The 225,224-nt window shown below is 70.1% G+C and carries 204 protein-coding genes, 6 tRNA genes and 5 pseudogenes (2 of these 215 only partly in view); 107 read left to right on the top strand and 108 right to left on the bottom strand.

Going from position 1 to position 225,224, the window contains the following annotated elements; genetic code table 11:
• From PBV52_RS17615 to PBV52_RS17605, 3 genes are all read left to right on the top strand, one after another.
• A protein-coding gene (locus PBV52_RS17615; RefSeq protein ID WP_274239326.1) for a UvrD-helicase domain-containing protein crosses the window boundary here: on the top strand, nucleotides 1–2,305 show its 3' portion. Its footprint begins 8 nt before the window's first position; only the last 2,305 of its 2,313 coding nucleotides appear in the window; the start codon falls outside the window, past its left edge; it ends in the stop codon at nucleotides 2,303–2,305.
• 313 nt (nucleotides 2,306–2,618) lie between these two features.
• Nucleotides 2,619–4,043 (top strand): NAD-dependent malic enzyme, encoded by a 1,425-nt coding sequence (locus tag PBV52_RS17610; RefSeq protein ID WP_274239325.1) that lies wholly within the window; start codon nucleotides 2,619–2,621, stop codon nucleotides 4,041–4,043.
• Nucleotides 4,044–4,463: 420 nt separating this feature from the next.
• The gene (locus PBV52_RS17605; RefSeq protein WP_007498188.1) at nucleotides 4,464–4,745 is read left to right on the top strand and encodes an HU family DNA-binding protein; all 282 of its coding nucleotides are present in this window, start codon (nucleotides 4,464–4,466) and stop codon (nucleotides 4,743–4,745) included.
• 537 nt (nucleotides 4,746–5,282) lie between these two features.
• On the opposite strand, the gene murA is transcribed toward PBV52_RS17605, so the two are convergent.
• The gene (gene murA, locus PBV52_RS17600; RefSeq protein WP_274239324.1) at nucleotides 5,283–6,623 is read right to left on the bottom strand and encodes a UDP-N-acetylglucosamine 1-carboxyvinyltransferase; all 1,341 of its coding nucleotides are present in this window, start codon (nucleotides 6,621–6,623) and stop codon (nucleotides 5,283–5,285) included.
• 252 nt (nucleotides 6,624–6,875) lie between these two features.
• Here murA and PBV52_RS17595 point away from each other — a divergent pair, with 252 nt between their 5' ends.
• The 12 genes from PBV52_RS17595 to PBV52_RS17540 all read left to right on the top strand — a co-directional run bounded on the left by PBV52_RS17595 (nucleotide 6,876) and on the right by PBV52_RS17540 (nucleotide 20,320).
• Nucleotides 6,876–7,448: a YqgE/AlgH family protein gene (locus PBV52_RS17595; RefSeq protein WP_274239323.1), complete on the top strand. Its 573-nt coding sequence runs from the start codon at nucleotides 6,876–6,878 to the stop codon at nucleotides 7,446–7,448.
• Nucleotides 7,449–7,477: 29 nt separating this feature from the next.
• Nucleotides 7,478–7,765, top strand: a complete 288-nt coding sequence (locus PBV52_RS17590; protein WP_274239322.1) for a DUF3039 domain-containing protein — start codon at nucleotides 7,478–7,480, stop codon at nucleotides 7,763–7,765.
• Nucleotides 7,766–7,981: 216 nt separating this feature from the next.
• A complete protein-coding gene (locus PBV52_RS17585) occupies nucleotides 7,982–9,277 on the top strand; it encodes an extracellular solute-binding protein (protein WP_274239321.1) in 1,296 nt (431 codons plus the stop codon).
• Nucleotides 9,274–10,170 carry a carbohydrate ABC transporter permease gene (locus tag PBV52_RS17580; protein WP_274239320.1) on the top strand — a complete coding sequence of 299 codons (897 nt, stop codon included), beginning with the start codon at nucleotides 9,274–9,276 and terminating at the stop codon, nucleotides 10,168–10,170. Before PBV52_RS17585 ends, PBV52_RS17580 begins: the two co-directional genes overlap by 4 nt.
• Before the next feature lie 14 nt (nucleotides 10,171–10,184).
• Complete coding sequence (locus PBV52_RS17575) at nucleotides 10,185–11,018, top strand: carbohydrate ABC transporter permease (protein WP_373922013.1); 834 nt, start codon at nucleotides 10,185–10,187, stop codon at nucleotides 11,016–11,018.
• A gap of 14 nt (nucleotides 11,019–11,032) precedes the next feature.
• Nucleotides 11,033–12,658, top strand: a complete 1,626-nt coding sequence (locus tag PBV52_RS17570; RefSeq protein WP_274239318.1) for a beta-N-acetylhexosaminidase — start codon at nucleotides 11,033–11,035, stop codon at nucleotides 12,656–12,658.
• Between the two features lie 225 nt (nucleotides 12,659–12,883).
• Nucleotides 12,884–13,777, top strand: a complete 894-nt coding sequence (locus tag PBV52_RS17565; RefSeq protein ID WP_128428822.1) for a xanthine dehydrogenase family protein subunit M — start codon at nucleotides 12,884–12,886, stop codon at nucleotides 13,775–13,777.
• Entirely contained in the window at nucleotides 13,774–15,477 is a 1,704-nt protein-coding gene (locus PBV52_RS17560; RefSeq protein WP_274239317.1) for a 2Fe-2S iron-sulfur cluster-binding protein, read from the top strand. Before PBV52_RS17565 ends, PBV52_RS17560 begins: the two co-directional genes overlap by 4 nt.
• Nucleotides 15,474–17,783 carry a xanthine dehydrogenase family protein molybdopterin-binding subunit gene (locus PBV52_RS17555; protein ID WP_274239316.1) on the top strand — a complete coding sequence of 770 codons (2,310 nt, stop codon included), beginning with the start codon at nucleotides 15,474–15,476 and terminating at the stop codon, nucleotides 17,781–17,783. The genes PBV52_RS17560 and PBV52_RS17555 overlap by 4 nt, the downstream gene beginning before the upstream one ends.
• Before the next feature lie 36 nt (nucleotides 17,784–17,819).
• Nucleotides 17,820–18,359, top strand: coding sequence for an AAA family ATPase (locus PBV52_RS17550; RefSeq protein WP_274239315.1), 540 nt, complete (start codon nucleotides 17,820–17,822; stop codon nucleotides 18,357–18,359).
• 164 nt (nucleotides 18,360–18,523) lie between these two features.
• Nucleotides 18,524–19,777, top strand: coding sequence for an SUKH-4 family immunity protein (locus PBV52_RS17545; protein WP_274239314.1), 1,254 nt, complete (start codon nucleotides 18,524–18,526; stop codon nucleotides 19,775–19,777).
• Nucleotides 19,778–19,819: 42 nt separating this feature from the next.
• Nucleotides 19,820–20,320, top strand: a complete 501-nt coding sequence (locus PBV52_RS17540; RefSeq protein ID WP_274239313.1) for a GNAT family N-acetyltransferase — start codon at nucleotides 19,820–19,822, stop codon at nucleotides 20,318–20,320.
• A gap of 57 nt (nucleotides 20,321–20,377) precedes the next feature.
• On the opposite strand, the gene PBV52_RS17535 is transcribed toward PBV52_RS17540, so the two are convergent.
• The gene (locus PBV52_RS17535) at nucleotides 20,378–21,628 is read right to left on the bottom strand and encodes an LPXTG cell wall anchor domain-containing protein (protein ID WP_274239312.1); all 1,251 of its coding nucleotides are present in this window, start codon (nucleotides 21,626–21,628) and stop codon (nucleotides 20,378–20,380) included.
• 107 nt (nucleotides 21,629–21,735) lie between these two features.
• On the opposite strand from PBV52_RS17535, the pseudogene PBV52_RS17530 reads away from it, so the two are divergent.
• Nucleotides 21,736–22,762 (top strand): annotated as a pseudogene (locus PBV52_RS17530) (IS630 family transposase).
• A gap of 260 nt (nucleotides 22,763–23,022) precedes the next feature.
• On the opposite strand, the gene PBV52_RS17525 reads toward PBV52_RS17530, so the two are convergent.
• A complete protein-coding gene (locus tag PBV52_RS17525; protein ID WP_274239311.1) occupies nucleotides 23,023–24,153 on the bottom strand; it encodes a LacI family DNA-binding transcriptional regulator in 1,131 nt (376 codons plus the stop codon).
• Nucleotides 24,154–24,331: 178 nt separating this feature from the next.
• Here PBV52_RS17525 and PBV52_RS17520 point away from each other — a divergent pair, with 178 nt between their 5' ends.
• From PBV52_RS17520 to PBV52_RS17510, 3 genes are all read left to right on the top strand, one after another.
• Nucleotides 24,332–25,114 (top strand): TIM barrel protein, encoded by a 783-nt coding sequence (locus PBV52_RS17520; RefSeq protein WP_274249427.1) that lies wholly within the window; start codon nucleotides 24,332–24,334, stop codon nucleotides 25,112–25,114.
• 50 nt (nucleotides 25,115–25,164) lie between these two features.
• Nucleotides 25,165–26,190 carry a Gfo/Idh/MocA family oxidoreductase gene (locus PBV52_RS17515; protein WP_274239310.1) on the top strand — a complete coding sequence of 342 codons (1,026 nt, stop codon included), beginning with the start codon at nucleotides 25,165–25,167 and terminating at the stop codon, nucleotides 26,188–26,190.
• Nucleotides 26,191–26,515: 325 nt separating this feature from the next.
• On the top strand, nucleotides 26,516–26,923 hold the full coding sequence (locus PBV52_RS17510) for a hypothetical protein (RefSeq protein ID WP_274239309.1): 408 nt from the start codon (nucleotides 26,516–26,518) through the stop codon (nucleotides 26,921–26,923).
• A gap of 281 nt (nucleotides 26,924–27,204) precedes the next feature.
• On the opposite strand, the gene PBV52_RS17505 is transcribed toward PBV52_RS17510, so the two are convergent.
• Together PBV52_RS17505 and PBV52_RS17500 are read right to left on the bottom strand one after the other, a co-directional pair.
• The gene (locus PBV52_RS17505; RefSeq protein ID WP_274239308.1) at nucleotides 27,205–27,807 is read right to left on the bottom strand and encodes a TetR/AcrR family transcriptional regulator; all 603 of its coding nucleotides are present in this window, start codon (nucleotides 27,805–27,807) and stop codon (nucleotides 27,205–27,207) included.
• A gap of 48 nt (nucleotides 27,808–27,855) precedes the next feature.
• A complete protein-coding gene (locus tag PBV52_RS17500) occupies nucleotides 27,856–28,851 on the bottom strand; it encodes an NADP-dependent oxidoreductase (RefSeq protein WP_274239307.1) in 996 nt (331 codons plus the stop codon).
• Between the two features lie 68 nt (nucleotides 28,852–28,919).
• On the opposite strand from PBV52_RS17500, the pseudogene PBV52_RS51405 reads away from it, so the two are divergent.
• Nucleotides 28,920–29,132, top strand: a pseudogene (locus PBV52_RS51405) (TetR family transcriptional regulator); the annotation flags it as partial.
• A gap of 296 nt (nucleotides 29,133–29,428) precedes the next feature.
• Here PBV52_RS51405 and PBV52_RS17490 read toward each other — a convergent pair.
• Nucleotides 29,429–30,355, bottom strand: coding sequence for an NADP-dependent oxidoreductase (locus tag PBV52_RS17490; protein WP_274239306.1), 927 nt, complete (start codon nucleotides 30,353–30,355; stop codon nucleotides 29,429–29,431).
• 136 nt (nucleotides 30,356–30,491) lie between these two features.
• Between PBV52_RS17490 and PBV52_RS17485 the strand changes: the two genes are divergently transcribed.
• Nucleotides 30,492–31,535 carry a GlxA family transcriptional regulator gene (locus PBV52_RS17485; RefSeq protein ID WP_010982637.1) on the top strand — a complete coding sequence of 348 codons (1,044 nt, stop codon included), beginning with the start codon at nucleotides 30,492–30,494 and terminating at the stop codon, nucleotides 31,533–31,535.
• A 72-nt stretch (nucleotides 31,536–31,607) separates the two neighbouring features.
• Here the strand turns inward: PBV52_RS17485 and PBV52_RS17480 are convergent.
• A pseudogene (locus PBV52_RS17480) lies at nucleotides 31,608–31,739 on the bottom strand (IS630 family transposase); the annotation flags it as partial.
• 183 nt (nucleotides 31,740–31,922) lie between these two features.
• Nucleotides 31,923–31,994, bottom strand: a tRNA-Cys gene (locus tag PBV52_RS17475).
• A gap of 201 nt (nucleotides 31,995–32,195) precedes the next feature.
• Here PBV52_RS17475 and PBV52_RS17470 point away from each other — a divergent pair.
• The 6 genes from PBV52_RS17470 to PBV52_RS17445 all read left to right on the top strand — a co-directional run bounded on the left by PBV52_RS17470 (nucleotide 32,196) and on the right by PBV52_RS17445 (nucleotide 39,745).
• Nucleotides 32,196–33,650 (top strand): MFS transporter, encoded by a 1,455-nt coding sequence (locus PBV52_RS17470; RefSeq protein WP_274239304.1) that lies wholly within the window; start codon nucleotides 32,196–32,198, stop codon nucleotides 33,648–33,650.
• Nucleotides 33,651–34,079: 429 nt separating this feature from the next.
• A complete protein-coding gene (locus tag PBV52_RS17465) occupies nucleotides 34,080–35,873 on the top strand; it encodes a DEAD/DEAH box helicase (protein ID WP_274239303.1) in 1,794 nt (597 codons plus the stop codon).
• 357 nt (nucleotides 35,874–36,230) lie between these two features.
• Nucleotides 36,231–36,872 carry an IclR family transcriptional regulator gene (locus tag PBV52_RS17460; protein WP_062703418.1) on the top strand — a complete coding sequence of 214 codons (642 nt, stop codon included), beginning with the start codon at nucleotides 36,231–36,233 and terminating at the stop codon, nucleotides 36,870–36,872.
• Between the two features lie 72 nt (nucleotides 36,873–36,944).
• On the top strand, nucleotides 36,945–37,760 hold the full coding sequence (locus PBV52_RS17455) for a chorismate synthase (protein ID WP_274239302.1): 816 nt from the start codon (nucleotides 36,945–36,947) through the stop codon (nucleotides 37,758–37,760).
• Nucleotides 37,757–38,866: an o-succinylbenzoate synthase gene (gene menC, locus PBV52_RS17450; protein ID WP_274239301.1), complete on the top strand. Its 1,110-nt coding sequence runs from the start codon at nucleotides 37,757–37,759 to the stop codon at nucleotides 38,864–38,866. Before PBV52_RS17455 ends, menC begins: the two co-directional genes overlap by 4 nt.
• An 87-nt stretch (nucleotides 38,867–38,953) precedes the next feature.
• Nucleotides 38,954–39,745 (top strand): PDZ domain-containing protein, encoded by a 792-nt coding sequence (locus PBV52_RS17445; protein WP_274239300.1) that lies wholly within the window; start codon nucleotides 38,954–38,956, stop codon nucleotides 39,743–39,745.
• Here PBV52_RS17445 and PBV52_RS17440 read toward each other — a convergent pair.
• The 7 genes from PBV52_RS17440 to PBV52_RS17410 all read right to left on the bottom strand — a co-directional run bounded on the left by PBV52_RS17440 (nucleotide 39,742) and on the right by PBV52_RS17410 (nucleotide 44,801).
• Complete coding sequence (locus PBV52_RS17440; RefSeq protein WP_274239299.1) at nucleotides 39,742–39,930, bottom strand: hypothetical protein; 189 nt, start codon at nucleotides 39,928–39,930, stop codon at nucleotides 39,742–39,744. The genes PBV52_RS17445 and PBV52_RS17440 overlap by 4 nt on opposite strands.
• A 14-nt stretch (nucleotides 39,931–39,944) precedes the next feature.
• Nucleotides 39,945–40,529 (bottom strand): transcriptional regulator, encoded by a 585-nt coding sequence (locus PBV52_RS17435; RefSeq protein ID WP_274239298.1) that lies wholly within the window; start codon nucleotides 40,527–40,529, stop codon nucleotides 39,945–39,947.
• Nucleotides 40,530–40,586: 57 nt separating this feature from the next.
• A complete protein-coding gene (locus PBV52_RS17430) occupies nucleotides 40,587–41,549 on the bottom strand; it encodes a glycine betaine ABC transporter substrate-binding protein (protein ID WP_274239297.1) in 963 nt (320 codons plus the stop codon).
• Nucleotides 41,546–42,352 (bottom strand): ABC transporter permease, encoded by an 807-nt coding sequence (locus PBV52_RS17425; protein ID WP_274239296.1) that lies wholly within the window; start codon nucleotides 42,350–42,352, stop codon nucleotides 41,546–41,548. Before PBV52_RS17425 ends, PBV52_RS17430 begins: the two co-directional genes overlap by 4 nt.
• Entirely contained in the window at nucleotides 42,349–43,557 is a 1,209-nt protein-coding gene (locus tag PBV52_RS17420) for a betaine/proline/choline family ABC transporter ATP-binding protein (protein WP_274249426.1), read from the bottom strand. Before PBV52_RS17420 ends, PBV52_RS17425 begins: the two co-directional genes overlap by 4 nt.
• 91 nt (nucleotides 43,558–43,648) lie before the next feature.
• Nucleotides 43,649–44,296, bottom strand: a complete 648-nt coding sequence (locus PBV52_RS17415; RefSeq protein ID WP_274239295.1) for an ABC transporter permease — start codon at nucleotides 44,294–44,296, stop codon at nucleotides 43,649–43,651.
• 25 nt (nucleotides 44,297–44,321) lie between these two features.
• Entirely contained in the window at nucleotides 44,322–44,801 is a 480-nt protein-coding gene (locus PBV52_RS17410) for an Lrp/AsnC family transcriptional regulator (RefSeq protein WP_274239294.1), read from the bottom strand.
• A gap of 149 nt (nucleotides 44,802–44,950) precedes the next feature.
• Between PBV52_RS17410 and hppD the strand changes: the two genes are divergently transcribed.
• The gene (hppD, locus tag PBV52_RS17405) at nucleotides 44,951–46,096 is read left to right on the top strand and encodes a 4-hydroxyphenylpyruvate dioxygenase (protein WP_274239293.1); all 1,146 of its coding nucleotides are present in this window, start codon (nucleotides 44,951–44,953) and stop codon (nucleotides 46,094–46,096) included.
• Nucleotides 46,097–46,224: 128 nt separating this feature from the next.
• The gene (locus PBV52_RS17400) at nucleotides 46,225–47,085 is read left to right on the top strand and encodes a Teichoic acid biosynthesis protein C (Precursor) (protein WP_274239292.1); all 861 of its coding nucleotides are present in this window, start codon (nucleotides 46,225–46,227) and stop codon (nucleotides 47,083–47,085) included.
• 514 nt (nucleotides 47,086–47,599) lie between these two features.
• On the opposite strand, the gene PBV52_RS17395 is transcribed toward PBV52_RS17400, so the two are convergent.
• A complete protein-coding gene (locus PBV52_RS17395; protein WP_373922012.1) occupies nucleotides 47,600–48,961 on the bottom strand; it encodes a tetratricopeptide repeat protein in 1,362 nt (453 codons plus the stop codon).
• A gap of 105 nt (nucleotides 48,962–49,066) precedes the next feature.
• Here PBV52_RS17395 and PBV52_RS51740 point away from each other — a divergent pair, with 105 nt between their 5' ends.
• Nucleotides 49,067–49,168 carry a pentapeptide repeat-containing protein gene (locus tag PBV52_RS51740; protein WP_373921880.1) on the top strand — a complete coding sequence of 34 codons (102 nt, stop codon included), beginning with the start codon at nucleotides 49,067–49,069 and terminating at the stop codon, nucleotides 49,166–49,168.
• 85 nt (nucleotides 49,169–49,253) lie between these two features.
• Nucleotides 49,254–50,660 carry an FAD-binding oxidoreductase gene (locus PBV52_RS17390; RefSeq protein WP_274239290.1) on the top strand — a complete coding sequence of 469 codons (1,407 nt, stop codon included), beginning with the start codon at nucleotides 49,254–49,256 and terminating at the stop codon, nucleotides 50,658–50,660.
• A gap of 23 nt (nucleotides 50,661–50,683) precedes the next feature.
• Here PBV52_RS17390 and PBV52_RS17385 read toward each other — a convergent pair whose 3' ends face one another.
• Nucleotides 50,684–51,097, bottom strand: coding sequence for an SsgA family sporulation/cell division regulator (locus tag PBV52_RS17385; protein WP_274239289.1), 414 nt, complete (start codon nucleotides 51,095–51,097; stop codon nucleotides 50,684–50,686).
• A gap of 262 nt (nucleotides 51,098–51,359) precedes the next feature.
• Here PBV52_RS17385 and PBV52_RS17380 point away from each other — a divergent pair, with 262 nt between their 5' ends.
• Nucleotides 51,360–52,949, top strand: a complete 1,590-nt coding sequence (locus PBV52_RS17380) for an RDD family protein (protein WP_274239288.1) — start codon at nucleotides 51,360–51,362, stop codon at nucleotides 52,947–52,949.
• 89 nt (nucleotides 52,950–53,038) lie between these two features.
• A complete protein-coding gene (locus PBV52_RS17375; protein WP_274239287.1) occupies nucleotides 53,039–53,692 on the top strand; it encodes an RDD family protein in 654 nt (217 codons plus the stop codon).
• A 27-nt stretch (nucleotides 53,693–53,719) separates the two neighbouring features.
• Here the strand turns inward: PBV52_RS17375 and PBV52_RS17370 are convergent, their stop codons facing one another.
• Nucleotides 53,720–53,983 (bottom strand): hypothetical protein, encoded by a 264-nt coding sequence (locus tag PBV52_RS17370; protein ID WP_274239286.1) that lies wholly within the window; start codon nucleotides 53,981–53,983, stop codon nucleotides 53,720–53,722.
• A 390-nt stretch (nucleotides 53,984–54,373) separates the two neighbouring features.
• Here PBV52_RS17370 and PBV52_RS17365 point away from each other — a divergent pair, with 390 nt between their 5' ends.
• Both PBV52_RS17365 and PBV52_RS17360 read left to right on the top strand, forming a co-directional pair.
• Complete coding sequence (locus PBV52_RS17365; RefSeq protein ID WP_274239285.1) at nucleotides 54,374–56,722, top strand: immune inhibitor A domain-containing protein; 2,349 nt, start codon at nucleotides 54,374–54,376, stop codon at nucleotides 56,720–56,722.
• 169 nt (nucleotides 56,723–56,891) lie between these two features.
• The gene (locus PBV52_RS17360; protein ID WP_274239284.1) at nucleotides 56,892–57,236 is read left to right on the top strand and encodes a hypothetical protein; all 345 of its coding nucleotides are present in this window, start codon (nucleotides 56,892–56,894) and stop codon (nucleotides 57,234–57,236) included.
• A gap of 114 nt (nucleotides 57,237–57,350) precedes the next feature.
• Here PBV52_RS17360 and PBV52_RS17355 read toward each other — a convergent pair whose 3' ends face one another.
• Both PBV52_RS17355 and PBV52_RS17350 read right to left on the bottom strand, forming a co-directional pair.
• On the bottom strand, nucleotides 57,351–57,941 hold the full coding sequence (locus PBV52_RS17355; protein ID WP_274239283.1) for a nicotinamidase: 591 nt from the start codon (nucleotides 57,939–57,941) through the stop codon (nucleotides 57,351–57,353).
• A 136-nt stretch (nucleotides 57,942–58,077) separates the two neighbouring features.
• Nucleotides 58,078–59,436, bottom strand: a complete 1,359-nt coding sequence (locus tag PBV52_RS17350) for a nicotinate phosphoribosyltransferase (protein WP_274239282.1) — start codon at nucleotides 59,434–59,436, stop codon at nucleotides 58,078–58,080.
• Between the two features lie 121 nt (nucleotides 59,437–59,557).
• On the opposite strand from PBV52_RS17350, the gene clpS reads away from it, so the two are divergent.
• The 7 genes from clpS (at nucleotide 59,558) to PBV52_RS17320 (ending at nucleotide 64,464) form a co-directional block, all read left to right on the top strand.
• Nucleotides 59,558–59,875: an ATP-dependent Clp protease adapter ClpS gene (gene clpS / locus PBV52_RS17345; protein ID WP_030053518.1), complete on the top strand. Its 318-nt coding sequence runs from the start codon at nucleotides 59,558–59,560 to the stop codon at nucleotides 59,873–59,875.
• A 44-nt stretch (nucleotides 59,876–59,919) separates the two neighbouring features.
• Complete coding sequence (locus tag PBV52_RS17340; protein ID WP_274239281.1) at nucleotides 59,920–60,528, top strand: DUF2017 domain-containing protein; 609 nt, start codon at nucleotides 59,920–59,922, stop codon at nucleotides 60,526–60,528.
• Between the two features lie 340 nt (nucleotides 60,529–60,868).
• A complete protein-coding gene (locus PBV52_RS17335) occupies nucleotides 60,869–62,308 on the top strand; it encodes an amino acid permease (protein WP_274239280.1) in 1,440 nt (479 codons plus the stop codon).
• Between the two features lie 200 nt (nucleotides 62,309–62,508).
• A complete protein-coding gene (locus PBV52_RS17330) occupies nucleotides 62,509–62,931 on the top strand; it encodes a M67 family metallopeptidase (RefSeq protein ID WP_274239279.1) in 423 nt (140 codons plus the stop codon).
• Between the two features lie 86 nt (nucleotides 62,932–63,017).
• The gene (locus PBV52_RS51735; protein ID WP_019759525.1) at nucleotides 63,018–63,113 is read left to right on the top strand and encodes a putative leader peptide; all 96 of its coding nucleotides are present in this window, start codon (nucleotides 63,018–63,020) and stop codon (nucleotides 63,111–63,113) included.
• Between the two features lie 114 nt (nucleotides 63,114–63,227).
• Nucleotides 63,228–63,506 carry a MoaD/ThiS family protein gene (locus PBV52_RS17325; protein ID WP_128428790.1) on the top strand — a complete coding sequence of 93 codons (279 nt, stop codon included), beginning with the start codon at nucleotides 63,228–63,230 and terminating at the stop codon, nucleotides 63,504–63,506.
• Between the two features lie 7 nt (nucleotides 63,507–63,513).
• Complete coding sequence (locus PBV52_RS17320; RefSeq protein ID WP_274239278.1) at nucleotides 63,514–64,464, top strand: PLP-dependent cysteine synthase family protein; 951 nt, start codon at nucleotides 63,514–63,516, stop codon at nucleotides 64,462–64,464.
• 34 nt (nucleotides 64,465–64,498) lie between these two features.
• Here the strand turns inward: PBV52_RS17320 and PBV52_RS17315 are convergent, their stop codons facing one another.
• A complete protein-coding gene (locus PBV52_RS17315) occupies nucleotides 64,499–64,975 on the bottom strand; it encodes a type II toxin-antitoxin system PemK/MazF family toxin (RefSeq protein WP_274239277.1) in 477 nt (158 codons plus the stop codon).
• Between the two features lie 223 nt (nucleotides 64,976–65,198).
• Here PBV52_RS17315 and PBV52_RS17310 point away from each other — a divergent pair, with 223 nt between their 5' ends.
• Entirely contained in the window at nucleotides 65,199–65,951 is a 753-nt protein-coding gene (locus PBV52_RS17310) for an MBL fold metallo-hydrolase (protein WP_274239276.1), read from the top strand.
• Nucleotides 65,952–66,056: 105 nt separating this feature from the next.
• Here the strand turns inward: PBV52_RS17310 and PBV52_RS17305 are convergent, their stop codons facing one another.
• Both PBV52_RS17305 and PBV52_RS17300 read right to left on the bottom strand, forming a co-directional pair.
• Entirely contained in the window at nucleotides 66,057–67,322 is a 1,266-nt protein-coding gene (locus tag PBV52_RS17305) for a PTS transporter subunit EIIC (protein WP_274239275.1), read from the bottom strand.
• Between the two features lie 186 nt (nucleotides 67,323–67,508).
• Nucleotides 67,509–68,798 carry a PTS transporter subunit EIIC gene (locus PBV52_RS17300; protein ID WP_274239274.1) on the bottom strand — a complete coding sequence of 430 codons (1,290 nt, stop codon included), beginning with the start codon at nucleotides 68,796–68,798 and terminating at the stop codon, nucleotides 67,509–67,511.
• A 127-nt stretch (nucleotides 68,799–68,925) separates the two neighbouring features.
• Between PBV52_RS17300 and PBV52_RS17295 the strand changes: the two genes are divergently transcribed.
• The 4 genes from PBV52_RS17295 to rdgB all read left to right on the top strand — a co-directional run bounded on the left by PBV52_RS17295 (nucleotide 68,926) and on the right by rdgB (nucleotide 71,259).
• Entirely contained in the window at nucleotides 68,926–69,159 is a 234-nt protein-coding gene (locus PBV52_RS17295; RefSeq protein ID WP_274239273.1) for a PTS glucose/sucrose transporter subunit IIB, read from the top strand.
• Between the two features lie 130 nt (nucleotides 69,160–69,289).
• The gene (rph, locus tag PBV52_RS17290; protein ID WP_274249425.1) at nucleotides 69,290–70,027 is read left to right on the top strand and encodes a ribonuclease PH; all 738 of its coding nucleotides are present in this window, start codon (nucleotides 69,290–69,292) and stop codon (nucleotides 70,025–70,027) included.
• 150 nt (nucleotides 70,028–70,177) lie between these two features.
• Nucleotides 70,178–70,582, top strand: coding sequence for a hypothetical protein (locus PBV52_RS17285; RefSeq protein WP_274239272.1), 405 nt, complete (start codon nucleotides 70,178–70,180; stop codon nucleotides 70,580–70,582).
• Between the two features lie 71 nt (nucleotides 70,583–70,653).
• The gene (rdgB, locus tag PBV52_RS17280) at nucleotides 70,654–71,259 is read left to right on the top strand and encodes an RdgB/HAM1 family non-canonical purine NTP pyrophosphatase (RefSeq protein WP_274239271.1); all 606 of its coding nucleotides are present in this window, start codon (nucleotides 70,654–70,656) and stop codon (nucleotides 71,257–71,259) included.
• A 15-nt stretch (nucleotides 71,260–71,274) separates the two neighbouring features.
• On the opposite strand, the gene PBV52_RS17275 is transcribed toward rdgB, so the two are convergent.
• Nucleotides 71,275–71,361, bottom strand: a tRNA-Leu gene (locus PBV52_RS17275).
• Nucleotides 71,362–71,400: 39 nt separating this feature from the next.
• Nucleotides 71,401–71,868, bottom strand: a complete 468-nt coding sequence (gene bcp / locus PBV52_RS17270; protein WP_274239270.1) for a thioredoxin-dependent thiol peroxidase — start codon at nucleotides 71,866–71,868, stop codon at nucleotides 71,401–71,403.
• 95 nt (nucleotides 71,869–71,963) lie between these two features.
• Between bcp and PBV52_RS17265 the strand changes: the two genes are divergently transcribed.
• From PBV52_RS17265 to PBV52_RS17255, 3 genes and pseudogenes are all read left to right on the top strand, one after another.
• Nucleotides 71,964–72,293, top strand: a complete 330-nt coding sequence (locus tag PBV52_RS17265; RefSeq protein ID WP_274239269.1) for a DUF3618 domain-containing protein — start codon at nucleotides 71,964–71,966, stop codon at nucleotides 72,291–72,293.
• Between the two features lie 55 nt (nucleotides 72,294–72,348).
• Nucleotides 72,349–72,705, top strand: a complete 357-nt coding sequence (locus tag PBV52_RS17260; protein ID WP_128428777.1) for a co-chaperone GroES — start codon at nucleotides 72,349–72,351, stop codon at nucleotides 72,703–72,705.
• A 70-nt stretch (nucleotides 72,706–72,775) separates the two neighbouring features.
• Nucleotides 72,776–72,970 (top strand): annotated as a pseudogene (locus PBV52_RS17255) (multidrug efflux SMR transporter); the annotation flags it as partial.
• Nucleotides 72,971–72,983: 13 nt separating this feature from the next.
• Here PBV52_RS17255 and PBV52_RS17250 read toward each other — a convergent pair.
• Nucleotides 72,984–75,383, bottom strand: a complete 2,400-nt coding sequence (locus tag PBV52_RS17250) for a transglycosylase domain-containing protein (protein WP_274239268.1) — start codon at nucleotides 75,381–75,383, stop codon at nucleotides 72,984–72,986.
• A gap of 232 nt (nucleotides 75,384–75,615) precedes the next feature.
• Between PBV52_RS17250 and PBV52_RS17245 the strand changes: the two genes are divergently transcribed.
• The 4 genes from PBV52_RS17245 to PBV52_RS17230 are packed head-to-tail and all read left to right on the top strand — an operon-like array spanning nucleotide 75,616 to nucleotide 79,142.
• The gene (locus PBV52_RS17245) at nucleotides 75,616–76,416 is read left to right on the top strand and encodes an ABC-2 family transporter protein (RefSeq protein WP_274249424.1); all 801 of its coding nucleotides are present in this window, start codon (nucleotides 75,616–75,618) and stop codon (nucleotides 76,414–76,416) included.
• Nucleotides 76,417–76,474: 58 nt separating this feature from the next.
• Nucleotides 76,475–77,239: an ABC transporter permease gene (locus PBV52_RS17240; protein WP_274249423.1), complete on the top strand. Its 765-nt coding sequence runs from the start codon at nucleotides 76,475–76,477 to the stop codon at nucleotides 77,237–77,239.
• 18 nt (nucleotides 77,240–77,257) lie between these two features.
• Complete coding sequence (locus PBV52_RS17235) at nucleotides 77,258–78,289, top strand: ATP-binding cassette domain-containing protein (protein WP_274239267.1); 1,032 nt, start codon at nucleotides 77,258–77,260, stop codon at nucleotides 78,287–78,289.
• A 34-nt stretch (nucleotides 78,290–78,323) separates the two neighbouring features.
• A complete protein-coding gene (locus PBV52_RS17230; RefSeq protein ID WP_274239266.1) occupies nucleotides 78,324–79,142 on the top strand; it encodes a DUF1707 domain-containing protein in 819 nt (272 codons plus the stop codon).
• A gap of 48 nt (nucleotides 79,143–79,190) precedes the next feature.
• Here the strand turns inward: PBV52_RS17230 and PBV52_RS17225 are convergent, their stop codons facing one another.
• Complete coding sequence (locus PBV52_RS17225) at nucleotides 79,191–80,558, bottom strand: SGNH/GDSL hydrolase family protein (RefSeq protein ID WP_274239265.1); 1,368 nt, start codon at nucleotides 80,556–80,558, stop codon at nucleotides 79,191–79,193.
• A gap of 233 nt (nucleotides 80,559–80,791) precedes the next feature.
• Between PBV52_RS17225 and PBV52_RS17220 the strand changes: the two genes are divergently transcribed.
• A complete protein-coding gene (locus tag PBV52_RS17220) occupies nucleotides 80,792–82,159 on the top strand; it encodes a DUF445 domain-containing protein (protein ID WP_306801427.1) in 1,368 nt (455 codons plus the stop codon).
• An 82-nt stretch (nucleotides 82,160–82,241) separates the two neighbouring features.
• Here the strand turns inward: PBV52_RS17220 and PBV52_RS17215 are convergent, their stop codons facing one another.
• A complete protein-coding gene (locus tag PBV52_RS17215) occupies nucleotides 82,242–83,714 on the bottom strand; it encodes an alginate lyase family protein (protein WP_373922011.1) in 1,473 nt (490 codons plus the stop codon).
• A gap of 127 nt (nucleotides 83,715–83,841) precedes the next feature.
• Between PBV52_RS17215 and PBV52_RS17210 the strand changes: the two genes are divergently transcribed.
• A complete protein-coding gene (locus PBV52_RS17210; RefSeq protein WP_274239262.1) occupies nucleotides 83,842–84,201 on the top strand; it encodes a VOC family protein in 360 nt (119 codons plus the stop codon).
• Here the strand turns inward: PBV52_RS17210 and PBV52_RS17205 are convergent.
• The 4 genes from PBV52_RS17205 to PBV52_RS17190 all read right to left on the bottom strand — a co-directional run bounded on the left by PBV52_RS17205 (nucleotide 84,198) and on the right by PBV52_RS17190 (nucleotide 87,206).
• Entirely contained in the window at nucleotides 84,198–84,506 is a 309-nt protein-coding gene (locus tag PBV52_RS17205) for a hypothetical protein (RefSeq protein ID WP_274239261.1), read from the bottom strand. The genes PBV52_RS17210 and PBV52_RS17205 overlap by 4 nt on opposite strands.
• A 106-nt stretch (nucleotides 84,507–84,612) precedes the next feature.
• Nucleotides 84,613–85,110 (bottom strand): hypothetical protein, encoded by a 498-nt coding sequence (locus tag PBV52_RS17200; protein WP_274239260.1) that lies wholly within the window; start codon nucleotides 85,108–85,110, stop codon nucleotides 84,613–84,615.
• 31 nt (nucleotides 85,111–85,141) lie between these two features.
• A complete protein-coding gene (locus PBV52_RS17195; protein WP_274239259.1) occupies nucleotides 85,142–85,987 on the bottom strand; it encodes an LLM class flavin-dependent oxidoreductase in 846 nt (281 codons plus the stop codon).
• A 364-nt stretch (nucleotides 85,988–86,351) separates the two neighbouring features.
• The gene (locus tag PBV52_RS17190) at nucleotides 86,352–87,206 is read right to left on the bottom strand and encodes a bifunctional 2-polyprenyl-6-hydroxyphenol methylase/3-demethylubiquinol 3-O-methyltransferase UbiG (RefSeq protein ID WP_274239258.1); all 855 of its coding nucleotides are present in this window, start codon (nucleotides 87,204–87,206) and stop codon (nucleotides 86,352–86,354) included.
• Between the two features lie 107 nt (nucleotides 87,207–87,313).
• Between PBV52_RS17190 and PBV52_RS17185 the strand changes: the two genes are divergently transcribed.
• Entirely contained in the window at nucleotides 87,314–87,775 is a 462-nt protein-coding gene (locus PBV52_RS17185; RefSeq protein ID WP_274239257.1) for an Lrp/AsnC family transcriptional regulator, read from the top strand.
• A gap of 2 nt (nucleotides 87,776–87,777) precedes the next feature.
• On the opposite strand, the gene PBV52_RS17180 is transcribed toward PBV52_RS17185, so the two are convergent.
• A complete protein-coding gene (locus PBV52_RS17180; RefSeq protein WP_274239256.1) occupies nucleotides 87,778–88,191 on the bottom strand; it encodes an SsgA family sporulation/cell division regulator in 414 nt (137 codons plus the stop codon).
• Between the two features lie 201 nt (nucleotides 88,192–88,392).
• Here PBV52_RS17180 and PBV52_RS17175 point away from each other — a divergent pair, with 201 nt between their 5' ends.
• On the top strand, nucleotides 88,393–90,183 hold the full coding sequence (locus PBV52_RS17175; protein ID WP_274239255.1) for a sigma-70 family RNA polymerase sigma factor: 1,791 nt from the start codon (nucleotides 88,393–88,395) through the stop codon (nucleotides 90,181–90,183).
• A 262-nt stretch (nucleotides 90,184–90,445) separates the two neighbouring features.
• Complete coding sequence (locus PBV52_RS17170; RefSeq protein ID WP_274239254.1) at nucleotides 90,446–91,993, top strand: hypothetical protein; 1,548 nt, start codon at nucleotides 90,446–90,448, stop codon at nucleotides 91,991–91,993.
• 178 nt (nucleotides 91,994–92,171) lie between these two features.
• Here the strand turns inward: PBV52_RS17170 and PBV52_RS17165 are convergent, their stop codons facing one another.
• From PBV52_RS17165 to PBV52_RS17135, 7 genes are all read right to left on the bottom strand, one after another.
• Complete coding sequence (locus PBV52_RS17165) at nucleotides 92,172–92,390, bottom strand: hypothetical protein (RefSeq protein ID WP_274239253.1); 219 nt, start codon at nucleotides 92,388–92,390, stop codon at nucleotides 92,172–92,174.
• A gap of 112 nt (nucleotides 92,391–92,502) precedes the next feature.
• Nucleotides 92,503–94,248: an ABC transporter permease subunit gene (locus PBV52_RS17160; protein WP_274239252.1), complete on the bottom strand. Its 1,746-nt coding sequence runs from the start codon at nucleotides 94,246–94,248 to the stop codon at nucleotides 92,503–92,505.
• A gap of 6 nt (nucleotides 94,249–94,254) precedes the next feature.
• Complete coding sequence (locus PBV52_RS17155; protein WP_274239251.1) at nucleotides 94,255–95,838, bottom strand: ABC transporter substrate-binding protein; 1,584 nt, start codon at nucleotides 95,836–95,838, stop codon at nucleotides 94,255–94,257.
• Nucleotides 95,839–95,973: 135 nt separating this feature from the next.
• Nucleotides 95,974–96,729, bottom strand: coding sequence for a hypothetical protein (locus tag PBV52_RS17150; protein ID WP_274239250.1), 756 nt, complete (start codon nucleotides 96,727–96,729; stop codon nucleotides 95,974–95,976).
• Nucleotides 96,730–96,834: 105 nt separating this feature from the next.
• Nucleotides 96,835–97,440 (bottom strand): DUF5753 domain-containing protein, encoded by a 606-nt coding sequence (locus PBV52_RS17145; protein ID WP_274239249.1) that lies wholly within the window; start codon nucleotides 97,438–97,440, stop codon nucleotides 96,835–96,837.
• A 330-nt stretch (nucleotides 97,441–97,770) separates the two neighbouring features.
• Nucleotides 97,771–98,943, bottom strand: coding sequence for a serine hydrolase domain-containing protein (locus PBV52_RS17140; RefSeq protein ID WP_274239248.1), 1,173 nt, complete (start codon nucleotides 98,941–98,943; stop codon nucleotides 97,771–97,773).
• 68 nt (nucleotides 98,944–99,011) lie between these two features.
• Nucleotides 99,012–100,355, bottom strand: coding sequence for a transcriptional regulator (locus PBV52_RS17135; RefSeq protein WP_274239247.1), 1,344 nt, complete (start codon nucleotides 100,353–100,355; stop codon nucleotides 99,012–99,014).
• 229 nt (nucleotides 100,356–100,584) lie between these two features.
• On the opposite strand from PBV52_RS17135, the gene PBV52_RS17130 reads away from it, so the two are divergent.
• The 3 genes from PBV52_RS17130 (at nucleotide 100,585) to PBV52_RS17120 (ending at nucleotide 102,838) form a co-directional block, all read left to right on the top strand.
• A complete protein-coding gene (locus PBV52_RS17130; RefSeq protein WP_274239246.1) occupies nucleotides 100,585–100,752 on the top strand; it encodes a hypothetical protein in 168 nt (55 codons plus the stop codon).
• Between the two features lie 86 nt (nucleotides 100,753–100,838).
• Nucleotides 100,839–102,035 (top strand): JmjC domain-containing protein, encoded by a 1,197-nt coding sequence (locus tag PBV52_RS17125; RefSeq protein ID WP_274239245.1) that lies wholly within the window; start codon nucleotides 100,839–100,841, stop codon nucleotides 102,033–102,035.
• Nucleotides 101,969–102,838, top strand: a complete 870-nt coding sequence (locus PBV52_RS17120) for an aldo/keto reductase (protein WP_274239244.1) — start codon at nucleotides 101,969–101,971, stop codon at nucleotides 102,836–102,838. Before PBV52_RS17125 ends, PBV52_RS17120 begins: the two co-directional genes overlap by 67 nt.
• Here PBV52_RS17120 and PBV52_RS17115 read toward each other — a convergent pair.
• The 5 genes from PBV52_RS17115 to PBV52_RS17095 all read right to left on the bottom strand — a co-directional run bounded on the left by PBV52_RS17115 (nucleotide 102,826) and on the right by PBV52_RS17095 (nucleotide 105,672).
• Nucleotides 102,826–103,683, bottom strand: a complete 858-nt coding sequence (locus tag PBV52_RS17115; protein WP_274239243.1) for a hypothetical protein — start codon at nucleotides 103,681–103,683, stop codon at nucleotides 102,826–102,828. The two genes, PBV52_RS17120 and PBV52_RS17115, sit on opposite strands and share 13 nt — an antisense overlap.
• Before the next feature lie 264 nt (nucleotides 103,684–103,947).
• On the bottom strand, nucleotides 103,948–104,220 hold the full coding sequence (locus tag PBV52_RS17110) for a hypothetical protein (protein ID WP_274239242.1): 273 nt from the start codon (nucleotides 104,218–104,220) through the stop codon (nucleotides 103,948–103,950).
• Between the two features lie 11 nt (nucleotides 104,221–104,231).
• Nucleotides 104,232–104,528, bottom strand: coding sequence for a DUF6247 family protein (locus PBV52_RS17105; RefSeq protein WP_274239241.1), 297 nt, complete (start codon nucleotides 104,526–104,528; stop codon nucleotides 104,232–104,234).
• Between the two features lie 80 nt (nucleotides 104,529–104,608).
• Entirely contained in the window at nucleotides 104,609–104,791 is a 183-nt protein-coding gene (locus PBV52_RS17100) for a DUF397 domain-containing protein (RefSeq protein ID WP_306801490.1), read from the bottom strand.
• A gap of 32 nt (nucleotides 104,792–104,823) precedes the next feature.
• Nucleotides 104,824–105,672, bottom strand: coding sequence for a helix-turn-helix transcriptional regulator (locus PBV52_RS17095; RefSeq protein WP_274239239.1), 849 nt, complete (start codon nucleotides 105,670–105,672; stop codon nucleotides 104,824–104,826).
• A 216-nt stretch (nucleotides 105,673–105,888) separates the two neighbouring features.
• Here PBV52_RS17095 and PBV52_RS17090 point away from each other — a divergent pair, with 216 nt between their 5' ends.
• Both PBV52_RS17090 and PBV52_RS17085 read left to right on the top strand, forming a co-directional pair.
• Nucleotides 105,889–106,524 (top strand): ATP-binding protein, encoded by a 636-nt coding sequence (locus PBV52_RS17090; protein WP_274239238.1) that lies wholly within the window; start codon nucleotides 105,889–105,891, stop codon nucleotides 106,522–106,524.
• 157 nt (nucleotides 106,525–106,681) lie between these two features.
• The gene (locus tag PBV52_RS17085; RefSeq protein WP_274239237.1) at nucleotides 106,682–108,643 is read left to right on the top strand and encodes a hypothetical protein; all 1,962 of its coding nucleotides are present in this window, start codon (nucleotides 106,682–106,684) and stop codon (nucleotides 108,641–108,643) included.
• 60 nt (nucleotides 108,644–108,703) lie between these two features.
• Here PBV52_RS17085 and PBV52_RS17080 read toward each other — a convergent pair whose 3' ends face one another.
• The 3 genes from PBV52_RS17080 to PBV52_RS17070 all read right to left on the bottom strand — a co-directional run bounded on the left by PBV52_RS17080 (nucleotide 108,704) and on the right by PBV52_RS17070 (nucleotide 111,671).
• Complete coding sequence (locus PBV52_RS17080; RefSeq protein WP_274239236.1) at nucleotides 108,704–109,906, bottom strand: DNA cytosine methyltransferase; 1,203 nt, start codon at nucleotides 109,904–109,906, stop codon at nucleotides 108,704–108,706.
• 90 nt (nucleotides 109,907–109,996) lie between these two features.
• Nucleotides 109,997–111,004, bottom strand: a complete 1,008-nt coding sequence (locus PBV52_RS17075; protein ID WP_274239235.1) for a DNA cytosine methyltransferase — start codon at nucleotides 111,002–111,004, stop codon at nucleotides 109,997–109,999.
• Nucleotides 111,005–111,200: 196 nt separating this feature from the next.
• Complete coding sequence (locus PBV52_RS17070) at nucleotides 111,201–111,671, bottom strand: very short patch repair endonuclease (protein WP_274239234.1); 471 nt, start codon at nucleotides 111,669–111,671, stop codon at nucleotides 111,201–111,203.
• Nucleotides 111,672–112,382: 711 nt separating this feature from the next.
• Here PBV52_RS17070 and PBV52_RS17065 point away from each other — a divergent pair.
• Nucleotides 112,383–113,183, top strand: coding sequence for an SDR family NAD(P)-dependent oxidoreductase (locus tag PBV52_RS17065; protein ID WP_274239233.1), 801 nt, complete (start codon nucleotides 112,383–112,385; stop codon nucleotides 113,181–113,183).
• A 45-nt stretch (nucleotides 113,184–113,228) separates the two neighbouring features.
• On the opposite strand, the gene PBV52_RS17060 is transcribed toward PBV52_RS17065, so the two are convergent.
• The 4 genes and pseudogenes from PBV52_RS17060 to PBV52_RS17045 all read right to left on the bottom strand — a co-directional run bounded on the left by PBV52_RS17060 (nucleotide 113,229) and on the right by PBV52_RS17045 (nucleotide 116,987).
• On the bottom strand, nucleotides 113,229–114,242 hold the full coding sequence (locus PBV52_RS17060; RefSeq protein WP_274239232.1) for an SEC-C metal-binding domain-containing protein: 1,014 nt from the start codon (nucleotides 114,240–114,242) through the stop codon (nucleotides 113,229–113,231).
• Between the two features lie 550 nt (nucleotides 114,243–114,792).
• Nucleotides 114,793–115,020, bottom strand: a pseudogene (locus tag PBV52_RS17055) (hypothetical protein); the annotation flags it as partial.
• 35 nt (nucleotides 115,021–115,055) lie between these two features.
• On the bottom strand, nucleotides 115,056–115,337 hold the full coding sequence (locus PBV52_RS17050) for a PadR family transcriptional regulator (RefSeq protein ID WP_274239231.1): 282 nt from the start codon (nucleotides 115,335–115,337) through the stop codon (nucleotides 115,056–115,058).
• Nucleotides 115,338–115,514: 177 nt separating this feature from the next.
• Entirely contained in the window at nucleotides 115,515–116,987 is a 1,473-nt protein-coding gene (locus PBV52_RS17045) for a glycoside hydrolase (protein WP_274239230.1), read from the bottom strand.
• Nucleotides 116,988–117,270: 283 nt separating this feature from the next.
• Between PBV52_RS17045 and PBV52_RS17040 the strand changes: the two genes are divergently transcribed.
• The 4 genes from PBV52_RS17040 (at nucleotide 117,271) to PBV52_RS17025 (ending at nucleotide 120,278) form a co-directional block, all read left to right on the top strand.
• The gene (locus PBV52_RS17040) at nucleotides 117,271–118,059 is read left to right on the top strand and encodes a class E sortase (RefSeq protein WP_274239229.1); all 789 of its coding nucleotides are present in this window, start codon (nucleotides 117,271–117,273) and stop codon (nucleotides 118,057–118,059) included.
• 80 nt (nucleotides 118,060–118,139) lie between these two features.
• Entirely contained in the window at nucleotides 118,140–118,451 is a 312-nt protein-coding gene (locus PBV52_RS17035) for a DUF6412 domain-containing protein (RefSeq protein WP_274239228.1), read from the top strand.
• A gap of 116 nt (nucleotides 118,452–118,567) precedes the next feature.
• Nucleotides 118,568–119,281, top strand: coding sequence for a YidC/Oxa1 family membrane protein insertase (locus PBV52_RS17030; protein WP_274239227.1), 714 nt, complete (start codon nucleotides 118,568–118,570; stop codon nucleotides 119,279–119,281).
• A gap of 139 nt (nucleotides 119,282–119,420) precedes the next feature.
• Complete coding sequence (locus PBV52_RS17025; protein WP_274239226.1) at nucleotides 119,421–120,278, top strand: fumarylacetoacetate hydrolase family protein; 858 nt, start codon at nucleotides 119,421–119,423, stop codon at nucleotides 120,276–120,278.
• Between the two features lie 112 nt (nucleotides 120,279–120,390).
• On the opposite strand, the gene PBV52_RS17020 is transcribed toward PBV52_RS17025, so the two are convergent.
• Nucleotides 120,391–120,918, bottom strand: coding sequence for a heme-degrading domain-containing protein (locus tag PBV52_RS17020; protein WP_274239225.1), 528 nt, complete (start codon nucleotides 120,916–120,918; stop codon nucleotides 120,391–120,393).
• Complete coding sequence (locus PBV52_RS17015; protein WP_274239224.1) at nucleotides 120,915–121,988, bottom strand: Gfo/Idh/MocA family oxidoreductase; 1,074 nt, start codon at nucleotides 121,986–121,988, stop codon at nucleotides 120,915–120,917. The genes PBV52_RS17020 and PBV52_RS17015 overlap by 4 nt, the downstream gene beginning before the upstream one ends.
• 177 nt (nucleotides 121,989–122,165) lie before the next feature.
• Between PBV52_RS17015 and PBV52_RS17010 the strand changes: the two genes are divergently transcribed.
• From PBV52_RS17010 to PBV52_RS16980, 7 genes are all read left to right on the top strand, one after another.
• Entirely contained in the window at nucleotides 122,166–123,245 is a 1,080-nt protein-coding gene (locus PBV52_RS17010; protein ID WP_274249422.1) for an ROK family transcriptional regulator, read from the top strand.
• A 129-nt stretch (nucleotides 123,246–123,374) separates the two neighbouring features.
• Entirely contained in the window at nucleotides 123,375–124,223 is an 849-nt protein-coding gene (locus PBV52_RS17005; protein WP_373921878.1) for a hypothetical protein, read from the top strand.
• A gap of 30 nt (nucleotides 124,224–124,253) precedes the next feature.
• On the top strand, nucleotides 124,254–124,751 hold the full coding sequence (locus PBV52_RS17000) for a GntR family transcriptional regulator (RefSeq protein WP_274239222.1): 498 nt from the start codon (nucleotides 124,254–124,256) through the stop codon (nucleotides 124,749–124,751).
• Nucleotides 124,752–124,756: 5 nt separating this feature from the next.
• Nucleotides 124,757–125,266, top strand: a complete 510-nt coding sequence (locus tag PBV52_RS16995) for a hypothetical protein (protein WP_274239221.1) — start codon at nucleotides 124,757–124,759, stop codon at nucleotides 125,264–125,266.
• Between the two features lie 148 nt (nucleotides 125,267–125,414).
• Complete coding sequence (locus tag PBV52_RS16990) at nucleotides 125,415–126,194, top strand: HAD-IIA family hydrolase (protein ID WP_274239220.1); 780 nt, start codon at nucleotides 125,415–125,417, stop codon at nucleotides 126,192–126,194.
• Nucleotides 126,195–126,322: 128 nt separating this feature from the next.
• Complete coding sequence (locus PBV52_RS16985) at nucleotides 126,323–126,853, top strand: hypothetical protein (RefSeq protein WP_274239219.1); 531 nt, start codon at nucleotides 126,323–126,325, stop codon at nucleotides 126,851–126,853.
• A gap of 2 nt (nucleotides 126,854–126,855) precedes the next feature.
• Nucleotides 126,856–127,521, top strand: coding sequence for a class F sortase (locus PBV52_RS16980; protein WP_274239218.1), 666 nt, complete (start codon nucleotides 126,856–126,858; stop codon nucleotides 127,519–127,521).
• A 226-nt stretch (nucleotides 127,522–127,747) separates the two neighbouring features.
• Here PBV52_RS16980 and PBV52_RS16975 read toward each other — a convergent pair whose 3' ends face one another.
• On the bottom strand, nucleotides 127,748–128,530 hold the full coding sequence (locus PBV52_RS16975; protein WP_274239217.1) for a GAF and ANTAR domain-containing protein: 783 nt from the start codon (nucleotides 128,528–128,530) through the stop codon (nucleotides 127,748–127,750).
• A 185-nt stretch (nucleotides 128,531–128,715) separates the two neighbouring features.
• Here PBV52_RS16975 and PBV52_RS16970 point away from each other — a divergent pair, with 185 nt between their 5' ends.
• Nucleotides 128,716–129,747, top strand: a complete 1,032-nt coding sequence (locus PBV52_RS16970; RefSeq protein ID WP_274239216.1) for a glycoside hydrolase family 6 protein — start codon at nucleotides 128,716–128,718, stop codon at nucleotides 129,745–129,747.
• A 102-nt stretch (nucleotides 129,748–129,849) separates the two neighbouring features.
• Here PBV52_RS16970 and PBV52_RS16965 read toward each other — a convergent pair whose 3' ends face one another.
• From PBV52_RS16965 to PBV52_RS16950, 4 genes are all read right to left on the bottom strand, one after another.
• Entirely contained in the window at nucleotides 129,850–131,787 is a 1,938-nt protein-coding gene (locus PBV52_RS16965) for a kelch motif-containing protein (RefSeq protein WP_274239215.1), read from the bottom strand.
• Nucleotides 131,784–133,814, bottom strand: a complete 2,031-nt coding sequence (locus tag PBV52_RS16960) for a glycosyltransferase family 2 protein (RefSeq protein WP_274239214.1) — start codon at nucleotides 133,812–133,814, stop codon at nucleotides 131,784–131,786. The genes PBV52_RS16965 and PBV52_RS16960 overlap by 4 nt, the downstream gene beginning before the upstream one ends.
• Before the next feature lie 325 nt (nucleotides 133,815–134,139).
• A complete protein-coding gene (locus PBV52_RS16955) occupies nucleotides 134,140–134,856 on the bottom strand; it encodes a FadR/GntR family transcriptional regulator (protein WP_274239213.1) in 717 nt (238 codons plus the stop codon).
• A 329-nt stretch (nucleotides 134,857–135,185) separates the two neighbouring features.
• Nucleotides 135,186–135,259 (bottom strand) — tRNA-Lys (locus PBV52_RS16950).
• A gap of 185 nt (nucleotides 135,260–135,444) precedes the next feature.
• On the opposite strand from PBV52_RS16950, the gene PBV52_RS16945 reads away from it, so the two are divergent.
• From PBV52_RS16945 to PBV52_RS16925, 5 genes are all read left to right on the top strand, one after another.
• Complete coding sequence (locus tag PBV52_RS16945; RefSeq protein WP_274239212.1) at nucleotides 135,445–136,911, top strand: peptidoglycan-binding protein; 1,467 nt, start codon at nucleotides 135,445–135,447, stop codon at nucleotides 136,909–136,911.
• A gap of 57 nt (nucleotides 136,912–136,968) precedes the next feature.
• Nucleotides 136,969–138,096, top strand: coding sequence for an SPFH domain-containing protein (locus tag PBV52_RS16940; protein ID WP_274239211.1), 1,128 nt, complete (start codon nucleotides 136,969–136,971; stop codon nucleotides 138,094–138,096).
• Nucleotides 138,097–138,244: 148 nt separating this feature from the next.
• A complete protein-coding gene (locus tag PBV52_RS16935; RefSeq protein ID WP_274239210.1) occupies nucleotides 138,245–138,850 on the top strand; it encodes a lytic polysaccharide monooxygenase in 606 nt (201 codons plus the stop codon).
• Nucleotides 138,851–138,965: 115 nt separating this feature from the next.
• A complete protein-coding gene (locus PBV52_RS16930; RefSeq protein WP_274239209.1) occupies nucleotides 138,966–139,496 on the top strand; it encodes a DUF3592 domain-containing protein in 531 nt (176 codons plus the stop codon).
• Between the two features lie 40 nt (nucleotides 139,497–139,536).
• A complete protein-coding gene (locus PBV52_RS16925) occupies nucleotides 139,537–141,201 on the top strand; it encodes a long-chain-fatty-acid--CoA ligase (protein ID WP_373921877.1) in 1,665 nt (554 codons plus the stop codon).
• Between the two features lie 223 nt (nucleotides 141,202–141,424).
• Here the strand turns inward: PBV52_RS16925 and PBV52_RS16920 are convergent.
• The 6 genes from PBV52_RS16920 to ehuB all read right to left on the bottom strand — a co-directional run bounded on the left by PBV52_RS16920 (nucleotide 141,425) and on the right by ehuB (nucleotide 145,676).
• A tRNA-Lys gene (locus PBV52_RS16920) sits at nucleotides 141,425–141,498 on the bottom strand.
• Between the two features lie 122 nt (nucleotides 141,499–141,620).
• Nucleotides 141,621–142,379, bottom strand: a complete 759-nt coding sequence (locus PBV52_RS16915; protein ID WP_274239208.1) for an IclR family transcriptional regulator — start codon at nucleotides 142,377–142,379, stop codon at nucleotides 141,621–141,623.
• Between the two features lie 184 nt (nucleotides 142,380–142,563).
• Nucleotides 142,564–143,340, bottom strand: coding sequence for an ectoine/hydroxyectoine ABC transporter ATP-binding protein EhuA (ehuA, locus tag PBV52_RS16910; protein WP_274239207.1), 777 nt, complete (start codon nucleotides 143,338–143,340; stop codon nucleotides 142,564–142,566).
• A gap of 10 nt (nucleotides 143,341–143,350) precedes the next feature.
• Nucleotides 143,351–144,001, bottom strand: a complete 651-nt coding sequence (ehuD, locus tag PBV52_RS16905; RefSeq protein WP_274239206.1) for an ectoine/hydroxyectoine ABC transporter permease subunit EhuD — start codon at nucleotides 143,999–144,001, stop codon at nucleotides 143,351–143,353.
• A complete protein-coding gene (gene ehuC / locus PBV52_RS16900) occupies nucleotides 143,998–144,747 on the bottom strand; it encodes an ectoine/hydroxyectoine ABC transporter permease subunit EhuC (protein WP_274239205.1) in 750 nt (249 codons plus the stop codon). The genes ehuD and ehuC overlap by 4 nt, the downstream gene beginning before the upstream one ends.
• Nucleotides 144,744–145,676 (bottom strand): ectoine/hydroxyectoine ABC transporter substrate-binding protein EhuB, encoded by a 933-nt coding sequence (gene ehuB, locus PBV52_RS16895; protein ID WP_274239204.1) that lies wholly within the window; start codon nucleotides 145,674–145,676, stop codon nucleotides 144,744–144,746. The genes ehuC and ehuB overlap by 4 nt, the downstream gene beginning before the upstream one ends.
• A gap of 47 nt (nucleotides 145,677–145,723) precedes the next feature.
• Between ehuB and PBV52_RS16890 the strand changes: the two genes are divergently transcribed.
• Nucleotides 145,724–146,218 (top strand): DUF3830 family protein, encoded by a 495-nt coding sequence (locus PBV52_RS16890; RefSeq protein ID WP_274239203.1) that lies wholly within the window; start codon nucleotides 145,724–145,726, stop codon nucleotides 146,216–146,218.
• On the opposite strand, the gene PBV52_RS16885 is transcribed toward PBV52_RS16890, so the two are convergent.
• Both PBV52_RS16885 and PBV52_RS16880 read right to left on the bottom strand, forming a co-directional pair.
• The gene (locus PBV52_RS16885) at nucleotides 146,199–147,599 is read right to left on the bottom strand and encodes an amidase (RefSeq protein ID WP_274239202.1); all 1,401 of its coding nucleotides are present in this window, start codon (nucleotides 147,597–147,599) and stop codon (nucleotides 146,199–146,201) included. The two genes, PBV52_RS16890 and PBV52_RS16885, sit on opposite strands and share 20 nt — an antisense overlap.
• Nucleotides 147,600–147,622: 23 nt before the next feature.
• Nucleotides 147,623–148,606 (bottom strand): D-2-hydroxyacid dehydrogenase, encoded by a 984-nt coding sequence (locus tag PBV52_RS16880; protein ID WP_274239201.1) that lies wholly within the window; start codon nucleotides 148,604–148,606, stop codon nucleotides 147,623–147,625.
• 182 nt (nucleotides 148,607–148,788) lie between these two features.
• Between PBV52_RS16880 and PBV52_RS16875 the strand changes: the two genes are divergently transcribed.
• From PBV52_RS16875 to PBV52_RS16865, 3 genes are all read left to right on the top strand, one after another.
• Nucleotides 148,789–149,598: an aspartate/glutamate racemase family protein gene (locus PBV52_RS16875; RefSeq protein WP_274249421.1), complete on the top strand. Its 810-nt coding sequence runs from the start codon at nucleotides 148,789–148,791 to the stop codon at nucleotides 149,596–149,598.
• A 10-nt stretch (nucleotides 149,599–149,608) separates the two neighbouring features.
• A complete protein-coding gene (locus PBV52_RS16870) occupies nucleotides 149,609–150,340 on the top strand; it encodes a decarboxylase (RefSeq protein WP_274239200.1) in 732 nt (243 codons plus the stop codon).
• Between the two features lie 319 nt (nucleotides 150,341–150,659).
• Entirely contained in the window at nucleotides 150,660–151,766 is a 1,107-nt protein-coding gene (locus PBV52_RS16865; protein WP_274239199.1) for an LLM class flavin-dependent oxidoreductase, read from the top strand.
• 28 nt (nucleotides 151,767–151,794) lie between these two features.
• Here PBV52_RS16865 and PBV52_RS16860 read toward each other — a convergent pair whose 3' ends face one another.
• Nucleotides 151,795–153,627 (bottom strand): bifunctional diguanylate cyclase/phosphodiesterase, encoded by a 1,833-nt coding sequence (locus PBV52_RS16860; RefSeq protein WP_274239198.1) that lies wholly within the window; start codon nucleotides 153,625–153,627, stop codon nucleotides 151,795–151,797.
• A gap of 345 nt (nucleotides 153,628–153,972) precedes the next feature.
• Between PBV52_RS16860 and PBV52_RS16855 the strand changes: the two genes are divergently transcribed.
• Nucleotides 153,973–155,412 (top strand): M6 family metalloprotease domain-containing protein, encoded by a 1,440-nt coding sequence (locus PBV52_RS16855; RefSeq protein WP_274239196.1) that lies wholly within the window; start codon nucleotides 153,973–153,975, stop codon nucleotides 155,410–155,412.
• Between the two features lie 135 nt (nucleotides 155,413–155,547).
• Here the strand turns inward: PBV52_RS16855 and PBV52_RS16850 are convergent.
• From PBV52_RS16850 to PBV52_RS16820, 7 genes are all read right to left on the bottom strand, one after another.
• Nucleotides 155,548–155,621: transfer RNA gene (locus PBV52_RS16850), tRNA-Lys, on the bottom strand.
• Nucleotides 155,612–156,187 (bottom strand): bifunctional DNA primase/polymerase, encoded by a 576-nt coding sequence (locus tag PBV52_RS16845; protein ID WP_274239195.1) that lies wholly within the window; start codon nucleotides 156,185–156,187, stop codon nucleotides 155,612–155,614. Before PBV52_RS16845 ends, PBV52_RS16850 begins: the two co-directional genes overlap by 10 nt.
• A gap of 141 nt (nucleotides 156,188–156,328) precedes the next feature.
• Nucleotides 156,329–156,694 (bottom strand): hypothetical protein, encoded by a 366-nt coding sequence (locus PBV52_RS16840; protein WP_274239194.1) that lies wholly within the window; start codon nucleotides 156,692–156,694, stop codon nucleotides 156,329–156,331.
• Nucleotides 156,695–156,853: 159 nt separating this feature from the next.
• The gene (locus tag PBV52_RS16835; RefSeq protein WP_274239193.1) at nucleotides 156,854–158,191 is read right to left on the bottom strand and encodes an AAA domain-containing protein; all 1,338 of its coding nucleotides are present in this window, start codon (nucleotides 158,189–158,191) and stop codon (nucleotides 156,854–156,856) included.
• Nucleotides 158,188–159,792, bottom strand: a complete 1,605-nt coding sequence (locus tag PBV52_RS16830; RefSeq protein ID WP_274239192.1) for a hypothetical protein — start codon at nucleotides 159,790–159,792, stop codon at nucleotides 158,188–158,190. The genes PBV52_RS16835 and PBV52_RS16830 overlap by 4 nt, the downstream gene beginning before the upstream one ends.
• Nucleotides 159,783–160,937 carry a hypothetical protein gene (locus PBV52_RS16825; RefSeq protein ID WP_274239191.1) on the bottom strand — a complete coding sequence of 385 codons (1,155 nt, stop codon included), beginning with the start codon at nucleotides 160,935–160,937 and terminating at the stop codon, nucleotides 159,783–159,785. The genes PBV52_RS16830 and PBV52_RS16825 overlap by 10 nt, the downstream gene beginning before the upstream one ends.
• Complete coding sequence (locus PBV52_RS16820) at nucleotides 160,888–161,901, bottom strand: phosphatase PAP2 family protein (RefSeq protein ID WP_274239190.1); 1,014 nt, start codon at nucleotides 161,899–161,901, stop codon at nucleotides 160,888–160,890. Before PBV52_RS16820 ends, PBV52_RS16825 begins: the two co-directional genes overlap by 50 nt.
• Nucleotides 161,902–162,087: 186 nt before the next feature.
• Between PBV52_RS16820 and PBV52_RS16815 the strand changes: the two genes are divergently transcribed.
• Entirely contained in the window at nucleotides 162,088–162,690 is a 603-nt protein-coding gene (locus PBV52_RS16815) for a histidine phosphatase family protein (RefSeq protein ID WP_274239189.1), read from the top strand.
• Nucleotides 162,691–162,720: 30 nt separating this feature from the next.
• On the opposite strand, the gene PBV52_RS16810 is transcribed toward PBV52_RS16815, so the two are convergent.
• Nucleotides 162,721–164,226: a hypothetical protein gene (locus tag PBV52_RS16810; protein WP_274239188.1), complete on the bottom strand. Its 1,506-nt coding sequence runs from the start codon at nucleotides 164,224–164,226 to the stop codon at nucleotides 162,721–162,723.
• Nucleotides 164,227–164,493: 267 nt separating this feature from the next.
• On the opposite strand from PBV52_RS16810, the gene PBV52_RS16805 reads away from it, so the two are divergent.
• Both PBV52_RS16805 and PBV52_RS16800 read left to right on the top strand, forming a co-directional pair.
• A complete protein-coding gene (locus tag PBV52_RS16805) occupies nucleotides 164,494–164,931 on the top strand; it encodes a hypothetical protein (protein ID WP_246101054.1) in 438 nt (145 codons plus the stop codon).
• Between the two features lie 56 nt (nucleotides 164,932–164,987).
• Complete coding sequence (locus PBV52_RS16800) at nucleotides 164,988–165,857, top strand: spermidine synthase (RefSeq protein WP_274239187.1); 870 nt, start codon at nucleotides 164,988–164,990, stop codon at nucleotides 165,855–165,857.
• A 22-nt stretch (nucleotides 165,858–165,879) separates the two neighbouring features.
• Here the strand turns inward: PBV52_RS16800 and PBV52_RS16795 are convergent, their stop codons facing one another.
• Nucleotides 165,880–166,401 carry a hypothetical protein gene (locus tag PBV52_RS16795; RefSeq protein WP_274239185.1) on the bottom strand — a complete coding sequence of 174 codons (522 nt, stop codon included), beginning with the start codon at nucleotides 166,399–166,401 and terminating at the stop codon, nucleotides 165,880–165,882.
• Nucleotides 166,402–166,547: 146 nt separating this feature from the next.
• Here PBV52_RS16795 and PBV52_RS16790 point away from each other — a divergent pair, with 146 nt between their 5' ends.
• From PBV52_RS16790 to PBV52_RS16780, 3 genes are all read left to right on the top strand, one after another.
• Nucleotides 166,548–167,252, top strand: coding sequence for a response regulator transcription factor (locus tag PBV52_RS16790; protein WP_274239184.1), 705 nt, complete (start codon nucleotides 166,548–166,550; stop codon nucleotides 167,250–167,252).
• Nucleotides 167,249–168,667: a HAMP domain-containing sensor histidine kinase gene (locus PBV52_RS16785; protein ID WP_274239183.1), complete on the top strand. Its 1,419-nt coding sequence runs from the start codon at nucleotides 167,249–167,251 to the stop codon at nucleotides 168,665–168,667. The genes PBV52_RS16790 and PBV52_RS16785 overlap by 4 nt, the downstream gene beginning before the upstream one ends.
• 130 nt (nucleotides 168,668–168,797) lie before the next feature.
• Nucleotides 168,798–170,273: a cellulose binding domain-containing protein gene (locus PBV52_RS16780; RefSeq protein WP_274239182.1), complete on the top strand. Its 1,476-nt coding sequence runs from the start codon at nucleotides 168,798–168,800 to the stop codon at nucleotides 170,271–170,273.
• Nucleotides 170,274–170,343: 70 nt separating this feature from the next.
• Here the strand turns inward: PBV52_RS16780 and PBV52_RS16775 are convergent, their stop codons facing one another.
• From PBV52_RS16775 to PBV52_RS16755, 5 genes are all read right to left on the bottom strand, one after another.
• The gene (locus PBV52_RS16775; protein ID WP_274239181.1) at nucleotides 170,344–170,916 is read right to left on the bottom strand and encodes a hypothetical protein; all 573 of its coding nucleotides are present in this window, start codon (nucleotides 170,914–170,916) and stop codon (nucleotides 170,344–170,346) included.
• Between the two features lie 255 nt (nucleotides 170,917–171,171).
• The gene (locus tag PBV52_RS16770) at nucleotides 171,172–172,602 is read right to left on the bottom strand and encodes a GH1 family beta-glucosidase (protein WP_274239180.1); all 1,431 of its coding nucleotides are present in this window, start codon (nucleotides 172,600–172,602) and stop codon (nucleotides 171,172–171,174) included.
• Between the two features lie 167 nt (nucleotides 172,603–172,769).
• Complete coding sequence (locus PBV52_RS16765; RefSeq protein WP_274239179.1) at nucleotides 172,770–173,672, bottom strand: carbohydrate ABC transporter permease; 903 nt, start codon at nucleotides 173,670–173,672, stop codon at nucleotides 172,770–172,772.
• Nucleotides 173,669–174,697, bottom strand: a complete 1,029-nt coding sequence (locus tag PBV52_RS16760) for a carbohydrate ABC transporter permease (protein WP_274239178.1) — start codon at nucleotides 174,695–174,697, stop codon at nucleotides 173,669–173,671. Before PBV52_RS16760 ends, PBV52_RS16765 begins: the two co-directional genes overlap by 4 nt.
• Nucleotides 174,694–176,019: an ABC transporter substrate-binding protein gene (locus PBV52_RS16755; protein WP_274239177.1), complete on the bottom strand. Its 1,326-nt coding sequence runs from the start codon at nucleotides 176,017–176,019 to the stop codon at nucleotides 174,694–174,696. The genes PBV52_RS16760 and PBV52_RS16755 overlap by 4 nt, the downstream gene beginning before the upstream one ends.
• Before the next feature lie 372 nt (nucleotides 176,020–176,391).
• Between PBV52_RS16755 and PBV52_RS16750 the strand changes: the two genes are divergently transcribed.
• Both PBV52_RS16750 and PBV52_RS16745 read left to right on the top strand, forming a co-directional pair.
• Entirely contained in the window at nucleotides 176,392–177,447 is a 1,056-nt protein-coding gene (locus PBV52_RS16750) for a LacI family DNA-binding transcriptional regulator (protein ID WP_274239176.1), read from the top strand.
• Nucleotides 177,444–178,271, top strand: coding sequence for a serine/threonine protein kinase (locus tag PBV52_RS16745; protein WP_274239175.1), 828 nt, complete (start codon nucleotides 177,444–177,446; stop codon nucleotides 178,269–178,271). The genes PBV52_RS16750 and PBV52_RS16745 overlap by 4 nt, the downstream gene beginning before the upstream one ends.
• On the opposite strand, the gene PBV52_RS16740 is transcribed toward PBV52_RS16745, so the two are convergent.
• The 5 genes from PBV52_RS16740 to PBV52_RS16720 all read right to left on the bottom strand — a co-directional run bounded on the left by PBV52_RS16740 (nucleotide 178,260) and on the right by PBV52_RS16720 (nucleotide 181,940).
• Nucleotides 178,260–178,781 (bottom strand): GNAT family N-acetyltransferase, encoded by a 522-nt coding sequence (locus tag PBV52_RS16740; RefSeq protein ID WP_274239174.1) that lies wholly within the window; start codon nucleotides 178,779–178,781, stop codon nucleotides 178,260–178,262. The genes PBV52_RS16745 and PBV52_RS16740 overlap by 12 nt on opposite strands.
• Nucleotides 178,782–179,126: 345 nt before the next feature.
• Nucleotides 179,127–179,202: transfer RNA gene (locus tag PBV52_RS16735), tRNA-His, on the bottom strand.
• A gap of 117 nt (nucleotides 179,203–179,319) precedes the next feature.
• Entirely contained in the window at nucleotides 179,320–179,922 is a 603-nt protein-coding gene (orn, locus tag PBV52_RS16730) for an oligoribonuclease (protein WP_274239173.1), read from the bottom strand.
• Between the two features lie 96 nt (nucleotides 179,923–180,018).
• The gene (locus PBV52_RS16725; RefSeq protein ID WP_274239172.1) at nucleotides 180,019–181,245 is read right to left on the bottom strand and encodes a GlxA family transcriptional regulator; all 1,227 of its coding nucleotides are present in this window, start codon (nucleotides 181,243–181,245) and stop codon (nucleotides 180,019–180,021) included.
• Between the two features lie 395 nt (nucleotides 181,246–181,640).
• Complete coding sequence (locus tag PBV52_RS16720) at nucleotides 181,641–181,940, bottom strand: hypothetical protein (RefSeq protein ID WP_274239171.1); 300 nt, start codon at nucleotides 181,938–181,940, stop codon at nucleotides 181,641–181,643.
• 350 nt (nucleotides 181,941–182,290) lie between these two features.
• Here PBV52_RS16720 and PBV52_RS16715 point away from each other — a divergent pair, with 350 nt between their 5' ends.
• Together PBV52_RS16715 and PBV52_RS16710 are read left to right on the top strand one after the other, a co-directional pair.
• On the top strand, nucleotides 182,291–182,818 hold the full coding sequence (locus tag PBV52_RS16715) for a universal stress protein (RefSeq protein ID WP_274239170.1): 528 nt from the start codon (nucleotides 182,291–182,293) through the stop codon (nucleotides 182,816–182,818).
• Nucleotides 182,819–182,980: 162 nt separating this feature from the next.
• Nucleotides 182,981–183,547 (top strand): GPR1/FUN34/YaaH family transporter, encoded by a 567-nt coding sequence (locus PBV52_RS16710; RefSeq protein WP_274239169.1) that lies wholly within the window; start codon nucleotides 182,981–182,983, stop codon nucleotides 183,545–183,547.
• Between the two features lie 146 nt (nucleotides 183,548–183,693).
• Here PBV52_RS16710 and glmS read toward each other — a convergent pair whose 3' ends face one another.
• Together glmS and PBV52_RS16700 are read right to left on the bottom strand one after the other, a co-directional pair.
• The gene (gene glmS / locus PBV52_RS16705; protein ID WP_274239168.1) at nucleotides 183,694–185,511 is read right to left on the bottom strand and encodes a glutamine--fructose-6-phosphate transaminase (isomerizing); all 1,818 of its coding nucleotides are present in this window, start codon (nucleotides 185,509–185,511) and stop codon (nucleotides 183,694–183,696) included.
• Nucleotides 185,512–185,556: 45 nt separating this feature from the next.
• Nucleotides 185,557–185,814: a hypothetical protein gene (locus PBV52_RS16700; protein WP_274239167.1), complete on the bottom strand. Its 258-nt coding sequence runs from the start codon at nucleotides 185,812–185,814 to the stop codon at nucleotides 185,557–185,559.
• A 196-nt stretch (nucleotides 185,815–186,010) separates the two neighbouring features.
• On the opposite strand from PBV52_RS16700, the gene PBV52_RS16695 reads away from it, so the two are divergent.
• The gene (locus PBV52_RS16695; protein WP_274239166.1) at nucleotides 186,011–187,612 is read left to right on the top strand and encodes a metallophosphoesterase family protein; all 1,602 of its coding nucleotides are present in this window, start codon (nucleotides 186,011–186,013) and stop codon (nucleotides 187,610–187,612) included.
• A 31-nt stretch (nucleotides 187,613–187,643) separates the two neighbouring features.
• On the opposite strand, the gene PBV52_RS16690 is transcribed toward PBV52_RS16695, so the two are convergent.
• A complete protein-coding gene (locus PBV52_RS16690; RefSeq protein ID WP_274239165.1) occupies nucleotides 187,644–188,528 on the bottom strand; it encodes a DUF4429 domain-containing protein in 885 nt (294 codons plus the stop codon).
• 149 nt (nucleotides 188,529–188,677) lie between these two features.
• Here PBV52_RS16690 and PBV52_RS16685 point away from each other — a divergent pair, with 149 nt between their 5' ends.
• A complete protein-coding gene (locus tag PBV52_RS16685; RefSeq protein ID WP_274239164.1) occupies nucleotides 188,678–190,210 on the top strand; it encodes a beta-N-acetylhexosaminidase in 1,533 nt (510 codons plus the stop codon).
• 78 nt (nucleotides 190,211–190,288) lie between these two features.
• Here the strand turns inward: PBV52_RS16685 and PBV52_RS16680 are convergent, their stop codons facing one another.
• The 8 genes from PBV52_RS16680 to PBV52_RS16645 all read right to left on the bottom strand — a co-directional run bounded on the left by PBV52_RS16680 (nucleotide 190,289) and on the right by PBV52_RS16645 (nucleotide 198,281).
• A complete protein-coding gene (locus tag PBV52_RS16680; protein WP_274239163.1) occupies nucleotides 190,289–192,061 on the bottom strand; it encodes an IucA/IucC family siderophore biosynthesis protein in 1,773 nt (590 codons plus the stop codon).
• Nucleotides 192,058–192,621, bottom strand: coding sequence for a GNAT family N-acetyltransferase (locus tag PBV52_RS16675; RefSeq protein ID WP_274239162.1), 564 nt, complete (start codon nucleotides 192,619–192,621; stop codon nucleotides 192,058–192,060). Before PBV52_RS16675 ends, PBV52_RS16680 begins: the two co-directional genes overlap by 4 nt.
• A complete protein-coding gene (locus tag PBV52_RS16670) occupies nucleotides 192,618–193,901 on the bottom strand; it encodes a lysine N(6)-hydroxylase/L-ornithine N(5)-oxygenase family protein (RefSeq protein WP_274239161.1) in 1,284 nt (427 codons plus the stop codon). The genes PBV52_RS16675 and PBV52_RS16670 overlap by 4 nt, the downstream gene beginning before the upstream one ends.
• Complete coding sequence (gene desA, locus PBV52_RS16665; protein ID WP_274239160.1) at nucleotides 193,885–195,327, bottom strand: lysine decarboxylase DesA; 1,443 nt, start codon at nucleotides 195,325–195,327, stop codon at nucleotides 193,885–193,887. Before desA ends, PBV52_RS16670 begins: the two co-directional genes overlap by 17 nt.
• Before the next feature lie 156 nt (nucleotides 195,328–195,483).
• Nucleotides 195,484–196,317, bottom strand: coding sequence for a siderophore-interacting protein (locus PBV52_RS16660; RefSeq protein WP_274239159.1), 834 nt, complete (start codon nucleotides 196,315–196,317; stop codon nucleotides 195,484–195,486).
• A 115-nt stretch (nucleotides 196,318–196,432) separates the two neighbouring features.
• Nucleotides 196,433–197,479: an ABC transporter substrate-binding protein gene (locus PBV52_RS16655; protein WP_274239157.1), complete on the bottom strand. Its 1,047-nt coding sequence runs from the start codon at nucleotides 197,477–197,479 to the stop codon at nucleotides 196,433–196,435.
• Nucleotides 197,480–197,692: 213 nt separating this feature from the next.
• On the bottom strand, nucleotides 197,693–197,986 hold the full coding sequence (locus PBV52_RS16650; protein ID WP_274239156.1) for a hypothetical protein: 294 nt from the start codon (nucleotides 197,984–197,986) through the stop codon (nucleotides 197,693–197,695).
• A 139-nt stretch (nucleotides 197,987–198,125) separates the two neighbouring features.
• Nucleotides 198,126–198,281 (bottom strand): hypothetical protein, encoded by a 156-nt coding sequence (locus PBV52_RS16645; RefSeq protein WP_274239155.1) that lies wholly within the window; start codon nucleotides 198,279–198,281, stop codon nucleotides 198,126–198,128.
• On the opposite strand from PBV52_RS16645, the gene PBV52_RS16640 reads away from it, so the two are divergent.
• Entirely contained in the window at nucleotides 198,274–204,501 is a 6,228-nt protein-coding gene (locus PBV52_RS16640; protein WP_274239154.1) for a polymorphic toxin-type HINT domain-containing protein, read from the top strand. The two genes, PBV52_RS16645 and PBV52_RS16640, sit on opposite strands and share 8 nt — an antisense overlap.
• A 584-nt stretch (nucleotides 204,502–205,085) precedes the next feature.
• Here PBV52_RS16640 and PBV52_RS16635 read toward each other — a convergent pair.
• The 5 genes from PBV52_RS16635 to PBV52_RS16615 all read right to left on the bottom strand — a co-directional run bounded on the left by PBV52_RS16635 (nucleotide 205,086) and on the right by PBV52_RS16615 (nucleotide 211,461).
• Nucleotides 205,086–205,289 (bottom strand): hypothetical protein, encoded by a 204-nt coding sequence (locus PBV52_RS16635; RefSeq protein WP_373921876.1) that lies wholly within the window; start codon nucleotides 205,287–205,289, stop codon nucleotides 205,086–205,088.
• Between the two features lie 456 nt (nucleotides 205,290–205,745).
• On the bottom strand, nucleotides 205,746–206,906 hold the full coding sequence (locus PBV52_RS16630) for an acyl-CoA dehydrogenase family protein (RefSeq protein WP_274239153.1): 1,161 nt from the start codon (nucleotides 206,904–206,906) through the stop codon (nucleotides 205,746–205,748).
• Between the two features lie 6 nt (nucleotides 206,907–206,912).
• Complete coding sequence (locus PBV52_RS16625) at nucleotides 206,913–207,854, bottom strand: hydroxymethylglutaryl-CoA lyase (RefSeq protein ID WP_274239152.1); 942 nt, start codon at nucleotides 207,852–207,854, stop codon at nucleotides 206,913–206,915.
• Nucleotides 207,851–209,794, bottom strand: coding sequence for an acetyl/propionyl/methylcrotonyl-CoA carboxylase subunit alpha (locus PBV52_RS16620; protein ID WP_274249420.1), 1,944 nt, complete (start codon nucleotides 209,792–209,794; stop codon nucleotides 207,851–207,853). Before PBV52_RS16620 ends, PBV52_RS16625 begins: the two co-directional genes overlap by 4 nt.
• A 50-nt stretch (nucleotides 209,795–209,844) precedes the next feature.
• Nucleotides 209,845–211,461: a carboxyl transferase domain-containing protein gene (locus tag PBV52_RS16615; protein ID WP_274239151.1), complete on the bottom strand. Its 1,617-nt coding sequence runs from the start codon at nucleotides 211,459–211,461 to the stop codon at nucleotides 209,845–209,847.
• 96 nt (nucleotides 211,462–211,557) lie between these two features.
• On the opposite strand from PBV52_RS16615, the gene PBV52_RS16610 reads away from it, so the two are divergent.
• The 4 genes from PBV52_RS16610 (at nucleotide 211,558) to tesB (ending at nucleotide 217,259) form a co-directional block, all read left to right on the top strand.
• Entirely contained in the window at nucleotides 211,558–212,154 is a 597-nt protein-coding gene (locus tag PBV52_RS16610; protein ID WP_274239150.1) for a TetR/AcrR family transcriptional regulator, read from the top strand.
• A gap of 88 nt (nucleotides 212,155–212,242) precedes the next feature.
• The gene (locus tag PBV52_RS16605; RefSeq protein ID WP_274239149.1) at nucleotides 212,243–215,080 is read left to right on the top strand and encodes a toll/interleukin-1 receptor domain-containing protein; all 2,838 of its coding nucleotides are present in this window, start codon (nucleotides 212,243–212,245) and stop codon (nucleotides 215,078–215,080) included.
• Between the two features lie 119 nt (nucleotides 215,081–215,199).
• Entirely contained in the window at nucleotides 215,200–216,357 is a 1,158-nt protein-coding gene (locus PBV52_RS16600) for an acyl-CoA dehydrogenase family protein (RefSeq protein ID WP_274239148.1), read from the top strand.
• 35 nt (nucleotides 216,358–216,392) lie between these two features.
• Nucleotides 216,393–217,259, top strand: a complete 867-nt coding sequence (gene tesB, locus PBV52_RS16595) for an acyl-CoA thioesterase II (RefSeq protein WP_274239147.1) — start codon at nucleotides 216,393–216,395, stop codon at nucleotides 217,257–217,259.
• A 43-nt stretch (nucleotides 217,260–217,302) separates the two neighbouring features.
• Here tesB and PBV52_RS16590 read toward each other — a convergent pair whose 3' ends face one another.
• The 3 genes from PBV52_RS16590 to PBV52_RS16580 form a co-directional block, all read right to left on the bottom strand.
• On the bottom strand, nucleotides 217,303–217,935 hold the full coding sequence (locus PBV52_RS16590) for a DedA family protein (protein WP_274249417.1): 633 nt from the start codon (nucleotides 217,933–217,935) through the stop codon (nucleotides 217,303–217,305).
• Between the two features lie 133 nt (nucleotides 217,936–218,068).
• Nucleotides 218,069–218,860 (bottom strand): phosphatase, encoded by a 792-nt coding sequence (locus PBV52_RS16585; protein WP_274239146.1) that lies wholly within the window; start codon nucleotides 218,858–218,860, stop codon nucleotides 218,069–218,071.
• Nucleotides 218,861–218,983: 123 nt separating this feature from the next.
• Nucleotides 218,984–220,486 (bottom strand): PucR family transcriptional regulator, encoded by a 1,503-nt coding sequence (locus tag PBV52_RS16580; protein ID WP_274239145.1) that lies wholly within the window; start codon nucleotides 220,484–220,486, stop codon nucleotides 218,984–218,986.
• A 131-nt stretch (nucleotides 220,487–220,617) separates the two neighbouring features.
• Here PBV52_RS16580 and PBV52_RS16575 point away from each other — a divergent pair, with 131 nt between their 5' ends.
• The 3 genes from PBV52_RS16575 to PBV52_RS16565 are packed head-to-tail and all read left to right on the top strand — an operon-like array spanning nucleotide 220,618 to nucleotide 224,810.
• Nucleotides 220,618–222,090 (top strand): sodium:solute symporter, encoded by a 1,473-nt coding sequence (locus tag PBV52_RS16575; protein WP_274239144.1) that lies wholly within the window; start codon nucleotides 220,618–220,620, stop codon nucleotides 222,088–222,090.
• 54 nt (nucleotides 222,091–222,144) lie between these two features.
• Entirely contained in the window at nucleotides 222,145–223,125 is a 981-nt protein-coding gene (speB, locus tag PBV52_RS16570; protein WP_274239143.1) for an agmatinase, read from the top strand.
• Entirely contained in the window at nucleotides 223,122–224,810 is a 1,689-nt protein-coding gene (locus PBV52_RS16565) for a thiamine pyrophosphate-binding protein (protein WP_274239142.1), read from the top strand. Before speB ends, PBV52_RS16565 begins: the two co-directional genes overlap by 4 nt.
• A gap of 12 nt (nucleotides 224,811–224,822) precedes the next feature.
• On the opposite strand, the gene PBV52_RS16560 is transcribed toward PBV52_RS16565, so the two are convergent.
• On the bottom strand, nucleotides 224,823–225,050 hold the full coding sequence (locus PBV52_RS16560; RefSeq protein WP_274239141.1) for a hypothetical protein: 228 nt from the start codon (nucleotides 225,048–225,050) through the stop codon (nucleotides 224,823–224,825).
• A 119-nt stretch (nucleotides 225,051–225,169) separates the two neighbouring features.
• Nucleotides 225,170–225,224: the end of an endonuclease I family protein gene (locus PBV52_RS16555; RefSeq protein ID WP_274239140.1), read on the bottom strand. 749 nt of this gene lie beyond the right edge of the window; the window shows 55 of its 804 coding nt (coding positions 750–804); its start codon lies off the right edge, out of view; its stop codon occupies nucleotides 225,170–225,172.

The following is a 225,224-nucleotide window of genomic DNA, read 5'->3' as shown; positions in this document are numbered from 1 at the left end:
TCAGGCTCAGCAGGAAACCGCGCTCGAAGACTCCCTGAGAGACCGAGAGATCGGCGTCGAACAGGAACACCTGGACCGGGTGTACCAGCGGCTCGAGGAGAAGATCCACGAGGCAGAGTTCCTCATGAACGACGCGGCCAAGCGTGGCCAGGTCGGTACACCCGGCGCGCTCGCCGAACGGGACGCACAGGTCTTCCGGGCGGGGGTCCACCTCAATCGGCTCAACAACGAGTTCGAGGACTTCCTCTTCGGCCGTATCGACCTGCTGCGCGGGAAGGACGGCAAGAAGGGGCCCGACGGCGCCTACACCGCCGTCGAGCCCGCCGAGGGGGCCGTGCGGGACGACAACACCGCCGACATCGCCGAGACCCTGCACATCGGCCGCATCGGCGTGCTCGACCAGGACTACGCCCCGCTGGTCATCGACTGGCGGGCCCCGGCCGCGGCGCCCTTCTACCGCTCCACTCCGGTGGATCCGGGGCGGGTCGTACGGCGCCGGGTCATCCGCTCCAAGGGGCGCCGGGTGCTGAGCGTCGAGGACGACCTCATGCGCCCCGAGCTCAAGGCCTTCCTCGACGGTCACGAACTGCCCGTCATCGGCGACGGCGCCCTCATGGCCGCGCTCGGCCAGGCCCGCAGCCACACCATGCGGGACATCGTGGCGTCCATCCAGGCCGAGCAGGACCTGGTGATCCGCGCCCCCGCAGCCTCGGTGACGTACGTCGAGGGCGGCCCCGGCACCGGCAAGACCGCCGTGGCCCTGCACCGCGCCGCCTACCTGCTCTACCAGGACCGGCGCCGGTACGCGGGCGGCATCCTGATCGTCTCGCCGACCCCGCTGCTGGTGGCGTACACCGAGGGCGTGCTCCCGTCGCTGGGCGAGGAGGGCCAGGTCGCCATCCGTGCGATCGGCTCGCTCGTCGACGGCGCCGAGGCCACGCTGTACGACTCCCCGTCCACGGCCCGCGCCAAGGGCTCGTACCGCATGCTCAAGGTGCTGCGGAAGGCCGCCCGTGGGGCCCTGGAGCTGAACGATTCGCCGACCCGGCTCAGGGTCGTCGCCTTCGGCCGCCGGCTCGAACTGGAAGCGGCCGAGCTGGGACGGATCCGCCACAACGTCCTCGGCGGTACGGCACCCGTGAACCTGCTGCGCCCGCGCGCCCGCAAGCTGCTGCTCGACGCCCTGTGGGCGCAGTCGGGCGGCGCCACCCGCCACTCCGATCCGGAGCTCGCCGCCGAGCTGCGCTCCTCCTTCGACGAGGACGTCACCTCGGAGGACAGCTTCATCGCCTTCCTCGACGGATGGTGGCCGGAGCTGACCCCGAAGGCCGTGCTGGAGGCGATGGCCGACGAGCGGCGGCTCGGCCGCTTCGCTCGCCGGATCCTCAACCCCGGCGAGGTGCGCAAGGTGGCCCGCTCGCTCAAGCGGGACGGCCACTCGGTGCACGACATCGCCATGCTCGACGAGCTCCAGGCGATCGTCGGCACCCCGGCCCGCCCCAGGAAGAAGCGCGAGCTGGACCCGCTCGACCAGCTCACCGGCCTGGAGGAGCTGATGCCGGTCCGCGAGGAGTCGCAGCGCGAGCGCGCCGAGCGGCTGGCGGCCGAGCGCACCGAGTACGCCCACGTCATCGTCGACGAGGCGCAGGACGTCACGCCGATGCAGTGGCGCATGCTCGGCCGCCGCGGCCGGCACGCCACCTGGACGATCGTCGGCGACCCGGCCCAGTCCTCCTGGTCCGACGTCGACGAGGCGGCCCAGGCCCGCGACGAGGCGTTGGGCTCCCGCCCGCGCCGGGGCTTCCAGCTCACCGTGAACTACCGCAACCCGGCAGAGATCGCCGAGCTGGCGGCGAAGGTGCTGGCCCTGGCCATGCCGGGCTCGACCTCGCCGTCGGCCGTCCGCTCCACCGGCGTCGAGCCACGTTTTGTGACAACGAACAAGGGACAGAGCACGGTCGTAGGGGACTCACTCGCGCACACCGTCCGCGAGGAGGCCGCCCGGCTGCTCGACCGCGTCGACGGCACGGTCGGCGTCGTCGTCGCCATGCAGCGGCGCGAGGAGGCCGCCAAGTGGCTCGCCGGGCTCGGCGACCGGGTCGTGGCGCTCGGCAGCCTGGAGGCGAAGGGGCTGGAGTACGACGCGACGGTCGTCGTCTCCCCGGCGGAGATCGCGGACGAGTCCCCGGCCGGCCTGCGGGTGCTGTACGTCGCCCTGACCCGGGCGACCCAGCAGCTCACCGTGGTGTCGGGGGAGCGGGACGAGCCGGACGCGACCGGGGTGCCGGACCTGCTCAGAGATTGATCGGGATGAACTGCCGGTGCGGGAATGGCCTTACGGGATCTGTTTGTTAGCCTGGGTGTGGCACCGGCTCGATCCAAGCCCCCGGGCCCAACCTTCGTCGCTACGAGCGACCACTTGCCGCGAGGCGAGCATGGCGGGTCGGTGTCATGAACGTTGAAGAGACCCACGTCACGATGTGACGTGGGTCTCTTTTCATGCGAAGACGTGGCGAACAATACGTTCGCAATTCAAGCCCGGCTAACTCCTACTCAGCGGTAGGTGCGACGATCGGACGGCATCCAGCGTCACACGGTGAAAGCAGAGGAAGTCGGCCATGGCAACGGCGCCCAGCGTCTCCTACTCGATGACGGTCCGGCTGGAGGTGCCCGCGAGCGGAACCGCGGTCTCCCAGCTCACCGGAGCCGTCGAGTCCCACGGAGGCTCGGTGACCGGCCTCGACGTGACCGCCTCCGGCCACGAGAAGCTCCGCATCGACGTCACCATCGCCGCGACCTCCACGGCGCACGCCGACGAGATCGTCGAGCAGCTCCGCGGCATCGAGGGCGTCACGCTCGGCAAGGTCTCCGACCGTACGTTCCTGATGCACCTCGGCGGCAAGATCGAGATGGCGTCCAAGCACCCCATCCGCAACCGTGACGACCTCTCGATGATCTACACGCCGGGCGTGGCCCGCGTCTGCATGGCGATCGCCGAGAACCCCGAGGACGCCCGCCGCCTGACCATCAAGCGCAACACCGTTGCGGTTGTGACGGACGGCTCCGCGGTGCTCGGCCTCGGCAACATCGGTCCGATGGCAGCCATGCCGGTCATGGAGGGCAAGGCGGCCCTCTTCAAGCGCTTCGCCGACATCGACGCCTGGCCGATCTGCCTGGACACCCAGGACACCGACGCGATCGTCGAGATCGTCAAGGCGATCGCCCCCGGGTTCGCCGGCATCAACCTCGAGGACATCTCCGCCCCGCGCTGCTTCGAGATCGAGGCGCGGCTGCGCGAGGCCCTCGACATCCCCGTCTTCCACGACGACCAGCACGGCACGGCGATCGTCGTCCTGGCCGCCCTGACCAACGCACTTCGCGTTGCGGGCAAGGCGATCGAGAACATCCGCGTCGTTATGTCCGGCGCCGGCGCGGCCGGTACGGCCATCCTCAAGCTGCTGATCGCCGCGGGCGTGAAGAACGCCGTCGTCGCCGACATCCACGGCGTCGTGCACGCCGGCCGCGAGGACCTGCGGGACGCCCCCGCCGACTCGCCGCTGCGCTGGATCGCCGACAACACCAACCCCGAGGGCCTGACCGGCACCCTGAAGGAGGCCGTGCGCGGCGCGGACGTCTTCATCGGCGTCTCGGCCCCGAACGTCCTGGACGGCGACGACGTGGCCGCCATGGCCGACGACGCGATCGTGTTCGCGCTCGCGAACCCGGACCCCGAGGTGGACCCGGCAATCGCCCGTCAGACGGCCGCAGTTGTGGCCACGGGCCGCTCCGACTTCCCGAACCAGATCAACAACGTGCTGGTCTTCCCGGGCGTCTTCCGCGGTCTGCTGGATGCGCAGTCCCGCACGGTCAACACCGAGATGATGCTCGCGGCCGCGAAGGCGCTGGCGGATGTGGTGACCGAGGACGAGCTGAACCCGAACTACATCATCCCGAGCGTCTTCAACGACAAGGTCGCGGGTGCGGTGGCCGGCGCGGTGCGGGAAGCGGCGAAGTCCGCCAGCGCCGTGGCGTCGGTCGAGTAGTCACCCGCGTCTAATCACCCGCGTCACGATCGGCCTCGGGGCGGGCGTCGCCGGGGGCTGCTGCCCCCGGACCCCGCTGCGGCCCGAAAGTGTGTGGCGGCTGTGAGGATCGCCACGGCAAGCCCTTGTAACGGCGCGTCGTGGAACCAAGGGCCTCCAGCCGCCGTTTATCGTGACGCGAACGCTCAGGCCCTCTCTTCGTGTGACTCCCAAGGGTGTTCTCACGACTCCTCCGGGTGCCGGATTGGCTTTCCCGCCGCAGGTAGGGGCAGGATGCGTCACTGGGCGCGCGAGGGTCTGACGACGGACCCGGGTCCGGGGACTGTCCGAGGACCCTGGCAGCATCGGCTTAGCTGTGCCCAATATGCGGCTCCGCCGCGGGGCACGCCTCAACAGCAAGAAGAACACGGGAGTAACAACATGAACCGCAGTGAGCTGGTGGCCGCGCTGGCCGACCGCGCCGAGGTGACCCGCAAGGACGCCGACGCCGTGCTGGCCGCGTTCGCCGAGACCGTCGGCGAGGTTGTCGCCAAGGGCGACGAGAAGGTCACCATCCCTGGCTTCCTGACCTTCGAGCGCACCCACCGTGCCGCTCGCACCGCGCGCAACCCGCAGACCGGCGACCCGATCCAGATCCCGGCCGGCTACAGCGTCAAGGTCTCCGCGGGCTCCAAGCTCAAGGAAGCCGCCAAGGGCAAGTGACCCTGCCTGTCGTACGCACAGGACGGCGTACGAGGCCCTTCTAGGGCCCAGTAACGCAATGGGGCGGCCCTCCTTCACCGGAGGGCCGCCCCATCGTCGTATCTACGACCGAGCCGTGGCCGACTGGCCGAGCGCCTTGCCCGGCAACTCGACCTTCGCGCCGAGCTCGACCAACTTCTCCATGCTGTGCCTATCCGGGGGGTGACCCCCGGACCCCCAGCCGAGAGCGGTGTTGGGCTGGGCCGGAGCCGAGAGCGGCGGTCAGCCGAGCGCCTTGCCCGGCAACTCGACCTTCGCGCCGAGCTCGACCAACTTCTCCATGCTGTGCCTATCCGGGGGGTGACCCCCGGACCCCCAGCCGAGAGCGGTGTTGGGCTGGGCCGGAGCCGAGAGCGGCGGTCAGCCGAGCGCCTTGCCCGGCAACTCGACCTTCGCGCCCAGCTCGACCAACTTCTCCATGCTGTGCCTATCCGGGGGGTGACCCCCGGACCCCCAGCCGAGAGCGGTGTTGGGCTGGGCCGGAGCCGAGAGCGGCGGTCAGCCGAGCGCCTTGCCCGGCAACTCGACCTTCGCGCCCAGCTCGACCAACTTCTCCATGAAGTTCTCGTAGCCGCGGTTGATGAGGTCGATGCCGTGGACCCGGGACGTGCCCTGGGCCGCCAGGGCCGCGATCAGGTACGAGAAGCCGCCGCGGAGGTCGGGGATGACCAGGTCGGCGCCCTGGAGCTTGGCGGGGCCCGAGACGACCGCGGAGTGCAGGAAGTTGCGCTGGCCGAAGCGGCAGTCGGAGCCGCCCAGGCACTCGCGGTAGAGCTGGATGTGAGCGCCCATCTGGTTCAGGGCGGAGGTGAAGCCGAGGCGGGACTCGTAGACCGTCTCGTGGATGATGGACAGGCCCGTCGCCTGCGTGAGGGCCACGACCAGCGGCTGCTGCCAGTCCGTCTGGAAGCCGGGGTGCACGTCCGTTTCGAGGGCGATGGACTTCAACTGGCCGCCGGGGTGCCAGAAACGGATGCCCTCGTCGTCGATCTGGAAGGCACCGCCCACCTTCCGGTAGGTGTTCAGGAACGTCATCATCGAGCGCTGCTGGGCGCCACGGACGTAGATGTTGCCCTCGGTGGCCAGCGCCGCGGACGCCCACGAGGCGGCCTCCAGGCGGTCCGGCAGGGCCTTGTGGTTGTAGCCGCCGAGCTTGTCCACACCGGTGATGCGGATCGTGCGGTCGGTGTCCATCGCGATGATGGCGCCCATCTTCTGCAGCACGCAGATGAGGTCCTCGATCTCCGGCTCCACGGCCGCGTTCGAGAGCTCGGTGACGCCTTCCGCGAGGACGGCCGTCAGCAGCACCTGCTCGGTCGCGCCGACGGACGGGTACGGCAGCCGGATCTTCGTGCCGCGCAGCCGCTGCGGAGCCTCCAGGTACTGCCCGTCCTCCCGCTTCTCGATCCGCGCGCCGAACTGCCGCAGCACCTCGAAGTGGAAGTCGATGGGCCGGCCGCCGATGTCGCAGCCGCCGAGGCCGGGGATGAACGCGTGCCCGAGGCGGTGCAGCAGCGGGCCGCAGAAGAGGATCGGGATACGGCTGGAACCCGCGTGGGCATCGATGTCAGCGACGTTCGCGCTCTCCACGTGCGAGGGGTCCATCACCAGCTCGCCGGGTTCCTCACCCGGGCGGACCGTCACCCCGTGCAGCTGCAGCAGACCGCGTACGACGCGCACGTCACGGATGTCCGGCACGTTGCGCAGTCGACTCGGCTCACCGCCCAGCAGAGCGGCGACCATCGCCTTCGGTACGAGGTTCTTCGCACCGCGGACACGGATCTCGCCCTCCAGCGGGGTTCCGCCGTGGACAAGCAGGACATCGTCGTTGACGGTCATGTATCTCGCGTTCCGATGAGTTGGGCAGGGGCCAGGAGGGAAAGGGTAATCGCCGTCGCCCCCCCTTCAGTAAGCCCAAGGACGGCTCAGGATCGTCATAGCTGTGTCACAACACGAACCGTTCCCCGCCGGGCACAAACGGTCACCATGGCGGCCGTGCGCCCGTGGCGCTCCTTTCCGCCCTGAGCTGCATTCACTCCCGAACCGGCATTGCCTCCCCACATGAAGGGAAGATGCGGGATCATGTCTGGCATGACCGAGGTGTCCTCGCTCACAGGACGGCTGCTCGTGGCAACGCCCGCCCTGGCGGACCCGAACTTCGACCGCGCGGTGGTGCTCCTTCTCGACCACGACGAGGAGGGCTCCCTCGGTGTCGTCCTCAACCGTCCGACCCCCGTGGACGTGGGTGACATCCTGGAGGGCTGGGCGGACCTCGCCGGCGAACCAGGCGTCGTCTTCCAGGGCGGGCCGGTGTCCCTCGACTCGGCGCTCGGCGTCGCCGTCATCCCCGGCGACGCGTACGGCGAGAGCGCCCCGCTCGGCTGGCGCCGGGTGCACGGCGCGATCGGGCTCGTGGATCTGGAGGCGCCGCCGGAACTGCTCGCCTCGGCCGTCGGCAGCCTGAGAATCTTCGCCGGGTACGCGGGCTGGGGCCCCGGCCAGCTGGAGGACGAGCTGGTCGAGGGCGCCTGGTACGTCGTCGAGTCCGAGCCGGGAGACGTCTCCTCGCCCTCGCCGGAAAGACTCTGGCGCGAGGTCCTGCGCCGTCAGCGCAACGAGCTCGCGATGGTGGCCACGTACCCGGACGACCCTTCGCTCAACTGATGCCTGTGAGCTTCAGTACCCTTGGCGTCATGAGCACTCTCGAGCCCGAGCGCGGGACTGGTACGGGAACCCTCGTAGAGCCGACGCCACAGGTGTCCCACGGCGACGGCGACCACGAGCGCTTCGCCCACTACGTCCAGAAGGACAAGATCATGGCGAGCGCCCTCGACGGCACCCCCGTCGTGGCGCTCTGCGGCAAGGTCTGGGTGCCCGGCCGCGACCCGAAGAAGTACCCGGTGTGTCCCATGTGCAAGGAGATCTACGAGTCCATGGGCGCCGGCGGCGACGACAAGGGCAAGGGCAAGGGCGACAAGTAAGCCGTCCTCCAGTCCGGCAGACGTAAGGCCCCCAAGGTGCGTTTTGCGCGCCCTGGGGGCCTTTGTGCTGCCCGCGCGTTGCAGGGAGTGCGCCTGCCGGTCACAGAGTGGTTGAGACCTCTTGTGGGCGTGTTCATGAAGTCCCTAGCCTCCGAGTGTTGTGCACAGCGAAACCGTCATTGCGCATGTTGCAACACCTCATCGGAGGAGCACTCCATGAAGCTGTCCGTCCGACTCACCGCGCTCGCGGCCGTCACCCTGGTCGCCGCCGCCTGCGCACCCCAGACCTCCACCAACTCCTCCTCCGGCAAGGACGAGAAGACCGGCACCCTGCGGGTCTGGCTCTTCCAGGAAGTCGGCAACAAACCGAAGGAGAAGGCGGTCGACTCCGTCGTCACCGCCTTCGAGAAGGCCCACAAGGGCACCGAGGTCGACGTCGAGTACATCCCGATCGAGACCCGCGCCCAACGCGTCAAGGCCGCCTTCAATGACCCGGACTCCGCTCCCGACGTGATGGAGTACGGCAACACCGACACCGCCGGCTATGTGAAGGACGGCGGACTCCTCGACGTCACCGAGGAGTTCGGCGACTGGAGCGAGGCCAAGGACACCGACCCCACGGCCAGGCAGTCCGTCACCGTGGACGGCAAGATCTACGGCGCACCCTTCTACGTCGGAGTCCGCGCCCTGTACTACCGCACGGACGTCTTCGAGGAACTCGGCCTCGAAGTCCCGAAGACGATGGCCGAGTTGGCGATGACGGCACGCAAGATCCGCGCCGCGAAGCCCGAGCTGTACGGGCTCGTGGTCGGCGGTGCGTACACGTACGGCGCGATGCCGTTCGTGTGGGCCAACGGCGGTGAGATCGCGGCGGGCAAGGGTGGCTCGTACGCCTCGGCGATCGACAGCGCCGCCGCGCAGAAGGGCATCAAGGCCTACACCTCGCTCTTCACCGACGACAACTGTCCCGCCGCCAAGTGCGCGGGCATGGGTGGCAACGACACCGTCACCGCGTTCGCGGCCGGCAAGGCGGGCATGGCGATCGGCGGCGACTTCAGCCACACCGCCGTGGAGGCCGGGAAGGTGAAGGGCAAGTACGCGGTGGTGCCGCTGCCGGGGGTCGAGGCGGGCTCCATCGCCCCGGCGTTCGCGGGGGGCAACAACATCGGCGTACTGAAGAGCACCTCGCACCGCACGCTGGCGGTCGAGCTGATGGAGCAGCTGACGTCCAAGAAGACCCAGGCATCCATGTTCGAGGCGATGGGCTTCCTGCCGACCTTCTCCGACGTGAGGCAGCAGGTCGCGGCGGAGGAGCCGTACGTCAAGCCGTTCGCGCAGACCCTGTCGGCGGGCACCAAGTTCGTCCCGGCCTCGCCTGCGTGGGCACAGATCGACTCCTCGCTGGTGCTGCCGACGATGTTCCAGGAGGTCATCAGCGGCAAGAAGGACGTGGCGGCGGCTTCCGAGGACGCCGCCAAGAAGATGGACGAGGCGTTTGGCTCCGCCGGATGACCAGTTCCCCGCGCCCCATGGGGCGTTGGAGCACACCTTGGCTCTACCTCGCCCCCGCTCTCGTCGTCCTCGCCGGCCTGCTCGTCTACCCCGTCTACCAGCTCGGGCTGATCTCGTTCTTCCAGTACACCCAGGCGCAGGTCAGCGGTGGGGAACCCACCACCTTCCAGGGCTTCGGGAACTATGCGGAGCTCTTCGGCGACGAGCAGTTCTGGCAGGTGCTGCTGGCGACGGTCGTCTTCGCGGCGGCCTGCGTCGTGTCGACCCTCGCCGTCGGCTGTGCGCTCGCCGTGTTGCTCACGCGCGTGCGTGCCGTGCCGCGCCTCGCGCTGATGCTGGCCGCGATGGGGGCGTGGGCGACGCCCGCCATCACCGGCTCGACGGTGTGGCTGTTCCTGTTCGACCCGGACTTCGGGCCGGTGAACCGGATGCTGGGGCTCGGCGACCACTCGTGGACGTACGGGCGCTTCAGTGCCTTCTTCCTGGTCCTGCTCGAAGTGGTCTGGTGCTCCTTCCCGTTCGTGATGGTGACGGTGTACGCCGGCATCCGTGCCGTACCGGCGGAGGTACTGGAGGCCGCCGCGCTGGACGGTGCCTCGCAGTGGCGGATCTGGCGGTCGGTGCTGGCGCCGATGCTGCGGCCGATCCTGGTGGTCGTCACCATCCAGTCCGTCATCTGGGACTTCAAGGTCTTCACGCAGATCTACGTCATGACGAACGGCGGCGGCATCGCGGGCCAGAACCTCGTGCTGAACGTGTACGCCTACCAAAAGGCCTTCGCGTCCTCGCAGTACAGCCTGGGCTCGGCGATCGGTGTGGTGATGCTGCTGATCCTGCTGGCGGTGACGCTGGTGTATCTGCGGTTGCTGCGCAGGCAGGGGGAGGAGCTGTGAGGTTCGTGAGTTCCGTGACGTTCGTACGGCGCCCCTGGCGGCTGCTGGCGGAGGCGTCCGCGCTGCTGATCGCCGTGGTGGTGGCGTTTCCGCTGTACTGGATGGTGCTCAGCGCCTTCAAGCCGGCCGGGGAGATCGAGTCCAGCGAGCCCCGGCCCTGGACACTGGCGCCCTCCCTGGATTCCTTCCGGCGGGTCTTCGAGCAGAACGAATTCGGCCGTTACTTCCTCAACAGCCTTGTCGTCGCCTGCACGGTCGTGATCGTCTCGGCGTTGATCGCGTTTCTCGCCGCGACCGCGGTGACACGATTCCGCTTCCGCTTCCGGACCACCTTGCTGATCATGTTTCTGGTGGCCCAGATGGTGCCGGTGGAGGCCCTGACGATCCCGCTGTTCTTCCTCATGCGGGACTTCGGCCAACTGAACACGCTCAGCTCGCTGATCCTGCCGCACATCGCCTTCTCGCTGCCGTTCGCGATCTGGATGCTGCGGGGGTTTGTGAAGGCGGTTCCCGAGGCCTTGGAGGAGGCCGCCTACATCGACGGGGCGAGCCGGTCGAGATTCCTGTGGCAGATCCTTTTTCCGCTGGTCTTCCCGGGGCTCGTGGCCACGAGCGTGTTTTCCTTCATCTCGGCCTGGAACGACTTCCTGTTCGCCAAGTCCTTCATCATCAGCGACACTTCGCAGTCGACCCTGCCGATGGCCCTGCTCGTCTTCTACAAGCCGGACGAGCCGGACTGGGGCGGGGTGATGGCGGCGTCCACGGTGATGACGATTCCGGTGCTGATCTTCTTCGTGCTCGTGCAGCGACGGCTGGTGTCCGGGCTGGGCGGCGCGGTCAAGGACTGAAAGGCTGATCACTCATGGATCTCATTCCGGCACCTCACCGGATGGAGCGGGCCACGGGCTTCCTCGAACTCGGCGACGGCTTCGGGATCGAGGCCGCGCCGGGCACCGAGGACACCGCGCGATGGCTGCGCGCGACGCTCGGCGCGGCGACCGGGCTCGCGCTGCCGCCCAAGAAGGGGGACGAGTACGACGTCCTCCATCTGTCCGTCCGGCCCGGCCTCGACGCCGAGGCCTACCGCCTCGTCATCGCCCCCCACGGCGTCCACATCCAGGGCGGCTCGCCCGCCGGTGTCTTCTGGGGCGCCCAGACGCTGCGCCAGCTTCTCGGCCCCGACGCCTTCCGGCGCGCACCCCTACCCGGCCGTACGTGGCGGCTGCCCCTGACGGAGATCCGGGACTCCCCCCGATTCCGCTGGCGCGGCCTCATGCTCGACGTCGCCCGGCACTTCATGCCCAAGGACGGCGTCCTGCGCTACCTGGACCTGATGGCCGCCCACAAACTCAACGTCTTCCACTTCCACCTGACGGACGACCAGGGCTGGCGCGTCGAGATCGAGAAGTACCCCCGGCTCACCGAGGTCGGCTCCTGGCGGGCGCGCACCAAATTCGGCCATCGGGCCTCCCCGCTGTGGGAGGAGAAGCCGCACGGTGGCTACTACACGCAGGACGACATCCGCGAGATCGTCGCGTACGCCGCCGAGCGGCATATCACCGTCGTCCCGGAAATCGACGTACCCGGACACTCGCAGGCCGCGATCGCCGCGTACCCGGAACTCGGCAACACCGACGTCATCACTGCATCCATTGAGGGGGGCTCCGCACTCTCGGTCTGGGACACCTGGGGGATCAATCCGAACGTACTCGCCCCCACTGACAACACCCTGCGCTTCTACGAGGGGGTGTTCGAGGAAGTCCTGGAGCTGTTCCCTTCGGAGTTCATTCATGTCGGGGGCGACGAATGCCTCAAGGACCAGTGGCGGCAGTCGGCTACGGCACAGGAGCGCATCAGGGAACTCGGGCTGAAGGACGAGGACGAGCTCCAGGCGTGGTTCATCGGCCACTTCGACAGCTGGCTCGCCGCGCGCGGGCGCCGGCTGATCGGCTGGGACGAGATCCTGGAGGGCGGTCTCGCCCCCGGCGCGGCGGTGTCCTCGTGGCGCGGGTACGCGGGCGGCATCGCGGCGGCTCGCGCGGGCCACGACGTCGTCATGTGCCCCGAGCAGCAGGTGTATCTGGACCACCGTCAGGACGCGGGCGCCGACGAGCCGGTGCCGATCGGATACGTGCGCACCCTGGAGGACGTCTATCGGTTCGAGCCCGTTCCCGCGGAGTTGACGCCGGACGAGGTCCCGCACGTGCTCGGGACGCAGGCCAACGTGTGGACCGAGGTGATGGAGGACCAGGCGCGCGTGGACTACCAGGCGTTCCCGCGCCTCGTCGCCTTCAGCGAGGTGGCCTGGAGCCGCCTGCCGGACTCGGCGGAGCGGGACTTCGCCGGCTTCGAGCGGCGGATGGCCGCCCACTACGGACGGCTCGACGCCCTGGGAGTCGCGTACCGCCCGCCGACGGGACCGCGGCCGTGGCAGCGGCGCCCCGGTGTGCTCGGCCGTCCGATCGACGGCCCGCCCCCGAACAGGTAATGGAAAAAACCGGCAAGGTGTCACCGAAGAGTGTCAATCGGCATGCACCGGTGATGCCGTACGAAAACGGACCATCTCCCTGATGAGGTGGGCGAATGCCTCCTAGCGGACCCCTGTCTTCGGGTCCTGCGAAGATGTGCCAGAGTTGCCACGTCCGCCCTGTCAGCACGTACCGTACGGCAGCACAGGTGGGACCAGGTGGGGCAGCGGGAAGGGGCAGCCGGTTTGACCACGCACACACCGCAGGCGGCGCAGGCCGTCACGCTGCCCACGACGCTGGACGAGGCCGTGGCAGCACTCGCCGCCACGCCCGCCGCCGTGCCCGTCGCGGGCGGCACCGACCTCATGGCCGCCGTCAACTCCGGACAGCTCAGGCCCGCCGCACTGGTCGGCCTCGGCCGGATCAGCGAGATCCGTGGCTGGCAGTACCAGGACGGCCACGCTCTGCTGGGTGCCGGACTCACGCACGCGCGTATGGGCCGCCCCGACTTCGCCGCCCTGATCCCGGCGCTCGCGGCCGCCGCGCGCGCCGCCGGTCCGCCGCAGATCCGCAACGCGGGCACGCTCGGCGGCAACATCGCCTCGGCGTCCCCGACCGGTGACGCGCTGCCGGTCCTCGCCGCCCTCGAAGCGACCCTGATCATCGCGGGCCCGGGCGGAGCCCGCCGGGAGATCCCGGTGTCGCACCTGCTGGCGGGCATGGAGATGCTGCGCGCCGGCGAACTCATCGGCTACGTGCGCGTGCCGCTGCTGCACGCCCCGCAGGTCTTCCTCAAGGCCACCGGCCGCACCGGCCCGGGGCGCGCGATGGCGTCCGTCGCGGTCGTCCTCGACCCCGCCCGGCGCGGAGTCAGGTGCGCCGTGGGTGCCATAGCGCCGATGGCGCTCAGGCCGCTGGAGGCCGAGCACTGGGTCGCCCAGCTGATCGACTGGGACAACAACCGCGCGATCGTCCCGGAGGCGCTGCACGCCTTCGGCGAGTACGTCTCCGCGGCCTGCATCCCCGACCCGGCCCCGGCCGAGGACGGCTCCGTGACCCAGCATCCGCCCGCCGTACTGCACCTGCGGCGCACCGTCGCCGCGCTGGCCCGACGAGCACTGGGGAGGGCACTGTCATGACCGACGACCAGCACGGAGAGGGCACGCCCCAGAGCGGGAGCCGGTGGGACCCGCTGCCCCAGGGCGACTACGACGACGGCGCCACCGCCTTCGTCAAGCTGCCCGAAGGGGGCATCGACGCCCTCCTGGCCTCCTCCGACAGCCCGCTCGCCGCGCCCGGCCACGGCTATGTGCCGCCGCGGATAACGGTCGCGCAGGGACCGACCGGGGACATCGACCCCGCGGCCCCTGGTGCCTGGCCGGTCGCGGGCGCGCCCGTCGAGGGCGCCCAGTGGCCCGACCCGAACGCCGTCCCGCAGGACGGGGGCACCGGCCAGTTCGCGTACAACCCCGGGGCCACCCAGCAGTGGAACTTCTCGGAGGCCGCGGCAGGTCAGGAGGCCGTTCCCGCACCTGGTCAGGACGTCACCGGGCAGTGGTCGATTCCCGTCGCCGGCGGGGATCTTCCGGACGAATCGGGTGAGTTCACCACGTCGTCGCTCGTCGAGCAGTGGGGCGGAACCCCTCCGGCCACACTGCCGGGCGGCGCGCCCGCACCCTGGGCGACCCAGGCGACCGGGCAGCCGTGGGGGCAGCAGGCCGAGGCCGCGGCGGCGACCGACGAGGCGGTGGGAGCCGACCCGGCGACCGGGGAGCTGACGGGAGCCGGGCACGAGCCCCGGCAGCCGGGACGGCCCGGGGCGCACGCCGACGACCGCCACGCCGTACACGCCACCGACCAGCCCGGCGAGCGGCCCGGCCCGGACCCGCACGCACGCGTGGAGCCCGGTTCCGCCGCGCACGCTTCCGGGGAGCCGTCCGCGCTCGCGTCCGAGCCGCCGGCCGAGACCGCCTCAGAGGCTTCACGGAGCGCTCCTGAGTCCGGTGAGGCCGCCACTGACGCCCAAGGCGCCCCAGAGGCCGCCGAGGGCCCCGCAGAGGCTTCCGCCGCGCCCGCCGCGCCCGCCGCGCCCGCCGAGTCCGGGGCGGCCGGGGCGGCCGAGGGCGGCGACCCCGACCCGGAGGCCGCCGAGGACTCCGCGCAGGCCGCCGCCTCCGACGACGTACCCGCGCTCCCCGGCGAGGAACACCCCCTCGCCTCCTACGTCCTGCGGGTCAACGGCGCCGACCGGCCCGTCTCGGACGCCTGGATCGGCGAGTCGCTGCTCTACGTGCTGCGCGAGCGGCTCGGGCTCGCGGGCGCCAAGGACGGCTGTTCGCAGGGCGAGTGCGGGGCGTGCAACGTCCAGGTCGACGGGCGGCTCGTCGCGTCCTGCCTGGTGCCCGCCGTGACCGCCGCCGGCGCCGAGGTCCGTACGGTCGAGGGCCTCGCCCAGGACGGGCAGCCGTCGGACGTGCAGCGGGCGCTCGCGCGGTGCGGCGCCGTGCAGTGCGGCTTCTGCGTGCCGGGCATGGCGATGACCGTGCACGACCTGCTGGAGGGCAACCCGGCCCCGACCGAGCTGGAGACCCGCCAGGCCCTGTGTGGCAACCTGTGCCGCTGCTCCGGCTACCGGGGCGTGGTGGACGCCGTCAAGGAGGTCGTCGCCGAACGCGAGGCGCACGCGGCGGCCGACGACGACGAACAGGACGGCGACGAGCCGCGTATCCCTCACCAGGCGGGCCCCGGGGCCGGCGGGGTCAACCCGTCGTTCTTCGAGGCGCCCGGTGCCATGGGACCGCATGACCAGGCGTACGGACAGGACGGAGGCCAGGCGTGAGCAACGAAGCCGCCACCGCGACCACAGCCGCGGAGGCAGCACCTGCCCCCGAGCCGATCCCGCACGGCCTCGGCGCCTCCCTGCCGGCCGCCGACGCCCGCGCCAAGACCGAGGGCACCTTCCCGTACGCGGCCGACCTCTGGGCCGAGGGCCTGCTGTGGGCGGCCGTCCTGCGCTCGCCGCACCCGCACGCGCGCATCACGTCCATCGACACCTCCCACGCGCGTGAGATGCCCGGCGTACGGGCCGTCGTCACGCACGAGGACGTGCCGGGCAGCCCGCTGTTCGGCCGCGGCAAGGCCGATCGTCCGGTCTTCGCCTCCGAGGTCGTACGCCACCACGGCGAGCCCATCGCCGCCGTCGCCGCCGACCACCCGGACACCGCCCGCCTGGCCGCCGCGGCCGTCATCGTCGAGTACGAAGTACTCGACCCGGTGACCGACCCCGAGCAGGCCTTCGAGGCCGAGCCGCTGCACCCCGACGGCAACCTGATCCGCCACATCCCGCTGCGTCACGGCGACCCGGACGCGGCGGGCGACATCGTCGTGGAGGGCCTGTACCGCATCGGCCGCCAGGACCCGGCCCCCATCGGCGCCGAGGCGGGCCTCGCGGTTCCGCGCCCCGACGGCGGCGTGGAGCTCTACCTGGCCTCCACCGACCCGCACACCGACCGCGACCGGGCCGCCGCCTGCTACGGCCTGGAGCCCGAGCGCGTGAAGGTCGTCGTCACCGGCGTCCCCGGCGCCACCGCCGACCGCGAGGACCAGGGCTTCCAGCTCCCGCTGGGGCTGCTGGCGCTGAAGACCGGCTGCCCGGTGAAGCTGACGGCCACGCGCGAAGAGTCCTTCCTGGGCCACACCCACCGGCACCCGACCCTCCTCCGCTACCGCCACCACGCCGACGCCGAGGGCAGGCTGGTGAAGGTCGAGGCGCAGATCCTGCTGGACGCGGGCGCGTACACCGACACCTCCTCCGAGGCCCTCGCCGCCGCGGTCGCCTTCGCCTGCGGCCCGTACGTCGTCCCGAACGCCTTCATCGAGGGCTGGGCCGTACGCACCAACAACCCGCCCTCCGGCCATGTCCGCGGTGAGGGCGCCATGCAGGTGTGCGCCGCGTACGAGGCGCAGATGGACAAGCTGGCCAAGAAGCTCGGCGTGGACCCGGCGGAGCTGCGCCTGCGCAACGTGATGGCGACGGGCGACGTACTCCCGACGGGCCAGACGGTGACCTGCCCGGCCCCGGTCGCGGAGCTGCTCCAGGCCGTACGGGACTACCCGCTGCCCGCCCTTCCCAAGGACACGCCCGAGGACGAGTGGCTGCTGCCCGGCGGCCCCGAGGGCGCGGGCGAACCGGGCGCCGTGCGACGGGGCGTCGGCTACGGCCTGGGCATGGTGCACATGCTCGGCGCCGAGGGCGCGGACGAGGTCTCCACGGCGACGGTGAAGGTCCACGACGGCGTCGCCACCGTGCTGTGCGCGGCGGTCGAGACGGGCCAGGGCTTCACGACGCTGGCCCGGCAGATCGTCCAGGAGACGCTCGGCATCGACGAGGTGCACGTGGCGCCCGTCGACACCGACCAGCCCCCGGCGGGCGCGGGCTGCCGCGGCCGCCACACCTGGGTGTCGGGCGGCGCGGTCGAGCGCGCGGCGAAGATGGTCCGTACGCAGCTGCTCCAGCCCCTGGCGCACAAGTTCGGCATGTCCACCGAGCTGCTCCAGATCACCGACGGCAAGATCACGTCGTACGACGGCGTCCTGTCGACCACCGTCACCGAGGCGATGGACGGCAAGGAACTGTGGGCGACGGCCCAGTGCCGCCCGCACCCGACCGAGCCGCTGAACGAATCCGGCCAGGGCGACGCCTTCGTCGGCATGGCCTTCTGCGCGATCCGCGCGGTGGTGGACGTCGACATCGAACTGGGCTCGGTACGGGTCGTCGAGCTGGCGCTCGCCCAGGACGTCGGCCAGGTGCTGAACCCGGCCCAGCTGGAGGCGCGCATCGAGGCGGGCGTGACGCAGGGCGTGGGCATAGCGCTCACGGAGAACCTGCGCTCGGCCCGCGGCCTGATCCGCCACCCCGACCTGACGGGCTACGCGCTGCCGACGGCCCTGGACGCACCGGACATCCGGATCGTGAAGCTGGTCGAGGAACGCGACGTGGTCGCGCCCTTCGGCGCGAAGGCGGTGAGCGCGGTGCCGGTGGTGACCTCGCCGGCGGCCATCGCGTCGGCCGTACGGGCCGCGACGGGCCGCCCGGTGAACCGTCTGCCGATCCGGCCGCAGGCGGCGGTGGTGACCGGCCAGTGAGCGCGCCCCGGCTGCCCTGATGGAGGGGCTGTCCTGATGGAGGGGGTTGTCCTCGTCACCGGCGTGATGGCGGCCGGGAAGTCGACGGTCGCGCAGGCGCTGGCGGAGAGGCTGCCGCGGGCCGCGCACGTTCGTGGTGACGTGTTCCGGCGGATGATCGTCTCGGGGCGCGTGGAGTACGAGCCCGGAGCCGGGGAAGCCCAAGGCGGCGAGGGCGAGGCTCAACTCCGGCTGCGATACCGACTGTCGGCGGCGACAGCGGATGCGTATGCGGCGGCCGGGTTCACGGCGGTCGTCCAGGACGTGGTGCTGGGTGCCGACTTGGCGGCGTACGTACGGCTCGTGCGCACGCGTCCGCTGTACGTGGTCGTCCTGGCGCCGAGCGCCGTGGCCGTGGCGGCGCGCGAGGCCGGGCGGGCGAAGACGGGCTACGGGGCCTGGACGGTTGAGCAGTTGGACGGGGAGCTGCGGGCGGATACGCCGCGGATCGGGCTGTGGGTGGACTCGTCGGAGCTGACCGCGGGGGAGACCGTGGAGGCGATTTTGGCGGGGCGGGAACGCGCGAGGGTGGACTGAGCGTCTTGTTGATGTGAAGCGCTGTCGGTGGTCGCGCTGGTCCGGGGGCGTTGTCAGTGGTGGCGCGTAGTGTTCTGGGCAGTGGGGACGGCGGCCGGATCCGGCGGGTCGGGCGGTCGGCCGTGTCCTGCCCGGGGCGGTGAGCAAGCGCATGCGGGGGAGCCATGAGCACGACGATCACGACCTACACCAGTACGGCCTGCGCCAGTACGACCGGCGCCAGTACAACCTGCGTCAACGACACGGCGATCGTCCTGACCGACGCCGAGCTGGCTCCGTACATCACGCACGCGTCGACGCGGCGCTGGCTGACGGGGCCCGGGCTGCCCTGCGACAGCGGCGTGCTGAGCTTCGCCGAGCTGTGCCGGGAGGGCCGGCAGGGCTTGCGGACGGTGGCCGACTCGACGGGCGATCCGCACGACCGGCTGGCGGCGGAGCTGCGGGACCAGCTGGTGATAGGCGGACTGCTGGGCCCCGGCGGCCTGGAGACGGAGTCGGTCCTGCTGGACGGCGCGACGGGCGAGATCTCGACGACGTACTTCCTGCACGACCGGCCCGACCTGATGGACCGCCGCCCGCTGGCACCGTCCCTGCGGACGCTGGTCCGATTCGCTGAGGCGACGGACGAACTGGCGGGCCTGCGCGGCCAGTTCGCCTCCTACGTCGGCCGTTACGGCCCGAAGGCGGTGGCGCAGGCCTCGCAGCACCTGCTGGCGGTGTTCGAGGACGGCACGGACGGCGAGCCGGCGCCGTACTGGAAGATGGCGGCCCTGATCCGCCCCCTGGCACTCGTCGCGGGCCGGGCCGGAGAGTCGGGGCTGGCCCTGGACCTGCCGCCGCGCCTGCTGGACCAGGAATTCGGCAAGGGCAAGGTGGTGCGCTTCGAGGAGGTCGACTTCCCCGTCACGCTCACGCACGACCCGACCCGCCGCTTCCTGCGCGAGGTGGGCCTGCCGGAGGACGGTTTCCTGTTCTCGCTGGAGACGGATGCGCCGCTGCAGACGCTGGCCGAGTACTACGCCGACGAGGAGCGGGTCGCCGAACTGCCCGCCCGGGCCGACCACTTGATACGCCTCGGTCATCTCGTCGAGGACAACAGCCTGGTCGTCGACGGCGAGACGGGCGCGATCCTGAACTGGAGCGAGCCCGAGGCGAGGCTGTTCCCCCTGAACACGGACGTCTCGACCCTCGCCTTCACCCTCTGGCTGCTGCACCGCGAGCAGGCGATCGACGAGCAGTCGGGCCACGAGCTGACGACCGACACCTACGACCAACTGGCCATGACGATGCTCCAGGTCCTGTCGACGGTCGACCCGACCGGCACCAGGGCCGCGGGCGGGGATGGCCGGCATTACTGGACGGAGGTGTTCCAGGACGAGGCGAGTGGGGTGCTGGAGTCGGTGGGCGGGGTGCGGTGAGGTGACGGGCGGGCCGAGGTGCGGGAGATCGACAATGCCCGTATGGAGAACGTCATCGTCCGCCCGGTCGGACCGGGTGAGTTAGCGGCCGTCGCAGGACTGCGGTGGCAGTGGATCCTCGAGAACGACGGCGCGGCGCCGGCAGCCGTCGACCACGACACCTTCGTACGTCACTTCGTCACCTGGGCCGAGCAGAACGCCTCCTCGCACCGCTGCATGGTCCTCGTCGACGGGGACCTCAGCGGTGACCGCGGGATCATCGGCATGGCGTGGCTGGCGGTGGTCCACCGCGTACCGACACCGCACGCGCTGCACCGGGCATCCGGTGATCTGCAGTGCGTGTACGTGGTCCCGGAGGCGCGCGACGCGGGGCTCGGCGGCCGACTGATCACCGAGACCCTGGCCAAGGCGAAGGACCTCGGGCTGGAGCGGGTCACCGTCCACTCCTCACCTCGCGCGATCCCCGCGTACGCCCGTCAGGGGTTCGAGAACTCGCCGCGCCTTCTCCAGGCCCACGTCGCGGGGACCGTGCCGCGTCCCTGAGGCCGGGCGCCTCTGGCCGGCGGCCTCAGGGACAGGTGTCGTCAGGGACAGGTGCCGTCAGGAGGACTTGGCGGCGGAGCGGCGGCGGCGTACGGCCAGGACCAGGGCACCGCCGAGGGCTGCCGCGGCGGCCGCGGCACCGGCGATGAGCGGGGTGCCGTCGGAGCCGGTGCTCGCCAGGTTGCCGTCGACGGATCCGCTGGTCGAGCCGCCCGTCGAGGTGCCCGTGGAGGTGCCGGCCGACGTGGAGCCCGTGCCGCCGGTGCTGCCCGTGCCGCCGGTGGACTGGCCGTCGGGGTCGTTGCCGCCCGTGGTGGAGCCGCCGTCCGTCGAACCGCCGGTGGAGGAGCCGCCGGAGGTGGCGGGGCCGGGTTCATTGTCGCTGGGGAGGTCGATGCTGACGTAGGCCTTGTCGTTGGCGGGGTTCTTGTCGAACCACGGGTGGATGTCGTAGATGGAGGTCGCCTTCACCTCACCCTTGGTGTCCTTGGCGCTCGCGTCGATCTTCACCAGGAAGGTGTAGGCGTACGTCTCGCCGACCTCGATGGTGGCGCCGTCGGGCCGGCAGACGTACCGGGGCTTGCCCGGAGCCGAGGGCCCGGTCGGGCCGTCGATCCCGAACGGCTTGCACTCCTTGGGCACTTCGACGGCTACGGTGCCCGGCGGGATCTGCACCATGAGTGCGGTCAGGTCGTCGCTCTCCTGGTTCTGGATCCAGCCGGGGCCGTCGTTGCGGAGTTTCACGGTGAACGACTGCTTGTCCCCGGCGAGCGCCTCGGTCTCATCACCGATCGCGACGAGGTCGGCCGTGCTGTTCGCCCTGAGGGTCACGCGCTGGTAGCTGTCGGTGAACCCCTCGCCCGGGGCCTCACCGGTGGGCGACGTGCCGTACTCGACGGCCTCCATCAGCGCCTTGGGCAGCGCCTTGAACCGCACGGGGGTTTCGACGGAGGCACCGGGTTCGATGACCGTGTCGAGCTCGCAGAGCGCCTGCCTGACCTGGTCCTCGATGGTCGAGTAGGTGCAGCCCTGGACGGACTCGGGGAAGTCGAGGCCCCGGGTCAGCCGGATCCGGAAGGTGACGCCGTCCGCGGCCGCGGTGCCCTTGTTGGTGATGACGACGGACTCGTCGGACACCTCACCGGGCTTGGGAGACGTACTCGGCAGGCGCGAGATCACCAGAGAGGGCTCGGCCTCCTCGGCATGTGCCGCGGGAGCGACGACCGCGGGAACGGCCGCGGCGATCGCGGCAGCGGCCACGAAGGCCGCCGAGGGGCGGATGTGCGAGGGGCGGATGCGCTGGCGCACGGGTGGGTCTCCTCGTCGGGACAGGAAGCACGGCGACCGGAGCTTTGCCGTCCAGTCATGTCCTGGACAGCTGGGGGGCGTCCAGGGTTGTGCTGCTGTTTGAGGAGATGGAGGGGAGGGGTGGGGGAGGAGGGGAGGGGCGAAAACGGGTGCCGGTGATCGCACAGCTGGTGCAGGCCGACGAGGACACCGTCCGGGATGTGATCCACGCGTTCAACGAGAAGGGCCTGGCCTGCCTGGACCCTCGGTGGGCGGGAGGCCGTCCCCGCCAACTCAAGTCTGACGAAGAGGACTTCGTCGTCCAGACGGCCACCACCCGCCCGGTCAAGCTCGGCCAGCCTTTTACTCGCTGGTCACTGCGCAAGCTCGTACGCCTACCTGCGCAAAGTCCACGGCCGGGTGATTCGCATCGGCCGTGAGGCGTTACGGTGCCTGCTCGCCCGCCGCGGCGTCACCTTCCAGCGCACCAAGACCTGGAAGGAGTCCCCGGACCCCGAACGGGAGACGAAGCTGGACCGTATCGAGCACGTCCTGGACCGCTTCCCGGACCGGGTATTCGCCTTCGATGAGTTCGGCCCACTCGGGATCCGGCCCATCGGCGGCAGCTGCTGGGCCGAACAGACCCGGCCCGACCGGCTGCCGGCCACCTACCATCGCACCCACGGCGTCCGGTACTTCCATGGCTGCTACTCGGTGGGCGACGACCGTCTGTGGGGCGTGAACCGCCGCAAGAAGGGTGCCGGGAACACGCTGGCCGCGCTGAAATCGATCCGCGCCGCCCGGCCCGACGGCGCACCGATCTACGTGATCCTGGACAACCTGTCCGCCCACAAGGGCGCCGACATCCGCCGCTGGGCAAAGAAGCACAAGGTCGAGCTGTGCTTCACCCCGGCCTACGCCTCCTGGGCGAACCCGATCGAGGCGCGCTTCGGACCACTGCGGCAGTTCACCATCGCCAACTCCCACCACCCCAACCACACCGTCCAGACCAGGGCCCTGCACTCCTACCTCCGCTGGCGCAACGCCAATGCCCGCCACTGCGACGTCCTGGCCGCCGAACGCAAGGAACGCGCCCGCATCCGCAGCGAGAAAGGCACCCGATGGGGCGGACGCCCCCTCACAACCGCAGCCTGATCCAATCCGGCGAACCTACGCGGTCACAGCACTAGATCGCTGACGTTGCGGCTCCGTAGGGCGACACGGCCGTCGGCCCACCGGCCGGCCAGGGCGCGGTAACCGTCCCACTTCTGTTATGCGCTGTTGAGCTGTCCACGGACTATCGTCCAGCGTCATGTCGATCACCGGTTGGCGAGCACGGGAGTTCAGCTCCCTGTTCGCCGATCTCGCTGAGGGGTTGGATGATCTGGGGGTGCCCGAGGGGCAGCCGTTCCTGATCAGTCCGGCGGGCGTGTACGACGTGGCGCTGAACCGGTATTTCTCGGTGTGGTCGGCGTCGTCGCCGTGGAACACACAGGCCGCGCACGCCCGGGATCTGCCTTCAGGGGGGGCGGGGCGGACGTTCCCCGGACGACAAGACGGGGGGTGATGACTTGTTCCCCGGCGGGGATCTCCGCACCCTCCAGGCGTGCGACGGCCCGGCCGACGGCGAGCCCGGCGAGGCGTGCGATGTCCTGTCCGACGGTGGTGAGGTCGATGTGGGCCAGGCGGGCCAGATGGCTGTCGTCGAACCCGACGACGGAGATGTCGCCGGGGACCGCGACGCCGGAGCGGAGGAAGAGGTCGAGTACGCCGGTCGCGCAGCGGTCGTTGAAGGCCAGTACGGCGGTGGGGCGCGGGCGGGTGGCCGACAGGGTTCGGGCGGCCTCGGCGCCTTCCTCCTCAGTGAGACCGCCGGGGAGAATGCGGATGAGTTCGCCCAGGCCGTGGCGGTTCATGGCGGTGCGGTAGCCGCGGCGCCGGTCGGCTGCGCCCGGTGCCCGGCCGCCGTCGATGTGGGCGATGTCGCGGTGGCCCAGAGCGACGAGGTGGTCCACCGCCTGGCCGGCTCCCTCGTCGTCGGCGGTCCGTACGACCTCCAGGCCCGGGACGGACGGCCGCAGCCGGCGGGCCACGGAGACGACCGGCAGTTGCCCGGCGAGTTCCGCCAGCCGCGCGGCGGGGGCCTGCGGGCCGAGCAGGATCAGCGCCTCGCAGCGGTCGTCGAGCAGTGTCTCGACGGCGCGCTGCTCGCCGCGCCCGGCGGCCACGGCACTCAGCGCGATCTGGTACCCGGCCGGTTCGGCCGCCGCGTAGATGCCCTCCACCAGGTCGGAGTGGAACGGATGCTGGAGGCCGAACTGCACCCCGAGCAGATGGGAGCGGTGGCTGCGGAGCAGCCGGGCCCGGGCGTCGGGTCGGTAACCGATCTCCCGCGCGGCCTGAAGGACGCGCTCGCGGGTGGCCTGGCCGGCCCCTTTCGCGCCGCGCATCACGATGGAGACCAGCGCTGTGGACACCCCTGCCCGCGACGCCACGTCGGCGAGCGTCGGTCGCTTTCCGTTGGGGACCGCTGGGGTCGCCGGCAACCTGTCCTCCCTGGTCGGGGTCGTCTCCTAGTCGACTATAGAACGTTCTAGCTTTCACACGCCACCGGAGCCTTGACAGGGGAGGGCGACAGCTGGCGTACTGCTGCTCCACGGAGTTCTAGAACGTTCTAGTTCCTTGAACGTTCTAGCCCGAAGTCGCGGAGAGAGGTACGTGGCGATGTACACACTGGCGGCCTGCGCCGAGATGGTCTTCCTGGAACTGCCGATCGACGAGCGGGCACGGCGCATCCACGACGCCGGTTTCCAGGTCGAGATCTGGGACTGGACCCGGCACGACCTTGCCGCTCTGGCCCGGACCCCGGCCGACTTCTCCTCCATGACCGGTTACATCCGCGGCAGTCTGACCGACGAGGAGGGTGCGGCCGAACTCCTGAGCACCGCCGAGGAGTCACTCAAGGCGGCCGAGCAACTGGGCTGCCCTCGCCTGAACCTGCACGGCACCGGACTGGATGGCCAGGGCCTGCCGGTGGTGCCGGTGACCGGTGAGGTCACCGGTGAGATGTGGATCGCCGCCCACCGCACGCTCACCCGCCTCGCCGAGCTGGGCGAGAGCGCCGGGGTCGTCTTCACCCTGGAGAACCTCAACACCGCCGTCGACCACCCCGGGGTGCCGTTCGCGACGGCCGCCGACACCCTGGCCCTGGTCGCGGCCGTGGACCGGCCCGGGCTGCGGATGAACCTGGACCTCTACCACGCCCAGATCGGCGAGGGGAATCTGATCGAACTGGTCCGCAGGGCCCACGCCCTGGACCTGATCGGCGAGATCCAGGTGGCCGACGTCCCCGGCCGTCGCGAACCCGGAACCGGCGAGATCAACTACCCCGCCGTCGCCCGCGCCCTGGTGGGCCTCGGCTACGAGGGCACGGTCGCGATGGAGGCCTGGGCCTCCGGCGACAGCGAGCTCGCTTTGGAGCGCTTCCGCTCCGCCTTCACCGTCTGACTGTTTCCACTGCCTGTACCTACCCTGACGACGACGTACGGAGCACCCGCATGACCACCCAGCAGCCTCTCGCCGTCGGCCTCCTCGGCGCCGGACGGATGGGTTCGTTCCACGCCGAGACCCTCGCCCACCGCCTCCCGGGCGTCCGGCTCGTCGCCATTGCCGACCCCACCCCGGGCGCCGCGCGGAGCCTGGGCGACCGGCTCGGCTGCGCCACCGCCTACACGGACATCGGTGAACTGCTCGCCGACCCGCACATCGACGCGGTGGTGATCGCCACCCCGGCCCGTACCCACGCCGACCTGGTCGAGGCGGCCGCCAAGGCGGGCAAGGCGGTCTACTGCGAGAAGCCGATGGCGGTCACCCTCGCCGAGGCCGACCGCGCCATCGCGGCCGCCGCGGATGCGGGCGTGCTCCTCCAGGTGGGCTTCAACCGCCGCTACGACGCGGGCTTCAGGGCCGCCCACGAGAAGATCGCCGCCGGCGCCATCGGCACACCGCAGCTGTTGCGCTCGCTCACCCGCGACCCCGCTCTGGCCGACCCGGCCCGCATACCGCCGTGGACGATCTTCCTGGAGACCCTCATCCATGACTTCGACGTCCTGCGCCACCTCAATCCCGGTGCCGAACCCGTCGAGGTCTTCGCCATGGCGGACGCCCTGATCCGCCCCGACTTCAAGGACCGCGGCCTGCTCGACACCGCCGTCGTCACCGTCCGCTTCGACAACGGCGCCCTCGCCACCGCCGAGGCCAGCTTCCAGGCCGTCTACGGCTACGACGTACGCGCCGAGGTCCTCGGCTCGGCCGGGATGCTCACCATGGGCGACGTCCGCCGCACCCACCTGACCGCATACGGCCCGCACGGCGTCGCCGCCGAGTGCGTCACCTACGACCAGCACCTCTTCCACGACGCCTATGTGGCCGAACTCGCCGACTTCACCGACAGCGTCCGCACCGAGCGCACCCCCTCCGCCACCGGCGAGGACGCACGCGCTGCCCTGGCCATCGCCCTCGCCGCCGTCCAGTCCGTCACCACCGGCGGTCCCGTCCGCGTCGACAAGCTCCAAGACCTGTGAAGCACGGGTCTTCGGCCGCAGCGCGGACCCCGGCGCCGTGTGACAAGTACGGGGTGACGGCCAGGTCAGTCCAACATGCGCCCCCCGCTGCTCGAGTGCGGCGGGGGTGTCGGTGACTAGTGGACGTCTGAAGAGGGATGAGCCGACGGACAGGGCAATGACGGAGGCGATCAGTCCACCGACACCGACGGGTGCGGCGATCTGTGCGAGTGGGCCAGCCGCCCTTCATGGTCCTGGCTTGGCCATGGACAACGGACAATGGCAAACCATGTCCATAACTTCTGTTATGCGCTGTTGAGCTGTCCACGGACTATCGTCCAGCGTCATGTCGATCACCGGTTGGCGAGCACGGGAGTTCAGCTCCCTGTTCGCCGATCTCGGTGAGGGGTTGGACGATCTGGGGGTGCCCGAGGGGCAGCCGTTCCTGATCAGTCCGGCGGGCGTGTACGACGTGGCGCTGAACCGGTATTTCTCGGTGTGGCTGGCGTCGTCGCCGTGGAACACACAGGCCGCCCATGCCCGGGACCTGCGCACGTACTTCGACTTCCTGTGGTTCGCGCGAGGCAGGCGGGACTGGCGTGATGCGCCCATGGACGACCGGGCGGCGTTCGAGTGGTGGGGCGGTCACCTACGACTGCCATGTCTGCCGGCAGCCCTACGAGCGCCCCGACCTGGCCGCCTGCGCCACGCACGACGCGGTAGGACGGCATCATCGCGTCGAAGGCGCCCTTGAACTGCTGAATCGACCCACATGCCCTGACCGCACCACACGGGCCTCGACCCGGAATCCTGGGGACAGGGACTGTGCGACGGGGACTCGACGCCACGTAGGCAGGCAATCTCCGAAATCCCAGCAGCACGCGGTGGCGGTAGCCCTCCGGCCGCCCGCCCCACCCATCCAGTCATGCCGGTATGGGCAGCAACGGCCGGATGACCTGCCATTTGGGGATTCGGGCCATGCCGCAGCCGAGGACTATCCGGATGGTCGCCCGGGCCTGAGGCTGGGGCCGCGCTTCAGCGAGGCAGCAGGACGTCGACCTGCCTGCGGATGTCCTGCACGATCTCCTCGACGCTCAAGGCGATGTTCACGCTCGCCGCCATGCTGAGGAACATCACGGCGGACACGATGTGTGCCAGCGTCGCGGCGTCGCCCTCTGCGACCCGCTCGTCTCGGCGCAGCACGGCGGCGACGGCCTCCTCGGTCTGCGCGACGATGGCGAGTGCCGCGCCGTGCCGGGGCTCCTCGGGGTCGCCGAAGACCATCTCTCGCAGGTAGGTGCGTCCGTTGTCGATCTGGATGCGGTTGCACTCCACGATCGGCCGGACGATCGCCAGCACCGCGTCCAGCACGCCTGGGACGGCCTCGGCGTCCGCCTGGCCCTGCTCAAGTGCTTCGACGTACTTGGCGTTCTGGACAAGGAGGAGGAGCTCGCCCTTGGTCTTGGCATAAAGGAACAGGGTCCCGGTGCCGATGTCGGCCTGGTCAGCGATCTGCTGGGTCGTGACCTCATCGACGCCGTGTTCGGCGAACAGTTCACTGGCGGCAGCGACGATGCGGTCGAGTTTCTCCTGCTTGTTCCGCTCGCGCCGTCCGACCGACTGGGAGGCGACAGACATGGGTGGTGTCCTCGTGCGTTCTGTGTCGCCCGTCGCGGTTGCGGCGGGTCAGCTGCTGCCGATGACGGCCTTGCCGCGGATGCCGCCCTGGGACAGGGACTGCAGCGCCTGCGGGGTCTGGTCGAAGCCGACCACCTTTCCCACGACCGGACGCACCACGCCCTGGTCGATGAGAGTGGTGATCTGGCGGAGCTGGTCGCCGCTGGCGCGCATGAACAGGAACTCGTACGTCACGCCGAGCTTCTTCGCCTGCCTGCGGATCTTGCCGCTCAGGCCTGCGACCGCCAGGCGCAGCAGCGGGTTCAGGCCGGCCTCGCGGGCGAACGCGGGGTCCGGGGGACCGGTGATCCCGATGGCCTTGCCGCCGGGCTTGAGCACCCGCAGGGACTTCTCGAGGGTCTCCCCACCGATGCTGTCCAGCACCAGGTCGTAGCCGGTCAGGAGCTGTTCGAAGTCCTGGGTGCGGTAATCGATCACCGTGTCCGCGCCGAGCGCGCGCACGAAGTCCGCGTTGGAACCGCTGGCGGTCGTGGCGACGCTCGCACCGAGGTGCGCGGCGAGCTGGATCGCGATCGAACCGACCCCGCCGGCGCCGGCGTGGATGAGAACCTTCTGCCCGGGCCGCACCTTTCCGCGCTCCACCAGCGCCTGCCACGCCGTGAGCGCCGCCAGCGGCAGCGAGCCGGCCTCTTCCATGCTGATCGATGCGGGCTTGAGTGCCAGGTCGCCCTCCGCTACGGCGATGCGCTCGGCGAACGTGCCGATGCGGTCCTGGTGGGGCCGGGCGTAGACCTCGTCTCCGGGCTTGAAGCCGCGAACCGCTGTCCCGACGCTGATGACGGTGCCCGCTACGTCGTTGCCCAGGATCAGCGGCAGCTTGTAGGGCAGGATCTGCTTGAACTCACCGGCGCGGATCTTCTCATCCAGCGGGTTCAGTCCGGCGGCCTCCACCCGGACGAGCACGTCGTGCTCCCCCACGGCGGGTTCGGGGACTTCCGCCTCCTGCAGCGGCTCCTTGTACTTGGTGACGACGAACGCTCTCATGGGGCGCCACTCCTTGTCTTCATCCTATTTATCCAGAGGTGAGGCCAGATCAGCCAATTCGGCGTGACATGGGGCCTCGCCTCACTCCGGTAATCCGATTGCACTCAATTATGAGTCTACTCAGGATTATTCGCAAGAGAGGTCCCATGGGACGCGGTCACATGCCGATCGGGCGCCGCGAGAGGGCCAAACAGGACAAGCGCGAGCGCATCATGACCGCCGCCCGCGAGCTGTTCGTCGAACACGGCGTCGACAGGGTCACGACGCAGCAGGTCGCCCGCCGAGCCGATGTCGCAATCGGGACGCTCTACCTGTACGCGTCCACGAAGGCCGAGTTGCTGATCATGGTGCAGAACGAGAAGTTCGCCGCCGCCGTCGATTCCGGCCTCGCCTCCGCGAACGCCACCGTCGGACAGGGCGCAATCCGAAGCCCCGAGCCGCAGTTCCGTCCTGTCCGGCCGTGCCCGCAGGTCCGCCCCGTCCCGTTCGGCCGCGCCCGGAGCCCCGGGACCGGTCGGCCCCGGGGCTCCAGTCCCGCTCCACCTGCCCGCAGCCGACCCGGCCGGGGCGGCCGGCGTCAGGCGACGCTCAGGACGATCTTCCCGGTGGTGCGGCCCTGCTCGCCGATCTCGTGCGCCTTCGCGGCCTCGGCCAGCGGGACGACGGTCTCGACCACGGGCGTGAGCGCGCCCCGCTCGGCCAGGGCGGCGATCTCGCGCAGACCCAGGTGGTCGGGCTCGACCAGCATCCACACCGCCCGCACGTGGCCGGGGACGTCGGCGGGGACGTCGTCGGGGCCGGGCAGGGTGATCAGCCGGCCGCCCGGGCGCAGCACCGTCAGGGACCGCTCGGCGTTCTGGCCGCCGAGCCCGTCCAGCACCACGTCCACGTCCCCGACGGCGTCCTCGAAGCGGACCGTGCGGTAGTCGATCACCTCGTCCGCGCCCAGCTGCCGCAGCAGGTCGTGCTTGCCGACGCTGGCCGTGCCGATGACGTACGCGCCGCGGGCCTTGGCGATCTGCACGGCCAGGTGGCCGACCCCGCCGGCCGCCGCGTGCACCAGCACCCGCTCACCGGCGCGCACCCCGGCGGTGTCCACCAGGGCCTGCCAGGCGGTCAGCGCGGCCAGCGGCAGCGCCGCCGCCTGCACGTGGGTGAGGTTCGCCGGCTTGGGCGCGAGGTGGCGGGCCGGGGCGACGACGTACTCGGCGTAGGCGCCGGCCTGCCGCGGGAACAGCGGCATGCCGTACACCTCGTCCCCGGGGCGGAACATCCCCACGCCCGGTCCGACGGCCTCCACGGTGCCGGAGACGTCCCAGCCGACCGCCGGGACCTCGCCCCACTCGATCAGGGCCCCGCTGGCCCGGGTCTTGAAGTCCACCGGGTTCACACCGGCCGCGTGGACCCGCACCAGGACCTCGTTCAGTCCCGGCTCGGGCCGGGCGACCTCACGCTCCACGAGCACCTCCGGTCCGCCCCACTGCTCCAGGACCACCGCACGCATGCTGTCCGCCTCACTCTTTTCCGTCTTGATCGGATACCGGCCGCCCGGGCCCTTCCCGGCGCGACGCAGTCCACGATCCGGCACCCGCCCCCACCATGGTGTTGGCCGTCTGGCCACTATGTGACAGGATCTGGCCATGAGCGAGATGCAGTGGCCGTGCACCGACCCTCGCCCCGACCCGAGCGCCGACGCGGCCGGGCGGCACCGCATCGCCGTCCTCGCCCTGCCCGGCGTCCCGCCCTTCGAACTCGGCATCCCCTCCCGCGTCTTCGGCAGCGTCCTGGACGCCGGCTCACGCCCGCTGTACGAGGTAACCGTCTGCACCGCCGACGGCGCCCCGGTCCTCAGCGACGCCGGGTTCACCGTGCAGCCCGCGGCCGGTCCCGAGGCCCTGGCCGCCGCGGACACCGTGATCGTCCCGCCCACGCACGCCATGCCCGAGCTGGGCCGCGGCGGCCCGCTGCCGCCCGAGGTCACCGCGGCCATCGCCGGCATCCGGCCCGGCACCCGCCTGGTGTCCATCTGCACCGGCTCCTACGTCCTGGCCGCCGCGGGCCTCCTCGACGGCCGGCCCGCCACCACCCACTGGCACCTCGCCCCCGAGTTCCGCCGCGCCTACCCCCGCGTCAAGGTCGACGAGGAGGTCCTCTTCGTCGACGACGGCGACGTCCTGACCTCCGCGGGCGTCGCCGCCGGCGTCGACCTGTGCCTGCACATGATCCGCCGCGACCACGGCGCCGCCGCCGCCAACCGCGCCGCCCGCATGTGCGTCGTCCCGCCCTGGCGGGACGGCGGCCAGGCCCAGTACATCGACCGCCCGGTGCCCGAACCCACCGTCGCCACCACTACCGCCACCCGCGCCTGGGCCCTGGAACACCTCGGCGAACCCCTCTCCCTGAACCGCCTGGCCGAACACGCCCGGATGAGCCTGCGCTCCTTCACCCGCCGCTTCCGCGACGAGGTCGGCATGACCCCCGTGCAGTGGCTCACCGCGCAACGCCTGGAACTGGCCAAGCAGTTGCTGGAGACCACCGACCTGTCCATCGACCTGGTCGCCCACCGCTGTGGCTTCGGCTCCGCCAACTCCCTGCGCGCCCACATGCGCACCGCCTTCGGTGTCTCACCCGCCTCCTACCGCCGCACCTTCCATACCGACGACCTGGTGGAAGCGGGCGTCTGAGGACACATCAGCGCCGCACATACCCGCTCCGCGGGCCGGCCGGGATCCGCCTGATCATCCGCTGCCGGTGCCCCCTCCAGCGGAGGCCAGCAGCATCATCGCCCGCCGGTAGCGCACCGAACTCGTGCTGCCCCGGCGCACGATCTGCTGCAGCTTCCGCCCCTCGTGGTCGGTCAGTCTGCGCACACGGACGGGCTCGGCCACCGCGCCTCCAGCGGTCGGATCGAATGTCACGCACATGCAACCGCCACGACCGCCGACCCGGCGAACCTATGCGGTCACAGCACTAGCCGAGTGGGCAACTGAGACGGGAACTGAGACGGACGGCTGAAAGGGCGGCACCCTCTAGAGGTGCGGCCCTTTCCTTTTGCCTGGTCAGGCAACCAGAGGCCGTGGCGGGATTCGAACCCGCGTAACTCGCTTTGCAGGCGAGCCCCTGAACCACTCGGGCACACGGCCGTTTCTGACTTCGGGCGTTCGGCCCTCGTCGGTGATTCGACCGTAGGTGCGGGGCCGAGGGGCGATCAAGGGAACCGTGGGCCCTGCAATGGGACTGCCATACGCCGTTCATGAATCCCGGCGGTCGTACGACCAAGGTCTCAGGGTGGGGCCGTCTCTCGACAGGGGTCAAAGTTGGTTTTGGCCCTTACGCTGGCGGGCATGACTGCCCTTGAGCCACGCGATACCGGTGTCGCGAAGACATCCGATGCTCCCTCGGTTTCCGACTCCGAGGAGACCGTGCTCAGTCGGTCCTATCGGGCCCTCAGTGTCGGGATCGTCTCCGTCGTGCTGCTCATTGCCTTCGAGGCCACCGCAGTGGGGACGGCCATGCCGGTGGCCGCGCGGGAGCTGGACGGGGTGTCGTTGTACGCCTTCGCGTTCTCGGGGTACTTCACCACCAGCCTGTTCGGGATGGTGCTGGCGGGGCAGTGGTCGGACCGGCGGGGGCCGTTGGGGGCGCTGACCACGGGGATCGCCGCGTTCGGGGCCGGGCTGCTGGTGTCCGGGACCGCCGGGGCCATGTGGCTGTTCATTCTCGGGCGGGCCGTGCAGGGGCTCGGGGGCGGACTCGTGATCGTCGCGTTGTACGTCGTCGTCGGACGGGCCTACCCCGAACGGTTGCGGCCGGCGATCATGGCGGCGTTCTCGGCGAGCTGGGTCGTGCCGTCGATCGTGGGGCCGCTGGCTTCCGGGGCGGTGACCGAGCATCTGGGCTGGCGCTGGGTGTTCGTCGGGATTCCGGCGCTCGTCGTGTTTCCGCTCGCCCTCGCGCTGCCGCAGATACGGCGGCGGGCGGGAGGGCCGGTCGACCCGTTCGCCCGTGCCGCCTCCTTCGACCGGCGCCGTATCCGGCTCGCGCTCGGTATCTCCCTCGGTGCGGGGCTGCTGCAGTACGCCGCCCAGGACCTGCGGTGGCTCTCCCTCGTCCCCGGTGTCGTCGGCGCCACGCTGCTCGTACCGGCCGTGCTCGGGCTGCTCCCGCGCGGCACGTACCGGGCGGCGCGCGGGCTGCCGTCCGTGGTGCTGTTGCGCGGGGTCGCCGCGGGGTCGTTCGTCGCGGCCGAGTCCTTCGTGCCGCTGATGCTGGTCACCCAGCGGGGGCTGTCGCCGACGCTCGCCGGGTTCTCACTCGCGGCGGGCGGCGTGACGTGGGCGCTGGGGTCGTGGATGCAGTCGCGGCCGCGGGTGGAGCCGTATCGGGAACGCCTGATGACGTTGGGGATGGTGCTGGTGGCGGCCTCCATAGCCGCCGCGCCGAGTGTGCTGATCGAATCCGTGCCCGCCTGGACCCTCGCCGTGGCGTGGAGTTTCGGCTGCTTCGGGATGGGGCTGGTCATCTCCTCCGCCAGCGTGCTGCTGCTCCATCTCTCCGCACCCGAGGAGGCCGGCACCAACTCCGCCGCGCTCCAGATCTCCGACGCCCTGTCCAACGTCGTGCTGCTGGCCGCCGGAGGTGCCGCCTTCGCGGCTCTGGGCGGTGGCGCGGTGAGTCATGCGGCGACGGGGGCGTCCGGTGCCGGGTCGCATCCGGCGGCGTTCGTGGCGGTGTTTCTGCCGATGGCGGGGGTGGCGTTGGTGGGGGCCTGGGTGACTACGCGGTTGCGGGAGCGGTGAGTTGGGCGCGGGAGGGGTTCGCCGGAGGGGTTCGCCGGAGGGGTTCGCCCCCGCCGCCCCTGCCCGTCCCATCCTGAAGTGGGCTCCGCCCCTTCGGCCCCGGTCCCTGGAGGCCTGCGGCCCCCAGACCCCCGCTTCGGCCCTGAACGGGCCTCGTCCTCAAACTCCCCCAGAGGGGGCCCCAGACAGGCTGGGATGCCGGACCGGCGTCGCAGGATGGCCGTGGGGCGAAGCCCTGAAGGTGCGGCGGCGGTTGTGACGTCGGTCCCACCCGTGCGTGACCCGGCCTGGTCCGCACATCGGCACCGCCGGGCCGCCGGTAGGGTGGCCCGGTTGTCATACGTAGCCGAGCCGCCCGCCCGTCACCCACCACCGCCCTACTCGACGCGCTGCGCGCGGCCCCTTGGATTCGACCCCCTTACGGAGACCGTGACTACCACCGCCGCCTCCTCCTCGCACCACCTATCCCCCGCCTTCCCCGGCCGGGCCCCCTGGGGCACCGCCAGCAAGCTGCGTGCCTGGCAGCAGGGGGCGATGGAGAAGTACATCCAGGAGCAGCCGCGTGACTTCCTCGCGGTCGCCACGCCCGGCGCCGGGAAGACGACCTTCGCCCTGACGCTCGCGTCCTGGCTGCTGCACCACCATGTCGTGCAGCAGGTGACCGTGGTCGCGCCGACCGAGCACCTGAAGAAGCAGTGGGCGGAAGCGGCCGCGCGGATAGGGATCAAACTCGATCCCGAGTACAGCGCGGGGCCGCTCGGCAAGGACTACCAGGGCGTCGCGGTGACGTACGCCGGTGTCGGTGTGCGGCCCATGCTCCATCGGAATCGGGTCGAGCAGCGCAAGACGCTCGTGATCCTTGATGAGATCCATCACGCGGGTGACAGCAAGTCCTGGGGCGAGGCCTGCCTCGAGGCCTTCGAGCCCGCCACGCGACGGCTCGCGCTCACCGGTACGCCGTTCCGGTCCGACACCAACCCCATCCCCTTCGTCACGTACGAAGAAGGCAACGACGGGATCCGGCGGTCCGCCGCCGACTACACCTACGGCTACGGGAACGCGCTGGCCGACCATGTCGTGCGGCCCGTCATCTTCCTCTCCTACAGCGGCAACATGCGCTGGCGGACCAAGGCGGGGGACGAGATCGCCGCGCGGCTCGGCGAGCCCATGACGAAGGACGCCATCAGCCAGGCCTGGCGTACGGCGCTGGATCCGCGCGGTGAGTGGATGCCCAGCGTGCTGCGCGCCGCCGACCAGCGGCTGACCGAGGTCAGGAAGGCCATTCCGGACGCCGGTGCCCTCGTCATCGCCTCCGACCAGGACTCCGCGCGCGCGTACGCCAAGCTCATCCGTGAGATCACGGGGACCAAGGCGACCCTCGTCCTGTCCGACGACGCCGGCGCGTCCAAGCGGATCGACGACTTCAGCGGCAACAACGACCGGTGGATGGTCGCGGTGCGGATGGTGTCGGAGGGCGTCGACGTTCCGCGGCTGGCGGTGGGGGTGTACGCCACCACCATCTCCACCCCGCTCTTCTTCGCGCAGGCCGTCGGGCGTTTCGTACGGTCGCGTCGGCGCGGTGAGACCGCCTCCGTCTTCCTCCCGACCGTCCCCGACCTCCTCACCTTCGCCAACGAGATGGAGGTTGAGCGCGACCACGCCCTCGACAAGCCGAAGAAGGAGGGCGAGGAGGACCCGTACGCCGAATCCGAGAAGGAGATGGAGGAGGCGAACAAGGAGCAGGACGAGGACACCGGCGAGCAGGAGCAGTTCTCCTTCGAGGCGCTGGAGTCCGAGGCCGTCTTCGACCGGGTGCTGTACGACGGCGCCGAGTTCGGCATGCAGGCCCACCCGGGGAGCGAGGAGGAGCAGGACTACCTCGGGATTCCGGGGCTGCTGGAGCCGGATCAGGTGCAGCTGCTGCTGCAGAAGCGGCAGGCCCGGCAGATCGCGCACAGCCGCAAGAAGCCGGACGCCGAGGCCGACCTGTTGGAGCTGCCCGCCGAGCGGCGGCCCGTCGTCTCGCACAAGGAGATGATGGAGCTCCGTAAGCAGCTCAACACGATGGTCAGCGCGTACGTCCACCAGAGCGGCAAGCCGCACGGTGTGATCCACACCGAGCTGCGGCGGGTGTGCGGCGGGCCGCCGAGCGCCGAGGCCACGGCGGGGCAGCTGCGGCAGCGGATCGCCAAGGTGCAGGAGTGGGCCACCCGGATGCGGTGACGCTGGGCGCTGTGCCTTGGCCGGGTTCTGTTGATACAGCCCCGCGCCCCTCAGGCGCTTCGCGCCCCGGCAGGGCGCCCTGCACGCCTCGTGCCTTTCCGGGCAAAACGGTGTGGTCCGTACCGGCCGCTGCCCGGATTCTGGACGGAGCCTTCCGCTCAGCGAACCGCCTTCGCTAATGTCCCGCTACGCACACGCCCCGTGGCAGCGCCGCCGCGGAGCGCAGCCGTGAAGCGGCGCGGTCCGGAAGGCCGGGCCGCCGGCCGATCGGCGGCCTCTGCGCGCGTCACTGACGGGACTCGGTGACGCACCCGCCGCGAGGGGGCTGCCGACCTCACCACTTAAGGAGTGGGCGTCGTGACCGCGGAGACCTCTCAGACGCTCGACCGAGGACTGCGCGTCCTCAAGCTGCTGGCCGATACGGACCACGGGCTGACCGTCACCGAGCTTTCCAACAAACTGGGCGTGAACCGGACCGTCGTGTACCGGCTGCTCGCCACGCTTGAACAGCACGCCCTCGTACGCCGTGACCTGGGCGGCCGCGCCCGGGTCGGGCTCGGCGTGCTGCGACTGGGCCGGCAGGTGCATCCGCTGGTACGGGAGGCGGCGCTGCCCGCTCTGCGCTCGCTGGCCGAGGACATCGGGGCGACGGCCCATCTGACACTGGTGGACGGCACGGAGGCACTGGCCGTCGCCGTGGTCGAGCCGACGTGGACGGACTATCACGTGGCCTACCGGGCCGGTTTCCGGCACCCCTTGGACCGAGGGGCCGCGGGCCGGGCGATACTCGCCGCCCGGCAACAGCCGCTGGAGGAACCCGGATACACCCTGACCCACGGCGAGTTGGAGGCAGGGGCGAGCGGGGCCGCCGCGCCGTTGCTCGGGGTCACGGGCGTCGAGGGCAGCGTGGGTGTCGTGATGCTGGCCGACGCGGTGCCGGAGCGGGTCGGGCCGCGGGTCATGGACGCGGCGCGGGAGGTGGCGGAGGCGTTGCGCTGAGGCGTGTCCGGTTCGGAGGCTGCGTGCCCGCGCGCTCTAGGCAGGGCCTGCGCGGCCTCCGACACTCGACACATGACCTCACTCAGCATCCGCACCGTGCACGACGTCGCCGGGTTCGCGGCCGTCGCCGACTACTTCAGTGACGTGTGGCAGACGCCCCGCAGCGCACCGCCCTTACTTTCCGAGACGCTGCACAGCCTCGCTCACGCGGGCGGGGCGGTGCACGCCGCGTACGAGGGGCAGCGGCTCGCGGGCGCGAGCGTCGCCGTGTTCGGGCCGCCCGCGCTGCGGGAGACGTACTCCCTGCTGGCCGCCGCCGACCAGGGGCTCGGGGTGCAGGTCAAGCAGGCGCAGCGGGCCTGGGCGCTGGAACTCGGGGCACGCACGATGCGCTGGACCTTCGACCCGCTGGTCGGTCGCAACGCCCGGTTCAACTTCGTCAAGCTGGGCGCCGTGGGGACCGAGTACCTCGTCGACTTCTACGGCCCCATGGCGGACGGGGTGAACGACGGCGACGAGACCGACCGGCTGGCGGTGGCCTGGGACCTGACCGGGCCCAGACAGCCGTACGGCACAGGTGGCACAGGTGGCACTGGGGGCACTGGGGGCACAGGGGGCACCGGTGATCGCGAGGCCGCGCCCACCACGCACACCGCCCCCGACGGCGCCCCGCTCGCCCGCCGCGACCTCGACGAGTGCCACGTCTGGTGCCGTGTACCGGACGACATCGTGGCGCTGCGGGCCGCCCACCCCGAGCTGGCGCTGCGCTGGCGGCGGGCCGTGCGCGAGGTGTTCACCAAGGCGTTCGCCGACGGGTTCAGGGCGACGGGGATGTCCCGGGACGGCTGGTACACGCTCACCCGCGACCGTGCGGACGCCGACGTATGAAACTCGAACGCGTCGAGCTGTTCCACGTGGCGATTCCGCTGGTCACCCCCTTCCGTACCTCCTACGGCACGATGACGACGAAGGACACCTTCCTGCTGCACGTCGTCACGGACACGGCCGAGGGCTGGTCGGAGTTCGCGGCCGACCCCGAGCCGCTGTACTGCTCGGAGTTCGTGGCCGGCGCGGAGATCGTGCTGCGCGACTTCCTGCTGCCGCGCGCCGCCGCCCTCCCCGTGCTCGGTACGGCCCACCTCGCTCCGGCGATGGAGAAGATCAAGGGGCACGAGCTGGCGAAGGCGGCGCTGGAGACGGCGGTCCTCGACGCGGAGCTGCGGTCGTACGGGATGCCGCTGGCGACGTATCTGGGGGCGGTGCGGGAGCGGGTGCCGGCCGGGGTGTCGGTCGGGATCAAGGAGACCGTCGGCGAGCTCCTGGACGCCGTCGAGCGGTATCTCGCCGAGGGCTACGTCCGGATCAAGCTGAAGATCGAGCCCGGCTGGGACCTGGAGCCCGTACGGGCCGTGCGCGAGCGCTTCGGGGCGGAGCTGCCGCTCCAGGTCGACGCCAACACGGCGTACACGCTCGCGGACGCCGAGCATCTGCGGCGGCTCGACGAGTTCGGGCTGCTGCTGATCGAGGAGCCGCTGGCGGAGAACAACCTGTACGCCCATGCCCGCCTCCAGCAGCGCCTCGCGACCCCCGTCTGCCTCGACGAGTCCCTGCACAACGCCCGCGACACCGCGTCCGCGATCGCGATGGACGCGTGCCGGGTCGTGAACGTGAAGCCCGCGCGCGTCGGGGGTTACCTGGAGGCGCGGCGGGTGCATGACGTGGCGCACGCGCACGGGGTGCCGGTGTGGTGCGGCGGCATGCTGGAGACGGGCATCGGCCGCGCACCGAACCTGGCACTCGCGGCGCTGCCCGGCTGCACGCTCCCCGGGGACACCTCCGCCTCCAGCCGCTACTTCGCCGAGGACATCACGGAGCCGTTCGTGCTGGTCGACGGCCATCTGCCGGTCCCGAGGTCGCCGGGCATCGGGGTGGAGCCGCTGCCGGGGGCGCTGCGGCGCTTCACCAGGGAACGGCGAGACCTGTACGTGACCTGACGAGACCTGCCCGTGATCTGAGTGGGGCAACCTTGACAGCTCCGACCTGCACCGGGCCGGAACTCGCCGCCACGTTAGATTGATCCCGTGTTCTCTCGTCTCACGCGCCCCCAGGCCCTCGCCGTCTGCGCCCTGCCGGTCGTGGCCCTGCTCGCCACGGCCGCCTTCGCGCCGCTGCCGTTCTCGGTGGCGCAGCCCGGCCTGACGGCGGACGTGCTGGGCGAGAACAAGGGCGACCCGGTGATCACCATCTCCGGTGCGCCGACCCGCGACACGACCGGTGAGCTGCGCATGACGACGATCGAGGCGACCTCGCCCGACACGGACGTGACGCTCGGCGAAGTGATCGACGCCTGGTTCCGCACGGACAAGGCGGTCATGCCGCGCGACTCGGTCTATCCGAGCGGCCGCAGCACCCAGGAGATCGAGAAGTACAACACCGAGCAGATGCAGGAGTCCCAGGACGCCGCGACCGAGGCCGCGCTGAACTACCTGGACCTGAACGACAAGAACATCAAGGTCACCCTGAAGCTCGCGGACGTGGGCGGCCCCAGCGCCGGTCTCCTCTTCTCCCTGGGCGTCATCGACAAGCTCAACGGCGCCGGCGCCGGCGCCGACCTCACCGGCGGCCGCACCATCGCCGGTACGGGCACGATCGACGCCGCCGGCAAGGTCGGCGCGGTCGGCGGAGTGTCCCTGAAGACCCAGGCGGCCAAGCGGGACGGGGCCACGGTCTTCCTGGTACCGAAGGACGAGTGCTCCGACGCGAAGTCAGAACTCCCGAAGGGCCTGCGCCTGATCCCGGTGACCACGCTGAAGGGGGCGGTGGACGCCCTGGAGGCCCTGGAGTCGGGGAAGGGCTCGGTTCCGAGCTGCTAGTGCGCCAGTGCTGGTGGCTTGGGGGTCGCGAGGCGCAGACCTATCTCGACCAAGGTCCAGCCGAGGCGGGCGCGGAGTTCGTACGGCTGCCTGGCCCGGGCGGTGAGGCGGTGGGTTTCGGCTTGGGCGCGGAGGTCCGTGGCGCGGGCGTGGTGCAGGGCGAGACGGGTCTCGGGGTGCTGCATCGGGCGTCGGCCTCTCAGTCGGTGTTCGTGGGGAAGGCGCGGGTCTGCACGCGGACGGTCTCGACTTCGGGGGCGTCCTCAGCGTCGGCGAGATCGTGGTAGCTCTCGATCAACTCGTGCATCTTCTCGGCGAGTTCGCGAGTGAGCTGGGGTGTCAGGCGTAGCGTCCAGCTGCTCATGTCCGAGCTCCGGTTCCAGTCCTCGGACCATTCCTGGCGGGTGCCCAGCCAGGTCGAGAGCTCCCGGGTTTGGGTGGTGGCCACCTCATGGAGGTACAGGTCGGCCGCGCCACGTACATCGGGGCTGGGGTCGTGCAGGAGGGCGTCGTCGAACCGCAGCCCCTTCACCGCCGCCTTCCACCACCGCTCCCGTCCCTTGCCTCGCTCGGGGTCGTCCTCGACGAAGCCGTGCGCCGCGAGCTGGCGTAGGTGGTAGCTGGTGGCTCCGCTGGACTCGCCCAGTTTCTCGGCGAGTTGGGAGGCGGTGGCAGGCCCGCCGAAGCGCAGGGCGTCGAGCAGCTGCATGCGCAGGGGGTGGGCGAGCCCGCGCAGGGAACGGGCGTCGAGGTTGTGAACCTTGGGATGTTCGGGCTCGGTCATGCATGCAAAGGTAGCGTTGCAAAGAGATCTTTGCAACGCTACCTTTGTACCTCGCCCCTACTTCACAAACCCCTCCTCCTTCATCCAGTCCAACGCCACCTGATGCGGATCCTCCCCATCCACATCCACCTTCGCGTTCAGCTCCTGCGCCACCGCGTTGTTCAGCTTCTTGGTGATCGGGTCGAGGACGTCCGCGATCGCCGGCCACTTCTTCAGGGTGTCGGAGTTGATCATGGGGGCGACGTTGTAGTTGGGGAAGAACTTCCTGTCGTCCTGCATGACCGCGAGGTTCATCGACTTGATGCGGCCGTCCGTCGTGAAGACCTCGCCGTAGGTGCAACTTCCCTTCGCGGCCTGGGTGTAGATGATCCCGGTGTCCATCTGCGTGATGTTCTTCGTCGGCACGCTCATTCCGTACTCCTGCTGCATGCCCGGCAGCCCGTCCGCCCGGTTGGCGAACTCGACCTCCACGCAGAGCGTCACGGCGTCGGGGTCGGACTTGGACAGTGCGGCCACGTCGGAGAGCGTGTTCGTGCCGTACTTCTTGTGGTTGTCCTGGTTCATCGCCAGGGCGTAGGTGTTGTTCAGCGCGGACGGCGCGAGCCAGCTCACCCCGTTCTTCGCGTCGGCCTCGCGCACCGCCTCCCACTGCTCGTGCGGGTCGTCAATGGGCTCGCTGCGGCCCAGGTACGTGATCCAGGCCGTGCCCGTGTACTCGTACCCGGCGTCCGCGTCCCCCTTCCTGACCGCCTCGCGGCTGCCGATGGAGCCCTGGATTCCGGTGCGGTCGAGCACCTCCGCGCCGGCCGCCTCGAAGGCGATGCCCATGATCGCGCCGAGGATGAGCTGCTCGGTGAACGACTTCGACGTCACCGTCAGGTCGGCGCCCTTCAGTGGCTCGCCCCGCCCGATCGTGCCGGCCTGCACGTCGTCGGCCATGGGGGAGCCGCTCGTCAGGCCGCAGCCCGAGGGCAACGCCAGTAGCCCCGCTGCCAGGAGCAGGCCGGCGCGGCGCCTCATGCCTCCAACCCCCGTGGCCGCAGCAGCAGTTCCGCCAGCGACGCCAGCCAGTCCACCAGCAGGGCCAGCGCGACCGTGAGGATCGAGCCCAGTACCAGCACCGGCATCCGCTGGTTGGTGATGCCCGCCGTGATCAGCACGCCCAGGCCGCCGCCTCCGCCGAAGACCGCCAGGGTCGCCGTACCGACGTTCAGGACCAGGGCCGTGCGCACGCCCGCGAGGATGAGGGGGACCGCGAGCGGTAGTTCCACCCGTGTCAGGACCCCCGTCGGGGACATGCCGATGCCGCGCGCCGCTTCCAGCAGTGTCGGGTCGTTCGCCTTCAGGCCGGCGATCGTGTTGGACAGCACCGGCAGGACGGCGTAGGCGATCATGCCGATCAGGGCCGCCCTGCGGCCGATGCCCAGCCAGATCACCAGCAGGGCGAGCAGGCCGATCGCGGGGGTCGCCTGGCCCATGTTGGCGAGCGCCATGGCCACGGGGGTGGCCTTTCGGAACGCCCGCCGGGTGAGCAGGATCCCCAGCGGGATCGCGATGATCAGCACGAAGAAGGTGGAGATCACCGTGAGTTCGATGTGCTGCCACAGGGCCTTGGAGACCTGGCCGTTCGACAGCGCGTTCTCGGAGACCGGGTCCAGGTCGGCCTGCTGGAACCACAGCCAGGTCGCGAGCAGCATCGCCACCAGCAGGGTCGGCAGGACGGTCAGCTTCTGCCAACTCACCTTCCGGGCCGGGGGCTTCGCGGCGGTGGGGGAGGGGGCCTCCTCGGCCTCCTCGGTCCTGGGAGCCTCGGGAGCGGTCACGCCTTCGCCTCCCCTCCGTTGCCCTCCTGCTCGGCATGTGTCCGCTCGGCCCGGGCCTCCTCCAGCTCGTGCTGAGCCTCCAGCGCCTCCAGCCGGTCGGCCTCCAGCAGCTCGTGCACGGAGTTCATCAGCGTCTCCATGTCGACGACGCCCGTGTACTCACCGCGCCGCCCGGTCACCGCGACCCGCCCCGCGTTGTCGATGAGGACCGCCTCCAGGGCGTCCCGCAGCGTGGCGTCCCGGGTCACCGTGTCGTGCACCAGCGTCCCCGCCCGAGCCAGCGAACCCCTGGCCCGCATCAGGTCGCCGCGCCTGAGCCACTTGTACGGCCGGCCCCGCTTGTCGAGGAGCAGGATCTCGTTGGTGCCGCTGGACCGGAGCCGGTTGAAGATCTCCTGGAGCGGGTCGTCGACGGTCACCGTCGGATAGTCGGTGACCTCCACATCCCGTACGCGGGTGAGGTTCAGCCGCTTCAGCGCCGCCCCGGCGCCCACGAACCCGGACACGAAGTCGTCCGCCGGGTTGGTGAGGATCGCCTCGGGGGTGTCGAACTGAGCGATGTGCGACCGTTCGCGCAGAACGGCGATACGGTCACCGAGCTTGATCGCCTCGTCGAAGTCGTGCGTGACGAAGACGATCGTCTTGTGCAGCTCGTGCTGCAGCCTGATCAACTCGTCCTGGAGATGATCACGGGTGATCGGGTCGACCGCGCCGAACGGCTCGTCCATCAGCAGGACGGGCGGATCGGCCGCCAACGCCCGCGCCACGCCCACGCGTTGCTGCTGTCCGCCGGAGAGCTGGCGCGGATAGCGGCCGTGGAACTCCCCGGGGTCCAGGCCGACCAGGTCGAGCAACTCCTCGACCCGCGACGCGATCCGCGCCTTCGGCCAGCCGATCATCCTCGGTACGAGCGCGATGTTCTGCGCGACCGTCATGTGCGGGAACAGGCCGGCGGACTGGATCGCGTAGCCGACCTTGCGGCGCAGCTTCACCGGGTCGATGTCGGTGACGTCCTCGCCGTTGATGCGGATCCGGCCGCCGGTCGGCTCGATCAGCCGGTTGATCATTTTGAGCGTCGTCGACTTCCCGCACCCGGACGGGCCGACGAAGATGACCGTCTCGCCCGCCTTGATCTCCATGTTGACGTTGTCGACGGCGGGGTTGGGATTGCCCGGGTACCGCTTGCTGAGGTTCTCCAGCTCGATCGTGGCACCCGTCGTAGCCGTCGTCGTAGCAGTCGCCGTGGCACCCGTCGTAGCGGTCGACGTGGCACCGGTCGTAGCGGCGGCGGACGTCTCAGACACGGATCCCCCTGGGAATGGTCAGCCGCCCGAGCAGGACATACGCGGCGTCGAACAGCAGCGCAAGGACGATGATCCCGAGGGTGCCCGCGAGCACCTGGTTGAGGGCGTTCGCGCTGCCCAGCGAGGCGAGGCCGCGGAAGATCACATTGCCGAGGCCGGGGCCGGAGGCGTACGCCGCGATCGCCGCGATGCCCATCAGCATCTGCGTCGAGACCCGGATCCCGGTCAGGATCGGCGGCCAGGCCAGCGGCAGCTCCACCCGCAGCAGCTGGGCCGGCCGGGACATCCCGATGCCCCGGGCCGCGTCCACCAGCGACGGATCGACACCGCGCAGCCCGACGATCGCGTTGCGCACGATCGGCAGCAGCCCGTACAGCGTCAGGGCGATCACCGTGGGCGCCACGCCCAGCCCCACGATCGGGATGAGCAGACCGATCATGGCGAGCGACGGAACGGTCAGGATGGTCGAGGTGGTCGTCGTGGCGAGGTTGCCGGCCAGGTCGCTGCGGTAGGTGGCCACCCCGATCAGCACCCCGAGCAGGGTCGCCACGACCATGCACTGGAAGACGGCGCTGGCGTGCTGGTAGGCGTCGGTGAGCAGCTGCTGGTGACGGTTGCCCAGGTACTCCCAGAAGCTCACTCGGACTCACCCCGCCAGGTCGTGGCTAGCTGCTCTCCCGGTCCTGGGCCGCCTGCTCCACCAGCGGGATGATCCGCAGCGGAACGGGGTTCTCCATCACGATCGCGGTGGAGGCCCGGACGATCCCATCGAAACCGACAACCCGGTCGATCACACGCTGGAGATCGGCGTTGGAACGCGCCACGAGACGGCACATCATGTCCCCGGTCCCGGTGGTCGTGTGCAGCTCCAGCACCTCCGGCACGGTCGCCAAGTGCGCCCGTACGTCGGCCCCTTGTCCCTGCCGGATCTGCAGCGTGGCGAAGGCGGTGACCGGATACCCGAGCGCGGCCGGATCCACCTCGGGCCCGAATCCGCGGATGACTCCGTTCGACTGAAGCCGGTCGAGCCGCGCCTGCACCGTCCCGCGGGCCACCCCCAGCCGCCGGGACATCTCCAGCACCCCGATCCGCGGCTCCCGCGCCAGCAGCACGATGATCCGCCCGTCCAGATGATCGATCGCCACGACCGTCCGCCTCTCCCTCGACGACCCCCGCCGCTCCGGGTGGTCATCCTGTACAGAAAGCCCGCCGAAGCAGGTCCGGCACTGAGCAGATTGCCCAGCGAGAAACCAAACTATTGCGCACCTTGCCGCACCGGAGTGAGGCTGCGCCTATGACGCAGACCACACACCACACTCCCGACACCGCCCGGCAGGCCGACCCCTTCCCGGTCAAGGGAATGGACGCGGTCGTCTTCGCCGTGGGCAACGCCAAGCAGGCGGCGCACTACTACTCGACCGCCTTCGGCATGCGGCTGGTCGCCTACTCCGGACCGGAGAACGGCAGCCGCGAGACCGCGAGCTACGTGCTGGAGAACGGCTCCGCCCGTTTCGTCCTCACCTCCGTCATCAAGCCCGCGACCACCTGGGGCCACTTCCTCGCCCAGCACGTGGCCGAGCACGGCGACGGCGTCGTCGACCTCGCCATCGAGGTCCCGGACGCGCGCGCCGCGTACGCCTACGCCCTCGAACACGGCGCCCGCTCGGTGGCCGAGCCGTACGAGCTGAAGGACGAGCACGGCACGGTCGTCCTCGCCGCCATCGCGACGTACGGCGAGACCCGCCACACCCTCGTCGAGCGCACCGCCTACGAGGGCCCGTACCTCCCCGGCTACGTCTCCGCCGCGCCGATGGTCGAACCGCCCGCCCAGCGCACCTTCCAGGCCATCGACCACTGCGTCGGCAACGTGGAGCTCGGCCGCATGAACGAATGGGTCGGCTTCTACAACAAGGTCATGGGCTTCACGAACATGAAGGAGTTCGTGGGCGACGACATCGCCACCGAGTACAGCGCGCTGATGTCGAAGGTCGTGGCCGACGGCACGCTCAAGGTCAAGTTCCCGATCAATGAGCCCGCCATCGCCAAGAAGAAGTCCCAGATCGACGAGTACCTGGAGTTCTACGGCGGCGCGGGCGTCCAGCACATCGCGCTGAACACCAACGACATCGTGCAGACGGTGCGCACCATGCGCGCGGCCGGCGTGCAGTTCCTCGACACCCCCGACTCGTATTACGACACCCTCGGCGAGTGGGTCGGCGACACCCGCGTCCCCGTCGAGACCCTGCGCGAGCTGAAGATCCTGGCCGACCGCGACGAGGACGGCTACCTGCTGCAGATCTTCACCAAGCCGGTCCAGGACCGTCCGACCGTGTTCTTCGAGATCATCGAACGGCACGGCTCGATGGGCTTCGGCAAGGGCAACTTCAAGGCGCTGTTCGAAGCGATCGAGCGGGAGCAGGCCAAGCGAGGCAACCTCTGAGGCTCCTGCGCGACCTGCGTGACCTGCGAAACCTGTGAATTCGTAGAAAGCGCAACCACATCGGCCCGGTTGGGCCTCTCCAGACGTGCGGGCGCCACGGGGGCGCCCGCACGACCGGGGAGAGAACAGTGACCGACCGCTTCGACCTTGCCGCACCGTCCGAGCGCTGGCTGTGGAAGAAGGGGACGCTGCGGGAACCCACGATCCTGCAGTCGTTCGCCTTCGACGAGGTGAATCGGCACCTGTACGTCCTTCAGCTGCGGCGGGGCGGCGGCGCCGCCGGTCACCTGTGCCTGAACAAGCTCGACCTGGCGGGCAAGCGCTTGGGCCACATGTACCTCCAGGGCTTCGGGCACGGCGTCAGCATGGGCGTGCAGAACGATCCCGACGGCACGGTGTGGATCTGGACCGAGGCCGACGCCAAGGGGGGCTACGGCCGGGGGGTCACCCGGTTCCGCTTCTTCGACGGAGCCGTCCGCACGCGGGAGGACGTCAAGGCCCGCCACCCGATACCGGGCTCCACCCACAACCAGCCCTCGGTCTGCATGGCCTCGCGGCGCATCGCCGTACGCCACCGCGTCGACGACGAGCCCCGCTACCGCGTCTGGGACCTGGACGCCTTCGTCGCCCGCGACTACTCCGACCCGGTCGCCGACTTCGCCCAGACCGGCGTGCACCCCGACCCCAAGATCCCCTTCCAGGGGTACGCCCTGGACGGCGACCACCTCTACCAACTGGCCGGCACCGCCTACGACGCCAAGACCAACCCGCCCGCCAAGCGCGGCAACGCCCACATCTCCTGCCTCGACATCCACACCGGCGAACTCCTCGACCGGCAGCACACCGAGGCCGGCCACTCCCTCGACCACCGCGAACCGGAGGGCCTCGCCGTCCGCCACGGCTCCGGGGCACGACTGTGCCTGGGGCTCGCGTCCGGGCCGGAGGGGGAGCGCAGGTTCTCGATCTACTACAAGCCGCGCACGGCCTGAAGCCCCGCAGCCGCGCGCGGTCTGAAGGCCTGCAGTCGCGCGCGGTCTGAAGGCCTGCAGTCGCGCGCGGTCTGAAGGCCTGCAGTCGGGTCTGGTCTGGGGACTCGTAGCCGGGGTGGCCGGGGGTCCCGTAGTCGCGCCGGGTTTGAGGTCCCGTAGCCGCGGTGGCTGGAGGGTCTGCAGTCGGGCCTGGTCTGGGGACTCGTAGCCGGGGTGGCCGGGGGTCCCGTAGTCGCGCCGGGTTTGAGGTCCCGTAGCCGCGGTGGCTGGAGGGTCTGCAGTCGGGCCTGGTCAGGGGACTCGTAGGAGGGGCGGCCGGAGGTCCCGTAGTCGCGCCTGGTCTGAGGACTCGTAGCCGCGCCCGGTCTGAGGTCCGGCAGTCGAGCCCAGCCCGAGGTCCCGCAGCCGCGGTCGGCCTGAGGCCCCGAAGCCGCGCCCAGCCGGAGGACCCGCAGCCGCGGCCGGCCTGAGGACCCGACGCCGCGCCCAGCCCGAGGACCCGACGCCGCGGCTCTCACCCCTGCCGCGGCTTGGCGTCCATCTCCGGTACGTCCGCCACCGACGGCTCGCCCAGCTCCTCCAACGCCGCCTCGGCCAGGGGCACCCGCGTCGGCGAGAAGTGCGGATTGATCCGCAGCGCCTCCTGCAGATGCCGCCGCGCGGGCCCCGCCAGCTCCAGTTCCCGCTCGATCATCGCCCGGTGATACACGTACAGCGCACTGCGCACCCCACCGCCACGCGCCTTGTCGGTCGCGATCCTGGCGAACTTCAGCGCCTCCTTGTCCTCCCCGGCCTGGTGCAGCGCCCACCCCAGGGCGTCGGCCACCGCGATGCCGGGCTGGCGCCGCCACTCGGTGCGCAGCCGCCGTACCGCGGAGGGCGCGTCGCCGTGGTCCGCCTCGAAGAGGCCCAGCACCAGCTCCTCGTCCACCCCGCCCGCCGCGGCCCGCGCCACCCGCTCCCGCAGCAGGTCGTACTGCACGCGGGCCGCCTGCCCCAGCCCCAGCGACTCGTACAACTCGCCCAGTTCCAGCGCGTACTCGGGACACGGCTGCTTGGCCAGCGCCACCCGGTAGGCGTTCAGCGCCTCCGTGGTGCGGCCCAGCGCCGCCAGCGTCCGCCCCTGCCCGGCCAGCGCGGCCCGCTGGTCGGGGTCGAGGCGTACCGCCTCCTCGAAGTGCCGCAGCGCCACGTCCAAGTCGCCGCGTTCCCAGGCGAGTTGACCGGCCCGTTCGAGATACGCCGCCCGCTCGGCCGGTGCCTCGGCGGCCGCCGCCGCGTCGGACAGCGCCGCCGCCGCGTCCTCACGGCGGCCCCGGTCCCGGTAGACGGCCGCCGCCCGCGCCTGCACCGCCGGCCCCGAGCGCAGCTTCAGCAGCCGGTCCAGGGTCCGTTTGGCCGCCTTGTACTCGCCCAGCCCCGTGTGCGCGTCGATCAGCTGCGGATACGTCGTCCATCGCTTCCGGTCCAGCTGAAGCGCCGCCTCGCCCCACGTCAGCGCCGCCCGGAAGTCCCGCCGCGCGTTCGCCAGCGCCGCCATGCCGTCCAGCGCCTCGGCGTTCCTCGCCCGCACCTTCAGCGACGTACGCAGCGCCTTCTCGGCCTTCGGGTAGTTCACCGCCTCCGCGGTCCGCCGCCCCTGCTCCACATACGCGGCGCCCAGCACCGCCCATGAGTGAGCGTCCTTGGGATGCGTCCGCAGATGGGCCTCGCGCTCGTCGATCAGCACCGCCAGATCGGGCAGCGCGGCCGGCACCCCCGTGGTGACCGCGGTGAGCGCCTGCGCACCCGGCGCCGGTGGTGCGGCCTCCCGCGTCCCGGTCGTCCCCCACGGCAGCAGCGCCAGCACCCCGCCCAGCACGGCACACCCGGCCACCGCGGCGATCAGCACCCGTCGGCGGATGCGCGAGCGGTCCGGGGTGGGCTGTCCGCTCTCCGAGACGCCGTTCTCGTTCTTCGAGGCGTCGTTCTTCGAGGCGTCGTGGTCCGTGGCGCTGTTCTCCGCGGCGCTGTTCTCGGTGGCGCTGTTCTCGGTGGTGCCGCTCTCCATGGCGCTGTTCTCCATGGCGCTCACTGTGCGTGAAACCTTGCGTCAATACGACGACCACACCCGTCCGCCGCCGCCTGCCGTACGTGGGGTTCACACCGATGGCCCCGGGTGTCACGCTGTGATCATGAGCCGTACCGAAGCCGCACCCGACCAGGCCCGGGGTGACCTCACCGAGCGGCTGCTCGCGGGTCTGCCTGCCGAGGCCGTCCTGACCGACCCCGACGTCACGGCCTCCTACGCCAACGACATGGCCAGCTTCTGCCCGGCCGGCGCCCCCGCCGTGGTCGTCCTGCCGCGCACCGTCGAAGAGGTCCAGCACGTCATGCGCACCGCCACCGAGCTGCGCGTCCCCGTCGTCCCGCAGGGCGCCCGCACGGGCCTGTCGGGCGGGGCCAACGCCTCCGACGGCTGCATCGTGCTGTCCCTGACCAAGATGGACCGCATCCTGGAGATCAACCCGGTCGACCGCATCGCGGTCGTCGAGCCCGGCGTCATCAACGCCGCCCTCTCCCGCGCGGTGGGCGAACAGGGCCTCTACTACCCGCCGGACCCCTCCAGCTGGGAGATGTGCACGATCGGCGGCAACATCGGCACCGCCTCGGGCGGCCTGTGCTGTGTGAAGTACGGGGTGACGGCCGAGTACGTCCTCGGCCTGGACGTCGTCCTCGCCGACGGACGCCTGATGTCCACGGGCCGGCGTACGGCCAAGGGCGTCGCGGGATACGACCTGACCCGCCTCTTCGTCGGCTCCGAGGGCTCGCTCGGCATCGTCGTACGGGCCGTCCTGGCGCTCAAGCCGCAGCCGCCGCAGCAGCTGGTCCTCGCCGCCGAGTTCGCGTCCGCTGCCGCCGCCTGCGACGCCGTGTGCCGGATCATGGCCGGCGGACACGTCCCGTCACTGCTCGAACTGATGGACCGTACGACGGTCAAAGCGGTCAACAACATCGCGAACATGGGACTGCCGGAGACGACGGAGGCCCTCCTCCTCGCCGCCTTCGACACCCCGGACCCCGCCCCCGACCTCGCCGCCGTCGGCGCGCTGTGCGAGGCGGCCGGCGCCACCCAGGTGGTCCCGGCGGACGACGCGGCCGAGTCCGAACTCCTCCTCCAGGCACGGCGGTTGTCCCTCACCGCGCTCGAAGCGGTGCGGGGCGTGACGATGATCGACGACGTGTGCGTGCCCCGGTCCCGGCTCGGCGACCTCATCGAAGGAGTCGAGCGGATCGCCGACAAGCACCAGCTCACCATCGGGGTCGTCGCGCACGCCGGGGACGGCAACACCCACCCGACCGTGTGCTTCGACGCGGCCGACCCCGACGAGTCCCGGCGCGCCCGCGAGTCCTTCGACGAGATCATGGCCCTCGGCCTGGAACTCGGCGGCACGATCACCGGCGAGCACGGCGTGGGCGTCCTGAAGAAGGAGTGGCTGGCGCGCGAGATCGGCCCGGTGGGGATCGAGATGCAGCAGGCGATCAAGCAGGCCTTCGACCCGCTGGGCATCCTGAATCCGGGCAAGCTGTTCTGATCCGTCCCGCCGGTCGGTACGGCTCACTGGGCGAGCAACTGGTCGAGCGCGTCGTCGATCCCCAGCTGCTCGCCCTCGGCCCCCGGGGGAACCACCCGCAACGTCCGCTCCAGCCAGGCCGACACCTGCGCCGCCGGCGCCTCCAGCAGGGCGTCCCCGTCGGGCGAGCTCAGGCCCATGAGCACGACGCTGCGGCCCTCGACCTTCGTCGGCCACACCCGCACGTCCCCGTGCCCACACGGCCGGAACACCCCCTCGACCAGCAGATCGCGGGAGAAGGTCCAGTACACGGGGTGCTCGGAGTTGATGTGGAAGGTGACGTGGACGGCGTACGGATCGTCGCTGTGGTAGCTCAGCCGCGCCGGGACGGGGATGCGGCGCTCGGGCGACAGGATGAGCTTGAGCTCCAGTTCGCGCTCTACGACGGTGTGATGCATGGCGTGGGTGTCCTCTCTCGTGACGCGTGCGGGTCCTGCGGACGGGCCCGTACGAGTGGAGAGCGAGGAGAGGGCTGGATCATTACGCGGGTTCGCAGAACTTTTTTCCGGCCTGTTCCCGGAGCGGTTCCGCACATGTGAAGTACGTGTACGAGGTTGCCCGGAAAGGAGCGGGTCCTACGGGACTGGCGGTGGTTGTTGCGCCGGTCTGATAGATGTGGAGGCCCCCAATCGACCCTCGAGCAGATACCGGACGACGGACATGAGCGCCCCAACCCCGGCCCCAGGCGACGACAGGCCCCGCGAAGGGTATTACCCGGACCCGTCCATTCCTGGATATGTCCGGTACTGGAACGGTGCCTCCTGGGTGCCGGGCACCAGCCGTCCGGCGCCGACGGACGGCGAATCGCTCGCCCCGCCGCCCGGCGCGAACCCGGGCCAGGCCACGTCGGCCCCTGCCGCCCCGGCCGCCTCGGTCGAGGAGACGGGCCCGCACTTCTTCGACGAGGACCCGGCCCAGGAGCCCCCGCAGGCAGACGCCCAGCACGGCAGCCGCCCCGAGCCGGCGTCGGCCTGGGGCGCCGACTCCGCCCACCAGTCCGGCTTCGGCGGCGACCAGGACCGCCGCGTCTCCTGGGGCGCCCAGCAGGGCGCCGACCCGAGGGACCCGGGCGCGGCGGCCGGACCCGGGCACCCGGACGGCCACGCCTCCGCCCCGCCCGCCGAGCCGGACGCGGGCGTCGCCTCCGGTGACACGTTCATGATCCGCCGGCCGGTCGCGGAGGCCGGGGGAGCGCCGTCCTCCGGCGCCCCGGGGCAGGCCGCTCCCCACATCCCGAACCCCGCCGGCTCGGCGCCCGTCGACGGCACCATGGCCATCCGCGCGCTGTCCCCGCGCACGCCGCAGCAGGGCGGGGCGGCCGGGGCGCAGGCCGGGAGCACGGGCGCGTCCGCCGGCTCGGGCGCCGCACATCCGGATGCCCACCACCCCTCGGCGGCCGGCGCCCCGCAGGGCCCCGGCTTCGGCGCTGGGAAGGCTGCCGCCGAGCGCGCCGCGGTGGCCCAGGGGCAGGCCCAGGGACAGCCTCAGGCGGGCGCTCAGGCCGGGGCTGCCGCCCAGGCGGCCGGCGCCGCCCCCGCGGCCCTCTCCGGCCCGCAGCAGGCCGCACCGACCGTCCCCCAGCAGTCCGGCCCCCAGTCCGCGGCCGCGGCGTCCGGCACGCCCATGAGCTCCGGTGCCGGTGGCGGCCAGTCCTCCTGGGCGCAGCAGGTCCACCGGCTCGCGGGACCGTCCGGCGACGACCAGCCGGTCGCCCCCTGGAAGCCCCCGGTCGAGGACATCTTCCAGGCGGCCGCCATGCGCCAGGCCGCCGCCCGCCCCGCCGGCCTCGGCAAGCGGCTGGCCGCGCGGCTGCTGGACACCGTCGTACTGGCCGCCGTCACCGCGGTGGCCGCCGTACCGCTGGGCACCCAGGCGCTCGACCACGTCAACGACAAGATCGACGCCGCCAAGCTCTCCGGCGAGACGGTCACCGTCTGGCTGCTGGACGGCACGACCTCGGCGTATCTCGGCATCGTCCTGGCCGTCCTGCTCCTGTTCGGGCTCGTCTACGAGGTCGTGCCCACCGTCAAGTGGGGCCGCACGCTGGGCAAGAAGGTGCTCGGTCTGGAGGTGCGGGACATCGAGGCCCACGAGCCTCCGACGTTCGGTCCCGCACTGCGCCGCTGGCTCGTCTACAGCATCCCCGGCCTGCTCGGCATCGGAGTCGTCGGCGTGCTGTGGTGCGTGTTCGACCGGCCGTGGCACCAGTGCTGGCACGACAAGGCGGCGCGTACGTTCGTCGCGGGCTGACCGCATACGGCAAACGGCCCGGAGGATTCCGTACTCCGGACGGCCCCGCGCCGGATGCGAAGCCGGGGGGTTCGCGGTCGACTCGGGCCATGAGCAGTGAACCGCCTCCCGGCTCCGGTCAGCAGCCCCCGGAAGACGACCCGTTCAGGAAGCAGCCCCCGTCGTCCGAGGGCCCGGGCTCGCCGTACGGCCAACAGCCGCCGTACGGCGGTCCGCCGCCCCCCTCCGGCGGCGGCCCCTACGGCGGGGACCCGTACGGCGGCGGCGGTTACCCCACCGACCCGCTCGCCGGGATGCCGCCGCTCGCCGACAGCGGCAAGCGCACGCTCGCGCGCATCATCGACATGATCCTGGTCGGCATCGTGGTCTGGCTGCTCACCTGGGGCTTCGGCGTCACCGAGTACGACGTGGACGCCGACGAGGTGGAGTACGGCAAGTCCTTCGTGCAGTCGCTGGTCGCCGCCCTGCTCTTCATCGGCTACGACACCTTCATGACCGTCAGCACGGGGCAGACGCTCGGCAAGAAGCTGCTCAACATGCGGGTGGCCAACCTCGACAACGGGGCCACGCCGTCCGTGCAGACCGCGCTGATCCGGGCGGCGGTGCTGTGGATCCCGTTCGCGTTCTGCTGCGCCTGCATCTGGACCGCGATCTGCGGCGGCTGGAGCTTCTTCGACCGGCCCTACAAGCAGGGCCTGCATGACAAGGCGGCGAAGACGGTGGTGGTCAGCACCAACACCTGAGGCGGGTCAGGGAACACCTGAGATGCGTCAGGGGCGCGTCAGCACCGGTTCTTCGGTCTGTTCCCGTTCCGCGCCTACGGGCTTGGGCCTGCGCACCGCCACCACGCGGGGCTTCTTGGGCATGGGCACCGTCATGGCGACCAGCAGCCCGAGCATGAGTGCCGAGACGGCGATGACCGCGATCCCCACGCCCGAACTCGTCTGGGACAGCAGCAGCATGGCGAGCGTCGAGAAGATCACGGTGCACGAGCCGTAGGAGAGCTGTGCGGCAGTCGGACGAGGCATGATCATCGTGTCCTCGGAATCGGGGGTGCACGGGGGTTTCGGCCTGGCTTTCCGCCGACGTCCGGGCGTTCCGCCATCCGACTCTAACCGCGTGCATGCCCGAGGGGAACAAACCGTAAGCGTGACCTAACCAACAGTGCCGGTGCACAGGGGGCGCACGGAGTCATGCCGTCCACCAAGTGGACGGGGGCACGCGCCCGTTGGTCAAAGATCGTTGTTCGTTAAATGAACATCGACTCCGCATAGTGCAATTGAGGTGTGCAAGTCAAGGTCTGTCTTTTCTGCTTAACCTCTAGTCAAATGTCGTCACTTGACTACACGCGTTGATCAGGTGCGCGCGGAACCTCCATGACCAGGACCTTCCCTCCGTGCGCCCGGACGCGGGGGAGGAAGCAAGTGACCAGCAGACCCTGGACGTTCAGAGCGACGGCAACCGCCGTCGCGCTCGCGGCGGCCGCGGCGACGGGCTCGACCTACGCGGTGGCGCAGGCCGGCGAAGACACCTCGGCGGCATCCGTGGAGCGGCACGACCCGGCGGAGCACACTCACGCCGACCACGACCTGGACGGCCCCCTGAGCAAGACCCAGGAGGCCCAGCGCGAAGAAGCCCTGAACCAGGTCATATCCGGCAAGGCCAAGGTGAAGGAGCGCGCGGGCTCGCAGGTCGTCGAGCTCAAGAGCAAGAAGGGCGACAGCAAGTACGTCGAGCTGGGCCGCGAGAAGACCGACAAGATATTCACGATCCTGGTCGAGTTCGGCGACCAGATCAGCGAGTTCGGCGGCACGCCCGGCCCGGCCCACAACCAGATAGCCGAGCCCGACCGCGCCAAGGACAACTCGACCGCCTGGCAGGCGGACTACAACCAGAAGCACTTCCAGGACCTCTACTTCGGCACCGGCAAGAACGTCGAGTCGATGAAGAAGTACTACGAGAAGCAGTCCTCGGGCCGCTACTCGGTCGAGGGCGAGGTCGCCGACTGGGTCAAGGTCCCCTACAACGAGGCCCGTTACGGCAACAACGCCTGCGGCCAGACCAACTGCTCCAGCGTCTGGAACGTCGTCAGCGACGGTCTGAACGCGTGGGTCGCCCAGCAGAAGGCAGCTGGGAAGACCGACGCCGAGATCAAGGCGGACGTGGCGAAGTTCGATCAGTGGGACCGCTACGACTTCGACGGCGACGGCAACTTCAACGAGGCCGACGGCTACATCGACCACTTCCAGGTCGTGCACGCCGGTGAGGACGAGTCCGCGGGCGGCGGCGCGCAGGGCACCGACGCGATCTGGGCCCACCGCTGGTACGCGTTCGGCACCGACACGGGTGCCACCGGCCCCGCGGACAACAAGCTGGGCGGCGCGCAGATCGGCTCCACCGGCATCTGGGTCGGCGACTACACCGTCCAGCCGGAGAACGGCGGACTCGGCGTCTTCGCCCATGAGTACGGCCACGACCTCGGTCTGCCGGACCACTACGACACCTCCGGCGGCGAGAACTCCACCGGCTTCTGGACCCTGATGTCCTCCGGTTCCTGGCTCGGCACCGGCAAGAAGGAGATCGGTGACCTGCCCGGCGACATGACCGCCTGGGACAAGCTCCAGCTGGGCTGGCTGAACTACGACAAGGCGAAGGCCGCGACGGAGTCCGAGCACAAGCTGGGCGTGGCCGAGTACAACACCCGGCACAAGCAGGCCCTCGTGGTCGAGCTGCCGAAGAAGAAGGTCACCACCGAGATCGTCAAGCCGGCGCAGGGCGCGAACCAGTGGTGGAGCGGCAGCGGCGACAACCTCGCCAACACGCTGACCCGTTCCGTGGACCTCACGGGCAAGTCCTCCGCCTCCCTGACCCTTGACGGCTGGTACGACATCGAGGCCGAGTTCGACTACCTCTACACCGAGGTCTCGACCGACGGCGGCGCCAACTGGACGGCGGTCGACGGCACGGTGGACGGTGCGGCCCTCCCGCGCGACGCCAGCGGCAAGCCCGCGCTCACCGGCACGGTGGACGCCTACAAGAAGCTGGTGTTCCCGCTCGACACCTACGCCGGCAAGAAGATCGACCTGCGCTTCCGCTACCAGACGGACGGCGGCGTGGCCCAGAAGGGCTTCGCGGCCGACGAGATCACCGTGACCGCCGACGGCACGGCCCTGTTCTCCGACAACGCCGAGAGCGCGGACGCCGCTTGGGCGACGAAGGGCTTCAAGCGCATCGGCGGGTCCATCACGGACGACTACGCGCAGTACTACATCGCCGAGAACCGCCAGTACGTGTCGTACGACAAGACCCTGAAGGTCGGCCCGTACAACTACGGCTTCTCGCAGACCCGTCCGGACTGGGTGGAGCACTACGCGTACCAGAACGGCCTGTTGATCTGGAAGTGGGACACCTCCCAGGCGGACAACAACACCAGCAAGCACGAGGGTGTCGGCCTGATCCTCCCGGTGGACTCCCACCCGACTCCGCTGAAGTGGGCCGACGGCACGCTGATGCGCAACCGCATCCAGTCCTACGACGCGCCGTTCAGCCGGTTCCGCACGGACGGCATGACGCTGCACAACGCGGACGTCGCGACCCGGATTCCGTCGCGTGCGGGGGTGCCGGTCTTCAACGACCGGACCAACACGTACTACGACGCGGCGACCCCGACCGCGGGCGTCAAGATCACTGACACCAACACCAAGATCAAGATCATCAAGGAGGCCTCGGACGGCTCGACGATCACGGTCGAGGTCGGCGCTGCGGTGAAGTAAGCAGCATTTTCGCAGGTCAGAGCGCTATCGGCGGCAGCCCCCTGGCGGGTTGCCGCCGATCGTGTTTAGGTGCACCCTGTGCTTCCGTTATTGACACCGGCACCGACGCCGACCCTGACCCTGACCCTGACCTCGATCCTGACACCGACTCGCACGGGGGTGTGACCGCATGGCCGCAGGAGGTTTCTGCAAGCTGCCGACCGGCAGCGTGGTGGTGGCGCTGAACCTGCCCAGACCCACCGCCCAGGGCACGGGCTGCGTCCGTGTCCTCGTCCACGCCCAGAACCGCGCCCGAGCCCTGACCAGGCTCCGCAACCTGGGCATGCGGGCGGTCTACCTGCGCGGCAACGCCGCCCCGCCGACCCCGGACGAGATCACGGCGGTCCTGCACCACCCCGACGGCCTGATATGGCGAACGGCCCCTGACAACGGTGTCGCCATGGGCCCGGAACTCGCCCAGGAGCTGTGGCACCCGATCAGAGCCCTCTTGAGACGCCCAGCGACAACGCCCTAAAGGGGCGCGGAGAACTGCGCGACCAGCCCCCACGGCGCGGCAGCCGCCCGACGGCCCATCGCGGCACCCCCGCGGAGCGCTAGGCGGCACCCCCGCGGAGCGTGCGGCGGAGCGCTACGCGACGACCGGCTTCCCGGACAGCTCGACCCCCGCCTCGCGCAGCTCCTCCAGCGCGCGCTCCGTGGTCTCCGAGGCCACCCCGGCGGTCAGGTCCAGCAGCACCTGCGTACGGAAGCCCTCCCTCGCGGCGTCCAGCGCGGTGGCGCGCACGCAGTGGTCCGTGGCGATCCCCACCACGTCCACCTCCGAGACCTCCCTGGCCCGCAGCCAGTCCGCCAGCCTCACCCCGTTCTCGTCGGCCCCCTCGAACCCGCTGTAGGCCGCCGTGTACGCCCCCTTGTCGAACACGGCGTCGACCGCGCCGGAGGCGACGGCCGGGGCGAAGTTCGGGTGGAAGCCGACCCCCTCCGTGCCGGCGACGCAGTGCGCGGGCCAGGAGTGGGCGAAGTCGGGGTTCGTGGAGAAGTGGCCGCCGGGCGCGATGTGGTGGTCGCGGGTGGCCACGACGTGCTGGTAGCCGGACCCGGCCGCCTGCCCGATCAGCTCGGTGACGGCGGCGGCCACGTCGGCACCGCCGGGCACCGCGAGGCTGCCCCCCTCGCAGAAGTCGTTCTGCACATCTACGACGATCAAGGCGCGGCGCATGGTCGGTGTCCTTCGGTTATGGACGCTGAGGTCGGGACGGTGCAAGCGTGCGGGCCCGGCCGTGAACTTCCGAGCCTAGAGACTTCGGGTGCCCTGCGGGAGGGGGCATGGAGTGAGCGCGCCGGGCGCACTCGCTTCACGACCCCGTCCGGCTCTTCGAGCGCCCGTTGACATACTCCGTCGGGATGACAGGTTCCCCGCGCGAGAGCTGGGTGGCGGACAGCGGCAGATTCGCGCGAGCGGCCGTGTGCCGGTCCCGTACGACGTCCAGCGGCTCACGGGCCACCACGTCACCGCCCTTGACCAGCTCGACCAGCAGCTGCCGGTCGGCGAGCTCGTCCGGCACCGGCCCCGTGCCGACGACCTCGGCCTCCACGGCGCCGTACTCGTCGAGGCGCCGCGCGGCCCACTTGCGGCCGCCGATGGAGGTCTTGCCGCCGCTCGACTTCTTCGCGACCGGCACCAGCGGGGCCCCGGGGTCGGCGGACTCGGCGCGGGCGACCAGCTTGTAGACCATCGAGCAGGTCGGATGCCCGGACCCGGTCACCAGCTGGGTGCCGACGCCGTACGCGTCCACCGGTGCCGCTGCCAGCGAGGCGATGGCGTACTCGTCCAGGTCGGAGGTGACGATGATCTTGGTGTGCGTCGCGCCCAGCTCGTCCAGTTGCTGTCGGACCCGGTGCGCGACCAGCAGCAGGTCGCCCGAGTCGATCCGGACGGCGCCCAGCTCGGGCCCGGCGACCTCCACGGCCGTGCGGACCGCCTCGGCGACGTCGTAGGTGTCCACGAGCAGCGTGGTGCCGCGGCCCATGGAGTCGACCTGGGCCTGGAAGGCGTCCCGCTCGCGGTCGTGCAGGAGGGTGAAGGCGTGGGCGCTGGTGCCGACGGTGGGGATGCCGTAGCGGAAGCCGGCGGCCAGGTCGGAGGTGGAGGTGAAGCCGCCGAGGTACGCGGCGCGGGACGCGGCCACCGCGGCCAGCTCGTGCGTGCGCCGGGCGCCCATCTCGATGATCGGGCGCTCTCCGGCGGCCGACGACATGCGCGAGGCGGCCGCGGCGATGGCGGAGTCGTGGTTGAGGATGGACAGGATCACCGTCTCCAGCAGTACGCACTCGGCGAAGGTGCCCTCGACCCGCATGATCGGCGAGCCCGGGAAGTAGACCTCGCCCTCGGGGTAGCCCCAGATGTCGCCGGAGAAGCGGTAGTCCGCGAGCCACTGCAGGGTCTGCTCGTCGACGATGTTCCGCTCGCGCAGGAAGCCGAGGACGTCGGCGTCGAAGCGGAAGTTCTCGACGGCGTCCAGCACGCGGCCGGTGCCGGCCACGACGCCGTAGCGCCGCCCCTCGGGCAGCCGCCGGGTGAAGACCTCGAAGACGCTCCGCCGCTCGGCGGTGCCCGCTTTCATGGCGGCCTGCAGCATCGTGAACTCGTACTGATCCGTGAAGAGCGCCGTCGAGGGAACGTCCACCGGCAGCCCAAGGTCCGCTGTGTTCATGGCAAGGGATAGTACCCCCATTTCGTCACTCTGACGATTTGTGGGGTCGAGATCACAGCCAAGGCCACAACAGGCGCGGCTGCGCAGCCCGTTTGTGCGACCACCCCCCTCGGGTGGCAGCATGGGCTCTGTGACGTCACCCGCTCCCCTAGAGATCGAACGAACCGAGTCGGCGGAGGAGGTTTTCGCCGTCCCCGAGCCGGACGTCCCCTGGGTCACGATCGTCCACAACGACCCGGTCAATCTCATGAGCTATGTGACCTACGTCTTCCAGTCGTACTTCGGCTACACCAAGGACAAGGCCACCAAGCTCATGCTCGACGTCCACCACAAGGGCCGGGCGGTCGTCTCCAGCGGTACGCGCGAGGAGATGGAGCGCGATGTGCAGGCCATGCACGGCTACGGTCTGTGGGCCACCCTCCAGCACGACCGCAAATGACCGCCAGCCCACGCCCGCAGGACCGGAAGTAGCGAATCGCCTCCATGCCAGGAACCTTCGAACCGCTCCCCGGCGGCGGCGCGGCCGTCGCCCTCGATGACGTCGAGATCTCCATCATCCGGTCGCTCGCCGTCCAGTTGCTGGAACTCATCGGGCCCGGCCCCGCCGAGGAGGCCCCCGACGACCCGCTCGCCGAGCTGTTCGCCGAGGGGCCGAGCGAACCGCCCGCCGACCCGGTCCTCAAGCGCCTCTTCCCGGATGCGTACAGCGACCCGGAGGCGACCCCCGGCCCCCAGGCGGCCGAGGAGCAGCGGGCGTACTCCTCGGAGTTCCGGCGCTACACCGAGAACGACCTGCGCGCCGGCAAGCGCGACAACGCGCTCGCGGTGGTCCGCTCCCTGGACGCGCTCAGTGCCGCTTCCGCCGGCGAGGGCGGTGCGGTGCTCAAGCTCTCCCCCGAGGAGTCCCAGCAGTGGCTCGGCGCCCTCAACGACCTGCGCCTGGCCATCGGCTCCCGCCTGGAGATCACCGACGAGGACGACACCGACCTGCTCTACCGGCTCCCGGACGAGGACCCGCGCAAGCCGATGGTGATGGCGTATCTGTGGCTGGGCGGGCTCCAGGAGACGCTGATCGCCACGCTCATGCCGTAGCGCGCGACTTTTTTGTAGTGATATGTGACCGTTCTGTGTTCGCTCAGAGGACGCTCAAATCCGGATAACGATCGCGTCACCGCCGCCACCCGCTATGGAGACGGCGGTGTTTTTTGTCCGGTTCTTCTTGTGTGATGCGCCACATGTCTCCTAGTCGATCACTGTGACGGCCGTGATAAATCTTCACGACGCCCGCCGAGCACCACCCGAATGTTCGGCCGGGTGCGCCACATGGCCGACGGATCGTCGGCCGGGCACAGCTCCAGCAATCCGGGGGGATCGAGACCCGATCCGAGGCCGACGAAGGGCCCGGGTCGGCATGGAGAAAGGCGCACAACACATGACCTCTTCGAAGGTCACTGACGCAGAGGCCACGGGCGCCCCCGAGGAGGGGTACGAGCGCGGGCTCGGCAGCCGTCAGGTCCAGATGATCGCCATCGGCGGCGCCATCGGCGTCGGCCTGTTCTTGGGTGCCGGCGCGAACATCGCCAAGGCCGGTCCCAGCCTCATCCTGATGTACGCCCTCGCGGGCGCCATCGTCTTCTTCATCATGCGGGCGCTCGGTGAGCTCCTGCTCTACCGCCCTGTCTCGGGTTCCTTCGCCGAGTACTCCCGTGAGTTCCTCGGCCCGTTCTTCGGCTACTTCACCGGCTGGACATACTGGCTGATGTGGGTCGTGACCTGCATGGCCGAGCTCACGGCCGCCGCGATCTACGTCGACTACTGGTTCTCCGACATCCCGCGGTGGGTCACCGCCCTGGTGTTCACGGTGGTTCTCTTCGGGGTCAACCTGATCTCCGTGAAGCTCTTCGGTGAGCTGGAGTTCTGGTTCTCGATGGTCAAGGTCACCGCCATCATCGGCATGATCGTCATCGGCCTCGGCGTGCTCACCTTCGGCTTCAGCAACGCCGGTGACACCGCCGCCGTCTCCAACCTCTGGGCCTTCGACGGCTTCTTCCCCAAGGGCGTCGGCTCCTCCCTGATGACCCTGCAGGGCGTCATGTTCGCCTACCTCGCGGTCGAGCTGGTCGGTGTCACGGCCGGCGAGTCGGAGAACCCGGAGAAGACCCTCCCCAAGGCGATCAACACCCTGCCCTGGCGTATCGCGCTGTTCTATGTCGGCGCTCTCACCGTCATCCTGTGCGTGGTGAAGTGGACCGAGTTCGCGGAGGGCGTCAGCCCCTTCGTGAAGGCCTTCGCGATGATGGGGATCCCGGCCGCCGCCGGCATCGTCAACTTCGTCGTGCTGACGGCGGCCCTGTCCTCCGCCAACTCCGGCATGTACTCCACGGGCCGCATGCTGCGGAACCTGGCCGAGAGCGGCGAGGCCCCCAAGGTCTTCGCGAGGCTGTCGTCCACCAAGACGCCGGCCCTTGGTATCACCATCTCGATGGTGTTCATGTGCGTCGGCGTGGTCCTGAACTACGTCGTCCCGGAGAAGGCGTTCGGCTACGTCACCTCCGTCGCCACCGCGGCCGGCATCTGGACCTGGCTGATGATCCTGATCAGCCACGTCGTCTACCGCCGCGCGGTCGTCGCGGGCCGCCTGCCCGCCTCGTCCTTCCCGGCGCCGGGCGGCTCGTTGTGCAGCTGGATCGCCATCGTGTTCCTGCTCTTCGTGACCGGTCTGATCGCCTACGACGCCGACTCCCGCGTCTGCCTGTACGTGATGGCGGGCTGGGCAGTCGCCCTGGGCATCGGCTGGGCGTTCATCAAGGGCCGCAACCCGCAGATCGCCGCGCGCGGCGGCGAGGAGCCGGAGTTCGAGAAGGTCGGCTGAGTCCGCCGTATCGAGAAGGCCGGCCGAGTCGGTCGTATTCGAGAAGGCCGGCCGAGTCCGCCGTATACACGGCCGAGGACGCCCAGTCGCAGGGAGCGCTCGTGGTGCCCCCTGGTGACTGCCGCTCAGGGCGTCCGGCATGTGGGCCGTCCCGTACCACTCTTCGGTACGGGGCGGCCCTTCTGCTTATCCTGACGAGCATGCTGACCATCACCCAGGCCCTCGTCGACCAGATCGTCGCCCACGCGCGCAAGGACCACCCCGACGAGGCGTGCGGCGTCGTGGCGGGGCCGGCGGGCTCGGACCGCCCGGAGCGTTTCATCCCGATGCTGAACGCGGCCATGTCGCCCACGTTCTACGAGTTCGACTCGGGCGACCTGTTCAAGCTCTACCGCGAGATGGACGACCGCGACGAGGAGCCGGTGGTCATCTACCACTCCCACACGGCGACCCAGGCCTACCCGTCGCGCACCGACATCTCCTACGCGAACGAGCCCGGCGCGCACTACGTCCTGGTCTCCACGGCCGACACCGACGGTCTCGGCGAGTTCCAGTTCCGCTCGTTCCGGATCGTGGACGGCGAGGTGACGGAGGAGGAGGTCGAGGTCGTAGCGGCCTACTGATCCCGCATCCCGCTATTTGGCCAGAATCCGTCCACCATGCGAGATCACACTCTGGGTGCCCGACCGGGAATCGATACGATGAGCCCATGGTTTCCCACGACGTGAGCGAGAAGACGCCGGGCATGCTGCTCGTGGCGCGGCTGCACGTCGACCTGTGCAGGCTCGCCAGCGCCATCTGTTGACGCTGCCCCTGCCGCCGTACGGCCGTGAGCCGCGGCGCTGCCCACACGCACCACCTGCTGTACCTGCGCTGCCGCGCGCCCCCGACTGACTACTCCCGACAGGAGCCCTGAGCCATGGCCATCGAGGTCCGCATCCCGACCATCCTCCGCCAGTACACCGACGGTCAGAAAGCGGTGGAGGGCAGCGGTGACACCCTCGCCGAGCTGTTCACCGACCTCGAGACCCGGCACGCGGGCATCCAGGCCCGCATCGTGGACGAGGGCCAGCTGCGCCGCTTCGTCAACGTCTACCTGAACGACGAGGACGTCCGTTTCGTCGACGGCATCAACACCAAGCTGTCCGACGGCGACACCGTGACGATCCTGCCGGCTGTCGCCGGCGGCATGGCCTGAGACCGGTATGCGCTACGACTCCCCGCTCGCCGCGGTGGGCAACACCCCTCTGGTGTGCCTGCCGCGGTTGTCGCCGTCCGCCGACGTCCGCATCTGGGCCAAGCTGGAGGACCGCAACCCCACCGGCTCGGTCAAGGACCGCCCGGCCCTGCACATGATCGAGCAGGCGGAGAAGGACGGCCGCCTCACCCCCGGCTGCACCATCCTGGAGCCGACCAGCGGCAACACCGGGATCTCGCTGGCCATGGCGGCGAAGCTCAAGGGCTACCGCATCGTCTGCGTGATGCCCGAGAACACCTCGCAGGAGCGCCGTGACCTGCTCGCCATGTGGGGCGCGGAGATCATCTCCAGCCCCGCCGCGGGCGGCTCCAACACCGCCGTACGGGTCGCCAAGGAGCTGGCGGCCGAGCACCCGGACTGGGTGATGCTCTACCAGTACGGCAACCCGGACAACGCGGGCGCGCACTACGCGACGACCGGCCCGGAGATCCTCACCGACCTCCCCTCCATCACCCACTTCGTGGCCGGCCTCGGCACCACGGGCACGCTGATGGGCGTCGGCCGCTACCTGCGCGAGCACAAGCCGGACGTGAAGATCGTCGCGGCGGAACCGCGCTACGACGACCTCGTCTACGGCCTGCGCAACCTCGACGAGGGCTTCGTACCCGAGCTGTACGACGCCTCCGTCCTGACCACCCGCTTCTCGGTCGGCTCGGCCGACGCGGTCACCCGCACCCGCGAACTCCTCCAGCAGGAGGGCATCTTCGCGGGCATCTCCACCGGCGCCGCGCTGCACGCCGCGATCGGGGTCGGAAAGAAGGCGCTGGCGGCCGGCGGGAGCGCGGACATCGTGTTCGTCGTGGCCGACGGCGGCTGGAAGTACCTCTCGACCGGCGTCTACACGGCCGCCACGACGGAGGCCGCCATCGAGACCCTGCAAGGTCAACTCTGGGCGTGAGCAACGCCCGCCACCGGCTCTCCCGGCGGAGCGCTCACGGGGCGAGGTGACGGACCTGGTCCCACACGACCGGGTCCATCACCCCCACCCGCCGCCGGAAGTCCCCCACCGGTACGTCCCGCAGCTCGCCCGTCTCCAGGAAGCTCGCCCGCCCACGGGTGTCCCCGACCGAGCCCGGCGGCAGCGGAATCACTCCGCCCCGCTCGTCGCGGTACTTGCTGGTGATCTTCGCGACGGTGACCCGCTGCCCGCGCACCGCGAGCACCAGACACGGCCGGTCCTTCGCTCCCGGCCCGTCCTCGTAGGGCACGTTCGCCCACCAGATCTCGGCGGGCTCCGGACGAGCGGGACCACGCCCGTCCTGACGGGCCGCAGTGCGCCGGTCCGCCAGCCCCGGCGGACGCGTCCGCCGCCCCCGGGGACGCCGCCTGCGCCCCCACCCGTCCACGAGCGCGGCGATCAGTGCGAGCAACACCACCGCCGCGAGCGCCAGCCACCAGGACGTGTCCATGGGCACGACGGTACCGGCGTGCGCCGGGCCCCGCGCGCCCTCCCTCCCGCCTCACGCGCCCCGCGTCCAGCCGAACGCGTGACACCACAGGTGAGTTCGCCCACAACAGCCCTTGGCGGAGGAGCGACCGGAGGTTTTGCGCCTTACGCTCGACAAACCGCACGACCCCCGACGCCCCATCCCTCGATCTTCTGGATTTCCCGCCAGCGGAGGTTTCTGTTTCATGAAGCTCACCGTCGTCGGCTGCTCGGGGTCGTTCCCGTCCGCGGAATCGGCCTGCTCGAGCTACCTCGTCGAGGCCGACGGCTTCCGGCTGCTCCTCGACATGGGCAACGGCGCCCTGGGCGAGCTGCAGCGCCACTGCGGTCTCTACGACCTCGACGCGATCTTCCTCAGCCATCTGCACGCCGACCACTGCATCGACATGTGCGCGTACTTCGTCGCGCGCTACTACCGGCACGACGGCGGCCGCTGCGACCCGATCCCGGTCTACGGACCGGAGGGCACGGAACAGCGTCTGACCACCGCCTACGCCGACACCCCCACCGCCTCGTCCATGAGCGAGGTCTTCGACTTCCACACGGTCAAGCCGTCCACCTTCGACATCGGCCCGTTCACGGTGCACACGGAACGCGTGGCCCACCCGGTGGAGGCGTACGGCATCCGGATCGAGCACGGCGGGAAGACCCTGACGTACTCCGGCGACACGGGCATCAGCACGGCCCTGGACGAACTCGCCCGCGACGCCGACCTGTTCCTGTGCGAGGCCGCTTTCACACACGGCAAGGAAAACATCCCGGACCTGCATCTCAACGGCCGCGAGGCGGGCCAGACGGCGGCCCGCGCGAACGCCCGCCGTCTGGTCCTCACCCACATCCCGCCGTGGACCGACCCCGAGGTCAACCTCGCCGACGCGCGCGCGGTCTACGACGGCCCGGTGGCACTGGCGGCGCCGCGGCAGGCGTACGAGATCTAGCCGGTCGAGAAGCTGCCCGTACGGGGTTCAGGCCCGTATGTGCGCGAAGGCCCCGGAACCTTTTCGGTTCCGGGGCCTTCGCCGTTCGTCGCTGGGCCGTGCGGCCTACTTCGCCTCCGCCTTCTGGAGTTCGGCGAGTTCCTCGTCGGACTCGCGGCCCGGGGTCGGCAGGTTGAACTTGGTGATCGCGAACCGGAAGACCACGTAGTAGACCGCGGCGAAGCACAGGCCCACCAGGGCCAGACCCCACGGGTTGGTCGCGATGCCCAGGTTCAGGCCGAAGTCGACCGCGCCGGCCGAGAAGCCGAAGCCGTCCTTCATGCCGAGCGCCCAGGTCAAGGCCATCGACACACCGGTCAGCACCGCGTGGATCGCGTACAGCACCGGGGCGATGAACATGAAGGTGAACTCGATCGGCTCGGTCACGCCCGTGACGAACGAGGTCAGCGCGAGGGACAGCATCATGCCGCCGACGACCTTGCGGCGCTCGGGCCGGGCGCAGTGCACGATCGCGAGGCACGCGGCCGGCAGCGCGAACATCATGATCGGGAAGAAGCCGGTCATGAACTGGCCGGCGCTCGGGTCGCCGGCCAGGAACCGGGCGATGTCGCCGCTCTTGCCCTGGTACTCGCCGGCCTGGAACCAGGGGAAGGAGTTCAGCAGGTGGTGCATGCCGATCGGGATCAGCGCGCGGTTGGCGACACCGAAGATGCCGGCACCGACGGCCCCGGAGCCGACCAGCCACTCGCCGAAGTTGTGCAGACCCGTGCCGAGGACCGGCCAGATGTAGCCGAAGACGATGCCGATGACCAGGCCGGCGAAGGCCGACAGGATCGGGACCAGTCGGCGGCCACCGAAGAAGCCCGCCCAGTCGGGCAGCTTGGTGCGGTAGAAGCGCTGGTACAGCAGGGCGACGACTATGCCCATCACCACGCCGCCGAGGACCTTGGCGTCCACCGGCGCGTCGACCATCACGACCTTGCCGTCGACGGCCGTCGCCACCTGCGGCAGGTTCTTGTCGGTGAACGTGGCCAGCACGTTCTTGAAGACCAGGTAGCCGACCACGGCCGCCAGGGCCGTCGAGCCGTCCGACTTCTTGGCGAAGCCGATCGCGATGCCCACGGCGAACAGCAGCGCCATGTTGTCGAGGATCGCGTTGCCGCCGGCCGCCATGAAGCCCGCGATCTTCGTGATGAAGCCGGGGAACGACTCGCGCCCCAGCATGTCGGTGTTGCCGAGGCGGACCAGGAGGGCGGCGGCGGGCAGGACCGCCACCGGCAGCATCAGGCTCCGGCCGATACGCTGCAGAACAGCCATCGCACCGGCGCCCTTCTTCTTGTCGGCCGCGGGAGCGGCGCTGGCCGTGGTCACAACTTCCTCCAGGGGGGCATGGCGCCGCCCGAAGACAAAGGAGGGGACGGCGGCGTCTGGTCTAAACCACTTAGTGGTGTAGACCTGTTGTAGCACGGTGAAGGCCGGATAAGGAACCCGCGATTCCCGCGACTGATCCGCTACTTTCCGGCGTCTGCGCGCCCACTCCGCCCCCGCCCGGTCACGTCAGACCTTGGTCACGTCCTCGACCTCGTCCTCCGGCTCCCGCCCCGGGGTCTTCAGGTCGAACTTCGTGATGGCGAACCGGAACACGCCGTAATAGACGGCCGCGAAGCACAGGCCGATCGGAATGATCGCCCAAGGTCTCGTCGCCAGGTTCCAGTTGATGATGTAGTCGATCAGTCCGGCGGAGAAGCTGAAGCCGTCGTGCACGCCCAGTCCCCAGGTCACCGCCATCGACACGCCCGTCAGCAGCGCGTGCAGCGCGTACAGGAGCGGGGCGATGAAGAGGAACGAGTACTCGATCGGTTCCGTGATGCCGGTGACGAACGACGTCAGGGCCACCGACAGCATCAGACCGCCGACCTCCTTGCGGCGGCTCGGCTTGGCGCAGTGCGTGATGGCGAGGGCCGCCGCCGGCAGGGCGAACATCATGATCGGGAAGAAGCCCGAGGTGAACTGGCCGGCGTTCGGATCGCCCGCGAGGAACATGTTGATGTCGCCGTGCACCACCTCGCCGTCGGGCGTGGTGTAGCTGCCGAACTGGAACCAGATGGGCACGTTGAGGAACTGGTGCAGGCCCACGACCAGCAGTGCCCGGTTGGCGATGCCGAACACGCCCGCGCCCCAGGCGCCCAGGTCGCTCATCCAGTCGCTGAAGCTCTCCAGCGCGTCACCGATCGGCGGCCAGACCCACAGGCACAGTACCGCGAACACGATCGCCACGAACGCCATGATGATCGGGACCAGACGTCGCCCGTTGAAGAAGCCGAGCCAGTCCACCAGCTTCGTCCGGTGGTAGCGCTGCCAGAAGAAGGCCGCGAGCAGGCCGATGACGATGCCGCCGAAGACGCCGGGGTTCTGGTACTCGTACGCGCTCACCGTCCCGTCGGCCGCGGCGCAGCCGATGTTGGTGATCTCCTTCGTCCCGTCCGGACAGTCCTCCGGGAACTCGCGCAGCACGTTGTAGTAGACGAGGAACCCCGCCACCGCCGCGAGCGCCGTCGAGCCGTCCGCCTTCTTCGCCATGCCGATGGCCACGCCGACGCAGAACAGCAACGGCAGTCCGAGCGAGCCGTCGAGCAGCGCGCCGCCCGCGCCGTCCATCACCTTCGAGACGTTGTCCCAGCCGAGCCCCTCGTCCCCGAACACATCCGGCTGGCCGAGGCGGTTGAGGATGCCCGCGGCCGGCAGGACGGCGATGGGGAGCTGAAGGCTGCGCCCCATCTTCTGCAGCCCCTGGAACGCCGCCTGCCACCGCCTGCGCGCGGGGGAGATCCGGGTCTCGGCACTCATGGGTTGGCGACCGCCTGCCAGGTGGTGTAGACCAGTTACCGACGATTGGGTTGCTGTGACGTCATCCTTCGGTACTCACCACGCACCCGCTCGTAAAGTTGGGCCAACAGTGCGTGAGGAGACCGAAATGGCCAGCAAGGCTGAGAAGATCGTCGCCGGGCTCGGCGGCATCGACAACATCGAGGAGATCGAGGGCTGCATCACCCGGCTCCGCACCGAGGTCAGCGACCCCTCGCTGGTCGACGACACCGCCCTGAAGGCCGCCGGCGCCCACGGCGTCGTGAAGATGGGCACCGCCATCCAGGTCGTCATCGGCACCGACGCCGACCCGATCGCGGCGGAGATCGAAGACATGATGTGAAGCGCGGGCATCGTCCCGGGCTTCAGCCTCTGAGGGACTCCCGGCTTCACCCCTGAGGGCCCCTTCCCACCACGGGAGGGGCCCTCCCCCGTGGGCCGCTAGGCTCAACGCCATGGCAGCTACCTCCTCAATTCCTCGCATCGACGGCCGCACCCCCGAACAGCTCCGCCCGGTCACCATCGAACGCGCCTGGAGCAAGCACGCAGAGGGCTCCGTCCTCGTCTCCTTCGGCGACACGAAGGTCCTGTGCACCGCCTCCTTCACCGAAGGCGTCCCGCGCTGGCGCAAGGGCAGTGGCGAGGGCTGGGTCACCGCGGAGTACGCCATGCTGCCGCGCGCCACCAACACCCGTGGCGACCGTGAGTCCGTCCGGGGCAAGATCGGCGGCCGTACGCACGAGATCAGCCGCCTCATCGGCCGTTCCCTGCGCGCGGTCATCGACTACAAGGCGCTCGGCGAGAACATGATCGTCCTCGACTGCGACGTCCTCCAGGCCGACGGCGGCACGCGTACGGCGGCCATCACCGGCGCATACGTCGCGCTCGCCGACGCCGTCGCCTGGGCCCAGGGCAAGAAGCTCATCAAGCCCGGCCGCAAGCCGCTCACCGGCACGGTCAGCGCCGTCTCGGTCGGCATCGTCGGCGGCGTCCCGCTCCTCGACCTCTGCTACGAGGAGGACGTGAAGGCCGACACCGACATGAACGTCGTCTGCACCGGCGACGGCCGCTTCGTCGAGGTCCAGGGCACCGCCGAGGCCGAGCCCTTCGCCCGCGCGGAGCTCAACTCCCTGCTGGACCTTGCGGTTTCCGGTTGCGGGGAGCTGGCGGAACTGCAGCGCAAGGCACTTGATACCGTCCTCGAAAAGTAAAGGACGCACCAAGAAGAGCCGCAGCTCCGGGCAACCGCGCAGCCCTTCCTGGCGTCACTAGGGGTACGGGCGTACGGCACACCGCTGTACGCCCGGCCAGTGACCAACGGGGGCCCTGCGAGGCCTGAGAGCAGGGAGGGAACGTCAACCATGGCCACGAGCCGACGCCGCCGGAGCCGTATCGCCATAGCCGCCGCAGCCATTGCGGCCGTCGGGCTGACGGCCGGGCTGACCACCGGCTGCGACGCCGTCAACAAGGCGCTGGACTGCGTCCAGACCGCCGACGCCATCGCCGACAGCGTCACGGAACTCCAGCAGGCCGTGGAGAGCGCCGCGAACGACCCGACGCAGCTCGAGGAGTCGCTGACCTCCATCGACAAGAACCTCGACAAGATCGGCGACAAGACGGACGACGCCGACGTCAACAAGGCGGTGGACGACCTCCAGAAGGCCGTCACCAACGTCCGTGACGCGGTCAAGAACGGCGACGAGACCCCCGACATCAGCCCGGTGACGGACGCGGCCGGCGAGCTGACGAAGGTCTGCACGCCGTAACACCCGGGACGGGAAAGCCGTAATACCCCGGACGGAAGAACCGGGTTGGCGAGGCCGGGATACTGGACCCCATGACCCGCTTGATCCTCGCCACCCGTAACGCCGGAAAGATCACCGAGCTCCGGGCGATCCTCGCCGACGCAGGGCTGCCTCATGACCTCGTCGGCGCGGACGCCTACCCGGACATCCCCGACGTCAAGGAAACCGGCGTCACCTTCGCCGAGAACGCCCTGCTCAAGGCCCACGCCCTGGCCCAGGCGACGGGACTGCCCGCGATCGCCGACGACTCGGGGCTGTGCGTCGACGTTCTGAACGGCGCCCCCGGCATCTTCTCGGCCCGCTGGGCCGGCCGGCACGGTGACGACCAGGCCAACCTGGAGCTGCTGCTGGCCCAGCTGGGCGACATCGACGACGCCCACCGCGGTGCCCACTTCGCCTGCGCGGCCGCGCTCGCCCTGCCGGACGGTACGGAACGGGTGGTCGAGGGGCAGTTGCGGGGCGTTCTGCGACACGCCCCCGTCGGTACCAACGGCTTCGGGTACGACCCCATCCTCCAGCCGGAGGGCGAGCGCCGGACCTGTGCCGAGTTGAGCGCCGAGGAGAAGAACGCCATCAGCCACCGGGGCAAGGCGTTCCGGGCGCTCGTGCCGGTCGTACGTGAACTGCTCGCGCAGTAAGGAGCAAGCAGCAAGTGGTGCGGCCGGAGGGACTCGAACCCTCACGGGTGTTACCCCACTGGGACCTAAACCCAGCGTGACTGCCAATTCCACCACGGCCGCGTGACCTTGCCCGGCCATGCTACTGGCCGGGCCGGGTGGTCAGATGCCCAGATCCTTGATGATCTTCGCCACGTGGCCGGTCGCCCGCACGTTGTACAGCGCCCGCTCGACCTTGCCCTCCTCGTCCACGATCACCGTGGACCGGATGACGCCCATGTAGGTCTTGCCGTAGTTCTTCTTCTCGCCGTAGGCCCCGTAGGCCTCGGTGACGGACTTCTCCGGGTCGGCCACCAGCGTGACCTTCAGGGACTCCTGGTCGCGGAACTTGGCGAGCTTCTCCGGCTTGTCGGGGGAGACGCCGATCACGTCGTACCCGGCGCCGGCCAGCAGCTCCAGGTTGTCCGTGAAGTCGCAGGCCTGCTTGGTGCAGCCGGGCGTCAGGGCGGCCGGGTAGAAGTAGACGATGACCTTGCGGCCCTTGTGGTCCGACAGGGACACCTCGTTGCCGTCGGCGTCGGGCAGGGTGAAGGCGGGGGCCACGTCCCCCGGCTGGAGTCGCTCGCTCATCGGACCAGCGTAACCGGGGAGCCTGACAGTGCGGTCCGGCGTGGAGCTGACAGACTGTCCGCAAACAGCATCAGCTTCACTTCGGAGGCCGTACGGTGGCGGACACGTCGGACACCAGAACACCGGCGCAGATCGAGGCGGACATCAAAGCCCGCCGCGCAGCGCTGGCCGAGACGCTCGACGAGATCGGGGTGCGCGTGCACCCGAAGACGATCGTCGGCGACGCCAAGGCCAAGGTCGTCTCGAACATCGACCACACCCTCGGACGGGCCTACGTCGGGGTCAACCGGGCCGTGAGCGATGTGAAGGCCCAGTTCACCGACGAGGAGGGCGCGCCCCGCCTGGAGCGGATCGTGCCCGTCGCGCTCGTCGCCGTGGGGCTCGTGGGCCTGTTGGCCCTCGGCACCCGGCGCCGCAGGGGCTGAGCGAGGGCGGACCCACCGGCGTACGGACACGGCAAAGGCAGGTAGGTTCAAAGGCGTGAGCGCCAACAGAAACGAGCACAGCACCCACCACGACAAGCTGCCCATCCGGATGCTGCACGACCGTGTACTCGTGCGGCAGGACACCAGCGAGGGCGAGCGGCGTTCCGGTGGCGGCATCCTGATCCCCGCCACCGCGGCCGTCGGCCGTCGGCTGGCCTGGGCCGAGGTCGTCGCGGTGGGGCAGAACGTACGGACCGTGGAGACCGGCGACCGGGTCCTGTACGACCCGGAGGACCGTGCCGAGGTCGAGGTGCGCGGGGTCGCGTATGTGCTCATGCGTGAGCGTGATCTGCACGCCGTGGCCGCCGACCGGTTCGAGGGGTCGGAGGACTCGACGGGGCTGTACCTGTAACGAGGCTCTACCTGCAATTCAACGGTTCGAGGGGCTGGTGACCATCGGCACCAGCCCCTCTTCCTGTCTCATGCTGCTGCTGTCGTACGCCGCGAGGTCCCTGCCCATCGGTACCGCCTACGGCGTGTGGGTGGGGATCGGTGCGGCCGGCGCGGCGGTGGTCGGCATGGTGGTGCTGGGGGAGCCGGTCACCGCCGCGCGGATCTTCTTCGTCTGTCTGCTGCTGGTCGCCGTGGTGGGGCTGAAGGCGACCGGCGGTCACTGATCGGGTCCGGCGCTCACTCCCGGCGGGCCGTGCTCTGCGGCCCGCCGGTGATTCCCGTCGTTCCTCCGCCGCCGGTGTCCGTACCGCCGGTCGTGGTGTCGCCGCCCGTCGTGCCGCCGGTGTCCGTTCCGCCGGTGGTGGTGTCGCCCGTGGTGCCGCCGTCGGTGGTCGTGCCTCCGTCGGTCGTGCCGCCTGTGGTGGTGTCGCCGGTGGTGCCGCCGTCGGTGGTCGTACCCCCGTCGGTCGTGCCGCCCGTCGTCGTGTCGCCCGTCGTGCCGCCGTCCGTCTGGCCCGGCGTCTCACCGCCGGTCTGGCCCTCGGTGTCCTGGCCGCCGGTGGTGGTGTCCCCGGTGGTGCCGCCGTTGTCCTGGCCGCCGTTGTCCTGGTCGCCCTGGGTCGGGTCGGTCGTCGGGTACTGGGGCACGTCGGCGCCCTGCTGGAGTTCCAGGTCGAAGTCGCTGACCGGCTTGCCCTTCAGGGCCTCCTTGGTGAACTGGGCCCAGATGTCGGTGGGTGCGCCGCCGCCGTTGATGCGGTTGAGGCCCATCACCCCGTACAGGGACTTGTGCTTGGCCGTGACCGGGTCCTGGCCCATGACGGCGACGACGGTGGCGAGTTCGGGGGTGTAGCCGGCGAACCAGGCGGCCTGGTCCTCCTCCGCCGTACCGGTCTTGCCCGCCGCCGGGCGGCCGGCGGCCTGGGCGGCGGTGGCGGTGCCGTTGTCGACGACGCTCTGCAGGACGGAGGTCGTGGTGTCGGCGGCCTCGCGGCTGATGACCTGGGAGGTCTTGCGCTCCGGCATCTCGATGACGTCGGCGCCGTCCTTGGTGACCTTGTCGATCATGGTGTACGTGCCGTGCTTGCCGTGGTTGGCGAGCGTCGCGTAGGCCTCCGCCATGTCGAGGACGCTGGCGGTGGCCACGCCGAGCGCGATGGACGGGGACGGGTACAACTCCGGGGTGCTGGACGGCAGGCCGAGCTCGACCGCGGTGTCCTTCACCTTTTCGGGGCCCACGTCGACGGCCATCTGCGCGTACACCGAGTTGACGGACTTGTCGGTGGCCGTACGGACGTTGATGTTGCCGTAGGAGTACTCGTCCTCGTTCTCGGGGGCGTAGGCGCCGCCGGTCCAGCCCTGTACCGGGCGCTTGTTGGTGCCGTCGTAGATCGTGTTCGGGGTGATCTGGCGGCCGTCCTGCGTGGTCGACTCGTTCTCCACGGCCGAGGTGAACACGAACGGCTTGAAGGTGGAGCCGACCTGGAAGTCCCGGCGGGTGGCGTTCGGGGTGTACTGCTTCACGTAGTCGATGCCGTTGTACATCGCGACGACCTTGCCGGTCTTCGGGTCGACGGAGGCGCCGCCCGCGCGGACGTAGGTGTCGACCTTGTTGTTCTTCTTGTCCAGCTTGGACATCAGCTGGTCGTTGACGGCGTCGACGAAGGCGTTCTGCTTGTCCTTCTGCAGGGTGGTGGTGACGCGGTAGCCACCGGCCTCGAGCTCCTCCGCGCTGACGATCTTGTTCTTGGTCAGGTAGTCCTTGACGATCCCCACGATGTAACCGCGCTGCCCGGACAGGCCGGTGGAGGTCGCGGCCTCCTTCGGCATCGGGAACTTCATGCCCGCCCGCTTGCTCTCGGACAGCCAGCCCTTGGTGACCATGCCGTCGAGGACGTAGTTCCAACGGGACACGGCCGCGGCCTTGTTCTCCGGGTGGGCGACCACGTCGTACTCGCTGGGCGCGTTGACCAGCGCGGCCAGGTAGGCGGCGCGGGCCGGGTCGAGCTTCTTGGCGTCCATGCCGTAGTAGGCCTGGGCGGCGGCCTGGATGCCGTAGGCGTTGCGGCCGAAGAAGCTGGTGTTGAGGTAGCCCTCGAGGATGTCGTCCTTGCTCTTCTCCCGGTCCAGCTTGATCGAGATGAAGAACTCCTTCACCTTGCGGGTGACGGTCTGGTCCTGACGCAGGTAGTAGTTCTTCACGTACTGCTGGGTGATCGTGGAGCCGGACTGCTTGCCCTTGCCGGTGACCGTGTTCCAGCCGGCGCGCAGCATCGCCTTGGGGTCGATGGCGGACTCGGTGTAGAAGTCGCGGTCCTCGGCGGCCAGGATCGCGTGCTGGGCGGCCTTGGACATCTGAGCGAGGGTGACGTTCTCCCGGTTGACCTGACCGTCGCGGGCGATCACGGAGCCGTCCGCGTACATGTAGACGTTGGCCTGCTTGGTGGCGAGCGCGTTGGCCGGCGGGATCTTGACCATGGAGTAGCCGAGGAAGAACAGGCCGAAGAGCAGCAGTACGCCGATGACGAAGGTGCCGAGCACCGTCCGCCAGGTCGGGATGATCCGTCGCCAGCCCGTGCGTTTCGGCCGACCGGGCTTCCGGGTCGGCTGCTGTGGCGGCTGTTGCTCGTCGCTCATGTCGTGCACGGACTCCTGTTTCGCGTCGTACGTTCCTGTACGCCTCGTACGCCTACTGCGCCCCCATTGAAGACTCTCGCACCGGGCGTTCCGTTCCCGGAAACGGCGCGTGTCCGTGGAAAGTGAGCAGGCTCTCGCGCCGGGTGTCCCCTGGAAATTGGCTGGCAGCCCCCGTCCTGCGCGCACTAGGCTCCTGCGCTTCGGTGTCGTGCGGGCTAGGAGGGCTGTGGATGTGGGCTCGGGGCGGTTGTACTTAGCCGTCGCGGCGGGCGGATTCAGACGATACGCGACGTATCGGGCGGCAACTGCGGCCGGGGTGTTCACCAACACCGTCTTCGGCGTGATCCTCGTCTACACCTATCTGGCGCTGTGGGACGAGAAGCCGCATCTCGGGGGCTACGACCAGGCGCAGGCCGTGACCTACGTCTGGCTGGGCCAGTGCCTCTACGCGACGCTGGCCATCCAGGGCGGCGGCGCCGAGAAGGACCTGATGGACCGCATCCGCACCGGCGAGATCGCCGTCGACCTGTACCGGCCGGCCGATCTCCAACTGTGGTGGCTGGCGGGCGACGTGGGGCGGGCGCTGTTCCAGATGCTGGGGCGGGGCGTCATCCCGTTCGCGTTCGGCGCGATCTTCTTCCCGATGGCGCTGCCGACGGACGTCACCCCTTGGGCGGCCTTCGCCGTCACCCTCCTGCTGGCAACCCTCGTCAGCTTCGCGATCCGCTACCTGGCGGCCCTCAGCGTGTTCTGGCTGATGGACGGCATGGGCGTCAACCAGGCCCTGATGATCACGGGCATCTTCTTCTCGGGCATGGTGCTGCCTCTGAACGCCTTCCCGGGCGTCTTCGGCGACATCGCGCGGGTGCTGCCGTGGGCGGCGCAGCTGCAGATGCCGGCGGACGTGCTCATGGGGGAGACCGACCCGCTGAGGGCGTACGCCTTCCAGGCGGCGTGGGCGGTGGCGTTGCTGGCGGCCGGGCGGCTGGTGCAGTCGGCGGCGACGCGGCGGGTGGTGGTGCAGGGTGGCTGAGTTCTCCGGTGTCGCCAGGGCGGGCGAGGGGCTGCGGGCCTACCGGCTGATCGCCGGGATGTGGATCCGGTCCAGCATGACCTACCGCGCCTCCTTCGTCGTGACCGTCTTCGGCAACCTGCTGGTGACCGGCCTGGACTTCGTGGCGATCCTGCTGATGTTCTCGCAGGTCGACTCGCTGGGCGGCTGGCCGCTGGCCGAAGTCGCCTTTCTGTACGGACTTTCGGCGACGGCGTTCGGGCTCGCCGACCTGACGTTCGGCTCGATGGACGTCCTGGGCAGCCGGATGCGCGACGGTTCCTTCGACACGCTGCTCGTGCGGCCCGCCCCGGTGCTCGCCCAGGTCGCCGCGGACCACTTCGCGTTGCGCCGCCTGGGCCGGATCACCCAGGGCGTGCTGGTGCTGGGCTGGGGACTGTCGGCCGTCGACGTCGACTGGACCGTGGCGAAGGTGCTGCTGGTGCCGGTGATGGTGGTCAGCGGCGGGGTGATCTTCTGCGCCCTGTTCGTGGCGGGCGCGGCCTTCCAGTTCCTGGCGCAGGACGCCGCCGAGGTGCAGAACGCGTTCACGTACGGCGGCACCACGCTGTTGCAGTACCCGCCGACCGTGTTCGGCAAGGACCTGGTGCGCGGGGTGACGTTCATGCTGCCGCTCGCCTTCGTCAACTGGGTGCCCGCCGCCTATGTGTTGGGGCGGCCGTACCCGATCGGCCTTCCTTCGTGGGCGGCCTTCGCGTCCCCGCTGGCGGCGGCGGCGTGCTGTGCGGCGGCCGGACTGGTGTGGCGGGCCGGGCTGCGGTCGTATCGGAGTACGGGGAGTTAGGGGAGCTGAGGGCAGGCCATGGACGACACGTTCATCGAACTCGACGGCGTCGAGAAGGTCTTCGACGTACGCAAGAAGACGGGCTTTCTGAAGCGGGAGCGGCGGCAGGTGCGGGCCGTCGACTCGATCTCCTTCAGCGTGGCGCGCGGCGAGATGGTGGGCTACATCGGGCCGAACGGCGCCGGCAAGTCGACGACGATCAAGATGCTGACCGGCATCCTGACCCCCAGCGGGGGCCGGCTGCGCGTCGCCGGTATCGACCCGTCCCGCGAGCGCACCCGGCTCGCGCACCGCATCGGGGTGGTGTTCGGCCAGCGCACCACCCTGTGGTGGGACCTGCCGCTGATCGACTCGTACAAGCTGATGCACCGCATGTACCGCATCCCGGACGCCCGTTACCGCGAGAACCTCGACCGCCTGGTCGAACTCCTCGACCTGGGCGAGCTGTTGGACGTCCCGGTACGTCAGCTCTCCCTCGGCCAGCGGATGCGCGGCGACATCGCGGCGGCGCTGCTGCACGACCCCGAGGTGCTGTACCTGGACGAGCCGACGATCGGGCTCGACGTCATCTCCAAGGCGAAGGTCCGGGAGTTTCTGCGGGAGCTGAACGCCGAGCGCGGCACGACGGTGCTGCTGACCACGCACGACCTGCAGGACATCGAGCAGTTGTGCTCGCGGGTGATGGTCATCGACCACGGGCGGTTGATGTACGACGGTCCGCTCGCCGGCCTGCACGAGGTGGGGGAGAGCGAGCGCACCCTGGTCGTCGACCTGGAGCGCGAGCTGCCCCCGATCGAGGCGGCGCCCGCGCGCGTGGTGAAGGTCGAGGGGCCCCGGCAGTGGCTGGCGTTCCCTGCGGCCGAGTCGGCGGCGGTGCTGGTGGCGCGGATCGCGGCGGAGTATCCGCTGGTGGACCTGTCGGTGCGGGAGCCGGACATCGAGGCCGTGATCGCGAAGATGCTGCATACATTGGGGGACACCCCCAAACCCCCGCCCGAGCAGGCCGAGAAGGCGGCGCACGCGAGGAACGCGGGCAAGGCGGTCTCGTAGCCCCCGGGGCGGGGTTGCTCGTAGGCTGCTGAACATGAGCGACGATGCCCCGGAGTTGCGTGCCTCAGACGCCGATCGTGAACGAGTCACCGAGATCCTGCGGGACGCCCTCGCGGAGGGGCGGCTCGACATGGAGGAGTTCGGGGAACGTCTGGACGCCACGTACCAGGCGCGTACGTACGGGGAGCTGGCGCCGATCACCCGGGATCTGCCCGTCGGCGCGGTGGCCGTCCCGAAGATCGACATGGTCAAGAAGGACGGGCTCCCGGACGGGAGTTGGGCGGATCGGATCGTCGGCGGTGAGGGGTCGTCGGCGTGGGGTGTCGCCGTGATGTCCGGGTTCCAGCGCAGGGGGCGGTGGACGGCGCCGAAGCGGTTCAACTGCTTCGCCTTCTGGGGCGGCGGGGAGATCGATCTGCGGGAGGCGAACTTCGCGGACCGGGAGATCGAGATCAACTGCGTCGCGATCATGGGCGGGATGCAGGTGATCGTGCCGCCGGGGGTCCAGGTCGAGGTGCGCGGAATCGGGATCATGGGGGGCTTCGACCACCGTGAGGAGGGCGTGCCGGGGGATCCGGGCGCGCCGCGCGTGATCGTGACCGGGTTCGCCTTCTGGGGCGGTGTCGGGGTCGAGCGCAAGCGCACGCGGGAACAGCGCCAGGAACTCCGCGAGGAACGCCGGCGGGAGAAGCTGGCGCGACGGGAACAGCAGCGGGAGCTGCGGGAGTCGATCCGGGACGGGCAGCACGAGGCGCACCGCGAGATGCTGGAGGAACACCGGGACATGGGGCGGCATGCGCACGGTGACCGCGGGAGGCGCCGGGAGCGGGCGCGGGAGCGGGACGAGGACTGAGCTCCGTTCGGTCGCGGTCGCGGGGCGCGCCCGGCGCTGAGCCGCCCGTCACAGGTCCGCCGGTGCCGCGCCCTTCAGGTCCTGGAGGTTGAAGGTTTCCGCCATCCGCTCGTAGCCCTTGTCACTCGGGTGGAGGTGGTCGCCCGAGTCGTAGTCGGGGCGGAACTTACGGGGGTTGTACGGGTCCCGTACGGCCTGGTCGAAGTCGGCCACCGCGTCGAAGACCCGGCCCGCGCGGATCTCGGCGTTGATCTGCTGGCGTACGTTCTCGCGGGCGTCCGTGTAGCCGCGGTGGCCCTGGAAGGGCATCAGGGTCGCGCCGATGACCTTCAGGCCGCGGGCGTGGGCCTGGCGGACCAGGGTGCGCAGGCCGTCGAGGACGCGGTTGGGGTCGGCGAGGTTCGGGTTGCGCAGGATGTCGTTGACGCCGAGGTCGATGACCACGACCTTGACGTTCGTACGGGAGAGGACGTCGCGGTGGTACCGGCCGATGCCGGCCTGGTTGTCCGCGGGGCGCCCGGCGCCGCTGGCGAGGATCTGGTTGCCGCTGATGCCCTGGTTGACGACGCTGTAGCGCGGCACGTTCTCGCCGGCCGCGATCGCCGTGCGCAGCCGGCGGGAGAGGACGTCCGTCCAGCGGCGGTTGGCGTTCTCGGTGGACGTGATGCCGTCGGTCAGCGAGTCGCCGAAGACCACGACGGTGCCGTCGGACTCGTTGCTGAGGACGTCCAGCGCGGTCAGGTACCGCCAGGCCTCGACCCGCCCGGTGTACGCCACTCCGGTCGCGTCCTCGGTGAGGTCGCCCTGGGCGACGTAACTGGTCTGGCGTGCGTGGGGGTGGAAGGTGACCGGACCGGACTGGGTGGGGGAGTAGGTGGTGACCAGGATGTCGGCGTCCGCGGCGATCGCGAGGCGTACGGCGTCGCTCAGCACCTGCTGCCCCGGCGGGATGACGACCGTGGGGTTGCCGGCGAAGGTCAGCCTGCGCATGGTGTCCGCGACGGCCGCCGCGGTCTGGCTGCCGGCGGCGACGGCGATCGACGCGTGCGTGATCGTCAGCGCCGACTGGCCGTAGAGGTTGGACAGCGTGATCCGGGCACTCTTGCCGCCGACACTCGTGTGCACGACGTTGCGCACCGAACTGCCTGCCAGGCCCGCGACCTCGGTGCCCGGCTCGGCGCCGACCGGGGAGGCGGACCAGGCGCCGACCCAGATGCCGGTGGAGGCGGGGGCGGCGGGGCCCCGCGCGGCGCCTTCCTGGGCGAGGGCGCTCTTGCCGGTGGCGCTGCCCTCGTCGGAGGCGAATCCGATGTATATGGCGGTGGACAGCGTGACGATCAGGGCGATCATCGCGGCGAGCAAGGCGCTGTGCTTTGTGGGGGGCACCCCCACACCCCCAGCGTTACGCCTGGTCATGCGGTGCGTGTCTCCTCGGGCGGATGGGAGCCCGAGGCTCCGATGTGATCACCTCATGATGCGTCATGAGGCAGAGGGGAGTTGCACGGACCCCCCCGTTGGGCCGCCGGAGTTCATCCGGAGTTCGCCATCGACCTCCCCCCACCGGACAGACGCCGGGAACTCTTGATTCGTTCCAGGAGTCGGTCAGGAAGGGACAATGTGTGCGGGGGATCACTGGACGGGTGGAGCGGATGGAACGTACGAATCCGGATGTAACGGGAACACGTGACGTAGGGGAGCATGCCCGGTCGGATGCCGCCGATAACCGGCGCGTCCCCGTATCGGCCGTACGTGCGATGACGACGTTCACCGCCGCCGACGAGGAGAAACAGCGCGGCGTACGGCGGATGAAGATCACCGCGACCGGGATGCTGCTGCTCGTGGCGCTGGTGTACGTCCTCGCCAAGTGGGCCTCGAACGCGGGTGCGGGGGACTGGGCGAACTATGTCGCCGCGGCCGCCGAGGCCGGCATGGTCGGCGCGCTCGCGGACTGGTTCGCGGTCACGGCCCTGTTCCGTCACCCGCTGGGCATCCCCATCCCGCACACCGCGATCATCCCCAACAAGAAGGACCAGCTGGGCGTCTCGCTGGGCGAGTTCGTCGGGGAGAACTTCCTCTCCGAGGACGTCGTACGACAGCGCCTGCGCGCCGTCGGCATCGGCAACCGGCTGGGCGGATGGCTGGCCGAGCCCGAGCACGCGGACCGGGTGACGGCGGAGCTGTCGGCGGCACTGAGAGGTGCCCTGACGGTCATGCGCGACTCGGACGTCCAGGCGGTGGTGGGAGAGGCGATCACCCGTCGTGCCGACGCGAAGGACATCGCGCCCGGCATAGGGAAGATGCTGCAGAAGATCGTCGCGGACGGCGGCCACAAGCGGGCCGTCGACCTGATCGTCGCGCGGGCCCAGAACTGGCTGATCCTGCACGACGACGAGATCATGGACGCGGTCCAGGGCGGCGCCCCCGGCTGGACCCCGAAGTTCGTCGACCGCAGGGTCGGCGAGCGCGTCTACAAGGAGCTGCTCCGCTTCGTCACCGAGATGCGCGACATGCCCTCCCACCCGGCCCGCGGCGCCCTCGACCGCTTCCTCACCGACTTCGCCTCCGACCTGCAGTCCGACACGGACACGCGCGCGCGTGTCGAGCGGCTCAAGGGCGAGGTGCTCGGGCGCGGCGAGGTCCAGGACCTGATCGCGTCCGCGTGGACCGCCGTACGATCGATGATCGTCTCGGCGGCCGAGGACGAACGCAGTGAGCTGCGCCTGCGCGTGCGTGCCTCGCTGCTGTCGCTGGGTGCGCGGATGGCAGACGAACCGCGGCTCCAGGCCAAGGTCGACAGCTGGGTCGAGGGCGCGGCGGTGTACGTCGTCACCACCTACCGCAACGAGATCACGTCCCTGATCACGGACACCGTGGCGAGCTGGGACGCCGAGCACACGACGAAGAAGATCGAGGCACACATCGGCCGCGACCTGCAGTTCATCCGCATCAACGGCACGGTCGTGGGGTCGTTGGCCGGGTTGCTGATCTACACGGTGTCGCGGGCGCTGGGGGCGTAGCGCGGGCGTAGGGGGACCGGACGCGGACCGGTCCCGGCTCTCCCCCGGTCAAGAGCCGGGACCGGAGACTCTCGCCCGGCCCTTACTGCGACTCGCGCCGGGCCCGATCGCGGCGGCGCAGCAGGAGCAGGCCGCCGGCGAGGGCGGTGATGCCCGTGGCGGCGGTCCAGCCGACGATGTCGTTCGAGCCGGTGGCGGCGAGGTCACCGGCGGAGGAGGAGGCGGCGGACGCGGAGGGCGACGCCGTGGACCCGCCCGTCTGAGGCCGGGGGTCCGACCCCGAGCCCGACCCCGAACCGGCAGCAGCGGACGCCGACGCCGACGCCGCCGGACCGGACGAACCGCCCGTGCCCGTCCCCGTGGCCTTGTCCCGCGTGAACGCCAGCGTGCCGAAGCCCAGTTGGTCGTAGCCGCCGCTGTTGGGGCCGTAGTCCCCGCCGCCGCCCTCCGGCGCGGACTTCGCGGCGATCTGCGTGAGATACGTGGCCGACAGGCCCCGGCGCTTGGTGTAGTGGTTGGCGATCATCGCCCAGATCGGGCGGGTCATCGCCGGGTCCACGGGCGCGGCCTGGGTCACGGTCTCCGACCCCGACCAGCCGTTGATCGCGCCCTTCCTGCGGGTGTTCGCGGTGAACGGCACCTCCCCGCCCAGGGCCCACTTGGCGACGTACTGGGCGCCCTTGAGGAAGCGGCTGTCGTCGTAGCCGTACAGGTCGATGCCCTGGTTCCAGGCCATCTCGCAGAAGGTGCCCATCAGGCCGACGCCGAGCAGGGCGTGCCCCTGGTCGCGGCCGGACTCCAGCCACTCGGCGAGCCCGTCGTCGTGCACGACGGGGATGGCGTTCTTGATGGAGCCGAGGCCCTCGCCGTGCTTGAAGTACTCCACGGCGCGGGCGACCTGGGCCTTGTCGTCGCAGAAGATGCCGCTGGCCAGGACGCAGCACATGGCGGCGAGGTCCCAGTTGGTCCAGTAGTTGCTGACGACGGCGCCGTTGTGCTCCGCCAGGAAGCTGTCACTGGGCGGCGCGAAGACGGTGCTCAGCATCTCCTGGAACCGGCCGAGCTCGAAGTCGGGGTGGTCGCGGACGAGTTCGGCGGCGTTGGCGATCTGGTAGCCGTACAGACCGGCGGCCAGGAAGCGGTCCGCGCTGCCCTGCAGGCTGGTCAGCTTGGCCGACCAGGCGTTGAGGATCGCGACGGCGGTGTCGGCGTGCGCGCTGTCACCGCTGACGTGGTGGCGCAGGGCGTTCTGGTAGGCGGCGTGGATGTCGTTGTAGAGGGTGCGGTAGTTCTGCGGCGAGCCCGCACCCCGGTACACGATCTCCTGCGGGTTGGCCGCCCAGCCGCTCTGCGCGTGCCGGTTGGCGGTCAGCTTGGCGAACCCGGCCGTGTAGGGGGCGGCGCCGGCCTTCACCTTGGCGGCCATACGGCCGAGGTCGGCGCCGGTGTGCAGGAGGCCGGGGTGCGCGTAGGCGCCGGCCGCCACGGCAGGGGTGGGCAGCACGGCCGCACCGATACCGACGGCTCCGGCTGCCGCGCCCGCGGCCTTGAGCATGCTCCGGCGGCTGATCTGTCGTGTCACGTCGTCATTCCTCGCGTGCCTGCGGCTGGGGACGGTGAGGAGACGGGGGGAGACTGCGGGGGATAACAAAAACTCCGGACGCAGATCAGGAGCCTTGTCGATGACCATCCGCAGGATCGTCCCCGACGTCCACGTCGGTTCCGAGACAGCGATGCACACGAGCCGGGACTTCTACGGCCTGCTCGGCTTCGAGGAGGTGATGCACCTGGGCTGGGTGATGACGATGGCGTCCCCGGCCAACCCCACCGCCCAGATCAGCTTCTTCACCGAGGAACGCACCGCCCCCGTCGTCCCCGACCTGAGCGTGGAGGTCGAGGACGTCGACGCCGTGTACGCGCAGGTGGTGGCGTCGGGCGCGGAGGTCGTACGGGAGCTTCGGGAGGAGGAGTGGGGCGTACGGCGGTTCTTCGTACGGGATCCGAACGGGCGGGTGGTGAATGTGCTGAGCCACCGGCCCTAGCGGCGAGGGCGCCGGTCCGCCACCGCCCAGGACGCGAGGGCCACCGCCCCCGCCACCCCGAAGACGGCGGGCCAGGCGCCCACCTTCTTGGCCAGCGGATGCGACCCGGCGAAGGCGGCGACATACGCGGCGGTCAGCGCCCCCGCGGCCTTCCCGCCCGCCTGCTGCCGCCACTGCTGCGCGGCCGCGGCCCCCGCGACGGCCAGTACGGCCCCGCCGAGCTGCCGCTTCCTGGTCCAGCGGGCCACGCCGTACCCACCGACGAGTCCGCCCGCGGCGACCACCGCGCTGGGAACCTTCGCCATGCTGCCTCCAACCACTTCTGCCGACCGCCGCTGTCGACCGCTTCTGCCGACCAGTTCGGCCGACCAGTTCGGCCGACCGCTTCTGCCGAGCCTTGGAGAACCGAGGCTAACCGGCCTCGCTCTTCCGCATCTCGGCCCGGGCCCGCAGCTCCGAGGCGTACCCCGAGCCGATCGCGCCCCCGGCGGCGGTGAGGGCGAGACCCAGGGCGGCCGGGTTGACGTACCCGGGCACGTCACCGTTGTCGTAACTCCCGCCGTCGCTCGTCTCGCAGACGAACCCGAGGGGGACGTACGTGACCTTGTAGTCGACGATCTCGATTCCCTGCTGGTGCCGCTCCCACCAGCCCGCCGTACGACAGGACCGGGGCGGCGCCGAGTCGGTGCCGCCGTCCTCCGCCACCATGACCGCGCCGCAGACGGCGAGCAGCCCCCACGCGTACAGGGCGCAGCCGCCCGCACCCGCGAGGGCGGCGACGCCGCGCAGTACGGCGGGAGCGCTCGCGCGCCGCAGGCCGTGGTCGGCCAGGGTGCGGCCGCCGTATCCGCAGAGCCCGACGGCGCCGATCACCGCGACCACGACGAACAGCAGGATCAGCAGGATCACGTGGCCTCCAGGCAGCGCTCAGGGCTGGGCGTTACAGCACGTCGGCCAGGCGGTCGACCTGGTCCGGGTCGAGGCCGTAGCAGTAGAGCATGACCTCGTCGGCGCCCAGGTCGGCGAAGGCGCTGATCGCGGCGCGGATCTCGGCCGGGGTGGTGAGCAGGCCCTCGACCATGCGGTCGGCCATGCCAGTGAAGCCGTAGTACGCGTGCATGCGGGCGCGCGCGTCGTCGAGCACGTCCTGCGGACCGAGCGCGACGTTCACCTGAGCCACGAGGCGGGGCTCGCCGTCGCGGCCGTACTCCTTCCAGAACCCACGGACGGTGTCGAACAGGCCGCCCGCCCAGGAGGGCGCCGCGGCCGCGAGGAAGCCGTCGCCCCAGCGTGCGACGCGTTCGAGGGCGGCGGGCTTGAAACCGCCGAACAGCACTTCCGGGCCGCCGGGCCGAGCGGGCGCCGGACCGATCGGGCCGACGCCGACGCCGTACGGCTCGCCGCACCACAGGCGGGACAGCGTCGCCATCTGCTCGTCGAGGCGCCGGCCCCGGGTGCGCAGGTCGGTGCCGGCGACGCGGTGGTCGTCGTCGCGGCCGCCGATGCCGAGGCCGAGGACCAGGCGGCCGTCGGTCATCCGGTCCAGGGTGGCGGCCTGTTTGGCCAGCAGGGCGGTGTCCCGCAGCGGGGCGAGCAGCACCTCGGTCTGGACGCGGATGCGTGAGGTGGCGCCCGCGAGGACGGCCAGGGCGATCAGCGGCTCGGGGTTGTCGTAGACGAGCCGGTCGAGCAGGCCGAGCGTGCTGAAGGGACCGGCGTCGGCGCGCCGGGCCCAGGTGAGCAGGGTGATGGGGTCGCCGATGGGCAGGCCGATGCCTACGTTCATACCGACGTTCATACGGACGTTCACGAAGGGGCCTCCGAGAAGAGGGGTCGACAAAGACAGCTGCCGCCCCTCCGGCACCTCAGTGATCGTCAGTGAGGTGGGACGCTCCCGCTCTGCGGCTTCTTTCCAGGGGAACGTCTCGTCGAAGTCAACTCACTGTAGGGCGAGCCGATTTCGCGGGACAAACCGTTTATGACTGCCGGGTTATGACGGCCCCGGCCCCAAGGAGTTCCCGGGCGTCCCGGTCGCCCGCTTCTGTATCCGCGGTGACCTTGCAGGAGATGAGAAGGCCCAGGTCGGACAGGTTCTGACCTGGGCCTTGTGGCCTGGGCTTTCTGACTTGGGCTTTCCGACCTGGGCCTTCTCACGTCCCGCGCTCTAGTACGACCGTCCGCATGCCACCCGGCCCGCTCTCCTCGTGCCTGACGCGCAGCCCGGCCGTCCCGAGCTGTTCCACCACCCACGTGTGGGAAAGCCGCAGTTTGCGGTAACTGCGGGCGGTGAGAGTCCAGTCGGAGTCAGGGGTGTCGCGGGTGTGGATCAGGTCGTGCACGACGACCGTGTAGTCGTCGTAGTCGTCCGGGTACTCCAGGAAGCAGGTCATGATCCGGTCCTCGGTGGCCCGGACCGGAAGGAAACGGTCGGTGCCCGTGAGCGGCACCGTCAGGTCGCGGTAGGCGAACACGGCCGTCCCACCGGGCGCGAGCGCGGCGGCGACGTCGGCGAAGAGGGCGGCCACATCCCCTCGGGTCGGCAGATGGGTCAGCGTGTCACCGAGGCATACGACCGCCCCCGCCGACCCCGGCCGCACCAGCTCCCGCAACGCGGTCCGCACATCCGCCCGCACCGCCCGCACGGCCGGCACCTGGGCGGCGTGCGCGGCGAGTTCGCTCAGCAGCGGCCGGCTCAGATCGACCGCGAGGACGGAGTCGAAGCCCAGACCGGCCAGCGCGAGGCTCGCGTGTCCCGGCCCGCACCCCAGATCCACGGCGAGCGATCCGGCCGCCGGACAGGACGCCGAATCCGGAGTCACACCCCACCCCGAGAGGGAGACGCGCTGCACCGCGGCGAGCGCGTCGAGATCGCCGCCGAGCATCCAGGTGTAGTGCTCGGCGAGAAAGCGGTCGTAGTGGTCGACGGCCTGGTCGACAGTCTGGAAGGCCCGATCGACGGGTCGGCCCTCAGGCCGAGCGATGGGGCGAGCGGCGGCGGTCGTCATCGACGAGGGCTCCCTTCGGTCCGACGGACGAGGGAAATCTAGGGCGTGGTACGGGAGTTGGGTGGCCCGGCCGAACCAAATTCGGAACCCCGGGAAGAATGACGGCCATGGACGACACTGATTCGGCGATCCTCACCCATCTCCAGCGCGATGCACGGCTCACCAACCGCGAACTCGCCCGCCGGGTCGGCATCGCACCCTCCACCTGCCTGGAACGGGTCCGTGCCCTGCGCGCCCGCGGCGTGATCACGGGCTACCACGCGGCCGTACAGCCACGCCTGTTGGGCCGCTCGCTCCAGGCCCTGGTCTTCGCCCGGCTGCGTCCGCTGAGCCGCGAGGTGATCTACGACTTCGAGAGCTACCTGACCCAGCTCCCCGAGGTCGTCTCGGTCTTCGTGGTCTCCGGCGACGACGACTTCCTCGTCCACGTGGCCGTCCCGGACATCGAGCACCTGCACGCCTTCCTCATGGACCGCTTCAGCGCCCGCCGCGAGGTGGTGAACTTTCGCAGTTCGGTGATCTACCGCCAGACCGGCACGCGTGTACTGACGCCCATCGAGACCCACTGAGCTCAGACCCCGTCGAGCAGGGACATGAGGCCGTGGTCGAGTTCCGGCCCCAGGTCTTCTCTCCCCGGTTCGACGACGTCGTACGACCGGTGGAGAAACCGCCGAAGAGTAGCCGTACCGAACCGGATCGCGGCCATGCCGTGCGGCGCGTGGAACTCCACGACCGTGCGGGACCGGCCGCACGGCTGTATGCGTACGTCCCCGATCCCGGCCGCCCCGCCGAGTCCCTCCTCCAGCAGTGAGCGGGCGAACGTCCAGGTGACCCCGTCCTCGTCGGCCGAGACATGGGCCGGGAAGTCGATGTGCACGGCGAAGGGTTCGGCGGCGTGATAGCGCAGCGTGGGCCGTATCGCAAGCTCCGGGAAGTCGGGGGTGACGAGGCGGGCACGAACGGGCTGTTCAAGGGCGAGGCGCATGGACGGTCTTCTCCGTGGTCGGTGTCTTTCTGCGGTTCTCTGTGCGCCTTCTCGACCGCGCGGCAGGCCTGTTGATTACGCGGAACGACCGCCCGCGCCTGTGATCTAAGTCACGCGAACCATTTAGTTGAGATTTTAGTCATCTACGCTGACAAACTCGTCCGCGCCCTCAGCCCAGCAGGCAACTGGAGCGTTCCAGCCATGTCCGACGGTTCTCCCAAGGTGCCCGCCCAGGCATCACCTCCCGCGTCCGCCACCGCCTCGTACGCCCGCATCTACGAGGAACAGCAGCCCCGCCTGGTCGCCTTCGCGCGCTCGCTCACCCGCAACAACTCCTGGGCGGCCGAGGACCTGGTCGCCGAGGCGCACTTCCGTGTCTGGCGGCGGCTGTCGGCGGGCCATGAGATCGAGAACGTACCGGCGTACCTGATGACGACCGTGCGGCACCTGGCGGCGACGGCCGGCGGCGAGGCGCGCGAGACCCCGCACGACCCGCGGACCGCCGAGCGCACGGAGGTCGCCGTCCACGCGGAGGACTCGGCGGACCCGGCCGAACAGGTCTCGGAAGTGGACCTGTTGGTACGGGTACTGGGCCAGCTGCCCGAGCGCTGGGTGCAGGCCCTGTGGCTGGCGGAGGCGGAAGGCCAGCCGCTGGAGACGGTCGGACAGCGCATCGGCGCCAAGCAGGGCGCGACCGCCGTACTCCTGCACCGCGCCCGCGAGGGCATGCGCCAGGCCTTCCTGCGCTCCCAGACCGGCGCCCCCGACGACCCCGCGTGCGAGGTCCACTGGGTGCGCATGCCGGCGTACGTCCGCGGCAACGCGACACCGCGCCAGTCGGAACGCCTGCTCGCCCACGTGGACGCCTGCGACGACTGCCGCGGCCGGCTCGCGGTACTCATGCGCGCCAACGACCGGCTGCCCGCACTGGTCGGCCCGGCCCTGCTGGTCTTCGCCGTGGGCGGCGCGGGCAAGTTCCTGCTGCCCTTCCTCGCCGGCTCCGCAGGCGCCACGGCCGTCCTGAGCGGCCAGGTCGGCGGCGCGCTGCACGCGGCCCGCCAGGCGGTGACCGGCGGCACGGGCGGCGCGAAGGTGCCGACGGCGATAGCGACGGTCGCGGGCGCGGCCCTCGCGATGATGCTCGCCCTGGGCACGGGCAACCCGTCTCCGACGCCGCCCCCGGACCGGGTACCGCTGGCGGAGGCACCGGTGGCCGCGCGGCCGTCGGAGGGGCCGGTCGCGGGGGCGGAGGAGCCGGGGGTGCCGGGCGGATCGGGTGGATCGGGTGGATCGGCGGGGGTGCCTGAGACTGGTTCGGATACGGCGGTGAGGGGCGTGGTGGCTGCGGCTGGGCCGGAGGTTACGGTTGGGTCGGGGGTTGTGGCTGAGCCGGTGGCCGATACGCCGGACGCCGATGAACCCGCGCCGCCCGGTGCCGAGCCGGTGATCGAGCCCCCGGCGGACGACACGCCTCCGCAGAACGACACGCCCCCGCCGCACGAATCGACGCCGGGAACCGAAGACCCGGCCGCCCCGGCACCGGTGGACCCGGCACCGGCTGACCCGGCACCGGCAGCCCCCGTGCCGCCCGCCCCCGCACCGGCCGACCCGGTGGACGAGCAGCCGGAGGCGCCGGGGCAGGAGACGCCGCCATACCCGGACGTTCCGGGGCCAGGGGCGCAGGACCCGCAACCGGAAGCGCCGGAGCCCCCGGCGACCCCGGAGAACCCGGAGCCCCCGGAGACCGAGGTCCCCGCAACGCCGTCACCCGCGCCCACGCCGGAGCCACCGGCCCCAACTCCCGTGGAGCCGGGGCCAATTGAGGAGACGCCGGAGACTCCGGAAGCCCCGCAGGCCCCGCAGGCCCCGCAGGCCCCGGAGACCCCGGAAGCCCCCACTCCGCCGGAGACAACCGCCCCCACCCCCGCACCCGCCCCCGCTCCCACCCCGCAGCCAACACCCGAGGACCCGGGAAACCCCTGCGGGGGCTGACCCGACCCGGCACCGAACCTGGACACACCGACTGACGTCGGTGTGTCCCACGTCACCACAGTCGCGCGAAAAGAAAGCGGCTGCTGTACCCGCCGTGCTGGCATGCTCATGCATGACTACTGGGGGGTAACCACCGTCTGCGCGCAGTGCGGAAAGGGCCGTATCGGCATGCCTCGATACGTCCGTCCGCGGCGCCGCACGCCCGCTCCCCACCGGTCACCTCCTGCAGCGCACCCCCATACACCGCTCCCGAGGACCACGCGTGCACAGACCCAAGCCCAAGCCCCAGTTCAAGCCCAAGCTCAAGCTCAACCTCAAGCTCAAAAGGCATGCCTTACGGTCGGCAGTCACCATCGCGGCCGTGCTCACCACCGGACTCGCCACCGGCTGCTCCACCACCTCCCCGACCGCCACCGAAACGGCGCCCTCGACGGCGGCCGAGCGCCCCGAGCCCGCCGCGGCCCAGGAACAACTCGCCGTCGTGCCGGCCCCGCCCGGAACGGCCGCCCCCACCGCGGTGGCCGACGCAGGTGAGGCAGGCACGGCGAAGAAGTCCTCCCTCAAGGTCGCCTCGTACGACAGGAAGAGCGGACGGGCCGTCATCTCCTCGCCCTCCGTCACGAAACCGACAGCCGAGCCCTCGCGGAGTCCCTCGACTGCTCCCGCGCCCCAACCCCCGGTCACCGTCGGCGACATCATCGCCAGCGCCCCCGCCCCCGGCGCCCCCGACGGCGTGCTGGCCGAGGTCACGGACGTCGTAGGCGCCACGGAAGACGGCGGTACGACGGTCGAGACGGAACCGGCGAAGCTCAACTCCGTGCTCGGCGAGCGCAAGGCCGAGGGCGAGGTCCCGGTCGACCCGTCGTCCGTCGAGGTCAAGCCGCTCGTCCAGGGCGTGAAGGTCTCCTGGGCGAAGACCGGTGACCTCCACTTCGGCCCCGAGGGCGCGAAACTCCCGCTGGGCAGCCTGCGTATCGACGTGGGCGCGGCGGTCGCCACGGCCGAGGGCGCCCCCGCGTCGGCGTCCGCGTCCGTGGAGGGCTTCGTGCAGCTCGCCCCCGAGGTCGCGTTCTCGTACGACGGCTCCGGCGGCGGCACGGGTGCCTCGCCCGGCGGCGCGTTCCTGGGCCTGTCGGGCGACTGGGCCTCCCAGTGGTCCCTGAAGGGCCGCGCGGCCGGCTCGACGAACGGCCAGCCGATCCGCATCCCCTTCGCCGAGCTCCACTCCGACCCGGTGATCCAGGTCGGCCCGATCCCCGTCGTCGTCAACCTGGATCTGACCTGCTACATCCAGGTGAACGCGGACGGCCGGGTGACGGTGGACGTCGAACAGGACCTCAAGGGCGACTTCCGCGTCGGCGGCACCTTCTCCTGGGCCAAGGGCTGGACCCCGGTCAGCGAGTCCGACATGACGGGCGAGCCCCTGAAGGCCACGGTCACGGCCGCCGGCGACGTCAAGGCCGCGTTGGGCGCCGAGGCCACCGTAGGCCTCTACGGCACGGTGGGCGTCACGGCCGACCTGGCCCCGTACGTCCGAGCCCACGCCGACGCCTCGGCCGAGGCCTCCTCCGACGGCACGGGCACGCCCACGGCGGCAGGCGCCTACGCCTACGCCCTCTACGGCGGCGTGGACCTGACCGGCTCCCTCCAGCTCCAACTGACCATATTCGGCACGCCCGTCCTCCAGAAGAGGATCCCGTTGGGAGCCCTCCACCGCGAGTGGCTACTGACAAAGGGCGAGGGCGAGGGCGAGGGCGAGGGCGAGGGCGAGGGCGAGAGCGGGGGCGAGAGCGGGGCGGGGGAGCGGTGACAGCGGGCCCGGCGAAGACGACCGGCTGACCCGAGGGACGGCAGGCCGCTCACGGGCCTCCACACGCAAGTTGCGCGCGGGCTGCGCCGGCGGACTCTTCATCCCGGCGCGTCCCGCGTCCCGCGTGCCGTGTCGCCGCTGGGTGACCAACGGCCGACGCCGGCCCTCATCTGTGTCGTCAGTCGTCCCCACCCGAGCTCGACCCCGACCCGGACCCCGACCCCGATGTCCGACTCGAACGCGCCAGCCAGCGCACCAACCGGCTCAGCCCCAGGGTCACCGCGGCCACCCCACGCACCCAGCGCGGGCCGCCCCGCTCCGCCCACACGACGCAGACGCACGCTCCGACGACGAGCGCGAGGACGCCGGACAAGACGAGGAGCTCGAACACGCTCATCCCCCTTCTTCCTTTACGGTCCGTCTTCCTTTACGGTCCGCGCAATCGTCTCAGCCCGCACAACAGTTCCCGAACGGCGCTCCACACCTGGCACCGAACCCGCACGACTCCCTCAGGCCTTGCGCCCCGACGCCGTACCGGACACGGCGAGAACCGAGAGGAGAACGAGCGCGCACGCCGGGCCGAGTACCGTCCACGGCGCCAGTTCGAAGTACGGCTGGTTCTCCGACAGCAGCCGCCCCCACTCCGGCGTGGGCGGCTGCTCGCCCAGCCCGAGGAAGCCGAGGGAGGCCAGTACCAGGACCGCGGTGGGCAGCCGCAGCAGGGCGTTGCGCAGGACCGCGGGCAGGACCGCGGGCAAGTAGTGGTGGCGCAGCAGGTACAGCGGCCCGGCGCCGAACGAGACCGACGCGAGCAGGTGGCCACTGGCCCGTTCCTCCTCGAGCAGCGCCGCGGCCTGGGCGGCGTACGGCGTCCAGCCGACGAGGCACACCGCGAGCGCGGCACCCCACACCGACGGCCCGGTCACCGCCGTGGTCAAGAGCCCGGCGAGGACGGCCGGAAGGGTGGAGGCCACCTCGGTCAGGCCCGCGCTCACCCGTGCCGCGCTGCCGAGCAGCAGCCCGACGAGGACGCTGACCGCCGTCACCGCGAGGGCCACGCTCGCCGTGCGCAGCGCCCCGTGGCCCAGCCGGGCCAGCAGATCACGGCCGAGCGAGTCCGTGCCCAACGGGTGTGCGGCGGAAGGCGACAGGAGCCGGGCCGCCGTGTCCACCTGCAGGGGGTCGCGCAGCAGCCCCGCCACGACCAGGGCGAGCAGTACGACGGCGCAGAACCCGGCGATCCAGCGCGTGGAGCGCCGTCGCGCGAGGGACGGCGGGGGAGGGGCGGTCAGGGCGCCGTCCCGGAGGGCGGGGCCGAGGAGCGCGCGCCGCACGGCCTGAATGAGAAGCCCGGCGACGACACCCAGCAGGACGAGGGCCAGCGTCGCCGTCTGCAGCGGCGGCAGATCCTGGGCGATGGCGGCGTCCAGGGCGAGTCGGCCGAGCCCCGGAATGTTGAAGATCTTCTCCACCGCGACCGCGCCACCGACCAGCGCCACGACGGTCGGCAGAAGCTGCGGAAGCACACCGGCGAGTGTGCGGCGCAGGGCGTTGCGGGCGACGGCCCCGGGCGAGAACCCGAAGGCGTACCAGGTCCGCGCCCATGGCTCCCGGAAGGCGCCGGGCAGCGACTGGTCGAGCAGACCGCCGATCATCGCCCCCGACGGCACGCCGAGGGCGAGCGCGGGCAGCACCATCGACGACGGCCCCTCCCACCCACTGGACGGCAGCCAGCCCAGCCACACCCCGCACACCGTGGCAAGCAGCGAGGCGAGCAGGAACTTGGGCAGCGCGGCGAGTACGGCCGCCCCGGTGCCCGCCCGCGCCCGCCGCAGCCGCCGCCGGGAACCGAGCCACAGGGTGCGTCCGCAGACCAGCGCGGCCACCGCGACCGTGACCACGAGCGCCCCGAGCATCAGCGTCACCGACACCGCGAACGCGGTCGTCACCTGAGGCAGAACCGGTTCGCCCGACACCCAGGACGTGCCCGCGTCACCGCGCGGCAGCCCGCCCAGCCAGTGCGTCAGATGCGTGAACGGCCCCTCGTCCAGGCCCAGTTGCTCCCGTACGGCGGCCAGTTGCGCCGGCGTCGGATCCTGGTCGGCGGACCGGGCCCGCAGGACCGTCAGCGCGGGGTCGTTCCCGGACAGCCAGGGCAGCAGGGCGACGGCCGTGAGCAGCACGGAGCCGGCGACGACGCGGCCGGCCACCGTGCGCCACGGGGAATGGCGGGTATGAGCACCGGCCGATGTCACGCCCACCTACTTCAGGTGCGTGTCGGCATCGACCAGGGACCGCTCGCGCGGGTCGAGGAGCACACCCTCGACATCGGTGCCGATGCCCTGCACGACCTTCTCGTGGACCAGCGGCACGACGGCGTCCGTACGGAGAATCTCCGCCTCGGCCCGCATGATCTTCGTCCGGCGCTGCTCGGTGTCGCCCTCCTCGGCCGCCGCCTTGACGGCCTTGTCGACGGCTGCGTCCTTCAAGCCGGCGATGTTGTAGACACCGTCGCTCATGTAGTCGCTGGCGAGGTAGGCGACCGCGTCGCCGGTGTCGAGGAGCGTCACCCGGGAGAAGACGAGCGCGTCGTACTTGCCCGCGAGGAGGTCGGCCTCCATCTGCGTGTACTCGCGCACGTCCTGCTTCACCGTGAACCCGGCCTTCTCCAGCTGCTGCTGCAGCACGGTCGCGGCCTCGGGCAGTTCCGCGCGGTTGGTGTAGGTGGCCAGGCGCAGGGTCTTCCCCTTCGTCTTCGCCTTGACGTCGGCGGTAGGGGCGGCCGAGGCACGCCCGCTCACCTCCACCCGGTTCTCGTCCGCCCAGGAGACGGCAGGCCCGAACAGACCCTGCGCGGGGTCGGCGTACCCGCCGAAGACCGAGTCGACGAGCGCCGAGCCGTCCACGGCCTCACGGGCGGCCGCGCGCAGGGACGCGTCGGCGAAGATGCCGCTGCCGGTGTTGAGCACGAGACTGTCGGTCCGCACGGAAGGCACCTCATGCCGGGTGTCCTCGTCCAGCAACCCGGCCTGGGCGGTGGGGATCCACTCGGCGATGTCGACTTCACCGCCCCGCAGGGCGTTGGCGCGGGCGGTGCCGTCGGCAATCCAGGTCACGTCGATGCCGGACGCCTTGGCCTTGCCGCCCCAGTACCCGGCGAAGCGGTCGAGCGTGGCCTTGGTCTTCCCGGTGAGCTTCGTGATCTCGAAGGGACCGGTACCGGTACCGACCGGACTGACGGTGCCGTCCTTCGCGTACGCCTTCGGGGAGAGGATGCCCAGCGCCGGGCTGGCGAGCCGCAGCGGGAGTACGGGATCGGCGGCCTTGGTCGTGAGGGTGACGGTGTCGGCGTCGTCGGCCTTCGCGGTGAGGGTCACGTCGCTGAGGACACGGGGCTTGGTCTCGGCGGCGTTGGCCTTGTCGAGCGCGTTGACCACGGACTCGGCGGTGACGTCCGTGCCGTCCTGGAAGGTGGCCTTGCGCAGCTCGAAGGTCCAGGTGGTGGCGTTCTTCTGCGCCCAGGACTTCGCCAGCGCGGGCGCGGCGGTCCCGTCCTCGTCCAGCGCGGTGAGACCTTCGGCCACGGAGAGCTTGCTCAGCACGGTGGCGTCGTTGCTGTACGGCGACAGCGCCTGCACGGGCGGCACGGCGAGGGCGACCCGCAGCCGACCCCCCGATCCTGCCGCGCCTTCCGCATCCGAGCCGCCCTCGCTCGACGACACGAAGCAGCCCGTGAGCAGGGGGGTGAGGGCGAGCGCCGCGAAGAGTCTTCGCGGGGTGGTGCGGCTTGTGCGGATGGTGCGGGTGGCGCCGGTGGTGCGCAGGGTAGTGCGGGTGGTGCGCATGCTGGGTCCTGTCCGTGCTGCGTCGGCGGGGCCGCGTCAGCATATAAGGCAAGCCTTACCAACATTTCACCGGGTTGATGAAGTCTCAACCACTGAGATCCGGCTCCACCTCGGCCTGCTGCGAGAGCCCCGGCATCAGGGCAGTTGAGGCATCCGCCAGTACTGCCTCTTCTTCTCGTCCCGTACGACAACGCCGAGCCGCAGCAGCTCCCTACGCAGCTCGCGGGCATCGTCGGCATCCGCCTCCCCCTTCTTCCGCGCCGCCGCACGAGCCCGCAACAGCGCGTCCGCCCCCTCGGGCAGCCCAGGCGTCCCAGGAACCCAGACTCTGAACTCCCCCCGATACGGATCCTCATCCGCCCACCGATAACCATGCTCGGCGAAGGCACCGGCAAGCCGCGGCCAGGGCAGCCGGCAATCCTCCCGAGCAAGCTCCATCCCGTCCGCCCCGAGCAACACGAGCTGCTTGCCGTCCCGCACCACCAGCCCGATCTCATCACCCCCGAACTCCTGCGACGCGTCCCTGACCCTGAGAACGACGCGCGCCCGGGAGACCCTGACAGCCAGCGACTCATGCACCGCAACAAACCCGACGACCAGCCCCAGCCCCGCCCCGACCACAACGCCCCCAACGCTCAGCCAAGGCTCCGGAACAGAGGTCAGCAACTTGGCCGGCCCCTTGAACGGCGCCCAGCGCAACGTCACCAGCCAATGCGCGAGAACCGTGACCAACCACCCGATCCCGGCCCCGCACCCCACACAGAACAGCACCAGCACCCAGGCCGACTCAGCGATCACGGTGCCGCTGCCGGCGGACGCCCCGCCCTTCTCCGAAAGATCCCCCGAATTGCTCATGTCCCCCGCACCTACGTGTCTGATCTCCGACTCCACACCGCCGAGTCTGAAGGGCAGCCGTACATGCTGTCGTCGGCCGATGGTCTACGGGGGCTGCGACTTTGGTTTGCTTTGGCGGTGGCGGTCGCCCCTACGAAGCCGTCATGCGCTGCTCCAGAAGGCCAGGGCCTTGCTGATCAACTCTTTCGCGGCGTCCCCATAGCACGCGGCATTGCTCAGGGCGTTGAACGCCTTGTCGTGGAGGGCGAGTTCGTTCGAGTCGGTGATGTCCACGCCGGTGGAGACGAGTTCGTAGTGGGCCCGGTCATCGCCGTGCATGTTGAAGCCGGGCATGGGGACCACCCCTACCTCGGCCGTGCTGCGAAGCACGCCGAGAGTGAGAGAGGGCAGGTCGATGTCGTGGAGCAGGCGCTCCATCTGCCCGCGCATCACGACCGGCCCGCCGATGTTCGTGTACAGGGCCTGTTCGCCGAGGATCACGTCGTAGTGATGCTCACCGTCGCACAACACCTGCTGACGCTCCATCCGCTTGGCCACGCCCGCCGCAACGTCATCCGGAACACCGAGGAACTCAACGACCTGACGGAGAATCACCGTCGCGTACGCCTCGGTCTGGAACGTCCCCCAGATCATGGTGGGGACGTATGCCTTGCCGTGCCGAGTCCGGCGGTACCAGTCGATGACCTCGCTCTGGATATCTTCGGTGCCGGTAGACAGTCGCTGTTGCCACGGGATCAAACTGGTCACGGCTTCCCCCTCTGAGCTGTCTTTTCCCCAGCCGACACTGCCCGTGGGTCCGACAGGGCAATCCGGCCGGTCAGCAGAACGTCGTGGTTGGCGAAGAGCGCGTCGAGTTCGAGGCGACGGCGGATATACGCCGTCCATGTCGCGTTGGGCAGGTTGGCGTGCGTGTTGACCATGCGGGCGCGGCTCGCCTGAGCGAGGATCCAGCGGGCCCGGTCTTGGTCGGCGGTACGGCCGCCGAGATCGAAAGCCAGCCGCCACAGCTCGTCCCCGTCGCTGTGTTCGTCGACGACGGTGACGAGGCCGATGTGGGGGAACCTCGGCTCGGATCAGTTACGCCAGCGACTGTCGCACTGCGTCGACCAGTGACGTTGCGCGCACATCGGAGGGGCCCCCGATGATGTGGTTCATCACGTAGGCGAAGCCGATGCCGTGCTCCGGGTCGGCAAAGCCGAGCGAACCGCCTCGACCGGTGTGGCCGAAGGAGTCCGGCCCGGTCATGGGGTTGGTGTCGGTGGGCAGCATGTATCCGGAGCTGAACCGGCTCGGCACCACCATCACCTCGTCCGCCCCGCAGGCCTGCTCCTTGGTCGCTGATGCGAGGGTTTCCGGGGTGAACAGGCGCACGCCGTCCACCTCGCCGATCAGCGCGGCGTACATACGTGCCAGTCCGCGCGCGGTGCTGATTCCGTTGGAGGCCGGGAGTTCCGCAGCCTGCACCTCGGGTGAGTTGAAGTCGATCTCGGACGGGTCCGTGACCGCGAACGCCCTATTGCTGAGCGAGTTCGGGTCCCGCCAGGCGGCGACCAGTTCGCGGAGTTCCTCGGGGATCAATTCCGAAGGTGCCGTGGTGTAGTTGATCTCCGGCTGTTGGTACACCATGTGGCTGACCCGGTCGCGTTCACTGGTCGGCAACCCGATGAAGAAGTCCAACTCCAGCGGGGCGGCGATCTCGTCGGCGAAGAAGCGGCCCGGAGTGTGGCCGGAGACCCGGCGGATCACCTCGCCGGCCAGCCAGCCCCAGGTCCGGCCGTGATACCCGTGCGCGGAGCCTGGAGTCCACTGGGGGCGCTGAGCGGCCAGTGCGTCCGTCATCGGCTGCCAGGCCAGTGCCTCCGCCAGCGGCACCGGTTGGTCCAGCGCGACGAGGCCTGCCTGGTGGGACATCAGCCAGCGCACCGGGATGGCCGCCTTGCCGTTCGCGGCGAACTCCGGCCAGTACTTGGCCACTGGCGCCTCTAGGTCCAGCGCGCCGCGCTGAGCCAGCAGATGTACCGCGGTGGCTGTCGGCCCCTTGGTCGCCGAGTAAACCAGCTGCAGTGTGTCCCGCGTCCACGGACGACCAGTGTCAGGGTCGGCGACCCCACCCCACAGGTCCACCACCGGCCGGCCAGCCAGGTAAACGCACACTGCCGCGCCGATGTCCCCGTGCTGGGCGAAGTTCGCCGCGAACGCTTCGCGTACCGGTTCGAACCCGGCCGCGACCTCACCGTTGATCGTGGTCATGCGGCCCATCCTGGCATTTCGGCTGCCGCTCCGAGAGAGTCCTTTCGATGCGCGCAAGCCCGCACCGATCAGGACGCGACGGGCAGCGCCTGAAGACGCTCGCGGAACTCGCGGACGGCCGGAACGGACTTGTGTGCTTGAAGCTGCTCCGAGAACTCCTTCAGGCGGTCCAGAGCCCGTACGGAACTGACCTTGTCTTCAAGGAGCTCAGCGCCGTAGTTCGCAGCGTCGAGCGCTCCGTCCAGGTCGTTTCCGGCGAGGCGGGCTTCAGCCAGGCGGCTGGACCGTACGGCCTTGTCCCTGGGGGCGGCCTTCGTGACGGAGATCTCCAGCGAACTCGTCGCTCGCTCCAATTGGCCCGAACGCAGCAGGACCTTGCCCTCCGTCGACTTCAGTTGCGCCTCGCCGAACCAGTTGAGCCAGTCAGGGCCTTCCTCCCCTATGTGGCGTTCCCAGAGGGAAGCGGCACGGTTCAGGGCCCTACTGGCCCTCTTGTGCTCGCCGTCGCGGGACAGCGCTTCGGCCTTGTGCAGGTAGAGGAAGGACTGGGTGTAGGGCGACAGGGTTCGAGGAGCGTTGTCGATGGCGGTCGAGATGAGGTCGACCCGCTCGGCGGTCCGTCCGGCCTCGGAGACGTGGACGCCCATCTCCGCCAGCACGAAGGCACCGAAGGCATCGTCCGCAGCGGTGCGGGCGCTGCGCAGGGCTCCGACGTAGTACCGCTGTCCTACGGACCGCAGCCCTGCGTCGTAGGCCATCCAGCCGGTCAGATGCGACACCCGGGCCGCCAGTGCGTACAGGCGGATACGGATCTTGTCCGTGTATCGGCCGGCGTCCAGGAGACCGGTGATCAGGGCGAGATCACCGCGTGCCTGCTCCAGGAGTCGGGCGCCCCCGAGTTGGTCGTCGAGCGTGCGGAGTGTGCTGATGCGCTGCTCGATCGTCGAAACCATCGTGTCGGTGACTCGATCTCCGTTGAGCGCGGAGGCGAAGGCAGAAGGGGCCTCGGCCCAACTCGCCGCAAGCCCCGTCAGGGCGGCGCCGGTGATGGTGAGAAACCCCCGCCGGTCCATGCGGCCACTTCCCACCAGATCAGCTAGTGCCTCAACGGTACCGGCCTCTGTCCAGGGAGCAGTGAGCCCGGTGACTTCCCATACGGGGAGCCACCGGGGCCATGCTTCGGCTTGAACCTGTTCGTACGGAACGTGCAGCAGGTCGGCGAGTATGCGCTGAGTGTCGGCGTCCGGCTCCTGTCCCTGCTCCCACTTCCAGACTGTCGTGCGGTTGGTCGCCAGCGGGATGCCGAGCAACTTCCCGTGCATCTGCATGAGTCGAGCGAATTCGGCCTTCCCCCATCCGCGCGACTGGCGGACGAAGGTCAGAGGGTGGACTGCTAACGGCTCACCAGGCACGTCATCACTCCCATCGCCGCCTCGTGGCGTAGCTCGGAGGCTGCTTCCCGCGCCCACGTGTGGAAGGGCGTCCCCAAGAGGAACCCCCCAGAAACGTTCCGGGACCGCCCGCCATGGACGTTGACTGAGCTTCAGCCATCCAATCCTTATCGCCCACAGCCGTGGGCGCAGTCCCCTGACTTCCCGCTGGAATCCCCGGTGGGAGAACCCGAAGAGGAAGGAGCACGAGGTGGCAGAGACCACGACACCGCCTCCGGCCCGGAGTGGCCTTCTGGTGGCGGTGGAAGAGCTGACCGCCGTCCACGACCGCTACGACAGCCTCCGGTCGGACAACGCCGGGAGTTCCGGCGATGCCCCGTGGCCGGGCGGTGACGGCAACTTGACCGACATCGAGTAGCACCCAGGCGACGGGGGCCCGCGCGATCCGCCGTGCCGGCCCCCGTCGCGACTGCGTCACGTGGTCAAACTCATGAGGAGGCAGTGATGGAACACCAGTTGATCAACGCCATCGAGGCGTCGCTCGGGTGGAACGGGGCGGACGAACTCGGCAAGGGCTTCGTGCGGGGGAGCATGGACGACCCCGCCCTCGTCTCCCGCATCCTGACCCCGAACCGTCTGCTCGACATCGCCATGCGCAGGAGCCTGAACCGCCCGCAGTTCCGGTGCTTCCAGAAGGGCGAGGAAGTCCACCCAGCCATCTACTACACCGACACCGTCAGCCCCCGGGGCCAGAGCATCCCCATGGTCAACATGCGCAGTCTGGGCAGGGTACTGGGGGAGGGCGCGACGGTCATCCTCGACCAGGCCAACGTCTTCGACCCGACGATGGAGGTCGCCTGCCGGGCATTGCAGTGGTGGTCACGCGAGCGCGTTCAGGTCAACGCGTATCTGACGACGAACGACGCCGCGGGTTTCCCGCTGCACTGGGACGATCACGACGTGGTGATCATCCAACTCGCCGGCGAGAAGGAGTGGGAGGTACGCGGAACCTCCCGCAAGGTGCCCATGTACCGCGACTCCGACCCCAACAGCACCCCGACCGAAGAGATCGTCTGGGCCGGCGTGATGAAGACCGGTGACGTGATGCACATCCCCCGAGGCCACTGGCACCAGGCGACCCGCAGCGGCCATGGATCGGGGAGGAGCCTTCACGTCACGTTCGGGATCACCAAGCGCACAGGAGCGAGCTGGCTGGCGTGGTTGGCCGACTGGTCCCGCGAGCACGAGATCTTCCGGCACGACCTGGATCGCGTGTACGGGAGCGGCACTCAGGCCCTGACCGGGGCCGCCACCCGGCTGATCGGTGAGCGGTCCCCGGCCGACTTCCTTGCCGCGTACGAGCAGGCGACGACACTTCCCCGACACGTGCCGTTCCTCGACGTCCTGGGTCCGCTCGACGCCGTGGTGTGCACCACCCATTTCCCTCCGCAGATCCGGGAGAACGGCGAGACCGTCGACATCGTGGCCTCTGGGAAGAAGCTCACCTTCGAGGCCAAGGCCGTGCCCGCGCTGCGTTTGCTGCTGAGCGGCAGGCCTGTCCCGCTGGAGCGGGCGACAGCCGTCGTCGGTGCCGAAGCGGCGGAGGTGGCCGAGATCTTGGTGAGGGAGGAGATATGCGCGGCGCTGACCCCCGAGTTGTCCTCGGGCTACACCGGTCTCGTCACGAACGCCGTCTCCTGACCGGAGCACTGGACGTCGGCGTCACAGCGATCGACACCAGCACCAACTACCTCGGCTTCCGCTCCCATGAGGTGCTGGCGCGGACAGCCGGCGATCTGTTGCCGGAGTTCACGCTCTCCACAAAGGTGGGCTACTTCCCGAGCCTGGACAGGGCAGAACACTCCCTGAACCCGATTCGGCTGTACGGGGCCGTAGAACAGTCGGCCCGGGACCTCGGACGAGAGCCGGACGTGGTGTTCCTGCACAACCCGGAACACTCGCTCCAAGAGACCGTTCCTGAGGCCGTCCCTCACAGCCGGGACGTCCTGGCCCAGGCATGCGCCATCCTTGACGATGCCGCATCGAAGGGGCTGTGCGGGGCCTGGGGCATCGCGTCCTGGGACCCGTCACCGCTGCGGAATCTGATAGATACGACCATGCCGAGGCCATCCGTCCTCATGGTCCGTGCTGGCCTGCTGGTTGGAATCAGAACGCTTGACGCCGCGGACGCCCTGGCTGCGGCGTGGGGCCTGAGCGACGGCATGGTGTGGGGCATGAGCCCCTTCGGAGGCAGCACGGGCGTCCCGGTGTGGGACAGAATCGACCCCCGCGTCTTCCTCAGAGACAACGCTGGACTTTCCCGCGTACAGGCGGCCTTCCGCGCCGCCTACGACCTCCCTCAGGTCGACGTCCTGGCCGTAGGAACCGACGATCCCGCTCATCTGGACGAACTGATCGGCGCTTTGGCCGGCGAGGTCGACGAGCGGGCTATCCACGAGTACCGGAACCTCCTTCGGGACCGGTTGCGCGGTCAACTCGTCTGAAGCTCTGCGACGATCTGCTCCGCCATACGGCGTGCGGGCTGGAGCCGAGGATCCTCCGGGTGCGCATGCGGCCCCAGGATCTTCGCGCACACGAACAGCGTCATCAGCTTGCCGTCCCGGCTCTCGAAGTCTCGGCGTCGCTCTTGCCGTACGCGACCGGCCAGAGCAGGGACGGCAAGGGAACTTCCCCACAGCGAAGCGGAATCCAGCCCCCGCGGTGCGCTTCCCCAGTCCTCCCAGTCGAAGAGACAGAACGTCGGCGCGGTCATGTTGGCCCAGTTCAGATCCGCGTGGGCCGGTACCCACCGCTCGACGGTCGTGTCGAAGTCGCCGGAGAACGCAGAACGGATGGACTCGGTGACGAGAGCCTGTGTGATGGTGACGGTGTCCGGCGTAGCGACGCGTCTCGTGTCCTGAGCCGAGAGCGCGTCCACCGATGAGTTGAACGCCCGCCACCACTCATCCGGCAGCTTGGGGTCCTCACTCAGAACGGCGGTGCCGATGGGCGCTCCCGGCAAGAGCTCGGTTGCGTCGGCCCGCCACATCACCGGTTCATATGCATCTAGCCAGACCACACACCCCTGCCATGCAGGCTGGGCGACGTTCTGCAGGCGAGCGGCGCATTCAGTGCCGTTCCAGCCCTGAACGCCGATCTTGTCGAGCGTCCGCCTTTCGATACGCACCCATGTATCGCGGTCCGTCCGCGCCCCGACCGAGCGGCGCTTGCGCAATACCGTGCCCCGATCCAGGTGCACTTGAAGCGAATGCTCTACGTGGTCAAGAACCTGATCAACCGGTTCGATCCGCAAGTCGACGGGTCGGGCCGTGGATGCCGAGAGCGTCATAGGTGCGACCGTAACAGCGGGGGACTCCATCCAGGATCAGCTTGATGAGCTGCACGGGAGATTGTGGAGGCTGTGGACGCCTTCCGCGCCGGGCGGGCGAGTTCACCGAGCCATGCCGTGGTCGTCTGGATCCGTCGTGATTCCTACGCGACCCAGCAATACAGGCTCTGCCCCTGCCCGGCAGGGCTGCGGGGAGAGAGCCGCAAGACCGCTCGCGATCTTGTCGGCGTCGAGGACGATGCCCTTGGGAGACAAGGTGAGGAATTACTCAGCGAGAACGCCATCGTCCGGGGTCACCGCGACGATGGCCACAGTGGGAGGTGGCGGTGCTGGCGTGTACACGTACGCCACTGCAAGCCCCGGCACTCCGGCCCGGGGTTCGATCCTCGTCTTGCGGACTTCGGTGCCGTCCTTACGCGGCAGCCCGAGCAGGACCCCGAGCCTGGGCACCTGTTCCAGCTCCCGCCGGAGTGTCTCCAGTGCCTGCTCGGCTCCGAGGGCCTTCGCCCGATCGGCCGCCCGTACTGTCACAGCCACGATCACGCTGCTCACCGGCCCTGTGCCTCATGCTTCAGCCGTGCCGCGAGGTCGATACCCTCCTGCACGGCGATGTCGAAATCGGGGTCCTGGTAGAGCCGGATCCTGCCCCGGTAGTCAACGATCACGGTGGCGACAGCAGCGAGGTCCGTCTCCGACGATGCCTCCAGTGCACGCTGAAGATCTGCTTCAAACGACTCCCGGTCGCCCGGAAAGCCGTGTCCGGACCGAAGAGCTGCTCGAATGTCGCCGATGGTCTTCAACGGCAGCGCCGCTGGCCCGGGCGTCTCCGCGTACTGTGCGCTCACGATCGTCTGCTCCTTGCTGTCTGCTGTCCTATGAGGAGTGTCCTACAGCGGAACGGGGGCCGCTGAGGAAACCTCCCTCGTCAGTGCGCCAAACGTCCGTGCTCCAGGACACCACTCAGGAAGGCGTGCCATGCGCCGCTACCAAGAGTGATTACGGGTCCCGTCTCACACTTGGAGTCGCGCACGCGAGCTCCGTCGACGGTCAACGCACATTCGATGCACTCTCCTCCGGCACCGTTGCTGTACGACGACCTGAACCACACCGGGCGGAGGCTGCCATCGGCACTTGCAATGCTCACGCTGCGTATTCCTTCAACACCGTCTTGATCAACTCGATGGAACGTTGAGGACTCAGGGCTGCGGCTCGTAGACCGTCGAACGCCCTGGTGTACTCACGAACATGATGCTCGCCTTCCAAGTACACGGCATCGGTGATGCCGTCCCGGTACACGATGTCCGGGTCTTCCTGAGCGGGGAAACCCAGCATGGTGAATGAGCCCGTGACGGGATAGGTCCCTGCGTCGAAGGGCAAGACCTGCAAGGTCACGGTGGGCATCTCGGCGGCTTCCAGAACACGTTCGAGCTGCTCTCGCATCACCGCCCGATCCCCGATGACGTGGCGCAGAGCGCCTTCGTTCACGACGAACCAGGCATCGGGGGCGTCAGGTCGCGTCAGCATGGTTTGGCGCTCCATACGTACGCGGACGGCTCTGTCGATGTCATCGGCAGACATGTGCGCGCCGATCGTGTGGAGTTCGCGCGCATACGCATCGATCTGCATGAGGCCGGGGACCAACTCGCATTGGTACTGGCGGATGGTGGAGGCATCCTGCTCCAGGCCGATGTAGATGTTGAACCATTCGGGAACGCCGGCGCCGTGCACCTGCCACCAGCCTCGCGTCTTGGCCTGCCGAGCCAACGACTTGAGGAACTCGCGCAGTTCGTCACTGGTGCCGTAGAACCGGCATAGGGCATCGACGTCGGACGGTTGGACCCGGCCGCTCCCCGTCTCCATCCGGTTGACCTTGGAGCCACTCCAGTCCAGGGCCTCGCCGACCTGGGCACAGGTGAGTGCGCTCTTCTCGCGGAGCTTCCTCAGCTCGATCGAGAGACGCCGACGGCGTGCCGTGGGTGAGCCGGCCATTCCAACCCTCTTTTCGCTAGCGGGCGTTCAGTCTCGCGCCAAGGGGTGTGCTTGCCAATCACTCAGAAGTGGGAATCCCGCCGTGCACATTGCATAAAGGGATGCGCTGTCGGCACTCTAGACCGACAACGCGACTCAGGGTGAGTTCTCGTGACACTCCGCTGCCGTACGGTGGCTACTGCGACAAGAGGGGTCTTCGTGAGCCAGAGAGCATGCATGCCACGCAAGCCGTGGGATCTGGACTTCACCGCCGAACCTGAGGAAGTGGCCGCGTTGCGTCGCGTCATGCGGCTGCACTTGAGGATCTGGGGCTTGCACAACGTCACCGACGAGGCGCAGCTCTGTGTCAGCGAGTTGGTTTCCAATGTCATCAATCACGTAGGAAGCGGCACGCCGGCAACTCTCGCCGTCTCGATGAGGGGCACTCGTCTGCGTATCGAGGTCTATGACCCCGACACGCGCGCTCTCCCCACCCTCACCAACACGGACTGCGATGCTGAAGCGGGACGCGGCATGGCCCTCATCGACGCCATCGCTGTTCGTTGGGGTGTCGAGCTCGATGTCGATCGGAAAGCGACCTGGTGCGAGCTGGCAACGGGGCTTGCCGCACCGAATGGGCACCTTGGAGGTGCCAGTGTTAGGCGCGCTGAAGCATTGCTGGGCTTGTACTCAGGGGCGCAGCTGTCTGGCGAGCCCGGAACAAGCAGGCTGGGCTCGACGATCGCTGAAGAAGCGGTGATTGACGTCGTTACAGATCTTCTTCACTGGCTTCGGGCGCACGGTTGCGATTCCGACGAGATCATCGATCGCGCTCAGCGGCACTTCGACGCTCAGGCGGAACGAACTGCTTGATAGGCAACTCGGCTGCCTGGTGGCACTAGTTCAGGTCGGCCGACGTCCGGAAAACTCTGTGCAAAGGAGGAAGCCTGAGGCTATTGTGCTCTCCGGCAAGGGTGTTCGCTCTTGCTGAGGCTCTAGGGCTAAGGCTCTAGGGAAGGGAGAGTTCAGCATGCCCAGGTACGTTCATGTGCCGACGGAAGCAACGCATCAGCTCATCCGGCAGGCGTACGAGGCGGGTGGCCCCTATCAGTGGGCCAGGGAAGCGTGGAAGAACTCCGAAGAGAGCCACGCTTCGATCATCCAGTTCGGGATCGAGGAACAAGCCGCAGAGAAGCATGGCGTCCTGCGACGGACGATCATGGACAACGGCGAGGGCATGGAGCCCGATGACCTCAAGATCTTCCTCACCACATTCGGTGGCGGCGGGAAGCCCATCGGGATGGATCAGAACTTCGGGCAGGGTTTCAAGTCCGCCGTCCTGCCCTGGAACCCCTACGGGGTCGTAGTCATCAGCTACACGCTGAACAACCCCGACGGCGCCATGCTGTGGATCTATCGGGATGATCAAGGGAACTACGCCCTGAAGGAGTGGGCAGCGCAAGACGAAGCAGGTGATTTTGTCTCGTACCTGTCTACTCCTCGGCCTTTCAAGGACGTTGAGCACGATTGCGACTGGGGCGCCATCCGACCTGACTGGATGGACACCGGCACCATCATGGTGCTGCTCGGCCAGTCGGCCGAGTCGAGTACCTGGCAGGGAGATCCCGAGCCGTCCCGCAACGAGAACGTCGACGGGCTGATCAGGTACCTCAACGGCCGCCTGCTCGACGTACCCGAGCGAAACGGCTCACCCATCGAAACCACGGTCTTTGACCTGTACGAACGTAAGAGCGCGGAGCGGCGCGCGAGCAAGGACAAGACCGTCGTCCTGCCTAGCGGCCGGGAGATGGTGTGGCGGCCACGCCGGATCTACGGCCTCCGGCACTTCATCCCTCACACTGAACTCACCGGGACTGTCGAGGTCGACGAGCACGGGACGAAGGCCGAGTGGTTCTACGTTCCGGAGCCCGAAGACCCAGTAAAGGGATCTCGGGACTACGTCAACCAGCGCCCAGTCGTCGCCGTTGACTACCAAGGCGAGCTCTATCACGCAGACTCGTCCAAGAGCCGGTACAGGCAGTTCGGGATCACTGACGAGATCAGGGGGCGCACGTGGCTGGTCATGCATCCTCCTGTCTACAGTGACAGCCGGCCGATGGAATGGGGTGTCCTCACCCAGGCATCCCGGAACATGCTCATGGCCAAGGGGGGTGTCGATCTCCCCTGGGACCAGTGGGGAGACGCATTCTTTGCGCGCTTCCCTGAGGAACTCGCACGTGTTCGGGACGAGGCCCGGTCCGGAAATCGAGGGCAGACTGATTCCTCGATGGCTAAGAACCTGTCGAGGATTCTGGATCGCCTGAATCCTCGGTTCAAAGCATCGAGGATCCTCTCCTCAGCGGCAGGACTGGTCATGGGATTCTCTAGCGGAACGACCGCGGGGATTCCGGGAGGCCAGCGAACCACTAGTAATAGCGGTGGCAGGGGAGCAGCTGGAGGGGCGGGCGGCAGCACGGGATCGCAGCAAGTGCTGGTTCCTGCCGTTGGCGGTACCGCATCCGGTAGGTCCGCGCGAACCAGGGGAGGATTCCCGGCGTTCGATTGGAAGAAGTTTGAGCCGGATGAGGCCAAGTACCTAGCTCGGTATGACCAGAACGACACGATGACGCTGTCAGACGGTCTGGTTTCCCACGGGGTTGTCTTCTTGAACGAAGCTCACCCTGTTTTCATTCAGGAGTGCAACTACTGGGTGGATAGCGTATGGCCGAAAGCAGACCCGAAGCTGGTCCAAGAGTTGGTGCACCGTGTGTACGGCGAGGAAGCAGTCGCCCATGTCGTCCATGCGCAACGACTCAACGGCACCGTTGTCGCTAACACCGGGGGCAAGCCGACGGTGATCAGCGAAGAGGACGTCGAACAGTTCCTGGAGCCGGTCGCGTTGTCGTCAGCGCTCCTCGGGCTTGTGAATGTCGAGCAGCGCATACTGACGCAGGGCGGGGGACTGTTCGGCAGCCGAGCGAACGCTCAGTAAGACCACGTCGACGCTGTGCCGCCGTTCTCTAAATGGCCGCGGCGGCACAGTAATCGCGAGTTAGAGAGCGTTGTTTTCGGCGAGATGCCGATGGATGTGTTTGGCCAAGTGCTCAGCTAGTCCAACAGGAACAGCATTCCCGATCTGTCGGGCGATCTGCAGCTTTGTTCCACACCACTTAAATTCCTCGGGGAATCCCTGGATCAGAGCTGCTTCGTAATGCGTGATGGGCCGGTCCAGAAACGGATGAAGATAGCGTCCCTTTTCGGGCTTGAAGAACTCGGTCCGGATCGTCACGGATGGCGTCTTGAGGCGGAGCCGCCCCATTACGTCACCTGTACCGCTGTTGTGGCGATCCCAGCTATCCGTTGAGAGGCTGACGACTTCTCCGGCGATCACTGCAGTCTTGCCGCGGAGGTCTTTTCGGTTGCCGCCAGGCGGAATCTCCCTGTATCTAGCTAGAGATAGAGGGGTCGGATTTCTGCCGATGTGAAGTTCATTAGTTCGGTATATGCCGGGCACGACATTGCCGAGAATCTTCTCTTCTCGCGCGGGGAGTGAATTAGTCAGAGGGTATTCGGGGCTCTTTCGGAAAATTCCCTCCACTGTCACCCATGGTCGGGGTCCTGGCGCGTCAAAAAGTGTCGGCTCTCCCGAAGGATTCTTTGTGTGAGTCGGGATGGGATTGCCGAGTGGCGGCAAGTCCTTGTGTGTGGCGATTACGATAGCGCGTTTTCTGGCTTGAGGAACTCCAAAATCTGCAGCGTTCAAGACGGTTCGCGCGGTGAGGTTATATCGGCGCAGCAGACCCTTCTTGTTCGAAGCGAGAAGTGCCCTGTACTCAGGTGAGTTGAAAAAGCGATCTACGTTCTCAATGACGAAGATCTTCGGTTCCAGTGCTGCGACCACTCGTACGTATTCGCGCCATAGTTTATTTCGCGGGTCTAGTGGATTCTCTTCCCCTAGTCCTGAGAAGCCCTGGCAGGGAGGACCGCCGAGGATTACGTCGACCTTCCCCTTGTGCGGAGTGGGGTCCCACTCTTTGATGTCGCCGGCGAAGACAGCGCAAGAGCTGCCTGCGTGAGCGCTGAAGTTCACCGCGTACGTGGCGGCTGCGGCCTTGTCGAACTCGACTGCAGCTAGCGAGCGGTAGGGGGAGGCTTCGCCTGGAGCGGGTTTGTACGCGTGGAAGCCTTGGGTGAAGCCGCCGCAGCCAGCGAATAGGTCGACGACGTTGATCGTGGCAGTGGTGCGGGCGGTCATGGCAGACAGACTACAGACTCTGCTAGCTGCCCCCCGGTCAGGCCGGAGGCTAGCAGGCTGCTGATCGCCGTGGGTGACGGGCTAGGCATGTCAGGCTGCCTCGGCGGTTGAGGTCTCGCGCAGAACGTCGGCTATGGAGGCTGCGACAGCGTGCGCGACGGGCGGTGGGAAGGCGTTCCCGATCTGCTTGTATCGTGCGGTCCTGCTGCCTGCGAACTGCCATTCCCTTGGGAAGCCTTGAAGCAGCGCGACTTGCTCGGGCGTGAGCTTTGGGTAGCCCTTCCGACCACCCCTGCCTACGCCGTGCTGCAGCACGAAGTCAGGTCCTGGAACCTGCGCTGCCGTTGAGTTTCCATTAACGGCCATCTTGGCCCACTTCTGCTTGGCGCGTTCCGGCCCCAAGTCTCCTCCGCCGTGTTTCTCGGATCCTCCGACGATTGTCGGAGCGATGTCATTAGCGAGGCTTGCCCACTCTGCTGCGCCCGGCCACCCTCCAGACTGCATGGATTCTTGCAACACCTCGCCTACCGTATACGGGAGCTCCCAGGATCCGATTGGCCATTGGAACTTCTTGAGCCCCTTTTGGACAGCCACTATCAGGGTTCTTTGCCTTGTCTGGGAAACGCCGAAGTTTTGAGCGTCCAAGACGTCTATATGGACTTCGTAGCCCAGGTTCTCTAGGGTCTCAACAATGTGATTCCGGACGTGAATAAATTCACGACTTCGCGCCAGAGTCTTAACGTTTTCCAGCATTACGGCACGCGGGAGAAGGATCTCGACGAGCCTGAGGGCTTCGGGCAGCAGATCGCGTTCGTCAGCGGCTCCCTTCTGTGCCCCCGCTATTGAGTAGGGAGTGCAGGGGACGCCCCCGGCAAGGAGGTCGACGGTGCCTATGCCGGCGTCCCGCTGTGGCTCAAATTCGCGGAGATCCTTTTGTATAACGCTCCAAGAGGGACGGTTCAGACGAAGCGTTGCGCACGCTTCGGCCTTGCGCTCCACCAACGCGAGGTGGTGGAAGCCAGCTCGCTCTACCCCTATGGCCTGCCCGCCGCCGCCCGCGCAGATCTCAAGTGAGGTCAGGTTCTCACTGCTGAGCAAGGTCATCCTCCCCGTCCAGACGATGTTGGAGGAGAGCGTAGACGACCGGACTGACAATCGGTGCTGCCTGCCGGTTTGCCCGATCTGCGAGGGCTGCCTTGGTAGTTGGAACAGCGCGTACCTTCGGCTGGCGCAATGGGCTTCGCTGGCTGACGTCCAATGGGCGCCGTGGACGTCAGCCAGGGCGGCCGGTGCCTTACTCGGCGTTCCGCCTCGTCCTGACCACCTGGATGATCTCGGCGGCTGACGCCTGTGCGGAGGCATGCTCCCAGTAGCGAAGCACGAGCCATCCTGCATTCTCTAGCTGCCTATCGGTATCTCGGTCACGTGCGACGTTGCGCGCTACCTTGTCCGACCAGTAGCCCGGGTTGGTCTTCGGAGAGACATAGTGCTCCGGACAGCCATGCCAGTAGCACCCGTCGATAAAGACAGCGACCTTGGCGGGGCGGAACACCATGTCTGCTGTCCGGCGTAGGTCCGGCACCGGTCTGGCCGCGACTCGGTACCGCAGCCCGCTAGCGTGCACGAGCCGCCTGACGAGCAGCTCGGGTTTGGTGTCCCGGCTCCGCACCGCCTGCATATTGCGCCGCTTCGCCGCAGAAGAAGCCCAAGATCCCTCTGGCGGGGCCCAGATCTCAGGGGCTTCGGCTGCTTTCTTTCGCGACATAACACCTTGCCCGGTTGGCCGATTGAAGTAAGAACCACGCTATGTGATGGGTGGTTTACGCAGTAGTGGTTCGAAGAGTCCGCTACGGATTCGCCCTCTGACACTAATCGTAAGGCGGGTCAGACTCACACCAACGAAAAGATTCCCTCTGCTGGCCAAGCAACCGTGCGCCGTCACGGTTACTGTTGGGCCGCCCGCTTCATTGGCCATGTCGTGTTTCCACGGGCCGCGTCAAGGGCGCTTCACTCCGTTGCGCTGCGTTCCGCGTCGGCTGCGCTGATGGTCCTCCGGACCACCCTTGACCCGGCCCGCTCCAGCACGGGGGAAGAAGCGAGCGGGCGGCCCGGAGGAGTGGGTGGCCCAGGTGGGTTGGCGGTCGGGTCGGCTGTGCTGCGGGGCGGGGGCGGGGGCGCCTCTGCGTTTTCGGGGGCATACCGGGGTGGTTCAGCGGCAAGCGGTCGGTGGCGGGGCGGCGCGATTGCGTTGTGGTGGTCGGCGGGATGTCGGTCGGGGGGTGCGTCGGGCCAGGGTTTTCCGTTGAGGGCGGCCCGGCGCGGTCTAGTGATGGTCGGGCGAGGAGTTGTTCGTGTCGGAGAGAGGCCGTGCCGGCAACAGACGTCGGGCGTCGCGTGGCATCGCATGTTTGGGAGGCCACAAGCCCGACCCGACGCGGCCAACTCCCCATCACCCAGCGAAGCTATGTTGTCCGCCATGACGCAGATCTTCGAAGGCAACGACCAGCCCACCCAGCCCCTGACCGGCAAGGTCATAGTCGTAACCGGCGCCGCCCGAGGCCAAGGTGCCGCCGAAGCACAGGCGTTGGAACAGGCCGGGGCGAAAGTCATCGCCACCGACATACAGCCGGACGGCAGTAACTGCCGTCGCCTGGACGTCAGCAGCGAGTCTGACTGGGCCGCCCTCGCCGCCGACCTGCGTGAGACGTACGGCCACGTGCACGGCCTGGTCAACAACGCCGGCGTCATCCAGCGCGACCGCCTCGGCGAGGTCCGCCCCGAGGACTTCGCTCACGTCCACGCGGTGAACGCGACCGGGCCGCTGCTCGGTATCCAGTACCTCTCCCCGCTGATGCCGCCCGGGTCGGCCATCGTCAATGTCGGGTCGTCCGCTGCGCTCACCGGCTACTACCCCGTGGCGTACACCGCCAGCAAGTGGGCCCTGCGCGGGGTGTCCAAGATCGCGGCGATGGAACTGGGGCCGCGGGGTATTCGTGTCAACACCGTTCACCCCGGATACATCGAGACCGAGATGACCGCCGCCGCCACCCCGGCCTTCCGGGAGACGACCATCCGTGAGACCCCTCTGGGCCGTAGCGGCACCGTCGACGACATCGCGCCGCTGGTCGTCTTTCTCCTCTCCGACGCGTCCTCCTTCATCACGGGAGCGGAGATTCCCGTGGACGGAGGCCTCACCGCGCACGGCGGCGTGAAGTCCATCTCGGACGCGATGAGGCCGGGTGCGCCCCTTATTTCCGGGGTGCCGGACATGTCGTAAGGGGGGAGGGTGGCGGGCTACTCCATCCTGCGCCCCCACCCCGCCCTACTGCACCCCGTGGCACTCCCCATAAACCCGCCCCGACCCACACCAACACCCAGCCCCCCGCTGCGGCGGCCACCCCACAGCCCGCCCCCGCGCCGCCAGCGTCGTCGCATACTGCGGCAGCAACGTCGCGTCCTCCGGCGACGCCCCCTCCGATGCGGCGAAGGCCTCGTACGACGGCACCGTCCCCGTCACGATCCCAAGGTTGGGCGTGCCCGAAGCCGACAGTTCCCGGAGCGACGCCTCTATCGTCGCCAGGTGCTCCTCAAGCGAGGGGTACTCCGCCGCCAGCGACGGATACGCGGCCACCAGTTCCGTCAGCTCATCCGCTGTCCAGTGCAGCACCGCCACCGGGAACGGGCGGGACAGGGCCTCCCGATATGCGCCCAGTTCCGCCCGCAGCCGTGAGATCTCCGCCTCCAGTTCCGCCGGGTTCTCCGAGCCGAGGGACCAGACGCGCTTCGGGTCGTGGAGTTCGTCCAGGGAGATCGGCATCGAGTGGAGGGTGTCCGCCAGGGTGTCCCACTCGTCGTGGGCCAGGCCCAGCATGCGGCGTACGCGATGGCGGCCGAACAGCAGGGGATGCGTGGAGTACGGGGGCTCCGGGACGTCTGTCAGGAGGAGGCGGGCGCCCTCCGTGAACGTCTCCTGCGCCTGCTCCAGTTCGTCGTGCGCCTCCAGGGCCTCCGCGACGATCACCCATGGCGCCGGGTCCGTCGGCGAGGTGGTGCGGACGCCGTCGATGATCGCTCTTGCCTCCGCCTCGTGGCCGTACTCCCAGAGGTTCGATGCCTTGAGGGCTCGTACCAGGTAGGCGTTCTCCAAGGCGACGGATGAGGACAGCAGGCGGTCGTAAAGTGCGGTCGCGGCAGGGCGGTCGCCGGCCAGTTCCAGGTGGGCCGCGGCCTGCAGCAGCAGGGCCTCGGCGTCCTCGGGGTAGAGGCCGGCGGTTCGCTCCAGGCGTGCCGCTTCGGTGGTGTGGTCGACGTTCTCGGCAGGCGTGTCGGGGCGCATGAGGGACACCGTACTGCCGTGCGGTGACAAAAGGAGAGGTATCCGCAGGCCAGCGCCCCCGGGGTTATCGACCCTCGGTGTTCCCGCGCGCCGAAGCGAGCTCGATGCCTCGGAGGCGGCGCAGCCAGCCGACGAGGAGGCGCAGTGCGATGCCGCATCCCGCGCACCAGCCCCAGCCCTCGGTGAGCAGCGTGTGCAGGCCGTCCTCGTGCTGGATGTACACGACCTGGGTGCCTACGGCCGCCGTGATGAGCCCGTTCGTTCGTGATTCCGCCGACAGCAGCCAGTCGATCGGCAGCCACAGTGGTGCGGCCAAGTCGCGGAGGCGCATGCGGAGGGCTGCCCAGAGGAAGCCGAGGGCGTAGAGCATCCTGCGGCGAGGGGAGAGGGTGATGCCGTTCCCCGGATCACCTGCGAGGATCGCGGTCCATTCCTCGCGGAGGTGGGCCCTACGGTCGCCGACAACGAAGGAAGCCAAGCCCAGAGTCCCACGGGCGGCCCTGCCGATCGGCCGGACCGTCCCGGCAGGGGCCTGAGGCTCCTCTTCCGAGGCCTCCAGCGAGGGCCGATTGCGCAGGGCGGTGAGCAGCAGCCCGATGGTGGCTACCAGGATCGCGGCCGCCGTCAAGGCGCCGGACGCCCATCCGGTGGCAAGTAGGGTCTGTGCAAACGCCGGCTCGGGGTCGAGCATCTTCAGGATGTAGCCCACGAGCAGGAAAATCGCCGTAAGTGTGCCCGCCAGCACCGGGGCCAGCACTGCAACAACAGCCGGCGTCCCAACGTCAGGGGCCTCCGAGCGATGCTCGTCCACGCTCATGCCGTCCCCCCCTCGGTCCCCACCCGCAGCCCGAAGGACCGAGGCTTCCGCTCCCTGGCCTCGTGGGCCGCCTGCTGACCCGTGGCCGTGAGTTCGTAGTAGTACCGCTTGGGTCGGCCCGGGTGCTCGCTCGTCTCCGCGTACCGGGTGACCCAGCCGGCGTCGACCAGGCGCTCAAGGATGGGGTACACGGTCCCGGAGCCGAGGTCGGCCTCCTCGCAGATCTTCAGGCCCCAGGCGGGATCGTCGGAGGTGGCCGCCAGCAACACCTTGATCACCTCAAGTGTTGGGCGTGTAAGGCGAATTGATGCCATATCGCCAGTGAAGCACCGCATCGAGCGTATGTCGAGAACGACAGTCGGGTGATGCGGTCGATCAGCGGTGTCCGGGGGTGGGCGACGGAGGGCGGGCCGCCTTCGCGCCGCGCGCCGCCACCCGCGCCCCCGGGCGGACGCCTAGATGACCACCCCGTCGATCTGCAACGTCTGCACAGACTTCGCCGCGAACGGCACCGCCACCGACTTCCCGCTCAGGGTCGTGTTCGAGTACGCCCGGTACTGGTCCCCGCCCGTCGTCACCGTGTTCCAGCGCGGGACCGCCCCGCCCGAACCGCCCGTCACCGTCGTGAAGCGCGACAGGTCGAAGGTGAAGGTCTGGGCCGAGGTTGATGTGTTCACCGCGACTATCACCAGGCGGCGGGCAGACGCGTCGTAGGCCGCCGCCGCGTAGCTCACGCCCGTGTCGAGGATCCGCATCCCCGGGCGGATGTGGCGGCTGAACTGCGCCATGACGTAGTACTTGGTCTGGATCGTCGTCGGCTGGAGCGTGTTCTGGTCGTACGCGATCATCGCCCAGCCCGTCGACGGGTCCATGACCTGCCAGTAGACCCATGCCGTCGGGTGCAGCCACCGGAAGTCGTAGCAGAGGTTCGACGCCATGGTCAGGCCCGTGCCGTCGCTGTCGCCCGTCTCCGAGTTCCAGAGCTTCTTGCCGGATGTGGTGACCACGTCCGTGTAGAGCAGGTCCCTGCGGCCGCCCGAGCCCTGGTAGCCGTGCACGTTGACCTGGTTGACCAGGGCCTTGGTCGAGGAGCCGAAGGAGGCCCAGGTCGAGCGGGCCGTGTCGTAGTTCGTCTCGTCCGATGCCGAGATCCGTACGCCCGTCAGGCCTCGCTTGTCCAACTCGCTGCGCATGTACGGAAGTACGGCCGCCTGGACCGCCGGGTCCATGTGGCAGCCCTCCTGGGTGCCGGTGGCGGTCCACCAGGTGGAGGCCGGCTCGTTGAAGGGGTCGACCGTCGCGAAGTTCACGCCCCAGTTGTTCTTGGCGTACAGGGCCGTGGCCGCCAGGTGGGAGGCGTGCTGGCGGTAGTTCCAGGTCTGGAGGTTGTTGCCGCCGCCCGCCGCGCCGGACGGGTTGTGGTTGGAACACATCCACCACATCGGGGAGTTGGCGAAGAGCTCGGTCGTCGCGCCGCGCTGCGTCGCCTTCTGCAGCATCGCGCGCTGGTTGGCGTCCGCCGTCCAGTCCCAGGCCGAGGAGGTGGGGTCCTCGTTGTTCCAGTCCTGCCAGAACCCCTCGATCTGCTTGAAGCCGGGGATGTTGGGCGACTTCACCATCGCCTCGCCGTTCACGGTGTTCCAGCTGCACGCGCCGAGGTTGTAGCGGGCGATGTTGAGGCCGAGGCCGGGCAGTGTCGTGCCGTTGTAGGTCACCGAGTTGGTGGTGAAGAAGAGGTCGGCGAAGTCGTTCCGGTTGCCGAAGACATTGGCCCACCAGGCCAGGGACGTGCCCCAGCCCTCCCAGGTGCCGTACGACGTGCCGGGGTTGACGGCGATGGTCGCGTCCGCGTGTGCGGTGCCGGTCGCCAGGGCGCTGCCGAGGAATGCGCCGCCTGTCGCCGCCAGCAGAGTTCTGCGTCGGATCATGACTTCTCCGCTTTCGCTCAACGGCCGGTCGTCGTCGAACCGGCGTCGTGGCTTGTCCCGCTGATGCCGACAGGAAGCATCGGGTGTGACGTATGAGGTTGTCGAGAGTTCCGACAGCCCTTTCTCAAACCTGTGGAGGAAGTGTTCGGGGGGTCGGACGCGGCGGGATGTGCAGGGGCATCCGGACCGGTGTGCGTACGGCTCTGGAGACCTCGCGCCCCGCCCCTTATCGTGCGCCCCGCCCCTTTGTCGTGCGGGCGGCCCCGGTGAAGGAGGCTCTCGGATGGTGCGGGTTCGCGTCGTGCAGCACAGCGGTCTTCGGCGGCGTGCCCTGCGGCGGCGGGCGTTGTGGGGCGGTGGGGAGGTTCTCGTCACCGTCGGGGTGGTGCTCCTGCTGCTGGTCGTTCATCAGGTGTGGTGGACCAACCGGGAGGCCAGGGCGGGCGCCGAGCGGGAGGTGAGGGCACTGGAGCGGGCCTGGGACGGGGGAGGCGGCGACTCCCGTGCAGCGGCTGCACCGGCGGCTACGACTCCGCCCGCGTCCACCGGCACCGGCTCGCCCGAGCAGTCCGCCGGCGACCGGCGCCGGTCCGCCACCGCCCGCGCCCCGGAGCCCGACTGGTCCCAGGCCTACGCCATCCTCACCATCCCCCGCCTCCACCTCCGCGTCCCCGTCGCCGAGGGCGTCAGCAAGAGCGGTGTCCTCAACAAGGGCTACGTCGGCCACTACCCCGGCACCCAACAGCCGGGCCAGGCCGGCAACTTCGCCCTCGCCGGGCACCGCAACACCCACGGCGAGCCCTTCCGGTACATCAACCGGCTCGCACCCAAGGACACCGTGCGGGTCGAGACGAGGAGCGCGACGTACACGTACGCCGTCGACAGGACGCTGCCGAGGACCGCCGCCCATGACAGGAGCGTGATCCGGCCGGTCCCGCGCTCCACCGTCAGGCCCGCCTACGGCTACGACGAGCGCGGCTACTACCTCACCCTGACCACCTGCACGCCGGAGTACACGTCCAAGTACCGGCTGGTGGTGTGGGGCAAACTCGTCTCCATGCGGCCCCGGTAACATCAGGACGAGCACCGTGCGCAAGGCCCGGTCGACGAGGCGAGCCGTACGAAGCGAGCCGTACGAGGGGAGGGGCACCGATGATGCGGAAGTGGGCGAATCTGCGTCCCGCCGCCGTGCTGGTCCTCCTCTTCCTTGAGATCGTGCTGCTCGACACGGGCAGCCTCTCCGCGACCGTCGCGCTCGCCGCGACCGCCGCCGCCGGTTCCGCGTTCGCCGCCTGCTCCCTCCTCGCCTCACGCGCCGCACCCGCCGTGCCGCCCACCCGGGTACGTACGGCCATCCGCGACCGGGCCCGCCGTACGGCCTTCCTGCCGCAACGCGACCCCGACGCCTCGGGCCGGCCACGGCCCAGGGCGCCCGGCCACGCCCTCCCGGCGACCGTCGCGTAGGAACGCACGCCCTCGGGTGACCCCGCGCGGGTCGTCATGCCGCCATGCCGAATCCCGGCATTTCGCTCATCACTGCTCTTCACTCCGGCACGACGAGACCCTCGGAGGGCTCACCCATGTCCGTTTTCGCCGACCTTGTTCAGCAACTCGCCGACCTGCTCCACCCCCTGTTCGGCGCGTCCGCGGCCGCCGCGGCGATCGTCCTGTTCACCGCGTTCGTACGACTCCTCGTCCACCCCCTGTCCCGCGCGGCGGCGCGCGGGCAGAAGGCCCGGACCGAACTGCAGCCGAAGATCGCCGAGCTGCGGAAGAAGCACGCGAAGAACCCCGAGAAGCTGCAGCAGGCCGTACTCGCACTGCACGCCGAGGAAAAGGTGTCCCCGCTGTCCGGGTGCCTGCCGAGCCTGTTCCAGCTTCCCGCGTTCTTCCTGCTCTACCACCTGTTCTCGAACACGACGATCGGCGGCCAGGCGAACGAACTGCTCACGCACCAGCTGTTCGCCGCGCCCCTCGGTGACCACTGGAAGGACGCGCTCGGCGACGGCGGGGTGTTCGGGGGTGCGGGGCTCGTGTATCTCGGGCTGTTCGTGGTCGTCGCCTGCGTCGCCGCGTTCAACTACCGCCGTACGAAGCGGATGATGGCCGCGAACCCGGCGGTGCCGGTGGTCGACGGCGAGCCGGTGCCGGGGATGGGGGCCATGAGCAAGGTCATGCCGTTCATGTCCTTCTTCACGCTCTTCACCGTGGCGGTGGTGCCGCTGGCGGCCGCGCTGTACGTGGTGACCAGCACGACGTGGAGCGCGGTGGAGCGGGCCGCGCTCTATCGCTGATCCGGTTCAACGTCCTGCGGGCCTACGGTCCAGTACGTGAACCAGGTATTGCGGGATGCCCGTCGAGCTTGGAGGATCGACCAGTCCTCCGATGGCTGCACCCATCGGCGGGCGCCCGCGATCGAGGGAGATTGTGATCATGAAGCTGCTGCGAGTCGGTACGGCCGGAGCGGAGCGTCCCGCTCTGCTGGACGCCGAGGGGATCCTGCGGGACCTGTCGGGCGTCGTGCCGGACATCGACGGACCGCTGCTCGCCGACGACGCGGCGCTCGGCCGGATCCGCGCCGCCGCGGAGGCCGGCGAGCTGCCCGCGCTGGACGCGACCGGGCTGCGGGTCGGGCCGCCGCTGGCGCGGATCGGCAAGATCGTGTGCATCGGGCTGAACTACCACGACCACGCCCGCGAGACCGGCGCCGAGCCGCCCGCCGAGCCGGTCATCTTCTTCAAGGCCGCGGACACCGTCGTAGGCCCCCATGACACGGTGCTCGTGCCGAGGCGGTCGACGAAGACCGACTGGGAGGTCGAGCTCGCGGTCGTCATCGGACGTACGGCCCGGTATCTGGAGTCGGCCGAGGAGGCCCTTGCGCATGTCGCCGGGTACGCGGTGGCGCACGACGTGTCCGAGCGGGAGTTCCAGATCGAGCGGGGCGGGACCTGGGACAAGGGGAAGAACTGCGAGACGTTCAACCCGCTCGGGCCGTGGCTGGTGACCTCGGACGAGGTGCCGGATCCGCAGAACCTCTCGCTGAAGCTGTGGGTCAACGGCGAGCTGAAGCAGGACGGGACCACGGCCGAGCAGATCTTCCCGGTGGCGGAAGTCGTGCGGTACGTCAGCCAGTTCATGACGCTGTATCCCGGTGACGTCATCAACACGGGTACGCCGGCGGGGGTGGCGCTGGGGGAGCCTGAGCCGAAGCCGTTCCTGCGGGCCGGGGACGTGGTCGAGCTGGAGATCGAAGGGCTCGGTCGTCAGCGGCAGGAGTTCAAGGACGCGTAGGCGCTCCGCTGGGAGAGCCGGGGAACTGCGGTTGTTCGTCAGCTGCGGGTTGGTCGTGGTTGCTCGCGCAGTTCCCCGCGCCCCTAAAAGCCTTAAAGACAGGGCGTTTCGCCTACTGCTTGCTCAAGAACTCCTCCAGCGCCTCCACCACGAACCTGTGGTCCTCCAGCTGGGGCAGTCCGCTCACCGTCACCGAGCCGATGACCCCGACCCCCTCCACGTTGATCGGGAACGAGCCGCCGTGGGCCGCGTAGGTGTCCGCGTCCAGGCGGGACGAGTCCTCGAACGTCGTGCCCTTGGCCCGGAAGCGGGCGCCGACGACGTACGACGAGGCGCCGTAGCGCTCCACCACCCGGCGCTTGCGGGCGATCCAGGCGTCGTTGTCGGGGGTGGAGCCGGGCAGGGCCGCGTGGAAGAGCTGCTGGCCCGCGCGGTGGATGTCGATGGCGACCGGGGCCTGGCGCTCGCGGGCCATCTCGACCAGCAGGGAGCCCAGGGTCCAGGCGTCGTCGTAGGTGAACTGGCGGAAGACCAGACGGCGTTCCTGGGCCTCCAGCTCCTCCAGGGGCGGAGTGATCTCCGGGTGGAACCTCGGGGTGAGTTCCGGGTTGTGCGTCTGGTGCGACTGCTTGTGCGTCACAGCTTCACCGCCACTCCGTCACGGGCCGAACGACGTGCCGCCTCCAGTACGTCGAGGGCGGATGCCGCCTCCAGCGCCGTCACCGGGTTGGGGCCGCCGTCCAGCAGAGCCTTTTCCACGGCCGCATAGTAGGCGGGGTAGTCGCCCGGGAGGGTGGGTTCGACGCGGCCGCCGCCCGTCAGGGGGGACTCCCCAGAGCCCACACGGCCCCACAGCGACTCGGGTTCCGTGCCCCAGTCCTTAGCCGCGCCGGGCCGCTGCCCCTCCCGCAGTGCCGCCTCCTGCGGGTCCAGGCCGTACTTCACATAGCCCGCCTTCGAGCCCAGCACCCGGAAGCGGGGGCCGAGCTGGGCGGTCGTCGCGGAGGCGTACAGGTGGGAGCGGACGCCGTTCGCGTGCGTGAGCGCGATGAACGTGTCGTCGTCCGTCTCGGCGCCGGGGCGGCGGACGACCGACTCGGCGTACACCTGCGTGACCGGGCCGAACAGGACCAGCGCCTGGTCGACGACATGGCTGCCGAGGTCGTACAGCAGACCTCCGATCTCTGCCGGGTCGCCGGACTCCCGCCAACCGCCCTTGGGTTGCGGCCGCCAGCGCTCGAAGCGGGACTCGAAGCGCCATACGTCGCCCAGCTCGCCCTCGGCCAGGAGCCGACGCAGCGTCAGGAAGTCGTTGTCCCAGCGGCGGTTCTGGAAGACGGACAGGAGCAGGCCGCGCTCCTCGGCCAGCGCCGCCAGCTCGCGTGCCTCGGCCGCCGTACCGGCGATCGGCTTGTCCACGACGACCGCGAGGCCCGCCTTCAGGGCGGCGGTCGCGAGCGGGACGTGCGTCTTGTTCGGGGACGCGATGACCACCAGGTCGAGGTCGGCGGCGCGGGCGAGCAGCTCGTCGGGGGTGGCGGCGACCCGTACGTCCGGGTGCTCGGTGCGGGCCTGCTTCTGCCGCTCGGGGTTCGACGTGACCACCGTGTCCAGGGCGAGCCCCTCGGTGGTGGCGATCAGCGGGGCGTGGAAGACGGATCCGGCGAGGCCGTAGCCGACCAGGCCGACGCGGAGGGGAGTAGCACTCATGAAGCCCACTTTGGCAACGCTGTTGCCAAAGTGCAAGCGCCAGGGACAATGGGCGGCGTGAACAGGACGAAGGACGGTGCCGGCGACGGCGCGGTGGCGGGCGCCACGACGGGCACAGAGGTGGGCGGCACGTCCGGCGACACGGCCGACGGCGCCGTGCGGCGGAGCCGCAATTCGATGCAGCTCGGCGCCCTGCGCAGCCACAACACCGCGCTCGTGCTCGACCTGCTGCGCACGGCCGGTCCCGAGGGCATCAGCCGACTCGAACTCGCCGAGCGCACCGGCCTCACCCCGCAGGCCGTCAGCAAGATCACCGCCCGGCTGCGGGAGGACGGTCTCGCGGCGGAGGCGGGGCGCCGGGCGTCGACGGGAGGCAAGCCGCGTACGGTGCTGCGGCTGGTGCCGGAGGCCGGGCATGCGGTGGGCGTGCATCTGGACCGGGACGAGTTGACGGCCGTGCTCTGTGATCTGACGGGGGCTGTGGTCGCGCGGCGCAGGACCCCACTGGACCTGGGGGCCGGTGCGGAGACGGTCGTCGAGCGGGTCGTGCGCGAGGCGGGGGAGCTGGCGGCCGGGGCCGGTCGGTCGGGTGCCGTGCTCGGTGTCGGCGTGGCGCTGCCCGGGCCCCTCGACCACCGGAGTGGCGTGCTGCACCGGGTCACCGGGTTCCCGGAGTGGAACGGCTTCCCGCTGCGGGACGTGCTCGCGCGGCGGCTCTTGCTCCCGGTCGTCGTCGACAAGGACACCAACGCCGCCGCCCTCGGGCTCGCGGTCGGGGGAGCGGCCGGGGCCCTCGCGTCCTTCGCCTATCTGCACTTCGGCGCGGGGCTCGGCGGCGGGCTCGTGATCGGGGGCGCGGTGCACCGGGGCACCCGTACGGGAGCCGGGGAGTTCGGGCACCAGGTCGTCCAGCTGGACGGGCCGCCCTGCGGGTGCGGCAACCGTGGCTGCGTCGAGGCGCTGTGCCTGGCCGCCGTGGCGCGGGGCGAGATGGCCGAGGCGGCCCGCGTGCTCGGCACCGCGGCCGGCAACCTGGTCGCGCTGCTCGACGTCGACGTCGTCCTGCTGGGCGGCCGCACGGTCGCCGCCGCGCCCGACACCTTCGTACGCGGGGTCGCCGCCGTCCTCGACGAACGCGCCCGGCGCGCGGGCGGGGACGCGGTGCCGGTGCGGGTGGCCTCCAGCGGGGGGCGGGGGGTCGCCGAGGGGGCGGCTCAGCTGCTGCTGGCGCCGTTGTTCGGGCGGGCGCAGGGGTGAGGGCGGTTCGCCGGCGCTGCTCGATGTGCGCTGATGGCCGTGCGCTGATCCCCGTGCGCTGATCGAGGGGACTTGCGGAGCCGTACGGAATGGCACCGCCCGGAAGCCGCCCCCACCCGGCATGGTCATGTGTTTATGCGACTGCACACACCCGCCTCCCTCTGCCTCGCAGCAGCCGCCCTCCTCGCCGCAGCGCCCCCGGTGCGCGCGGAACCTCTCGCCGCGCTCCCCAGCTGCGCCACCGACGACGGGGACTTCCCCCTCACCACCCGCCTCCACGGCGGCCCCGCCTCCTATGCGGCCGGTGGCGGATTCGGTACCTGGTACCTGGACCTCACCAACACGACCGGCCGCACCTGCACCGGCATCCACCCCGTCGTCGTCCTCGTCGACGGCAAGCGGGCACTGAAGCCGTCCCAGCCCCGCCTGGAGTTCTACGGCATCCCGACGGGGAGCCAGGGCGGCAGCTCGGACGGCAGTTCGGAGGGCAGCCGGACCGGCAGCCCGGATGCTGCCCGCCCCCGCCCCGTCCGCTTCGAGACCACCGACGAGGACGAACTCGTCGGTGCCTTCGGCGGTTTCCCCGGCTTCACCGTCGGTCCCGGCAAGACCATCACCGTGAAGGTCCGGCTCGCCATCACCTCGGACGCCGCACCGAACGAGATCACCGCCAACGCGGCCGTCGTACAGCGCCACGACCGCGACGGCGACTGGGTCGGCCAGTCCAACGACTACCGCTTCACCATCGCAGCCGACCGGACCGATGCGGCCGACCCGACAGGCCGGGACGCCTCGGCCGCCCCCGCCTCCCCGGCCCCCTCGGCAACCCCGGGCACAGGCAGCGCCCGCAACCAGCTCACCCTCGCCGACGAACTCGCCCGCACCGGCCTCACCTCACCCCACGGCGCCACCCTCACCGCCACCGTGGCCATGATCCTGGCCGGCGCCGCGCTGCTGGTCGCCCGGAGGCGCCGCTGATCCGGCCCTCCCGTCTGCGACGATCCCTGCGTGGACTACCCCAACGACCAGGCCCCCGGCGTCCCCGTCCGCGACGGCATCCCGGAGCACGGCCGGATCCCGAAGTACTACGCGGTGAAGGCCCGGCTCGACCACCTCATCGCAGAACTCGGCGAGGGCGACCCGCTCCCCACCGAGCGCGACCTCTCCGAGAGTTACGAGGTCGCCCGCGAGACCGTCCGGCAGGCGATCCGCGAACTCGTACTGGAGGGGAAGCTGCGGCGGCAGGGGCGGGGCACGGTCGTCGCCGGACCCAAGCTCGAACAGCCCCTCTCCCTCACCGAGGTCGTCGAGTCCTTCCTCGGCCGCCCGCTGCCGAAGATCCGGCGCCGGTGGGCGGGGGTGTACGCGCAATGCACCGACCCGGGCCGGGTCGTGCACCGACAGCGGGTGCGCGACGGGGTGTGGCTGGTCATCGGGCCCGGCGGGCGCGGGATGACCTGCTCGCCGGCCATCGCCGAGACGACCGCGAACGAACTGGGCTGGTGACCGACATGGCCGATGGCGAGCGAGACATCCGGCTCGTCGTCCTCGACATGGCCGGTACGACCGTCGCCGACGGCGGCCTCGTCGAGCAGGCCTTCGCGGCGGCCGCACGCCACCTCGGCGCGGATCCCGACTCGATGCTGGAGTACGTCCGCGCCACCATGGGCGAGTCCAAGATCTCCGTCTTCCGGCACCTGTTCGGGGAGGAGCCGAAGGCCCAGGAGGCCATCGAGGCGCTCACGGCCCAGGGCCGCACGGTGGTGCTGACCACCGGCTTCGCCCGCCCCACGCAGGACGCGATCCTGACCGCGCTGGGCTGGCACGACCTGGTCCCCCTCACCCTGTGCCCCGCCGACGCCGGTGGCCGGGGACGGCCGTACCCGGACATGGTCCTCACCGCGTTCCTGCGGACGGCGGCCGCGGCGACCCAGGTGCTGGACAGCGTGGCGGAGTTGCCGGGAATGCTCGCAGCCCCAGTCGCTGACCCTCGACGTTCCCTCCGGGGCCTCCAGCGTTGACTCCCGGTTCCGCTGCACCGGGTCCAACAACTGGTACTGGGTGATCGACGGGGTCAGGATCAGCCACTCCTGATTACCCTGGGGGCGTCGGTACGCCGTGGTTCCGGCGCCCCCGCTCATCCCGCACGCAGGCCAGGAGCACAGCGACATGCCAGACCGCAAGCCCATCGAGTCATGGCTCACCGACATGGACGGCGTACTGATCCACGAGGGCGTGCCGATCCCCGGCGCCGACGCCTTCATCAAGAAGCTGCGTGAGTCCGGCCGGCCCTTCCTCGTCCTCACCAACAACTCGATCTACACCCCGCGCGACCTGCACGCCCGGTTGAACCGCATGGGCCTGGAAGTGCCGCTGGAGAACATCTGGACCTCGGCGCTGGCCACCGCCCAGTTCCTCGACGACCAGCGCCCCGGCGGCTCGGCGTACGTCATCGGCGAGGCGGGCCTGACCACCGCGCTGCACGACATCGGCTACATCCTCACCGACCACGAGCCGGACTACGTCGTCCTCGGCGAGACCCGCACCTACTCCTTCGAGGCCATGACCAAGGCCGTGCGGCTCATCAACGACGGCGCCCGTTTCATCTGCACCAACCCCGACGAGACCGGCCCCTCCGCCGAGGGCCCGCTCCCGGCGACCGGTGCGGTGGCCGCGCTGATCACCAAGGCGACCGGCAAGCAGCCCTACTTCGCGGGCAAGCCGAACCCGCTGATGATGCGGACCGGGCTGAACGCCATCGGCGCCCACTCCGAGACCAGCGCCATGATCGGCGACCGTATGGACACCGACGTGTTGGCCGGCATGGAGGCCGGGATGCAGACGTTCCTGGTGCTCACCGGACTGACCCGGCCCGAGCAGGTCGAGAACTTCCCGTACCGGCCGTCCAAGATCGTGGACTCGATCGCGGACCTCGTCGACCGGATCTGACTGCGGCCGATAGCGGCTCCGCCGCGTGGCGGTCGGCCCGGAACACGACCCGTACGGAGCAGTCCGGCCCCGCTGAGGATGCGGGGCCGGTGGCCCGGGGGGAGTCTCCAGATATCTGGAGGTTCACGATGGGATCACTGCGGGTCACTCTCTGTGCGATCGCCGCCCTGGGCGCGGTCGCCGCCACCCCGGCGGCCTACGCGGCGGACGGGGGTGTCTCGGTCAGTCCGTCGTCCCCCCGACCCGGCGGCGACGTCGCGCTGCGGATGAGCGGCTGCCCGCACAGGACCGCCACGGCCGTCTCCGCCGCGTTCGTCGCCGACGCACGCCTCACCGCCGCGGCGGACGGCACCCTCGTCGGCGAGAGCCGCATCCGCTCCGCGCTCACGGCGGGCACGTACGACGTGAAGGTCGCCTGCGGGGACGCGTCCCGCACCGGCGCCGTCACCGTCGTACGGAAAGGGGCGCAGCCGTCGGCCCCCGCTTCTCCCGTGGCCCCCGTCCCCGCAGGGGGCGGGGGCACCGCACACGCCGCCGTCGTGGACGCCCGCGCGGCCGGTCCCGGCACGGCGCACACCGTGACCGGGCTGGTCCTCGCGGGCGTCGCCGCCACCGCCGTGGCGCTGCGCAGCGCCCGTCGCAGACGCGACCCCCGCTGACCATGTCCGAGCACGAACGCCCCGCCTACGGTGGCCGCCTCCTCATGGGCGTGGCCTGGGTCGTGCTGCTGCTCGGGCTGTGGCTGTGGGGGCGGGAGATCAGCGACGTACAGCCGGGCGTGTCCGCACCGGTGTCGGGCGACGTCGCGGCGGTCGGACGGCCACCGGAGCTGGAACTGCCAGCCGCGGCACGGCCGTTGGGCGACGCGCTGCCGCAGCGCCTCGACATACCGGGCCTCGAAGTGCAGGCACCGGTTCTCGCCCGGGGCCTCGACCCGAGGGGCGCGATCGATCCGCCGCCCTACGACCAGGCAGGCGCCGTCGGGTGGTACGCGGCCGGGGTGAAGCCGGGAGCTGCCGGGGCCGCGCTGATGGTGGGGCATGCCGACACCCGGACCCGGCCCGCCGTCTTCCACCGGATCGGCGCGCTGAAGCCGGGCGCCACGGTGCGGGTGCTCCGCGACGACGGCAAGCTCGCCGAGTTCACCGTGGACGACGTCCAGGTCGTCGCCCGCGACCGCTTCGACGCCCGGCAGGCCTACGGGGCCCACCGCTCCGGACGTGCCGAACTGCGCCTGATCACCTGCGGCGGCACCTTCGACCGGGCGACCCGCAGCTACACGGCGAACGTGATCGTCTCGGCGTACCTCACGGGCACGGGGCTGTGACGGACCCGGGGCGTACCTGGCCCGGTCGACGGCCCGCTCCCCCCGAAGCCGTCGACCGGGCCGGTCCTCGACCGCGCGCGCACGGGCTGCGGGAGTAACCCGGCGACCGACGCGGGAGGCTTTGGGTGACCAGAGTGGGGGGATCGTCCGACCGGGGGCTGGGGTCGTCCGGGGAAGACTGTAGAACGGATGACGGCCGGGGCCTAGAGGAAGGCCGAGGGGGGGGCTACGCGCGTCCCTCGCCGTCCGCCCGCTCCGCCTCCCGGCGCAGCGCGGCGTCGTCCGCGACCCGGCCGATGACCGCCGTCGCGACCCGGTCCAGGGGCAGCCGATGGCGGCGCGCGTACTGCCGCATCGCTACGAAGGCGTGGTCGGCCGCGGTGTTCCAGCGCTCGGCGAGCATGCCCTTGGCCTGCTCGATGCGCACCCTGCTGGACAGCGCCTGCTGCAACTGACCGGCGTGGGTGCGGCATTGGACGTACGTCGTGTTGTTCTGCAGTCCGAGGGCCGCGCAGTCGGCGATGAGCTGGGCCAGCCGCAGCGCCGCACCGTCGGCGTCCTCGTCGTCCTCGGTGGGGAGCTCGGGGACGAACACGTTGAGGGCGCCGAGCAGTTGCTGCCGGCGGCGCAGGGGGACCGCGTAGGTGGCGGCGATGCCGTGGACGAGCGCCCGCTCGGTGAACTCCGGCCAGCGGGCGGCTTCCCGGGCCGCCCTGATCGAGACCGGCGGCACCGGCCGGCCGGAGCCGTAGCTGTCCAGGCAGGGCCCGCCGTCGCGCTGGGCCTGAAGCAGTTCCGTCGCGACCTCCCGATGCGCGCCGCTCGCCGCCAGCAACACCGTCCGGCCCTCCTCGAACAGCAGGAACCCGGCGGCCTGCGCGGCCAGCAACCGCACACAGTGGTCGGCGACGCGTTGTAAGTAGCGCACGGCCTCGAAGCCGTCCGTGAGGGTGTCCGCCGACTCCACCAACGCCTGTGCCAGCCGGATCTCCCGGGTGGACTGGTGCATGACCGCCCACTCCCCTTCCCCTGTTCCCCTGTGGATGCCGCCCCCTGCGGGCGCGCCCCTGCCCCGCTCATCAGAGCCGTCATAGTGGCTGTAACAGCTCCCCGACAAGGCTCGGCGACCTCGTGGGGCCCACGACACGTATGTCAGGATTGAGCCTTGGAACAGTGCACCCGAGGGGGAGCTGGATGTACCTGAAGAGGGGGGCCTGGAGGGGCGCTCGCGTGCGGACGTCCGCGGTGGTGCTGGGGGCGGCACTGCTGCTCGCGGGCTGTTCGTCCTCCGGGGACGGCGAGGAGCCGGAGGACAACGCCGGCGCCGGGATCAGCCAACAGCCCAAGGAGACCGATCCGTTCTGGGTGAACCCGGACGGCAACGCGGCAGAGCAGGTCGCGGCCTTCGAGAAGGCCGGCAAGAAGGAGGACGCCGAGCAGATCCGCAAGATCGCGGAGCAGCCGACGGGCGAGTGGATCAGCCCGGAGAGTCCGGAGCAGCAGGCACGCGGCTTCACCGAGGCCGCCGACAAGGCGGGCCGTACGGCGCTGCTCGTCCTCTACAACATCCCGCACCGCGACTGCGGCCAGTTCTCGGAGGGCGGCGCCGCCGACGGCAACGCCTACCGGGCGTTCGTCGACAGCGTCGCCAAGGGCATCGGCGACCGTGCGGCGACGGTGATCCTGGAGCCGGACGCGGTGCTGCACATGGTGGACAACTGCACGGCCCAGGAGTACCACGAGGAGCGCTACGACCTCCTGAGCGGCGCCGTCGCCAAGCTCAAGGCCCTGAAGAACACCAAGGTCTACCTGGACGCGGGCAACGCCGGCTGGGGCCACCCCGACCAGATCTTCGAGCCCCTGAAGCGGGCGGGCATCGACCAGGCCGACGGCTTCTCGGTCAACGTCTCCAACTTCTACACGACCCAGGACTCGATCGCGTACGGCAAGGAACTCGCCGCCAAGGTGGGCAACAAGCCCTTCGTGATCGACACCAGCCGCAACGGCAACGGCCCCTTCACCGGGGGCAACCCGGACGAGGTCTGGTGCAACCCGCCGGGCCGTGCGCTGGGGGAGACGCCGACGACCAAGACGGCGGACCCGCTGGTCGACGCGTATGTGTGGGTCAAGCGGCCGGGCGAGTCGGACGGCGAGTGCAAGGGCGGTCCGAAGGCGGGCGAGTGGTGGGCGCAGTACGCCCTGAGCCTCGCGAAGGCCAGCAAGTAGGCCCTGCACGGCCCGTACACGCCTTGGGGCGCCCTCCGTCACGGAGGGCGCCCCAAGTGCTTGCCGGCTCGCTACAGGACTACAGGACTACGGGCTACGGGGCTACGGGACCCTCACCCACTGCGCCTTGCTCGGCGTCCCCTGGTCGTCCGTCACGAACAGCATGTACCAGCCCGACGGAACCAGGTTCCGGTTCGTCGGCACATTCACCGTGATCTTGTCCCCGGACTTCTTGAAGTCCAGCGCGACCGACCGCTGATCGACATCCGTGACGTGCGTCGACGCGCTCGGCCGGATCAGCCGTACGTTCTCGATGGACGAGGCGTGCTGCGAGGTGAACGTGCCCGTCCCGCCGCGCTTGATGGTCTGCGGCCCGCCCGACAGCGACGGCTGCGCGTCCCGGTACAGATAGGGCGGCGTGTAGATCTCGATCCGCTGCTCGAACTTGCCCGGCTTGGTGTTGGCCTTGTCGGCGTACAGCGAGTCCGAGCCGAAGAACATCACGCGGCCGTCGGGCAGCAGGATCGAGCCGGAGTGGTAGTTGCGGCCCACCAGCGGGTCGGCGACCTGGTCGAGGCTGCCCGTGTCCGGGTGGTAGATCCGCGCCTGGAGGATGTTGGAGTCGCCGCGGCCCCGGTAGTCCTCGGAACCGCCCGACACCAGCACGGTGTCGTCCGGCAGCACCGACGCCTGCGGATACCGCGTGCCCTTCTCCAGCGACGGCCCGTCCACGAACTTCGGGTTGTCGTCCTTCAGATCGATGAGCCGCGTCTTCTCGCTGGACTCCTTGGACTCGCCGACGCCCCCGCCGCCGATCACCATGTACTTCTCGTCCTGCGCCGGCGGCAGCAGCACCGTGCCCGAGGTCTCCAGCAGCTTGGGGTCACTGAGCCCGGGCAGCTTGCTGAACTTGTTGGTGTCGACGTCCCAGATGCCGGGGTCGCGGCCCACGTCGTCAGGACCGTAGCCCGCGTTCGAACCCGAGTAGAAGATCTTGCCGTTCTCCAGCGGGAACAGCGCCGGGTACGTCGGGAACTGCCGCACCTTCTGCAGGTACGTCCACTTCTTGGTCGCCGGGTCGTACACCTCGTTCTTGCCCGGCACCAGCTGGCCGATGTCGTCGAGGCCGGAGACGCTGAGGATCTTGCCGTTGCCCAACGTGGTGAGCGTCGGGTACCAGCGGGCCTCGTGCATCGGGTCGACCTTGATGTACTTCTCGGCGACCGGGTCGAACTCGTAGGCGTCCCGGATGCCTTGGAAGTCCTTCTTGTCGAGGGCGAGCTTCTGCGCGATGCCGTACGTGTTGCGCGCGTCGGTGCCGGTCAGGCCCTGGATCCGGTAGTTGTCCTGGGTGCCGGTCTCGTACTTGGCGCCCTTCTTCTGCGCCTCGACGTAGATCCGGCCGAGACCGGGGTCGTTGCGCAGGAACTTGCCGGTCGCCTTGTCGAAGACCTTCTTCGCGCGCGGCACCAGCACCGGGTCCTTGGAGACGAAGGTCTTGCCGTTCTCCTTGCCGGTGAACTTGGTGCCCGCGGGCAGCGTGATCGGCCGGTCCGGGTTCTCGTTGTGGACGATCATCAGGCCGCCGGCCTTGGTGACGTCACCCTTCAGCTTCTCGTACCGCTTCGTGCCGCCCGCGATCAGCAGGTTGCCGTTGGACAGCTGGGTATGGCCCGTGCAGAACAGGTCGTTCGGCGTCGGCACCTTCTTGATCGTGCCCTTGACCGGGTCCCAGATCCGGGTGTCGTACTGCTTCGCGTCGAAGTTGTCCTGGTTGTTGCCCGAGCCCGCGATCAGCAGCACCTTGCCGGTGTGCAGAAGCGCCGCGTGGATGGTGTTCTGGCGGTACTCCTCCGGGAAGTCGACGATCTCCCACTTGCCGTTGTCGGCTTTGTACTCGGGCTTGTTGATTTGGTACTGGTGGTATTTCTCGGTGCCGACGCGGTACAGCCACGGCCCGTTCATTCCGGCCAGCGCGAGTACCACCGCCGTACCTATCGCGAGTCGACGGGCGCGGCGGCGGCCTGCACGGTCGTTCATTCCTTACGTCCCCCAAGTCCACCAAGGGCGATCTGCATGGTCTGGTCGGTGCCGCTGCCGGAAGAAGCGGCCCAACTCGGTTTGTGCTGCGGCGCATGCGGGGCGTGCCCGGCATGGGGCGTGTGCTGCGCGGGCAGCGGTTGTGGCTGTTGCTGTGGCTGTGGCTGTGAGTGTGGCTCCGGCTGGTACGCCGCGGGCTGAGCCGGCGCCGGCTGGGCCGGGACGGTCGCCGCGGGCCTCTTCTTGTCCTGCCGCAGCATGTACCGCCAGGCGAAGATCGGCGTCGCGGTGATCAGCATGGCGAACGTCGCCCAGGTGATCATCGCGGGGTGCGAGTGCCCGTAGACGAAACCGGCGGTGATCGAGGCGCCGAAGATCGCGATGAAGTACCAGTGGTACCGGAACGTCCCGAACCACCGGTCGGGGCTGGCCGAGTCGCCCTTGGGCGTGACCACGAACTTGCTCTTGCGGCGCAGCGCGGAGTCGATCAGCGCCTTCGCGTACAGCGGCGCCGACAGCGCGGACATCACCATGCCGGCCACACCGCCGGAGCCCTCGGGCTCGTGCGGCGAGACGTTGTGGCGGCGGTTCCAGACGTACAGGCCGATCTGCAGCGCGGAGGCGTTGCCGTAGAGCATCAGCCAGATCGTCGGGTCGATGTTCACACCCGAGGCGCCCAGGCCCAGGAACAGCGCACAGCTCAGCGCGGCCAGGATCCAGTTGAGGGCGGACATCGGGTAGAAGATGATCATCATCGTGTAGTTGAAGAGCTTGCTCGGCGGCAGCGAGTACCAGCCCTTCCAGTACTGCTTGAGGATCGTCTCGTACGTCCCTCGCGACCAGCGCATCTGCTGGGTGAAGAAGTCCGTCCAGGCGCTCGGGCCCTCACCGACGGCGAGCACGTCCGGCGTGTACACCGAGCGCCACTTCTTGCCCGTCGCCGGGTTCTTGTGGCGGTGGATCTCGAAGCCGGTCGCCATGTCCTCGGTGATCGAGTCGTACAGGCCCCCGATCTGCTTGAGCGCCTTGATGCGTACGGCGTTCGACGTACCCACGAACATCGGGGCGCCGTAGCGGTTGCCGGCGCGCTGGATGAGGGCGTGGAAGAGGAACTGCTGCGACTCGGCGGCCTTGGTGACGAAGTTGTCGTAGTTGCCGTAGACCTGCGGGCCGATGACGAAGCCGATGTTCGGGTCGCGGAAGAAGCCGAGCATCCGCTCCAGGTAGTTGGGCAGCGGCACGTGGTCGGTGTCGACCGAGGCGAAGAAGTCGTAGTCGTCGCCGTGCGCGTCGAGCCAGGCGTTGTAGTTGCCGTGCTTGGTCTTGGCGCGGTGCGGGCCCTTGGCCTGGTTCCACTTGGCCACGCCCTTGCGGGAGAAGTGGTGCACGCCGAGCCGCGCGCACACCTCCTTGACCTCCGGGTCGTCGCCCTCGTCCAGCAGCCAGACGTGCATCAGACCCCGGTGGCGCAGCTTGACGGCCGCCTCCAGGGTCTTCGTCACCATCTCCAGCGGCTCCTTGCCGGGCACGAAGGAGGTGAGGAAGGCCACTCTGGTGCCGGTCTCCGGCACCACCGGGATCGGGTCGCGGGCGACCAGCGTGGCGTGCGCGTTCGACAGCACGTTCATGCAGCGGAAGAACTCGATCAGACCGATCGAGACGAGCATCACGACGTCGAGGGCCGGCAGGAAGTCGAAGGCGGGATAGTCGCGTTCGGTCCAGTGCTCGGGCTGCAGCAGCCAGAACAGCAGGACCAGCGACAGCAGCGGAGCGGCCGCCAGCATCAGGGCGACCCTGATCCGGTGCGGCTCCTGCGATATGAGCGAGCGGTACTGGACCCGGTACGGCTTGTTCGGGTCGGGCTGGGTGAGGGGACCGGCCAGCCGGCTGTAGTGCTCGTAGTCGTACTTCGGCAGCGTCTTCTTGATCCGGCGGAACGCGCCGGTCCGTGTCTGCGAAGGCACCCTTAGCTGAGTTGTCTGAGACGGGTCGAAGTTCTGCCGGGCGCCCGTCGGCGTCGACGTCATGAGTCATCCCCCCACACGCAGGTCACCGCGTGTCTGTCGGTTCCTTTACGACTGCTCCGGTCCCCCTCGACCTTGCACAGGCGTGTCAGTGGTGGGCCGCAGTCACCACATCTTCTCCACCATAGACATGGAACAGCGACCTTCCGGTTGCATCATGCCCCCCTCGGCATGCGGTCATGAACCGGGCCCCCTACCTCCCGGCAAAAACCGGCAACCGGCTCCTTGCCCCCCAACTGCCGCGAATCCGCAGCATCTTGAAAAACCAATCACCAGGGTTCTACGTCGTTCCACATGATCGCAAGATGCGAAACGAGGTGTTTACCGGTCATACGCGCTCATTGTGGCACCTGTGGGGGTGTTGTGTACCCGTTGTGGATACGCGGGCCCGGATGTTGCCGAAGTGCTCTCTTATGGCCTCCTCCGCCCGTATCGCATCGCCCGACCGCACCGCGTCCACGATCTCCCGGTGCTGTCGGCAGGTGACCAGCGGTTCCTGCGGCGCACCCCCGAGATCGGTGTGGACGCGGTGGAAGGCGTCCCAGAACGCCTCCATCACCTCGCCCAGCAGCGCGTTGTCCAGCCCTCGGTAGAGAGTGGCGTGAAACGCCCGGTCGGTCTCGGCGATGCCGTCACCGCCGTGCGCCGCCTGCTCTTCCATACGGTCGACGAGCGCGTCCAGTTCAACGAGGTCGCCGTCCGGGATCCGCCCCGCGAGCCGGGACACCAGCCCCGTCTCCACGGCCTCCCGCAGCTGCACCAGCTGCAGCAGGGTGTCCTCGCCCCGGTAGTGCCCGGCGACCGTGCGGAAGGCGAGGCCCTCGATCATCGGCGCCAGCGACATCGTGCCGACGTACGTCCCGAACCCGTGCCGGATCTCGACGATGCCCATCGCCTGCAGGCCCTTGAGCGCCTCGCGCACGGAGTTCCGGCTGGCGCCCAGGTGCGCCATCAGCTCGGGCTCCGTCGGCAGCGGGGCCCCGGAGGGCAGCCGGCGGTCGATGATGAGCTTCTTGATCCGCTCTTGAAGGTCGCGCGCTGCCATGGCCAGAGGGTATCCGGCCAAACACACCGGAAGCCCCTCGCTTGCACGAGGGGCTTCCGATCTGAAGGGGGTGTGGGTGGCGGAGCCCCCACCACGCGCGGCGCAGCCGCGCAGAAACGACGATGGCGAGCCGGGATCGCGCTTTTTGCGATCATGGCTCGCCATCGTCACCGGTGCGCCGCCAGGGACTCGAACCCCGGACCCGCTGATGCTGCATTTCCCGGGGGGGGGGGGGCAACCCCCGGACCCCCGGCCGCCGCTGCGTGACCCGGGAGGACTCGTGTCATGAGCGAAGGCCCCCCGCAGTTGCGAGGGGCCTTCACCGTCTGTGCGCCGCCAGGGACTCGAACCCCGGACCCGCTGATTAAGAGTCAGCTGCTCTAACCAACTGAGCTAGCGGCGCGCGCTGACGTCGTTAACTCTACATGACCTCCGGGGGTGCTCCTGACCGCGGGCGCGGGGTGGTCGGGGGGTGCCGGGGGCGCCGTAAACCATTCGGACCGTCAACATGCGAGTCCGGAAGACAGTTGAGAAACTGACGGGGTGTACAGCCGCGGGCATTTCCGACTGGAGTGTGAGGGGAATCGCATGGAGACGGGCTCGACGCCGGCCGCTCCGGTATTCGAGGAATTCGATCCGGCGAGTGACTGCGACTGCCCCGGATGCGTTCACTGGCGACGCGTTCTGCCGCATTCCGCGACCGGCCGCCACCCGGCCGCCCACCGGGCGCTGATCCTCGCCGCAGCCGCCTCCACCACCCTCGCCGTCGGTCACACGGCCCCGGCCCTCGCCGCCCCCCACGCCCCCGACCGTCCGGGCGTTCCCGCAGGTGACGAGCCCGAGACGCCCCAGGGCGGCAAGGCTCCGCTGCACGGCCCGGGCGGGCGGCCGGTCAAGCCGGGCGGCGTGCTCGTCACGCCCGCGACCACCCGTGCGGAAATCATCAGGCGGGCCAGGAAATGGGTCGCCGCGAGGGTGCCGTACAGCATGTACAAGTACTGGTCGGACGGATACCGGCAGGACTGTTCCGGATTCGTCTCGATGGCCTGGAAGCTGCCTGGGAACGAATGGACCGGCAGTCTCGACCAGTACGGCGTACGCATCTCGAAGGAGGACCTTCAGCCCGGTGACATTCTGCTGTTCCACAATCCGGCGGACCCCGAGAAAGGCTCGCACGTCGTCATTTTCGGCGGCTGGACGGACTACACGCACAGCTACTACATCGCCTACGAGGCGACCCGCCCGCATGCCCGCCGACAGGCCACCCCGTACGCCTACTGGAGCCACTCCGGCCGCTATCTGGCCTATCGGTACAAGGGACTCGTGGGCGGCGCGACGGGTGGGAAACCGGACACCGGGCGGCCGGACGGTGGACGTCCCGACAGTGGGCGTCCCGAAGGCGGACGGCCCGACGGAGATCCGCCCGGTGCCGGGCAGGCGGACGCCGCCAAGCCGGAGGATCCCCAGCGCGGGGCGCCCTACCCGGGGCAGGCCTATTTCGGCCCCGGGGCCAACAACAAGTACGTCACCCAGCTGGGCCGCATGCTCGTCGCGCGCGGCGCCGGCCGGTACTACACGGTGGGGCCGGGGCCGCGTTGGTCGGACATGGACCGCAGGGCCGTGCGGGCCTTCCAGCTGGCCCAGGGCTGGCGGGGCCGGGACGCGGACGGGTTTCCGGGGCCGCGGACGTGGGCGCTGCTGGTGACGGGCAAGGGCAAGAACATCCAGGCGACGTGGCTGGGCGGGCATGGTGCCCCCGCCACGCACGCGTCGCCGGCGTCGGCCACGTCACCCGCGTCACCCGCGTCGCACGGAGTGCCGGGCTATCCGGGGCGGGCGATGTTCCGGCCCGGCGTCAGCAACAAATACGTCGCCCAGCTCGGCAAGCAGCTGGTGAAGAAGGGGTTCGGCAAGCACTACAAGACCGGGCCGGGGCCGCGCTGGGGTGAGGCGGACCGGCGCGGCGTCGAGGCGTTCCAGCGTGCCCAGGGCTGGCGGGGCGGCGCGGCGGACGGCTATCCGGGGCCGGAGACCTGGCGGCGGCTCTTCTCGTAACCCGACATCGCGACCACCACCGTGGTGACGCATCTGGCGCGGAGGCTGGAGGCACGCATGACCACGACCACTTCACCCACGCCCGAGCCCGAGGGGCTCGCGGGTTCGACCGAGGGGCCTGCCCGGCCCGCCCGGCTGATCCAGAACGAGGGGACCACCGAGATCCCCGTCCATCTGCTGTTCCGTGACGGCCCCGACCCGGTGTCCGTGCCGCTCAGGCCGACGGTCGTGGCGCGCCGGCAGGGCACGGGGGAGCAGCCGCGCCTGCGCCGCCCGGCGCAGCCGGAGCCGCGTCCCGCGCCGGAGGTCGACCCCGAGCTGGTGGAGCGGCCGGCGCGGGTGCTGCCCGGGGCGGCGGGGGTGTTCGCCGGGGCCTGCGGGACGGCCGGATGCCTGGCCACCTCGTGGTGGGCCGGGGTACTGCCGCCGCTGGTGGTGGAGGCGCTGCGGTTGCCGGCATCCGCGGCGGGGCTGGGGCCCGTGCAGTGGGCGGCGTACACGGGCGCCGGGGCCCTCGGGCTCGTCGGCCTCGGCGGGCTGGCGCGGGGGCGGACCGGGCGGGCCTGGGTGCTCGGGCTGTTCGGCGGCTACCGGGGGACGGTCCGGCGCACCGGGCTGCTGTGGGTCAACCCGCTGCTGCTGCGCCGCCGGGTCGACGTACGGCTGCGGCACTGGCGGAGCGAGCCGTTGCCGGCGGCCGACGGCAACGGGGTCGCGCTGCGGGTGGTCGTGCTGGTGGTGTGGCGGGTGCGGGACACCGCGCGGGCGACGCTCGGGGTGGAGGACCACGAGACGTATCTGCGCGAGTGCGTCGAGGCGGCGCTGGTCCGGGTGCCGGTGGAGATGCCGGGTGCCTCGCGGGGGTCGGTCGAGTTGGCCGGGGACGCGCTGACCCGGATGGTGGTGCGGGACGCGGGGGCGGTCGGGCTCGAGGTGTTCTCGGTGCGGCCGGTGCGGGTGGAGTACGCCCCCGAGGTCGCCGCCGCCATGCACCGACGCCGGATCGCCGCGCTGGACGCGCAGCACCGGGCGACCATGCTCACCTCGGTCGTCGACTCGGTGGAGGACACGGTGACCCGGCTGACCATGCGGGGCCTGGTCGAGCTCGACGACTACGAACGCAAGGCGCTGGTCAAGGACTTGACGGTGGCGTTCTGTGCGGGGCGGGGTGAGGCGGCCCCCTGAAGGTCCTTCTGACGGCCCGTCGAACATGTTCTTCGATTGGTATGGACACGTCCTTGATATGGACACCGCCAATGGTCAGCAATAATCTGGGACTTGGTCTAGACCTGCAAGCTCGTCGAACTTCCCCCACGTTCCCAGGAGCAGCAGCATGCGCAGAAAGACCAAGTGGTACGCCGCCGCACTCGGACTCACCACCGCCGGGGCCCTCGTGCTCTCCGCCGGAGGCGCCAGCAGTCACGGCTACACCGACCTCCCCATCAGCCGGCAGAAGCTCTGTCAGAACGGCACCGTGACCAACTGCGGCTCGATCCAGTGGGAGCCGCAGAGCGTCGAGGGCCCGAAGGGCTTCCCGGGCTCGGGACCGGCCGACGGTCAGATATGCAACGCCGGCCTGGGCCAGTTCAGCCAGCTCAGCGCGCCACGGACACCGTCCGGCGGCGCCTGGCCCGCCACCAAGGTGACGGGCGGCCAGAGCTACACGTTCCGCTGGCAGTTCACGGCCATGCACGCCACGACCGACTTCAAGTACTACGTCACCAAGCCGGGCTGGAACCAGAACCACAACCTGGCCCGCTCCGACCTCAACCTCACCCCGTTCCTGACGGTGCCGTACAACGGTCAGCGGCCGCCGGCGACGCTCTCCCACAACGGCACCCTGCCGTCCGGGCTGAGCGGCCGTCACGTCATCCTCGCGGTGTGGACGGTCCACGACACGGGCAACGCGTTCTACGCGTGCTCGGACGTCACGTTCTGAATGCTCTGGACGTTCTGGTCCGGCTGCGGATCTCTGAGCGTTACTTGAGACAAGTGCGCTTCCCCCGGGGGTAGGTTCCCCACGACCAGCGGTATCCGACCTCGGGGGAAGCGCCATGGACCTCTTCTTCTACGCCGTGCCCAGCCTCATCCTGGCCGTCGTCCTCTTCGGCGCGTATCGCGTGGTGCGCCGCTCGCTGCAGATCCGCAGCGCCTGGAACAGCGGGCTGACGGCGGAGGGGCGCTGCCTTCGGATGTTCACGACGACGCACGGCGGCGGCAATGACACGTCCGTGAGGACCGCGCTGCACCATGTCTACGAGTTCACCGCTCGCGACGGCCGGACGGTCCGCTTCGAGGAGGAGGACGGCCCGGCGACGATCCTCGAGGGCGACTTCGTCACCGTCTACTACGCCGAGGGCCGCGACGTGGTCGCCACGGCCAAGGAGCCGCGCCGGGGCACGCTGGCGGCCTCCACCGTCGCCATCCTGGCGTTCCTCGGGGTGGTCGCGGTGTTCTGCGTCGGCTTCATGGTCACGTACAGCCAGGTGTTCGACGGCTTCTTCGGTTTCGGCTTCGGTTTCGGCGAGGGCGTCGACGACACCACCGACACCGTCGTCATCGACGGCGTCACGATGACCCCGTGACCCTCCACATCTGACGGTCCATCAACTACCGTGCGCCGCCATGGAGTCCAACAGGCGTACGGTCGCGGAACTCGTCGCCGGCCGGTGGGACGACCACCGGCCGGGGCTGTGGTTCGAAGGGCAGGCGCTCACCCATCACCAGGTGGCGGCGGGTGCCGCGGCCCGGGCGGCGCTGCTGGCCGACCTGGTGCCGCCCCGCTCGCACATCGGGGTGCTGCTCGACAACACCCCTGAGTACCCCTTGTGGCTGAGCGCGGCGGCCCTCGCCCGCGCCGCCGTCGCCGGCATCAACCCCACCCGCCGCGGCCCCGAACTCGCCCGCGACATCCTGCACACCGAGTGCCGGGTCCTGGTCACCGAGCAGGCCCACCTGCCGCTGCTCGACGGCCTCGACCTGACCGGCGTACGCCTGCTGCTGACCGACGGGGAGGAGTACGATGCCCTGCTCGCGCCGTACGCCGACGCCCTGCCCGACGCCTCCCGTGCCACCCCGCACGACCGGCTCCTGCTCTACTTCACCTCCGGCTCGACCGGCGCCCCCAAGGCCGCGATCTGCACCCAGGGGCGGCTGGCGGCCGCCGGGCGTTCGCTGGCCGACCAGTTCGGTGTCCGCCCCGACGACGTGCACTACATCTGCATGCCGATGTTCCACGGCAACGCGGTGATCGCCGACTGGGCGCCCGCCCTCGCGGCCGGCGCGGGCGCCGCGCTACGGCGGCGGTTCTCGGCGTCGGGGTTCCTGGCCGACGTACGGGCGTACGGGGCGACGTACTTCACCTATGTCGGCCGGGCGATCCAGTACCTCCTCGCCACCGAGCCGCGCCCCGACGACCGGGACCATCCACTGCGGCTCGGCTTCGGCACGGAGGCGGGGGCCGTGGACGCCGCCGCCTTCGAGCGGCGGTTCGGGGTGCGGCTGGTGGAGGGATACGGGTCGTCCGAGGGCGGGGCCGCCGTGCAGTGGTCGCCGGGTACGCCCGCGGGGGCCGTAGGGCGGGCGGCGCCCGGGCTCGTCGTACTCGACCCGGAGACCTGTGCGGAGTGCCCGCCCGCTGTCTTCGACGCGGGCGGGCGGCTGGTCAACGGGGACGCGGCCATCGGGGAGCTGGTCAACCGGGGGCCGAACCCCTTCGAGGGGTACTGGCGCAACCCCGAGGCGGAGGCGGAGCGGCGGCGGGAGGGCTGGTACTGGACGGGGGACCTGTTCTGCCGGGACGCCGACGGCTATCTGTACTTCGCGGGGCGCGGCGACGACCGGCTCCGGGTGGACGGGGAGAACCTGTCCGCCGCGGTGATCGAGAACATCCTCGCCCGGTACGAGGGGGCCGGGGCCGTCGCCGTGTACGCGGTGCCGGATCCGGTGACCGGGGACCAGGTCATGGCGACCATCGCGGGGGAGTTCGATCCGGCCGGCTTCGCCGGGTTCCTGCTGGCCCAGCCGGATCTGGGGACGAAGATGGCGCCCCGGTTCGTGCGGGTCGTGGAGCGGATGCCGGTGACCGCCACGAACAAGATCCAGCGCGCGGGGCTCAGGCGGGAGGGGCTGCGGTGTGCCGATCCGGTGTGGTGGCGGCCGGCCGGGGAGCGGGCGTACCGGCGGCTGACCGAGGCGGACGTCCTGGCATTGGCCCCCCAGCCGCTCCTGCTGGACCCGGGAGGGCCGACTTCGGCCGTTTGGGCGCTGCGAGGGGACGGAACCCGCTGACGCCGAAGGGCCCCCCGCTCCCACGAGAGGCCCTTCACCGGTGCGCCGCCAGGGACTCGAACCCCGGACCCGCTGATGCTGTATTCCCCGGGGGGTAACCCCCGGACCCCCAGCCGCTCCTGCTGGACCCGGGAGGGCCGACTTCGGCCGTTTGGGCGCTGCGAGGGGACGGAACCCGCTGACGCCGAAGGGCCCCCCGCTCCCACGAGAGGCCCTTCACCGGTGCGCCGCCAGGGACTCGAACCCCGGACCCGCTGATTAAGAGTCAGCTGCTCTAACCAACTGAGCTAGCGGCGCATGACCCTCGCCGACCGCGTTCCGAGTGGGTTCGCGGCTGGCGACGAAGAAAATACTACCTGGTCCGCAGAGGTGCTTCCGACCACCGCCGCTCGGTGATCAGAAGCACCGGGATCAAGAAGTCAGATCGCCAGCGAGAGCAGCACCGGCGCCGCGTTCCGGTTCAGGGTGTCCGCCGCCTGGCGCAGTCGGTGTGCGTGCTCGAGCGGGAGCGACAGGGCCAGGCAGCCCACCGACGATCCGGCCGTGATCGGCACCGCCGCGCACACCGTGCCCACCGCGTACTCCTGGAGGTCGAGGTGGGGGACCGTCGGCGGCTGGGTCTCCAGGCGGGAGAGCAGGACCTTGTCGCTGGTGATCGTGCGCGAGGTGAGGCGGGCCATTTTGTGGCGGGAGAGATGGTCGCGCCGGCTGTTGTGATCGAGCTGCCCGAGCAGGCTCTTGCCGATCGCGGTGGCGTGGGCGGAGAAGCGGAAGTCGACCCACTCGTTGACCACGGGCATGGTCGGGCCGGCGGCGTACTGGTCGATCTTGACCTCTCCGTCGACGTACCGGCTGATGTAGACGGCGGCACCGACCGAGTCGCGCAGCCGGTCGAGGATGCGCTGGAGGTTGTCGCGCAGGGCCTGTTCGTGGCCCTGCGCGGAACCCAGGCGGGTCAGGGCGTCGCCCGTGACGTACGCCCCGTCGGTGATCTGCTCGACGTAGCCCTCGCGGCGCAGCATCAGCAGGAGGCTGGTCAGGCGCTCCGAGGTGATGCCGGTGTGCCGGGCGAGCTCGGCGTCGGTGACTCCGGTGCTGTGCCGTGCCACGGTCTCCAGGACGCGCAGGGCGTCCTGGGCCGAGTGGTACGGCGTCGTCGGCTCGTGCTGCAGCGCCACGGTTCCCCCTGCGGTTGCACGTCGCTTCTCGTCCCTCGTCCACTGGGCCGGGGTTCGAGTCTGCCAATCTCCTTCACGATAACGGGCAAGAGGCCGATAGTGAGCGCTTGTTGACGAGATTGCGACGCCCTCAACTGCGGTCTAGCTCTCTGGCATATGCCAAAGTCATGAGCCGCGTCAGGAGTCACAGCACAGCGCTGAGAAACTCCCGGGTCCGGTCCTTCTCGGGGTCGTTGAAGATCTTCTCGGGTGCACCGGATTCGATGACCCGGCCGGAGTCGAACATCAGGACCTGGTCCGAGATGTCCCGGGCGAAATTCATCTCGTGGGTCACACAGAGCATGGTGATGTCGGTGGTGCGGGCGATGTCCCGCAGCACGTCGAGGACGCCCGCGACCAGCTCCGGGTCCAGTGCCGAGGTCACCTCGTCCAGCAGCAGCACCTGCGGCCGCATCGCCAGCGCCCGGGCGATCGCCACCCGCTGCTGCTGGCCGCCGGACAGCTGGGTCGGGCGGGCGTCGCACTTGTCGGCGAGGCCCACCAGCTCCAGCAGCTCACGGGCGCGTGCCTCCGCCTCGTCCTTGGACATGCCGAGGACGGTGACCGGGGCCTCGGTGATGTTGCGCAGCACCGACATGTTCGGGAACAGGTTGAACTGCTGGAACACCATGCCGATCTTCTTGCGGACCTCGCGGATCTGCTTCTCCGGGGCCGGGAAGAGCTGGTCCCCGGCGACCGTGATCGTGCCCTCGTCCGGCTTGGCCAGGGTCATCAGCAGCCGCAGGATCGTCGTCTTGCCGGAGCCGGACGGGCCGATCAGGGTGACGTGCTTGCCGGACTCGACGGAGAAGTCGAGCCGGTCGAGGACCGTGTTGGACCCGAAGCGCTTGGTGACGTTCTCGAAGCGGATCAGTTCACTGCCGTCCACCGGCGGGTTGGCGCTCGCGTCGGGTTCTTTCATCAAAGGCGTGTCAGCGGACAAGGCGTCGCTCCAGGGCTCGTACGAGAAGGGAGGCCGGGTAGGCGATGAAGATGAAGGCCACACCGATGACCGTCAGGGGCTCGGTGAACTGGAAGTTCTCCTGCGCGAACAGCCGCGCCTCGCCGAGCATCTCCAGGACGGTGATCGTCATCAGGATCGGTGTGTCCTTGAGCATCGCGATGACGTAGTTGCCGAGCGCCGGGACGACCCGGCGGATCGCCTGCGGCAGGATCACCACGGTCCAGGTGCGCCGCACCGGCAGGTTCAGCGCGGTCGCCGCCTCCCACTGGCCGGCGGGTACCGCCTCGATGCCGGCGCGGTAGACCTGCATCGTGTACGTCGAGTAGTGCAGCCCGATCGCGCAGATGCCCGTGGTCAGCGCCGACCACGTCAGGCCCCACTCGGGCAGCACGTAGAAGAAGAAGAAAAGCTGCACCAGCAGCGGGGTGTTGCGGATGAACTCCGTGACCACCCCGACCGGCCAGCGCACCCAGCGGGTCGGCGTGCGCATCAGCAGCGCCCACACCAGACCCAGCGCGAACGAGATCAGCGAGCCGAGGGCCAGGATCTGCAGCGTGAGCAGCAGTCCGTCCCAAAAGCGCGGCATGAAGTCGGCGACAGCGCCCCAGTCCCAGGTCATGATGAAGCACCTCCCGCGCCCACGTCTCCGAGAGCACCCGCCGCGCCCACGCCGGTCGTCTCAGGTCGGTGCAGCTCCTGGTCGGGCGTGCTCCCGACGGGCTTGCCGAGACCGGCTTTGAGCTTGCGTTCAAGTCCGCGCATCCCGCGCGTGAGCAGGAAGGCGATGACGAAGTAGATCAGCAGGACGTACGTGTAGATCTCCGTGCTCTCCTGCAGCGCGAGACGCACCAGGTTGGCGCTGAAGGCCAGGTCGCCCATGCCCATGACCGACACCAGGGCCGTGCCCTTCAGTAGTTCGATCAGCAGGTTGGAGAACGGCGGGATCATCTCCGGCACCGCCTGCGGCAGCAGGACCAGCCGCATCCGCTGCCACGGCGTGAAGCTGAGCGCGATGCCGCCCTCGCGCTGCGCCGGGTCGACGGAGTTGAGGGCGCCGCGCACGATCTCGGCGCCGTACGCCCCGTAGGTCAGTCCCAGCGCGAGGGTGCCGGCCCACAGCGGGACCAGCTGCCAGCCGAACGCGATCGGCAGCACGAAGAACACCCAGAAGATCATGATCAGGGCGGAGGTGCCGCGGAACACCTCGGTGTAGAAGCCCGCGAGGAAGCGGACGATCCACAGCCGGTGCGTGCGGGCCATGCCGACCCCGAAGGCGACCGCCGCCGCCACCAGCGCGCTCAGCACCAGCAGCTGGACGGTGATCCAGATTCCTTGAAGTACGAGTTCCCAGAGTCCCGAGGTCATCCGCCCGTCCCTCCTGCGCACAGCTCCTTCGCGGTGAGGTCGGTCATCTCGGCCTTGGTGAAGCCGAAGGGCCGAAGGATGCGGAACAACTCCCCGCTCTTCTTGAGCTTGTGCAACTCGACGTTGAAGGCGTCCCGCAGCGTGGTCTCGGTCGGCCGGAAGGCGAAGGCGCCGCCGTCGACGTGCGGTTTGCCCCCGACGAGGGGGGCGAAGGCCTTGGTGGCCTCGGCCTTGGCCGACTTCTTGACGACCTCACGGGCGGTGAGCGCCGTACCGGCGAAGACGTCCACGCGCCCCGCCTCGACGGCGTTCAGCCCGGCGACCTGGTCCGGCACGATGAGGATCTCGCTCTCCTTGTACCCCGCCTCGACGGCGTACTGGATCTCGGCATAGCCGGTCCCGGTGGCGAACTTGGCCTTCTTCTCGACGACGTCCTTGTAGTCGTGCAGGCCCTTCGGATTGCCCTTGCGCACGATGAAGGAGTCGAGCATCTGATAGTCGGGGTCGGAGAAGATGACCTGCTCACAGCGCTCGGGATTGACGTACATCCCGGCGGCGACGACGTCGAACTGCTGCGAGTTCAGCCCGGGTATCAGGGACCCGAACTCGGTGGGCACGGGCTGGACCCGGTCCACGCCGAGCCGCTTGAAGACGACCTTCGCCAGCTCGGGCGCCTCACCGGTGAGTTCACCGTTCTTGTCGATGTACCCGAAGGGAATCTCACCCGCGATCCCGAGCCGTACCACGCCCGCGGCGCGCAGCCGGTCGAGCAGCTCGCCACCCTCCTTCGTGGAGGCCGTGGCCACGCGGGAGCAGCCCGCCGCGCCCAGCGCGCCGAGCGCCGCCACCCCCGCGAGCAGCGACCGGCGTGTAGGGGTGCCCGATCTGTGTCCGACATGTGTTTCGACATGTTCCAGTGGTGGAGCCATGGCGGCGCGGCTACCCGAGACCATGCGATGTATGCACCCTGGAACGCATGACTGATCGGTTCATCGAGGTGTCACTGGTCAAGCGGGGAATCCACTGCACGGCCAAGCTCCTGGACGACCGCGCCCCGCTCACCTGCGCGGCCGTCTGGGACGCCCTGCCCCTGACCAGCGACGTCTACCACGCCAAATACGCCCGCAACGAGATCTACGCCCTCTTCCCGCCCTTCGCGGAAACGGAGCCGCCCCTGGAAAACCCGACCGTCACCCCCATTCCAGGAGATCTGTGCTATTTCGCCTTCGCCGGCACGGAACTCGGTACCAAGTCCTACGGCTACGACCGTGAGGTCCGCCCCGGCACGACGGTGGTCGACCTGGCCCTGTTCTACGAGCGCAACAACCTGCTCCTGAACGGTGATGTGGGCTGGGTGCCCGGCATCGTCTGGGGCCAGGTCGTGGAGGGCCTGGAGGAGATGGCCCAGGGCTGCAACGACCTGTGGCGGTCCGGGGCGCTGGGCGAGTCGCTCAGCTTCCGGAGGGTGTGAGCCCGGCGATTCCGGCCTCGTAGAGCGCGTGCGCCGCCCGCAGCACCAGATCGTCCCGGTGCCGGGCGGCCACGAGTTGCAGGCCGATCGGCAGGCCGGCGCCGTCCGTGCCGACAGGGACGGTGGCCGCCGGCTGCTGGGTCAGGTTGAAGGGGTACGTGAACGGCGTCCAGCCCGTCCAGCGGCGGTGGCCCGAGCCCTTGGGGACCTCCGTGCCCGCCTCGAAGGCGGTGAGCGGGAGGGTCGGGGTGACGAGGAGGTCGTAGGTGTCGTGGAAACGGCCCATCCGGCGGCCGAGTTCCATCCGGACGTCCACCGCGGCCAGGTAGTCGAGCGCGGTCAGGCGCGCGCCGGCGCCGCAGATCTCCCGCAGGCCCGGGTCGAGCAACTCCCGCTGGTGCGGCCCGAGATGCTGGGTCACCCGGGCCGCCCCGGTGAACCACAGGGTGTGGAAGGCGTCCACCGGGTCGGTGAAGTCGGGGTCGGTCTCCTCGACGTACGCGCCCAGTCCCGCCAGCCGCTCCACCGCCCGCCGTACCGCCGCCGCGACCGCCGGGCGCACCGCCACCTGGCCGCCGAGGGAGGGGGAGTAGGCCACCCGCAGGCCGTGCACGCCGCCGGTCAGGCCCGTCACGAAGGAACCGGGTGCCGGCGGGAGCGCCGACCAGTCGCGGGAGTCGGGCGTGCCGATGACGTCCAGGAGCAGGGCCGCGTCGGCCGCGTCACGGGTCATCGGGCCGACGTGCGCCAGGGTGCCGAAGGCGCTTGCCGGGTACAGGGGGACGCGGCCGTACGTCGGTTTCAGGCCGAAGATGCCGCAGAACGCCGCCGGGATACGGACACTGCCGCCGCCGTCCGTGCCGAGGGCGAGCGGGCCCGCGCCGAGTGCCACAGCCGCCGCCGCGCCGCCGCTGGAGCCGCCCGCGGTGCGGGTCGGGTCGTAGGGGTTGCGGGTGACGCCGGACAGGGGCGAGTCGGTGACGCCCTTCCAGCCGAATTCGGGGGTGGTCGTCTTGCCCAGGAGGACGGCGCCGTGCGCGCGCAACCGGGCCACCGAGGGGGCGTCCTCGTCCCAACTGCCCTTCTCCGAGATGGTTTTCGAGCCCTTGAGCGTCGGGCCGCCGCGCATCAGCAGGATGTCCTTCACCGTGACCGGAACGCCGTCGAGCAGGCCGGCCGGTTCGCCGCGCCGCCAGCGCTCGGCCGACTCGCCGGCCTGGGCGAGGGCCTCGTCGGCGGTCAGGCGGACGAAGGCGTTGAACTCCGGCTGGATCCGCTCGGCCCGCTCCAGGGTCGCGCGGGTGGCGTCGACGGGGCTGAACTCTCCTTTGCGGTAGCCGTCGAGGAGTTGTACGGCGGTCAGTTCGGTGAGATCCGTCATGCGTCGCCCTCCAACTGTGGACATCAGCGTCCCGGTACGTACCCGCGCTGCTTGTCGACCACGTTCAGCAGTGGCCTGCCCGCTTCCCATCGCTCGTACAACTCCACGAACTGCCGGCCGAGTTCATCCCGCCAGCCGATCGTGTCCCCGCTCATGTGCGGCGAGACGATCAGGCCCGGCAGCCCCCACAACGGGCTGTCGGCGGCGAGGGGTTCGTGCTCGAAGACATCGAGCGCCGCCCCCGCGATCCAGCGCTTGGCGAGGGCGTCGGCCAGGTCGTCCTCGACGACAAGCTGCCCGCGCCCGACGTTGATGAACCGGGCGGACGGCTGCATGACGCCGAAGCGGCGGGCGTCGAACATGCCGTACGTCTGCTCGGTGAGCGGCGCGGCCGCGATCACCCAGTCGGCGCGGGCGATCAGCCGGTCGAGGTCGTCGGGGCCGTGAATGCCGGTGCGCGGGGTGCGGCCGACCAGCGCGGTGGTGACGTCGAGGGCCTTGAGCGTGCGGGCGATCGTACGGCCGATGGGCCCGGACCCCACCACGCACGCGCGCGTGCCCGCCACGCGCTGCCCCTCACGGTGCCGCCACTCCCGGGCGCCCTGCAGCTCCAGGGTTCTCGGCAGGTCCTTCGCCATCGCCAGCACCAGCGCGGCGACGTACTCGGCGATCGGCTGGTCGAAGACGCCGCGCGCGTTGGTGACCACGGTGTCGGACGCGGTCAGCTCCGGGCACATCAGATGGTCCACGCCCGCACTCGCCGTGTGCACCCAGCGCGGGCGTGGGCCCTCGCCGGGCCAGGCGTGGCGTACGGCGTGGGAGGTGAAGTCCCAGACCAGGAGGACGTCGGCGTGCGGCAGGCGCTCGGCGAGGGTCGACTCGTCCGCGTGCTCGACGCGGGCGCGACCGGTGAGGCGGCCGAGGCGGGGGAGGGGTTCGGTGTCGAGGACCAGGAGTGTGGGAGGGGGATCGGAGGCGGGCGGCGGACCGGGGGTGGGTGCGGTCATGCGGGTCGTCTCTCCGGGGGGTGCGGGGGGTCGTCTGCCGGGGTTCTACTGGAAAGGATGGCCGTCTGACATGCGAGGTTTGACCACGCTCGCACCCGAACCTACCTTCGTCAACACGGGCGTACGTACGGTCCGTTGCTCACCTGTTTCTCTTAGTGAGGGCGGTGCCTGCCATGAGCGCCATGGACATCTCCTTCCTCGGCGGACCCCGCCCGCAGCGCGGCGTCGGAGTCATCGCCCCCTTCGACTTCGCGCTGGACCGGGAGCTGTGGCGCTGGGTGCCGGACGAGGTCTCGCTGCACCTGACCCGGACGCCGTTCGTCCCGGTCGAGGTCAGCCTGGACCTCGCCCGTCTGGTCAGCGAACACGAGACGCTCGGCGACGGCGTCCGCACCCTCACCGCGATCGCGCCCGAGGTGGTCGCCTACGCGTGCACCTCCGGCAGCTTCGTCGGCGGTATCGCGGGCGAGCGGGCGATGTGCGAGGCGATGACGCGGGCGGGCGCGATACCCGCGGTCACCACGTCCGGGGCGCTGCTGGAGGCGCTGGCCGAGCTCGGCGTACGGCGGGTGGCGCTGGTGACCCCGTACACCGTGTCGGTGACGCGAGCCCTGGAGGAGTACGTGGCGGAGGCGGGGACCGTGGTCACGGGATGCGCGTTCATGGGGTTGACGCGGCACATCTGGAAGGTGCCGTACCGCGATGTGGCGGACATGGCGCGCAGGGCCGTGGGCCGCCGGGCCGACGCCCTGTTCATCAGCTGCACCAACCTCCCCACCTATGACGTGATCCCCCAATTGGAGGCGGAACTGCGCATCCCGGTTCTCTCGGCCAACCAGGTGACGATGTGGGCTGCGCTGCGCAGGCTGGGTACTCGCGCGGTGGGGCCTTATCAGGCGCTGATCGATCCGGCGGCGCGGATCGACCCGGCGACGCGCAGTGGGCCCGTGCTTCCGGACGTGCCGGATGTTCCTGAACAGGAACAGCAGTAGAAAGGCTGACATGACCGCACTCGGATTTCTCTACCCGGGCCATTCCGCCGAGGACGACTATCCACGCATCGAGCAGCTGCTCGCCAGCGACATCCGGCTCGACCTGGTGCACACCGACATCGGCGAGGACGCCCACCGGGTGGACGCGCTGCTGCGGATGGGCGCGGCCGAGCGCCTCGCCGAGGGCGTGGAGGCGCTGCGGCTGACGGGCGCCGAGGCGGTGGTCTGGGCGTGCACGTCCGGCAGCTTCGTCTACGGCTGGGAGGGCGCCCACGAGCAGGTGCGCGCCCTCGCCCGCGCGGCCGGGATGCCGGCGTCGTCGACGTCCTTCGCCTTCGTGCACGCGGTACGGGAGCTCGGGGTGCGGCGGGTGGCGGTCGGGGCGACCTACCCGGACGACGTGGCCGGGCTCTTCGCCCAGTTCCTTCACGCCGGGGGCGCCGAGGTGGCCGCGGTGCGCGACTCCGGCATCATCACCGCGGCGGAGGTCGGAACCTGGGGCGAGGCCGAGGTGTTCGCGCTGGCCAAGGAGGCGGACACCGCGGATGCGGAGGCCGTGCTCCTCCCGGACACGGCCCTGCACACGGCGGCCCACATCCCGGCCCTGGAGGCCGAACTCGGCAAGCCGGTCCTCACGGCGAACCAGGTCACGGTATGGGAGGCCCTGCGCCTGACAGACCGCCGGGTGAACGCGCCGGCACTGGGAGCGCTGTTCACACGGGAGCCGATCGTGCAGGTGTAGCGAACGGGGTCACTTTGCGGCTCCGGGGAGTCGGAAGGACGAGCACCGCCATCCCGAGCCCCCACCCACCCGCTGGGGGCTTCGCCTCACAGGCCCTGACGACCACTCCCCGACGCCGGTCCGTGCATTTCAGCCCGTCTGGGGGTGCCCCCTCTGGGGGAGTTTGAGGACGAGGCCCGTTCAGGGCCGAAGCGGGGGTCTGGGGGCGGCAGTCCCAGGGATGGGACGGGTAGGGCCGGCGGGGGCGAGGGAATAAACCGGAGCCACCCTCCTGTTAACGCCGAACGCACACCGCACGGCAAAACCGCAGGAGGCACACGTGGCGGCAGACGAATCCCAGGCCGACGAGATCCGGGGCACCACACACGGCACCGCCCCCGTCCCCCTCTCCGTACTGGACCTGGTCACAGTCAGCTCCGGCCGCAGCGCCACCGACGCCCTACGCACCAGCGTCGACCTCTCCCGCCTCGCGGAGTCCCGCGGCTTCCACCGCTACTGGGTCGCCGAGCACCACTCCATGCCGGGCGTGGCCTCCTCGTCCCCGGCCGTGATCCTCGCCCACATCGCCGCCCACACCACCCGCATCCGCCTCGGCTCCGGCGGCGTGATGCTCCCGAACCACGCCCCGCTCGTCATCGCGGAGCAGTTCGGCACCCTGGAGGCCATGGCCCCCGGCCGCATCGACCTCGGCCTCGGCCGCGCCCCCGGCACGGACGGCGCGACAGCAGCCGCCCTGCGCCGCACCGACCACCTGGGCGAGGGCGCCGACGACTTCCCCGAGCAGCTCGCCGAGCTCACCCGCTTCCTCGACGACGACTTCCCGGACGGCCACCCCTACCGCCGTATCCACGCCGTCCCCGGCCCCGTCCAGGCGACGTCCCCCGGCGGCGTGCAGTCCCCGCACCGCCCCCCGATCTGGCTGCTCGGCTCCTCCGGCTTCAGCGCCCGCCTGGCCGCCGTCCTCGGTCTGCCCTTCGCCTTCGCGCACCACTTCTCGGCGCGGAACACCGTCCCGGCCCTGGACCTGTACCGGGAGTCCTTCCAGCCGTCCGCCGTGCTCGACCGGCCGTATGCCCTCATCGGCGTCTCCGCCCTCGCCACCGACGAGGAGAAGGAGGCCCGCCGCCAGGTCGAGGCCGCCGCCCTCAGCATGGTCCGCCTGCGCACCGGCCGTCCCGGCCTCATCCCCACCCCCGAGGAGGCCGAGGCCTACGCATTCACCCCGCTGGAGCGCGAGTTCGCCGACTCCTGGAACGCCAACGTCGTCCACGGCACCCCCGACGAGGTCCGCGCCGGCCTGGACGACCTCCAGAAGCGCACCGGCGCCGACGAGTTGATGATCACGAGCAACGCACCCGGCATGGACATACGCCTGCGCTCGTACGAACTCATCGCGGACGCCTACGGGTTGCCCAAGGCCTCCTGATCCTCACACCCGTACACCCAGCTGGACCTCACACCCGTACACCCAGCAACTCGGAGATACGATCCGGCGGCACCGGCCGTGAGTACAGCCACCCCTGGCCGGTGTCGCAGCCGATCCGGCGCAGCCGCGAGGCCTGCGCCAGCGTCTCCACGCACTCGGCGGTGACCGTCAGCCCCAGCCGGTGGGCGAGCTGGATCATCGCCTCGACCACGACCTCGTCGGCCGGGTTCGGCGGGACGGCGGTGCTGTTGTCGCTCTCGTACTGGAAGCCCCGTACGAAGGAGCCGTCCAGCTTCAGGACCGAGACCGGCAGGCGGCTGAGGTAGGCCAGGTTCGAGTAGCCCGTACCGAAGTCGTCGATCGCGATGCGTACGCCCATGTCGCTGAGCGCCTGCAGGACCTGGAGCGGTCTTCCCGCCGAACCCATCACCGCCGATTCGGTGAGCTCCAACTGGAGGAGGTGCGGGGCGAGTTCCGTCTCGTCGAGGATCCGCGCCACGTCCGCGACCAGGTCGGAGTCCCAGATCTGGCGTACGGCCACGTTCACGCTCACGAAGATCGGCGGCTCGTCGGGGTGCGTGACCTGCCAGGCGCGCGCCTGGCGGCAGGCGGTCGCCAGGATCCAGCGGCCGAGCGGCACGATCGAGCCGTCCTCCTCGGCCAATCCGATGAACCGATTCGGCGCCAGTACGCCGAACTGAGGATGTTTCCAGCGGACAAGCGCCTCGACGCCGCGCAGTCTGCCGTCTCCCATGCTCACCAACGGCTGGTACTCCAGGGCGAATTCACCGCGGTCGATGGCCGGGCGGAGGGTGGAGGCCAGGGCCTGGCGGGTCATGCGGTGGGCGTTGCGTTCGGGGTCGAAGAGCGTCCAGCGGTCCTTGCCGTCGGCCTTCGCCCAGTACAGCGTCGTGTCGGCGGCCTGCATCAGAGCGGTCGGGCTGGTGCCGGCCGCCTGGCGTTCCACGACGCCGATCGAGGCCGACACCGACAGGCGCCGGCCGGAGAGGTTGAAGGGGGCCCGCAGGGTCTCCAGCACCGACTCGGCGAGGTCGGCCAGTTGCTCGGTGCCCGTCGAGTCCTCGACGAGCAGGGCGAATTCGTCGCCGCCGAGCCGGGCCACCAGGGGCGGGACCGACCTGGAGTATCCCGCCTCCTCGGCGCAGCGCGTGAGCCGTTCGGCCACGGCGGCCAGCAGGTTGTCGCCGACCCGGTGGCCGAGGGTGTCGTTGATCGCCTTGAAGCCGTCAAGGTCCAGGTAACACAGGCCGATTCGGCCGGTCGTGCCGTTCTCGTCGTACGACTCCGCCTCCAGCGCGGCCGACAGGCGCTCGAAGAACAGCGTGCGGTTGGGCAGCCGGGTCACCGGGTCGTGCATCTGCAAGTGCCGCAGCTTTGCCTGGAGTTCGCGGTGGGCGCTGATGTCGGCGACGGAGAGCAGGACGCCGCCCGGCTCCTCGCCGGGCAGGGGCGCGACCGTGACCTGGACCCACAGGGAGTGTCCGTCCGGGTGCTTGAGGCGGCGTGTGCAGCGCAGTTGGGCCTGGCGGCCGCGCAGCACCTCGCGGTAGGCGTGCCAGGCGCGGGCGTCGGAGGTGAGGTCCACCAGGTCGGCGGCGACGGAACCGGCCAGCTCCCCGGGCGTCGTACCGAGCACGTCGGCGAAGGCGGGGTTGGCCTCGGTGACCAGGCCCTCGCGGTCGACCACGGCCATCGCCAGGGGGGCGGCCGAGAAGGCGGAGGAGTAGAGGGGCGTCAGAGGCGGCGCCCCGGTACGGGGGGATGACTGAAAGTTACTCTCTGTGACGGCTGGCCGGATGAGGTCTGCCGCAGGCGTCGGCCCTTCGGACGTTCCGCTCACCGCTCGCTCCCGCAGTGCACTCGATCTCGGATGGGTCTCATCGGAATGGCCGGCCGGGGGGCGGTCGGCCGCCAGGCCGTGTCCGTGCAGGAAAGTGTCAGGAAAGTGTGCCGATCATAGAGGCTGCTCCCGGGCCCTTCCAGCCACTGTTCAGTGTTCCCATGTGACCCGACCTTCTGACAGATCGTTTCTGCCCGCACCTGGACGGCTTCTTCGGGCCCCCGACCGATTGTGACGTTCCGTGAGCGATTCGGGGGTGTCGGTTCTGGCGATTCCTCGGCCCTCTCACCCGTCCGGTGCAGGCAAACAGGGCGTAGTACGACAATCTGACTGAGGCTGGGTGCGGTGTCCCGCGAACCGCTCCCGGAGGTCCACGTGCCGCGTCAGTTCCCCCTGCTCCCCGGGATGGGCCGGTTGTGGGAATGGCCCCGACTGCGCAGCACCGCCGCCCTGTTCACCACGATGTCCGCGCTCGCCGCGACGTCCCTGGTCGCCGGCCCCTCGGTCGCCGAACCGTTCGACACGACGCCCTGCGCCCTCGAGCGCACCGAGGCCCACCACTCCGAGGGCCTGGACACCTGGAACGCCGCCTATCCGCGCCCGACCCGCAAACTCGACGCGGTCATGGTGTTCCTCTCCTTCCCGGACTCGGCACCCCGGACGACACCCGCCGAACTGACGGCCGACCACTTCCCGGCCACCACTCGCTTCTTCGAACGCGCCTCCTACGGCAGATTCACCCTGCGCCCGCATCCGCTGCGGCACTGGATCCGCATGCCGAAGCCGTCGACGGCGTACGCCATACAGCGCGACTGGCGGGTCGCCGACCGGGCCGCCTATCTGCGCGACGCGCTCGCCGCGGCGGACCGGACGGTGGACTTCTCCCGCTACGACCTCGTCTACTTCGTCGCCGACCCGGACGCGCCCGGCGTCGACTCGGACGCCACGAAGGTCGTCAACCTGGACGTCCCGCTGCACGCCGACGGCACGGACATCCGGCGCGTCGTCACGGTCTTCGAGAACCACCCGCCGGACCGGCTGGTCCTCGCGCACGAGACCGGCCACATCTTCGACCTGCCGGACCTGTACCACCGCCCGGCGGACGGCAAGGGCGACTGGGACACCTACGTCGGCGACTGGGACCTGATGGGCAGCCAGTTCGGGATGGCGCCGGACCTGTTCGGCTGGCACAAGTGGAAGCTGGGGTGGCTGGAGCCGCGGCAGGTGGTGTGCGTGCGGGGGAGCGGAACCGGCGGCACGCGGCTGACGCTGGAGCCGCTGTCGGTGGGGCCGGGTGTCATGCCTGTGCAGTCGGGGGCGGCGGGGTCGGCGGGGGCGCCCTGGCCGCCCGCGGCGGTCGGTGCGTTCGGCGCCGCCGGTGCGTACGGCGGGCTCGGCGCGGACGGCGCAGTCGGCGCGGTCGGCGCGGTGCCGGGCTTCGGGCTGGGCAACGGCGCCAAGCTCGCCGTCGTGCGTACCGGCCCCGAAAGCGCCCTCGCCTTCGAGGTGCGCGGGCCGGTGGGCAACGACGTGCAGGCCTGTCGGCAGGGGGTGCTGGTGTACCGGGTGCGCAGCCAGGCCGATTCCGGGGGCGGGCCGGTCGAGGTGATCGACGCCCACCCGCGCAGCGAGGCCTGCTGGGAGGAGTCCGTGTATCCGCCGCTCGCGGACGCGCCGGTCGGGCTCGGTGAGAGCTTCACGGTGCCCGGGGACGGTGTGCGGGTGGAGGTGGAGGGGCGTACGGCGGCGGGGGCGTGGACGGTGAAGATCACGGCGGTCGGGTAGCGCCTGCGCCGGGTTCGGGTAACGCTCGCGCCGGGGCTGGGGGTGCGTGGCGGCCGGGCGGTGCGCCGGGGCGAAACGGTACGCCGGGGCGCATGCGAAAAGCCCCTCGCTTCCGCGAGGGGCTTTCACTGTCTGTGCGCCGCCAGGGACTCGAACCCCGGACCCGCTGATTAAGAGTCAGCTGCTCTAACCAACTGAGCTAGCGGCGCCTGCTGACGTCGTAGACCTTAGCATCCTGGTCGGGGTGGGGAAAAATCGATATCCGAACGGCCGCGCGAGCCGCCCGTACGGCGGCCCAGAGCAGCACCTCGGGCCCCGGCAGCCACGGGTTACGGGTGTCGGGGGCGACCAGCCAGCGGGACTCGGAGGGGGCGGCGGTGCCGGACCGGGCCGGCACGGTCACCGCGTCTCCCGTGCCGTGGCACAGCAGCGGCGGGACGTCGCCCGCGCGGCCGAGCTCCTCCCACCGCAGCAGCGACGGCAGCCGCTGGGCCGTGCCGGGCGCGGCGAACAGCAGCATCCGGGCCCGGAACATCGCCACCGGCCCCGAACCGGGCCCCTCGTCCCAGAGCTGGTCGACCATCCGGCGTCCGAAGATCGCGGGCGCGCTCACGATGTCGAAGACGGAGCCGCAGGCCAGCACCACGGGGGCCTCCGGCTGCTCGTCCCAGAGCGCCCGGGTGCTGCGCGGATACGGTTCTGCGGAGGCGAGCCAGGCGGCGCCGTCCGCGGTGAGGGAGGCGGGGGAGGGCGGGGCGTTGCGTGTGCTGCTCATGGCAGATACATCTACCGACGGTGAGCGCGCCGTTCCCGAGAGTTCCCGGAAATCGGGACAGGGCGGGGTGGCGGGGCGTATCTTGCCCGCCTGGCATATGCCCATGGGGCACCCGTGTCGGTCCGCGTCGGGCCGAGTCGGTCACACCGGATCGACGTGCCCGGGCCCCTCGACCCCCCGCATGAGATCCCTGCCGAACTCCACCATCTTCTTGGCGTAGTCCTCGGTCCACTCGGCCTGCGCGGCGATATCGGCGGGCGTCAGCCGGTCGAACCGCCGGGGGTCCGCCAGCTGGGCCGCCGCGATGGCCTGGAACTCCACCGCACGGTCCGCCGCCGCCCGGAACGCCTGCGTCAGCTCGGTCGCCCGCGCCAGCAGTGCCCGCGGGTCGTCGATCGACTCCAGGTCGAAGAAGTGCTCCGGGTCGGCGGCCACCTGCGCGGGCTCGAAGAGCAGGGGCGCGGGGCGTAGCCGCGGTTCGTTCCTACGCGGCGTGGGCTCCGCCATGTTTTCTCCTTCTCTTACGTCACCGATCTAGTACGTCACCGATCTCATTGCTCCCCGGCGACCAACCCCCGCAACCGGGCACCCCCCAGCGGACCGGTCCACCGTCCATTGTCCCGCGCCCGCGCAAGTGGGCGTCGGGACAGGTCAAGGGGCCTGCCGTCAGGTAGGCCGCCACGCCACCCGATGCTCCGCAAGTCGCGCCAACACCGCGTGATTCGCCTCCCAACCATCAGGAAACTTCACCACCGTCCCCAGCTGTACCGGCTCCGTCGACGGGTAGTCGTCCAGCAGCTCGCTCACCCCGGCCCGGCACACCACGATGCACGCGTGCCGGTGGCGGGAGGCGAGGACGCACAGGCGGCCCGTCTCCAGGTGGAAGGCGGTGGCGTCGGGGCGGCCGGAGAGGGGGTGGAGGACGACCGTGACGTCGTACTCGCGGCCCTGGAGGCGGTTCGCGGTGTCGACGGTGACGTCGGTCACGCCCAGCTCCGCCAGTGCGGCCCGGACCGCCGCCGCCTGGTCCCGGTGTGCCGTGCCGACCGCGATCCGGTCGGCGGTGAGGGGCGCGGGGTCGGGCGAGCGCTCGGAGGTTGCCGCGCCGCCGCGGTCCAGGAGGCGCCGTACGACCGTCGCCACCGCCCGTACCGCCTCGGGGTCCGTGCGCGGCGTGTGCCGGGCGGGCAGCTCCAGCAGCCCCCAGCCCGCCTCCGCCGCCTCGTCGATCACCCGGTCCGGCCCCGAGCCGTCCGACGGGACCGCGAAGGCGAGCCGCCGGTCGTCGTGGCCGGTGCCGCTGCGGAACGGTGTGTACGGGTAGAAGGCGTCGGAGACGAGGGGCGCGGCGGACGCGGGGAGCCGCCAGGAGACCGGCAGGCGGTGTTGCGGCAGCTCGGGGTTGTGGGCGAGGAGGGTGGTCACGGCGGACGCCGACGGGTCGTACGACAGGCCGGCCCACTGCTCGCTGCCCACGATCGCGAACGGGTCCAGCTGACCCGGGTCGCCCACGAACAGCGCCCGCTCGAACAGCCCGGCCACGGCGAGCAGCGAGTCCGAGCGCATCTGGTACGCCTCGTCGACGATCGCGTGCCGCCAGGGCTCGTCGACCTTGACGTGTCCCCACTTGGCCGCCGTGGAGATGACGACCGAGAGGCCGCTCAGGTCGCTCGCCTTCGCCGACTTGCGTACGTTCGGCAGGTCGTCCAGCGCCTTGTCGTACGGGTCGGCGTCGCTGCTGTGCAGTCGGCCCACCGGCAGCTCGGGGTTCTTCTCGGCGAGCCTCAGCACCAGGTCGTCGACCTGGGCGTTGGTCTGCGCGACGACCATCAGCGGGTGTCCCGCGTCGGCGAGTTCGAGGGCCGCGCGGACGACGAGGGTGGACTTGCCGGCGCCGGGCGGGGAGTCGACGACGACACCGCGCGCGGTGCCGTGCAGCGTGTCGTGGAGGATCGCGTCGGTGGCCCGCGTCGCCGCGGCACCGGGGTCGAACACGGCGGTCACAGCACGTCCTCCTGGGTCAGGGGGTCGGCGGCCTCGGGCACCTGTTCCCCGGGCGGGCCGCCGTGCGTCCACGGCGTCTGCTCCGGGTCGGGCAGCTTCGCGCCGCCCCGCTGCTCGTGCTCGAACAGCGTGAAGCACAGCAGGTCGCCCTTCTCCGGCACGGACCCCTCCTCCGGCTCCTTGCTGCGGCCCATCTTGTCGAGCACGCGCAGCACGACCAGTGCGCCGCCGTCCTCCGGGTCCCCCTCGTACCCGACGAACTCCGCCGCCTGCGGCTTCCCGCCCAGTGACCGGAACACCTTGGCCCGCTCGCCCAGATGAGGCCGGTCGTCCGTGCGGACGGTGACCAGCGGGCGCGGGCTCGGCCGCTTGCCCTCGCTGTACGCCATTCTGACCTCGGTGACCTCGCCCGCGAACGCCTCCCCGGACAGCCGCCGCCCCGCCATCACCAGCGGGTCGTCGAGCGCCTCCTGGGCCTCCAGCCGGGCCTGTTCGCGCTCGCGCGCGGAGAGCTTGTTGGCGGCGGTGACCGCGTCGTCCCGGCGCGGCTGCGGGGGCTCGCCGGCCAGGACGCGGTCGCGGTGGCCGGTGAAGGACCAGCGGTCGCGGGTCCACCGCTCCTCGACCCGCCCGGCCTCGGGCAGCTCCCGCAGCAGCTCCAGGCCGCGCCACACCGCGTCCCAGGTGGGCCGGGTCCGGCTCTCGACGAGGGCGCGGATCTCCCGCTCGGCGGCGGTGAGGTCACCGAGCCGGTCGTCGGCCTCCAGCCCGTCCTCGGCGGCGGCGAGGGCGGTGCGGGCGCGGTCGTAGCGCTCGATGGCGGGGGCGAGCAGCTTGTTGTCGAACGCCGGGTCGGTGGCGGGACCGGCCGGCGGACACAGCAGCTGGCCTCGGGCGTCACGCGCGAGCTCCGCCCGCAGCGCCGCCTCGGCGCCCGTCTCGTCCTCCGGCGGGTCGATCCACGCGAGCAGCGCGCCCAGGTGCTGGTCCTCCAGGGTGGACTGGCCGGTCGCCCAGTGCCGGGCCAGTACGTCGGTCATGGCGAGCAGCAGCGAGGAGCCGGGCACGCGGGCCCGCTCGCCGAAGTGGGTCAGCCAGCGGCCGAGCAGCGGCACGCGCGGGGGCGCGGGGTAGGGGGCCTCCGGGTCCTGTTCCGCCGTACGCCTGAAGCGCATGGAGCGGCCCAGGAGCCGCACGAAGTCGATGCCCGCGCGGCTCGGCATGATCAACTGCGGGGCGTCCGCGCACAGTTCGACCTCGACCTTGACCCGCTTGCCGGTCTCCGGATCGGTCTCGTTGCGCTCGGCTGCCTCCACGTCCTCGGCATAGGCGTCGATGTACGGCAGGACGATGTCCGCCAGCTCGGACAGGAACGCGAACCTGAGATCCCGGTCGCGCGGCTGTGGGACCACCAGCAGGTGCGGGGCGTCCCGGTCCGTGCCGACCAGCGCGCCGAGCGGGGCACCGGCCTCACCGGCGGTGGTGAGGGGCACGAAGACCAGGGGCCGCTCGGACAGGCGCCGGTGGCGGACGGTGGCGGCGGGCTGGGCGCGGCCGGTGCTGACCGCTTCGAGACGGGCGAGGGTGGCGATCAGCGACATGGGGCCACCGCCTCCGTGCCGAGGGCACCCGCTTCCCGGCCGAGGGCCTCGGCACGCAGGTGCGCCGCCCTGCGCAGGGCCGCCACCGCCGGGTCGTCCGGGTCGCCGGACTCGCCGCGGGCCGCCGACAGGACGTCCTCGACCGTGGTCAGGCCGCCCAGCTCGGCCCGCACCGAGCGGCCCAGCGACGTCACCGCGCCGGATGAGCGGGAGCGGGCGCGGCAGTGGAAGGCCAGCTCGCAGGCGGACAGGCACTCGGGTGCGTACGTCGCCGGGACCGACTCGACCGCTGCCGTCAGGTCGGCGGCCGGCAGCTCGGGGGAGAAGCAGGTGCCGTCGGGGAGCGTGTCGGCGATGTCCTCGATGCGGGTGAGGCGGGCCAGCTGGCGGGCGGTCACCGCGCGCTGCTTGCGGACGTCGACGGCGGAGGCGGTGGGGAGGTTGGAGAAGTCCTTGGGGCAGACCAGGAGGACACGGTGGCGCACGCGCGGGGCCGGGTCCAGCCGGGCGGCGATCTGCTCCAGGGCCAGCACGTACACCGCCGACTGCCGGGCGGCCGCGCCCACCTTGGCGGGGTCCGCCGAACCGTCCAGCATCGGGAACGACTTGATCTCCACGACCGTCCAGCTGCCGTCCGGGTGCACGACCACCGCGTCCGGCTCCAGGAAGGCGGGCGAGCCGGCGACGTCCAGCGCGAGCATCGGGTGGTCGAGCAGGGTCCACTCACCGCGGGCCTCGGTGGCCTCCCGCAGCGCCAGTGCCGTACGGGCCGTGCGGCCCTCGGGGCCGATCGCGGTGAGCTCGGGCACGCGCGCGTGGGCGGGTGGTTCGGCCGTGCGGTCCAGTCTCTCGTGCACCAGCCGCAGCAGCTCCGCGCCGCCGTCCGCCTTGACCTTGGCCTCGAAGGCGTTGCCGCGCGTGAAGGCGAACTGCGACTGTCCGAAGGCGGACGGCGAGCCCAGCGCGCTCGCCAGTGCCGCCTTGTTCACCCCGGCGCCGTCCAGGATCGCGCGCCGCTTGCAGCCGGGGTTGGCGGCGAGGGCGGCCAGGGCGCGCGCGTCCAGCGCCTTGGCCGGTACGTCAGGACCGCGCAGTTCAGCGAGCCGGTGCCGGAGCGCCGTCCCCCGCGTCCTGGGGAGAGGCACTCGGCTCGGCTCCGGATCCGAACCGGGACTCGCGCTGCCGTGGAATTCGCTCACCCGCGGAAGTCTGGCATCCGCCACTGACAATTGAGGAAGAAGCGTCGTCGGAGGCCACTGCGACGGTGTCCCGGGCACTGTCCCGGGCACCCTTCGTGACCGTGCCGCCGGAGGCCGTCGCGACGGGGGCCGTCTCCACTCCGAACCGGGCCCTCACCCGGTCCGCGGTCCGCAGCACGTAGGGCGCCAGCAGCAGCCCGACGCCCATCACCGCGGCGCCCGCGGCCGCGTCGAGGAAGTAGTGGTTGGCGGTGCCCATCACGACGATCGTGGTGATCAGGGGGTAGGCGACGGCCGCCACCTTCGTCAGGCGCGTCCCGCCGTACCGCCACAGCATCACCCCGCACCACAGCGCCCAGCCGACGTGCAGGCTCGGCATGGCCGCGTACTGGTTCGTCATGCCGCCCATCCCCCGCGGGGCGCTGGCCTCGCCGCCCCACCAGCCGTACGAGCTGTACTGGGCCATCGTGTCCACGAAGCCGTAGCTCTCGGCGAGCAGCCGGGGCGGGCAGGTGGGCAGCAGGGTGAAGCCGATCAGGCCGATGAAGGTCGACGTCATCAGCCAGGTGCGGGCCGCGCGGTAGCGCACGGTGCGGGACCTGAAGATCCAGACCAGGATCGCGGGCGTGACCAGGTAGTGCAGCGACGCGTACCAGAAGTCGGCCGGGACGCCGAGCCAGGGCTCGCGGGTGAAGAGGCGGTTGAGAGGGTGCTCCGCGTTGAGGTGCAGGGCCTTCTCGATGTCCAGGATCGCGAGGCCGTGGTCGACGGCGCCGCTGACATCGCCGCGGGCGAGGAGCCGGCCCGCCGAATAGCAGGCGTAGACCAGCAGTATCAGCGGCAGCTCGGTCCACCAGCGCAGGCGGGTCCGCGGCGTCGCCTCCACGCCAGCTGTCTCGGCGTGTGGCATCCGATCGCCTCCCCCTTCTTGTCGCGGCGCCCGGTGGACCGGTCGAACCACTTTACGGTGTGCGCGTGCGCCCCCTTCGGGCGCCCCGGGTCTCAAGACGCAGAGATCGCCCCCCGGGTTGCCCGTGCACAGCGTGGGCGATGATGGACGGGTTCCGCCTCTCATTTCTCCCGGAAGGGCTCTTCAATGGCACCGCGCATCCTGCTGGCCCGGCACGGACAGACGGCATGGTCGCTGGCCGGCAAGCACACGGGCAGGACCGACGTGCCGCTTCTCGATGAGGGCCGCAGGGGCGCGAAGCTGCTGGGCGAACGCCTGCACCGGTCGCCGTTCGACGGGCCGGCGGGGGCAGGGATCGAGGTCCGCACCAGCCCCCTGTCACGCGCGCGTGAGACGTGCGAACTCGCCGGCTTCGGCGAACGCGCGCGTACCTGGGACACGCTCATGGAGTGGGACTACGGCGCCTACGAGGGCATGACCCCGGCGGACATCCAGGCGGTACGGCCCGGCTGGCTCATCTGGCGCGACGGCGTGCCCGAGGGCGAGAGCCTGTCCGAGGTGACCGCCCGGGCCGACGAGGTGGTGACGTGGGCGCGCGAGGCGGACCGGGACGTGCTGGTGTTCGCGCACGGGCACATACTCCGCTCCATAGGCGCGCGCTGGCTGGGGCTGCCGCTCGACTTCGCGGCGCGCATCCGGCTCAATCCCACGTCGCTGTCGGTGCTGGGATGGGCGTACGGGGAGCCGGCGATCGAGAGCTGGAACGACCTGGGGCACCTGGTGGCGTAGGGCGGCCCGGCCCCGGCAGGGCGCCGCCCGCTATGCCGTGCGCGGCACGCTCGCGTGCCTCTCCAGGAACGCCGAGACCCCATGCGCCCGACGGTGCGGCAGCAGCACCCGGGCCGTCCCCGCCAGCATCGTCTGCACCCGCGACGACTGCACCAGGTCCAGCAGGTCCATGACCCGCATCCCGGCCGCGGCGGCCTCGTCGGGAAGCCCTCCGCGGGCCAGGTCGTCCGCCAGTTCCGCCGTGTACAGCGCGATGTTGCGCGTGAAGTGCGGATCCTGCAGCTGGGCCGCCCGGCCGGCGTGCCGCGCCGCCCGTCGCCAGTTGCCCAGCGTCGACCAGCACTGCGCCTCCAGAGCCTCCAGCTCGGCCTCTCCGTAGAAGCTCATCCACTCGGGGTCGGCGTCCGAGCGGCCCCGCTCGTAGAAGGCCAGCGCGCGGGCGAGAGCCTGCTCGCAGCCGGTGCGGTCGGCGAGCCCCGCCCAGCCGCCCGCCTCGCGCAGCGCGAGCAGGGACATCAGACGGGGGGAGCCCAGGGGGCGCGCGACGCGTTGCGCGGCCTGCGCCGCCCGGACCGCCTCGCGGGGCCGGCCCGCGTCGCGCGCGAGGAACGACGTGTTGCAGAAGGCGTGCGCCTCCAGCGCCGCGTCGCCCGCCATCCGGGCCGTCGCCAACGCCTCCGCGTAGTGCGAGCGCGCGTCGTCGAACCGCCCCGAGTCGTGCGCCAGCCACCCCACCGAGATGGCCAGTTCCCCCGCGCCCGAGTGGAGCCGGTCGTCCGTCGCCTGCCGGGTCGTACCGGCGTCGAGCAGCGCGTAGGCGGCCCGCAGCGGGGCGGCCGCCCGCCGATAGAGGCCGTCGGCGCCGTGCCGGTCGTCGAGCAGCCGGATGCGGCGTACGGCTTCCTCGAGCACGTCCGCCTCGCGTCCCCCGACACGTCTGACGGGACGCTCCGCGGCCGCGGCGTCGAAGGTGAGCCCCAGGGGGCCCAGCGAGGCGGCGGCCACCGTGGCGCCCCCGCCGGTCATGAATGCGCGACGCAGCACGTCGCTCTCCTCGTGGATCTCGTGGTTCTCGTGGTTCTGCTGTGCGCCGTACGACTTGTACGGGTCCTGCGGGTCCTGCGGGTCCTGCGGGTCCTGCGGGTCTCGTGGGACATACGGCTCGTCGGTCCCCCACGTCTCACTCGTGGTGTGCGCCGGGCTCGTGGTGTGTACGAGGGGCGCTTCCTCGTCGGTGCGCGCCCGGCGTCCGCGTACGGACGAGCGGGGCGCGAAGCCGAGGTCGGCGAGCGTGCGGCCGGGGAACATGTGCAGGAACACCCGTTCGTACGCATAGTTGGGGCAGCGGATCTCACCGGCCTCGACCCGTCCGACGTAACGCGAGTCACAGCTGACCCGCTCGCCGATCTCGCGGGCGGCCCGTCGCACCGCCGCGGCGAACTCGGCCGGCGAGCGCTGTCCGCGCAACCGCCGGAACGCGAGATTCGGCCGTGGTGGCCTGGGGTACTGGGACGAGGTCAGCTCTGACGACGCCATGGCCGGGTCCTCTCGTGCGAACCGTCGAACCATGCCGGAACGAGGACGAGTTGAACCGAATAATCCGTGTGGTGCCCTTGTCTCCGGCGGGCAAGAACGTACCTGCTGTAGCGAAGTCGCCACGCTGTGTTTGGCTACAAACCGGATATCTCATACGTGATCTGCCATGAACTGCCATCCTTTGCGGCTGACTTCCGCCGTAGCCGTTGACGTCGCGAGGCGTTGAACTCTTCGGACTGCACAAGGGGTTCCGTGGTGGAGGTCGGGATGGAGACCAGCCAGAGCGTCGTTCCTCGTACGCCATCGACGACGGCGGGGCATGCACCGACAGCAGAGTTCAGCGAGCCGCCGGAGGTGGGCTGCGACGTGGTCACCGTTCCGGCGCGGCAGGGCCTGGAGGCGGTCGACATCCTGCGGCGCGGCGCCGGCGACGGGGTGGGGCCCGTGCTGCACGACGACGGTGGCGACACACTGGGCTTCGTGGTCCCGCCGGGCACGGCGGCCGCCTGGGACGTGCCGGGCAGCACCTGCACGGAGACCGACGGCCGGGGGCTCAGCCTGAACCTGAACCCCGAGCCGCCGGTCGAGGGCTCGGACTGGCTCCTGCCGCCCGGAGAGGCGGACCTGGCGACCGATCCCGCGGTGCTGCGGGCGGCGCTGGGCGAGGCGGCGCGGTTGATCGAGGCGGCCGACAACTGTCGGTGACGCGTGGCCGCCGCTGTGGGCGGGTGGGAGTGCCCGTCCCCCCTGATAATGGCCTCGTGGGAAAGTCCAGGAACCCCCGGCGCTCCGGCGCGGCCCTCACCTCCGTCGTCGAGACCGTCGACGGCGGGCTCGCCGAGCTCATACCCGACCGGGACCGGGCGCGGGCCTGGACGCTGCTGGTCGACGGGGCCCCGCAGTCGCACGTGGATCTCGACGACCCCGCCTACCTCTCCTTCGAGTACCAGCGCCGCCTCGGCCACGTCATCGACCTCGTCGCCCCGCCCGGCAAACCCGTACAGGCGGTGCACCTCGGCGGCGGCGCCCTCACCCTCGCCCGTTACCTCGCCGCCACCCGCCCCCGCTCCACCCAGCAGGTCGTCGAGCGCGACGCGACCCTCGTCCAACTGGTCCGCCGCGAGCTGCCGTTGGACCGCGGTGCCCGCATCCGGGTGCGGTCCGTCGACGCGCGCGAAGGGCTCGCCAAGGTGCCCGACGGATGGGCCGACCTCGTCATCGCCGACGTCTTCAGCGGGGCCCGCACCCCGGCCCACCTCACCTCGACCGAGTTCCTCGACGAGGTCCGCCGGGCGCTGAGACCCGGTGGCTGGTACGCCGCCAACCTCGCCGACGGGCCGCCGCTCGCGCATCTGCGCGGTCAGATCGCCACCGCCGCCGCCCGGTTCGCCGAGCTGGCGCTGGTCGCCGACCCGACCGTGCTGCGCGGCAAACGCTTCGGCAACGCCGTCCTGCTCGCCGCCGACCTGCCGCTCCCGGTCGCCGAACTGACCCGCCGCGCCGCGTCCGACCCCCACCCCGGCCGGGTCGAACACGGCAGGTCCCTCACCGACTTCACGGGTGGCGCCGTACCGGTCACGGACGCGGCGGCGGTGGCCTCGCCGGCGCCACCGGCGTCCGTCTTCAGGTGAGTCGGCGCCGGTTCAGGGGCTGTCAGTAGTTCCCGATCTCCACCCGCGGCGGCCCGTCGTGCCATGTGCAGAACACCGAGACCCGGTCCGCGCCCGCGCCGAACTCCACCCGGATCCACGTCTGCGTCTTCCACACCTGCATCGACCAGCCCGCGCCCGGGGTGGCGGAGACGAGGGTCGCGGAGGTCGAGCCGATGTCGAAGACCACGCGGCCGCCGTCGGTGTCGTAGCTCTTGACCTGGCCGGACGTGGTGGGGGAGGGGGCGGTGTGCTCCGGCGGTGTCTTCGAGGGGGTCGGCGCGCGGGGCGGCCCGGTCGGCTTCGGCGAAGGGGTCGAGGAGCCCTTCGACGGGGTCGGCCGATTCGTCGACGACGCCAGCGGCTTCGACCCCTGGGTCGTCGCGTCGGCCGCCGTGATGGGCAGGGCGCGCGGCCGGTCGTACACCGTGCCCGTCATCACCGTGTGGACACCCCACCACGACAGCGTGACCGCCGCGCCCGTGGCGAGCGACCAAGCGAGTACGTGTACGAGTCCTCTGCGCATCGCGGGCCATACTGCCTCACGCGTCCCGGACGTGTCGCGCGGTTGTGCGTGGGGGTGGAGTTGCCCACAGGGGGGCGGTTGTCCACAGTCGGCGAGTTGTCCACAGGCCCGGACCCGGCTCGCCGGCATGGCGTACGGTGCGGCGCATGGCAAGTGTGCTCGTGGTCGAGGACGACCAGTTCGTACGCTCGGCGCTCATCCGGCACCTGACCGACGCCGCCCACACGGTGCGCAGTGTCGGTACGGCACTGGAGGCGCTGCGCGAGGTCGCCCATTTCCGTTTCGACGTGGTGATCCTGGACCTCGGACTGCCCGACCTGGACGGCTCCGAGGCCCTGAAGATGCTGCGCGGCATCACGGACGTGCCGGTGATCATCGCCACGGCACGGGACGACGAGGCGGAGATCGTCCGGCTGCTGAACGCCGGGGCGGACGACTATCTGACCAAGCCGTTCTCGGTCGAGCACCTGTCGGCCCGGATGGCCGCCGTCCTGCGCCGGGCCCGGTCGGGCAGCGGGGAGGCCGCCCCCTCCAGCGTGCTGCGCGTCGGCGGCCTGACCGTCGATCCGCTGCGCCGCCAGGCCGAGTTGGACGGCGCGAGCCTGGACCTCACCCGCCGCGAGTTCGACCTGCTCGCCTTCCTGGCCGGGCGGCCCGGGGTCGTAGTACCGCGCAAGGAACTGCTCGCCGAGGTGTGGCAGCAGTCGTACGGCGACGATCAGACCATCGACGTCCATCTGTCCTGGCTGCGCCGCAAACTGGGCGAAACAGCCGCCAATCCGCGCTATCTGCACACCCTTCGGGGCGTCGGCGTGAAGCTGGAACCACCCATGGGGGAGCCACCGCGATGAGGTGGGCACTGGTCAAGGTCTGTCTGGCCGTCACCACCATGGTCGTGGTCGCCTTCGCCGTCCCGCTCGGACTCGTCATCCGGGAGATGGCCCGCGACCGCGCCTTCTCCAACGCCGAGCGGGAGGCCGCCGCCGTCGCCCCGGCGCTGTCCATCACCACCGACCGCGACCAGCTGGAGCGGGTCGTCGCCTCGGCCGGTTCGGACGCGGACATGGCCGTGCACATACCGGCCTCCGGTGACACGGCCTCCGGTGGCACGGCCGCCGTCGACCTCGGCCGCCAGCGCGCCGCCGCCGACGACATCGCGACGGTACGGCGGCTGGGGCGCGCCTCGACCAGCGAGGTGCCCGGCGGCTCCACGCTGCTCCAGCCGGTCGCGCTGAGCTCCGGCGAGATCGCCGTGGTCGAGGTGTACGTCCCCGACGCCGAGGTCACCAACGGCCTCACCACGGCCTATGCGGTACTCGCCGGGGTCGGGGTCGCGCTGATCGTCGGGTCGGTCGCGGTCGCCGACCGGCTGGGCGTACGGATGGTGCGGCCCGCGCAGCGCCTGGTCGAGGGTGCGCACGAGCTGGGGGAGGGCAAGCTGGGCGCCCGGGTGCCCGAAGAGGGGCCGAACGAACTGCGGCTGGCGGCGGTCGCGTTCAACTCGATGGCCGACCAGGTCGTGCAACTTCTCGCGAACGAGCGCGAGTTGGCGGCCGACCTGTCCCATCGCCTGCGCACTCCGCTGACCGTGCTGCGCCTGAACGCGGCCTCGCTCGGGGACGGTCCGGCCGCCGAGCAGACCAGAGCCGCCGTCGCCCAGCTGGAGCGCGAGGTCGACACCATCATCCGTACGGCGCGGGATGCCAAGCCGCAGACGGTGGCGGCCGGTCCCGGCGCCGGGTGCGACGCGGCCGAGGTGGTGCGCGAGCGCATGGCGTTCTGGTCGGCGCTGGCGGAGGACGAGGGCCGCAAGGTGCGGGTGGCCGGCGCGGACCGGCCGGTGCGGATACCCGTGGCCCGGGCGGATCTGGCCGCCGCGCTGGACGCCCTGCTCGGCAACGTCTTCCGGCACACCCCCGAGGGCACGGCCTTCGCGGTCGACGTGCACAACGGCGAGGACGCGGTGATCGTGCTCGTCTCGGACGCCGGGCCCGGCATATCCGACCCCGAGGCGGCGATGGCGCGCGGGCGGGGCTCGGGCAGCGTCGGCTCGACCGGGCTCGGGCTCGACATCGTGCGGCGGCTCGCGGAGTCGACGGGCGGGGACATGCGGATCGGGTCGTCGGTGCTGGGCGGGACCGAGGTGCGGATCTGGATCCAGCTGGACGGGCGGGCACCCGTGCGCAGGGGGCATCGGGGGCCGGTGCGACGCCGCCGTCCCGGCAAATTGGTCTCTACCTTTAACCGCCCCCGATCCCTTCCTTAAGCGCACCCTAAGGTCCTCAACACCGGTCTGGATCAGGGCTTTTGCCCGATTCGAGATCGCTAGCGTGCTGCCGCACCCCACCCCTGGGCTCTCCCCCCGTGAGCCCGTGAAGAGCGAAGGCAGGCACGCGATGAGTACGCACCGGCGCAAGGTCAGTGTCAGGAACAAGGCGATAGGCGGCCTGGTCGCCGCGGCCGTGGCCGGCGGTGGCGCGATCCTGTTCACCGGTACTGCCCAGGCGGCCGGGATCGGGGCGGCGTACACGAAGACCAGTGACTGGTCGACGGGTTACACCGCGCAGTACGTCGTCACGAACAACAGCGGTCGGGCGGAGCAGGCCTGGACGCTGGAGTTCGACCTGCCCTCGGGCACGAAGCTCAGTTCCCTGTGGAACGCCGAGTCCAGCGTGCGCGGGCAGCACGTCACCGTCACGCCGCCGAAGTGGGACACGGACGGCTTGGCGGCCGGTGAGTCGGTGACAGTCGGCTTCGTGGTCAACGGCACGGGCGCGCCGACGGGCTGTCTGATCGACGACGCGAAGTGCTCGACGGACGACAGCGCGACGCCGGAGCCGAGCGGCCGCCCGACGTCCACCGAATCCGCCACGCCGACGCCGACGCCGACGGCGACGGCGAAGCCGACGGCCACCCCCACCCAGAGCGCGACCCCCACCGCCGAGCCCTCGCAGACCCCCGGCACCGGAACGGGATCCACCGCCGGCTTCGCCCCGTACATCGACACCTCCCTCTACCCGGCCTTCGACCTGTCGGCGAGCGCCGAGGCGACCGGCGTCAAGGACTACAACCTCGCCTTCGTCACCGACGGCGGCGGCTGCACCCCGAAGTGGGGCGGTGTCACGGACCTCGGCGGCGACGCGGTGGCCGCGCAGATCGGTGACCTGCGCGCCAAGGGCGGCGACGTCCGTGTCTCCTTCGGCGGCGCGGCCGGCAGCGAGCTGGCGACGACCTGCTCCTCGGCGGACGCGCTGGCGGCGGCGTACGGCAAGGTCGTGGACGCGTACAAGCTGACCAAGGTCGACTTCGACGTCGAGGGTGGCGCACTGCCGGACACGGCGGCCAACACGCGCCGCGCCCAGGCGATAGCCATGCTCCAGGCGGACCACCCCGACCTGGACGTCTCCTTCACCCTCCCCGTCATGCCGGAGGGCCTGACTCAGCCGGGCGTCGATCTCCTCTCCAACGCCAAGCAGAACCGCGTGAAGATCAACACCGTCAACATCATGGCGATGGACTACGGCCCCGCGTACAGCGGCGACATGGGCACCTACGCCGAGCAGGCGGCCACCGCGACCCAGGCCCAGGTCAAGAGCGTGCTCGGCCTCTCCGACAGCGCGGCCTGGAAGTCGGTCGCCGTCACCCCGATGATCGGCGTCAACGACGTCACGACCGAGATCTTCAAGGTCGACGACGCCACCCAGCTGGTGAACTTCGCCAAGTCCAAGGGCCTCGGCTGGCTGTCGATGTGGTCGGCGACCCGCGACAAGCAGTGCGCGGGAGGCGAGAAGCCGGCGGCGGACGCGACGTGCAGCTCGATCCTCCAGGAGAAGTTCGCGTTCTCGAAGGCGTTCGCGACGTACGGCAAGTAGCCGATCGACGATCAGGACACGGGGGGCGTCCCGGCCGGTCTTCCCCCCATCCGGCCGGGGCGCGTACGCCTCACCGCCTCACCGCCTTCGTGTCGCCCGCGCCGACCCCCGCGGCACCCGCCACAAGCGCCGTCTTCCACCACGGTGTGCTGTACCAGCCGCCGGGCACCCGGCGCTCACCGACGACCCCGCCCGGGTAGTGGTAGGGCGTCGCGGCCGAGGCCCGGTCGGAGGCGGCGTATGTCCGGACGCCGATGGTGACCACGCCCGAGTCCGGCAGCGCGGGCCCCGCGTCCAGGCCCAGGGCCAGGCGGGCGGTGCGGACGTGGTGCAGCCCCTCGACCGCCGTACGGGTCACCAGGGCGTACTGGACGGGCCCGAACGACGGGGTCAGCTGCCCCTGCGCCGCCCGGTAGCGTTCCGTGGCATCCGCCAGGGCCTGGGCGGCGATCTTGCGGTCGCCCGCATCGAGGGTGGACAGGCTGCCGCCCAGCAGCTCCACCCAGTGGCGGGCCTCGGCGTCCGCGCCGACAGCTGCGTCGTATGCCGGCTCTCGCGCCCCTTCAGGCCGCCTCGCCCGCGTGGCGAAAGCCACCACCGCGGCGACCAACAGCCCCGACACGACCAGCGCGAACAATCCCATGACGTCCTCCGGTGTTCCACGAGGCCCCATGAGCCCGTTCCACCTGATGAAACGCCTCCCCGCTGAGCGGCGTCTGCGGGGCCGCTGAGCGGTTCCTGTGAGTGAGGGCGAACACGTACGGGCACGGCGAAAGGCCGCCAACGAGGCTCGCCCCCCGTCACCGGCCCGGGGCGCGGCACTCCCCTTCACTGTGCCGCGCCCCGCCTCCACCCCCGTTCCCGCTCCCGTTCCCGTTCCCGTTCCCGCCGCGCGCGGCTAGAGAGCCGTCTCCACCGCCGGCAACACCCCCGTCCGCGCCGCCTTCCCGTACCAGTACGCGCTCGACTTCGGCGTCCGGACGAGCGTGGAGTAGTCGACGTACACCGCCCCGAACCGCTTCCCGTAGCCGTACGCCCACTCGAAGTTGTCCATCAGGGACCACAGGTAGTAGCCCCGGACGTCGGCGCCGTCGGCGATCGCACGGCGGACCTCGGAGAGGTGGCCGTGCAGGTAGGCGATGCGCTCCGGGTCGTGGACGCGGCCGTCGGGGTCCGGCTTGTCGTCGTACGCCGCGCCGTTCTCGGTGATGTACAGCGGCAGGCCCGGTGCCTCGCGCGTGTACCGCATGATCAGCTCGTGCAGGCCGGTCGGGTCGATCGTCCAGCCCATTTCGGTGCGGTCGCCCGGGGTCTGGTGGAACATCACGTCGTCCGAACAGGGCCACGGCGAGTGTTCGCTCGCCCCGTGGCCGTCCGCCCGCGGGCCGTCGGCCCCGGTCTCGGCCACCGACACCAGCGTCGGGGTGTAGTAGTTCAACCCCAGCGCGTCCAACGGCTGGTTGATCGCCGCCAGGTCGCCCTCCAGGACGTACGACCAGTCGGTGACCGGCTCCGTCGCCGCGTACAGGCTCTCCGGGTACGCGCCGTGCAGGATCGGGCCGTGGAAGATCCCGTTGGCCAGGTCGTCGATCTTCCGGGCCGCCGCCAGGTCCGCGGGGTCCTGGGAGAGCGGCCGTACCACCGAGGAGTTGAGGCTGAGGGCCACCGAGTTGCGGGCCGGCATCACCGAGCGCAGGGCCGAAGCGCCAAGCCCGTGCGCCAGGTTGAGGTGGTGGGAGGCCCGCAGCGTCGCCAGCGGCTCGGTGCGGCCCGGCGCGTGCACCCCCGACCCGTAGCCCAGGAACGCGCTGCACCACGGCTCGTTGAGCGTGATCCACTGCTCCACGCGGTCGCCGAGCGCCTCGCCGACGATCTGCGCGTACTCGGCGAACCGGTACGCCGTGTCGCGCTCCGGCCAGCCGCCCGCGTCCTCCAGCTCCTGGGGGAGGTCCCAGTGGTAGAGGGTGACGGCGGGCTTGATGCCGTGCGCCAGCAGCTCGTCCACCAGGCGGCGGTAGAAGTCCAGGCCCCGCTGCACGGCCGGGCCCCGGCCCGTCGGCTGCACCCGCGACCAGGAGATCGAGAAGCGGTACGCCGACAGCCCCAGATCGGCCATCATCGCCACGTCCTCGCGGTAGCGGTGGTAGTGGTCGACAGCGATGTCACCGTGCTCGCCGCCGGCCGTCCGGCCCGGCGTATGGCTGAAGGTGTCCCAGATGGACGGGGTGCGGCCGTCTTCCCGCACCGCCCCCTCGATCTGGTATGCGGACGTCGCCGCGCCCCAGAGGAAGGCGGGAGGAAAGGACACGGAGGACATGGGCTCAGGCATGGAAGCGCTCCCATTGGGGGTCGTGGAGACCGACGGGTAGGAGGGGAGGTGGGGATGGGGAAACGAGGAAATGGGGGAATGGGGGAATGGGGAGTGAGGGCATGAGGGGCCGGGACGGCGGTGACCCGGCCCCAAGTGACGTACGGCAAAGGCGATACGACGGGGCCTCAGCCCTTGACCGCGCCCTGCATGATGCCGCCCACGATCTGCTTGCCGAACAGCAGGAAGGCGATCAGCAGCGGCAGCGTGCCGAGCAGGGCGCCCGCCATGATCACCGCTTGGTCGGGGACGTAACCGGTGCCGAGGGAGTTGAGGGCGACCTGCACGGTCGGGTTCTCCTGGTTCAGGGCGATGATCGGCCACAGGAAGTCGTTCCAGGCGAACACGAAGGTCAGCAGGCCGAGGACCGCCATCGCCGGCCGGGCCGCCGGGAAGACCACGTGCCAGACGACCCGCAGACTGCTCGCGCCGTCCACCCGCGCCGCCTCGATCAGCTCGGTCGGCAGCGCCTGCAGCAGGTACTGGCGCATGAAGAACGTACCGAAGGCCGTGCACAGCGTCGGCAGGATGACCGTCTGGAGCTGGTTCGACCAGCCGAGGTCCGCCATCCACAGATACAGGGGTACGACCGCCAGCTGCGGCGGGACCATCATCGTGCCGATCGTCAGCATCAGCAGGACGCCGGAGAACCGGAACCGCAGCTTGGCGAAGGCGAAGCCGGCGAGGGTGGCGAACACCACCGTACTGATGGTGATCGTGGCCGCGACGAACGTGGTGTTGAACATCGCGGTGCCGAGCCCGCCCTCCTCCCAGGCCCGCTCCATGTTCTTGAACAGGTTCCCGCCGAACCACAGCGGTGGCGGGGTCTCCGCGAGCCGCCGGTCGGTGCGCGAGGCCGCGATCGCCGTCCACACCAGCGGGGCCAGCGAGACCAGCGCGAAGACGGTCAGGACGACGTAGGTGAGCGGGCCGGCGTGCAGTTGCTTGCCCGCGCCCATCCCCCGGGGGCGCTCGCGCTTGGGCTTCTGATCCTTCTCGACCTGAGGAATCGTCAGTTCACTTGCGCTCATTGGGACTTCCTCAGCCGTCGGGACACCAGCAGTTGGATCACGGCGACGATCAGCAGGATCAGGAACATCGTCCAGGCGATGGCAGAGGCCTTGCCGAGGTTGCCGATGATCCAGCCCTGGTCGTACATGTACAGCCCGAGCGTCTGGTACTGGTGCTCGGAGCCGCCCTTCGAACCGCTCACCCCGCCGAACAGCAGGGGCTCACCGAAGAGCTGGGTCGCGCCGATCGTCGAGACGACCACTGTGAACAGGATCGTCGGCCGCAGCTGCGGGATCGTCACATGGAGGAACTGCTGCCAGCGGTTGGCGCCGTCGATCGCCGCGGACTCGTAGAGGTCGGCCGGGATCGCCTGCATCGCCGCCAGGTAGATCAGCGCGTTGTAGCCGGTCCAGCGCCAGATCACGATCGACGAGACCGCGAACTGTGAACCCCAGTCGGACTCACGCCAGTTGACCGGATCGATGCCGACGAACTCCAGCAGCCAGTTGATCATGCCGCCGTCCCAGGAGTACAGCAGCACGAACACCAGCGTCGCCGCCGCCACCGAGGTGGCGTACGGGGTGAGCATCACGACCCGCCACACGGTCGAGCCGCGCAGCTTGTAGTTGAGCAGGTGCGCCAGGCCGATCGCCATCAGCAGCTGCGGCACCGTGGAGATCACGCCGATGGTGCAGGTGTTCCACAGCGCGTTCCAGAAGAAGTCCGAGGACAGCAGGTTCTGGTAGTTGTCCAGGCCGGTCCAGGTCTGGCCGTCGAGGTTGGCCAGCTGCACGTTGTGCAGCGAGTACCAGGCCGTATAGAGCAGCGGGACGAGCGAGAACGCCCCGAAGACGATGAAGAAGGGGGCGATGAACGCGTACGGCGACGCCTTCATGTCCCAGCGGTACAGCCGGCTCCGCCAGGAATCCGGGCCCGGCGGAGGCGGCGTACCGCGACCGTGCGCGCGGCCGGCCGCGCCCGGCTGGTCACCGGGCGCGGCGTCGGCGCTCGCGGCGTGCGCGAGGGCCTGCTTGGAACTGCTCACTGGCCGAGCACGTCCTTGATCTCCTTGGACGCGGCGTCCCAGCCCTGGTCAGGCGTCTTGCCCTTCTGCTCGACCTGGAGGATGCCGATGTCGGTCAGCGCGGTGTTGATCGCCTGGTCCTTGATCCCGAAGTACTGGGACGGGATGGTCTTCGCCGAGTCGGAGAAGATCTGCGTGATCGGCGCGTTCGAGAAGTACTCCGTGGTGGCGGCGGCCGGCTTCAGGGTGGAGTACGCCGACGGGGTCGACGGGAAGCTGGCCTGCTTGGCGAAGACCTTCGCCTGCTGCTCGGGCGCGGTCAGCCACTTCGCCAGCGCGATGGCCTCCTTCTGGTGCTTGCCCGAGGTCGGCACGCCGATGAACGAACCGCCCCAGTTGGACGCGGTCGGCGCCGCCGCCACGTCCCACTTGCCCTTGCCGGAGTCACCGGACTTCTCCAGGATGTAGCCGATCATCCAGGCCGGGCAGGCCACCGTCGCGAAGGTGCCGTTGGCGTAGCCCTGGTCCCACGGCTTGTCGAACTGCTTCAGCTTCGCCGACATGTCGCTGGTCGCCACGTCCATGGCGACGTCCCAGGCGTTCTTGACGCCCTGCGACTTGTCCCAGTCGACGGTGCCGTCGTCCTTGTAGTAGCGCTCGGCCGCGCCGCCGAGGGCCGCGTTGTAGACCGAGGAGGCCGAGTCCACGAACTTGGTGCCGCTCGGCGCCTTCTTCATGTACTCCTTGCCCAGGTCGACGTACTTGCCCCAGTCGCCCTTCCACTGTGCGGCGAGCTTGGTGCGGTCGGTCTCCAGGCCGGCCTTCTCGAACAGGTCCTTGCGGTAGCAGATCGCCATCGGGCCGACGTCGGTGCCGAGGCCGATCAGCTTGCCGTCCTTGGTGGTGGCCTGGGCGTTCTTCCAGCCCAGCCACTGCGACTTGTCGACCTCCTTGCCGAGGTCGACGAACTTGTCGGCCTGCGTCTGCACGGCCTCGGTGACGTTCATGATCTCGATCGCCTGGATGTCGTCGGCACCGGACCCGGCCTGCAGGCGGGTGAGGACCTTCGGCCAGTAGACGTCGGTACGGGTGGTGACGTTCTCCTTGATGCTGATGTCGGGGTGGAGCTTCATGTACTCGTCGTAGAGGCCGGCCTGCTTGTAGCCGAAGGTGCCGAAGGTGCCGACGGTGAGCGTGGTCTTGCCGCCGCCGCCGTTGCCACCGCCCTCGTTCGGAGAGCTGTCGTCCGAGTCCTCGGCGCAGCCGGCGAGCAGCCCTGTCGTCAGCGCGGCCGCGGCCGCGAGGGCCACCAGCCGGCGGGACCCACGGGTACTCGTGCGCATTGCGTCCTCCTGTTGCCTGACGTGCCGACCCCCCGGCCAACTGCACTGTTGGGCCCGTTCATTGTTCTCGCTGCGGCTCGGGCGGGGAACGTGCGGGATGTGTATGTGTCAGGTACTGTGGGAGCGCTCCCACAGGTGATGAGTTGAAGGTTCGTCGGTCCGGGCGGGGGTGTCAAGGGACTCGGAGCAGAGAGATGCGTTCAGTTATCGGGCCGTTAACTGGACCCGCTGGATCCGGTCCGGCGGCTGAGGGCGAGGCGGTCCAGGCCGAAGCGGGGGTCCGGGGCGGCAGTGCCGGGGACGGTCACTCTCCCTGACGGGACTGTTAAATTCCAGGCCAGCGTGAAGAACAACGGCGGAAGGCGGAGCCCCATGGCAACCCACGGAGCGCGGGGCCGAAGCGGCGGTCGGCCCACCCTCGAAGAGGTGGCGGCCCGCGCCGGCGTGGGCCGGGGCACCGTCTCCCGGGTGATCAACGGCTCGCCCCGGGTCAGCGACGCGACCCGCGCGGCGGTGGAAGCGGCGGTGGCGGAGCTGGGCTACGTCCCGAACACGGCGGCCCGAGCTCTGGCGGCGAACCGTACGGACGCGATCGCGCTGGTCGTGCCCGAGCCGGAGACACGGTTCTTCGCGGAACCGTACTTCTCGGACATGCTGAAGGGCGTGGGCGCCGAGCTCTCCGAGACGGAGATGCAGCTGCTGCTGATCTTCGCGGGCAGCGACCGGGAACGCCGCCGCCTGGCCCAGTACCTGGCGGCACACCGCGTCGACGGCGTCCTGCTGGTCTCGGTCCACGCGGACGACCCCCTGCCGGACCTGCTGTCCCAGCTGGAGATCCCGGCGGTGATCAGCGGCCCGAGGTCGGCGGCGGAGACCCTGACCTCGGTGGACTCCGACAACTACGGCGGCGCCCGCTCGGCCGTCGAGCACCTGCTGTCCCGCGGCCGTACGCGGATCGCCCACATCACCGGCCGCCTCGACGTCTACGGTGCCCAGCGCCGCGTCGACGGCTACCGCGAGGCCCTGCGCGACGCGGGGCACGAGGCGGACGAGCGGCTGATCGAGGCGGGCGACTTCACGGAGGAGGGCGGCGCCCGGGCGATGAAGGTGCTCCTGGAGCGCTGCCCCGACCTGGACGCGGTCTTCGCGGCGTCGGACGTGACGGCGGCGGGCGCCCGCCAGGTCCTGCGCGAGACGGGCCACCGCATCCCCGAGGACGTGGCCCTCGTCGGCTACGACGACTCGGCCATCGCCCGCCACATGGACCCGCCCCTCACCAGCGTCCGCCAGCCGATCGAGGACATGGGCCGCCGGATGCTGGACCTCCTCCTCGCCGAGATAGCGGATCGCCGGCCGGCGGTGTCGCGGGGACTGGAACGCCCGCAGGAGGTACTGGCCACGGAACTGGTGGTGCGCACGTCGTCATGAGCGGCCACGCCCTGCTGGACCTCGCCGAGGTCGGCGAGGTGGAGCCGTACCTGCGCTCCGTCGGCGAGGTGCTGCGCGCCTTCCGCGACCAGGACTCGGACTGTGTGTCGTACGGCGTCCGGCTCCCGGACGGCGACCGCTGGTTCGTGAAGGAGGCGGCCACGGACCGGGCCCGGCGCTCCCTGGACCGCGCCTGGGCGTTCCACCGGGCGGTACGCCATCCCGTGATCGTCCCGCAGCTGCACCGGTTCGGGGTCCGGGGCGGTGACGGTACGGCGGTGGTGATGCCGTGGCACGCCGGCGAGGTCCTCTACCACCCCACCCTCCGCAGCCGCGGCGGCCGCGCCGACCCGGACAGCCCCATGGCCCGCTTCCGCGCCCTGCCGCTCGACCGGGTCCACCGTGCCGTGGACCGCGTACTGGACGCCCACCTGGCGGTGGAGGCCGCGGGACACGTCGCCGTCGACCTCTACGACGGCACGTTCCTGTACGACTTCGAGGGCGACGAACTCCACCTGATCGACCTGGACGAATACCGCCCCGGCCCGTTCACGCTGGACGCGGACCGGCTCCCCGGCTCGCGCCGCTTCATGGCCCCGGAGGAGTTCCGCCGCGGCGCGCTGATCGACATCCGCACCACGGTCCACGCCCTCGGCCGCGCCACCCGCCTCCTCCTGGACGCCGGCGACGAGGAGCGGGCCTGGCGGGGGACGGCGGCCCAGCTGGCGGTGCTCGACCGGGCCACCCGCGCCGACCCCGACGAACGCTTCGGGAGCGTACGGGAGTTGGTGCGGGCGTGGCGGGAGGCGACGTCAGCGGGGTAGCACCAGCCGCCACCGCGTCTCCCCGTCCTGCTCCTCCTCGGTCGGGGCCAGCCCCGCCGCCGTGGCGACCGCCGCCGAGGCCAGGTGGTCGGGGTGGATGTGGGCGACGACCGTACCGACGGACCGTTGCCCGAGCCAGGTGACCAGCCCCCGCGCCGCCTCGGACGCGAACCCGCGCCCCTGCCACGGCATGCCGACCACCCAGGCGATCTCGGCGCCGCGGTCCTGGGCGGCTGTGACCGTGGCCTGGACCGTCCCCACGAGACGCGACTGCGCGCGCAGCCGCAGCACCCAGTTGCACCAGGAGACGCCCGGGTCGGGGGATCCGGCGACGAGCCGCTCGTAGCGGGCGCGCAGGTCGTCGGGGGAGTGGGGCGCGCCGCCGATGAAGGTGTGCAGCGCCGGGTCCGCCAGGACGACGGCCATCTCCTCGGCGTGCTCGACGCGCAGCGGGAGGAGGTCGAGGCGGGCGGTGACGATGGGCTCGGCGTGTACACGGGGCTCGGACATCGTGCGCAGCCTATGGGCCTGCCCCAGGAACGACCGGCGCCTGCTGCTCCGTCAGCTGATCCGGCATCAGCAGTACGACGCCTCCCTCGCGTCCGTCGTCCGCGACCTGGCCGCCGCGGCGACCGGAGCCCGGCCCGGACCCGGCCGTCCCCTTGTGCGGCGACGGGGGCTGGCGGCCGGCTGGGCGAGCCGGAGGTGTACTGGCGCAACGCCGTCCGCAGCGGTGCCACGGCATGATCGCTCCGTGCGCCTTCTGACTCACCGCCCCGTGCGAGCCGGGGACGGCGCCCTGTGCGGAAAAAGCTTCAGCCGGTGACTTCGTCATGAAGTCACCGGCTGAATGCCTGGGGTGAGTGACGGGACTCGAACCCGCGGCATCCTGGACCACAACCAGGTGCTCTACCAGCTGAGCTACACCCACCATGACCGGCGATCGACTCTTGTGGAGTCCCCGACCGGCCGAGAAAAAGTGTACAGGGTCCGAAGGGGTGCTCGCGCACAGGTTTCGCGGCGCCCCTGGGCGGCCCCCCGCACACGCCTACTGAGCAGGCAGAACGTGCTTCGCGGCGATCGACTTCGCGGTGTCCGAGTCCGGGCCGGGCTGCGGGACGAAGATGGCCTCGCGGTAGTAGCGGAGTTCGGCGATGGATTCGCGGATGTCGGCGAGAGCGCGGTGGTTGCCGTTCTTCTCGGGGCTGTTGAAGTAGGCGCGCGGGTACCAGCGGCGGGCCAGCTCCTTGACCGACGAGACGTCGACGATCCGGTAGTGGAGGTAGTCCTCCAGCGTCGGCATGTCGCGCACCAGGAAGCCGCGGTCGGTGCCGACGGAGTTGCCGCACAGCGGGGCCTTGCCTGGTTCTTTCACGTGCTCGCGTACGTACGCCAGCACCTGCTCCTCGGCGTCCGCCAGCGTCGTACCGGCGGCGAGTTCGTCGAGCAGGCCGGACGCGGTGTGCATCTGACGCACCACCTCCGGCATCGTCTCCAGCGCCGCGTCCGGCGGGCGGATGACGATGTCCACTCCTTCGCCGAGTACGTTCAGCTCGGAGTCGGTGACGAGGGCGGCAACCTCGATGAGCGCGTCGTCGGACAGCGAGAGGCCGGTCATCTCGCAGTCGATCCACACCATGCGATCGTTCATGCGACCACCCTAAAGCTGACGTCCGCTTTTGGGATGCCCCGCGCTCCTCGTCCTCGAACGCCGGACGGGCCGAGAAGCCCGCCCGGCGTCACGAGGTCATGCTCCGCTGCGCTGCCCCGGCAGGGTCGCCCGGCCTCCGACGTACAGCTCGCGCCCGTTCTCCGAGGGCGCGGACGTGCCTACGGGGGCCGGGGCGCGGCGGGTCTGCAGCGGGACCGGGCCGCCCTCCGGGTACGGGGTGGGCGGTGGGCCCTGCTGGACGGCGGGGCCCGTCGGGGGCTCCGCGTCCGTCGGCCTTTCGGCCTGGGGGCGCCGCGCACGGTACGCCGCCCGGTACGCGGCCGGCGACGAGCCGAGCTGGCGGCGGAAGTGGCCGCGCAGTGCCACCGGCGAGCGGAACCCGCAGCGGCCCGCCACCTCGTCCACCGAGTAGTCCGACGTCTCCAGCAGGCGCTGTGCCTGCAGGACCCGCTGGGTGATCAGCCACTGCAACGGGGCGCTGCCCGTCAGCGAGCGGAAGCGGCGGTCGAAGGTGCGGCGGCTCATGTACGCGCGGGCGGCCAGCGTCTCCACGTCGAACTGCTCGTGGAGGTGCTCCAGCGCCCAGGCGACGACCTCGGCCAGCGGGTCGGCGCCGATCTCCTCTGGTAAAGATCGATCGAGGTAGCGCTCCTGACCGCCGGACCGGCGCGGCGGGACCACCAGACGGCGGGCCAGGGCCCCTGCCGCCTCGTTGCCGTGGTCCGTGCGCACGATGTGGAGACAGAGATCGATTCCGGCCGCGGTGCCCGCCGACGTCAGGACGTCGCCGTCGTCGACGAACAGCTCTCTCGGATCCACGTGCACCGACGGGTAGCGCTTGGCCAGCGTCGGTGCGTACATCCAGTGCGTCGTCGCGGGGCGGCCGTCCAGCAGGCCCGCCGCGGCGAGGACGAAGGCACCGGTGCACAGCCCGACTATGCGGGCGCCTTCCTCGTGCGCCCGGCGCAGTGCGTCGAGCGCGTCCTCGGGCGGTGGAGACGTGATCGAACGCCAGGCAGGCACGACGACCGTGCCCGCCCGTGAGATCGCCTCCAGGCCATGTGGCGCGGTGAGTTCCAGGCCCCCTGTGGTCCGCAGTGGGCCTTCCTCGCCGCCGCACACCAGCAAGCGGTAGCGCGGCACGCCGGCGTCCTGGCGGTCGATCCCGAACACCGACAGCGGTATGGAACTCTCGAAGATGGGGCCGCCGCTGAACAGCAGCACCGCGACGATCTCCTTGCGGCGTCGCCCGGAAAGCTTCCGGGCCGCGGCTTCCGGCGCGGCAGTGGAGTCGTGGCTCATACTGCTAAGCCCCCCTCGGTGGTCGCGGCTCCTCGGTTGTGTCGCTCCTGCACGTTTCCCCTTGGTCCTGCACGAGTCCCCCGCCGTAGACAGTCAAGATCGAATCTACTGTGTCGCGTCGCGCCGGAGTGGCCGGTTCGGCACTCGGCACATTGTCGACTTGGCAACTTGGCGTGAAGCATTCGATCACGAAGCGTTGCACTCACAGGCCGTGCAGGGAAGTGCGCCTTGTCGCAGTGGCCAATCCACGTAGGGTGCGCAGGGCCCCTGAGGCCCTTTCCGTGCAGGTGGAACGGGGGTTGGGGGGTGTTCTGGGGAGGGGATGCATGTGCGCCAGAAGTTGGCTGAAAAGCAGCGTGCCCGTGCGCGGAAACCGGTCAGCTGACCGGTGTATTTCAACCAGTGTGACGTCCGCCTCGGTGGGCCCCGGTTCCGGTCCTGTGGTGGCGTCCGCGACGCGAGGGTGCCGGGGGAGTGCGCTCCTCGTCCTTCAGGCGCGCCGCGCCGCGTTCCGACTGACGGAGCAGCAGGCGGCAGACGGCCGTCACGGCGGCGAGGCCGAAGGCCGTGCCCGCGGCGCCGGCGAGGGAGGTGCCGTACCAGAGGAGGACCACGGGGACCAGGACGCAGCTGAAGGCCGCCCAGCGAACCACATCGGTGGCACTGTCGTCGGAGGGCGTGCGGGGTCCGGGCATGGGTGGGTACTCCCTGGGTTCCCTGGGGCTGAGGCTCAAGGAGATCAACGCCTGTTCGAGCGGGCGGTCACTGGTACGGGGCCGTCCCGGCCGCGGACGCACGTGAATCCTGTGCAAACCGCCTGTACACCGCAGCAACCATTGCGTTACGGGCGTCCCCTCGTGCATGCTCCCTGGAACCCGCACCGACCGTGAGCGGGGATCTGGGCTAAGGAGGCGTGCCGCCGTACCCTTGGGGGTATGGGGTTGGGAAGACCATTCCCGGACACAGCTCCGCCGCACACTGCTGCATCCGTCAATGAGCTCCGCTCGCGGGCCCACCCATAAAGGATCAATACGCCGAGACAGCCATGGCCGGTCACGAATTCTTCGAACCCGCGGACCGCAAGCGCCAGGTCGCCGACCCGACGGCAGCCGATCCCCTGGCGGCGGACGAGTCACGCCAGTCCTGCGATCCCGCCTTCAAGCACGGCGTCGTCGTCGGCTTCGACGGCTCCACCTCCAGCGAGCGCGCCCTCGCGTACGCCATCGGCATGGCCCATCGCTCCGGGTCGGGCCTGATCATCGTCCACGTCGCCAACCGGCTGCCCACCACGGTGTGGGCCGGCTGCGAGCCACCGGTCTTCGTCGACGTGCCGGACCACCGCACCGAGGTGCTCGGCCTCGAACTCGCCTGCGCCGACTACCTCGCCGAGGTGCCCTGGATCCTCGTCGAGCGCGGCGGTGACATCTGCCACGAACTCGAAGAGGTCGGGCGGGAGTACGAGGCGGACGCGATCGTCGTCGGCTCCACGCAGGGCATCGTCGGGCGGATCTTCGGGTCGGTCGCGGGGCGGCTCGCCAAGCGGGCCAAGCGTCCCGTCGTTGTCATTCCGTAACTCGCCGTTGTCCCAGGTGAGATGAGCGGTTCGGGGCGTCGCTCCCCCTTCGTGCCTCCTTCTTGCGGTGTGTGAATTTACTCGCGCGTAGAGGTGTTTGTGCCCTTGTGAAGGGCATATAACGCTCACCGCACAACTGCACATGCATGAAGGGAGCCCGCCGTGGACAATGACGTCTCCGCGGGAAGCGGAATCACTACCGTGGTCGGCCGACTCGCCCTCGGAATCACCCTGTTGGCCTTCGGGCTGGGGTACGCCGACGTGATCGACGGTGTGTCAGCCGCTGACGCCGTATCAATCGCCCAGTACGTGGGCGGAATTGCCCTCTTCGTCGCGGGGCTGATGGCCCTGCGCGACCGTGACTCCGTGAACGGGACCGCGTTCGTGACACTCGGCGCCCTGTGGTTCACCTGGGCCGTCTCTGCCGACGCGGCTGTCTCCGACAATGCGGCGGGGTTGTTCCTGCTGCTGTTCGCCCTTGTGGCGCTGTCCCTCACGCTCGCGGGTGGGGACCAGCTCGGGCAGGGGGCGTACGGGCTGTTCTTCGTGTCCCTGGTGCTCATGGCGATCGCCGACTTCGCCGGCAATGACGGGCTCGCCAAGGTCGGGGGCTGGTTCGCCGTCGCCGCGGGTGCGGTGGCCTGGTACGCGGCGACCGCGGCTCTGGCCCACTGGCCGACCGCACTTCCGCGACGCGCTGCGGGCCGGGGCGTGACGGCCACCGGTTAGCTGCGCCGGCTGGGGAGTTGGGCGGCTTCCCGGCGATGAGAACGGACCCCCCGTGATTGGTGGCATTGCGGGGGGTCCGTCCATGTCGTTTAGCCTCTGCGGGTGCGTGGGGGTTGCTCGCGCAGTTCCCCGCGCCCCTAAGGCCTCTACTCGACCGTTACCGACTTTGCGAGGTTCCTGGGCTTGTCGATGTCCCGGCCGAGCGCCAATGCGGTGTGGTAGGCGAGGAGTTGGAGGGGGATGCCCATCAGGATGGGGTCCAACTCGTCCTCGTTCTTCGGGACCACGATCGTCTGGTCGGCCTTCTCCTGGGGCTGGTGGGCCACCGCGAGGATCTTGCCGCTGCGGGCCTTGATCTCCTCCATGGCGGCGCGGTTCTTCTCCAGGAGGTCGTCGTCGGGGACGATGGCGACCGTGGGCAGGGCGGGCTCGATCAGGGCCAGGGGGCCGTGCTTGAGCTCGGAGGCGGGGTAGGCCTCGGCGTGGATGTAGGAGACCTCCTTGAGCTTGAGGGAGGCCTCGCGGGCTACCGGGTAGCCGCGGACGCGGCCGATGAAGAGCATCGAGCGGGCCTCGGCGTACTGCTGGGCCAGCTTCTCGATCTCCGCCTCCTGCTCCATGATCTCGGAGATCTGGGCGGGAAGCTTGCGCAGGCCCTCGATGATGCGCTTGCCGTCGCGGACGGAGAGGTCGCGGGTGCGGCCGAGGTGCAGGGCCAGGAGCGCGAAGGCCACCGTGGTGTTGGTGAAGCACTTCGTGGAGACCACGCAGACCTCGGGGCCCGCGTGGACGTAGATGCCGCCGTCGGCCTCGCGGGCGATCGCGGAACCGACCACGTTCACGATGCCCAGGACCCGCGCGCCCTTGCGCTTCAGCTCCTGGACGGCCGCCAGGACGTCGTAGGTCTCGCCGGACTGGGAGACGGCGATGTAGAGGGTGTCGGGGTCGACGACCGCGTTGCGGTAGCGGAACTCCGACGCGGGCTCGGCGTCCGCGGGGATGCGGGCCAGCTCCTCGATCATCTGGGCGCCGATCATGCCCGCGTGGTACGAGGTGCCGCAGCCCAGGATCTTCACGCGGCGGATCTGGCGGGCCTCACGGGCGTCCAGGTTGAGGCCGCCGAGGTGCACGGTGGAGAAGCGGTCGTCGATGCGGCCGCGCAGGACGCGGTCCACGGCGTCGGCCTGCTCGTGGATCTCCTTGTGCATGTAGGTGTCGTGGCCGCCCATGTCGTAGGACGCCGCTTCCCACTCGACCGTGGTGGGCTCCGCCGTCGTACGGGTGCCCTCCGTCGTGTAGGTGCGGAAGTCGTCGGCCTTGAGGGTGGCCATCTCGCCGTCGTCCAGCGTCACTATCTGCCGGGTGTGGGCGACCAGGGCGGCGATGTCCGAGGCGACGAACATCTCCTTCTCGCCGATGCCGAGGACGACCGGGGAGCCGTTGCGGGCCACGACGATGCGGTCCGGGAAGTCGGCGTGCAGGACGGCGATGCCGTACGTGCCCTCGATGAGCCGGAGGGTCTCGCGGACCTTGTCCTCCAGCTTCTCCGCCTGCGAGCGGGCGATCAGGTGGACGAGGACCTCGGTGTCGGTCTCGGAGAGGAACTCGACACCGTCCGCCTCCAGCTTGCGGCGCAGGTCGGAGGCGTTGTCGATGATGCCGTTGTGGACGACGGCGACCTTGCCCTCGGCGTCCAGGTGGGGGTGGGCGTTCACGTCGGACGGGGCGCCGTGGGTGGCCCAGCGGGTGTGGGCGATGCCGGTCGTGCCCTTGAAGCGCGCCGGGACCTTGGCCTCCAGGTCACGGACCCGGCCCTTGGCCTTGACCGTCTTCAGGCCGCTCGTCCTCGGCGAGGTGACGGCGATGCCGGCCGAGTCGTAGCCGCGGTACTCCAGGCGCTGCAGGCCCTCCAGCAGCAGGGGAGCAACGTCACGCTTCCCGATGTATCCGACGATTCCGCACATGTATATGTATCCCTCAATTCCGTGAGTGGCGGCTCAGCGGTGGTCTCAGCCGTAGACGATGCGGCGCAGCTGTCTGAGCGTGAGCTCCGGCGGCGCCACCGCCCGGTACTTCAGGTCCGCCCCGATCCGTTCGAAGATCGCCGCGTTCACCAGGCCCTGGGCCTGCAGCTCGCGGTGGCGGCGACGGACGTAGTCCTCGGTCGTCTCGTCGAAGTAGGCGAGCACGTCCTGGATCACGCGCAGTGCCTCGCCCCTGCTGAGGGGCGAGGACCGCGTCAGATGATCAACAAGTTCGTCGTGCACCCGGTAGATCCTGGGGTACCGGCGGCGGTTTCGCAAGAATCCTGCCCGATTTCGGGCAACTGCCTGGCAGTCGGCTGTTGAAGCTCTTGGAAGAACATTGAGGGTCTCATGGGGGCCTGTTCCGGAGCTGTCCATGCGTCGGCCCGCATCCCGTTGCCTGAGGGGACGAGTTTCGGTCGCCATGGACATTCCTCGCATGGGAGTACCCCAGCAGCTCGCCGAGCGCATGAGCATGGCCGAGCAGCACGAGTACCTGCGCGCCAGATTCTCGCGGCGCACGATGATCAGAGGCGGCGCCGTCACGCTGGGCGCCGTCGCGGGTGGCGCGTTCGTACCGGGCGCCACCGCCCAGGCCGCCGTACCGACGCAGAGCACCGCCGCGGCCACCGAGACCGTCGACGGCGCCCTCGTCGCCCCCTTCGGCCGCCACCTCGCCTACGGCAACGACCCGCGCACCGAGATGACCGTCTCCTGGCAGGTTCCGGTCGCCGTGAAGAAGCCGTTCATCCGGATCGGCGCGCACCCCTGGGACCTCTCCCGCAAGATCGAGGCCGAGGTGCGCACCCTCTACACCCCGGCCGGCGTCGGCGCGAGCGCCGACCACACGCAGTACTACGTGCACGCCAAGCTGACCCACCTGCGCCCCGGCCGGACGTACTACTACGGCGTCGGCCACCAGGGCTTCGACCCCGCCGAGCCGCACCTGCTGGGCACCCTCGGCACCTTCACCACCGCCCCCGCCCTCCCCCACTCCCGGCTTCGCTCGAGCGGGGGGACCCCCATGGCGCCCTTCACCTTCACCGCCTTCGGCGACCAGGGCGTCAGCTACCACGGCCTGGCCAACGACAGCCTGATCCTGGGCCAGAACCCGGCCTTCCACCTGCACGCCGGCGACATCGCGTACGCCGACCCGTCCGGCGCGGGCAAGACCGCCGACACCGGCTTCGACTCGCGGGTGTGGGACCAGTTCCTGGCCCAGACCGAGTCGGTCGCCAAGTCCGTGCCGTGGATGGTGAGTTACGGCAACCACGACATGGAGGCCTGGTACTCGCCCAACGGCTACGGCGGCGAGGAGGCCCGCTTCACGCTCCCCGACAACGGGCCCGACAAGAAGAACCTGCCCGGCGTCTACTCCTTCGTCTACGGCAACACGGCGATCATCTCGCTGGACCCCAACGACATCTCCTACGAGATCCCGGCCAACCTCGGCCTCTCCGGCGGCACCCAGACCAAGTGGTTCGAGGCGCAGCTGAAGAAGTACCGGGCGGCCAAGGACATCGACTTCATCGTCGTGTTCTTCCACCACTGCGCGTACTGCACCTCCACGGCGCACGCCTCGGAAGGCGGCGTGCGACAGGAGTGGGTGCCGCTGTTCGAGAAGTACACGGTCGATCTCGTCATCAACGGTCACAACCACCAGTACGAGCGCACCGATGTCATCAAGGGCAACGAGGTCGCCAAGAAGCTGCCGATCGGCGGGACGGCGTACCCCGAGACCGAGGGCGTGGTGTACGTGACGGCGGGTGCCGCGGGCCGCAGCCTGTACGCGTTCACCGCGCCGGACTCCTACGAGGGGCACGAGCACGAGCAGGACTCCGTGTCCTCGTTCGTCAACCTCAAGGACGGCAAGCAGAACGAGACGGTCGCCTGGTCCCGGGTGCGCTACCTCGACTACTCGTTCCTGCGCGTGGACGTCCAGCCCGCGCCGAGGGGCCGGTACGCCACGCTGAAGGTCCAGGGCATCGCCGAGACGGGCGACCGGATCGACCACTTCACGGTGGCCCGCAGGGCCAAGTAGGTCCGTGGGGCCACGGGGGCCCGTACGCGCGCTACATCCGCTTGAGGACGGCCTGCTTGGCCATCGTGAACTCCTCGTCCGTCAGCACGCCCGTGCGGTGCAGCTCGCCGAGTTCGCGCAGGCGGCGCAGGAGGGCGTCGTGGGCGTCCTCGGCGGACGCGGCCGGAGCGGAAGGCAGTTCCGGCCGCGCGTCCCGCACGTCCGTGGCGCCGGCCCTGGCCGGGTGCGGGAGGCGGGCCTGGACCGCCGCCGCGACCAGGGCCATCAGCGGGTCCTTCTTGAAGCCCCACAGCTCCACCGAGTTGGCGTCGTACTTGGGCGGGGCCTTGGTGGGCGCGTTCCGGACGGTGAAGCGGAGATGGCCGTTCTCCAGGCCCGCCGCCGGATGCCACTCCACGGCCGTGATGTCGGTGACCGGGAGGGAACGGCTGCCGGCGGCGGCCTTGGCGTCCTCCGTCTTCCAGTTCCACTCCAGGCGGATGTGCTCGCCGTCGAAGGTCGCCGTGCCGTCTCCGGCGGAGACCGACAGGGGCAGGGAGGGCCCCGGCAGCAGGTACTCGTCGACCGGGTCGGCCGGGACCTGGTCAAGGAGCAGGGCGCCTCGGACCTCGTCCACGAAGTACTCGGCAACGCCGTAGCGGTCGGACTCGACGAGCAGCTGGTACGGGTCGTTCGGCTCGGTCAGCCGGCCGCCCGTGGCGTGCAGCAGCGGGTCGGCGCCGTCGCGCAGACGCAGGCGCAGCCGCCCTGCCTTCTTGCCCTGCTCGAAGGAGACACCGGCCAACGCCCCCAGCGGGACGACGAGTTCACCCAGCGTCTTGCGGAACAGACTGACGTTCTTGTCCCGTCCGGGAGTCAGCCGCAGTGCGTCGCCGTCGAAGACCCACGTGCCGTCCTTCTGGATGATTTCCGCCATGGGGTGGATTGTTCCACCAGTCTCACGAGAGAGTGGTCCAGACCTCTTGGAGCGCAACGGCTCATGGAAGGGACACGCTTGTGAGAGACGGCTGTGCCAGACCGCGCCACAGAACGTTTCGCCTTCTCGGTTCCCTGCTGCTGGTCGCGATGGGCGCCTCGGTGACAGGGGCCGCCCCCGCACAGGCGGCACCGCCCACCCCACTCGACCGGGTGGTCCCCGCGCCCGCCTCGGTCGCCCCGGGCGGATCCCCCTACCGGATCACCCGCGCCACCCACATCCGCGTGGACGACTCCCGCGAGACGCGCCGCGTGGGCGAGTACCTCGCGCACATCCTCCGCCCCTCCACCGGCTACCGCCTCCCCGTCACCGCAGGCGGTGCCGGCGGAATCCACCTGCGCCTGGCCGAGGGCCCGTTCGGCGCCGAGGGCTACCGCCTCGACAGCGGCCGCAAGGGCCTCACCATCACCGCCGCGGGCGCCGCCGGCCTCTTCCACGGCGTCCAGACGCTGCGCCAACTCCTCCCGGCGGCCGTCGAGAAGGACTCCGTCCAGCCCGGCCCCTGGCTGGTCGCGGGCGGCACGATCACGGACACCCCGCGCTACGGCTGGCGCGGTGCGATGCTCGACGTCTCCCGGCACTTCTTCACCGTCGACCAGGTCAAGCGCTACGTCGACCAGCTCGCCCTGTACAAGATCAACAAGCTGCATCTGCACCTCAGCGACGACCAGGGCTGGCGTATCGCCGTCGACTCCTGGCCGCGCCTGGCGACCCACGGAGGCTCGACGCAGGTCGGCGGCGGCCCCGGCGGCTACTACACCAAGGCCGACTACAAGGAGATCGTCCGGTACGCGTCCTCCCGCTACCTGGAGGTCGTCCCCGAGATCGACATGCCCGGCCACACGAACGCGGCGCTGGCTTCCTACGCCGAGCTGAACTGCGACGGCGTGGCGCCCCCGCTCTACACCGGCACCGAGGTCGGCTTCAGCTCGCTGTGCGTCGGCAAGGACATCACGTACGACTTCGTGGACGACGTGATCCGGGAGCTCGCCGCGCTCACGCCGGGCAAGTACCTCCACATCGGGGGCGACGAGGCGCACTCCACCAGCCACGAGGACTATGTGAAGTTCATGGACCGGGTGCAGCCGATCGTCGCCGAGTACGGCAAGACGGTGGTGGGCTGGCACCAGCTGACCGGGGCGACGCCGGCGACGGGTGCGCTCGCGCAGTACTGGGGGCTGGACGGTACGAGTGCCGAGGAGAAGGCGCAGGTCGCGAAGGCCGCGCAGAACGGGACCGGGATCATCCTGTCTCCGGCCGACCGGATCTACCTCGACATGAAGTACACGGCCGATACTCCGCTGGGGCTGGACTGGGCCGGTCTGGTGGAGGTGAAGAGGTCGTACGACTGGGATCCGGGCAACTACCTTCCCGGAGCCCCCGCTTCGGCGATCAGGGGCGTGGAGGCTCCGCTGTGGACGGAGACGATCACGAAGTCTGCGGACGTCGAGTACATGGCTTTCCCGAGGCTGGCCGGTGCGGCCGAGCTGGGGTGGTCGCCGGCTTCCACGCATGACTGGGAGGGCTACAAGGTACGGCTTGCTGCGCAGGCGGCGCGGTGGGAGGCGCTGGGGATCGGGTTCTATCGATCGCCGCAGGTTCCCTGGCCGGCAGCTGAGTGAAGACCGCTGAACAAAGGCCGGCGGGCACCTCGGGGGACCGTACCCCGGGGTGCCCGCCTGTCCATGTAGGGCCGTGGACTACAGCCCTGCGATGGGGTTCTCCAGGTTGCCGACCAGCTGCAGGGCGCCGGCCGGGTCCGCGAGGTCGACCATCTGCTTGTTGTTGCGCAGCTGGAGGCGGTTGAGGCAGGACAGGGCGAACTCGGGCGCGAACATGTCGTACTGCTTGAACTTGTCGGCGAGTTCGGGCACCGAGTGCTGGTAGTCCCGCGTGACCTCGGCGACCGTGCGCCAGAAGTCGTCCTCCTCCAGGATCCCCTCGGCGGCGAGGTTCGCGGCGAGGAAGCGGAAGAAGCAGTCGAAGACGTCCGTGAAGACGGACAGGAGCTTCTTGTCCTCCGGGACCTCCACGCGCAGCCGCTCGACCGTCGGCGGCAGCACCGCGTCCGGGTCCATGACGGCGATCTCCTCGGCGATGTCCTTGTAGATCGCGCGCTCGACGACACCGTCCTTCAGGACGAGGATGACGTTCTCGCCGTGCGGCATGAACACCAGGTCATAGGCGTAGAAGCTGTGCAGCAGCGGGGTGAAGTACGCCTTCAGGTAGCGGCGCAGCCACTCCGTCGGGGCCAGGCCCGACTGCTCGATCAGCGCGCCCGCGAAGGACGCGCCCTCGTGGTCGACGTGGACGAGCGAGGCCATGGTGGCGAGCGACTCGCCGTCCTTCAGGGACGACACCGGGCTCTCGCGCCACAGCGCGGCCAGCATCTTGCGGTACGGCGAGTAGCGGTCCGTCGCCGCCTCGTACTCCAGGTGCCGGTAGCCGACGGCGGCGCGCTCGCGGATGATCGACAGGCCGGTGGACTTCAGCACCGGGTCGCCCTCGATGAGCTGGGCCAGCCAGTCGTTGATGGCCGGGGTCGCCTCCATGTAGGCGGCCGACAGTCCACGCATGAAGCCCATGTTCAGGACGGACAGGGCCGTCTTCACGTAGTGCTTCTCGGGGCTGGAGCTGTTGAAGAAGGTCCGGATGGACTGCTGGGCCAGGTACTCGTCGTCGCCCTCGCCCAGGCAGACCAGGTGCTTCTGGGCGACCTCGGCGGCGAAGGTGACGGAGAGCTTGTTCCACCACTGCCAGGGGTGGACGGGGATGAAGAGGTAGTCGGCGGGGTCGAGGTCCTGCTCGCGCAGGACGCCGTGGAAGCGCTCGACGGTCTCCTCGCCCAGCTCCTGCCGCACGAAGGACTCGTAGTCGATGCCGACTCCGGCCGTGAACGCGGCGCGCGAGCGGTGGGCCGCCAGCCAGACCAGCCGGACCGGGCTCGCGGTCTCGGGGGCGTACGACAGGTACTCGTGGATGCCGAAGCCGAGCCGCCCGTTGTTGGCGACGAAGCAGGGGTGGCCCTCGGTCATGCCGGTCTCGATGGCCTGGAAGCCGGCCCCGACCAGCTCGGCGACCGGGACCTGCGGCTTGGTGAGCTTGTAGCAGGTGCCGGAGAGGGTGGAGGAGATCTCCTCCAGGTAGACGGGCAGGACCTCGTCGCTCAGGCCCAGGGACTTCTGGAGCTCGATGAAGAAGTCGAGGGCGGCGAGCGGGAGTTCGGCCCCGTCGCGGTGGAGGGTGATCGAGTCCGCGTCGACCTGCCAGTGGTCGAGGGCGCGGATCACCGCGGTGAAGGTGTAGCGGGTCAGGCCGTCGTCGCTGCGGACGACGTATCCGCCGTCGCCGGTGGCCTCCGGCGCGATGAGGCGCTCGTGGGCGAACTCGGCGAGTGCCTTGCGGATCAGGAGGCGGTTGGCCCGCGCCCAGCGGTGGGGGGACAGATGCGCTACGGCGTCGGACAGGGTCATACGGCTGCTCCTCGGGAAGCCAGGCTGTGCCTGTTGAAGAAGCGTTCGCGCGTGCACAAGCTCAGCAGCGCGCGCTTCTCCGGCTTGTCGATCTCACGTACGGGCACGAAGCCGACGGCCTCGTTCAGCGCGTGCACGGCCTTGTTGGCCACGTCCGGTTCGACGACGACGCGCTCCACCGCCGAGTCCTCGAAGAGGCGCGCCATCACGGCGGTGATGACGGACCGGGTGAAGCCGCGGACGGGCTTGTCGGTGGGCGGCGTGAGGAAGTGCATGCCGATGTCGCCCGGCTGCGGCTCGTACAGGCCGACCAGTTCGCGGTGGGCGGGGTCGTAGTACTCCATCAGGAAGGCCGGTTCGCCGTCCTGAAGTCCGAGCAGCGCGTGGTGGTGCTCGTCTGCCGCGATCTCCATGTAGGCGCGCTCGACGTCCACCAGGCTCGCGTCCTGCATCATCCAGAAGGCCGCCTTGGGGTGGGTGACCCAGCCGTGCAGCAGCTCCGCGTCCTTCAGGGGGTCGAGGGGGCGGAAGGTGAAGGTACCGAGGCCTGTGGTGCTCATACGGCGAACTCCTGGAACGCGATCGTCTTCTCGACCGGGTAGTACTCGGTGCCGAGCAGCTCGCGGATGATGTACGCGTTCCGGTACGGGCCCATGCCCAGGTCGGGGCTGGTGATGCTGTGGGTGTGGACGCCGGCGTTCTGCAGGAAGATGCCGCGGCCGGTGACGTCGATGGCGTAGTTGCGGGCGACGTCGTAGTTGCCCTGGGAGTCGTAGACCAGGCGGTCGCGCACGGGCTTCAGGAACTCCGGCTCGGCGTACTTGTAGCCGGTGGCCAGGACCAGGCCCTGCGAGTCGAGCTCGAAGTCCTTCTCCTGCTCCTCCTGGCGGAAGGACAGGGTGTACGTGCCGTTCTCGTAACGCGCGCTGTTCAGCGAGGAGTTGGTGAGCAGTCGGGTGGGGACCGGGCCGCCGAGGTTCTTCTGGTAGAGCAGGTCGAAGATCTCGTTGATCAGGTCGCCGTCGATGCCCTTGAACAGGCCCTTCTGCTCGGCGGTGAGGCGGTAGCGGGTCGCCTCCGGCAGCTCGCGGAAGTAGTCGACGTACTCCGGGGACGTCATCTCCAGCGTGAGCTTGGTGTACTCCAGCGGGAAGAAACGCGGGGAGCGGGTGACCCAGTTCAGCCGGTAGCCGTGGACGTCGATCTCGCTGAGCAGGTCGTAGTAGATCTCCGCCGCGGACTGCCCGGAGCCGACCAGCGTGATCGACTCCTTCTTCTGCAGCTCCGCCTTGTTCTGCAGATAGCGGGAGTTGTGGAGGTAGTCGCCGCCCAGGCCCTGGCAGGCCTCGGGTATGTAGGGCGGGGTGCCGGTGCCGAGGACGAGGTGACGGGCGCGGTAGGTGTCACCGGCGCTCGTCTTCACGACGTACAGCTCGGCCCCTTCGTCGTACGTCACCTCGGTGACCGTCGTGCTGAAGCGGACGCTGCTCAGCTTGTTCGCGGCCCAGCGGCAGTAGTCGTCGTACTCGATCCGCAGCGGGTAGAAGTTCTCGCGGATGTAGAACGAGTACAGTCGGCCTTTCTCCTTCAGGTAGTTGAGGAAGGAGTACGGCGAGGTCGGGTCGGCGAGGGTGACCAGGTCCGACATGAACGGGGTCTGGAGGTGGGCGCCGTCCAGGAACATGCCCGCGTGCCACTCGAAGTCGGGCTTCGACTCCAGGAAGACACCGTCGAGCTCGTCGATGGGCTCGGTGAGGCAGGCCAGGCCGAGGTTGAAGGGGCCGAGCCCGATGCCCACGAAGTCATGGGTTCTGGTCGGGTTTTCAGGACGCGCGGTCAAGGGACTCTCCCAGGTACTGCTCGGCGTGGCCGGCGATCAGGTCGAGGACGGCGGCGATGTCTTCGGTCGTCGTCTCGGGGTTGAGCAGGGTGAACTTCAGGTAGTGACGACCGCCCACCTTGGTGCCCGCGACCACCGCGTCGCCGGAGGCGAACAGCGCCTTGCGGGCGTACAGGTTGGCGCGGTCGATCTCGGCGGGGTCGGTGACGGCCGCCGGTATGTAGCGGAAGACCAGGGTGGAGAGGGTCGGCTCGACCACGACGTCGTAGCGCGGGTCGGCGGCCAGCAGCTGCCAGCCCTCCACCGCCAGGTCGCAGACCTCGTCGAAGAGCTGCCCGATGCCGTCGGCGCCCATCACCCGCAGCGTCATCCACAGTTTGAGGGCGTCGAACCGGCGGGTGGTCTGCAGGGACTTGTCGACCTGGTTGGGGATGCGCTCGCTGACCATGCGGCGCGGGTTGAGGTACTCCGCGTGGTAGGTGGCGTGGCGCAGGGTCGAGGCGTCGCGGACCAGCACGGCGGAGGAACTCACCGGCTGGAAGAAGGACTTGTGGTAGTCGACGGTGACCGAGTCGGCGCGCTCGATGCCGTCGATACGGCCCCGGTACTTCACGGAGGCGAGCAGCCCGCAGCCGTAGGCGGCGTCGACGTGCATCCAGGTGCCGAACTGCTCGCACAGCTCGGCGATCTCGGGCAGCGGGTCGATGGAGCCGAAGTCGGTGGTGCCGGCGGTGGCGACGACCGCCATGGGGACGAGGCCGTCCTTCTTGCAGCGCTCCAGCTCACGGGCGAGCGCGACGGTCTGCATGCGCTTGTCGTGGTCGACGGGGATGGAGACCACCGCGTCCTGGCCGAGGCCCAGCAGCTTCGCGGACTTCTTCACGCTGAAGTGGCTGACCTCGGAGGCGAAGATACGCAGTTTGGCCAGGCTGTCGGACTTGGCTTCCTCGCGGGCCAGCAGCAGCGCCTGGAGGTTGGACTGGGTGCCGCCGGAGGTGAAGACACCGTCGGCGTTCTCGCCGAGGCCTATTCGGGCGGTCGTCCAGTCGATGAGCTTGCGCTCGATCAGGGTGCCGCCGGCCGACTGGTCCCAGGTGTCGAGGGAGGAGTTGACCGCGGACAGGACCGCCTCGCCGAGCACGGCCGGGATGACGACCGGGCAGTTGAGGTGGGCGAGGTAGCGGGGGTGGTGGAAGTAGATCGCGTCCCGGAGGTAGACGTCCTCCAGCTCGTCGAGGACCGCGGCGGTGTCGAGCAGCGGCTTGTCGAGGTCGATCGCGTCGATGGCGGGGGCGAGGGCGTCGACCGTGACGCCGGTGAACGGACGGTCGGTGGCGGCGAGTTTGGCGGCCACCCGCTCGATTCCTTCGGTCACGGAGCGGCGGTACTGCTCCGCGGTCGTGTCGTTGAGCAGGTGCGAGCGCATGGGGAGGTCCTCCGGTGGGGACGGGCCGTGAAGTGCGGGATCCGGCGTGCAACTTAGGTTAGCCTAACCTAAGTTCCTTTAAATCGGGGCAGCCTCAAGGGTGACTACGATCACTTGGGTCGCAGTGGCCCCCGATCGCCTTGCTTCCAGGGGCTGTTACTCCTGCGCGCGCAGCTGTTCCTCCGTCAGGCCCTGCCTCCAGTACCCCACGAAGGTGACCCGGCGACGGTCGACGCCGCGCTCCTGGACGAAGTGCCGGCGTAGCGCCTTCACGCAGCCGGACTCGCCCGCGATCCAGACGTACGGGCGCTCGGCAGTGGGGAGTTGGGTGGTGCGGATGGCGTCGAGGGCCATGGGGGAGCCGTTGGTGCGCGTCTTGTCCTGGACCAGCCAGGTGATCTCGGCGTCCGCCGCGGTCGCCAGGTCCTGGATGTTCCCGGCGTCGTGCACCTCCAGCCAGGCCTGCACCCGCCGGCCGGCCGGCAGTGACTCCAGGATCGCGGCGATGGCCGGGAGCGCGCTCTCGTCGCCCCAGAGCAGCACCAGGTCGGTGTCCTCCGGCGGCCGGAACCGGATCGCCCGGTTGTCGGCGATCGCCGGGCCGAGCAGCAGGACGCGATCGCCGGCGGCGGCACGGGAGGCCCAGCTGGAGGCGGGGCCGGCCGGGGTGTGCAGCACGAAGTCGATGTCGATCTCGTCCGGGTTCCGGCGGAGCGCCCGCAGCGTGTACGACCGCATCACGGCCCGTACGTCGTCCGGGAGTTCACGCCACCCCTGCCACCAGCCGTCACCGAGCTCAAGGGGGACCTGCGGCTCGCTCTGCCCCGGATGCGGCAGGAACAGCGACAGGGACTGGTCACGCCCGTCGGAGAAGAAGTGCGCCAGATCCTCCCCGCCGAAGGTGACCCGGACCAGAGACGGACCGAGCCGCCTCGTCCGTACGACCTGCAGCGAGAAGAAACGGAACGGGGCGGCGACGGCGGTTGTCATGGGGTAACTCCTGAATCGACGTCAGGGGAGCGCACCCAGGGGCGCGGGGAACTGCGCGACCAGCCACAACGGACCCGCAGTCGCCCCACTACGACACCCCAACGGCGCTGGGCGACTAGCTGACCTTCTTCGCCTTCTCGATGGCCTCGGCGAGGCTCGTGAGAAGCGGCGTGCACTTGTCGTACGACAGAATCGGCTCGGGCGAGCGCGCGATGACCTGGCCGGCCTTGACCGCGGGCAGCTTCTTCCAGGTCGCCTCGGTGATGTCGGCGGGCTGAATCGTCGAGGAGCGGTCGTCCATCATGATGATGTCGGCCGGGTACTTGTCGACGTTCTCCCAGCTCAGCGACTCGAACCAGCCGCCGCCCTCCTTCTTGGCGCTCTCCGGCGGCTCGACGAAGTTCACGCCGAGGACCTTGAAGTACTCCAGGTCGATGGAGAGGTTGGTGCCGGAGACGTAGAAGATGTCCTGGCTGGCGGAACCGGCCATCACCTTGATCTCGGGGCGGGCCTTGGCGGCCTTGCGCAGGCGCTCGGCCGCCGCCTCGAAGTCCTTCTTGGACTGGGCGACCTTGTCGGCCTTCATGTCCGCGCCGAGGGACTCGGCCAGCTCCCACATCCGCTCCAGCGGCTTGGTCAGCTGGCGGTCGTAGACGGAGATGGCGGCGCTCGGAGCGAGCTTGGCGATCTTGTCCTTGGAGGCCTCGGGGACGTACCAGAGCGTGCCGGTGCTGTCGAAGGTCGTGGAGATGAGGACCTCGGGGGCGAACGCGGCGTACTGCTCGACGTTGAACTGGTCCCAGACGTTGCCGAAGACGGTCAGCTTGCTGACGTCCATGTCGCCGGCCTGGACGTCGGCCTTGCCGTCCTGCGTCTTGGTCGGGCCGAAGACGCCCTTGACCTCGATGCCGTAGTCGTACAGGGCGGCCGCGACACCGACGAAGGCGACGATCTTCGTGGGCACCTTGTCGAGCTTCACGGTGGTGCCGCGGTCGTCCTTGAACGTCCAGGGGCCGGACTTCGCAGCAGTCGTGGCCTCGCTGGAGCCCTCGGTTTTCGCGTCGTCGTCTCCGCAGGCCGCGAGCACGGCCCCGAGACCGAGGGCGCCGCCCGCGGCGAGGATGCCGCGGCGGGTGAGGTGGGTGGCTCTGGCGTTGGGCATGGCTACGCTGCTTTCGAACAGGGCGGATCGCCCGCCGGACAATTCGAAGGTAGGTTAGCCTAACCTGAGCTGATGTCCAGGGGTGGGGGGCCTTGTGATCGAAGCTGTGCGGGGGCTGTGGCGTGCCGTGCGGAGGTCGGGAGGGTCAACTCCCTTGTAATGGGCGACTGCTGGGCCTCTTGATGGGCTATGTCTCGCCCGTGATCTGGATCTCTACGGCTTGATGCGCTGGATCACAGCACGCCCGAGGTCGGTCCTGGCGACCTGCAGGGCGAAGCCGTCGGAGTCCGGGACGGGCTTGGCGTACCAGGGCAGGGCGCGGCGGCGCCACTTGGCCGGGGCGAGGTTCCCGGGGAGCTCCGGGAGGGGCAGGGTCCAGCTGCCGAGCCGCAGTTCACCGCGCCATGTGCCGGCGGGAAGCTCGGAGACGGGTACGCGTACGACGAAGTCGGTGCCGTTCCTTGTCGCCGGGAAGGTGGCGTTGTTCCGGCCGTTGTCCAGGTACACCGTGAGGGCGCCCTCCTCTCGACCCCGCCCGCGCCGCGAAGCTCGGCGCCGACGTCCTCCTCGGTGTTGAGCGGACCGACGACGGCAACAAGGCCGCCAAGGTCCGCCTGACCGTCGACTACTCCGACTTCGCCGAGGGCTACGGCGGCTCGTACGCCTCCCGGCTGCGCCTGGTCCAGCTGCCCGCGTGCGCCTCGTACGCGATCCCCGGCAGCAAGAAGTGCCCGCAGCAGCCGAAGGTGCTGCCGACGGTGAACAACGTACGGGCGGGCACCGTCTCGGCCGACGTGACCACCGCCCCGGCCTCCACCGAGGGCGTCTCCACGATGGCGGGCGAGTCGACCTCGCTCCTGGCGGTGGCGGCGGGCCCGTCCAGCGCTCAGGGCACCTACAAGGCGACCGCTCTGTCCCCGTCGGCCAGCTGGAACGTCGCCACCTCCTCCGGCGCGTTCAACTGGAACTACCCGCTGCGCTCCGTCCCGACCCCGGGCGGCCTGGTCCCCACCGTGGGTCTCGGCTACTCCTCCCAGTCGGCGGACGGCCGTACCTCGGCCACCAACAACCAGGGCTCCTGGATCGGTGAGGGCTTCTCCTACGACCCCGGCTACATCGAGCGCCGCTACAAGCCCTGCTCCGAGGACGGCCACGGCAGCTCCGGTGAGCAGTGCTGGGCGTTCGAGAACGCCACCGTCATGCTCAACGGCTCGGCCGGCGAGCTGGTCAAGGACGACACCACCGACAAGTGGCACCTGTCGTCCGACGACGCCTCCAAGGTGGAGCGACTGACCGGCGCCACCAACGGCGACGACGGCAGCGCCACCGACAAGGGCGAGCACTGGAAGATCACCACAGCCGACGGCACCGAGTACTACTTCGGCCTGAACCGCCTGCCGGGCTGGGCCACGGGCAACGAGGAGACCAACTCCGTCTGGACCGCCCCGGTCTTCGGTGACAACTCCGGCGAGCCCTGCTACAACGCCACCTTCACCAGCGCCCACTGCCAGCAGGCCTGGCGCTGGAGCCTGGACTACGTCAAGGACACCCACGGCAACGTGATGTCCTACTTCTACGAGCGCGAGACCAACTACTACGCGCTGAACGGGAAGACAGACGTCAACGGCACCGCGTACCACCGCGGCGGCTGGCTGAAGCGCATCGACTACGGCCAGCAGGACAACAAGGTCTACGCGGCCAAGGCCCCGGCCCGCATCGTCTTCAACACCGCCGAGCGCTGCCTGCCCACCGCCGACTTCGACTGCGCGGAGAGCAAGCGCATCAAGGCGAACGCCTCCCACTGGCCGGACGTCCCGGTCGACCAGGAGTGCAAGTCGGGCACCAAGTGCACCTCGCCGGTCCAGACGTTCTGGACCACCAAGCGCCTGACGTCGATCGTCACGCAGATGCGCAAGGACGCCACGAACTACCAGGACGTGGACGCCTGGACCCTGACGCACCTGTTCACCGACAACGGCGACGACTCCAAGACGCTGTGGCTCTCGAAGATCGAGCATGAGGGCCGCGCCGGAACTGCTGTGAAGCTCCCCTCCGTCGACCTCATCGGCGAGCAGCTCGCCAACCGCGTCGATGCGATCGGCGACAACATCGCGCCGTTCCATCGCTTCCGCCTGTCGGTGGTCCTCAGCGAGACCGGCGCCCAGCTCGACGTGAACTACGCGCCGACCGACTGCACCAAGGCGGCCCTGCCCCAGCCGGGGGAGTCCACCAAGCGCTGCTACCCGGTTAAGTGGGCCCCGCCGGGATACCTGGAGCCGATCACGGACTGGTTCCACAAGTACGTCGTGTCGTCGGTCATCGAGACCGACCGCACTGGCGGCAGCGACGGCATGGTCACCCGCTACGACTACCAGGGCGACGCGGCCTGGCGTAAGGCGAAGCCGGACGGCATCACCGATGCCAAGTACCTCACCTGGGGTGGCTGGCAGGGCTACGGCAAGGTCACCGTCACCAGCGGCACCGCCGACAAGCAGACCACCCGCATCGACTACACCTTCATGCAGGGCATGAACGGCGACGCGAACCCGGCCGGCGGCACCCGCTCGGTGACAGTCAAGGACTCCACGGGTGCTACGTACGACGACGACGAGGAGTTCACCGGCCACCAGCTGGAAGCGGCGACGTACGACGGCGGCAAGCTGGTCTCCAAGACCATCGCGACTCCGTTCCGGCACTACACCGCCACCCAGACCCGCAGTTGGGGCACCACCCGCGCGGCGATCGTGCGCGCACAGACCGGCCGCGGCTTCCAGCTGAAGTCCGACGGCACCTGGCGGGAGACGAAGTCCACCACGACATACGACACCGCCAAGGGCGGCCGAGTCACCCATGTCGAGGACCTCGGCGACGTCTCCACCACCAAGGATGACTCCTGCACCCGCACCTGGTATGCGGACAACGCAACGCAGAACATCCTGTCGCTGCCCTCCCGCAGCGAATCGGTGGCGGTGAAGTGCTCCGACACCCCGGACTACAAGACGCAGGTCCTGGCGGACGAGCGCACGTCCTACGACGGCGGCGCCTACGACGCGGCCCCCACCAAGGGTGACGCGACCAAGACCGAGCGCCTGACGTCCCACAGCGGCACAGCGCCGACGTACCAGGTCACGGGTACGACGACCTACGACTCGTACGGTCGCCCGCTGTCCCAGAAGGACGCCAAGCAGTACGGCACGACGGACGAGACGAAGACCGCCTACACCGAGACCAACGGCCTGCTGACGAAGACCACCGTCACCAACGCCCTCGGCCACGTCACCACCACCGACTACGCCCCCGCCTGGGGTATGTCGGCCGGCCAGACCGACCCGAACGGCAAGCGGACGGACCTCGCCTACGACGCCCTTGGCCGTCTGACCTCGGTGTGGCTCGCGGACCGGGTGAAGACCCAGACGCCGAGCATCAAGTACTCGTACAACGTCCGCAAGGACAAGGTCACCTCGATCAAAACCGAGAAGATCGAGAACGACGGTTCCTACGGTGCCGAGTACCAGCTCTACGACAGCCTGCTGCGCCCCCGGCAGATCCAGACCGAGGGCCCGGACGGCACGAGCATGGTCGCCGACACGTTCTACGACGGCACCGGCAACCTCAAGAAGACCAACTCGACGTACAACGCGGCCGGCGCCCCCTCCGACGAACTGTTGCCCGTCAGCAACAGCCAGGTCGGCGCGCAGAACCTGCTGGAGTACGACGGACTGGGCCGCACCACAGCCCAGATCTTCGCGGTCAGCGGCACCGAGCAGTGGCGCACGACGACCACCTACGACGGCGAGCTGACCCACGTCGACCCGCCGGCCGGCGGCGTGCCCACGACCACGGTCACCGACGGCCAGGGCAGCGTCTCGGAGATCCGCTACTACCGGGGCTCCGCGCCGGGTGCGGGTGTGCCGTACGACTCGACCAAGTACACGTACAACACGCGCGGTCTACTGGAGACGGTCACCGACGCCGAGGGCAACATCTGGCGTAACGGGTACGACCAGCTGGGGCGCAAGACCACGTCGGTCGACCCGGACGCAGGTACCTCGCGCACCGAGTACGACGAGCTGGACCGGCCGGTCGCCACGTACGACGGGCGCAACAAGAAGATCTCCACGGTCTACGACAAGCTCAGCCGCGTGGTGACGACCTGGCAGGGCGAACCCACCACTGGCACGAAGCTGTCGGAGACGAAGTATGACAAGGCGGGCTGGCTCGGCCAGGCCTACGGCTACCTGAACTACGTCTCGCCGACGGAGTATTTCGCCACCGCCGTCCAGTCGATGGACGAGTTCTACCGCCCCCTGAAGACGGCGTACCAGGTCCCGGCGTCGCAGGGCTCCCTGGCGGGCACCTACGTCTTCAGCACCACGTACAACCGTGACGGCACCGTCCAGAGCTCCGGCCTGCCCGCTATCGGTGACCTGCCGGCGGAAGCGCTGACCTACACGTACGACGCCCTGCAGCGTCCCACGACGATGACGGGCTCCACGTCGTACGTCACGAACACCGTCTACTCGCGCAACAGCCAACTCCAGCAGCTGGAACTGTATTCGGGCAGCGGTAAGAAGGTCTGGCAGACTTTCAGCTACGAGACGGGCACCGACCGGCTGACCCGCTCGGTGGTCGACGTCTACGGCGCCACTGCACCGGCGAAGGACTCCAAGTACTCCTACGACCAGGCGGGCAACGTCCTGTCCATCGCGGACACCGCGAACTCGGCCTCGCCGGACGTGCAGTGCTTCGCGTACGACAGCCGCCAGCGCCTGGCAGAAGCCTGGACCCCGTCGGCCATGGCGACGACGGCGGGCGGCACGGGCACCCGTGGCTCCACCACCCCGGTGGACGGCACAGGACCTACCGCCTGTGACGCGGCGCCCGGATCGAGCTCGCTCGGCGGCCCGGCCCCGTACTGGAAGTCGTACGGGACCGACGCCCTCGGCAACCGCACCACGGAGACGGTGCACGACACCGGGCTCGACACTGCGAAGAACATCACCCGCAGCTACGAATACGGCACCGCGGGCGCCCTGGGCGACGGCCCGCACCAGCTCACCAAGGTCACCGAGACGACCCCGACCGGCGGCAAGCAGTCGACGTACGAGTACGACGACGCGGGCAACACCACCAAGCGCATCATCGGCGGCGACGCCCAGTCGCTGACCTGGACCGACACCGGCAAGGTCAACGAGGTCACCGAGGCGAACGGCTCGAAGACGAGCTACCTCTACGACGGCTCCGGCAACCGGCTCGTCCGCAAGGACCCGACCGGTACCACCGTCTACCTGCCCGGCACGGAGCTGAAGCTGTCGGCCGACGGCACCAAGAAGGAGGCCACCCGCTACTACGACTTCGCCGGCCAGACCGTCGCGGTCCGTACCGCGGCCAAGCTGTCCTACGTCGCCTCGGACCACCACGGCACGGGCGAGGTGGCGATCGATGCCGCGACCGGCGCGATCAGCCAGCGCCGCTTCGACCCTTACGGCGTCGACCGCGGCGAGAAGTCCGGCACCTGGCCCGGGGAGAAGGGCTACGTCGGCGGCACCATCGACGCATCGACCGGCCTGACCCACCTAGGGGCGCGCGAGTACGACCCGGTGATCGGCAAGTTCATCTCGGTCGACCCGGTCATCGAGTACACGCAGCCACAGCAGATCAACGGCTACGCGTATGCGAACAACTCGCCGGTCACGCACGCCGATCCCAGCGGCATGATCCTCGCGGACTGCAACTATGGTGTGATCGAGTGCCGTGGGGGCAAGCCGGTCACCAGCACCACCACCGACCCGAAGGTCACCCAGGCGCAGTCCGATTACAGCGTGGCGTCCGCGAATCTGGCGGGGGCGCAGCAGCAGCAGTCCTCCGCCAAGCAGCGGATCAAGTCCGCGGGCAAGGCCCTGGTCAAGATCGTCCGGGACATCCTGGGCGTGGACGCGGCCCTGGACTGCATCTCCAGTGGTGACGTCGGTGCCTGCGGCGAGACCGTGCTCAACATCGCCGGCAGCTTCGCGGGCGGGCTGGCGGGCAAGATCCTCGCCAAGTACGGCGCGCCGTGGAACTGGGCCAAGGGCCTCAAGCTCGCCAAGCGGGTGACCGGCCTGGTCGGAGATCTGATCGGCGGGGCCAAGGACCTGTGGAAGGCCAACAAGGCGGTCGGCAGGGCGAGCGCCGGTCTCTCCAAGGCCGCGGACAAGCTGGCGGACGCCAGAAAGAAGGCGGCGGAGGCCCTCAAGAAGAGGAAAAAGACCGAGGAACCGGAGTGCCACAGCTTCTTGCCCGGCACGAAGGTCCTGCTGGCGGGCGGCGGTACCAAGCCCATCGAGAAAGTGAAGCTCGGCGACAAGGTCGTCACGACCGACCTGAAGACCGGCAAGGCGACGATCCGTGAGGTCGCGGGCACCATTGTCACCGAGGACGACAAGCATTTCTCCGACCTCACGGTGAAGACCACTTCGGGCAAGAAGCAGGCACTGATCGCCACGACGACCCATCCCTTCTGGGGCGAGTCCGAGCAGGCATGGATCAAGGCCGGCGACCTGAAGCCCGGCATGAAGCTGCGCACCCCGTCGGGCGACACGGCGGAGGTCACGGCCAACCGTCACTTCGACAAGCGGCAGCGCACGCATGATCTGACGGTCACGGGGATCCACGCGTACTATGCGCTGGCTGGTGAGACCCCGGTACTCGTTCACAATGCAACGCCGGGTCAGAAGTGCGATCTGACGCTGGGTGCTGGCCCGAATGCCCGAGAGGGGGTAGCCCTGGAGAACGGTGACATTGAAGCAGATGGCGTTCGAGATCTGGTCAATGAATCAGGAAATGCGCACGGCTGCCACACCTGCGATGCCACGACTCCTGGCACCAAGGACGGGGACTGGATCCCAGATCACCAGCCGCCGTCTAGTCTCGTCGCTCCCGGATCTCCTCAGACGGCGTATCCTCACTGTCTGCCCTGCGCCAGGAGACAGGGTGGGGTCGTCTCACAACTTTCACAAGAAAAGAGCAAGAAGGAATGGTAGCTAATCGCCCTGTAGTTGCATTCCTGGCAAAAATTGAGCACGGATGCCTGATCTTGCGAGATGCGGGAAGTGAGGATGACGTCAGCGACTGGGATCCGGCGTCGAGCAGCTGGTATCAGGAGGGAAGTTCACTCATCTTCGGCGTTCAGGCCAGTGTTGACGGTCCTGTCGAATGCGAGGTATGGAAGTCGACTCCTCCTGTGGTGCTTCCTGCGAACCTCTTCGAGTCGTCACTCCCATGTCAGTCTGGATGGCTCGTACTGCACGACCCGAACGACTACGTCCGAATGCAGTTTGTGGGGTTCCGTGGCTCGGCGATCTGCTCGGTAATGGTGGATGATCCGCAATTTCCGTCAAAGGTGCAGATCTTGTTGCAGGAAGAGGGGAAAGTGGCTTCTTGACGCTTGAAGGAACTGGTGAGGCTCTGTCCGTGGATCTCGCCAGTTTCTCGCACGTGGCATGAGGTCGGCGTTCCGCTGGGGGCATTGACCTTCCTGTGTCATTCCCCACTGCAAAGTGAAGCCTCGTCAGGTGTGTCTTGGCGGGGCTTCTGCCGTGTCTGGCGACAGTAGTTGACGGCAGCGTCAGCGGACTGCTGCGGCGCAGAGGGGTGGGACGTCGCCGTCGGCGGGTTCGCCGTTGATCTCGGCGGGGTTGCGGAGAGAGTGGCCGAGGAGGTCGATGGCGTCGGGCTGGAGGCGGAGGCGGAGGCGGAGTCGGACGTGGGCGTAGGCGGTGGCGCCGACGTGGGCATGGCCGAGGAGTTCCTTGATCAAGTCGAGTTCCATGCCCTGTTCCAGGAGCAGGTGGCGGTTGAGTGCCGAAGGTCGTGGAAGCGGATGCGTCGGAGTTCGGCCCGGTCGAGGATGCAGAAACGGCATGCCGACGGCGCCGCCTCTCTCGTCGTCGAGCTGACGTCCGACTCGACCAAGGACGCCGACTGGCTCGACAAGCTGGACACCTATGGGCGGGTCGTGCCCATGTAACTGGTGCTCGACATGCAACTCCAGGAGGTCACCGCCTTCTGGCACCCGTCCCCCAGGGGCTACCGGTCCCGGACCACCGTCCCGTTCGGGAATCCCGTGCACATCCCCGCGCCGTTCGACTTCGATCTCGACACATCCTCGTTCAGCACCGTCCGCCCGGAGCCGCCTCCGCTGGCGACTGCACCGAGGATGCTGACGAGGAGGGCACCCAGGGCGCGTAAGCCCCAGGTGCCGTCCAGCCCGCCGGCACGAGCGTGCTCAGCCCGCCAGCCCCAACTCCCGCGCGATCAGCATCCGCTGCACCTCGCTCGTGCCCTCGCCGATCTCCAGGATCTTGGAGTCCCGCCACATGCGGGCGACCGGGTACTCGTTCATGAAGCCGTACCCGCCGTGGATCTGCGTCGCGTCGCGGGCGTTGTCCACCGCGATCGTCGACGAGTACAGCTTCGCCAGCGCCGCCTCCTTCTTGAAGGGTTCGCCGGCGACCAGGCGGCTCGCCGCGTCGCGCCAGGCCAGGCGGGCCGTGTGGGCCTTCATCTCCATGTCGGCGATCTTGAACTGGATGGCCTGGTTGGCGCCGATGGGGCGGCCGAAGGCGTGGCGCTCCTTGGCGTACCTCACCGACTCGTCGACGCAGCCCTGCGCGAGGCCCGTCCCCAGTGCCGCGATGGCGATGCGGCCCTCGTCCAGGATGCGCAGGAACTGGGCGTAGCCGCGGCCCTCTTCGCCCAGGAGGTTGGCCGCCGGGACGCGGACGTCCGCGAAGGACAGCTCGCGGGTGTCGGAGGCGTTCCAGCCGACCTTGGAGTATGGGGCCGCGACCGTGAAGCCGGGGGTGCCGGACGGGACGATGATCGATGAGATGAGCGGCTTGCCGTCCGGCTTGCGGCCGGTCACCGCCGTCACCGTGACCAGACCCGTGATGTCCGTGCCGGAGTTGGTGATGAAGCACTTGGTGCCGTTGATCACCCATTCGTCGGTCGCCGGGTCGAGCCGGGCCGTCGTCCGGGTCGCACCCGCGTCGCTGCCGCCGTCCGGCTCGGTGAGGCCGAAGGCGCCCAGGATCTCGCCGGAGCACAGGCGCGGCAGCCACTCCCGCTTCTGCTCCTCCGTGCCGAAGAGATGGATCGGCATCGCGCCGAGCGAGACGCCCGCTTCGAGGGTGATGGCGACCGAGGAGTCCACCCGGGCCAGCTCCTCCAGCGCGATGCCCAGCGCCAGGTAGTCGCCGCCCATGCCGCCGTACTCCTCCGGGAACGGCAGGCCGAACAGGCCCATGCGGCCCATCTCCCGCACGATCTCGTACGGGAACTCGTGACGCTCGTAGAAGTCGCCGATCTTGGGCGCCACGACATCGTGGGCGAACGCCTCCACCGTGCGGCGGAGTTCCTCCAGTTCGGGGGAGAGACGGTGGTCCATGGTTGTTCACTGCTCCTTGTGGGAGAGGGCTCGGACGGTGCGGGACGGGCTGGGTCGGCCCAGTTGTTCGGCCATCCACGCGCTCGTGGCGACGAGGCGGTCGAGGTCGACTCCGGTGTCGATGCCGAGGCCCCGCAGCATCCACACGAGGTCTTCGGTGGCGAGGTTGCCGGTGGCGGACTTGGCATACGGGCAGCCGCCGAGGCCGCCCGCGGAGGCGTCCACCGTGGTGACGCCGTGTTGGAGGGCGGCGTAGGTGTTGGCCAGTGCCTGGCCGTAGGTGTCGTGGAAGTGGACGCCCACAGCTGCCGCTGGGATGCGGGCTTCCTCCAGCGCCGCCAGAAGCGCTGTCACGTGCCCCGGGGTCGCGACCCCGATCGTGTCGCCGAGACTCAGCTCGTCGCAGCCCATGTCGACCAGCGCCCGGCAGACCCGGACGACCTGGGGTACCGGGACGGCCCCCTCCCACGGGTCGCCGAAGCACATCGAGAGATAACCGCGGACGTGGAGGTCCGCCGCCTTCGCCTTCGTCACCACCGGCTCGAACATGGCCAGCGCCTCGTCAACCGTGCGGTTGAGGTTGGCCTTCGCGAAGGACTCGGTGGCGCTGGCGAAGACGGCGACCCGGGTCGCGTGCAGCGACAGGGCCCGATCCAGGCCGCGTTCGTTCGGCACGAGGACCGGCAGGTCCACCGGCAGGTCGGCGACGAGCGGGAACAGCTGCTCGGCGTCCGCGAGTTGGGGCACCCACTTGGGGTGGACGAAGCTGGTGGCCTCGATGGTCGTCAGCCCCGCGTCGGCGAGGCGGCGGACGAACTCCGCCTTGACCTCGGTCGGCACGGTCGACTTCTCGTTCTGCAGGCCGTCGCGCGCGCCGACCTCGTGGATGCGGACGCGGGCGGGCAGACCCGGTGCCGGCACGGCCATGGGAAGACCCTCGACTGTCATTCCGCCGCCTCCTCGTGAGGTGCGACGACCGCCAGGACCTGGTCCATGGCGACCGTCGTGCCGGGCGTGACGTCCAGTTCGGCGACCGTGCCGGCGTGCGGGGCGGAGATGACGTGCTCCATCTTCATCGCCTCGACGACCAGCAGGCTCTGTCCGGCGGCCACTTCGTCCCCGACGGCTACCTTCACCACCGTCACGGTCCCCGGCATGGGCGCGGTGAGCGAGTCGGCGCCCGCGTGTGCGGAACCGGTGAGCGAGGCGGCCACCGGATCGTGGTCGCGTACGTGCCAGGCGTCGCCGTCGCGGCCCAGCCAGGTGCCGTCCGGCAGGGCGGCGCGGTGGAAGGTGTGGCGGACGCCGTCGAGGGTGACGGCCACACGGTCGTCCGTGACGGTGTGGGCGCCGCGCGGGACGTACTCCACGGGGTCGGTGATCCGCAGAGGGAAGCCGACGGGCCTGGGCTCGCCGCCCAGCCGCCACCCGCTCGGCACCGAGAACGGGTCCGTCCAGCCGTCGCCCTTCGGCCGCAGCGCGTCCAGGCGTACGGCCGCGGCGGCCTCGTACACCTCGTCCGGTACCTCGGTGGAGACCAGGTCGTCCACCACGCGCTCGACCAGCCCCGTGTCCAACTCGCCCGCGACGACCGCCGGATGCGCGAGCAGCCGCCGCAGGAACCCGGCGTTCGTCTGCACGCCCAGCGTGACCGTCTCCGCGAGAGCCGCCCGGAGCTTGCGGAGCGCGGTGGCGCGGTCGGGGCCGTACGCGATCACCTTGGACAGCATCGGGTCGTACAGGCTGCCGACCTCGGTGCCCTCGCTGAGCCCGGAGTCGGTGCGGATGCCGTCGCCCTGGGGTTCGTGCAGCCGCAACACCGTGCCGCCCGACGGCAGGAACCCCCGCGCGGGGTCCTCGGCGCAGATGCGGGCCTCGACCGCGTGCCCGGTGAGCGTGATGTCGTCCTGCCGGTACGGCAGCTGCTCGCCCGCCGCCACCCGCAGCTGCCACTCCACCAGGTCCAGCCCCGTGATCAGCTCGGTGACCGGGTGCTCCACCTGGAGGCGGGTGTTCATCTCCATGAAGTAGTACGAGGACGGGTCGCCGCCCGGCACGATGAACTCCACCGTGCCCGCGCCCCGGTAGCCGCAGGACCGTGCCGCCTGGACGGCCGCCTCGCCCATCGACGCGCGCGTGCTCTCGTCCAGCAGGACGGACGGCGCCTCCTCGATGATCTTCTGGTGCCGGCGCTGGAGGGAGCACTCGCGCTCGCCGAGATGGACGACATTGCCGTGACCGTCCGCCAGCACCTGGATCTCGATGTGCCGGGGCCGGTCGACCCACCGCTCGACGAGGAGCGTGTCGTCGCCGAAGGAGGCGCGGGCCTCACGGCGGGCGGCGGCGATCTCGTCGCCCAGCACGGCCGCGTCCCGCACCAGCCGCATGCCCTTGCCGCCACCACCGGCGGAGGGCTTGAGCAGCACCGGCATGCCGATCTCGCGGGCGGCGTCGGCGAGTTGGCCGTCGGTGAGCCCGCTGCCACTGGAGCCCGGGACGACCGGCACCCCGGCGGCCCTCACCGTCTCCTTGGCCCGGATCTTGTCGCCCATCAGGGAGATGGCGTCGGCGGGCGGCCCGATGAAGACGAGCCCGGCGTCGGCGCACGCGCGCGCGAAGCCGGCGTTCTCCGCGAGGAAGCCGTATCCCGGGTGGACGGCCTGGGCGCCGGTGCGGGCCGCCGCCTCCAGCAGCCGCTCCACGGACAGATAGCTCTCGGCGGCCGGCGCCGGCCCGAGCCGTACGGCGGTGTCGGCCTCCCGCACATGCCGCGCGTCGGCGTCCGCGTCGGAGAAGACGGCCACCGAGCGCACGCCCAGTGAGCGGAGCGTACGGATCACGCGGACGGCGATCTCGCCCCGGTTGGCCACGAGGACCGTGTCGAACATGGTCTGCGTCGTCGTCGTTGTCGTCGGCATCGTCATCGTCACAGTCCCCCTCACATCCGGAAGACGCCGAACTGGGGCTCACCCAGGGGCGCGTTGGCACAGGCGGTCAGGGCGAGGCCCAGCACCTGACGGGTCTCCAGCGGGTCGATCACGCCGTCGTCCCAGAGGCGGGCCGTCGCGTAGTAGGCGTTCCCCTGGCGCTCGTACTGCTCCCGGATGGGCGCCTTGAAGGACTCCTCGTCCTCAGCCGGCCAGTCCTCGCCCCGCGCCTCCAACTGGTCCCGCTTGACGGTCGCGAGGACGGAGGCGGCCTGCTCGCCGCCCATGACGGAGATCTTGGCGCCCGGCCACATCCACAGGAAGCGGGGCGAGTACGCGCGCCCGCACATGGAGTAGTTCCCGGCGCCGTACGACCCGCCGACCACCACCGTCAGCTTCGGCACGCGCGTGCACGCCACCGCCGTCACCATCTTGGCGCCGTGCTTGGCGATGCCACCGGCCTCGTAGTCCTTGCCGACCATGAACCCGGAGATGTTCTGCAGGAAGACCAGCGGGATCCCGCGCTGGTCGCACAGCTCGATGAAGTGGGCGCCCTTCTGGGCGGACTCGGAGAACAGGATGCCGTTGTTGGCGACGATGCCGACCGGGTGGCCGTGGATGCGGGCGAAGCCGGTGACGAGGGTCTGCCCGAACTCGGCCTTGAACTCCGCGAAACGGGAGCCGTCGACCACGCGCGCGATGATCTCGCGTACGTCGTAGGGGGTGCGGGAGTCGACCGGGACCGCGCCGTAGAGGCCGTAGGGGTCGACCTTCGGTTCGGTGGCGGGGGTGACCTCCCAGGGGAGGGTCCCGCGCGCGGGGAGCGTGGCGACGATGTTCCGCACGATCCGCAGGGCGTGGGCGTCGTCCTCGGCGAGATGGTCGGTCACGCCGGACACGCGCGCGTGGACGTCACCGCCGCCGAGCTCCTCCGCCGTGACGACCTCACCGGTGGCGGCCTTCACCAGCGGGGGGCCGCCGAGGAAGATCGTGCCCTGGTCGCGGACGATGACGGCCTCGTCGCTCATGGCGGGCACGTAGGCGCCTCCGGCCGTGCACGACCCGAGGACGGCCGCGATCTGCGGGATCCCGGCGCCGGACATCCGGGCCTGGTTGTAGAAGATCCGCCCGAAGTGCTCCCGGTCCGGGAAGACCTCGTCCTGCATGGGCAGGAAGGCGCCACCGGAGTCGACGAGGTAGAGGCACGGCAGGCGGTTCTCCAGGGCCACCTCCTGCGCGCGCAGGTGCTTCTTCACGGTCATCGGGTAGTACGTCCCGCCCTTGACCGTGGCGTCGTTGGCGACGATCACGCACTCGCGCCCGCTGACCCGCCCGATCCCGGCGATGACACCGGCGGCCGGGGCCTGCCCGTCGTACATCCCGTCGGCGGCGAGGGGAGCGAGCTCCAGGAAGGGCGAGCCGGGGTCGAGGAGGGTGTCCACCCGGTCGCGCGGCAGCAGCTTGCCGCGCGCGGTGTGCCGGGCGCGTGCCTTCTCGCCGCCTCCCAGCCGGGCGGCGGCGAGCTTGCCGCGCAGCTCCTCCACCAGCGCCCGATGGGCCTCCTCGTTGGCCCGCCAGGCCTGAGACGCGGGATCTGCCGCGCTCACAAGCTCCGGTGCCTCGTGCATCCTGCGGTCCCCTCACCAGTGGTCCACCAGTTAATGAGCGTTAACGCATTTCCTTCAGGTTAACGACCGCTAACCTCCCTGTCTAGAATTGCTTGCATGGCCACCAGAACCGACGCCCCGACCCGCCGCGAACAGATCCTCAAGGAGGCCGCGCGGCTCTTCGCCGAGCGTGGATTCCACGGCGTCGGTGTCGACGAGATAGGCGCCGCCGTGGGCATCAGCGGCCCCGGTCTCTACCGGCACTTCGCCGGCAAGGACGCGATGCTCGCCGAACTGCTGGTCGGCATCAGCGGCCAGCTGCTGACGGGCGCGAAGCGGCGCCTGGCGGAAGCCGACGGGGTGCCGGCCGAGGCGGTTCTCGACTCCCTCATCGAGGGCCACATCGACTTCGCCCTCGACGACCGCCCCCTCATCACCCTGCACGACCGCGAGCTGGACCGCCTGCGCGACAGCGACCGCAAGCTCGTACGGCAGCTCCAGCGGCAGTACGTCGAGCTGTGGGTGGAGGTGGTGCGCAAGGTGTACCCGGACCTGACGGAACCGACGGCGCGCTCGGCGGTGCACTCGGTCTTCGGGCTGCTGAACTCGACGCCGCACCTGGGGCGGCCGGGGGCGCTGCCGGGGCGGGGGGTCACGGCGGAGCTGCTGCATCGGATGGCTCGGGGGGCGTTCGGGGCGGCGGGGGTGGAGTGAGGATTCGGTCGAACCCGCCCTCCCGGTGACCTCGCTGTGTCACCCTGCGAGGTGCGGTGATCGGCAACGGGATCCTCGGGGGACGGTCTTGGAACGTGATGCCTTCATTTCCTACAGCCACAAAAAGGACGTACCCCTGGCCCAAGCGCTGGAGGACGGGCTCAAGGACATCCTCAGGACCCCGTGGCTGCGCCGTTCGAGAGTGAAGGTCTTTCGGGACACCACCAGCCTCAGCGCCAATCATGATCTCGACGGCTCCATCAAGGCCGCGCTGGCCGAGTGCCGCTACTTCATCTATCTGGCCTCTCCCGAGGCCGCGAGGTCGCGGTGGGTCCGGGAAGAGATCAGGTGCTGGCGCCGGAACCATGGCACGGAGCAGTTCCTGATCGCGCTCAGTGACGGCAGTCTCGGCTGGGACCCGGCGGTGGGCGACTTCGACTGGGCCGACGAGACCATCGCCCTGCCCCCCGAGTTACGGGGTGCGTTCCCCACTCAACCCCTCTGGGTGGACCTCAGGAAGTTCCGCTCCGGCGAAAAACGCTCCATGAAGCCCGGCGAAGAGTTCCGCGACCGGGTGGCCACGCTCGCCGCGCCCCTGCACGGCGTGCCGAAAGACGCCCTGGACAGCACCGACCTGCGTATCCAGCGCAAGGCCGTCCGTATCCTCCGCTTCTTCGTGGCCGGGCTGCTCGTCCTGTCGCTGCTCGTGGCCGCGGTTGGTCTCTTCGCCTGGCAGCAACGCGGCGAGGCCCTTTCACGGGCTCGTACCTCCGCCTCGCAGGCTCTTGCGGCCCGCGCCCTCGACCTCGTCTCCAAAGATCCCCGCAAGGCGGCCCAGTTCGCGCTCTACGCCCAGGCGGTCGAACCCACCGGAGAATCGGCGCAGGCGCTGTCCCAGGCGGTGGTCGCCAACGGCAGTGTGGTGCGTCATCTACAGGCCGGCTTCGAGGAAGTGACCGACTACCACGGCGCTGGAAACGTCAATGCGACCAACGTGGCGATCAGCCGTGACGGCAGCGTGCTGGCGTACTACTCGGACTTCGATCCGGATGCCACTGCGCTCGATGACGGTCAGCGCATCCACCTGTACGACATCGCGGAGGGCAAGGCGCTACCGCACCTTGACAAGGGGTCCTGGCCGCAAAGCGGCGGCGACATGGAATTCAGCGCGGACGGACGGACGCTGGCCGTCGAGCGGCCGTACAACAGGGTCGACATCTGGGACACGGCCCGCCAGAAGCTGATCCGGACGATCACCGCCAGTGAGGGCAGAGAGCTGGCGCAGGTGATCAAGGGGCTCCACGGGTTCGCGTTCTCCGGCGACGGGCGGCGGCTCGCCGCCACGTTCTTCACCCCGGAAGGGCTGGAGGAAGGATTCCATGTCGCCGTGTGGGACGTGAGGACCGGGCATGTGCTGACCGAGGAAAGCGCCGCCCCTCGGAGCCTCACCCTTGGTTTCGACGGTGAGAACCGGCTCGTCGCACTCGATCACGCGGCCGGCCGGATCCGTGACCTGGCTCCCGATTCCACCTCATGGAGCGCCTGGCGGACCCTCCCCGGCTTCCCTCGCCAGGAAGTGGCCCAGGTGTCCTTATCGGCCGACAGCTCCAAGGCCTACGTCGGGGAGGGAGGTCAGGTTTGGGATCTGGTGAAGGGCAGGCGCCTGGCCGACACGGACGGCGGGGACCTGAGAGCGATGAGCGTGCCCAGCGCCGCGGGCGGGAACGTGTACGCCGCCGACGACCGGAAGGTGAGCGTGTACGACTCGGCGTTGCGTCTCCAACGCGTTCTCGGCTCCTTCACCTGGCCGGTGTTCAGCGTCTCGGCCTCCGGCGACGGTCGATGGGTGGCCGCCGGTTCGGAGGACGGGGCCGTGTCGCTCTTCGCCACTGCCGGCTTTCAGGCGGGCGTCACCCTGCCGAACGAGCCGAAGCTCAAGCCCGACGACCTGACCTGGGACAACCACACCGCGTTCCGCGCCGACGCCTCCGGCACCGCCGTGTGGTCCGTCACCGGCGATGGTGTCCGGAAGGTCGGTCGCCTGCCGCTGCGCATGGACAGGCCACGCCAGGACACCCTGGTCGCCTCCCTCGACGGCACCCGTGCCCTCGCGGCCCAGGAAGGCGTGCTGTCGCTCTGGGACCCACGTGACGGCAGCAGAAAGGGCAGGCACGTGACCGGCGATGCCGAGTTCCAGGTACTGGCGTTCATGCCGGACGGCATCCATGCGGCGGCAACCACCGAGGACGCGGTGCGGCTCCTGGACACCCGGTCCTGGAAGGTCGGCCAGTCCATTGGGTTCGACAGGAACTCGAACGGCACCCTCGCCCTCAGCGCCGACCGGACCACGCTGGTCCGGGCAGAGGACAGCGAACTCACCGTGTGGACGTGGGCCGCGGACGAAGGGTTCCGGGAGGTGTGCGAGGTGGCCCTCGACTCGGTCTGGACACAATTCGGGATCGGAGTCGCGGTCGGCGTGAAAGGTGAAAGGGTCGCGCTTATCAACGGCGACCGGATGATCTCCGTGCTCGACGTGTCCAGTGGAAAGTTCGTTCGGAGCACGTCGGCGGCGCCCGACGGCACGGCACCGGCCTTCAGCGGCGACAACGCCTTCCTCGTACAGGCCGGAGGTTCGGCCGACGCACCGACGCTTCAGTTCTGGGACGCCACCACCACAGAGTCGCGCGGTACTTGGACGCTCCCGCGCGGGGAGACCACCTCGGATCCGGCCGACACGCGTCTGCTCACCGATGACAGCGGTACGGTGACCGCCTTCGGCGCGGACGGCAGCCTCGTGCGCCGCACGGTCGACGTGGCCCAGTGGCAGGAGGTCCTGTGTGATCTCGTACCGCAGGAACTTCCCCAGGAGGAGTACGACCGCTACCTGGAGGGCCTGGATGTGTCGGCGCCCTGCCGGGACGACTGACCGCTGTTGTCGGCGAGCGTGACGAGCGTTACGGGGTGGACCCCCTGGACGGTTCTTTGTACTCGCCGGTACGGTTGAGTGAGCAAGCGCTTAGACATGTACCGGTGGAGGTGGACGGCGTGCGCCGTACGGTGTTCAACGAGGATCACGAGGCGTTCCGGGAGACCATCCGCGCCTTCATCGAGGCCGAGGTCGTCCCGGTCTACGACGAGTGGTTTGCGGCCGGCCAGGCGCCGCGCGACTTCTACTACAAGCTCGCCGAGCTCGGCGTCTTCGGCATCCGCGTCGACGAGGAGTACGGCGGCGCGGGCATCGAGTCGTACAAGTTCGAGGCCGTCATGTACGAGGAGACCGCGCGCGCGGGCGTCCAGTTCGGTGGCTCCGGCGTGCACGTGCTGCTCGGCCTGCCGTACATCAAGATGCTCGCCAGCGACGAGCAGAAGAAGCGGTTCCTGCCGAAGTTCGTCTCCGGTGAGGAGATGTGGGCGCTGGCGATGACCGAGCCGGGCACCGGCTCCGACCTCGCGGGCATGAAGACCACCGCCAAGCTCTCCGAGGACGGCACGCACTACGTCCTCAACGGCGCCAAGACCTTCATCACCGGCGGCGTGCACGCCGACCGCGTGATCGTCTGCGCCCGCACCGACGCGCCCAGCGCCGAGGACCGCCGCCACGGCATCTCCCTGTTCGCCGTGGACACCAAGTCCGAGGGCTACTCCGTCGGCCGCAAGCTCGACAAGCTCGGCCTGAAGACCTCCGACACCGCCGAGCTGGCGTTCGTCGACGTGAAGGTCCCCGTCGAGGACCTGCTCGGCGAGGAGAACAAGGGCTTCTACTACCTCGGTCACAACCTGGCCTCCGAGCGCTGGGGCATCGCCTTCGGCGCCTACGCGCAGGCCAAGGCCGCCGTGCGGTTCGCCAAGGAGTACGTCCAGGACCGCACCGTCTTCGGCAAGCCGGTCGCCGCCTTCCAGAACACCAAGTTCGAGCTGGCCGCCTGCCAGGCCGAGGTCGACGCCGCCGAGGCCGTCGCCGACCGCGCGCTGGAGGCCCTCGACGCGGGCGAGCTGACCCCGGCCGAGGCCGCGTCCGCGAAGCTCTTCTGCACCGAGGTCGCGCACCGCGTGATCGACCGCTGCCTGCAGCTGCATGGCGGCTACGGCTTCATGAACGAGTACCCGATCGCCCGCCTGTACGCGGACAACCGCGTCAACCGCATCTACGGCGGTACCAGCGAGATCATGAAGTCGATCATCGCGAAGGACATGGGCCTGTAAGGTCCCGGAAATTACCGGACAGTAGAAAAGGTGCCATGAACCAGGCACTACAGGGTCTCCTCGATCTGCTCGACCTCGAGCAGATCGAGGAGAACATCTTCCGCGGCCAGTCCCGCTCCGCCGTCGTCCCACGCGTCTTCGGCGGTCAGGTCGCGGCCCAGGCGCTGGTCGCCGCCGGGCGTACGGTCCCGGCGGACCGCCACGCCCACTCCCTGCATGCGTACTTCCTGCGCACCGGTGACCCGGGCGCGCCCATCGTCTACAACGTCGACCGCATGCGCGACGGCCGCTCCTTCACCACCCGCCGCGTCGTCGCCGTCCAGCACGGCAAGCCGATCTTCGCCCTGTCCGCCTCCTTCCAGCTCCACGAGGAGGGCATGGACCACCAGGCCCCCATGCCGCCCGCGCCCGACCCGGAGACGCTTCCCACCTCCCAGGAGCGGCTGCGCGACTACGACCATCTCGACCCGGTGGTCGTGGAGAGGTTCCTGGAGGCCCGCCAGTCGGTCGACCTGCGCTACGTCGACGAGCCGCCGTACGGCAGGTTCGGCGAGCCCCGCGAACCGCACTCCCAGGTCTGGTTCCGCACCAACGGCAAGCTGGCCGACGACCCGCTCCTGCACGTCGTACTGGCCACCTACGTCTCGGACATGACCCTCCTCGACTCGGTGCTGCTGGCGCACGGGCGGGGTGGCTGGGCCGTCGGGGACGTGGTCGGCGCCTCACTGGACCACGCGATGTGGTTCCACCGCCCCTTCCGTGCGGACGAGTGGCTGCTGTACGACCAGGAGTCGCCGTCGGCGCACGGCGGGCGGGGCCTCGGTCAGGCCCGTATCTACACGCAGGACGGGCAGCTGGCGGTGTCGGTGATCCAGGAGGGTGTGGTCCGGGTTCCGCGGTGACGGCTCACCCGTCACCTCGCCTCCCCTCTGCCACCCCGGTCTGTCACCCCGGCTCGCCTCGCACCTCGGCTCCCGTCCCTCCCCGCACCCGGTGCTTGCGCTGCCCGCGCCGCGCCCGGGTCAGTCGTACTCCCAGGAACCCGAGAGCCGCCGCGCCCACGACCGCCAGGATGACCTTGGAGTAGAGCCCCACCAGGTCGGTGACCTCGTGCCAGCGGGCTCCGAGGGCGTAGCCGGCGGCGATGAAGGCGGTGTTCCAGATGAGGCTGCCCGTCGCGGTGAGGGTGAGGAACACGGGCAGCCGCATGCGTTCCACTCCGGCCGGGATGGAGATCAGGCTGCGGAAGATGGGCACGAAACGGCCGAAGAACACGGCCTTGGTGCCGTGCCGGACGAACCACGCCTCGGTGCGTTCCACGTCGGCGACCTTCACCAGCGGCAGCCGCGCCGCCACCGCGATCAGCCGGTCGCGGCCGAAGAGCGCGCCGAGCAGGTACAGGGCGAGTGCGCCCGCCAGCGAACCCGCTGTCGTCCAGGCGACGGCGGCGGCGACGGCCATCCGGCCCTGGCTCGCCGTGAACCCGGCCAGCGGCAGGATCACCTCGCTGGGCAGTGGCGGGAAGAGGTTCTCCAGGGCGATGGCCAGTCCGGCGCCCGGCCCGCCCAGCTTCTCCATCAGGTCGGCGGCCCAGCCTGCGACTCCGCCGACAGGCGCTTCGGACACGGCAGCGATGATCACGCGTGCCACTTTACGAAGTCTTGACCTAAAGGCGGCGTGAGGAGCAGGGGAGGGGCCGACTCCGGGCCACCTACTCGACCAGGCCCGCCTCCGCCAGCAGGAACGCCGTCATCGGGTCGTAGAAGCGCGGGCTGACGACGTGGTCGTCCAGCGGCACCACCACCTGCACGGTCCCCTCCGCCTCCGCGAGGAAGAGCGCCGGGTCGTTGCAGTCGGCGTAACCGACGGAGTCCACCCCGTGCCGGCCGGCGTACCCCGCCCACCCGTGGTCCGCGACGACCAGGTCCGGCAGCGGACGGCCCTCGCGCTCAAGTCCCGTCAGGATGGCCTTCATCGGCTCGCCGGAGTGGGTGTGCCAGAGGGTGGCGCCGTGTTCCAGGACCGCCACGTCGGCGAACTGCATGACGTAGCCCTCGTCCGTCTGCAGGCCCTCCGGGATGACGACGATCTCGCAGCCCGCCGCGCGCAGGGCCGCCGCCGTCGCGCGGTGGACGTCCAGCAGGCCGCCCGGGTGGCCGGTCGCGAACAGCACCCGCTGCTGGCCGTCGGCCGCCTTGCGCAGGCGAGCCGCCATGCGCTCCAGCGCGGCCACCGTCAGCTCGGGGTCGATGGTGTCCTGGCCGTGGCGGTGCTCGGCGTCGTCGTTCACCCCGACGCGCTCCGCCATCACCGCGAGGACGTCCTGCTCGTCGGTCCAGCGGTCGCCGAGTTCCAGGCCGAGCCAGTAATGGCGGTCGCCGTTCGCCAGCTTGCGGTAGTGGGAGAGGTTGTTCTCGCGGGGAGTGGCGACGTCACCCGCGATACGGGTTCTGACGAGGTGGTCGACGAGCTCGGCGCGGCTGGGTGTCCCGGGTATCGGCATGGTCCCCATTGTGAGGCAGACAACTGTCGCAACGCCCGTGTCCCGTGCGCGTGCGACGCGGGTCACTGTGCGGATGACCGCTCGGTGTGGATCACGGCCGGTGTGGATCACGGCCGGTCTGGATCACCGTTCGCTGTGGCGCAGGGCGAACCACAACTCCATGCGTACGTCCGGGTCGTCCAGGTCCGTGTCGAGAAGCGCCGCGCAGCGGGCGATCCGTTGCCGGACGGTGTTGCGGTGGACGGACAGGGCGACGGCCGTGCGGTCCCAGCTGCCGTGCAGGGAGAGCCAGGTGCGCAGGGTCTCGGTGAGGGGCGTGGTGAGGGGCGTGAGGAGGGTGCGGGCGTGGGCCTGCGCCTCGCCGGGGGAGAGCAGGTCCGTCAGGGCCGGGCGGTGCGTGCCGTGCCGGAACAGGGGCGTGCGGGTGGCCCTCGCCCGGGACAGGGCCCGGGCCGCCTGGGTGTCGGCCGCCGGCCAGTCGTGCGGGGGCGCGGGGGCGCTGACGCCCAGGGTCCAGCCGGGCTGCGGGGACGGTTCGCGGTCCGCCGGGACGAGGACGCGTACGGCGTCCCGCGCCAGGTCGACCAGCGGGGAGCCGAGCGCCGCGCCCAGCGCCGAGGCCGCGACCGGATCGCAGGGCTGGGTGTCGGGGCGGCCGTGGACCACGAGCCACCGGTCGCCGCCCAGCAGCGGGGCCACCGCATGCGGCTCGGCGCCCAGCAGCAGCCGTACGAGCGCCGACGAGCGGGCCGCCCCCGAGCCGCTCTGGTGCTCGCCGGTGAGGAGGGAGAGGAGTACGGCGGCGACGGAGGCGATGGTGTGGTCACCGGGGTCGCGGTGCGGGGCGGCGACGCCGAGGACGAAGCCCTGGCCGGTGCCGAGAGCGTAGGTGGCGAGGTGGGTGCCGGCGATGGCGTCGGTCGCGGAGGTGGGCGTTCCCGGGCCCGAGGGACGTACGACCACCGCGAGCTCGGCCAGCGCCCCGCTCACCGCCTCCTCCGGCCCCCGCCCCGCCGCCGCGACCACCGCCCCCTCCGGCCCGTACAGCACCGCCCGGCCCCCCACCCGCTGGGCCAGCTGCCGCAGGACCGCCCGTACTGGATCCGGGCGGGAGGCCGCCGCCGCCAGGCTCTGCTGGGCCTCCGTCACGCGGCGCAGTTCGGCGTGGCGGGCCTGGGCCATGAGCTGCCAGACCGCGCGGGCCACGCCCGAGAAGGTCGTCCGGGGCGGGACCTCCAGAAGCGGGAGGCCGTACGCGTCGCACGCCGCCACCAGGGCGCGCGGCACCGTGTCGTGCACGGGGGCGAGCCCGAAGCCGAGCGCGGCGCCGCCCGCCGCCACGATCCTCGACACGTAGTCGTCGAAGTAGGTCCCCGACCCCGCCGCCTCCGGGATGTGCACCCCGGCCGTCAGCAGCAGCTCGCCGCCCAGCAGATACGGATACGGATCGGCCATTTCCGAGGTGTGCGCCCAGTGGATGACCGTGCCCGTGTCCCCGTTCCCGTCTCCGTGCCCGTCCGCGTCCGCGTCCGTCGGGCCGGCGATCTGGCGCAGGCCCAGGTCCTCGCGGGCCAGGAGCGCCGAGAGCGGTACGGGTGGAGTGGGCGGAACGGCCGGGTCCGGCATATGGATGTTTCCTCCAGTCACGCAACCGTGGATGGATGAAACGTACACTTCGCAGTCGCTTTCCGGCCACCTAGTGTCGACGTCTGTCACCCCCCGGCGACTTCGAGCGTTCGATTGAGGGAGGTCCCCCCGTGGCCGTCGACTACACAGTGATCGTCGTCTATCTGGCCGGCATGCTGGCCATGGGCTGGTGGGGCATGCGCCGCGCCAAGTCCAAGAGCGAATTCCTGGTGGCCGGGCGCCGGCTCGGGCCGGCCATGTACTCCGGCACCATGGCCGCGATCGTCCTCGGCGGCGCGTCCACCATCGGTGGGGTGGGACTCGGCTACCAGTACGGGCTCTCCGGCGCCTGGATGGTGTTCACCATCGGCCTCGGGCTGCTCGCGCTCTCCGTCTTCTTCTCCGCCCGCATCGCCCGCCTGAAGGTCTACACCGTCTCCGAGATGCTCGACCTGCGCTACGGCGGCCGGGCCGGCGTCATCTCCGGTGTCGTCATGTGGGCGTACACGCTGATGCTCGCGGTCACGTCGACCATCGCGTACGCCACGATCTTCGACGTCCTGTTCGACATGAACCGGACGCTCGCGATCGTCCTCGGCGGCTCGATCGTCGTCGCCTACTCGACGCTCGGCGGCATGTGGTCGATCACCCTGACCGACATGGTGCAGTTCGTGGTGAAGACGGTCGGGGTGCTGCTACTCCTGCTGCCCATCGCCGTCGTCAAGGCGGGCGGGTTCAGCGAGATGAAGGCGCAGCTGCCGACCGAGTACTTCGACCCGCTGGGCATCGGTGGCGAGACGATCTTCACCTATGTCCTGATCTACACCTTCGGCATGCTCATCGGGCAGGACATCTGGCAGCGCGTCTTCACCGCCCGCAGCGACAGGACCGCCAAGTGGGGCGGCACCGTCGCCGGCACCTACTGTCTCGCCTACGCCCTCGCCGGCGCCGTCATCGGTACCGCGGCGAAGGTGCTGTACCCCAAGCTCAGCAGCCCGGACGACGCGTTCGCGACCATCGTCAAGGACGAACTCCCGGTCGGCATACGGGGGTTGGTGCTCGCCGCCGCCCTCGCCGCCGTGATGTCCACCTCCTCCGGCGCCCTCATCGCCTGCGCGACCGTCGCCAACAACGACATCTGGTCGCGGTTGCGGGGTGCGGTCCGCCGTACGGAAGACACGCACGACGCCGCGCACGACGAGGTGAAGGGCAACCGTGCCTTCATCCTCCTCATGGGCCTCGCCGTCATCGGCACCGCGATCGCGCTCAACAACGTGGTCGAGGCGCTGACCGTCGCCTACAACCTCCTCGTCGGCGGACTGCTCGTGCCGATCCTGGGCGGGCTGCTGTGGCGGCGCGGGACGGTGCACGGCGCGCTGGCCTCGGTCGTCGTCGGTGGCGTGACGGTGATCACCCTGATGGCGACCCACGGCATTCTCGCCAACGAACCCGTCTACTACGGCCTGCTGTCTTCCCTCGCCGCCTACATCGCCGTCTCCTTGATGACGAGGCCGACGGACGCGGCCGTACTCGCCGCCTGGCGTGAGCGCCTCGCCGGGCGGGATCCCGAACTCGTGTCCGAACCGGTGCCGGCTCCCCAGTAGAGTCACAGGCAGAAGTACATACGCGACGAAGCGTAGGAAAGAAGGCATTTCACGATGACTGGCAACGAGACGCCCCGCGGCCCCGTCGACTCCTCCCGCATCCCGCGGTACGCCGGACCCGCCACCTTCGCCCGGCTGCCCCGCCTCGACGAGGTCGGCCGCGCCGACGTGGCCGTGGTCGGCGTGCCGTTCGACTCGGGCGTCTCGTACCGGCCCGGCGCCCGCTTCGGTGGCAACGCGATCCGCGAGGCCTCCAGGCTGCTGCGCCCGTACAACCCGGCACAGGACGCCTCGCCCTTCGCGCTGGCGCAGGTGGCGGACGGCGGCGACATCGCGGTCAACCCGTTCAACATCAACGAGGCCGTCGAGACCGTCGAGGCCGCCGCCGACGAGCTGCTCGGCACCGGCGCCCGCCTGATGACCCTGGGCGGCGACCACACCATCGCGCTCCCGCTGCTGCGCTCGGTGGCGAAGAAGCACGGCCCGGTCGCCCTGCTCCACTTCGACGCCCACCTCGACACCTGGGACACGTACTTCGGCGCGGAGTACACCCACGGCACGCCCTTCCGGCGCGCGGTCGAGGAGGGCATCCTCGACACCGAGGCGCTCTCCCACGTCGGCATCCGCGGCCCGCTGTACGGCAAGCAGGATCTGACCGACGACGAGAAGATGGGCTTCGGCATCGTCACGTCGGCGGACGTCTACCGGCGCGGCGCCGACGAGGTCGCCGACCAGCTGCGCCAGCGCATCGGCGACCGGCCCCTCTACATCTCCATCGACATCGACTGCCTCGACCCGGCGCACGCCCCCGGCACCGGCACCCCCGAGGCGGGCGGCATGACCTCGCGCGAGCTGCTGGAGATCCTGCGGGGCCTGGCCTCCTGCAACCTGGTCTCCGCGGACGTCGTCGAGGTGGCGCCCGCGTACGATCACGCCGAGATCACGTCGGTGGCCGCGTCCCACACGGCGTACGAACTGACCACGATCATGTCCCGCCAGATCGCGGCGGCCCGTGAGGAGAACGAAGGCAAGTGACCCACGACCACGACCTGGTACTCCGCCCGACGGAGGCGCAGATTGCAGCCGCTCTGAATCCTCCCGCCGGCCGCAACGGCGGAGACCTGGTCGTGGAGACGCTGGCCGGGCTCGGCGCGACGACGGTCTTCGGGCTGCCCGGCCAGCACGCGCTGGGCATGTTCGACGCGCTACGGCGTTCCGACCTGCGGTACCTCGGGCTGCGGGTGGAGAACAACGCCGGGTTCGCGGCGGACGCGTACGGCCGGATCACGGGCGAGGCGGCCCCGCTGCTGCTGTCGACGGGCCCGGGGGCGCTGACGTCCCTGGCCGCGCTGCAGGAGGCGGCCGCGGCGTCGGCCCCCGTGCTGGCGATCAGCAGCCAGATCCCGACGGCGGGACTGGGGGGCGGAAGGCATGGGTATCTGCACGAACTCCCGGACCAGGCGGCCTCGTTCAGGGGCGTGGTGAAGTCGGTCCACACGGTCCGCACCCAGTCGCAGATCCCGTCCGCCATCGAGGCCGCCTGGAAGTCGGCGCTGACGGCCCCGCACGGCCCGGTGTGGGTGGAGATCCCGCAGGACGTGCTGCTGGCCGAGACGTCGATCCCGGTGGTGACGGGCGGCGACGCCTTCCCCGAGGAGCTGCCGCCGCGCCCCGAACTGACGGCGGTGGCGGCCGACCTGCTGTCGCGAGCCGCCCGCCCGGCGATCATCGCGGGCGGGGGAGTGGTACGGGCGGACGCGTCGGGCAAGCTGAAGCAGCTGGCGCAGATGCTGCAGGCACCGGTCGTCACGACCCCCGGCGGCAAGGGGGCGTTCCCCTGGAAGCACCCGCTGTCCCTCCAGTCCTGGATCGAGGACAGGCACACCACGGACTTCCTGGAGGACGCCGACGTACTCCTCGTCGTCGGCTCGGGCCTGGGCGAACTCTCCTCGAACTACCACACGTTCAAGCCGCGGGGCCGGGTCATCCAGATCGAGGCCGACCTCGGCAAGCTGGAGTCCAACCACCCGGCGCTGGGCATCCACGCGGACGCGCGCCTTGCCCTGCAGGCGCTGCTGGAGACGGTGACGGAGCGGGCGGATACGTCGGCGCCGGAGCGCGTCCGCGAGGTCCTCGCGAAGGTCGCCGACCGCATCGCCGCCCAGGAACTCACCCTGGAACAGGGGGTGTTGGCGTCCGTACGCCGTGCCCTGCCCGCCGACTCCCCGTCCTTCTGGGACATGACGATCCTCGCGTACTGGGCCTGGTCGGCCTTCGATGCCAAGGGTCCCAACCACATGCACTCCGCCCAGGGCGCCGGCGGCCTCGGCTACGGCTTCCCGGCAGCCCTCGGCGCGGCGGCCGCGGATCCGGCCCGGCCGGTGCTGGCGGTCTCCGGTGACGGAGGGGCGCTGTACTCGATCGCCGAGCTCGCGACGGCACGCCAGTACGACCTGAACGTCACCTGGCTCATCGTCGACGACGGCGGCTACGGCATCCTGCGCGAGTACATGACGGACGCGTTCGGCGAGGCGACGGCGACCGAGCTGACGCGACCGGACTACGTGGCGCTGGCGGAGTCCTTCGGTGTCCCCGGGGTCCGTACGACCCCGGAGACGCTGGAGGCCGACCTGGCGAAGGCGCTGTCCGAGCCGGGCCCCTCAGTGGTCGTACTCCCGGCGGTGCTGCGGATGTTCGCGCCGACGCACCTCCCGGTGTGAGGCCTCAGCGGCCTAGCCGCGCGTGTCGTCGACGTGGTCGCGGTTGTAGCAGGCGTCGTCCACCGCGGTGCCGGTCCACGGTGCGGCTGCCGGGATGAGTGCGAGCGCCTGTCGGCAGAGGTCGGCGGTGGAGTAGCCGGCGATGTTGATACGGCCCCGGTCGCCGTCGTCGGCGTGGGCCGGGGTGGCGAGTACGAGGGCTGCCATGGTGAACGCGGCGAGCGCGCTGATCTTCTTCATAGCCGGGTCAACAGCATCGGATCGGCGCAGGTCACTCCGCTGCACAGGTGGTACAGAGCGCGCCAGGGGCCGACGAGACCCCTGGCGCGTCCACGGCGGCTGAACAGGGGTCCGGTCGCCTACCAGATCGCCTCGACCCACTCCGGGTGGTCGATGAACGGGTTGCGGTTGTGC

The sequence above is a fragment of the Streptomyces sp. T12 genome, from assembly GCF_028736035.1.
Lineage (GTDB): Bacteria > Actinomycetota > Actinomycetes > Streptomycetales > Streptomycetaceae > Streptomyces.
The sequence above is the reverse complement of the archived record's forward strand: the minus strand, read 5'-3'. Positions and strand labels throughout refer to the sequence as shown.

What these genes read in the sequence shown, in the direction of transcription:
- PBV52_RS16745 (WP_274239175.1), top strand. Translation starts at nt 177,444, where the DNA reads ATGAGCGGCCACGCCCTGCTGGACCTCGCCGAGGTCGGCGAGGTGGAG.
- PBV52_RS16610 (WP_274239150.1), top strand. Translation starts at nt 211,558, where the DNA reads ATGGCCACCAGAACCGACGCCCCGACCCGCCGCGAACAGATCCTCAAG.
- PBV52_RS17045 (WP_274239230.1), bottom strand. Translation starts at nt 116,987, where the DNA reads ATGATCCGACGCAGAACTCTGCTGGCGGCGACAGGCGGCGCATTCCTC.
- PBV52_RS16815 (WP_274239189.1), top strand. Translation starts at nt 162,088, where the DNA reads ATGGCACCGCGCATCCTGCTGGCCCGGCACGGACAGACGGCATGGTCG.
- PBV52_RS17180 (WP_274239256.1), bottom strand. Translation starts at nt 88,191, where the DNA reads ATGCGCCTCGCCCTTGAACAGCCCGTTCGTGCCCGCCTCGTCACCCCC.
- PBV52_RS17250 (WP_274239268.1), bottom strand. Translation starts at nt 75,383, where the DNA reads ATGAGCGACGAGCAACAGCCGCCACAGCAGCCGACCCGGAAGCCCGGT.
- PBV52_RS16945 (WP_274239212.1), top strand. Translation starts at nt 135,445, where the DNA reads ATGGAGACGGGCTCGACGCCGGCCGCTCCGGTATTCGAGGAATTCGAT.
- PBV52_RS16720 (WP_274239171.1), bottom strand. Translation starts at nt 181,940, where the DNA reads ATGCCCGGACCCCGCACGCCCTCCGACGACAGTGCCACCGATGTGGTT.
- PBV52_RS16775 (WP_274239181.1), bottom strand. Translation starts at nt 170,916, where the DNA reads ATGGGATTGTTCGCGCTGGTCGTGTCGGGGCTGTTGGTCGCCGCGGTG.
- PBV52_RS17285 (WP_274239272.1), top strand. Translation starts at nt 70,178, where the DNA reads ATGGCCACGAGCCGACGCCGCCGGAGCCGTATCGCCATAGCCGCCGCA.
- PBV52_RS17545 (WP_274239314.1), top strand. Translation starts at nt 18,524, where the DNA reads ATGAGCACGACGATCACGACCTACACCAGTACGGCCTGCGCCAGTACG.
- PBV52_RS17360 (WP_274239284.1), top strand. Translation starts at nt 56,892, where the DNA reads ATGGCCGCAGGAGGTTTCTGCAAGCTGCCGACCGGCAGCGTGGTGGTG.
- PBV52_RS16870 (WP_274239200.1), top strand. Translation starts at nt 149,609, where the DNA reads ATGACCGCACTCGGATTTCTCTACCCGGGCCATTCCGCCGAGGACGAC.
- PBV52_RS16560 (WP_274239141.1), bottom strand. Translation starts at nt 225,050, where the DNA reads ATGAAGAAGATCAGCGCGCTCGCCGCGTTCACCATGGCAGCCCTCGTA.
- PBV52_RS17315 (WP_274239277.1), bottom strand. Translation starts at nt 64,975, where the DNA reads ATGGACACGTCCTGGTGGCTGGCGCTCGCGGCGGTGGTGTTGCTCGCA.
- PBV52_RS17540 (WP_274239313.1), top strand. Translation starts at nt 19,820, where the DNA reads ATGGAGAACGTCATCGTCCGCCCGGTCGGACCGGGTGAGTTAGCGGCC.
- PBV52_RS16635 (WP_373921876.1), bottom strand. Translation starts at nt 205,289, where the DNA reads ATGGAACTCGACTTGATCAAGGAACTCCTCGGCCATGCCCACGTCGGC.
- PBV52_RS16935 (WP_274239210.1), top strand. Translation starts at nt 138,245, where the DNA reads ATGCGCAGAAAGACCAAGTGGTACGCCGCCGCACTCGGACTCACCACC.
- PBV52_RS17015 (WP_274239224.1), bottom strand. Translation starts at nt 121,988, where the DNA reads ATGAGTGCTACTCCCCTCCGCGTCGGCCTGGTCGGCTACGGCCTCGCC.
- PBV52_RS17085 (WP_274239237.1), top strand. Translation starts at nt 106,682, where the DNA reads ATGCCCAGGTACGTTCATGTGCCGACGGAAGCAACGCATCAGCTCATC.
- PBV52_RS17185 (WP_274239257.1), top strand. Translation starts at nt 87,314, where the DNA reads ATGGACGACACTGATTCGGCGATCCTCACCCATCTCCAGCGCGATGCA.
- PBV52_RS16680 (WP_274239163.1), bottom strand. Translation starts at nt 192,061, where the DNA reads ATGACCCTGTCCGACGCCGTAGCGCATCTGTCCCCCCACCGCTGGGCG.
- murA (WP_274239324.1), bottom strand. Translation starts at nt 6,623, where the DNA reads ATGACCGTCAACGACGATGTCCTGCTTGTCCACGGCGGAACCCCGCTG.
- PBV52_RS16830 (WP_274239192.1), bottom strand. Translation starts at nt 159,792, where the DNA reads ATGTCGCTGATCGCCACCCTCGCCCGTCTCGAAGCGGTCAGCACCGGC.
- PBV52_RS16790 (WP_274239184.1), top strand. Translation starts at nt 166,548, where the DNA reads ATGGCAAGTGTGCTCGTGGTCGAGGACGACCAGTTCGTACGCTCGGCG.
- PBV52_RS17235 (WP_274239267.1), top strand. Translation starts at nt 77,258, where the DNA reads ATGGACGACACGTTCATCGAACTCGACGGCGTCGAGAAGGTCTTCGAC.
- PBV52_RS16660 (WP_274239159.1), bottom strand. Translation starts at nt 196,317, where the DNA reads ATGACAACCGCCGTCGCCGCCCCGTTCCGTTTCTTCTCGCTGCAGGTC.
- PBV52_RS16585 (WP_274239146.1), bottom strand. Translation starts at nt 218,860, where the DNA reads ATGCCGATACCCGGGACACCCAGCCGCGCCGAGCTCGTCGACCACCTC.
- PBV52_RS17455 (WP_274239302.1), top strand. Translation starts at nt 36,945, where the DNA reads ATGACCTCACTCAGCATCCGCACCGTGCACGACGTCGCCGGGTTCGCG.
- PBV52_RS17510 (WP_274239309.1), top strand. Translation starts at nt 26,516, where the DNA reads ATGTCGATCACCGGTTGGCGAGCACGGGAGTTCAGCTCCCTGTTCGCC.
- PBV52_RS17605 (WP_007498188.1), top strand. Translation starts at nt 4,464, where the DNA reads ATGAACCGCAGTGAGCTGGTGGCCGCGCTGGCCGACCGCGCCGAGGTG.
- PBV52_RS17560 (WP_274239317.1), top strand. Translation starts at nt 13,774, where the DNA reads ATGACCGACGACCAGCACGGAGAGGGCACGCCCCAGAGCGGGAGCCGG.
- PBV52_RS17065 (WP_274239233.1), top strand. Translation starts at nt 112,383, where the DNA reads ATGACGCAGATCTTCGAAGGCAACGACCAGCCCACCCAGCCCCTGACC.
- PBV52_RS17515 (WP_274239310.1), top strand. Translation starts at nt 25,165, where the DNA reads ATGACCACCCAGCAGCCTCTCGCCGTCGGCCTCCTCGGCGCCGGACGG.
- PBV52_RS16590 (WP_274249417.1), bottom strand. Translation starts at nt 217,935, where the DNA reads ATGGAGAAGCTGGGCGGGCCGGGCGCCGGACTGGCCATCGCCCTGGAG.
- PBV52_RS17300 (WP_274239274.1), bottom strand. Translation starts at nt 68,798, where the DNA reads ATGAGTGCCGAGACCCGGATCTCCCCCGCGCGCAGGCGGTGGCAGGCG.
- PBV52_RS17205 (WP_274239261.1), bottom strand. Translation starts at nt 84,506, where the DNA reads ATGGCGAAGGTTCCCAGCGCGGTGGTCGCCGCGGGCGGACTCGTCGGT.
- PBV52_RS17025 (WP_274239226.1), top strand. Translation starts at nt 119,421, where the DNA reads ATGAAGCTGCTGCGAGTCGGTACGGCCGGAGCGGAGCGTCCCGCTCTG.
- PBV52_RS17060 (WP_274239232.1), bottom strand. Translation starts at nt 114,242, where the DNA reads ATGCGCCCCGACACGCCTGCCGAGAACGTCGACCACACCACCGAAGCG.
- PBV52_RS17500 (WP_274239307.1), bottom strand. Translation starts at nt 28,851, where the DNA reads ATGAGAGCGTTCGTCGTCACCAAGTACAAGGAGCCGCTGCAGGAGGCG.
- PBV52_RS17520 (WP_274249427.1), top strand. Translation starts at nt 24,332, where the DNA reads ATGTACACACTGGCGGCCTGCGCCGAGATGGTCTTCCTGGAACTGCCG.
- PBV52_RS16785 (WP_274239183.1), top strand. Translation starts at nt 167,249, where the DNA reads ATGAGGTGGGCACTGGTCAAGGTCTGTCTGGCCGTCACCACCATGGTC.
- PBV52_RS17385 (WP_274239289.1), bottom strand. Translation starts at nt 51,097, where the DNA reads ATGCATCACACCGTCGTAGAGCGCGAACTGGAGCTCAAGCTCATCCTG.
- PBV52_RS16930 (WP_274239209.1), top strand. Translation starts at nt 138,966, where the DNA reads ATGGACCTCTTCTTCTACGCCGTGCCCAGCCTCATCCTGGCCGTCGTC.
- PBV52_RS16655 (WP_274239157.1), bottom strand. Translation starts at nt 197,479, where the DNA reads ATGCCCAACGCCAGAGCCACCCACCTCACCCGCCGCGGCATCCTCGCC.
- ehuD (WP_274239206.1), bottom strand. Translation starts at nt 144,001, where the DNA reads ATGACCTGGGACTGGGGCGCTGTCGCCGACTTCATGCCGCGCTTTTGG.
- PBV52_RS17380 (WP_274239288.1), top strand. Translation starts at nt 51,360, where the DNA reads ATGAGCGCCCCAACCCCGGCCCCAGGCGACGACAGGCCCCGCGAAGGG.
- PBV52_RS16750 (WP_274239176.1), top strand. Translation starts at nt 176,392, where the DNA reads ATGGCAACCCACGGAGCGCGGGGCCGAAGCGGCGGTCGGCCCACCCTC.
- PBV52_RS17350 (WP_274239282.1), bottom strand. Translation starts at nt 59,436, where the DNA reads ATGAACACAGCGGACCTTGGGCTGCCGGTGGACGTTCCCTCGACGGCG.
- PBV52_RS17030 (WP_274239227.1), top strand. Translation starts at nt 118,568, where the DNA reads ATGTCCGTTTTCGCCGACCTTGTTCAGCAACTCGCCGACCTGCTCCAC.
- PBV52_RS16615 (WP_274239151.1), bottom strand. Translation starts at nt 211,461, where the DNA reads ATGCACGAGGCACCGGAGCTTGTGAGCGCGGCAGATCCCGCGTCTCAG.
- PBV52_RS17240 (WP_274249423.1), top strand. Translation starts at nt 76,475, where the DNA reads ATGTGGATCCGGTCCAGCATGACCTACCGCGCCTCCTTCGTCGTGACC.
- ehuA (WP_274239207.1), bottom strand. Translation starts at nt 143,340, where the DNA reads ATGAAAGAACCCGACGCGAGCGCCAACCCGCCGGTGGACGGCAGTGAA.
- PBV52_RS17010 (WP_274249422.1), top strand. Translation starts at nt 122,166, where the DNA reads ATGCAGCTCGGCGCCCTGCGCAGCCACAACACCGCGCTCGTGCTCGAC.
- desA (WP_274239160.1), bottom strand. Translation starts at nt 195,327, where the DNA reads ATGCGCTCGCACCTGCTCAACGACACGACCGCGGAGCAGTACCGCCGC.
- PBV52_RS16995 (WP_274239221.1), top strand. Translation starts at nt 124,757, where the DNA reads ATGGCCGATGGCGAGCGAGACATCCGGCTCGTCGTCCTCGACATGGCC.
- PBV52_RS17190 (WP_274239258.1), bottom strand. Translation starts at nt 87,206, where the DNA reads ATGACGACCGCCGCCGCTCGCCCCATCGCTCGGCCTGAGGGCCGACCC.
- PBV52_RS17375 (WP_274239287.1), top strand. Translation starts at nt 53,039, where the DNA reads ATGAGCAGTGAACCGCCTCCCGGCTCCGGTCAGCAGCCCCCGGAAGAC.
- PBV52_RS16755 (WP_274239177.1), bottom strand. Translation starts at nt 176,019, where the DNA reads ATGCGCACGAGTACCCGTGGGTCCCGCCGGCTGGTGGCCCTCGCGGCC.
- PBV52_RS17165 (WP_274239253.1), bottom strand. Translation starts at nt 92,390, where the DNA reads ATGAGCGTGTTCGAGCTCCTCGTCTTGTCCGGCGTCCTCGCGCTCGTC.
- glmS (WP_274239168.1), bottom strand. Translation starts at nt 185,511, where the DNA reads ATGTGCGGAATCGTCGGATACATCGGGAAGCGTGACGTTGCTCCCCTG.
- PBV52_RS17125 (WP_274239245.1), top strand. Translation starts at nt 100,839, where the DNA reads ATGGAACACCAGTTGATCAACGCCATCGAGGCGTCGCTCGGGTGGAAC.
- PBV52_RS17595 (WP_274239323.1), top strand. Translation starts at nt 6,876, where the DNA reads ATGACCGAGGTGTCCTCGCTCACAGGACGGCTGCTCGTGGCAACGCCC.
- PBV52_RS17210 (WP_274239262.1), top strand. Translation starts at nt 83,842, where the DNA reads ATGACCATCCGCAGGATCGTCCCCGACGTCCACGTCGGTTCCGAGACA.
- PBV52_RS16925 (WP_373921877.1), top strand. Translation starts at nt 139,537, where the DNA reads ATGGAGTCCAACAGGCGTACGGTCGCGGAACTCGTCGCCGGCCGGTGG.
- PBV52_RS16795 (WP_274239185.1), bottom strand. Translation starts at nt 166,401, where the DNA reads ATGCGCAGAGGACTCGTACACGTACTCGCTTGGTCGCTCGCCACGGGC.
- PBV52_RS17435 (WP_274239298.1), bottom strand. Translation starts at nt 40,529, where the DNA reads ATGACCGAGCCCGAACATCCCAAGGTTCACAACCTCGACGCCCGTTCC.
- PBV52_RS16695 (WP_274239166.1), top strand. Translation starts at nt 186,011, where the DNA reads ATGGGAGTACCCCAGCAGCTCGCCGAGCGCATGAGCATGGCCGAGCAG.
- PBV52_RS17215 (WP_373922011.1), bottom strand. Translation starts at nt 83,714, where the DNA reads ATGCTCAAGGCCGCGGGCGCGGCAGCCGGAGCCGTCGGTATCGGTGCG.
- clpS (WP_030053518.1), top strand. Translation starts at nt 59,558, where the DNA reads ATGGGCTCTGTGACGTCACCCGCTCCCCTAGAGATCGAACGAACCGAG.
- PBV52_RS16840 (WP_274239194.1), bottom strand. Translation starts at nt 156,694, where the DNA reads ATGGCGGAGCCCACGCCGCGTAGGAACGAACCGCGGCTACGCCCCGCG.
- PBV52_RS16980 (WP_274239218.1), top strand. Translation starts at nt 126,856, where the DNA reads ATGTCCGAGCACGAACGCCCCGCCTACGGTGGCCGCCTCCTCATGGGC.
- PBV52_RS16805 (WP_246101054.1), top strand. Translation starts at nt 164,494, where the DNA reads ATGGAGACCAGCCAGAGCGTCGTTCCTCGTACGCCATCGACGACGGCG.
- PBV52_RS17095 (WP_274239239.1), bottom strand. Translation starts at nt 105,672, where the DNA reads ATGGCCGGCTCACCCACGGCACGCCGTCGGCGTCTCTCGATCGAGCTG.
- speB (WP_274239143.1), top strand. Translation starts at nt 222,145, where the DNA reads ATGACTGGCAACGAGACGCCCCGCGGCCCCGTCGACTCCTCCCGCATC.
- PBV52_RS16685 (WP_274239164.1), top strand. Translation starts at nt 188,678, where the DNA reads ATGGGCGCCTCGGTGACAGGGGCCGCCCCCGCACAGGCGGCACCGCCC.
- PBV52_RS17550 (WP_274239315.1), top strand. Translation starts at nt 17,820, where the DNA reads ATGGAGGGGGTTGTCCTCGTCACCGGCGTGATGGCGGCCGGGAAGTCG.
- PBV52_RS16960 (WP_274239214.1), bottom strand. Translation starts at nt 133,814, where the DNA reads ATGACGTCGACGCCGACGGGCGCCCGGCAGAACTTCGACCCGTCTCAG.
- PBV52_RS16880 (WP_274239201.1), bottom strand. Translation starts at nt 148,606, where the DNA reads ATGACCGCACCCACCCCCGGTCCGCCGCCCGCCTCCGATCCCCCTCCC.
- PBV52_RS16955 (WP_274239213.1), bottom strand. Translation starts at nt 134,856, where the DNA reads ATGGCAGCGCGCGACCTTCAAGAGCGGATCAAGAAGCTCATCATCGAC.
- PBV52_RS17175 (WP_274239255.1), top strand. Translation starts at nt 88,393, where the DNA reads ATGTCCGACGGTTCTCCCAAGGTGCCCGCCCAGGCATCACCTCCCGCG.
- tesB (WP_274239147.1), top strand. Translation starts at nt 216,393, where the DNA reads ATGAACCAGGCACTACAGGGTCTCCTCGATCTGCTCGACCTCGAGCAG.
- PBV52_RS16985 (WP_274239219.1), top strand. Translation starts at nt 126,323, where the DNA reads ATGGGATCACTGCGGGTCACTCTCTGTGCGATCGCCGCCCTGGGCGCG.
- PBV52_RS17090 (WP_274239238.1), top strand. Translation starts at nt 105,889, where the DNA reads ATGCCACGCAAGCCGTGGGATCTGGACTTCACCGCCGAACCTGAGGAA.
- PBV52_RS17340 (WP_274239281.1), top strand. Translation starts at nt 59,920, where the DNA reads ATGCCAGGAACCTTCGAACCGCTCCCCGGCGGCGGCGCGGCCGTCGCC.
- orn (WP_274239173.1), bottom strand. Translation starts at nt 179,922, where the DNA reads ATGAACGATCGCATGGTGTGGATCGACTGCGAGATGACCGGCCTCTCG.
- PBV52_RS17035 (WP_274239228.1), top strand. Translation starts at nt 118,140, where the DNA reads ATGATGCGGAAGTGGGCGAATCTGCGTCCCGCCGCCGTGCTGGTCCTC.
- PBV52_RS16620 (WP_274249420.1), bottom strand. Translation starts at nt 209,794, where the DNA reads ATGTTCGACACGGTCCTCGTGGCCAACCGGGGCGAGATCGCCGTCCGC.
- PBV52_RS17355 (WP_274239283.1), bottom strand. Translation starts at nt 57,941, where the DNA reads ATGCGCCGCGCCTTGATCGTCGTAGATGTGCAGAACGACTTCTGCGAG.
- PBV52_RS17070 (WP_274239234.1), bottom strand. Translation starts at nt 111,671, where the DNA reads ATGTCGCGAAAGAAAGCAGCCGAAGCCCCTGAGATCTGGGCCCCGCCA.
- PBV52_RS17335 (WP_274239280.1), top strand. Translation starts at nt 60,869, where the DNA reads ATGACCTCTTCGAAGGTCACTGACGCAGAGGCCACGGGCGCCCCCGAG.
- rdgB (WP_274239271.1), top strand. Translation starts at nt 70,654, where the DNA reads ATGACCCGCTTGATCCTCGCCACCCGTAACGCCGGAAAGATCACCGAG.
- PBV52_RS17370 (WP_274239286.1), bottom strand. Translation starts at nt 53,983, where the DNA reads ATGATCATGCCTCGTCCGACTGCCGCACAGCTCTCCTACGGCTCGTGC.
- PBV52_RS16810 (WP_274239188.1), bottom strand. Translation starts at nt 164,226, where the DNA reads ATGGCGTCGTCAGAGCTGACCTCGTCCCAGTACCCCAGGCCACCACGG.
- PBV52_RS16625 (WP_274239152.1), bottom strand. Translation starts at nt 207,854, where the DNA reads ATGACAGTCGAGGGTCTTCCCATGGCCGTGCCGGCACCGGGTCTGCCC.
- PBV52_RS17590 (WP_274239322.1), top strand. Translation starts at nt 7,478, where the DNA reads ATGAGCACTCTCGAGCCCGAGCGCGGGACTGGTACGGGAACCCTCGTA.
- PBV52_RS16845 (WP_274239195.1), bottom strand. Translation starts at nt 156,187, where the DNA reads ATGAGCAGCACACGCAACGCCCCGCCCTCCCCCGCCTCCCTCACCGCG.
- PBV52_RS16965 (WP_274239215.1), bottom strand. Translation starts at nt 131,787, where the DNA reads ATGAACGACCGTGCAGGCCGCCGCCGCGCCCGTCGACTCGCGATAGGT.
- ehuC (WP_274239205.1), bottom strand. Translation starts at nt 144,747, where the DNA reads ATGACCTCGGGACTCTGGGAACTCGTACTTCAAGGAATCTGGATCACC.
- PBV52_RS17220 (WP_306801427.1), top strand. Translation starts at nt 80,792, where the DNA reads ATGGAACGTACGAATCCGGATGTAACGGGAACACGTGACGTAGGGGAG.
- PBV52_RS16890 (WP_274239203.1), top strand. Translation starts at nt 145,724, where the DNA reads ATGACTGATCGGTTCATCGAGGTGTCACTGGTCAAGCGGGGAATCCAC.
- PBV52_RS51735 (WP_019759525.1), top strand. Translation starts at nt 63,018, where the DNA reads ATGGTTTCCCACGACGTGAGCGAGAAGACGCCGGGCATGCTGCTCGTG.
- PBV52_RS17230 (WP_274239266.1), top strand. Translation starts at nt 78,324, where the DNA reads ATGAGCGACGATGCCCCGGAGTTGCGTGCCTCAGACGCCGATCGTGAA.
- PBV52_RS16690 (WP_274239165.1), bottom strand. Translation starts at nt 188,528, where the DNA reads ATGGCGGAAATCATCCAGAAGGACGGCACGTGGGTCTTCGACGGCGAC.
- PBV52_RS16675 (WP_274239162.1), bottom strand. Translation starts at nt 192,621, where the DNA reads ATGAGCACCACAGGCCTCGGTACCTTCACCTTCCGCCCCCTCGACCCC.
- PBV52_RS17295 (WP_274239273.1), top strand. Translation starts at nt 68,926, where the DNA reads ATGGCCAGCAAGGCTGAGAAGATCGTCGCCGGGCTCGGCGGCATCGAC.
- PBV52_RS17440 (WP_274239299.1), bottom strand. Translation starts at nt 39,930, where the DNA reads ATGCAGCACCCCGAGACCCGTCTCGCCCTGCACCACGCCCGCGCCACG.
- PBV52_RS16740 (WP_274239174.1), bottom strand. Translation starts at nt 178,781, where the DNA reads ATGTCCGAGCCCCGTGTACACGCCGAGCCCATCGTCACCGCCCGCCTC.
- PBV52_RS17080 (WP_274239236.1), bottom strand. Translation starts at nt 109,906, where the DNA reads ATGACCGCCCGCACCACTGCCACGATCAACGTCGTCGACCTATTCGCT.
- PBV52_RS16780 (WP_274239182.1), top strand. Translation starts at nt 168,798, where the DNA reads ATGAGTACGCACCGGCGCAAGGTCAGTGTCAGGAACAAGGCGATAGGC.
- ehuB (WP_274239204.1), bottom strand. Translation starts at nt 145,676, where the DNA reads ATGGCTCCACCACTGGAACATGTCGAAACACATGTCGGACACAGATCG.
- hppD (WP_274239293.1), top strand. Translation starts at nt 44,951, where the DNA reads ATGACGCAGACCACACACCACACTCCCGACACCGCCCGGCAGGCCGAC.
- PBV52_RS17470 (WP_274239304.1), top strand. Translation starts at nt 32,196, where the DNA reads ATGACTGCCCTTGAGCCACGCGATACCGGTGTCGCGAAGACATCCGAT.
- PBV52_RS16725 (WP_274239172.1), bottom strand. Translation starts at nt 181,245, where the DNA reads ATGAGCCACGACTCCACTGCCGCGCCGGAAGCCGCGGCCCGGAAGCTT.
- PBV52_RS17330 (WP_274239279.1), top strand. Translation starts at nt 62,509, where the DNA reads ATGCTGACCATCACCCAGGCCCTCGTCGACCAGATCGTCGCCCACGCG.
- PBV52_RS17195 (WP_274239259.1), bottom strand. Translation starts at nt 85,987, where the DNA reads ATGAACGTAGGCATCGGCCTGCCCATCGGCGACCCCATCACCCTGCTC.
- PBV52_RS17585 (WP_274239321.1), top strand. Translation starts at nt 7,982, where the DNA reads ATGAAGCTGTCCGTCCGACTCACCGCGCTCGCGGCCGTCACCCTGGTC.
- PBV52_RS17325 (WP_128428790.1), top strand. Translation starts at nt 63,228, where the DNA reads ATGGCCATCGAGGTCCGCATCCCGACCATCCTCCGCCAGTACACCGAC.
- PBV52_RS17505 (WP_274239308.1), bottom strand. Translation starts at nt 27,807, where the DNA reads ATGTCTGTCGCCTCCCAGTCGGTCGGACGGCGCGAGCGGAACAAGCAG.
- PBV52_RS16630 (WP_274239153.1), bottom strand. Translation starts at nt 206,906, where the DNA reads ATGGACCACCGTCTCTCCCCCGAACTGGAGGAACTCCGCCGCACGGTG.
- PBV52_RS16875 (WP_274249421.1), top strand. Translation starts at nt 148,789, where the DNA reads ATGGACATCTCCTTCCTCGGCGGACCCCGCCCGCAGCGCGGCGTCGGA.
- PBV52_RS17580 (WP_274239320.1), top strand. Translation starts at nt 9,274, where the DNA reads ATGACCAGTTCCCCGCGCCCCATGGGGCGTTGGAGCACACCTTGGCTC.
- PBV52_RS17485 (WP_010982637.1), top strand. Translation starts at nt 30,492, where the DNA reads ATGAGCGAGATGCAGTGGCCGTGCACCGACCCTCGCCCCGACCCGAGC.
- PBV52_RS16820 (WP_274239190.1), bottom strand. Translation starts at nt 161,901, where the DNA reads ATGCCACACGCCGAGACAGCTGGCGTGGAGGCGACGCCGCGGACCCGC.
- PBV52_RS16715 (WP_274239170.1), top strand. Translation starts at nt 182,291, where the DNA reads ATGGCCGGTCACGAATTCTTCGAACCCGCGGACCGCAAGCGCCAGGTC.
- PBV52_RS16770 (WP_274239180.1), bottom strand. Translation starts at nt 172,602, where the DNA reads ATGCCTGAGCCCATGTCCTCCGTGTCCTTTCCTCCCGCCTTCCTCTGG.
- PBV52_RS16885 (WP_274239202.1), bottom strand. Translation starts at nt 147,599, where the DNA reads ATGACGGATCTCACCGAACTGACCGCCGTACAACTCCTCGACGGCTAC.
- PBV52_RS17040 (WP_274239229.1), top strand. Translation starts at nt 117,271, where the DNA reads ATGGTGCGGGTTCGCGTCGTGCAGCACAGCGGTCTTCGGCGGCGTGCC.
- PBV52_RS16990 (WP_274239220.1), top strand. Translation starts at nt 125,415, where the DNA reads ATGCCAGACCGCAAGCCCATCGAGTCATGGCTCACCGACATGGACGGC.
- PBV52_RS16975 (WP_274239217.1), bottom strand. Translation starts at nt 128,530, where the DNA reads ATGCACCAGTCCACCCGGGAGATCCGGCTGGCACAGGCGTTGGTGGAG.
- PBV52_RS17120 (WP_274239244.1), top strand. Translation starts at nt 101,969, where the DNA reads ATGCGCGGCGCTGACCCCCGAGTTGTCCTCGGGCTACACCGGTCTCGT.
- PBV52_RS17610 (WP_274239325.1), top strand. Translation starts at nt 2,619, where the DNA reads ATGGCAACGGCGCCCAGCGTCTCCTACTCGATGACGGTCCGGCTGGAG.
- PBV52_RS16580 (WP_274239145.1), bottom strand. Translation starts at nt 220,486, where the DNA reads ATGCCGGACCCGGCCGTTCCGCCCACTCCACCCGTACCGCTCTCGGCG.
- PBV52_RS17155 (WP_274239251.1), bottom strand. Translation starts at nt 95,838, where the DNA reads ATGCGCACCACCCGCACTACCCTGCGCACCACCGGCGCCACCCGCACC.
- PBV52_RS16765 (WP_274239179.1), bottom strand. Translation starts at nt 173,672, where the DNA reads ATGAGCGCAAGTGAACTGACGATTCCTCAGGTCGAGAAGGATCAGAAG.
- PBV52_RS17570 (WP_274239318.1), top strand. Translation starts at nt 11,033, where the DNA reads ATGGATCTCATTCCGGCACCTCACCGGATGGAGCGGGCCACGGGCTTC.
- PBV52_RS17320 (WP_274239278.1), top strand. Translation starts at nt 63,514, where the DNA reads ATGCGCTACGACTCCCCGCTCGCCGCGGTGGGCAACACCCCTCTGGTG.
- menC (WP_274239301.1), top strand. Translation starts at nt 37,757, where the DNA reads ATGAAACTCGAACGCGTCGAGCTGTTCCACGTGGCGATTCCGCTGGTC.
- PBV52_RS16970 (WP_274239216.1), top strand. Translation starts at nt 128,716, where the DNA reads ATGTACCTGAAGAGGGGGGCCTGGAGGGGCGCTCGCGTGCGGACGTCC.
- PBV52_RS17310 (WP_274239276.1), top strand. Translation starts at nt 65,199, where the DNA reads ATGAAGCTCACCGTCGTCGGCTGCTCGGGGTCGTTCCCGTCCGCGGAA.
- PBV52_RS17140 (WP_274239248.1), bottom strand. Translation starts at nt 98,943, where the DNA reads ATGACCACGATCAACGGTGAGGTCGCGGCCGGGTTCGAACCGGTACGC.
- bcp (WP_274239270.1), bottom strand. Translation starts at nt 71,868, where the DNA reads ATGAGCGAGCGACTCCAGCCGGGGGACGTGGCCCCCGCCTTCACCCTG.
- PBV52_RS17225 (WP_274239265.1), bottom strand. Translation starts at nt 80,558, where the DNA reads ATGACCAGGCGTAACGCTGGGGGTGTGGGGGTGCCCCCCACAAAGCAC.
- PBV52_RS17430 (WP_274239297.1), bottom strand. Translation starts at nt 41,549, where the DNA reads ATGAGGCGCCGCGCCGGCCTGCTCCTGGCAGCGGGGCTACTGGCGTTG.
- PBV52_RS17490 (WP_274239306.1), bottom strand. Translation starts at nt 30,355, where the DNA reads ATGCGTGCGGTGGTCCTGGAGCAGTGGGGCGGACCGGAGGTGCTCGTG.
- PBV52_RS16940 (WP_274239211.1), top strand. Translation starts at nt 136,969, where the DNA reads ATGACCACGACCACTTCACCCACGCCCGAGCCCGAGGGGCTCGCGGGT.
- PBV52_RS17115 (WP_274239243.1), bottom strand. Translation starts at nt 103,683, where the DNA reads ATGACGCTCTCGGCATCCACGGCCCGACCCGTCGACTTGCGGATCGAA.